Source organism: Ensifer sp. Root558, from assembly GCF_001427045.1.
Classification (GTDB): Bacteria; Pseudomonadota; Alphaproteobacteria; order Rhizobiales; family Rhizobiaceae; genus Ensifer; species Ensifer adhaerens.
This window is the reverse complement of sequence record NZ_LMGC01000012.1, coordinates 1-220,974: the sequence shown is the minus strand read 5'-3', so window position 1 is coordinate 220,974 and position 220,974 is coordinate 1. Positions and strand designations below refer to the sequence as shown.

At 63.4% G+C, this 220,974-nt stretch carries 226 protein-coding genes, 3 tRNA genes and 1 other RNA gene (1 of these 230 only partly in view); 105 read left to right on the top strand and 125 right to left on the bottom strand.

All coding sequences use genetic code 11. The annotated features are described in order from the left end of the window. Nucleotides 1-511, top strand: partial view of a dual specificity protein phosphatase family protein gene (locus tag ASD63_RS14440; RefSeq protein ID WP_051659676.1) — the 3' portion only. It extends 77 nt beyond the left edge of the window; only the last 511 of its 588 coding nucleotides appear in the window; its start codon lies off the left edge, out of view; its stop codon occupies nt 509-511. A gap of 281 nt (nt 512-792) precedes the next feature. On the opposite strand, the gene ASD63_RS14435 is transcribed toward ASD63_RS14440, so the two are convergent. Further along, entirely contained in the window at nt 793-1,248 is a 456-nt protein-coding gene (locus tag ASD63_RS14435) for a MarR family winged helix-turn-helix transcriptional regulator (RefSeq protein ID WP_234798719.1), read from the bottom strand. An 84-nt stretch (nt 1,249-1,332) separates the two neighbouring features. Between ASD63_RS14435 and ASD63_RS14430 the strand changes: the two genes are divergently transcribed. The 3 genes from ASD63_RS14430 to ASD63_RS14420 all read left to right on the top strand — a co-directional run bounded on the left by ASD63_RS14430 (nt 1,333) and on the right by ASD63_RS14420 (nt 4,318). Then, complete coding sequence (locus ASD63_RS14430) at nt 1,333-2,004, top strand: glutathione S-transferase family protein (RefSeq protein WP_234798718.1); 672 nt, start codon at nt 1,333-1,335, stop codon at nt 2,002-2,004. Nucleotides 2,005-2,097: 93 nt separating this feature from the next. Then, on the top strand, nt 2,098-2,976 hold the full coding sequence (locus tag ASD63_RS14425; RefSeq protein WP_034805188.1) for an MBL fold metallo-hydrolase: 879 nt from the start codon (nt 2,098-2,100) through the stop codon (nt 2,974-2,976). Nucleotides 2,977-3,064: 88 nt separating this feature from the next. Then, the gene (locus ASD63_RS14420) at nt 3,065-4,318 is read left to right on the top strand and encodes an aminopeptidase (RefSeq protein WP_034804607.1); all 1,254 of its coding nucleotides are present in this window, start codon (nt 3,065-3,067) and stop codon (nt 4,316-4,318) included. A gap of 90 nt (nt 4,319-4,408) precedes the next feature. Here the strand turns inward: ASD63_RS14420 and ASD63_RS14415 are convergent, their stop codons facing one another. From ASD63_RS14415 to ASD63_RS14405, 3 genes are all read right to left on the bottom strand, one after another. Then, entirely contained in the window at nt 4,409-4,807 is a 399-nt protein-coding gene (locus ASD63_RS14415; protein WP_034804610.1) for a VOC family protein, read from the bottom strand. Between the two features lie 21 nt (nt 4,808-4,828). Then, the gene (locus tag ASD63_RS14410; protein WP_034805190.1) at nt 4,829-5,458 is read right to left on the bottom strand and encodes a sigma factor; all 630 of its coding nucleotides are present in this window, start codon (nt 5,456-5,458) and stop codon (nt 4,829-4,831) included. Nucleotides 5,459-5,533: 75 nt separating this feature from the next. Beyond that, nucleotides 5,534-6,412, bottom strand: coding sequence for an EamA family transporter (locus ASD63_RS14405; protein ID WP_034804613.1), 879 nt, complete (start codon nt 6,410-6,412; stop codon nt 5,534-5,536). A gap of 89 nt (nt 6,413-6,501) precedes the next feature. Between ASD63_RS14405 and ASD63_RS14400 the strand changes: the two genes are divergently transcribed. After that, on the top strand, nt 6,502-6,996 hold the full coding sequence (locus ASD63_RS14400; protein ID WP_090426724.1) for a MarR family transcriptional regulator: 495 nt from the start codon (nt 6,502-6,504) through the stop codon (nt 6,994-6,996). 6 nt (nt 6,997-7,002) lie between these two features. On the opposite strand, the gene ASD63_RS14395 is transcribed toward ASD63_RS14400, so the two are convergent. The 4 genes from ASD63_RS14395 to ASD63_RS14380 form a co-directional block, all read right to left on the bottom strand. Beyond that, nucleotides 7,003-7,593: an NAD(P)H-dependent oxidoreductase gene (locus ASD63_RS14395; protein ID WP_034804619.1), complete on the bottom strand. Its 591-nt coding sequence runs from the start codon at nt 7,591-7,593 to the stop codon at nt 7,003-7,005. Between the two features lie 165 nt (nt 7,594-7,758). Beyond that, entirely contained in the window at nt 7,759-8,343 is a 585-nt protein-coding gene (locus ASD63_RS14390; RefSeq protein ID WP_051659678.1) for an AAA family ATPase, read from the bottom strand. 66 nt (nt 8,344-8,409) lie between these two features. Further along, complete coding sequence (gene xseA, locus ASD63_RS14385; RefSeq protein WP_034805207.1) at nt 8,410-10,014, bottom strand: exodeoxyribonuclease VII large subunit; 1,605 nt, start codon at nt 10,012-10,014, stop codon at nt 8,410-8,412. 73 nt (nt 10,015-10,087) lie between these two features. Continuing rightward, nucleotides 10,088-11,908 (bottom strand): hypothetical protein, encoded by a 1,821-nt coding sequence (locus ASD63_RS14380; RefSeq protein ID WP_034804621.1) that lies wholly within the window; start codon nt 11,906-11,908, stop codon nt 10,088-10,090. Between the two features lie 169 nt (nt 11,909-12,077). Here ASD63_RS14380 and ASD63_RS14375 point away from each other — a divergent pair, with 169 nt between their 5' ends. Genes ASD63_RS14375 through ASD63_RS14360 form a run of 4 tightly spaced genes read left to right on the top strand, consistent with a single transcriptional unit; the run spans nt 12,078 to nt 14,409 of the window. Continuing rightward, the gene (locus ASD63_RS14375) at nt 12,078-13,106 is read left to right on the top strand and encodes a glycosyltransferase family 2 protein (protein WP_090296428.1); all 1,029 of its coding nucleotides are present in this window, start codon (nt 12,078-12,080) and stop codon (nt 13,104-13,106) included. Beyond that, nucleotides 13,103-13,810, top strand: coding sequence for a class I SAM-dependent methyltransferase (locus ASD63_RS14370; protein ID WP_034804623.1), 708 nt, complete (start codon nt 13,103-13,105; stop codon nt 13,808-13,810). The genes ASD63_RS14375 and ASD63_RS14370 overlap by 4 nt, the downstream gene beginning before the upstream one ends. 3 nt (nt 13,811-13,813) lie before the next feature. After that, on the top strand, nt 13,814-14,182 hold the full coding sequence (locus ASD63_RS14365) for a transporter (protein ID WP_234798717.1): 369 nt from the start codon (nt 13,814-13,816) through the stop codon (nt 14,180-14,182). A 17-nt stretch (nt 14,183-14,199) separates the two neighbouring features. Then, nucleotides 14,200-14,409, top strand: coding sequence for a hypothetical protein (locus ASD63_RS14360; RefSeq protein ID WP_034804625.1), 210 nt, complete (start codon nt 14,200-14,202; stop codon nt 14,407-14,409). Between the two features lie 4 nt (nt 14,410-14,413). On the opposite strand, the gene ASD63_RS14355 is transcribed toward ASD63_RS14360, so the two are convergent. Then, complete coding sequence (locus ASD63_RS14355) at nt 14,414-15,193, bottom strand: helix-turn-helix transcriptional regulator (RefSeq protein WP_034804627.1); 780 nt, start codon at nt 15,191-15,193, stop codon at nt 14,414-14,416. 77 nt (nt 15,194-15,270) lie between these two features. Between ASD63_RS14355 and ASD63_RS14350 the strand changes: the two genes are divergently transcribed. After that, nucleotides 15,271-15,726 (top strand): hypothetical protein, encoded by a 456-nt coding sequence (locus tag ASD63_RS14350; RefSeq protein ID WP_051659679.1) that lies wholly within the window; start codon nt 15,271-15,273, stop codon nt 15,724-15,726. A 66-nt stretch (nt 15,727-15,792) separates the two neighbouring features. Here the strand turns inward: ASD63_RS14350 and ASD63_RS14345 are convergent, their stop codons facing one another. Further along, on the bottom strand, nt 15,793-16,779 hold the full coding sequence (locus ASD63_RS14345; RefSeq protein ID WP_029742452.1) for a Gfo/Idh/MocA family oxidoreductase: 987 nt from the start codon (nt 16,777-16,779) through the stop codon (nt 15,793-15,795). A 199-nt stretch (nt 16,780-16,978) separates the two neighbouring features. Here ASD63_RS14345 and ASD63_RS14340 point away from each other — a divergent pair, with 199 nt between their 5' ends. Further along, complete coding sequence (locus tag ASD63_RS14340; RefSeq protein ID WP_034804629.1) at nt 16,979-17,929, top strand: aldo/keto reductase; 951 nt, start codon at nt 16,979-16,981, stop codon at nt 17,927-17,929. A gap of 19 nt (nt 17,930-17,948) precedes the next feature. After that, entirely contained in the window at nt 17,949-18,422 is a 474-nt protein-coding gene (locus tag ASD63_RS14335) for a GNAT family N-acetyltransferase (RefSeq protein WP_034804631.1), read from the top strand. Here ASD63_RS14335 and ASD63_RS14330 read toward each other — a convergent pair. After that, nucleotides 18,374-19,009: a hypothetical protein gene (locus tag ASD63_RS14330; protein ID WP_034804634.1), complete on the bottom strand. Its 636-nt coding sequence runs from the start codon at nt 19,007-19,009 to the stop codon at nt 18,374-18,376. The two genes, ASD63_RS14335 and ASD63_RS14330, sit on opposite strands and share 49 nt — an antisense overlap. Before the next feature lie 80 nt (nt 19,010-19,089). Continuing rightward, on the bottom strand, nt 19,090-19,980 hold the full coding sequence (locus ASD63_RS14325; protein ID WP_034804636.1) for a LysR family transcriptional regulator: 891 nt from the start codon (nt 19,978-19,980) through the stop codon (nt 19,090-19,092). Between the two features lie 249 nt (nt 19,981-20,229). Here ASD63_RS14325 and ASD63_RS14320 point away from each other — a divergent pair, with 249 nt between their 5' ends. The 3 genes from ASD63_RS14320 to ASD63_RS14310 all read left to right on the top strand — a co-directional run bounded on the left by ASD63_RS14320 (nt 20,230) and on the right by ASD63_RS14310 (nt 22,081). Then, the gene (locus tag ASD63_RS14320; protein WP_034804639.1) at nt 20,230-21,225 is read left to right on the top strand and encodes an aldo/keto reductase; all 996 of its coding nucleotides are present in this window, start codon (nt 20,230-20,232) and stop codon (nt 21,223-21,225) included. Nucleotides 21,226-21,323: 98 nt separating this feature from the next. Continuing rightward, nucleotides 21,324-21,686 carry a nuclear transport factor 2 family protein gene (locus tag ASD63_RS14315; RefSeq protein WP_034804642.1) on the top strand — a complete coding sequence of 121 codons (363 nt, stop codon included), beginning with the start codon at nt 21,324-21,326 and terminating at the stop codon, nt 21,684-21,686. Beyond that, on the top strand, nt 21,683-22,081 hold the full coding sequence (locus ASD63_RS14310; protein WP_051659680.1) for a VOC family protein: 399 nt from the start codon (nt 21,683-21,685) through the stop codon (nt 22,079-22,081). The genes ASD63_RS14315 and ASD63_RS14310 overlap by 4 nt, the downstream gene beginning before the upstream one ends. A gap of 63 nt (nt 22,082-22,144) precedes the next feature. On the opposite strand, the gene pheT is transcribed toward ASD63_RS14310, so the two are convergent. The 9 genes from pheT to ASD63_RS35085 form a co-directional block, all read right to left on the bottom strand. Next, nucleotides 22,145-24,571: a phenylalanine--tRNA ligase subunit beta gene (pheT, locus tag ASD63_RS14305; protein WP_034804645.1), complete on the bottom strand. Its 2,427-nt coding sequence runs from the start codon at nt 24,569-24,571 to the stop codon at nt 22,145-22,147. A gap of 33 nt (nt 24,572-24,604) precedes the next feature. Then, nucleotides 24,605-25,687 carry a phenylalanine--tRNA ligase subunit alpha gene (gene pheS / locus ASD63_RS14300; RefSeq protein ID WP_034804648.1) on the bottom strand — a complete coding sequence of 361 codons (1,083 nt, stop codon included), beginning with the start codon at nt 25,685-25,687 and terminating at the stop codon, nt 24,605-24,607. Between the two features lie 52 nt (nt 25,688-25,739). Next, a complete protein-coding gene (locus ASD63_RS14295) occupies nt 25,740-26,513 on the bottom strand; it encodes a hypothetical protein (protein ID WP_051659681.1) in 774 nt (257 codons plus the stop codon). A gap of 145 nt (nt 26,514-26,658) precedes the next feature. Beyond that, nucleotides 26,659-27,063 carry a 50S ribosomal protein L20 gene (gene rplT, locus ASD63_RS14290; RefSeq protein ID WP_029742440.1) on the bottom strand — a complete coding sequence of 135 codons (405 nt, stop codon included), beginning with the start codon at nt 27,061-27,063 and terminating at the stop codon, nt 26,659-26,661. Between the two features lie 39 nt (nt 27,064-27,102). Then, nucleotides 27,103-27,306: a 50S ribosomal protein L35 gene (gene rpmI / locus ASD63_RS14285; protein ID WP_025425550.1), complete on the bottom strand. Its 204-nt coding sequence runs from the start codon at nt 27,304-27,306 to the stop codon at nt 27,103-27,105. 221 nt (nt 27,307-27,527) lie between these two features. Then, nucleotides 27,528-28,895: a sensor histidine kinase gene (locus tag ASD63_RS14280; RefSeq protein WP_051659682.1), complete on the bottom strand. Its 1,368-nt coding sequence runs from the start codon at nt 28,893-28,895 to the stop codon at nt 27,528-27,530. Beyond that, a complete protein-coding gene (locus ASD63_RS14275; protein ID WP_034804661.1) occupies nt 28,892-29,557 on the bottom strand; it encodes a response regulator transcription factor in 666 nt (221 codons plus the stop codon). The genes ASD63_RS14280 and ASD63_RS14275 overlap by 4 nt, the downstream gene beginning before the upstream one ends. 9 nt (nt 29,558-29,566) lie before the next feature. Next, complete coding sequence (locus tag ASD63_RS14270; RefSeq protein WP_051659683.1) at nt 29,567-30,034, bottom strand: hypothetical protein; 468 nt, start codon at nt 30,032-30,034, stop codon at nt 29,567-29,569. A 280-nt stretch (nt 30,035-30,314) separates the two neighbouring features. Then, a complete protein-coding gene (locus ASD63_RS35085) occupies nt 30,315-30,503 on the bottom strand; it encodes a hypothetical protein (RefSeq protein WP_029742436.1) in 189 nt (62 codons plus the stop codon). 15 nt (nt 30,504-30,518) lie between these two features. On the opposite strand from ASD63_RS35085, the gene ASD63_RS35080 reads away from it, so the two are divergent. Continuing rightward, nucleotides 30,519-30,833: a hypothetical protein gene (locus tag ASD63_RS35080; RefSeq protein ID WP_034804662.1), complete on the top strand. Its 315-nt coding sequence runs from the start codon at nt 30,519-30,521 to the stop codon at nt 30,831-30,833. 174 nt (nt 30,834-31,007) lie between these two features. On the opposite strand, the gene infC is transcribed toward ASD63_RS35080, so the two are convergent. Further along, entirely contained in the window at nt 31,008-31,544 is a 537-nt protein-coding gene (infC, locus tag ASD63_RS14255; protein ID WP_034804663.1) for a translation initiation factor IF-3, read from the bottom strand. Nucleotides 31,545-31,764: 220 nt separating this feature from the next. Between infC and ASD63_RS14250 the strand changes: the two genes are divergently transcribed. Further along, entirely contained in the window at nt 31,765-32,568 is an 804-nt protein-coding gene (locus tag ASD63_RS14250; protein ID WP_034804664.1) for an alpha/beta hydrolase, read from the top strand. A 289-nt stretch (nt 32,569-32,857) separates the two neighbouring features. After that, a complete protein-coding gene (locus ASD63_RS14245) occupies nt 32,858-33,478 on the top strand; it encodes a transglutaminase-like cysteine peptidase (protein WP_029742432.1) in 621 nt (206 codons plus the stop codon). Between the two features lie 72 nt (nt 33,479-33,550). Here the strand turns inward: ASD63_RS14245 and mbfA are convergent, their stop codons facing one another. Further along, entirely contained in the window at nt 33,551-34,534 is a 984-nt protein-coding gene (mbfA, locus tag ASD63_RS14240) for an iron exporter MbfA (RefSeq protein ID WP_029742431.1), read from the bottom strand. Nucleotides 34,535-34,699: 165 nt separating this feature from the next. On the opposite strand from mbfA, the gene ASD63_RS14235 reads away from it, so the two are divergent. Continuing rightward, on the top strand, nt 34,700-35,530 hold the full coding sequence (locus tag ASD63_RS14235; protein ID WP_060529501.1) for a lipo-like protein: 831 nt from the start codon (nt 34,700-34,702) through the stop codon (nt 35,528-35,530). Here ASD63_RS14235 and ASD63_RS14230 read toward each other — a convergent pair. Together ASD63_RS14230 and efp are read right to left on the bottom strand one after the other, a co-directional pair. Then, on the bottom strand, nt 35,520-36,761 hold the full coding sequence (locus ASD63_RS14230) for a cyclopropane-fatty-acyl-phospholipid synthase family protein (RefSeq protein ID WP_029742429.1): 1,242 nt from the start codon (nt 36,759-36,761) through the stop codon (nt 35,520-35,522). The two genes, ASD63_RS14235 and ASD63_RS14230, sit on opposite strands and share 11 nt — an antisense overlap. A 160-nt stretch (nt 36,762-36,921) precedes the next feature. Then, the gene (gene efp / locus ASD63_RS14225) at nt 36,922-37,491 is read right to left on the bottom strand and encodes an elongation factor P (RefSeq protein ID WP_029742428.1); all 570 of its coding nucleotides are present in this window, start codon (nt 37,489-37,491) and stop codon (nt 36,922-36,924) included. 160 nt (nt 37,492-37,651) lie between these two features. Here efp and epmA point away from each other — a divergent pair, with 160 nt between their 5' ends. The 6 genes from epmA to ASD63_RS14195 all read left to right on the top strand — a co-directional run bounded on the left by epmA (nt 37,652) and on the right by ASD63_RS14195 (nt 43,668). Continuing rightward, a complete protein-coding gene (gene epmA, locus ASD63_RS14220) occupies nt 37,652-38,704 on the top strand; it encodes an EF-P lysine aminoacylase EpmA (RefSeq protein ID WP_034804667.1) in 1,053 nt (350 codons plus the stop codon). Further along, nucleotides 38,701-39,753: a lysine-2,3-aminomutase-like protein gene (locus ASD63_RS14215; RefSeq protein ID WP_034804669.1), complete on the top strand. Its 1,053-nt coding sequence runs from the start codon at nt 38,701-38,703 to the stop codon at nt 39,751-39,753. The genes epmA and ASD63_RS14215 overlap by 4 nt, the downstream gene beginning before the upstream one ends. Before the next feature lie 169 nt (nt 39,754-39,922). Further along, nucleotides 39,923-40,354, top strand: a complete 432-nt coding sequence (locus ASD63_RS14210; RefSeq protein ID WP_034804671.1) for a carboxymuconolactone decarboxylase family protein — start codon at nt 39,923-39,925, stop codon at nt 40,352-40,354. Nucleotide 40,355: 1 nt separating this feature from the next. After that, nucleotides 40,356-41,249: an RNA polymerase sigma factor SigJ gene (sigJ, locus tag ASD63_RS14205; RefSeq protein ID WP_034804673.1), complete on the top strand. Its 894-nt coding sequence runs from the start codon at nt 40,356-40,358 to the stop codon at nt 41,247-41,249. Between the two features lie 90 nt (nt 41,250-41,339). Then, on the top strand, nt 41,340-42,767 hold the full coding sequence (locus ASD63_RS14200; protein WP_082572888.1) for an MFS transporter: 1,428 nt from the start codon (nt 41,340-41,342) through the stop codon (nt 42,765-42,767). 85 nt (nt 42,768-42,852) lie between these two features. Further along, nucleotides 42,853-43,668 carry a class I SAM-dependent methyltransferase gene (locus tag ASD63_RS14195; RefSeq protein WP_029742422.1) on the top strand — a complete coding sequence of 272 codons (816 nt, stop codon included), beginning with the start codon at nt 42,853-42,855 and terminating at the stop codon, nt 43,666-43,668. 72 nt (nt 43,669-43,740) lie between these two features. Here ASD63_RS14195 and ASD63_RS14190 read toward each other — a convergent pair whose 3' ends face one another. Beyond that, a complete protein-coding gene (locus ASD63_RS14190; RefSeq protein ID WP_029742421.1) occupies nt 43,741-44,403 on the bottom strand; it encodes an OmpA family protein in 663 nt (220 codons plus the stop codon). A gap of 203 nt (nt 44,404-44,606) precedes the next feature. Here ASD63_RS14190 and ASD63_RS14185 point away from each other — a divergent pair, with 203 nt between their 5' ends. Then, nucleotides 44,607-45,245 carry an exopolysaccharide biosynthesis protein gene (locus tag ASD63_RS14185; RefSeq protein WP_034804677.1) on the top strand — a complete coding sequence of 213 codons (639 nt, stop codon included), beginning with the start codon at nt 44,607-44,609 and terminating at the stop codon, nt 45,243-45,245. Between the two features lie 112 nt (nt 45,246-45,357). On the opposite strand, the gene ASD63_RS14180 is transcribed toward ASD63_RS14185, so the two are convergent. From ASD63_RS14180 to ASD63_RS14165, 4 genes are all read right to left on the bottom strand, one after another. Further along, nucleotides 45,358-45,711 (bottom strand): hypothetical protein, encoded by a 354-nt coding sequence (locus ASD63_RS14180; protein WP_051659684.1) that lies wholly within the window; start codon nt 45,709-45,711, stop codon nt 45,358-45,360. 101 nt (nt 45,712-45,812) lie between these two features. Further along, the gene (locus tag ASD63_RS14175) at nt 45,813-46,838 is read right to left on the bottom strand and encodes a histone deacetylase family protein (RefSeq protein WP_034804680.1); all 1,026 of its coding nucleotides are present in this window, start codon (nt 46,836-46,838) and stop codon (nt 45,813-45,815) included. 340 nt (nt 46,839-47,178) lie between these two features. After that, nucleotides 47,179-47,706, bottom strand: a complete 528-nt coding sequence (locus ASD63_RS14170; RefSeq protein WP_034804683.1) for a GNAT family N-acetyltransferase — start codon at nt 47,704-47,706, stop codon at nt 47,179-47,181. Between the two features lie 2 nt (nt 47,707-47,708). Next, on the bottom strand, nt 47,709-48,287 hold the full coding sequence (locus ASD63_RS14165; RefSeq protein ID WP_177235726.1) for an XRE family transcriptional regulator: 579 nt from the start codon (nt 48,285-48,287) through the stop codon (nt 47,709-47,711). A 207-nt stretch (nt 48,288-48,494) separates the two neighbouring features. Between ASD63_RS14165 and ASD63_RS14160 the strand changes: the two genes are divergently transcribed. Next, nucleotides 48,495-49,736, top strand: a complete 1,242-nt coding sequence (locus ASD63_RS14160; RefSeq protein WP_034804697.1) for an MFS transporter — start codon at nt 48,495-48,497, stop codon at nt 49,734-49,736. A gap of 61 nt (nt 49,737-49,797) precedes the next feature. Continuing rightward, entirely contained in the window at nt 49,798-51,633 is a 1,836-nt protein-coding gene (lepA, locus tag ASD63_RS14155; protein WP_034804700.1) for a translation elongation factor 4, read from the top strand. 175 nt (nt 51,634-51,808) lie between these two features. Here the strand turns inward: lepA and ASD63_RS14150 are convergent, their stop codons facing one another. Then, nucleotides 51,809-53,275, bottom strand: a complete 1,467-nt coding sequence (locus tag ASD63_RS14150; RefSeq protein ID WP_034804703.1) for an MFS transporter — start codon at nt 53,273-53,275, stop codon at nt 51,809-51,811. Nucleotides 53,276-53,416: 141 nt separating this feature from the next. Here ASD63_RS14150 and ASD63_RS14145 point away from each other — a divergent pair, with 141 nt between their 5' ends. Next, the gene (locus ASD63_RS14145; RefSeq protein ID WP_226020639.1) at nt 53,417-54,019 is read left to right on the top strand and encodes a helix-turn-helix domain-containing protein; all 603 of its coding nucleotides are present in this window, start codon (nt 53,417-53,419) and stop codon (nt 54,017-54,019) included. A 191-nt stretch (nt 54,020-54,210) separates the two neighbouring features. Here ASD63_RS14145 and ASD63_RS14140 read toward each other — a convergent pair whose 3' ends face one another. The 4 genes from ASD63_RS14140 to ASD63_RS14125 are packed head-to-tail and all read right to left on the bottom strand — an operon-like array spanning nt 54,211 to nt 56,541. Continuing rightward, a complete protein-coding gene (locus tag ASD63_RS14140) occupies nt 54,211-54,723 on the bottom strand; it encodes a GNAT family N-acetyltransferase (RefSeq protein WP_034804709.1) in 513 nt (170 codons plus the stop codon). A gap of 26 nt (nt 54,724-54,749) precedes the next feature. Continuing rightward, a complete protein-coding gene (locus tag ASD63_RS14135; RefSeq protein WP_034804712.1) occupies nt 54,750-55,313 on the bottom strand; it encodes a sugar O-acetyltransferase in 564 nt (187 codons plus the stop codon). Continuing rightward, nucleotides 55,310-55,789, bottom strand: a complete 480-nt coding sequence (locus ASD63_RS14130; protein WP_034804714.1) for a GFA family protein — start codon at nt 55,787-55,789, stop codon at nt 55,310-55,312. Before ASD63_RS14130 ends, ASD63_RS14135 begins: the two co-directional genes overlap by 4 nt. After that, on the bottom strand, nt 55,786-56,541 hold the full coding sequence (locus ASD63_RS14125; protein WP_034805243.1) for a type 1 glutamine amidotransferase: 756 nt from the start codon (nt 56,539-56,541) through the stop codon (nt 55,786-55,788). The genes ASD63_RS14130 and ASD63_RS14125 overlap by 4 nt, the downstream gene beginning before the upstream one ends. Nucleotides 56,542-56,895: 354 nt before the next feature. On the opposite strand from ASD63_RS14125, the gene rnk reads away from it, so the two are divergent. Next, nucleotides 56,896-57,300, top strand: coding sequence for a nucleoside diphosphate kinase regulator (rnk, locus tag ASD63_RS14120; protein ID WP_029742406.1), 405 nt, complete (start codon nt 56,896-56,898; stop codon nt 57,298-57,300). 95 nt (nt 57,301-57,395) lie between these two features. On the opposite strand, the gene ASD63_RS14115 is transcribed toward rnk, so the two are convergent. Next, nucleotides 57,396-57,851 (bottom strand): DoxX family protein, encoded by a 456-nt coding sequence (locus tag ASD63_RS14115; RefSeq protein ID WP_029742404.1) that lies wholly within the window; start codon nt 57,849-57,851, stop codon nt 57,396-57,398. Between the two features lie 214 nt (nt 57,852-58,065). Between ASD63_RS14115 and ASD63_RS14110 the strand changes: the two genes are divergently transcribed. Further along, nucleotides 58,066-58,347 carry a SelT/SelW/SelH family protein gene (locus tag ASD63_RS14110; protein ID WP_029742402.1) on the top strand — a complete coding sequence of 94 codons (282 nt, stop codon included), beginning with the start codon at nt 58,066-58,068 and terminating at the stop codon, nt 58,345-58,347. Between the two features lie 83 nt (nt 58,348-58,430). Continuing rightward, nucleotides 58,431-58,775 carry a YqaA family protein gene (locus ASD63_RS14105; protein WP_082566375.1) on the top strand — a complete coding sequence of 115 codons (345 nt, stop codon included), beginning with the start codon at nt 58,431-58,433 and terminating at the stop codon, nt 58,773-58,775. A gap of 14 nt (nt 58,776-58,789) precedes the next feature. Here ASD63_RS14105 and ASD63_RS14100 read toward each other — a convergent pair whose 3' ends face one another. Then, nucleotides 58,790-59,416: a ribonuclease D gene (locus ASD63_RS14100; protein WP_029742400.1), complete on the bottom strand. Its 627-nt coding sequence runs from the start codon at nt 59,414-59,416 to the stop codon at nt 58,790-58,792. Between the two features lie 107 nt (nt 59,417-59,523). Between ASD63_RS14100 and ASD63_RS14095 the strand changes: the two genes are divergently transcribed. The 3 genes from ASD63_RS14095 to ASD63_RS14085 all read left to right on the top strand — a co-directional run bounded on the left by ASD63_RS14095 (nt 59,524) and on the right by ASD63_RS14085 (nt 63,229). Next, nucleotides 59,524-59,835 (top strand): hypothetical protein, encoded by a 312-nt coding sequence (locus ASD63_RS14095; protein WP_029742399.1) that lies wholly within the window; start codon nt 59,524-59,526, stop codon nt 59,833-59,835. 209 nt (nt 59,836-60,044) lie between these two features. Beyond that, a complete protein-coding gene (locus ASD63_RS14090) occupies nt 60,045-61,073 on the top strand; it encodes a hydroxyacid dehydrogenase (protein WP_034804717.1) in 1,029 nt (342 codons plus the stop codon). Between the two features lie 149 nt (nt 61,074-61,222). Further along, nucleotides 61,223-63,229, top strand: a complete 2,007-nt coding sequence (locus tag ASD63_RS14085) for an adenylate/guanylate cyclase domain-containing protein (RefSeq protein ID WP_082572887.1) — start codon at nt 61,223-61,225, stop codon at nt 63,227-63,229. Nucleotides 63,230-63,232: 3 nt separating this feature from the next. On the opposite strand, the gene ASD63_RS14080 is transcribed toward ASD63_RS14085, so the two are convergent. From ASD63_RS14080 to ASD63_RS14070, 3 genes are all read right to left on the bottom strand, one after another. Next, nucleotides 63,233-64,180, bottom strand: a complete 948-nt coding sequence (locus ASD63_RS14080; RefSeq protein ID WP_029742396.1) for an adenylate/guanylate cyclase domain-containing protein — start codon at nt 64,178-64,180, stop codon at nt 63,233-63,235. A gap of 278 nt (nt 64,181-64,458) precedes the next feature. Beyond that, nucleotides 64,459-64,545: transfer RNA gene (locus ASD63_RS14075), tRNA-Leu, on the bottom strand. A 77-nt stretch (nt 64,546-64,622) separates the two neighbouring features. After that, entirely contained in the window at nt 64,623-66,050 is a 1,428-nt protein-coding gene (locus ASD63_RS14070; protein ID WP_034805249.1) for a phosphomannomutase, read from the bottom strand. Between the two features lie 224 nt (nt 66,051-66,274). Between ASD63_RS14070 and ASD63_RS14065 the strand changes: the two genes are divergently transcribed. Together ASD63_RS14065 and ASD63_RS14060 are read left to right on the top strand one after the other, a co-directional pair. Then, nucleotides 66,275-66,802 (top strand): BA14K family protein, encoded by a 528-nt coding sequence (locus ASD63_RS14065; RefSeq protein ID WP_034805252.1) that lies wholly within the window; start codon nt 66,275-66,277, stop codon nt 66,800-66,802. A 233-nt stretch (nt 66,803-67,035) separates the two neighbouring features. Next, the gene (locus ASD63_RS14060) at nt 67,036-67,791 is read left to right on the top strand and encodes a hypothetical protein (protein ID WP_034804720.1); all 756 of its coding nucleotides are present in this window, start codon (nt 67,036-67,038) and stop codon (nt 67,789-67,791) included. Here ASD63_RS14060 and ASD63_RS14055 read toward each other — a convergent pair. Next, nucleotides 67,780-68,121: a DUF6665 family protein gene (locus ASD63_RS14055; RefSeq protein ID WP_034804722.1), complete on the bottom strand. Its 342-nt coding sequence runs from the start codon at nt 68,119-68,121 to the stop codon at nt 67,780-67,782. The two genes, ASD63_RS14060 and ASD63_RS14055, sit on opposite strands and share 12 nt — an antisense overlap. Nucleotides 68,122-68,461: 340 nt before the next feature. On the opposite strand from ASD63_RS14055, the gene ASD63_RS14050 reads away from it, so the two are divergent. After that, nucleotides 68,462-70,054, top strand: coding sequence for a hypothetical protein (locus tag ASD63_RS14050; protein WP_034804724.1), 1,593 nt, complete (start codon nt 68,462-68,464; stop codon nt 70,052-70,054). Nucleotides 70,055-70,191: 137 nt separating this feature from the next. On the opposite strand, the gene rpsA is transcribed toward ASD63_RS14050, so the two are convergent. The 4 genes from rpsA to aroA all read right to left on the bottom strand — a co-directional run bounded on the left by rpsA (nt 70,192) and on the right by aroA (nt 74,877). Then, nucleotides 70,192-71,916 carry a 30S ribosomal protein S1 gene (gene rpsA / locus ASD63_RS14045; RefSeq protein WP_082005877.1) on the bottom strand — a complete coding sequence of 575 codons (1,725 nt, stop codon included), beginning with the start codon at nt 71,914-71,916 and terminating at the stop codon, nt 70,192-70,194. A 149-nt stretch (nt 71,917-72,065) separates the two neighbouring features. Further along, nucleotides 72,066-72,704: a (d)CMP kinase gene (gene cmk, locus ASD63_RS14040; RefSeq protein WP_034804727.1), complete on the bottom strand. Its 639-nt coding sequence runs from the start codon at nt 72,702-72,704 to the stop codon at nt 72,066-72,068. Beyond that, on the bottom strand, nt 72,701-73,507 hold the full coding sequence (locus ASD63_RS14035) for a hypothetical protein (RefSeq protein WP_034804730.1): 807 nt from the start codon (nt 73,505-73,507) through the stop codon (nt 72,701-72,703). The genes cmk and ASD63_RS14035 overlap by 4 nt, the downstream gene beginning before the upstream one ends. Nucleotides 73,508-73,530: 23 nt before the next feature. Then, nucleotides 73,531-74,877, bottom strand: a complete 1,347-nt coding sequence (aroA, locus tag ASD63_RS14030; protein ID WP_034804733.1) for a 3-phosphoshikimate 1-carboxyvinyltransferase — start codon at nt 74,875-74,877, stop codon at nt 73,531-73,533. A 297-nt stretch (nt 74,878-75,174) separates the two neighbouring features. Between aroA and ASD63_RS14025 the strand changes: the two genes are divergently transcribed. Both ASD63_RS14025 and ASD63_RS14020 read left to right on the top strand, forming a co-directional pair. Continuing rightward, nucleotides 75,175-75,567, top strand: a complete 393-nt coding sequence (locus ASD63_RS14025; RefSeq protein WP_029742385.1) for a TIGR02300 family protein — start codon at nt 75,175-75,177, stop codon at nt 75,565-75,567. Nucleotides 75,568-75,767: 200 nt separating this feature from the next. Next, a tRNA-Ala gene (locus ASD63_RS14020) sits at nt 75,768-75,843 on the top strand. Between the two features lie 32 nt (nt 75,844-75,875). On the opposite strand, the gene ASD63_RS35075 is transcribed toward ASD63_RS14020, so the two are convergent. Then, nucleotides 75,876-76,406 carry a hypothetical protein gene (locus ASD63_RS35075; RefSeq protein WP_143106248.1) on the bottom strand — a complete coding sequence of 177 codons (531 nt, stop codon included), beginning with the start codon at nt 76,404-76,406 and terminating at the stop codon, nt 75,876-75,878. Here ASD63_RS35075 and ASD63_RS14010 point away from each other — a divergent pair. From ASD63_RS14010 to ASD63_RS14000, 3 genes are all read left to right on the top strand, one after another. Next, nucleotides 76,375-77,160, top strand: coding sequence for a YdcF family protein (locus ASD63_RS14010; protein WP_034804736.1), 786 nt, complete (start codon nt 76,375-76,377; stop codon nt 77,158-77,160). The two genes, ASD63_RS35075 and ASD63_RS14010, sit on opposite strands and share 32 nt — an antisense overlap. A 107-nt stretch (nt 77,161-77,267) precedes the next feature. Continuing rightward, a complete protein-coding gene (locus ASD63_RS14005) occupies nt 77,268-77,903 on the top strand; it encodes a trimeric intracellular cation channel family protein (RefSeq protein WP_034804739.1) in 636 nt (211 codons plus the stop codon). Nucleotides 77,904-78,007: 104 nt separating this feature from the next. Then, the gene (locus ASD63_RS14000; RefSeq protein WP_034804743.1) at nt 78,008-78,433 is read left to right on the top strand and encodes a plastocyanin/azurin family copper-binding protein; all 426 of its coding nucleotides are present in this window, start codon (nt 78,008-78,010) and stop codon (nt 78,431-78,433) included. 45 nt (nt 78,434-78,478) lie between these two features. Here ASD63_RS14000 and irrA read toward each other — a convergent pair whose 3' ends face one another. Further along, nucleotides 78,479-78,901, bottom strand: a complete 423-nt coding sequence (gene irrA / locus ASD63_RS13995; RefSeq protein ID WP_029742380.1) for an iron response transcriptional regulator IrrA — start codon at nt 78,899-78,901, stop codon at nt 78,479-78,481. Between the two features lie 321 nt (nt 78,902-79,222). Here irrA and fabA point away from each other — a divergent pair, with 321 nt between their 5' ends. From fabA to fabI, 3 genes are read left to right on the top strand one after another with little or no spacing between them, the layout of a single operon-like run. After that, a complete protein-coding gene (gene fabA / locus ASD63_RS13990) occupies nt 79,223-79,738 on the top strand; it encodes a 3-hydroxyacyl-[acyl-carrier-protein] dehydratase FabA (RefSeq protein ID WP_029742379.1) in 516 nt (171 codons plus the stop codon). A 47-nt stretch (nt 79,739-79,785) separates the two neighbouring features. After that, on the top strand, nt 79,786-81,009 hold the full coding sequence (fabB, locus tag ASD63_RS13985; protein WP_029742378.1) for a beta-ketoacyl-ACP synthase I: 1,224 nt from the start codon (nt 79,786-79,788) through the stop codon (nt 81,007-81,009). A gap of 4 nt (nt 81,010-81,013) precedes the next feature. Beyond that, on the top strand, nt 81,014-81,820 hold the full coding sequence (gene fabI, locus ASD63_RS13980) for an enoyl-ACP reductase FabI (RefSeq protein ID WP_029742377.1): 807 nt from the start codon (nt 81,014-81,016) through the stop codon (nt 81,818-81,820). 113 nt (nt 81,821-81,933) lie between these two features. Here fabI and ASD63_RS13975 read toward each other — a convergent pair whose 3' ends face one another. Next, the gene (locus ASD63_RS13975; RefSeq protein ID WP_034804746.1) at nt 81,934-83,439 is read right to left on the bottom strand and encodes a winged helix-turn-helix domain-containing tetratricopeptide repeat protein; all 1,506 of its coding nucleotides are present in this window, start codon (nt 83,437-83,439) and stop codon (nt 81,934-81,936) included. Nucleotides 83,440-83,578: 139 nt separating this feature from the next. Here ASD63_RS13975 and ASD63_RS36155 point away from each other — a divergent pair, with 139 nt between their 5' ends. Both ASD63_RS36155 and ASD63_RS13965 read left to right on the top strand, forming a co-directional pair. After that, on the top strand, nt 83,579-83,830 hold the full coding sequence (locus tag ASD63_RS36155; RefSeq protein WP_051659694.1) for a hypothetical protein: 252 nt from the start codon (nt 83,579-83,581) through the stop codon (nt 83,828-83,830). A 13-nt stretch (nt 83,831-83,843) separates the two neighbouring features. After that, the gene (locus ASD63_RS13965) at nt 83,844-85,043 is read left to right on the top strand and encodes an MFS transporter (RefSeq protein ID WP_060529531.1); all 1,200 of its coding nucleotides are present in this window, start codon (nt 83,844-83,846) and stop codon (nt 85,041-85,043) included. Between the two features lie 34 nt (nt 85,044-85,077). Here ASD63_RS13965 and ASD63_RS13960 read toward each other — a convergent pair whose 3' ends face one another. The 12 genes from ASD63_RS13960 to rimP all read right to left on the bottom strand — a co-directional run bounded on the left by ASD63_RS13960 (nt 85,078) and on the right by rimP (nt 99,199). Next, nucleotides 85,078-85,299, bottom strand: a complete 222-nt coding sequence (locus ASD63_RS13960; RefSeq protein ID WP_029742372.1) for a hypothetical protein — start codon at nt 85,297-85,299, stop codon at nt 85,078-85,080. Between the two features lie 157 nt (nt 85,300-85,456). Then, the gene (locus ASD63_RS13955; protein WP_060529500.1) at nt 85,457-86,473 is read right to left on the bottom strand and encodes a class I SAM-dependent methyltransferase; all 1,017 of its coding nucleotides are present in this window, start codon (nt 86,471-86,473) and stop codon (nt 85,457-85,459) included. An 81-nt stretch (nt 86,474-86,554) separates the two neighbouring features. Further along, nucleotides 86,555-88,708 carry a polyribonucleotide nucleotidyltransferase gene (pnp, locus tag ASD63_RS13950; protein WP_029742370.1) on the bottom strand — a complete coding sequence of 718 codons (2,154 nt, stop codon included), beginning with the start codon at nt 88,706-88,708 and terminating at the stop codon, nt 86,555-86,557. Between the two features lie 355 nt (nt 88,709-89,063). After that, nucleotides 89,064-89,333: a 30S ribosomal protein S15 gene (gene rpsO, locus ASD63_RS13945; protein ID WP_029742369.1), complete on the bottom strand. Its 270-nt coding sequence runs from the start codon at nt 89,331-89,333 to the stop codon at nt 89,064-89,066. A gap of 270 nt (nt 89,334-89,603) precedes the next feature. Continuing rightward, entirely contained in the window at nt 89,604-91,316 is a 1,713-nt protein-coding gene (locus ASD63_RS13940; protein ID WP_162251050.1) for a sensor histidine kinase, read from the bottom strand. Nucleotides 91,317-91,499: 183 nt separating this feature from the next. Then, nucleotides 91,500-92,435, bottom strand: a complete 936-nt coding sequence (truB, locus tag ASD63_RS13935) for a tRNA pseudouridine(55) synthase TruB (protein ID WP_034804752.1) — start codon at nt 92,433-92,435, stop codon at nt 91,500-91,502. Nucleotides 92,436-92,443: 8 nt separating this feature from the next. Continuing rightward, a complete protein-coding gene (gene rbfA, locus ASD63_RS13930; RefSeq protein WP_029742366.1) occupies nt 92,444-92,851 on the bottom strand; it encodes a 30S ribosome-binding factor RbfA in 408 nt (135 codons plus the stop codon). 79 nt (nt 92,852-92,930) lie between these two features. Then, a complete protein-coding gene (locus tag ASD63_RS13925; protein ID WP_034804755.1) occupies nt 92,931-93,383 on the bottom strand; it encodes a hypothetical protein in 453 nt (150 codons plus the stop codon). After that, the gene (gene infB, locus ASD63_RS13920) at nt 93,383-96,094 is read right to left on the bottom strand and encodes a translation initiation factor IF-2 (RefSeq protein ID WP_034804758.1); all 2,712 of its coding nucleotides are present in this window, start codon (nt 96,092-96,094) and stop codon (nt 93,383-93,385) included. Before infB ends, ASD63_RS13925 begins: the two co-directional genes overlap by 1 nt. A 105-nt stretch (nt 96,095-96,199) precedes the next feature. Then, nucleotides 96,200-96,907, bottom strand: a complete 708-nt coding sequence (locus ASD63_RS13915; protein ID WP_029742363.1) for an RNA-binding protein — start codon at nt 96,905-96,907, stop codon at nt 96,200-96,202. A 5-nt stretch (nt 96,908-96,912) separates the two neighbouring features. After that, complete coding sequence (gene nusA / locus ASD63_RS13910) at nt 96,913-98,532, bottom strand: transcription termination factor NusA (RefSeq protein ID WP_029742362.1); 1,620 nt, start codon at nt 98,530-98,532, stop codon at nt 96,913-96,915. 46 nt (nt 98,533-98,578) lie between these two features. Then, the gene (gene rimP / locus ASD63_RS13905; protein ID WP_029742361.1) at nt 98,579-99,199 is read right to left on the bottom strand and encodes a ribosome maturation factor RimP; all 621 of its coding nucleotides are present in this window, start codon (nt 99,197-99,199) and stop codon (nt 98,579-98,581) included. Nucleotides 99,200-99,472: 273 nt separating this feature from the next. On the opposite strand from rimP, the gene ASD63_RS13900 reads away from it, so the two are divergent. After that, complete coding sequence (locus ASD63_RS13900; RefSeq protein ID WP_029742360.1) at nt 99,473-101,107, top strand: MFS transporter; 1,635 nt, start codon at nt 99,473-99,475, stop codon at nt 101,105-101,107. 109 nt (nt 101,108-101,216) lie between these two features. On the opposite strand, the gene ASD63_RS13895 is transcribed toward ASD63_RS13900, so the two are convergent. The 5 genes from ASD63_RS13895 to ffs form a co-directional block, all read right to left on the bottom strand. Continuing rightward, entirely contained in the window at nt 101,217-102,455 is a 1,239-nt protein-coding gene (locus ASD63_RS13895; protein ID WP_029742359.1) for a lytic murein transglycosylase, read from the bottom strand. A 42-nt stretch (nt 102,456-102,497) separates the two neighbouring features. Continuing rightward, on the bottom strand, nt 102,498-103,103 hold the full coding sequence (gene recR / locus ASD63_RS13890; RefSeq protein ID WP_029742358.1) for a recombination mediator RecR: 606 nt from the start codon (nt 103,101-103,103) through the stop codon (nt 102,498-102,500). Nucleotides 103,104-103,265: 162 nt separating this feature from the next. Continuing rightward, on the bottom strand, nt 103,266-103,589 hold the full coding sequence (locus ASD63_RS13885) for a YbaB/EbfC family nucleoid-associated protein (RefSeq protein ID WP_029742357.1): 324 nt from the start codon (nt 103,587-103,589) through the stop codon (nt 103,266-103,268). Between the two features lie 39 nt (nt 103,590-103,628). Continuing rightward, nucleotides 103,629-105,497: a DNA polymerase III subunit gamma/tau gene (locus ASD63_RS13880; protein ID WP_051659686.1), complete on the bottom strand. Its 1,869-nt coding sequence runs from the start codon at nt 105,495-105,497 to the stop codon at nt 103,629-103,631. Nucleotides 105,498-105,542: 45 nt separating this feature from the next. Next, an RNA gene (gene ffs, locus ASD63_RS13875) (signal recognition particle sRNA small type) lies at nt 105,543-105,640 on the bottom strand. 64 nt (nt 105,641-105,704) lie between these two features. On the opposite strand from ffs, the gene ASD63_RS13870 reads away from it, so the two are divergent. From ASD63_RS13870 to ASD63_RS13855, 4 genes are all read left to right on the top strand, one after another. Continuing rightward, complete coding sequence (locus ASD63_RS13870) at nt 105,705-106,157, top strand: HIT family protein (protein ID WP_029742355.1); 453 nt, start codon at nt 105,705-105,707, stop codon at nt 106,155-106,157. Nucleotides 106,158-106,159: 2 nt separating this feature from the next. Next, the gene (gene nudC, locus ASD63_RS13865) at nt 106,160-107,140 is read left to right on the top strand and encodes an NAD(+) diphosphatase (protein ID WP_034804765.1); all 981 of its coding nucleotides are present in this window, start codon (nt 106,160-106,162) and stop codon (nt 107,138-107,140) included. Between the two features lie 25 nt (nt 107,141-107,165). Further along, the gene (locus tag ASD63_RS13860) at nt 107,166-107,873 is read left to right on the top strand and encodes a YafY family protein (protein ID WP_029742353.1); all 708 of its coding nucleotides are present in this window, start codon (nt 107,166-107,168) and stop codon (nt 107,871-107,873) included. An 80-nt stretch (nt 107,874-107,953) separates the two neighbouring features. Continuing rightward, complete coding sequence (locus tag ASD63_RS13855; RefSeq protein WP_034804768.1) at nt 107,954-108,322, top strand: VOC family protein; 369 nt, start codon at nt 107,954-107,956, stop codon at nt 108,320-108,322. Between the two features lie 64 nt (nt 108,323-108,386). Here the strand turns inward: ASD63_RS13855 and ASD63_RS34195 are convergent, their stop codons facing one another. The 3 genes from ASD63_RS34195 to ASD63_RS13845 form a co-directional block, all read right to left on the bottom strand. Next, complete coding sequence (locus ASD63_RS34195) at nt 108,387-108,524, bottom strand: DUF1127 domain-containing protein (protein ID WP_064817013.1); 138 nt, start codon at nt 108,522-108,524, stop codon at nt 108,387-108,389. A 423-nt stretch (nt 108,525-108,947) separates the two neighbouring features. Next, the gene (locus ASD63_RS13850) at nt 108,948-109,802 is read right to left on the bottom strand and encodes a prephenate dehydratase (protein ID WP_034804771.1); all 855 of its coding nucleotides are present in this window, start codon (nt 109,800-109,802) and stop codon (nt 108,948-108,950) included. Between the two features lie 26 nt (nt 109,803-109,828). Beyond that, a complete protein-coding gene (locus ASD63_RS13845) occupies nt 109,829-110,584 on the bottom strand; it encodes a 3-deoxy-manno-octulosonate cytidylyltransferase (RefSeq protein WP_034804784.1) in 756 nt (251 codons plus the stop codon). 156 nt (nt 110,585-110,740) lie between these two features. On the opposite strand from ASD63_RS13845, the gene ASD63_RS13840 reads away from it, so the two are divergent. Further along, entirely contained in the window at nt 110,741-111,424 is a 684-nt protein-coding gene (locus ASD63_RS13840) for a cytochrome c family protein (protein ID WP_034804787.1), read from the top strand. A gap of 146 nt (nt 111,425-111,570) precedes the next feature. On the opposite strand, the gene ASD63_RS13835 is transcribed toward ASD63_RS13840, so the two are convergent. Beyond that, entirely contained in the window at nt 111,571-112,515 is a 945-nt protein-coding gene (locus ASD63_RS13835) for an AEC family transporter (RefSeq protein ID WP_034805271.1), read from the bottom strand. A 241-nt stretch (nt 112,516-112,756) separates the two neighbouring features. Between ASD63_RS13835 and ASD63_RS13830 the strand changes: the two genes are divergently transcribed. The 4 genes from ASD63_RS13830 (at nt 112,757) to ASD63_RS13815 (ending at nt 116,356) form a co-directional block, all read left to right on the top strand. Beyond that, entirely contained in the window at nt 112,757-113,038 is a 282-nt protein-coding gene (locus tag ASD63_RS13830; RefSeq protein ID WP_029742346.1) for a BON domain-containing protein, read from the top strand. Nucleotides 113,039-113,280: 242 nt separating this feature from the next. After that, complete coding sequence (cml, locus tag ASD63_RS13825; protein ID WP_034804790.1) at nt 113,281-114,477, top strand: CmlA/FloR family chloramphenicol efflux MFS transporter; 1,197 nt, start codon at nt 113,281-113,283, stop codon at nt 114,475-114,477. Nucleotides 114,478-114,581: 104 nt separating this feature from the next. Then, nucleotides 114,582-115,388: a MerR family transcriptional regulator gene (locus tag ASD63_RS13820; RefSeq protein WP_034804793.1), complete on the top strand. Its 807-nt coding sequence runs from the start codon at nt 114,582-114,584 to the stop codon at nt 115,386-115,388. Nucleotides 115,389-115,426: 38 nt separating this feature from the next. After that, nucleotides 115,427-116,356, top strand: a complete 930-nt coding sequence (locus ASD63_RS13815; protein WP_060529499.1) for a hypothetical protein — start codon at nt 115,427-115,429, stop codon at nt 116,354-116,356. 116 nt (nt 116,357-116,472) lie between these two features. Here the strand turns inward: ASD63_RS13815 and ASD63_RS13810 are convergent, their stop codons facing one another. The 3 genes from ASD63_RS13810 to ASD63_RS13800 are packed head-to-tail and all read right to left on the bottom strand — an operon-like array spanning nt 116,473 to nt 117,920. Further along, nucleotides 116,473-117,096 (bottom strand): dihydrofolate reductase family protein, encoded by a 624-nt coding sequence (locus tag ASD63_RS13810; RefSeq protein WP_034804799.1) that lies wholly within the window; start codon nt 117,094-117,096, stop codon nt 116,473-116,475. A gap of 12 nt (nt 117,097-117,108) precedes the next feature. Beyond that, complete coding sequence (locus ASD63_RS13805) at nt 117,109-117,585, bottom strand: SRPBCC family protein (RefSeq protein WP_034805274.1); 477 nt, start codon at nt 117,583-117,585, stop codon at nt 117,109-117,111. Between the two features lie 2 nt (nt 117,586-117,587). Beyond that, nucleotides 117,588-117,920: a metalloregulator ArsR/SmtB family transcription factor gene (locus ASD63_RS13800; protein WP_034804801.1), complete on the bottom strand. Its 333-nt coding sequence runs from the start codon at nt 117,918-117,920 to the stop codon at nt 117,588-117,590. Nucleotides 117,921-118,079: 159 nt separating this feature from the next. Between ASD63_RS13800 and ASD63_RS35065 the strand changes: the two genes are divergently transcribed. Further along, on the top strand, nt 118,080-118,262 hold the full coding sequence (locus ASD63_RS35065; RefSeq protein ID WP_143106247.1) for a hypothetical protein: 183 nt from the start codon (nt 118,080-118,082) through the stop codon (nt 118,260-118,262). Between the two features lie 3 nt (nt 118,263-118,265). Next, on the top strand, nt 118,266-118,664 hold the full coding sequence (locus tag ASD63_RS13790; RefSeq protein ID WP_034804807.1) for a DoxX family protein: 399 nt from the start codon (nt 118,266-118,268) through the stop codon (nt 118,662-118,664). Between the two features lie 102 nt (nt 118,665-118,766). Here the strand turns inward: ASD63_RS13790 and ASD63_RS13785 are convergent, their stop codons facing one another. The 7 genes from ASD63_RS13785 to ASD63_RS13755 all read right to left on the bottom strand — a co-directional run bounded on the left by ASD63_RS13785 (nt 118,767) and on the right by ASD63_RS13755 (nt 122,674). Next, nucleotides 118,767-119,405: a class I SAM-dependent methyltransferase gene (locus tag ASD63_RS13785; RefSeq protein ID WP_034804810.1), complete on the bottom strand. Its 639-nt coding sequence runs from the start codon at nt 119,403-119,405 to the stop codon at nt 118,767-118,769. Nucleotides 119,406-119,587: 182 nt separating this feature from the next. After that, nucleotides 119,588-120,445, bottom strand: a complete 858-nt coding sequence (locus ASD63_RS13780; protein WP_226020730.1) for a sigma-70 family RNA polymerase sigma factor — start codon at nt 120,443-120,445, stop codon at nt 119,588-119,590. A 117-nt stretch (nt 120,446-120,562) separates the two neighbouring features. Further along, nucleotides 120,563-120,868, bottom strand: coding sequence for an antibiotic biosynthesis monooxygenase (locus ASD63_RS13775; RefSeq protein ID WP_060529498.1), 306 nt, complete (start codon nt 120,866-120,868; stop codon nt 120,563-120,565). A gap of 190 nt (nt 120,869-121,058) precedes the next feature. Next, complete coding sequence (locus ASD63_RS13770; protein WP_034804815.1) at nt 121,059-121,691, bottom strand: ATP-dependent Clp protease proteolytic subunit; 633 nt, start codon at nt 121,689-121,691, stop codon at nt 121,059-121,061. 44 nt (nt 121,692-121,735) lie between these two features. Continuing rightward, nucleotides 121,736-122,092: an SRPBCC domain-containing protein gene (locus ASD63_RS13765; protein WP_034804820.1), complete on the bottom strand. Its 357-nt coding sequence runs from the start codon at nt 122,090-122,092 to the stop codon at nt 121,736-121,738. Beyond that, nucleotides 122,089-122,403 carry a metalloregulator ArsR/SmtB family transcription factor gene (locus ASD63_RS13760; RefSeq protein ID WP_034804822.1) on the bottom strand — a complete coding sequence of 105 codons (315 nt, stop codon included), beginning with the start codon at nt 122,401-122,403 and terminating at the stop codon, nt 122,089-122,091. Before ASD63_RS13760 ends, ASD63_RS13765 begins: the two co-directional genes overlap by 4 nt. 181 nt (nt 122,404-122,584) lie before the next feature. Beyond that, nucleotides 122,585-122,674, bottom strand: a tRNA-Ser gene (locus tag ASD63_RS13755). Nucleotides 122,675-123,056: 382 nt separating this feature from the next. On the opposite strand from ASD63_RS13755, the gene ASD63_RS13750 reads away from it, so the two are divergent. The 3 genes from ASD63_RS13750 to ASD63_RS13740 all read left to right on the top strand — a co-directional run bounded on the left by ASD63_RS13750 (nt 123,057) and on the right by ASD63_RS13740 (nt 125,365). Beyond that, on the top strand, nt 123,057-123,374 hold the full coding sequence (locus tag ASD63_RS13750; protein WP_034804825.1) for a membrane protein: 318 nt from the start codon (nt 123,057-123,059) through the stop codon (nt 123,372-123,374). Between the two features lie 39 nt (nt 123,375-123,413). Then, nucleotides 123,414-124,067 (top strand): peptide-methionine (S)-S-oxide reductase MsrA, encoded by a 654-nt coding sequence (msrA, locus tag ASD63_RS13745; protein ID WP_034804828.1) that lies wholly within the window; start codon nt 123,414-123,416, stop codon nt 124,065-124,067. A gap of 305 nt (nt 124,068-124,372) precedes the next feature. After that, the gene (locus ASD63_RS13740) at nt 124,373-125,365 is read left to right on the top strand and encodes a BMP family ABC transporter substrate-binding protein (protein WP_034804831.1); all 993 of its coding nucleotides are present in this window, start codon (nt 124,373-124,375) and stop codon (nt 125,363-125,365) included. Between the two features lie 84 nt (nt 125,366-125,449). Here ASD63_RS13740 and ASD63_RS13735 read toward each other — a convergent pair whose 3' ends face one another. Continuing rightward, nucleotides 125,450-125,659 carry a SlyX family protein gene (locus ASD63_RS13735; protein WP_034804834.1) on the bottom strand — a complete coding sequence of 70 codons (210 nt, stop codon included), beginning with the start codon at nt 125,657-125,659 and terminating at the stop codon, nt 125,450-125,452. 75 nt (nt 125,660-125,734) lie between these two features. Next, nucleotides 125,735-126,466, bottom strand: coding sequence for a sulfate transporter family protein (locus ASD63_RS13730; protein ID WP_034804837.1), 732 nt, complete (start codon nt 126,464-126,466; stop codon nt 125,735-125,737). Between the two features lie 194 nt (nt 126,467-126,660). Here ASD63_RS13730 and ASD63_RS13725 point away from each other — a divergent pair, with 194 nt between their 5' ends. Genes ASD63_RS13725 through ASD63_RS13715 form a run of 3 tightly spaced genes read left to right on the top strand, consistent with a single transcriptional unit; the run spans nt 126,661 to nt 129,661 of the window. After that, entirely contained in the window at nt 126,661-128,022 is a 1,362-nt protein-coding gene (locus ASD63_RS13725) for an amidase (protein ID WP_060529497.1), read from the top strand. Next, nucleotides 128,019-128,930 carry an ROK family protein gene (locus tag ASD63_RS13720; RefSeq protein ID WP_034804842.1) on the top strand — a complete coding sequence of 304 codons (912 nt, stop codon included), beginning with the start codon at nt 128,019-128,021 and terminating at the stop codon, nt 128,928-128,930. The genes ASD63_RS13725 and ASD63_RS13720 overlap by 4 nt, the downstream gene beginning before the upstream one ends. After that, nucleotides 128,927-129,661 (top strand): copper homeostasis protein CutC, encoded by a 735-nt coding sequence (locus ASD63_RS13715; protein ID WP_034804846.1) that lies wholly within the window; start codon nt 128,927-128,929, stop codon nt 129,659-129,661. The genes ASD63_RS13720 and ASD63_RS13715 overlap by 4 nt, the downstream gene beginning before the upstream one ends. Nucleotides 129,662-129,747: 86 nt before the next feature. Here the strand turns inward: ASD63_RS13715 and nagA are convergent, their stop codons facing one another. The 4 genes from nagA to ASD63_RS13695 are packed head-to-tail and all read right to left on the bottom strand — an operon-like array spanning nt 129,748 to nt 133,606. Beyond that, nucleotides 129,748-130,908: an N-acetylglucosamine-6-phosphate deacetylase gene (nagA, locus tag ASD63_RS13710; protein WP_034804849.1), complete on the bottom strand. Its 1,161-nt coding sequence runs from the start codon at nt 130,906-130,908 to the stop codon at nt 129,748-129,750. Continuing rightward, a complete protein-coding gene (locus ASD63_RS13705) occupies nt 130,905-131,927 on the bottom strand; it encodes an SIS domain-containing protein (protein WP_034804852.1) in 1,023 nt (340 codons plus the stop codon). The genes nagA and ASD63_RS13705 overlap by 4 nt, the downstream gene beginning before the upstream one ends. Before the next feature lie 33 nt (nt 131,928-131,960). Then, nucleotides 131,961-132,725: a GntR family transcriptional regulator gene (locus ASD63_RS13700; protein ID WP_034804855.1), complete on the bottom strand. Its 765-nt coding sequence runs from the start codon at nt 132,723-132,725 to the stop codon at nt 131,961-131,963. Beyond that, entirely contained in the window at nt 132,722-133,606 is an 885-nt protein-coding gene (locus tag ASD63_RS13695) for an N-acetylglucosamine kinase (RefSeq protein WP_034804858.1), read from the bottom strand. Before ASD63_RS13695 ends, ASD63_RS13700 begins: the two co-directional genes overlap by 4 nt. 198 nt (nt 133,607-133,804) lie before the next feature. Between ASD63_RS13695 and ASD63_RS13690 the strand changes: the two genes are divergently transcribed. The 9 genes from ASD63_RS13690 (at nt 133,805) to ASD63_RS13650 (ending at nt 145,564) form a co-directional block, all read left to right on the top strand. Continuing rightward, nucleotides 133,805-134,701 carry an N-acetylmuramic acid 6-phosphate etherase gene (locus ASD63_RS13690; protein WP_034804861.1) on the top strand — a complete coding sequence of 299 codons (897 nt, stop codon included), beginning with the start codon at nt 133,805-133,807 and terminating at the stop codon, nt 134,699-134,701. A 57-nt stretch (nt 134,702-134,758) separates the two neighbouring features. Continuing rightward, nucleotides 134,759-136,018 carry an ABC transporter substrate-binding protein gene (locus ASD63_RS13685; RefSeq protein WP_034804866.1) on the top strand — a complete coding sequence of 420 codons (1,260 nt, stop codon included), beginning with the start codon at nt 134,759-134,761 and terminating at the stop codon, nt 136,016-136,018. 342 nt (nt 136,019-136,360) lie between these two features. Continuing rightward, a complete protein-coding gene (locus ASD63_RS13680; protein ID WP_034804869.1) occupies nt 136,361-137,311 on the top strand; it encodes a sugar ABC transporter permease in 951 nt (316 codons plus the stop codon). Between the two features lie 11 nt (nt 137,312-137,322). Continuing rightward, entirely contained in the window at nt 137,323-138,162 is an 840-nt protein-coding gene (locus tag ASD63_RS13675) for a carbohydrate ABC transporter permease (RefSeq protein ID WP_034804872.1), read from the top strand. Continuing rightward, a complete protein-coding gene (locus ASD63_RS13670) occupies nt 138,159-139,223 on the top strand; it encodes a Gfo/Idh/MocA family oxidoreductase (protein ID WP_034804874.1) in 1,065 nt (354 codons plus the stop codon). Before ASD63_RS13675 ends, ASD63_RS13670 begins: the two co-directional genes overlap by 4 nt. Before the next feature lie 13 nt (nt 139,224-139,236). Further along, entirely contained in the window at nt 139,237-140,238 is a 1,002-nt protein-coding gene (locus ASD63_RS13665; RefSeq protein ID WP_034804877.1) for an ATP-binding cassette domain-containing protein, read from the top strand. Nucleotides 140,239-140,494: 256 nt separating this feature from the next. Further along, nucleotides 140,495-141,718, top strand: coding sequence for an efflux RND transporter periplasmic adaptor subunit (locus ASD63_RS13660; protein WP_034804880.1), 1,224 nt, complete (start codon nt 140,495-140,497; stop codon nt 141,716-141,718). Between the two features lie 9 nt (nt 141,719-141,727). Continuing rightward, entirely contained in the window at nt 141,728-144,868 is a 3,141-nt protein-coding gene (locus tag ASD63_RS13655; RefSeq protein ID WP_034804897.1) for an efflux RND transporter permease subunit, read from the top strand. 51 nt (nt 144,869-144,919) lie between these two features. Beyond that, on the top strand, nt 144,920-145,564 hold the full coding sequence (locus tag ASD63_RS13650; RefSeq protein ID WP_034804901.1) for a TetR family transcriptional regulator: 645 nt from the start codon (nt 144,920-144,922) through the stop codon (nt 145,562-145,564). A gap of 57 nt (nt 145,565-145,621) precedes the next feature. On the opposite strand, the gene purU is transcribed toward ASD63_RS13650, so the two are convergent. Together purU and polA are read right to left on the bottom strand one after the other, a co-directional pair. Next, nucleotides 145,622-146,476, bottom strand: coding sequence for a formyltetrahydrofolate deformylase (purU, locus tag ASD63_RS13645; protein ID WP_051659688.1), 855 nt, complete (start codon nt 146,474-146,476; stop codon nt 145,622-145,624). A gap of 236 nt (nt 146,477-146,712) precedes the next feature. Further along, on the bottom strand, nt 146,713-149,721 hold the full coding sequence (polA, locus tag ASD63_RS13640; protein WP_034805279.1) for a DNA polymerase I: 3,009 nt from the start codon (nt 149,719-149,721) through the stop codon (nt 146,713-146,715). A 511-nt stretch (nt 149,722-150,232) separates the two neighbouring features. On the opposite strand from polA, the gene ASD63_RS13635 reads away from it, so the two are divergent. From ASD63_RS13635 to ASD63_RS13625, 3 genes are all read left to right on the top strand, one after another. Beyond that, complete coding sequence (locus ASD63_RS13635) at nt 150,233-150,676, top strand: MarR family transcriptional regulator (protein WP_034804907.1); 444 nt, start codon at nt 150,233-150,235, stop codon at nt 150,674-150,676. A gap of 230 nt (nt 150,677-150,906) precedes the next feature. Then, complete coding sequence (locus ASD63_RS13630; RefSeq protein ID WP_089043078.1) at nt 150,907-152,298, top strand: M20/M25/M40 family metallo-hydrolase; 1,392 nt, start codon at nt 150,907-150,909, stop codon at nt 152,296-152,298. 475 nt (nt 152,299-152,773) lie between these two features. After that, nucleotides 152,774-153,733: a YbhN family protein gene (locus tag ASD63_RS13625; RefSeq protein ID WP_034804910.1), complete on the top strand. Its 960-nt coding sequence runs from the start codon at nt 152,774-152,776 to the stop codon at nt 153,731-153,733. Between the two features lie 27 nt (nt 153,734-153,760). Here ASD63_RS13625 and ASD63_RS13620 read toward each other — a convergent pair whose 3' ends face one another. Next, nucleotides 153,761-154,249, bottom strand: a complete 489-nt coding sequence (locus tag ASD63_RS13620) for a hypothetical protein (RefSeq protein ID WP_034804913.1) — start codon at nt 154,247-154,249, stop codon at nt 153,761-153,763. Nucleotides 154,250-154,819: 570 nt separating this feature from the next. On the opposite strand from ASD63_RS13620, the gene ASD63_RS13615 reads away from it, so the two are divergent. The 4 genes from ASD63_RS13615 to dnaJ all read left to right on the top strand — a co-directional run bounded on the left by ASD63_RS13615 (nt 154,820) and on the right by dnaJ (nt 161,243). Next, complete coding sequence (locus ASD63_RS13615) at nt 154,820-155,170, top strand: hypothetical protein (RefSeq protein ID WP_034804916.1); 351 nt, start codon at nt 154,820-154,822, stop codon at nt 155,168-155,170. 236 nt (nt 155,171-155,406) lie between these two features. Then, nucleotides 155,407-157,677, top strand: coding sequence for a transglycosylase domain-containing protein (locus ASD63_RS13610; protein WP_034804919.1), 2,271 nt, complete (start codon nt 155,407-155,409; stop codon nt 157,675-157,677). Nucleotides 157,678-157,938: 261 nt separating this feature from the next. Continuing rightward, nucleotides 157,939-159,861: a molecular chaperone DnaK gene (dnaK, locus tag ASD63_RS13605; protein ID WP_034804922.1), complete on the top strand. Its 1,923-nt coding sequence runs from the start codon at nt 157,939-157,941 to the stop codon at nt 159,859-159,861. Nucleotides 159,862-160,112: 251 nt separating this feature from the next. Continuing rightward, nucleotides 160,113-161,243 carry a molecular chaperone DnaJ gene (gene dnaJ, locus ASD63_RS13600; RefSeq protein ID WP_034804924.1) on the top strand — a complete coding sequence of 377 codons (1,131 nt, stop codon included), beginning with the start codon at nt 160,113-160,115 and terminating at the stop codon, nt 161,241-161,243. 63 nt (nt 161,244-161,306) lie between these two features. Here the strand turns inward: dnaJ and ASD63_RS13595 are convergent, their stop codons facing one another. The 3 genes from ASD63_RS13595 to ASD63_RS13585 form a co-directional block, all read right to left on the bottom strand. After that, the gene (locus tag ASD63_RS13595) at nt 161,307-162,200 is read right to left on the bottom strand and encodes a DUF2182 domain-containing protein (RefSeq protein WP_090426699.1); all 894 of its coding nucleotides are present in this window, start codon (nt 162,198-162,200) and stop codon (nt 161,307-161,309) included. Nucleotides 162,201-162,205: 5 nt separating this feature from the next. Beyond that, nucleotides 162,206-162,841, bottom strand: coding sequence for a DUF1326 domain-containing protein (locus ASD63_RS13590; RefSeq protein ID WP_034804927.1), 636 nt, complete (start codon nt 162,839-162,841; stop codon nt 162,206-162,208). Between the two features lie 203 nt (nt 162,842-163,044). Further along, nucleotides 163,045-163,794 (bottom strand): SDR family oxidoreductase, encoded by a 750-nt coding sequence (locus ASD63_RS13585; RefSeq protein WP_034805296.1) that lies wholly within the window; start codon nt 163,792-163,794, stop codon nt 163,045-163,047. 133 nt (nt 163,795-163,927) lie between these two features. Between ASD63_RS13585 and ASD63_RS13580 the strand changes: the two genes are divergently transcribed. Both ASD63_RS13580 and ASD63_RS13575 read left to right on the top strand, forming a co-directional pair. Beyond that, nucleotides 163,928-164,827 (top strand): LysR family transcriptional regulator, encoded by a 900-nt coding sequence (locus ASD63_RS13580; protein ID WP_034804929.1) that lies wholly within the window; start codon nt 163,928-163,930, stop codon nt 164,825-164,827. A 140-nt stretch (nt 164,828-164,967) separates the two neighbouring features. After that, nucleotides 164,968-166,356, top strand: a complete 1,389-nt coding sequence (locus tag ASD63_RS13575) for a serine hydrolase (protein WP_034804931.1) — start codon at nt 164,968-164,970, stop codon at nt 166,354-166,356. 48 nt (nt 166,357-166,404) lie between these two features. Here ASD63_RS13575 and ASD63_RS13570 read toward each other — a convergent pair whose 3' ends face one another. Together ASD63_RS13570 and ASD63_RS13565 are read right to left on the bottom strand one after the other, a co-directional pair. Beyond that, nucleotides 166,405-167,409, bottom strand: coding sequence for an inorganic phosphate transporter (locus tag ASD63_RS13570; RefSeq protein WP_034804933.1), 1,005 nt, complete (start codon nt 167,407-167,409; stop codon nt 166,405-166,407). Continuing rightward, nucleotides 167,409-168,053, bottom strand: a complete 645-nt coding sequence (locus ASD63_RS13565; protein ID WP_034805298.1) for a DUF47 domain-containing protein — start codon at nt 168,051-168,053, stop codon at nt 167,409-167,411. Before ASD63_RS13565 ends, ASD63_RS13570 begins: the two co-directional genes overlap by 1 nt. Before the next feature lie 203 nt (nt 168,054-168,256). Between ASD63_RS13565 and recF the strand changes: the two genes are divergently transcribed. Genes recF through ASD63_RS13550 form a run of 3 tightly spaced genes read left to right on the top strand, consistent with a single transcriptional unit; the run spans nt 168,257 to nt 170,648 of the window. Further along, a complete protein-coding gene (gene recF, locus ASD63_RS13560; protein WP_034805301.1) occupies nt 168,257-169,381 on the top strand; it encodes a DNA replication/repair protein RecF in 1,125 nt (374 codons plus the stop codon). 27 nt (nt 169,382-169,408) lie between these two features. Further along, nucleotides 169,409-170,170, top strand: coding sequence for a molybdopterin-synthase adenylyltransferase MoeB (locus ASD63_RS13555; RefSeq protein WP_034804936.1), 762 nt, complete (start codon nt 169,409-169,411; stop codon nt 170,168-170,170). A 10-nt stretch (nt 170,171-170,180) separates the two neighbouring features. Then, complete coding sequence (locus tag ASD63_RS13550; RefSeq protein WP_034805304.1) at nt 170,181-170,648, top strand: GNAT family N-acetyltransferase; 468 nt, start codon at nt 170,181-170,183, stop codon at nt 170,646-170,648. 61 nt (nt 170,649-170,709) lie between these two features. On the opposite strand, the gene ASD63_RS13545 is transcribed toward ASD63_RS13550, so the two are convergent. Continuing rightward, nucleotides 170,710-171,714: a D-glycerate dehydrogenase gene (locus ASD63_RS13545; RefSeq protein WP_034804939.1), complete on the bottom strand. Its 1,005-nt coding sequence runs from the start codon at nt 171,712-171,714 to the stop codon at nt 170,710-170,712. A 182-nt stretch (nt 171,715-171,896) separates the two neighbouring features. Here ASD63_RS13545 and ASD63_RS13540 point away from each other — a divergent pair, with 182 nt between their 5' ends. Beyond that, on the top strand, nt 171,897-172,448 hold the full coding sequence (locus tag ASD63_RS13540; protein ID WP_034804952.1) for an SH3 domain-containing protein: 552 nt from the start codon (nt 171,897-171,899) through the stop codon (nt 172,446-172,448). 39 nt (nt 172,449-172,487) lie between these two features. Here ASD63_RS13540 and ASD63_RS13535 read toward each other — a convergent pair whose 3' ends face one another. Both ASD63_RS13535 and ASD63_RS13530 read right to left on the bottom strand, forming a co-directional pair. Next, on the bottom strand, nt 172,488-173,480 hold the full coding sequence (locus tag ASD63_RS13535; protein ID WP_034804955.1) for an adenosine kinase: 993 nt from the start codon (nt 173,478-173,480) through the stop codon (nt 172,488-172,490). 87 nt (nt 173,481-173,567) lie between these two features. Then, entirely contained in the window at nt 173,568-173,996 is a 429-nt protein-coding gene (locus ASD63_RS13530) for a VOC family protein (protein WP_034804958.1), read from the bottom strand. Between the two features lie 68 nt (nt 173,997-174,064). Between ASD63_RS13530 and ASD63_RS13525 the strand changes: the two genes are divergently transcribed. Then, entirely contained in the window at nt 174,065-174,658 is a 594-nt protein-coding gene (locus ASD63_RS13525) for a TetR/AcrR family transcriptional regulator (protein WP_034804961.1), read from the top strand. Between the two features lie 22 nt (nt 174,659-174,680). Here the strand turns inward: ASD63_RS13525 and nth are convergent, their stop codons facing one another. Then, complete coding sequence (gene nth, locus ASD63_RS13520; protein ID WP_034805307.1) at nt 174,681-175,451, bottom strand: endonuclease III; 771 nt, start codon at nt 175,449-175,451, stop codon at nt 174,681-174,683. Nucleotides 175,452-175,473: 22 nt separating this feature from the next. On the opposite strand from nth, the gene ASD63_RS13515 reads away from it, so the two are divergent. Continuing rightward, on the top strand, nt 175,474-175,971 hold the full coding sequence (locus ASD63_RS13515; RefSeq protein ID WP_034804964.1) for a DUF2244 domain-containing protein: 498 nt from the start codon (nt 175,474-175,476) through the stop codon (nt 175,969-175,971). Between the two features lie 103 nt (nt 175,972-176,074). After that, nucleotides 176,075-176,962, top strand: coding sequence for a bifunctional helix-turn-helix domain-containing protein/methylated-DNA--[protein]-cysteine S-methyltransferase (locus tag ASD63_RS13510; RefSeq protein WP_034804968.1), 888 nt, complete (start codon nt 176,075-176,077; stop codon nt 176,960-176,962). Nucleotides 176,963-177,039: 77 nt separating this feature from the next. Here ASD63_RS13510 and ASD63_RS13505 read toward each other — a convergent pair whose 3' ends face one another. The 6 genes from ASD63_RS13505 to mepA all read right to left on the bottom strand — a co-directional run bounded on the left by ASD63_RS13505 (nt 177,040) and on the right by mepA (nt 183,169). Then, nucleotides 177,040-177,675 carry a 2,3-bisphosphoglycerate-dependent phosphoglycerate mutase gene (locus ASD63_RS13505; RefSeq protein ID WP_034804979.1) on the bottom strand — a complete coding sequence of 212 codons (636 nt, stop codon included), beginning with the start codon at nt 177,673-177,675 and terminating at the stop codon, nt 177,040-177,042. A 34-nt stretch (nt 177,676-177,709) separates the two neighbouring features. Next, complete coding sequence (gene dapB / locus ASD63_RS13500; protein WP_034804982.1) at nt 177,710-178,528, bottom strand: 4-hydroxy-tetrahydrodipicolinate reductase; 819 nt, start codon at nt 178,526-178,528, stop codon at nt 177,710-177,712. A gap of 21 nt (nt 178,529-178,549) precedes the next feature. Further along, nucleotides 178,550-180,385, bottom strand: a complete 1,836-nt coding sequence (locus ASD63_RS13495) for an ABC transporter ATP-binding protein (RefSeq protein ID WP_051659689.1) — start codon at nt 180,383-180,385, stop codon at nt 178,550-178,552. A gap of 112 nt (nt 180,386-180,497) precedes the next feature. After that, on the bottom strand, nt 180,498-181,517 hold the full coding sequence (locus ASD63_RS13490; RefSeq protein ID WP_034804985.1) for a glucokinase: 1,020 nt from the start codon (nt 181,515-181,517) through the stop codon (nt 180,498-180,500). Between the two features lie 113 nt (nt 181,518-181,630). Further along, complete coding sequence (locus ASD63_RS13485; RefSeq protein ID WP_034805003.1) at nt 181,631-182,011, bottom strand: methylglyoxal synthase; 381 nt, start codon at nt 182,009-182,011, stop codon at nt 181,631-181,633. A gap of 105 nt (nt 182,012-182,116) precedes the next feature. Next, nucleotides 182,117-183,169 (bottom strand): penicillin-insensitive murein endopeptidase, encoded by a 1,053-nt coding sequence (gene mepA / locus ASD63_RS13480; RefSeq protein ID WP_034805006.1) that lies wholly within the window; start codon nt 183,167-183,169, stop codon nt 182,117-182,119. A 231-nt stretch (nt 183,170-183,400) separates the two neighbouring features. On the opposite strand from mepA, the gene ASD63_RS13475 reads away from it, so the two are divergent. From ASD63_RS13475 to ASD63_RS13455, 5 genes are all read left to right on the top strand, one after another. Further along, complete coding sequence (locus ASD63_RS13475; protein WP_034805009.1) at nt 183,401-185,260, top strand: extracellular solute-binding protein; 1,860 nt, start codon at nt 183,401-183,403, stop codon at nt 185,258-185,260. A 177-nt stretch (nt 185,261-185,437) separates the two neighbouring features. Next, nucleotides 185,438-186,520, top strand: coding sequence for a microcin C ABC transporter permease YejB (locus tag ASD63_RS13470; protein ID WP_034805012.1), 1,083 nt, complete (start codon nt 185,438-185,440; stop codon nt 186,518-186,520). Then, nucleotides 186,520-187,656: an ABC transporter permease gene (locus tag ASD63_RS13465; protein WP_034805015.1), complete on the top strand. Its 1,137-nt coding sequence runs from the start codon at nt 186,520-186,522 to the stop codon at nt 187,654-187,656. The genes ASD63_RS13470 and ASD63_RS13465 overlap by 1 nt, the downstream gene beginning before the upstream one ends. A gap of 8 nt (nt 187,657-187,664) precedes the next feature. After that, on the top strand, nt 187,665-189,293 hold the full coding sequence (locus tag ASD63_RS13460) for an ABC transporter ATP-binding protein (RefSeq protein ID WP_034805312.1): 1,629 nt from the start codon (nt 187,665-187,667) through the stop codon (nt 189,291-189,293). 8 nt (nt 189,294-189,301) lie between these two features. Further along, nucleotides 189,302-190,261: a glyoxylate/hydroxypyruvate reductase A gene (locus tag ASD63_RS13455; protein WP_034805033.1), complete on the top strand. Its 960-nt coding sequence runs from the start codon at nt 189,302-189,304 to the stop codon at nt 190,259-190,261. Between the two features lie 145 nt (nt 190,262-190,406). Here the strand turns inward: ASD63_RS13455 and ASD63_RS13450 are convergent, their stop codons facing one another. The 3 genes from ASD63_RS13450 to ASD63_RS13440 all read right to left on the bottom strand — a co-directional run bounded on the left by ASD63_RS13450 (nt 190,407) and on the right by ASD63_RS13440 (nt 193,097). After that, the gene (locus tag ASD63_RS13450) at nt 190,407-191,261 is read right to left on the bottom strand and encodes an NlpC/P60 family protein (RefSeq protein ID WP_034805036.1); all 855 of its coding nucleotides are present in this window, start codon (nt 191,259-191,261) and stop codon (nt 190,407-190,409) included. 6 nt (nt 191,262-191,267) lie between these two features. Next, a complete protein-coding gene (locus ASD63_RS13445; RefSeq protein WP_034805040.1) occupies nt 191,268-191,618 on the bottom strand; it encodes a MarR family winged helix-turn-helix transcriptional regulator in 351 nt (116 codons plus the stop codon). Nucleotides 191,619-191,705: 87 nt separating this feature from the next. Further along, complete coding sequence (locus tag ASD63_RS13440) at nt 191,706-193,097, bottom strand: M17 family metallopeptidase (protein ID WP_034805043.1); 1,392 nt, start codon at nt 193,095-193,097, stop codon at nt 191,706-191,708. 131 nt (nt 193,098-193,228) lie between these two features. Between ASD63_RS13440 and ASD63_RS13435 the strand changes: the two genes are divergently transcribed. Next, nucleotides 193,229-194,053 (top strand): tetratricopeptide repeat protein, encoded by an 825-nt coding sequence (locus tag ASD63_RS13435; protein WP_034805046.1) that lies wholly within the window; start codon nt 193,229-193,231, stop codon nt 194,051-194,053. A gap of 93 nt (nt 194,054-194,146) precedes the next feature. On the opposite strand, the gene ASD63_RS13430 is transcribed toward ASD63_RS13435, so the two are convergent. The 10 genes from ASD63_RS13430 to ASD63_RS13385 form a co-directional block, all read right to left on the bottom strand. Next, nucleotides 194,147-195,133, bottom strand: coding sequence for a type II secretion system F family protein (locus ASD63_RS13430; protein WP_034805049.1), 987 nt, complete (start codon nt 195,131-195,133; stop codon nt 194,147-194,149). A 9-nt stretch (nt 195,134-195,142) separates the two neighbouring features. Beyond that, nucleotides 195,143-196,153: a type II secretion system F family protein gene (locus ASD63_RS13425; RefSeq protein WP_034805052.1), complete on the bottom strand. Its 1,011-nt coding sequence runs from the start codon at nt 196,151-196,153 to the stop codon at nt 195,143-195,145. An 8-nt stretch (nt 196,154-196,161) separates the two neighbouring features. Next, nucleotides 196,162-197,628, bottom strand: coding sequence for a CpaF family protein (locus tag ASD63_RS13420; protein ID WP_034805055.1), 1,467 nt, complete (start codon nt 197,626-197,628; stop codon nt 196,162-196,164). Nucleotides 197,629-197,645: 17 nt separating this feature from the next. Further along, nucleotides 197,646-198,932 carry a CpaE family protein gene (locus ASD63_RS13415; protein ID WP_034805058.1) on the bottom strand — a complete coding sequence of 429 codons (1,287 nt, stop codon included), beginning with the start codon at nt 198,930-198,932 and terminating at the stop codon, nt 197,646-197,648. 18 nt (nt 198,933-198,950) lie between these two features. After that, on the bottom strand, nt 198,951-199,610 hold the full coding sequence (locus ASD63_RS13410) for a CpaD family pilus assembly protein (RefSeq protein ID WP_034805061.1): 660 nt from the start codon (nt 199,608-199,610) through the stop codon (nt 198,951-198,953). 92 nt (nt 199,611-199,702) lie between these two features. Next, nucleotides 199,703-201,280, bottom strand: coding sequence for a type II and III secretion system protein family protein (locus ASD63_RS13405; RefSeq protein WP_051659690.1), 1,578 nt, complete (start codon nt 201,278-201,280; stop codon nt 199,703-199,705). Continuing rightward, nucleotides 201,277-202,086, bottom strand: a complete 810-nt coding sequence (gene cpaB, locus ASD63_RS13400) for a Flp pilus assembly protein CpaB (RefSeq protein ID WP_034805067.1) — start codon at nt 202,084-202,086, stop codon at nt 201,277-201,279. Before cpaB ends, ASD63_RS13405 begins: the two co-directional genes overlap by 4 nt. A 121-nt stretch (nt 202,087-202,207) precedes the next feature. Beyond that, nucleotides 202,208-202,720, bottom strand: coding sequence for a prepilin peptidase (locus tag ASD63_RS13395; protein ID WP_034805070.1), 513 nt, complete (start codon nt 202,718-202,720; stop codon nt 202,208-202,210). Between the two features lie 114 nt (nt 202,721-202,834). Continuing rightward, nucleotides 202,835-203,020, bottom strand: coding sequence for a Flp family type IVb pilin (locus ASD63_RS13390; protein ID WP_034805073.1), 186 nt, complete (start codon nt 203,018-203,020; stop codon nt 202,835-202,837). Between the two features lie 28 nt (nt 203,021-203,048). After that, nucleotides 203,049-203,234 (bottom strand): Flp family type IVb pilin, encoded by a 186-nt coding sequence (locus tag ASD63_RS13385; RefSeq protein ID WP_034805075.1) that lies wholly within the window; start codon nt 203,232-203,234, stop codon nt 203,049-203,051. Nucleotides 203,235-203,491: 257 nt separating this feature from the next. On the opposite strand from ASD63_RS13385, the gene ASD63_RS13380 reads away from it, so the two are divergent. The 7 genes from ASD63_RS13380 to ASD63_RS13350 all read left to right on the top strand — a co-directional run bounded on the left by ASD63_RS13380 (nt 203,492) and on the right by ASD63_RS13350 (nt 208,973). After that, a complete protein-coding gene (locus tag ASD63_RS13380) occupies nt 203,492-203,905 on the top strand; it encodes a pilus assembly protein N-terminal domain-containing protein (RefSeq protein ID WP_034805079.1) in 414 nt (137 codons plus the stop codon). A 116-nt stretch (nt 203,906-204,021) separates the two neighbouring features. Then, nucleotides 204,022-204,645: a TadE/TadG family type IV pilus assembly protein gene (locus tag ASD63_RS13375; RefSeq protein WP_034805082.1), complete on the top strand. Its 624-nt coding sequence runs from the start codon at nt 204,022-204,024 to the stop codon at nt 204,643-204,645. A gap of 10 nt (nt 204,646-204,655) precedes the next feature. Beyond that, complete coding sequence (locus ASD63_RS13370) at nt 204,656-205,243, top strand: TadE/TadG family type IV pilus assembly protein (protein WP_051659691.1); 588 nt, start codon at nt 204,656-204,658, stop codon at nt 205,241-205,243. A gap of 141 nt (nt 205,244-205,384) precedes the next feature. Then, a complete protein-coding gene (locus ASD63_RS13365) occupies nt 205,385-206,605 on the top strand; it encodes a phosphopentomutase (protein WP_034805099.1) in 1,221 nt (406 codons plus the stop codon). Further along, nucleotides 206,602-207,570, top strand: coding sequence for an adenosine deaminase (locus ASD63_RS13360; RefSeq protein WP_034805102.1), 969 nt, complete (start codon nt 206,602-206,604; stop codon nt 207,568-207,570). The genes ASD63_RS13365 and ASD63_RS13360 overlap by 4 nt, the downstream gene beginning before the upstream one ends. 117 nt (nt 207,571-207,687) lie before the next feature. Beyond that, nucleotides 207,688-208,317 (top strand): uracil phosphoribosyltransferase, encoded by a 630-nt coding sequence (gene upp, locus ASD63_RS13355; protein WP_034805105.1) that lies wholly within the window; start codon nt 207,688-207,690, stop codon nt 208,315-208,317. Nucleotides 208,318-208,445: 128 nt separating this feature from the next. Continuing rightward, nucleotides 208,446-208,973 carry a TIGR02281 family clan AA aspartic protease gene (locus ASD63_RS13350; protein WP_034805316.1) on the top strand — a complete coding sequence of 176 codons (528 nt, stop codon included), beginning with the start codon at nt 208,446-208,448 and terminating at the stop codon, nt 208,971-208,973. Here the strand turns inward: ASD63_RS13350 and deoA are convergent. From deoA to ASD63_RS13305, 9 genes are all read right to left on the bottom strand, one after another. Then, on the bottom strand, nt 208,966-210,282 hold the full coding sequence (gene deoA, locus ASD63_RS13345) for a thymidine phosphorylase (RefSeq protein WP_034805112.1): 1,317 nt from the start codon (nt 210,280-210,282) through the stop codon (nt 208,966-208,968). The genes ASD63_RS13350 and deoA overlap by 8 nt on opposite strands. Beyond that, nucleotides 210,279-211,085 carry a purine-nucleoside phosphorylase gene (locus ASD63_RS13340; protein ID WP_034805114.1) on the bottom strand — a complete coding sequence of 269 codons (807 nt, stop codon included), beginning with the start codon at nt 211,083-211,085 and terminating at the stop codon, nt 210,279-210,281. The genes deoA and ASD63_RS13340 overlap by 4 nt, the downstream gene beginning before the upstream one ends. After that, nucleotides 211,082-211,474 (bottom strand): cytidine deaminase, encoded by a 393-nt coding sequence (locus tag ASD63_RS13335; RefSeq protein WP_034805117.1) that lies wholly within the window; start codon nt 211,472-211,474, stop codon nt 211,082-211,084. Before ASD63_RS13335 ends, ASD63_RS13340 begins: the two co-directional genes overlap by 4 nt. A 4-nt stretch (nt 211,475-211,478) precedes the next feature. Then, nucleotides 211,479-212,450 carry an ABC transporter permease gene (locus ASD63_RS13330; protein ID WP_034805120.1) on the bottom strand — a complete coding sequence of 324 codons (972 nt, stop codon included), beginning with the start codon at nt 212,448-212,450 and terminating at the stop codon, nt 211,479-211,481. Nucleotides 212,451-212,454: 4 nt separating this feature from the next. Then, nucleotides 212,455-213,588 carry an ABC transporter permease gene (locus ASD63_RS13325; RefSeq protein ID WP_034805123.1) on the bottom strand — a complete coding sequence of 378 codons (1,134 nt, stop codon included), beginning with the start codon at nt 213,586-213,588 and terminating at the stop codon, nt 212,455-212,457. After that, complete coding sequence (locus ASD63_RS13320) at nt 213,585-215,120, bottom strand: ABC transporter ATP-binding protein (protein WP_034805126.1); 1,536 nt, start codon at nt 215,118-215,120, stop codon at nt 213,585-213,587. Before ASD63_RS13320 ends, ASD63_RS13325 begins: the two co-directional genes overlap by 4 nt. 248 nt (nt 215,121-215,368) lie before the next feature. Next, a complete protein-coding gene (locus ASD63_RS13315; protein WP_060529496.1) occupies nt 215,369-217,687 on the bottom strand; it encodes a heavy metal translocating P-type ATPase in 2,319 nt (772 codons plus the stop codon). 95 nt (nt 217,688-217,782) lie between these two features. Continuing rightward, the gene (locus ASD63_RS13310; protein WP_090426693.1) at nt 217,783-219,201 is read right to left on the bottom strand and encodes a coniferyl aldehyde dehydrogenase; all 1,419 of its coding nucleotides are present in this window, start codon (nt 219,199-219,201) and stop codon (nt 217,783-217,785) included. Then, entirely contained in the window at nt 219,185-219,892 is a 708-nt protein-coding gene (locus ASD63_RS13305; RefSeq protein ID WP_034805132.1) for a lysoplasmalogenase, read from the bottom strand. The genes ASD63_RS13310 and ASD63_RS13305 overlap by 17 nt, the downstream gene beginning before the upstream one ends. A 211-nt stretch (nt 219,893-220,103) precedes the next feature. Between ASD63_RS13305 and ASD63_RS13300 the strand changes: the two genes are divergently transcribed. Then, a complete protein-coding gene (locus ASD63_RS13300) occupies nt 220,104-220,835 on the top strand; it encodes an alpha/beta hydrolase (RefSeq protein WP_060529495.1) in 732 nt (243 codons plus the stop codon). Nucleotides 220,836-220,974: the final 139 nt, after the last annotated feature.

Genomic DNA, 220,974 nt, shown 5'->3' with positions numbered 1-220,974 from the left:
CCTGGTCATCTACCTCGTCGGTCTTCAGTGGACCGGCAATTTCCATACGCTCGTGGCCGGTGAGGTCTACCGTTCGGCACAGCCGACGCCGGAGGCGATCGCCGCCTATTCCAAGGCCTACGGCATCCGCACCATTCTCAACCTGCGCGGCGAAAAGCCGGACGAGCGCTGGTATCGCGATGAGGTTGCCGCCGCCGAGCGCAACGGTATCCGGCTCATCAACTTCCCCATGTCCGCTTCGGCCGAGATCGACCGCAAGGAAACCGACGCGCTGATGGCGATCCTCAGGGACGCGCCAAAGCCGCTTCTGATCCACTGCAAGGCCGGCGCCGACCGCACCGGCCTCGTCTCGACGATCTACCTGCAGCAGATCGCAGGGGTCGACGAGGAAACGGCCGAGTGGCAGCTTTCGCCGCTCTATGGACACGTGGCCATTCCCTATCTCTCCGGCACCTTCGCCATGGACGAGACCTGGGAAGCGCTGGAGAAGTCGTTCGGGCTGAGCAGCTAGGCGACGACGGCGTCCTAGATTGACGCTCGTTCCGTCGGGGTCCCTCATCCGGCCTGCCGGCCACCTTCTCCCCGCGAGCGGGGCGAAGGAGACGCATGGTCCCGTTCGTCTCAGCAACGACGACCTCCCTCTCCTGTGACGGCTCCGGTCGGCGGCGCTACGAACAGCACGCCAGCACGCCCCCTCTCCCCCCTGCAGGAAGAGCGCTAAGGTGAGGGGTAACTTGCCTGGAAGGCGCTATCCGATCGTTCGCCGGTACCCTGTTTGAGAACTGACGTGCTCTACCTGAGCTTCGCCAGCAGCCCCGCGAGCTGCCGCGCCTCCGCTTCTGTCAGCCGGGCGCCGACATGGGCCTCTATCGAAGGCCCATAAGTCTGCCACATGCGCACGCGCAGCGCCCTTCCGGCCTCGGTGACGACAACCCATTGGCCGCGACCGTCGGCGTCGAAGGCTTCGCGACGGACCAACCCCTCTTTGACCAGGCGATCGATCAGGCGCGACAAGTTATACTGCGCGAGCAAGGTGCGCGCCTCGATCTCGAAGGGCCGCAGCCGGCCGTCTTCGGCCTGAACCAGTTCCCACAACACGTCGTACCAGCCAAGCGGTGGCAGGCTGGCCCCCTTGAAATCGGCCTCGATCCGAGCAAGCACGCATTCCCGTGCGCGCATCAGGCCGATCCAGGCCGCGGTCGTTTCGGGGCCAGGGCCCTTCTCGTCGATTTTCGTCTCTTTGCTCATAGATGCAATTACATCCATCTTGAAAGTCGAAGCAAGCCCACATACATGCATATGCATCTACTTTACCTCAACCGGGAGATTGCCATGCTTACCCTCGTCAGCCACCATCTCTGCCCCTATGTGCAGCGTGCCTCGATCGCGCTCGACGAAAAAGGCGTTCGCTTCGAGCGGACCTATATCGACCTCAAGGCCAAGCCCTACTGGTTCCTGAAAATCTCGCCGCTCGGCAAGGTGCCGCTGTTGCAGGTGCCGCAGCAGAGCGGCGAAAAGGTACTGTTTGAAAGCTCCGTCATCGCCGAATATGTCGAGGAAAGCCAAGCCGGCCCGAAGCTTCACCCCGAAGATGCGCTGGAGCGCGCCCGTCATCGCGGCTGGATGGAATTCGGCTCGTCGATCCTTTCGGATCTCTGGGGCTTCGAGACTGCTCAGGACCGGGAAACCTACGAACAGAAACGCCAGGCGGTGGCCGGCAAACTTGTGACCATGGAAGCGGCACTTGGCGAAGGTCCCTACTTTGCCGGTACACAATTTTCGCTCGTCGATGCGGTCTTCGCACCGATCTTCCGTTACTTCGATCTCTTCGACACGCTTGCAGATCACGGCATTTTCGACGGACTCGATCGTGTCGGCGCCTGGCGCAAGGCGCTCGCCGAGCGGCCGAGCGTCAAGGCGGCCGTGACGCCGGATTACGGTGAGCGGCTGATGACCTTCCTCAGGGAGCACGACGCCTACCTGCTGCGCGCCGGACAGGCATAGCGAAGAGCGCGAGATCACGCCGTCCTTCAGTTTGGCGCGCGCCTGCTCTATGACAGGGCGCAAGCCATGCTGGAGGAGCGCCTTGTGACCGACATGATCTCGACCCTTACGGTTCTTGAGCCCTATCCCGGCGTCTATGCCTACTATGACGGGCGCGTTGCCGGAGTGCGGCTCTATTCGCAGGCGGCGAACTGGCTCGATGACGGCGCCTACGAACTCGGCGTCGCCTCCTATGCCATCGTCGACGGCACGCAAGCGCTGGTCTACGACACGCATATCTCGCTCGATCACGCCCGGGCGATCCGCAACCATCTCGAAAGCCTTGGCGTCACCGCGATCCGCGTCGTGCTCAGCCATTGGCATAAGGACCATGTGGCCGGAAATGCGGTCTTTGCCGATTGCGAGATCATCGCCCTCAAGCTGACGGCAGCGAAACTTGAAGAAAACCGCGAGAAGATCGAAACGGCGACGCCGCCGATCCAGCCCCTCGTGATGCCGAACCGCCTGTTCGACGAGACGCTTGCACTGACCGTCGGCGCACGCCGGGTCGAACTGCATCACTTCGCCATCCATAGCGCCGACGGCAACGTGATCTGGCTGCCCGAGGAGAAGTTGCTGCTGGCGGGCGATACGCTCGAGGATACGACGACCTTCATCAGCGAGGCTGATCAGACGGCGACGCACATCGCGGAACTCAAGCGCCTGCGGCAATGGCCGATTGCTCGGATTCTACCCGCCCATGGCGACCGCGAACGCATCGCCAGCGGCGGCTACGGACCGAAACTGATCGATGCCAATCGCGGCTATCTCGAGCGGCTGACCCGCGCGATCGCGACCGGTGCTGCCATCGGCGCACTCAAGGAATTCGCCGCCGAGGATATCGCCTCCGGCGCGATCCTCTATTTCGCGCCTTATGAGGCTGTGCACAGGAGCAATGTCGAGCGGGTGCGTGCGGGGCTCGGCGCGCGCTGATTGCACTAAACCTCCCGGGCTCAGCCTTCATTTTCGCCGCAAAGCGCTCTAAGTCTTCTTCTTCCGATTTCAGAAAGACAGGTAGATCATGACCTTTCCCGCCAATACGCCCGATCCGATCGACCCGGTGAAACTCGACAAGCTCGCGGAAGTCGCGATCCAGGTCGGCCTGCAGCTTCAGCGCGGTCAGGACCTTGTCATGACTGCGCCGGTCGCGGCGATGCCGCTTGTTCGCCTTATCACCAAGCACGCCTACAAGGCCGGTGCAGGCCTCGTGACGACTCTCTATTCGGACGAGGACACGACGCTTTCGCGTTATGCCTATGCACCGGACGAGAGCTTCGACCGGGCAAGCGACTGGCTGTTCAAGGGCATGGCCGAAGCTTTCGCCGGTGGTGCAGCGCGGCTTGCGATCTCCGGCGACAACCCGATGATGCTTTCGGCGCAGGATCCGGCCAAGGTGGCGCGGGCCAACAAGGCAAATTCCATTGCCTATAAGCCGGCGCTCGAAAAGATCTCGAACTTCGACATCAACTGGAACATCGTTTCCTACCCGAACCCGTCCTGGGCGAAGCTCGTCTTCCCGAACGACCCGGAAGAGGTTGCCGTCGAGAAGCTCGCCAACGCCATCTTCGCCGCCTCGCGCGTCGATGTCGCCGATCCGGTGGCCGCCTGGAAGGAGCACAACGCCAACCTCGCCCGGCGCTCGGCCTGGCTGAACGGCGAGCGCTTTGCCGCGTTGCACTTTACCGGCCCGGGCACCGATCTGACCGTCGGGCTTGCCGATGGCCATCTCTGGTGCGGCGGCGCATCGGAGGCCAAGAACGGCGTCACCTGCAACCCGAACATCCCGACCGAGGAAGTGTTCACGACGCCGCATGCGCTGCGCGTCGAAGGCCATGTCTCCTCGACCAAGCCGCTGTCGCACCAGGGCACGCTGATCGACAACATCCAGGTGCGTTTCGAGGGCGGCCGGATCGTCGAAGCCAAGGCATCGCGCGGCGAGGAAGTACTGAACAAGGTGCTCGACACCGACGAGGGCGCGCGCCGGCTCGGCGAAGTGGCTCTGGTGCCGCATTCCTCGCCGATCTCGGCAAGCGGCATCCTGTTCTACAACACGCTGTTTGACGAAAACGCCTCGTGCCACATCGCGCTCGGCCAGTGCTATTCCGGCTGCTTCGTCGACGACACCAAGCTGACGCCGGAACAGATCCGCGCCCAGGGCGGCAATTCCAGCCTGATCCACATCGACTGGATGATCGGTTCGGGCCAGGTCGACATCGACGGCGTGCGCGCCGATGGTAGCCGCGTTCCGGTCATGCGAAAGGGTGAATGGGCCTGATCACGGCCCCTCCCCGGTCTCGTCCGACCTGAAAGGCTTGTGGCCGCCGCAACACATGCGGCGGCCTTTTCTATTGGGGAAATTGCCCCTTCAGCCGTTGGCAGCCCGCTTCAGACGCGGCATCTCCGCCGATTGGTAGAGGGACAGCACGTGGCCATCGGGATCGGCGAATTCTGCCGACCAGCCGCCGGGCGCATGGCTCACCGGCGTGACGATGGTGGTTCCCTTTTCAGCGAGGCCCGCGACCACATCGTCGATGCCGCCCTCGGCGAGATCGAACACAACGATCGGTGTGTTGCCCGGCTTGCTCTCCACGACGAAGAAGATCAACTCGACCTCGTCTTCTATCTTCGCCATCAGCCAGGAGCCGGCTTCGTCGTCCTCCATGCGCTGGACGTTGAGACCCAGAACATCACGGTAGAAGGCTTCGGTGCGGGTGAGATCCGAGACGAAGTAGCAGATGGCCCCGATACGTGGTTTCGACAACATTGGTTGCTTCCCTTGTGTTTGTTACGCCGGCTTGTTGCCGCCGGTTGCCGTTTCGTGAGACACGCGCGGCGAAAAATTGATCGCGAAGAGATGGCCGTCCGGATCGTGGCTGGCAAAGGCGGCGCGGCCGCCGCGGGTGACCGGCAGCAGGGCCTGACGAATACGGCCGCTTTCGAGCGGATAGCGAAGTCCGGTCAACTCCAGATTGGTCTCGACATGGCCGGCATCGCGCCAGGCCCGGCGCAGCATCAGGATGCGCTGGCGCAGCGCTTCATCGGAAATGCCGAGGAGATGACGGATTTCGAGGCGATTGTGGCCGCCGATCGCCAGCAGCATCACGATCCTGAGGCTCGGGGAAAGCGTGACGGCGAAGGCCAGCGGATCGCCAGAGCGCCGCTCTTCCGCTTCGGAAACGTCCGCTTGCAGCTCCCGGCGCAAACGGCGAGCAGCGGTGCGCGCCTGCATCGCTGCGAGCTTGCGGAGAACACCGCAGAACCAGGCGCGATCGCCGCCGGTTGGAAAACGCCCTGCCTTGAGCGCGACGATCAGCGCCTCATGCAGCAAATCCTCCGCTTCGGCCGCACGGCGGCTTTGCCGCCTCGCGAAACGGAGGAGATCGGAATAGAGCGCTGGCGTCAGATGCTCGGTCATCAGGGCGTGCGCTTCTTTGAGGATTGACGTTGCCGGCAATGTGAAGCGCATGCGCTGTGGTTGCAAGCCCTGCTTTCAGGCCCGCGCCGGTCGCACCTTGGGGGCGAGTTGCGCGCGCTGGCTGAGCCAGACGCTGACGAAGACGACAAGGATGCCGAGCGCCTGCACCGGCGTCAGTTGCTCGCCGAGCACGCCCCAGCCGAGCAGGATGGCAACGACCGGGCTCAGGAAACCGAGCGGCGAGACGGCAGAAGGTTCGAGGCGCGACAGGCCGCGGAACCAGAGCAGATAGGTGAAGGCGGCGCCGACCAGGCCGAGATAGGCGAGACCGAGGACGTTGGCGGTGGTCAGCGGCGGCAGCGACGGCTCGAAGAACAGCGCCGCCGGCACGAGCATGAGGCCACCGGCGGCCAATTGCCAGGCAGTGAAGGTGAGCGGCGGAACCGGCGGCGCCCAGTGGCGGCTCAGCACCGTGCCGAAGGCCATGGAGACGGCTCCGGCGAGACCAGCGAGCACCCCGAGCGGATCGAGCGCGGCGCCCGGCGTCAACACCAGCAGGGCGACGCCGGCAATGCCCGCAAGGCCGGCAACCACGCTGAGCAGGCGGATCGGCGAGCCCAGGAAGACGCGCGACAACAGGATGACGATCAGCGGCTGAACGGCACCGACGGTTGCGGCGACGCCGCCTGGCAGCCTGTAAGCGGAAACGAACAGCATGGCCCAGAAGAAGGAGAAGTTGAGCGCGCCGAGCACGAAGGTCCGCGGCCACCAGATACCGTCCGGCAGGCGCCGCACAATCAAGAGCAGGAGCAACCCCGCCGGCAGCGCCCGCAGCATGGCGACCGTCAACGGATAGCCAGACGGCAGGTACTCTGTGGTGACAAGATAGGTGCTGCCCCAGATGGCCGGTGCCAGCGCGGTCAAGGCAAGGTCGACGGTGCGGCTCGAACTCATATCTTTACCTCAAGAATCTCTATATCAAGATAAAATGAGGATAACGCGGTTTATCTCTAAGTCAAGATACTCTATGCTGAGATAAATGCATGGAGGGTTTGATGGATCGCGTCGACAGGATTTTGGCCCAATGGCACCGGGAGCGGCCGGACCTCGATGTTTCGGCCATGGGCCTGCTTGGCCGGCTCTCACGGGTTTCGACACATATCGCCCGGGAAATCGAGAAGTCGTTTTCCGAGCGCGGATTGAATGCGTCGAGCTTCGACGTGCTCGCGACGCTTCGTCGGTCCGGACCGCCCTATCGGCTTTCGCCCGGAGACCTTTTGGATACGACCATGGTCAGCTCCGGCACCATGACCAACCGCATCGACCAGCTTGAAAAGGCCGGGCTCGTCGAACGGATCGCCAATCCCGAGGACAGGCGGGGGGTGATCATCGCCTTGACGGACGAGGGCTTGCGCCGTGTCGACGAGGCCGCGACCGCGCATGTGGCCAACCAGCATCGCGTCGTTTCCGCGCTGTCGCCCGAGGAACGCGTGGTGCTCAACGCACTGCTGCGCAAATATCTCGCGACCTTCGAGTAGCCGCGATCACAAACTGGAGGCAAGCCGACGGACACGCTGCAGATGCGCTTTGCGCTTGGCGTCGGTCGCCCGGTCCATGTCGTGCAGCGCGAGCATGCGGAAGTTCAGTCCCTTGGCGCAGAAGGCGGCGATGCCGCGCTTCAAGAGCCGCTTCACCGGATTGCCCATGTAGAGATGCACCACCCACCAGGGCGAGCCGGTCGTCGTCAGCGCCCAGAAGAGCTTGATATTGTGGAGCCGCGGGATGATGCGGCCGCCGGCCGGGTCGTTGTCGAAGGCGATGCCCGGCGCAAAGACGCGATCGAAGAAGCCCTTCAGGATCGCCGGAAAATTGAACCACCATTGCGGGAAGACGAGCACCAGCCCATCGGCCGCCTGCAGCCGGCCGATCCAGTCTGCCGCGCCTGACCGATCATAGGTGTCGGAGAAGTAACTGCCGCGCTCGGCGACGCTGAGGCGCGGATCGAAATCCTCGCGATAGAGATCGAGCAAGTCGACCGAATGTCCGCTCGCCTCCAAGGCGGCGCGCGCCTCACGCGCCACGTTCGCGGCAAAACTGTCTTCGAGCGGGTGGGCAAGCACGAGCAGGATGCGCATGCGGTGTTCCTAACATATCGATCTGGAATCAAGATCCGTCGCCGGGAAAATGAGCTTAAAAATCAACCGAATACAATGCCGTTTTTCGCGACCGTCAGGCCGCGCCGAGGAGGCAGTCATGCGAGCGGACACGCTCGCTCCCTAGACCGCCAGCAGCCGCCTTCTTCAGAACGGGGATTTGCCCGATCCTGGCCGGGCTTCCAGCGCCAGTGTGTCAAAGACGGAGGGCGAGCGGCGCACCGACCATGCGGAAATCAACTGCGCGGCGGCGTCATCGGCGGCCTGTCCCGAACCAAGCTCCAGATCGTAACACTGTCCGACGTGAATGCGGTGAAAATCATCTGCGGCGCTGCCGATCGGCCGGTCGGCGCGAAGCCGTTCGCGCCGGACCAGTTCGTCGAGTTCACAGTGAAGCGCGACAAAAAACACATCGAACGGCTGAAGCATCACCGCGAGCTCAGACGCCCAGCCGGGCTCTTCGAGAATGTGCTCCAGCAGGAGATTGTTGCCGGCTGACGCATAGGCGACCAGCGAGCGGTGAAAACCGTCGAAGAAGCGCGCCCGGTGTTCCTTCCAACGAAAATCGCCGCGGCGGAACCGTTCCATTGGCACCATCCCCGAATCGCGAAGATGGTCGATCGAAACATGCCAGAACGGCGCGCCGATCTGCGCCTGGACCGCCCGCGCCAGCGTCGATTTCCCGCTGCTGGAAGCGCCGTGGATGAAGATAATCTTGGCTCGCTCGACCATGCCGGGCTCCGTCACTCTCTTGCGAACGCTGGCGCTACGTCGTCGGCATGACAGCGGGATGACGCGCTAGAACAGGTTACCCTGTTTCGGCGGCTCTCCCGCCGGGTCTGCGGGCTTCGGCTGCTTCTTGCGGGGCGCCGTCGGCGGAGAACCTGGCTCGCCCTCCCCGTCGCCGGCAATCGCCGACACGCGACCGTCGGCAAATTCCAGGCTGAGCGTCATGCCGACCGAGACGGATGCAGCCTGGCGCACCGGCCCGCCTTCGGCATCGCGCACCAGCGCAAATCCGCGCTGCAGGACGTTGCGATAGGAAAGCGACTGCAGGATGCGATCCTGGGCGACGATGACGCTGCGCAGGCGTCGCACGTCTGCGCGCACGGCCGCATCGGACCGGGCAGCAAGCCCGGCGACGCGATCGGATGCCCGATGGATCTGGCCGATGAGGCGCGAGGGTAAGGCGCGCAGCGCAGCGTCGGCCGCAGAAACCCGCGCCTCGCCGCGATGGACTTGCCGCTCGACGATGCGGTCGGCCTTGTTCATGGCGTCGACCAGGCGCTGGCGACGCTCGGAAAGCTTGCCCTTGAGAAGGTCGGCACGCAGCTCGGCAGACACGCGTTCGAACTGACGGCGCTTGTTGGCCGTGTTCATCGTGAGCCCGCGCCCGAGCCCGAGTGCAGCCTCGTCGAAACGGCGGCGCGGCAGCGCCAGCAACTGGTCGAGCGACGGCAGCGCCCGCGCCAGAGACCGCACCGCCTGGCGGCGATTGTCCATCTGGCGTCCGACAGCCGACTTGAGGCGTGCCGACAGGCCGGAGAGACCGGCTTCGAGATCGGCCCTGACCGGCACCGCCATTTCCGCTGCACCCGTCGGCGTCGGCGCGCGCTGGTCGGCGGCATAGTCGATCAGCGTCCAGTCGGTCTCGTGACCGACGGCCGAAATCAGCGGGATCCCGGAGGCGGCGGCGGCGCGCACGACGGCCTCGTCGTTGAAGCCCCAGAGGTCTTCGAGGCTGCCGCCGCCACGCGCGACGATCAGGACATCCGGCCGCGCAATCGGCCCGCCGGGCTCGATCGCGTTGAAGCCGCGGATCGCCGCTGCAACCTCGTCACCCGAGCCATCGCCCTGCACGCGAACCGGCCAGACGACGACATGGACGGGAAAGCGGTCGGCGATGCGGTGCAGGATGTCGCGGATGACGGCACCGGTCGGCGACGTCACGACACCGATCACCTTGGGCATATAGGGCAGCTGCCGCTTGCGATTGGCGTCGAACAGCCCTTCGGCGGCGAGCTTGCGCTTGCGCTCTTCGAGCAGCGCCATCAGCGCGCCGGCGCCGGCCGGTTCCATCATCTCGATGACGATCTGATACTTCGACGAGCCCGGGAAGGTCGTGACCTTGCCGGTCGCGATCACCTCCATGCCCTCTTCCGGACGGAAGCGCAGGCGCGAGAAGGTACCCTTCCAGATGACTGCATCGATGCGCGCCCGATCGTCCTTGAGCGCGAAATAGGCGTGGCCCGACGAATGAGGGCCGCGATAGCCGGAGATTTCGCCGCGCACGCGCACCTGGTCGAAGGCCTGTTCGACCGTTCGCTTGATCGAGCCCGAAAGCTCGGACACCGAGTATTCGGTGAGGTTGCTCGGAGAATCGCTGTCGAAGAAAGAGGCCATCGCCTCTTTTACCGCACCCTTCGCCGAAGGCCAGCACATCCCTCACGCTTTCCACGCGCCAGGGGCGTGGCGCTCAAGGCGCAAGCATATAGAGCCGGATGGGCGAGCCTTCCGAAACCGGCAGGGGCGACAGGAATGCCGGCACGCGCCCGGCGGCGAGATCCGCATAGAGACCACGCGGAGCGCGGGCAGCTATGACCTGCGTTTGAGCGTCAACGGCGCAGAAGGCGAGCACTGGCTGCCCGAGCTGGCGCAACAGGACGGCGGCGGCTCCAGGCTCGGCCAGGCCGATCTTCAGCTCGCGGAGCATGCCGGCGGCATTGCGATGATAGGGCGCGCTGAGCACGCGGTGTTCGGTGCGGCGAAGCAGCGTCGCGCCGATATCCGACGGTCCGACGACCAGCGACGGCGCCAGCCGCCCAATATCGGCAAGGGCGGCGTCGGTCAGGCACGCCTCGCCGTTCGTGACCGCTGCTTCCGCGGCAGCAAACCCGCTGATCCCCTTTTCCGCAAGCGTTCCGGCAACGGCCCACATCGCCGGAACGGAAACGAGCAGTGCTCCGACATAGAGAAGGGAGGCGCGGGCGCCAGCCGTTCCGCCGCTCGACCGCGCACGCAGGTCGGTAAGCAGCAGGGCCATCGGCACGATGGCGAGCAGGTTGGAAAATGCCATGCCGCGGACCTGGACGAGGGCGATCGCCAGGCTCGAAAGCACCAAGGCAAGGAGCACCAGATGGAGATCGATCCGGTCGCGACGCAAGATGCGCCAGAGGCAGATGGCCGAGGCAAAGGCGCCGGTGAAATAGTAGGCGCCGGTATTGGTCGGCTCCTGCACAGCGATCAGCGTGACGGAACGGGCTTCGGAGATATGGTCGAGCCAGAGCTCGATGAGCAGCGGATCGAGACCGGCCAGTGGATTGCCGAGGCATTGCGGCGCCACAGACAGGGCGACCGCGGCGACGACGAGACCGCAGAGAGCGAGCGCGCCGAAGCGCAGCGCTGGCGCGCGGTGGCTGACAGTGGCGGCGGCGAGCGCGAGGAGGACGCCTCCCGTCAGCGCCAGCGAATAGAAGGCGATCGAGAGATTGTCGCAGGTCGCGACGAAATAGAGGCGCGGCGGCACGGTCGAAAAGAAGATGACGCTGAGGCCGGCTGTCAGCGACAGGCCGAAGGCGACGGTCGAACGCGCGGCCGTCTGGCCGGCCCAGAGCCACTGGCAGGCAACGATTGCGCAGACGACCGCCACGAGTGGCGTGGTTTCGGCACCTACGGCGATCGCGAGTGCGGCCGCCGCTCCCGCAAGCGCATAATTTAGGGCACGATACCGTCGATCGACGAGCATCGCCGCCATGACCGCGGCCAGCACCAGTTGCACATTGTGGTGATCGATGGCGCCCCCGAGGAAACGGTTCGAGGTGGCGATGAAGATCGCGGTCAGCCCCAGGCAGAAATGCATGGCGACCGTGCCGCCGGCACGGCGTCCGGCGAGCCCCATCGCCGCAAGCAGCCCGACCGCGAGCGCCATCGGCCAGATCGCAAGCGCCAGGACTTCCGCCTGCTCCACGCCGACAAAAGGCCGAAAAATCGACATGAGCCCGGCGATCGGCAGATCGATCAGGCGCGACCAGTGCATCAGCGTTCCGCCCTCGAGCCCCAGGCGGGGCTGGGTGAGGTCGAACCAGCTCTGTCCGGCGAGGAGGTCGCGCACCTCGACCAGGCGCATGGCATCGTCATTGTCGCGGCCGAGATAATCCGGCGCCCGCATGAACTGGGTGACGAGGAAAAGAACCGTGGGCACGCCATAGGCGAGCACCATCCCAAGCAGGCTCGACGAGAGCCGCCGCTGCCTGGGCGTAGTCGCCATTTCCGGTAGTGCCGCCATTCCGCTCGACATAGGTTCCCGCCCACTAGATCGCGTGGATCTTACGTCCCTGCGATCAAGAAAGCGTAAAGCGCGCGGCGGCGAGGCCGGTCGCTTCGACCGGCCCGCGCGGCGCACCTTGGCGTCTTGTTAACACCCTGATCCTATGATGGCGCGATCCAACAGCAACCGAGCCACCTTGATGTTCGACCGCTTCAACATCGCCGTTCTCCTGCCTTGCTACAACGAAGCATCGACCATCGGACAGGTGGTCGAGGGTTTCCAGACGGCACTGCCGACGGCGCGAATTTACGTCTACGACAACAACTCGACCGACGGCACGGCGTTGAAGGCGATGCTTGCCGGCGCGACCGTCGTACGTGAACGCCGGCAGGGCAAGGGGCACGTGGTGCGCCGCATGCTCGCCGATATCGACGCCGACATCTATGTCATGGCCGACGGCGACAGCACCTATTGCCCGACCGATGCGGAAGACCTGATCCGCACCTTGATCACCGAGCGCGCCGACATGGTCGTCGGCACGCGGCGCGGCGTTCACGACGATGCCGGCAGGCAGGGTCACGCCTTCGGCAACAGGCTTTTCAACATTCTGTACCGGGAAATTTTCGGTACCGATTTCAACGACATCTTCTCCGGTTACCGCGTGCTCTCGCGCCGCTTCGCCAAGAGCTTCCCGGCGATTTCCAACGGCTTTGAAATCGAAACGGAGATGTCCGTCCATGCCTCGCGTCTCAAACTGCCGGTCGCGGAGCTTGAACTGGACTATGGCCGGCGCCCGGAAGGTTCCCATTCCAAGCTGTCGACGTACAAGGATGGCGCCAAGATCCTCTGGACCTTCGCCATGCTCATGAAAGAAACGCGGCCCTTCACGTTCTTCGGCGTGATCGCCATGGCGTTCTTTGCGACGAGCATCGGCTTCATGATGCCTGTCTTGCTCGAATATTTCGCCACAGGCCTCGTGCCGCGCATGCCGACCTGGGTCCTCGCGCTGGCCATGCTGATGATGTCGATCATCATGTTCACCGCAGGCCTGATCCTCGATTCGGTCTCGCGCGCCCGCACCGAGCAGCTCCGGCTGCACTACATCGCGACACCGGTACGGGCTGCGCCGCTGGAGAAGGTCGATAGCGGCGTCGCTCTGCCCCGGGGCGAGGACCAGGAAGCCGGCTTGCAGTCGGCACCACGCATTGTGCGGGAGCGCCGCGGATGAACCGGGAAACGACCAACCGCATACGCTTCCTGATCGAAGACGTCATGCCGCCGATCCTCAGGGATTCGCGCCTGTTCAAGGGTATGGCGAGCCTCGCCTGGGGCAAGCACATCGCCCATCTCGCCGACTTTCGCGCACGGGCGCCGTTCCTGTCGGCGAACGAGTACGAGGACCTCTACCGGCAGCACCCAAGAGTGCACGAGGGAACGGACAATTCCGAAGCCTGCGTGCGCAAGATCGCGGCAAGCGTCGTCGGCGACAGCGTCTGCGACGTCGGTTGCGGCACCGGCGTTCTGTTGAAGCGTATCCGGGAAGCCAAGCCCGACCTTAAACGCCTCGCCGGTGTCGACTTCGCCATCGACGATGCGGCCCGGATCGAAGGCATCGAATATCACGCCGCGATGATCGAGGACGTGCCCTTTGCGGACGGCGAATTCGACACGGTCGTTTGCACGCATGTGATCGAGCACATTCTCGACTACCGCAAGGCGATCGCCGAGCTTCGCCGGGTCACTCGCCGGCGCCTGATCATCGTCGTGCCGCGCGAGCGCGAGTACCGCTACACCTTCAATCCGCACTTCAATTTCTTTCCCTATACCCACTCCTTCCTGCGGGCGATGCATCCCGTTCCGGCCGAGCACACATGCGTCGATATCGGCCGCGATATCTTCTATTGCGAAGACAGAACTGCCGCGGCGGAGTGAGGCATGGCGATGAACCTCAATCTCACGCCCACCGTCTGGTTCGGGCTGTTCTTCACGCCGGTGCTGATCTCGGCCGGGCAGATCCTCTTCAAGCTGACAAGCGCGAAGACCGGGAATGCCAGTGCCCAGGGGCTCCTGGCTCTGGCCCTCAGCCCCACCCTGCTGATTGCGCTCGCCGTCTATGGCATCGGCACGATCATCTGGATCTTCACGATCAAGTCGGTGCCACTGACGATCGCCTATTCCTTCATGGCGCTTACCTTCTGCATCGTGCCGCTGCTTGCCGCCGTCTTTCTCGGCGAGGCGGTGACGCTGCGCTACGCCTTCGGCGCCGCGCTGATCATCAGCGGCATGATCATCATCAACTCCTAAGGGGATAAGCGGGCCTCATGATCGTCACCGCATCCTTCGTCCTCGGCATTGCCGTATGCGGCCTCAAATCCGCCCGCGCCTGCCTGTTCGCCGGCACGGGGCTGCTGGCGCTTGCCGGCGCAAACGGCGACTGGATCCAGGCGGCGGCAGCGATCGGCGCTTACAACATGGGCGTCGCGCTGATGATTTGCGGCGCGATTGCCATCGGCCTGGAGCGCGACCGATAGCCGATCATCCCTTGCGTTCGAAAAACGCCCTGGTCTCCTCGTCGGCCGGAAAGAAGGATTCGATCAGCACCCCCTCGACCAGCGCATCCTGGGTCGAGCCGAAGGTCTGAAGCGTGGTGATGAAGCTTAAGCGCAAGCCGCCGATGTCGAGCTCGATCGGCAGCACCGGCAACCGGTCAGTGTCCGGATGGTTTTCGGTCGCACGCGCCACGGCCGGATTGGACGCCGCTTTTTCCAGGCGCTTGCCGAGGCGGCTGCGGGGACCCTGCAGCCAGGCTTCGGTTCTGACCCGCTGCACCAGATCGGCGGCCGCGGCCTCCCAGTTGACGACCAGCTTGCGCACATTGTCGTCACCGAGAAACGTGTCGAGAAAGTTCTCGCCGGGCTGGAACGGAATGTCGGCGGCAACCGCCAAGCTCGCCAGCGCCGGATTAACGACCAGCAGCGTATACTCGTGATCGAGCACCAGCCCCGGATAGGGATCGTGGCGCGCCAGGATCAGCCTGATGGCATTGGCAACGACCGGCGGCATGGCGTCCAGCCCGGCGGCGGGCCGCGTCGCCATGCGCGGTCGATAGCCGGCTGCCGAAAACAGCGTGCCCTGGTCGCGAGCGGGGACTTCCAGCACGGAGGCCAGCCGCAGGATCATGCCCTCCGACGGTTTCGAGCGGCCGGTTTCGAGAAAGGACAGGTGGCGCGCCGAGATGCCGGCGGCAACCGCAAGATCAAGCTGGCTCATGCGGCGATGCCCGCGCCATTCCTTCAGATGTTCACCAAACTGCATGGATCGTGATTCTCCGTTCTGCCGGAGAGTGGCGCGCGCCGGTCGTAAAATCCATTACCTCAGAGGTAATTGGTTTGATGACACCGAACCGGCAATCTCCGGTCATCGACAAACCGATGGAGCCGACGATGAACCTCTCGAACCGCAGCCTGCTCAACAAGACCTTCCTTGCCGACGGCGTCTACTCTCTTGCCGTCGGCGCCGTGCTGATCCTTTTTGCCGCCCCGCTTGCTTCGCTCTTCAGCCCCGCCGCGACAGCGCCGATGATGAAGATCCTCGGCGTCGGGTTGGTATTTTGGGGGATCTTCCACCTTGCCGCGGCGCGCAACGGCGGGCCGGTCGCAGCAGCGGCACGCGTCAGCATCGCTGGCGACATCCTTTGGCAGGTGGCAAGCGTAGCACTGCTGGTCGCGGCTTACCCGTTCCTCACTGTCGCGGGTATCGGCTTCATCGTCATCGGCCTGATCACGGTCGCCGACTTTCTGATCTTCAAGCTGCGCGGCCTTGCGCGGGAACAGGCAGCGATTGCCTGACGGGATGATCGCTGGAGATGAAGAGGAAGGGGCCTGCCGGCAAAACCAGCGGGCCCTTTCCGTTGATCAGATGGTCTCCCAACCGTCCTTGGCGCTGGCGCGGTAGATCGCGTCGATGAATTTCTGATTGAGGCGGGAGTTTTCCAGCGTCACCACTTCCTCGTCCTCGCCCTTGGCCGCGCGGGCGAAAGCCTCCGCCTGGAGCTTGTACTGGCGCGCGTCCTGGAAGCGGAAAAGCTGGGATTGGGCGTGGTTCTGGTTCGTCAACTCCACTTCCTCGCGGCCATAGCGGTCAGCGTTGAAGGGCGACTTCACCTCGATGAAGCCCTTGTCGCCATGGAAGACCATGACCTGGCGGGCCGCCAACTGGGTGGAGATGTAGAAGCTCAGCTCGAAGTCGCCGAAATCGGCGCGCACGCTCGAATAGATATCCGTGCCGAATTCCGGATCGCGATCGGTGTTTGCCTGAACGCGCACCGGCTCCTTGGCCGTGACGAAGCGGGTGGTGATCGTCGGGTATACGCCGATATCCGGCAGGCCGCCGCCACCGAGCGCCGGGATGTTGCGCATGTTGTTGGGGTCGCGGTTGAAATAGGTGAAAGCGCCCTGGACGTGGCGCAGCCGGCCGATCGCGCCTTCGGCGATTAGGGAGCGGACCTTTCGCCAGACCGGGCTATAGGTGACCATGAAGGCTTCGGCGATTACGACGCCGTTGCGGTCACGTGCGGCGATGAGCTGGTCGATCTCAGAGGCGCGCAGGGCAATCGGCTTTTCGCAAAGCACATGCTTGCCGGCATTGGCGGCCTTGACCGACCATTCCACATGTTGCGCCGTCGGCAGCGGAATGTAGACCGCATCGATGACATCGGAAGCGAGCATCTCTTCGTAGGAACCGAAGGCGTGCGGCGCGGAGAAGCGATCGGCCATTGCCCGGGCCTTGGCGAAGTCGCGGCTGGCGACAGCCGAGACGACGGCGTTTTCCGCATCCTGAATGGCCGGCACGACGAGGTCGCGGCCGATCCTGGCCGTGGACAGAATTCCGAAACGTAACATGACAAGGCTCCCTGATTTGGTGGCAGAGACTAGCGCCGAGGTACGTACCTAGCAAGCGGCAGTGAGCGGTTTGGCGAAGAAGTACGACGTGCAGAAAATTGCCGAAAGGCGGGTGACAATGTCAGCTTTTCTGCCCTATCTTTCCTTCGCAATCCTCCCGATCGCAACATGCCCTCATCCAGTCCAATGGAGCGAAACCATGGAAAAACTGAGACTTGGCCGCACCGACCTGACAATCGCGCCCCTCGTCTTCGGCGGCAATGTCTTCGGCTGGACCGCCGACGAGAAGACCTCTTTCGCGCTGCTCGACACCTTTTTCGATGCCGGCTTCAATGCCATCGACACCGCCGATGTCTATTCCTCCTGGGCGCCCGGCAATCAGGGCGGCGAGTCCGAAACGATCATCGGCAAGTGGCTGAAACAGTCGGGCCGGTCGCGCGACAAGGCCGTCATCGTCACCAAGGTCGGCTCGGAGCTCGGCCCCGACCGCAAGGGGCTTTCGCGCCGCTGGATCCTGCAGGCGGTCGAAGATTCGCTGAAGCGGCTACAGACCGACCATATCGATCTTTATCTCTCGCACTGGCCAGACCCCGACACGCCTTACGAGGAGACGCTTGCGGCCTACGACCAGCTGCTGTCCGAAGGCAAGGTGCGGGCGATCGGCGCCTCCAACCTGAACTCGCTGCAACTGCGCGAGGCGCTCGACGTGTCCGCCAACCAGGGCCTGCCCCGCTATCAGGTGCTGCAGCCGGAATACAATCTCTACGACCGCGACGCATTCGAAGGACCGCTGCGCGACCTCTGCATCGCCGAGGAGATCGGCGTCATCAGCTATTTCGGGCTGGCGCGGGGCTTCCTTTCGGGGAAATACCGCACCCACAAGGACCTCGAAGGCTCCGTGCGCGGCAGCGGAGTCGAGAAATATCTCGACGGACGCGGCATGCGCATCCTTGGCGTTCTCGACGACATCGCGGCCGACACGGGCGCGACCCAGGCGGAAATCGCGCTCGCCTGGATCCGGACACGCAAGGGCGTCACAGCGCCGATCGCCAGCGCCACCAGCCTTGAGCAATTGCAAAGCCTCATTCGCTCCGCGGAACTCAAGTTGTCGGACGAGGCGGTGCAAAAACTCAACGACGTCGGTGAGTGACGGGAGCAAAAACCACACAATGGCATTGACGATACGCGCCGCGACTGGCGGCGACGAGGCGGACTGGCGCCGCCTCTGGGCTGGCTATGTCGCCTTTTCCGGCACCGATCTCGCCGAAGACATCATCGACCTCACCTGGAAGAGGCTTATGGATCCCGCCGCACCGCTCTTTGCGCGGCTGGCGATGCTCGACGGGCAGGTGGTCGGCTTTGCGATCTGCCAGGAGCAGCTCGCCACCTTCTTTCGCCGGTCGATATGCTACATCGAGGATCTCTATGTCGATCCTGCAGCGCGCGGCCAGGGCGTGGCGCGGGCGATGATCGACGGTCTCATTGCGCATTGCGAGGAGAAGGGCTGGGACCGGCTCTACTGGTACACCGAGGCCGACAATGCGACGGCGCGGCGGCTCTATGACCGCTACTCCGGCACCGACGAGCACGTGCGCTACAAGGTGAATATCGGCGCGGCCCTCAAATCCGGAAACCCGGCATAGGCCTCGGCGTGGCGGCCGGCCTGGTTCTCCATGCCGGCCTTGGTCAGGACACCGCGCGGCTCGACGAAGCTCATGATCCGGCGCGCCGGCCGCTCGTGCCACTGGATGTTGAAAGCCCATAGCTTTGGGAAAAAGCAGAGCGAGGCGTAGGGCAGATGGTCGTGGATCCACCAGGCGATCGACTGCCAGCCGCCGATCTCGCCGCGTCGATCCCAGACCCAGGGAATGACGATGCAGGCGGTGGCGCCGATGCACCCGTCGGCATCGCGCATGTCCCAGATGTGGTCGGCGGCAGAGGCCGCATTGGTCGAGCAGTTGAGCCCATTGGCATTGCCGAAGCCGTTGACGGCGCGGTTGCGGTAGCCCGAGCGGATGACGAGGCGGCCGAAGGTCGCTTCCAGCGGTTCCAGCAGTTCCTCGCAGAGACGCCGCCCGGCCTCGATCGCCAGATCCGGATCATCGGGAATGTTCGGGATACGGTAGAAGTCGGCGATTTCCGAATGCAGGAAATCGCGAAAGAAGAAGTTTCGAGAAAGCCGCACCCGGCCGAGATCTTCAAGACCCTTCATCGAACCGGGCTTTTTCATAGGCCTTCCTCTCATCAAGACACGAAACCAATGGCATTCCAGATCCGGTCCCGTCCCGCCACCCGATTTTGCGCCGGCTGCTATCCGCTGTGCCGGAAGAAGTCGATGAAAGCGCGCAGTGCCGGCCGCATCTGCCGGCGGCTCGGATAGTAGAGATAGGGGCCGGCATAGGGCGCGCACCAGTCCTCCATGACGCGCACCAGCTTCCCTTCGGCAATCGCGGTCTCGACCCGTGAGAGGAAGAGATAGGCGAGACCGGCGCCGCCCATTGTCGCCTTGATGATCGGCCGGTCCTCGCCAAGGATCAGCGGTCCCTCGACCGATACCGTCAATTCCTCGCCATGCTTCTCGAATTCCCAGCGATAGAGCGTGCCGTTGGAGAAGCGCCGGCGGATGCAGCGATGCTGCGCGAGGTCGCGCGGGTGCTGCGGCCGGCCATAGCGTTGGAAATATTCGGGAGACGCGACGACGGCGCTTTCCAGCTCCGGGCCGACCTTCACCGCGATCATGTCGGCCTCCAGGCTCTCGCCGAGCCGGATGCCGGCGTCGAAACCTTCTTCGACGATATCGGTGAAGCCGTCCTCGTTGGCGATTTCGAGCACGATCTCGGGATACCGATCCAGGAAGGCGCCCAGGCGCGGCGCCAGGATCAGATCGGCAGCGAACCGCGGTGCGGTGATGCGCAGATTGCCGGCCGGGCGCTCGCGGGCGTCGGCGGCTGCCTCCAGTGCATGGGCGATCTCGTCGAGCGCCGGCGCCAACCGTTCGAGCAGCCGGCGCCCCTCCTCCGTCGGGGCGACGCTGCGGGTGGTGCGGGCAAGCAGACGAATGCCGAGGCTCGCCTCGAGGCTGCCGACGGCGTGGCTGACGGCCGAAGGTGCGACGCCCAGTTCGCGCGCGGCACCACGAAAGCTGCCGTGGGCGGCGACGGCGGCCAATACCGCGAGTTGGGAGAGCTGTGTTCTGTTCATTGATCGAAATAATAGAACAGCCCGTGAGAATTGACAGTGATTTTCAGCCGCCCCATCGAGCCCTATTCTTCACATGTCGCCAGCGTCAGGACGAAGCGAGGAGCTCGTCTGGCGATGAGGCAGAGGAACCCGTCGCGCCGCCACAAAAGGGCGTGGGCGGCGGTGCCACCCACCATTTCATGCCTCGGACGATAGACGTGCGCTCCCAACGCGCTAGCTCCGACGCATGGCAGCCATAAAGGACACGACATGAAGACCCGCAAACTCGGAAGTGAGCTTACCGTCTCCACCATCGGCCTTGGATGCATGGGCATGAGTTTCGCCTATGGCGCTGCGGACGAAGCGGAATCGATCCGCACGCTGCAGCGCGCCGTCGATCTCGGCGTCACCTTCTTCGACACGGCCGAAGTCTATGGTCCCTTCGAGAACGAAAAGCTCGTCGGCAAGGCGCTCGGCCCGGTGCGTGACAAGGTGGTCATCGCCACCAAGTTCGGCTTCCGCATCGAGACCGGCGTGCCGAGCGTCCAGGCGATCAGGGGCGTCGACGGCCGGCCGGAGCATGCGAAGGCGGTAGCGGAAGCCTCGCTCAAGCGGCTCGGCACAGATGTCATCGATCTCTACTACCAGCACCGCGTCGACCCTGACGTACCGATCGAGGACACCGTCGGCGCCATGGCCGAGCTGGTGCGCGAGGGCAAGGTGCGCGCGCTCGGTCTCTCGGAAGCGAGTGCCGCCACCATCCGCCGCGCCCACAAGGTTCATCCGATCGCCGCGGTGCAGAGCGAGTATTCGCTGTGGACGCGCGATCCGGAAGAAGACGTGCTTGCCACTTGCCGCGAACTCGGCATCGGTTTCGTGCCATACAGCCCGCTTGGACGCGGCATGCTGACCGGCGCGATCCGCAAAGCCGAGGATCTGGAAGCCGACGATTTTCGCCGCTCGCTGCCGCGGTTCCAGGCGGAGAACTTCGACGCCAACGTCCGACTGGTCGAGACGCTGCAGGCGCTGGCCGAGGAGAAGGGCGTGACCGCCGCCCAGCTGGCGCTCGCCTGGGTCATCAACCAAGGCGATTTCATCGTGCCGATCCCGGGTGCCCGCAAGCTCGACCATCTGGAGCAGAACGCCGCCGCTGCGGAAATCCGGCTCACGGTCGAAGAAACCACCCGGCTGTCCGACGCACTCTCGCCGACCCTGGTCGCAGGAAAACGCTACACCGACGCCTCGCTGGCACTCACCAATCGTTGAGCCAAAATTTCTCTCCGCTCCCGCAGCGGAGAGAATGCCCATCGAAATTCCCGCTGAACGCACTACCTCTGAGCAACAAGCAACTGGGGAGGAGCGGGATGTCCGACGAGCAGGCGATCAGTGCAGTGGTGCACCTCTATGTGGACGGCATGGCATTTGCCAACGAAGGGGCGCTGCGCAAGGCGTTCCATCCCGATGCGGCGATCATCGGCAACTACCAGGGCGCGCTCGAATGGATGACGCGTGACGGCTTCATCAAGGCGATCCTCGATACCGGTGCGGCACCACCCGGAACACAGCCGGAAATGGACGTGCAGATGATCGACATCACCGGCGACGCCGCCACGGTGAAGGTCATCGACAGCTTCGCCGGAGAGCGCTTCTCCGATTACCTGTCGCTGGTGAAGATCGACGGCCGTTGGCTGATCGTCAACAAGATCTATCACCTGCACGCGCAGTGACGGACGGCGGACCCGAGTCCACATCGACCGGCCGGCTGCTTGCCATCGACCATGTGCAGCTTGCGATACCGGAAGGCGGCGAAGACTTGGCGCGCGGCTTCTATGGCGGGTTGCTCGGGCTGACGGAGGTCGCCAAGCCCGCCAATCTGCTTGGCCGTGGCGGCTGCTGGTTCGAGCGGGGCAGCATCCGCCTGCACCTCGGCATCGACCAGGATTTCGTGCCGGCGCGCAAGGCCCATCCGGCCTTTTTGGTCGACGATCTCGAGCGGATGATCCTCAGGCTCGAAGCCGGCGGCGTGACGATCGCCGAGGACGAGCCGCTTGCCGGCTACCGCAGATGTTATGTCAACGACCCGTTCGGCAACCGCATCGAGTTGATGCAGCGCGCGCAATAGGCCGCAACGAAAAGGGCCGCTGCGGTGGCAGCGGCCCTTTCGGTATCCGTTTTGTCGATCGGATCAGGCGCGCAGTACGCCGCCGGTCGTCTTCGTCACATTGGCGACGATCTTGGCGGTGAGCGCCTCGAAATCCTCGTCGGTGAGCGTACGCTCGACCGGCTGGATGGTCACCTCGATGGCGATCGACTTCTTGCCTTCGCCGAGCGACGAACCCTCGAAGACGTCGAAGACGCTGACGCCGGTCACCAGCTTGCGGTCGGCACCCGAAGCGGCGCGCAGGATTGCGCCGGCTTCCACCGCCTTGTCGACAACGAAGGCGAAGTCGCGCTTGACCGCCTGGAACGGCGAGAGATCGAGCGCCGGCTTGGTGCGGGTCGCCTTCTTCTTCGGCTCCGGCATGGCATCGACATAGATCTCGAAGCCGCAGAGTGCGCCGGAGACGTCGAGCGCTTCCAGCGTCTTCGGATGGAACTCGCCGAAGGTGCCGAGAATGATCTTCGGGCCGAGCTTGATCGTGCCGGAGCGGCCCGGATGATACCAAGCGGGACCGCCCGGCTCGAACTGGACGTTGCCCATCGGCACGCCGCAGGCTTCGAGCACGGCAATCGCGTCGGCCTTGGCGTCGAACACGTCGACCGGCTTGCCGCCGCCCTTGGCGGCGTTCGACCAGAGACGACCTGCACCGTTCAAGGAAGCCGTGCCGCGACGAATGCCGCCGGCTACGCGGCGCTGCGCGTCCGCCGTATCGCCTTCATAGGTGCCGGAGACTTCGAAGATCGCGACGTCGCCGAAACCCTTGTCGGCATTGCGCTGGGCAGCCGTCAAAAGGCCCGGCAGCAGCGACGGGCGCATGTCCGACATGTCGGAGGCAATCGGGTTCGCAAGCTTCAGTGCCGGTGCGCCGCCGCCAAAGAGCTTTGCCTGCTCTTCGGAGATGAACGACCAGGTAACGGCTTCGAGCATGCCGCGGCTGGCAAGCGCGCGCTTGGCAAGGCGCGTGCGGATCTGCAGCGTCGTCAGGATCTTGCCGTTGACGGTACCATGGCTCGGCAGCGGGGCAGCAACGATGTTGTCGACGCCGTGGATGCGCATGACCTCTTCGACGAGATCGGCCTTGCCGTCGACATCGGGACGCCAGGAAGGAACCGACACCTTGAAGCGGTCGCCAGAACCTTCCACGCCGAAGCCGAGCTTTTTCAGGATCGAGACGCTTTCCTCGGAGGAAACCTCAAGGCCCGTCAGGCGCTTCACTTCGGAAACCGGGAAGTCGACGATCTTCGGCTCATGGCCGGCATAACCGACCACTTCCGCCTTGGCGGCGGTGCCACCGCAAAGCTCGAGCACCAGTTCGGTGGTGCGCTCGAGACCGGGCACCATATATTCCGGGTCGACGCCACGCTCGAAGCGGTAGCGCGCATCGGTGATGATGCCGAGCGTGCGGCCGGTCTTGGCGATGTTCATCGGGTCCCAGAGAGCCGATTCGATCAGGACGTCGGTGGTGTTCTCGTCGCAGCCGGAATGTTCGCCGCCCATGACGCCGCCGATCGACTCGATCGCCTTTTCGTCGGCGATGACCACGTTGTTGGGACCGAGCTTATATTCGCGCTGGTCAAGCGCCAGCACCGTCTCGCCGTCCTTGGCGCGGCGGACCGTCAGGTTGCCCTCGACCTTGGCGGCGTCGAAGACGTGCATCGGCCGGCCCTGGTCGAAGGTCATGTAGTTGGTGATGTCGACCAGCGCATTGATCGGGCGGAGGCCAATTGCCAGCAGGCGCTGCTGCATCCACTTCGGCGACGGGCCGTTCTTGACGCCGCGCACCAGGCGCAGCGAGAAGCCCGGGCAGAGATGCCTGTCTTCGCCGAGATCGAGCGTCAGCTTGGTAGGCGTGTCGCCTTCCACCTTGAAGGCCGGCGCCTTGCGCGCCTTCAAGGTGCCGAGGCCGGAAGCGGCGAGGTCACGGGCAATGCCGTAGACGCTGGTGCAATCCGGCCGGTTCGGCGTCAGGTTGATCTCAATCATCGGATCGTCGAGGCCGGCATAGGCCGCATAGCTGGTGCCAACGGGTGCGTCGGCCGGAAGGTCGATGATGCCGTTGTGGTCCTCGGAGATCTGCAGTTCCTTTTCCGAGCACATCATGCCGCGGCTTTCGACGCCACGGATGGTGCCGACGGCGAGCGTCACGTCGATGCCGGGAACATAGGTACCGGGGGCTGCAAAGGCGCCGATAAGGCCGGCGCGCGCATTCGGTGCGCCGCAGACGACCTGGATCGGAGCGCCGGCGCCGGTGTCGACCATCAGTACCCGCAGCTTGTCGGCGTTCGGATGCTGCTCGGCCGAAACGACCTTGGCGATGACGAAGGGCTTGAAGGCGGCCTTGTCGTCGACGTCTTCCACTTCGAGCCCGATCATCGTCAGGCGCGCGCAGATGTCTTCCAGCGAAGCGTCGGTTTCAAGGTGGTCCTTGAGCCAGGAAAGCGTGAATTTCATGATTTCACCTGTGTCCTAAATATCTACGCGCGATCAGGCCGAGAGACCGCCGAACAGCGTCGGCATGTCCAGCGGGCGGAAGCCGTAATGGGTCATCCAGCGAACGTCGGCGTTGAAGAAGTCGCGCAGGTCCGGCATGCCGTATTTCAGCATGGCGATGCGATCGAGGCCCATGCCCCAGGCGAAGCCCTGGTACTCGTCCGGATCGAGCCCGCCCGAGCGCAGCACGTTCGGGTGCACCATGCCGCAGCCGAGGATCTCCATCCAGTCGGTGCCTTCGCCGAACTTCACGATCGGGCCGGAGCGGTCGCACTGGATGTCGACCTCGAAGGACGGCTCGGTGAAGGGGAAGAAGGACGGGCGGAAGCGCATCGTCACCTGGTCCACCTCGAAGAAGGCCTTGCAGAATTCTTCCAGCACCCAGCGCATATTGGCGACGTTGGCCGCCTTGTCGATGACCAGGCCTTCGACCTGATGGAACATCGGCGAGTGGGTCGCGTCCGAATCCTGGCGGTAGGTCTTGCCGGGGATGATGATGCGGATCGGCGGCTTCTGCGCTTCCATCGTGCGGATCTGCACCGGCGAGGTGTGCGTGCGCAGCACCTTGCGATCGCCGTTCTCATCCGGGTTGAAGAAGAACGTATCGTGCATCTCGCGGGCCGGATGACCTTCGGGGAAGTTCAGCGCCGTGAAGTTGTAGTAATCGGTCTCGATGTCCGGACCTTCGGCGATCGAGAAGCTCATGTCGCCGAAGATCGCGGTGATCTCGTCGACGATCTGGCTGATCGGGTGGATGCGGCCGCGCTCGGCCGGCGAGGAGCGGACCGGCAGGCTGATATCGACAGTCTCGCGCGCCAGGCGCTCGGCGATCGCCTGGTCCTTCAGCGCCGACTTGCGGGCGGCGATCGCTTCGGCGACCGTGTTCTTCAGCGCGTTGATCTGCGCGCCGCGGGTCTGGCGCTCTTCCGGCGTCATGGTGCCGAGCGTCTTCAGGAGCTCGGAGATCGAGCCCTTCTTGCCGAGCGCGTTGACGCGCACCGCCTCGATCGATCCTTCGTCGCCGGCGGCGTCGATGTCCGCCAGGAGTGTCCGTTCCAGTGTTTCCAGTTCGCTCATTCTGTCCTGCCTCGATGCGGGAATGGGTTCGGTTCTATATCGGTTCTTGTCTTCAGGAATGTGATCGCGTTGCACCCGCCAGATAGTCCGTCGCAGCGATGAAACGGATGATATCGTTGCCCTTGCGGAAGCGCAGGACGAAGCGCGCCAGCGGCAGGAAGCGGATGAAGAGCGGCATGATTTCGGTGAGCGCCCGGCTGGCTTCCGCCGGCGCTGCGCGCCTCCAGGCGGCAAAGGCCGCGGCCGGGGTTTCCGGCTGCACGGCCCGGCTCGCCACCTGCAGGAACAGGAGCCAGAGGTCGCGCGCCTGGGCGGTCGCCAGCGGCATGACGCTCGCAGGCACCTCCTCGAAATCAAGGAAGCCGAATTCGCCGTTGTCGATGATGAAATCGCGCGGATGCGGACGTCCGTGGCAGAGACCTGCGCGGTGCAGGCGCCCGAGTTCCGCAGCGCAGCGCACCAGCAGCTGATCGTGCGCGGCGGCGTCGCTGTTGCGCAGCGGCCCCATATGCTTGCTGACCGGCAGACCAAGATGGGAGAGAACCAGCACCTTCGGCCCACGGTAGACGACCTCGGGCGTCATGAAACCGGCCGCGGAGAAGGTCGCGATCTGGCGAACTTCGCGCTCGATCATGCCCTCGATGTCGAGAAGCGGGGACGGCAACAGCACCGGAAGGCCACAAATCCGCGCGACAAAGGCTTGCGTGCGCAGCCAAAGACGAGGGCCCTGACGACGATAGCGCTTGATCCAGACCATACGATCCTTGAGCTCGCAGCGCTCAACGCGCTCCCGGCCGGCTGCAAGCGCTGCCAGCAGAGACGTCATATCGTCGTCATCAAGCTCCGGGACCGCGCATGGTCCCCTTCGATCGTGGTACACTTTCGTCCCGTAAAACAAGAAAAACCCGCGCCAGCCCTGCCAGCGCGGGTTTCCCAACTAATTTCAAAAACGATTTTGGGAAAACGCTGGCTTAACGAACAGCGCTTTCAAACTCGTTTGCCGTGCCGGCTTCCTTGAGATAGGCGAGCGCCTTCTTGGAAGCTTCGACGAGGGCGCCGAATGCTGCCGGCTCATGGATAGCCATGTCGGACAGAACCTTGCGGTCAACTTCGATGCCAGCCTTGTTCAGGCCGTCGATGAAGCGGCCGTAGGTCAGGCCGAATTCGCGGACGGCAGCGTTGATACGCTGGATCCAGAGAGCGCGGAAGTTGCGCTTGTTGACCTTGCGGTCGCGGTAAGCGAACTGCTTCGAACGGTCAACCGCTGCCTTGGCGGCGCGGATGGTGTTCTTGCGACGGCCATAGAAGCCCTTGGCTGCCTTGAGCGTCTTCTTGTGCTTGGCGTGAGCGGTTACGCCGCGTTTTACACGTGCCATGTCATGATCTCCTTAACGTGTCCAATATGCCTGAAAGTCTTAGAGACCGTTGGGCAGGTAGTTCTTGATGACCTTCTTGCCATCAGGCTCCGCGAGAACCATGGTTCCACGTGCGTCGCGGATGAACTTGTTGGAACGCTTGATCATGCCGTGGCGCTTGCCAGCAGCTGCTGCACGAACCTTGCCGGTCGCGGTGATCTTGAACCGCTTCTTGGCAGACGATTTCGTCTTCATCTTGGGCATTTTGCTACTCCATTGTTCTTAAGAATCGAAACGGACAGACGAGGTCCATTTCCAGCGTTAAGAACGGCCACGGCATGCCCTGCCGGACCGTTCGGACGGGGGCTTATAACCGCACATCCCGAAAAGCGCAACTGGGGAATCGAAAGAGCGGGCTGCAAGCGGCGATCCAGTGCCCTCGCCGCCTGCGCATGCCGCTTTTTTTTGCGACGACGCATTGCGCCTCAGGTCGGATCGCGCGGGCGCCGGCTGCCGCCGCCGACGTCGAAGATCAGTGCGACCTCGAGACCGCCCAGGGCCGACTGCCCGAGCGACATGGTCGCGCCATAGGCCTCCGCTATATCGGCGCTGATCGCAAGCCCCAGGCCATTGCCGGAGGCGTGGCCCGGCGCTGCATTGGCACTATGCCCCCCGCGGCGCATCGCCTGCTCGCGGTCGCCCTCGGCAACCCCCGGCCCATCGTCACCGACCGTGATCCGCACGCGCCCGTCGACCACCTCGGCCGATAGGCGGATCCGTGCCCGCGCCCATTTGGCGGCATTGTCGAGCAGATTGCCGAGACATTCGGCAAGGTCGGCCGGGTCGACGTCGAGTGAAATCGACGGATCGATGTCGACCTCCCAGACGACGTCGCGCTCCGCGGTCACGGGACGCAGGACGCTGACCAGCTTGTTGCCGAGATCGGCGAGCAAGGTCGTTGCCATGCGCTCGACGCCCATGCGGGCCGCCTGAAGCTGGCGGTCGGCTCGCTGGCGTACGAGGTCGACCTGTTCGAGCGCGATGTCGCGCTGGTGTTTCGGCAGGCCTTCGGCGAGTTGCGCCAGCACCGTCAGCGGCGTCTTCAGCCCGTGGGCGAGGTCGCTGGCGCGCGCCCGGGCTTGCGCCAGCGCGGTCGCGCGCTCCGCAAGCAGTAGATTGATTTCGCTGACGAGCGGCTGCACCTCGCGCGGCCCGGCCAGGCCAAAATCCTTCTCCTCGCCCGACCGGACGCGGGCGGCTCGTTCCCGCAGCCGCACCAGTGGCAGAAGGCCGAGGGCACCCTGCAGGAATGCGGCGCCGGCAAGCACGACGGCCGTCGCCAGCAGCATCAGCCGGATACGGCCGTGAAAGGCGGAAAGAGCGTCATCGAGTTCGCTGCGCGCAAAGCCGGCAGTAACCGCGAACTGCCTGGCATCCGCGCCTTCGCCAAGCGTCAGGGCCTGGCGGTAGACAAGGATCGGCGCGCCGTCCGGCCCCTCCGCTTCGAGGAAGCCCAGGTGGTGCGGCGCCGACGGTCGATCGGCATCGATCACCGTGTCCCACAGGGAGCGCGAACGCAAAGGAGTGCCGCCGTCGCGGTTGAGTTGCCAGTAGCGGCCGCCGGCCGGCAGGCTCAGGCGCGGATCGGCCGGCGCGCGCGGCAGCACCAATTCACCGTTGCGCACCCGCACCTGGGCGGCAACCGTATCGACGAGCGTTGCCATTTCGGCGCGGTAGCGCCCGGCAACGTAGTCGGTAAAAAGCCGGCTCAAGGAGAGCCAGACCACCAGCAGAACCAGGCAGATGGCGACCGATGCGCCGATTGCCAGCCTCAGCCGCAACGAGCGGATCATGCGCCACCGTCCGGCAGGACATAGCCAAATCCACGCCGCGTTTCGATCGCACCGCTCTCCGTCTTCTTGCGCAGACGGGCAATCATCGCTTCCACTGCGTTCTTGGCGGCATCATCGTCGCGGCCCTGAACGTGGCTTGCCAGCTCGAGCGGCGTGACAACCTGCCCCTTGCGCTCCACGAACAGTGCAAGCATGCGGTATTCGAGCGGGCTGAGGTCGAGCGGCAGCCCGTCGAAGGTCACCCGGCGCCCCGCCTCGTCGAGGGTGAAGCGTCCGGCAGCACGCACCGACGCAACACGCGGACCGGCGCGCCGCAGAAGGGCGCGCAGCCGCGCCAGAAGCTCCTCGGCCCGAAAGGGTTTCGGCAGATAGTCGTCCGCCCCGGCATCGAAACCGTCGACGCGCTCCATCCAAGAGCCGCGCGCCGTCAGAACCAGAACCGGCGTCTCCAGCCCCGCCTGCCGCCAACGCTTCAGGATCGACAGCCCGTCCATGCCCGGCAGGCCGAGATCGAGGATGACCAGGGCGTAGTTACCGCTCTCCCCTTGCTCCCAGACATCCGGGCCATGGGTGAGCGTATCGACGCCGTAGCCTTCCGCCTCCAGCCGGCTTGCCACATGGGCCGCGATGTTGGGATCGTCCTCCGCCAGAAGAATCCGCATGTCGTTCCTCTAGAACCCGAAAATGTTCACGAACTTGCCGGTTCGAGCATTGATGCGCAGGTTGCGGATCGTGCCCTGCTCGTCGCGGGTGCGGAGCCGGTAAATCTCGCTGCCACCCGATCGCTTGAGATCGACCGCAATGACCTGGCCGTATCTGTCTTCGTCGACCAGCCGGAGAACCTCCTTCAGCGGCAGGATGTCGCCCTTTTCGACGCCGTCGCGCGCCCGCTCCTGATCGCTTCGACGGATACCGCCGGCATCATCCGGCCCTAGGTCTTCGTCGTCATCATCATCATCATCGTCTTCGTCATCATCGTCGTCATCGTCGTTGCCGTGCCCGCCACCGCCATGCGAGCCACCGTCATCATCGTCGTCGTCATCCTTGGCGAGAGCCGCCATGCCGCCGGGCTGCGGCGCGAGCGAAAGCAGGAGCGAGCAGCAGAAGAGCGCGATCAGGTCTCGTCGTGTCATCGCCATGGCTTCATCCTGTCGCAACTGCTCCTCAGCGTCGGGTCCTTCCAAATGCGCTTGCGCAAGCATCCGCCAGGTGCTTCGTCTGCGGCGACGCCGCGGGCATCGTTCGGGGCGAGCCTATGCCAGCCTTGACGAGAACGCCAGCGACGCGCATGCCCCCGGCGCCGTTTCGGGCACAGGGGGCATGCGCTTGCCGGGTCGGGCCGCCGGGCGGGCTGGTGACGGCCGACCATCGCTCCGGCGCATGGTGTGGGGCGAATGCGCCGGGCAAATTGTGACCTGATCAGAATGCCGGCCGGATGGAGACGCTGCCGACCGGTCCCGGATTGCGGCGGATATCGCTGTCGTGCGGCTCGACCGTCACGACGCGAACGCCATGTTCGTATTCCACCTCGACCTCGAGCACCCGGCCGAGATTGTCGACGGCAACCAGCGAACCATTGCGCAGGCCCCGGAGATTTTCGTCGGTCACCCGCAGTTCAATCTCATGATCATCTCGGGCATCGTCGAAGTCGTCGTCGATGTCGTCGAAGCGGTCATCATCATCGTCGTCGCGATGACCGGGGCCACGATCATCGTCATCGTCTCGATCGTTGTGACGACCGTCGTCCCGATCGTCGTCGCGGTCGTCATTGCCGCCACCACGACCGCCGTTATCGTCACCGTCATCGTCATCGTCGGCGAGCGCCATGGTCGAGAAGGGATGCGACGCTCCGGTGGCAACGAGGGAAGCGCCAATCGGCGCCGAAACGAGGCCGCAGACGGCGACCGTAGAAACGAGCAAGGCCTTGCGCAGTACTGAAGTCATGATCTCGGCTCCTTCTCCCGATGCGATGCGGAGAGAATGGCACGGGACGCCTGACAGCTCGCTGAGGGCGATTGTCAGCATTCTGTCAGCAAAGCCCGAAGGATCCCGCAAACGAAAAAAGCCGCCCGGAGGCGGCTTTCGTAATCTCGACGGATGGGCGGCACGCGCTTAGCGCGGCGCGAGAACCATCATCATCTGGCGGCCTTCGAGCTTCGGCTCGGCTTCCACCTTGGCAATCGCCTGGGTGTCGTCCTTGACCTGCAGCAGAAGCTTCATGCCGAGTTCCTGGTGGGCCATTTCGCGACCGCGGAACTTCAGCGTGACCTTGACCTTGTCGCCGTCCTCGAAGAACCGGTTCATCGCCCGCATCTTCACGTCATAATCGTGCGTGTCGATGTTGGGACGCATCTTGATTTCTTTGATTTCGACGATCTTCTGTTTCTTGCGCGCTTCGGCCGCCTTCTTCTGGTTGGCGAACTTCAGCTTGCCAAGATCGAGGATCTTGCACACCGGCGGTTCGGAGTTCGGCGCGATTTCCACCAGATCAAGACCGGCTTCCTCCGCCATACGGAGCGCCTGGTCGATCGGGACGGCGCCGATGTTCTGGCCTTCGGCGTCGATAAGCTGAACCCGGGGCACCCGGATTTCCTTGTTTGAGCGCGGCCCCTCCTTGACGGGGGCGTCCGCTTTGAACGGTCTGCGAATGGTCGTACTCTCCTCGAGCTATTTCGAAAAATGTTGTTTAATTCGTTCGCCGGCGCGATCCCAAACGAAGCGCCTGAATCTGTCACCGACGGCAATGTGTGAATTGCGACGGGAGAGTCAATAGCACGGCTTGCAAGGAAAATCACCACCTGTCGATAGCAAGACGAATCTGTTTTAGAAAGAAAATCGCCAGCGAAACGGGCCCTTGGAGAGAATTTGCATGCAGAATACGCCAGCAGAGACGGAAATCAGCTTCATCGAGGTCGGCGCAGCGGAGGCCGCGCGCAAGATCGCGATGCGCGTGCGGCACGCCGACAAGCCGACGGATGGACAGCCGACGCTGGTCTGGCTCGGCGGCTACCGCTCGGACATGACCGGCACCAAGGCGGTCGAAGTCGAGCGCTATGCCATGGAACGGGGGGCTAGCTGCGTGCGCTTCGATTATTCCGGCCATGGCTCCTCCGGCGGCGCCTTCACCGACGGCACGATCTCGCGCTGGCTGGAAGAAAGCCTCGCCGTCATCGATCAGGCGGCACCGGGGCGCGTGGTGCTGATCGGTTCGTCGATGGGCGGCTGGATTGCCTTGCGGGTCATCCAGGAGCTCAGGCGCCGGGGCGACGGAAACCGGCTCGCCGGTCTCGTCCTGATCGCGCCGGCACCCGACTTTACCGCCGAACTGATCGAGCCCAACCTGACGGAGGCCGAGCGGGCCTCGCTTTTAGAACGCGGCTATTTCGAGGAGCCTTCCGAATACAGCCCCGAGCCGAACATCTTTACCCGCGCGCTCATCGAGGACGGCCGGGCCAACCGGGTGCTCGACGGCACGATCTCCACCGGCTGCCCGGTGCACATCCTGCAGGGCATGCGCGACCCCGATGTCCCCTACTCCCACGCCCTGCGGCTGATGGAGCACCTACCCGCCGACGACGTCGTCATGACGCTCATTCGCGACGGCGACCATCGCCTCTCGCGTGAAGAAGACATTGCTAAAATGAAACAGGCGATCGGCACGATGCTCGCCTGAGCCCATGCCGGAATAGCCCTCCCTTTTCGACCGAATCCCAAGGACAAAACCCGTCCCGTGCCGCAGATCCCCTGCGGCGCAACGGTTCGCGTGCGCCCGGTTCCGGTTTTAACCATAAAGTCCGATGCCCCGATTCCGGAGATTGACTCCGCAGCCCCGACGTTATTAACTCTTTATTAACGATTAGAGCAGCGCCGGGGACGAACCTAAACAAGCTGCCTTCAACTCAGGATTGCGCGAATGCGTCCGGACAAAGAGCGTCCGGCATACCGCGCCGCAGGGGACTTGTATGGCGTCTTGGACTGGGGTTAAGGGAAGTATCGCGGCGTTCTGCGCACTTTTCATTTCAGCAAACACGGCAATCCCCGCGCAGGCGGGATCGCCTCCCTGGATGCAGACCGGCTCCGCGACCTCGCAGCCGATCGGCCACTACGAATTCTGCCAGAAGTACAAGAGCGAGTGCAACGTACGCTCCAAGGGAACCGTCGCTGCGCGCGTGACCGAACGAGGCTGGGCAACGATCCGGCAGGTGAACGCGGCGGTCAACCGCGAGATCACGCCGATGACCGACCTGGAACTGCACGGCCGGGACGAAGTCTGGTCCTATCCGGACGGCGCCGGCGACTGCGAAGACTTCGTGCTCGAAAAGCGCAAGCGCCTGATGAGCAGGGGCTTCTCGGCAAGCGACCTGTTGATCACCGTGGTGCGCAAGCCTGACGGCGAAGGCCATGCGGTTCTGACCGTTCGCACCTCGCAGGGCGACTTCATCCTCGATAACCTCGAAAACGGCGTCAAGCTCTGGACCAACACGCCCTACCGCTACCTGAAGCGCCAGGCGTCGAACCACAGCGGCCGCTGGGTCACCATCCAGAACGGCGCGGAAGTCCTCGTCGGCTCGGTCGGCAACTGACCTCAAGGCGACAGAAGAGTTTCAAAAAAGGGCCGGTCGAACCGGCCCTTTTTCGTATCTCCCGCTCGCCCGTCAGGCGTTGCCGATCAGGATGCCGGCCGCGAGCACCAGACCGCCGCCGAGCACCACCTGGAATGCGGCCCTGAGGAACGGCGTTTCCATGTAGCGGTTCTGGATGAAGGCGATCGCCCAAAGCTCGACGAAGACGATTACCGCTGCAGTCGCGGTCGCCGTCCAGAAATGCGGGATCAGATAGGGCAGCGCATGGCCGAGACCGCCGAGCGCGGTCATGATGCCGGAGGCAAGGCCGCGCTTGATCGGTGAGCCGCGACCGGAAAGCTTGCCGTCATCATGGGCGGCTTCGGTGAAGCCCATGGAGATGCCAGCGCCGACGGAGGCCGAGAGACCGACAAGGAAGGTCTGCCAGGTATCCTGGGTGGCGAAGGCAGCGGCGAAGATCGGGGCCAGCGTCGAGACCGAGCCGTCCATCAGGCCGGCGAGACCGGGCTGAACGTAAGTGAGGATGAACTGGCGGCGCGCGGTCTGGTCCTCCTCGGCGCGCACGTCCTCAGGCGTATGCTCTTCGCCAAGCCGACGGGCGAGCGATTCATGCGACTTTTCGGCGATCGCGAGATCGCCGAGCAGTTTGCGGGTGGCGGCATCCTGGGTTCTGGTGGCGGCCTCGACATAGAAGCGGTGCGCCGCCTCCTCCATCGCTTCGGCCTCCTCGCGCGCCTTTTCGATCGGCATTTCGGCAATCAGCCAGTCAGGCTTGCGCTCGGGGAAGTCGCGCACATGTTCGCGCCGGATCAGCGGAATGCGGTTGCCGAAGCGCTGGACGTGCAGATCGATCAACCATTGCCTGTGGTGGCTTTCCTCCTCCGCCATCTCCTCGAACACTTTTGCCGAGTGGGGATACTGTGCCCGAAGCGCATCGGCATAGGCGAGATAGATGCGCCCGTCGTCCTCCTCGGAGGAGATGGCGAGCGCCAGGATTTCCTGTTCGCTGAGAGACAAAAACGGGCGTTTGGAACGGGAGAAGAGACGGGAAAAAATTGGGAGGAAACCTTCTTTAGAATAATTCTAAAATAGAAATGCAGGATCGCACCGTCAAGCCCAAAGCTATGCAATCATGTAACAATCACTCGACAGAGTGTCGCGGCTCGGCCACCATGCCCGCCAGTTTCGAATCCCCATCCCCTCCCCGGAGCGATCGCCTCGATGAGGACCATCTATCCACTTTCCGAAAGCAAGGACACGCTGCTCGATCGTCTCGGCGCCAGGCTCGCCGCACGCCTGCAGGCGCAGACGTCGGGCTACGAGCCCTACACGCCATCCGATCAGGAAACGCTGGCGCGCACGCTGCGCCCGGGCGACATTCTCCTGATCGAAGGCAACCAGAAGGTTTCGGCAGCGATCAAGTATCTGACGCAATCGACCTGGTCGCATGCCGCCTTCTTTGCCGGTGACCAGATGCCGCTGACGCTCGATCAGGCGACACTACCCGTCATCGAGCGGCCGCAACTGATCGAGGTAAACATCGGCGAGGGCTGCGTTGCCGTGCCGTTGAAGAAATACGCCTCGTTCAACACCCGCATCTGCCGGCCTATCGCGCTGACGCCGGATGATCGCACAGCACTCGTCGGCTTCATGATCTCGAGGCTCGGGATGAAATACGACCTGAAGAACATTTTGGACATGCTGCGCTATTTCATGCCGACGCCGCCGGTTCTGGTGCGCTGGCGGCGGCGCCTGCTTGCCTTCGGTTCCGGCGACCCGACGCGCGCGATCTGCTCGACGCTGATTGCGGCCGCCTTCGAGCAGATCCGCTATCCGATCCTGCCCGAGGTTACCCGCGCGCCCGGACGGGCGTCCGCGACCTCGACCTATTCACGCGAGGAGATCCTGCATATCCGCCATCATTCGCTCTACACGCCCAGGGATTTCGACCTCTCGCCGTTCTTCGCGATCGTCAAGCCGACGCTGGAGTTCGGCTTCGACTACAAGCGATTACTCTGGCAAGGTGACGGAGAACACCCGTTCAAAGGTTGAGAGCGAGCGCCTGTTCGCGGGCCATGTAATCGCGCTGGCGGTCGGTGATGTAATCGCGAACGATCGGCGCCGCATCACGCGAGCGCGACAGCTGCATGTGGAAGACAAGCTGGCTGCCGGTGCGGAACATCATCTCGGCACTGATCAGATAGAACTCCCACATGCGGGCAAAGCGCTCGTCGTATAGCGCGATCACCTTGTCGCGGTTCGCGTCGAAGCGCGCGCCCCAATGGGCAAGCGTCGTCGCGTAGTGCACCCGCAGGAATTCGAGATCGCTGACCCAGAGGCTGTTGCGCTCGACGACCTCGAAGACCTCCGACAGTGCCGGCGAATAGGCGCCCGGGAAGATGTACTTGCGAAGCCACGAGCTCGCCATGCCGGGCGGGCTCATGTGGCCGATCGAATGCAGCACCGCCAGGCCGTCGTCCGGCATCAGCGCGTTCAGCTTCTTGAAGAACTCGTCATAGTGATGGACGCCGACATGTTCGAACATCCCGACCGAGACGATGCGGTCGAACGGCCCCTGCACATCGCGATAGTCCTTGAGCTCGAAACGCACCCGGTCCGACAGGCCCGCCTTGCGCGCCCGTTCGGTGGCAAGCGCCTGCTGCTCCTTGGAAAGCGTGACGCCGAGCACCTGAACATCCGCCAGCTGCGCCAAGTACATCGCGAGATCGCCCCAGCCGCAGCCAATATCCAGCACCTTCATGCCGGGCTCCAGGCAAAGCTTGGAGGCAAGCAACCTCAGCTTGTTGCGCTGCGCCGTCTCGAGCGTCTCGTTGGGCTCGCGGAAGTAGGCGCAGGAGTAGAGCATGTTCTCGTCGAGGAACAGCTTGTAGAACTCGTTGCCGAGATCGTAGTGATGCGCGACGTTCTGCTGGGCCTTGCCCTTGGGGTTGGCCTGCTGACGCTTGCGGAAACGCATTTTTACCGCGCGCAGCAACTTCTGGATCGGGTAGGAGCCGAGCGACAGGCGGTTGATCGAAAACAGCGTCAGGAAATCGCGGAGGGTGGAGCCCTCCTCGAAGCGCATGGTGCCGTCCATATAGGCTTCGCCGGCGGCCAGTTCGGCATTGAAGACGAGGCTGCGATAAAGCTTCTTGTCGGTGAGACGCATCGTCACTTCCGGTCCTGGCGTCCCGGAATAAACGTGCCTCTTGCCATCGGCATCGATCACCGTCAGGCGACCCTTGCGAATGAACGACTTCATCATATGCGACAATGGGAACATGCAGGCCCTCTCGTGACACGTCGTATCGGCGCCGCATCCTAGCACCCGTTTTTCGAAATGCGCCCCTTAAATTTCTGGTTGCTCATGCGGTCTGCCCGAAACGAAAACGGGGACGGCAACCTTCGCTGCCGTCCCCGTCCAAACTGACCTGGTCGATGCCTCAGTCCTTGGCGCGCTCGACGTAGGAGCCGTCTTCCGTCGCGATGATGACGCGGGTGCCGGCCTGGATATGCGGCGGAACCAGCGTGCGGACGCCGTTCGACAGAATGGCCGGCTTGTAGGACGACGAAGCCGTCTGGCCCTTGACGACCGGCTCGGTCTCGGTGATTTCGAGCGTCACGTGGCGCGGCAGGTCGATGGCGATCGCCAGGCCTTCGTGGATCGAAAGAATGACGGCCATGCCTTCCTGCAGGTAGGCCTTGAGATCGCCGATGTCCTCGGTGGTCATGACCAGCTGGTCATAGCTTTCCGGGTTCATGAAGTGGAAGCCTTCGGCATCTTCATAGAGGAAGGTGTGCTCGCGGTCTTCGACGAAGGCGCGCTCGACCTGTTCGGTCGTGCGGTAGCGTTCGGAGACCTTCACGCCGTCGGAAATGCGGCGCATGTCGACCTGGGTGACCGGCGTGCCCTTGCCCGGGTGGAAGTTCTGGGCGGTAAGCACGACATAGAGCTTGCCGTCGACGTCGAGAACGTTGCCCTTACGGACAGATGAAGCGATGACCTTGACCATTAGTCTTCCTTGTAACAGAGGTATGCGCGACACCGCGGGCCGGAAACACGGGCCCTGAAGGACGCGGAAAGAAGGATTTCGCGCCGCCACTACCCTAATTTCGCGCAAATAGCCAGCCTGAGCCGGTATCTGCACGAAGAAAGCCTGGACTGAACCGATCATGTCGCATGCCTCACCCTGGTGGACACCCGATGTCCATGCCGACCGGCGCCCGTTTCTTCTCGGCCGCAACCGGATCCAATCGGTATTGCGCCGGTTCTTCGAGACACGCGACTTCATCGAGGTCGACACCGCGACCCTGCAGGTCTCGCCCGGCAACGAGGCGCACCTGCATGCCTTCGCGACCGAGGCGCTCAACCACGACGGAACCGACCATCCGCTCTATCTGCACACCTCGCCGGAATTTGCCTGCAAGAAGCTGCTGGCCGGCGGCGAAGAGCGCATCGCCTGCTTTGCCCATGTCTACCGCAATCGCGAGCGCGGGCCGCTTCATCACCCCGAGTTCACCATGCTCGAATGGTACCGCGCCGGCGAAAGCTACGAGGCGTTGATGCGCGACTGCGCCGAGATCCTGGCGCTTGCGGCGGAAACCACCGGCACCAAGCAGTTTATTTTCCAGGGGCAGGCCTGCGATCCCTTCGCCGCTCCGGAGCGCCTCAGCGTGGCGGACGCCTTCGAGCGCTTTGCCGGCATCGACCTGCTGGCCTCGATCGCCGCCAATGGCGAGACCGACCGCGACCATCTGGCTGCCACGATGGCGGCAGCCGGCCTTCGGGTCGCCCATGACGACACCTGGGCCGATCTTTTCAGCCGGGTGCTTGTCGAAAAGGTCGAGCCGCACCTCGGCTTCGGCCGCGCAACGATCCTCGACGAATATCCAACCGCCGAGGCGGCACTGGCGCGTCCTGCCGCACGCGACCCTCGCGTTGCCGAACGTTTCGAGCTCTATGCCTGCGGCGTTGAGCTTGCCAATGCCTTCGGCGAGCTGACGGATGCGCCGGAACAACGGCGTCGATTCGAAATGGAGATGGCGGAGAAGGCCCGCGTTTACGGCGAGACCTATCCGCTCGACGAGGATTTTCTTGCAGCGCTCGCGATCATGCCCGAGGCAAGCGGCATCGCGCTCGGCTTCGACCGGCTGGTGATGCTCGCAACCGGAGCCTCACGCATCGACCAGGTGCTCTGGGCGCCAGTGGCGGAGACACGAGCGTGAACGCGCACCGCCCGATCAAGACCGCACGCGAACTGGTCGAAACAGGCCTCATCGACAGCGCCAAGGAGGCGGCGGTTGCCGCCGTTGCCGAGCGTTATGCCGTTGCGATCAGCCCCGTCATCGCCGGTCTCATCGATCCCAACGACCCCAATGACCCGATTGCACGGCAGTTCGTGCCGGATGCCGCCGAGTTGACCCTGCTACCCGAAGAGCGCGAGGACCCGATCGGCGACAAGCCGCACAGTCCCGTGACCGGCATCGTCCACCGTTATCCCGACCGGGTGCTCCTGAAGGCCGTGCATGTCTGCCCGGTCTATTGCCGCTTCTGCTTCCGCCGCGAAATGGTCGGGCCCCAAGGGCTCGGCACGCTGACGCCAGCCGAACTCGATGCCGCGATCGCCTATATCGCAAGCCACGAGGAAATCTGGGAGGTGATCCTCACCGGCGGCGATCCGCTGGTACTGTCCCCGCGGCGGCTCGCCGAACTCATGGAACGGCTGAAGCCGATCCCGCATGTAAAGGTCGTCCGCTTCCACACCCGCGTGCCCGTGGTCGAGCCGGCACGCATCGACGCCGACCTGATCGCTGCACTCAAAGCCAGCGGCAAGGCGACCTATGTGGCGCTGCATGCCAACCACCCGCGCGAGCTGACGGACGAGGCGCGTGCCGCCTCTGCCCGCCTGATCGATGCCGGCATCGTCATGATCAGCCAATCGGTGCTCTTGAGGGGCGTCAACGACGATGCCGAGGTGCTTGCCAGCCTGATGCGCGCCTTCGTCGAAACGCGGATCAAGCCCTACTACCTGCACCACCCGGATCTCGCCCCCGGCACCAGCCATTTTCGCCTGACGATCGAGGAAGGCCAGGCGCTGGTTGCCGCCCTGCGCGGCCGCGTCTCCGGCCTCTGCCAGCCGACCTATATCCTCGACATTCCCGGCGGGCACGGCAAGGCGGTGATCAGCGCTGCCTCGATCGCGGACGAGGGCGGCGGCTGCTACACCGTCACGGATTTTCGCGGCGGCGAGCACAGCTATCCACCGAAAGCCTGATGCACGGCGAGAAATCGCGACTCTCCAAATTATTGAAACTTCTTCAAAATAATCAGCTCATGCATTTTTCTTCGCATCCTGCGAGAAAAATCATCGTGCCCGCGTCACAGCTGTCCGGCGTCGATCGTCAATTGGTCATAAGCAACACGACAACGATGGAGTTGAGACCATGACCGATACCAAGGCCGTCCGCTACGAACAGGAAATCTCCGACGTGCTCGGCGCGCTCGCCGACGTGCACAAGACCATGGACCTGCACGGGCTCGACCGCACGATCCACAATCTCGTGCAGCTGCGCGCCTCACAGATCAACCGCTGCGGCTTCTGCGTGAAGATGCACACCAAGGAATCCCGCACCGAGGGCGAGAGCAACGAGCGGCTCGACCGCATCATCGTCTGGGACCAGGTCAATGATTTCACGCCGCGCGAGAAGGCAGCGCTTGCCTGGACCGAAGCTCTGACCGAACTCGAGCCGCGCACCGACTTTGCGCCGCTTCGCGCCGAGCTGCGCCAGCATTTCAGCGAAAAGGAGATCAGCGTCATCACCGCGACGGTGGCGATGATCAACCTTTGGAACCGCATCCAGATCTCGAGGCACTGACATGAACGACCGGCAGCACATGCAGATCTTCGAGGAGGCGCGCCCGCGCCTTCTCGGCCTTGCCTACCGCATCCTCGGCTCGCGTGCCGATGCGGAAGATGCGGTGCAGGATACGTTCCTGAAATGGCAGGAGGTCGACCGGACAACGATCGAAACGCCGGCGGCGTGGCTGACGACCGCCTGCACGCGGCGCTGCCTCGACCTCCTGAAGGCGGCGCACCGCAAGCGCATCGATTATGTCGGCGCATGGCTACCGGAGCCGATCCATACGGCGAGCGATGACAATGCCGAGGAGAAGCTTGCGCTGACATCCTCACTGACGACGGCCTTCCTGCTGATGCTCGAACGGCTCACACCGAAGGAGCGCGCCGCCTATCTGCTGCACGAGATCTTCGGCCAGCCCTATGAGGAAGTGGCCGAAACGCTCGACATGCAGGAAACCGCCGCCCGCAAGCTGGTGTCGCGCGCCAAGACCAATATCGGGCTCGAAAAAGCCCGGCACCAGACGCCGCGTGAGCGACAGGACGAACTGCTTTCGGCCTTCCACCAGGCAATCCACGGCGGCAATGTCGCTAGCCTCTCGGCCCTGCTTTCGGCCGATGTGAAGCTGACAGCCGACGGCGGCGGCAAGGTGGCGACCGTGCTCGGAGTGCTCTCGGGCAAGGAGACGGTGCTCGCCTTCATCATCGATCGGCTTACCGAATACTGGTCGCATTACGTCTGGGAAATCGGCGACATCAATGGCGGCCGCGGCATCGTGCTTCGGGACGAAGCGAAAAACGAGATCGCGGCAACCGTCGCCTTCGGCTATGACGGCGACGGAAACGTCAACGACATCTTCATCATGCGCAACCCGGACAAGCTCACGCATTTCGGCGAGGCTGCGCTCCACTGATACTGGCGGCATCGCCCTTGCAAACGTGATCCTCCCCACCGGCCAGGCCGGTCGCACGTTTTCGGCAATACCGCTGCATGAGGTACTGACATGCTCGAAAAAACATCCGCAGCCCACCAGGAAACCGGCTGGCGCGCGCTTTTGACCGGCGGGAACGCCGTGCATTCGCTGGTGCTCAGCGGCGGCGTCGCGCTGCACGCGCTCAACATCTACGTCGTGACGACGATCATGCCGTCGATCGTGCGCGAGATCGGCGGGCTCGAATATTACGCCTGGAGCACGACCGTCTTCGTCGCCGCCTCGATCCTCGGCGCGGCCCTGTCGGCCCGGCTGCTTGGTGCCGTCGGCGCCGGCGGCGCTTATGCGATCGGTGCGCTGGTCTTCGGGCTGGGCACACTCCTCTGCGCTGCGGCCCCCTCGATGGCGATGCTGCTCGCCGGCCGCGCGATCCAGGGTTTCGGCGGCGGGCTGCTCTATGCGCTTGCCTATGGCGTGATCCGTGAGGTCTTCCGGCCAGAGCTCTGGACCCGCGCCATCGGCCTGATTTCGGCCACCTGGGGTACGGCGACGCTGGTCGGTCCGGCGATCGGCGGTATGTTCGCGGAGTTTTCCACCTGGCGAGTCGCCTTCTGGTCGCTCTTGCCGCTGACGGCGCTGCTGGCGACCCTCGCCTTCTCGACTTTGCCGCGCAAGGCTGCCGGCGAAGGCGCACGCACGCCGCTTCCCTTGGTGCAACTGACGCTGCTCGTCGCCATCGTGCTTGCGCTTTCCATCGCCAGCACGCTGACCACGGCGGCGGCGCAGGTAGGCTGCGTCGGCGCGGCGATATTCATGTTCCTGGCGCTGCTCGTCGTCGAGAAGCGGGCAACCGGCAAGCTGCTCCCCTCCGGCAGTTTCACCCCGACCTCCCCGCTGGCAGCCCTTTATGCTACGATCACCCTGCTGATGGTCGGCCTGCAGCCGGAAATCTATGTGCCGTACCTCCTGCAGGAGCTGCACGGATTGTCGCCGCTGGTAGCCGGCTACATTGCGGCGCTGATGTCGATCGGCTGGACCGCCGGGTCGATGACAAGCGCCCACTGGCATGGGGAAAGGGCAAAGCAGACGATCTTTGCCGGCCCGGCCTTCGGCTTTGTCGGCCTGGCACTGATTGCGCTGTTCATGCCGATGGCAGGATCGGAATTCATGGTGATCGCCGCGCCGCTCAGCCTCGGCATCATGGCGGTCGGCTTCGGCATGGGCTTTGCCTGGCCGCACATCGTGACGGCCGTCTATGAATTTGCGCCGGAAGGCGAAGCGGAGAAGGCGTCGAGCTCGATTACCACGGTCCAGCTCTTCGCCGCAGCACTCGGCGCGGCGCTGGCCGGGCTTACCGCCAATCTCGCCGGCATCGAAACGCCGTCGACGGAAGGCGTGGCGATGGCGACACGCTGGCTCTTCTGGCTGTTTGCGCTGATGCCGGCGCTGGCCGTTCTGACAGCCGGACGTGTCTGGCGGGCGCGCCGAACGGCGAAATAGGCGCCTTTGCGGGCCTTCCCCGGGGTGGAGGGCCTGCAAAATGCAAGCTGTGCGGCGGGGTGCATCACGCCCTTGGGAGGAGAGGATGGAAGCCGAGGAGATCGGCCTTCACGGCGTACGGGAGACCTTGCTGGTCACGCTCCAGGCCAAAGCCGCAGAGAGCGCGTTCCCGGATTCCCTGCTCAACGATCACTTTGCCGCCGATCTCATGCGGCGGCTCGCCGGCAGGCCGAAACCGCCCGATGCCGGCCACGACATGACCATCGGCATTGCCGTGCGCGCCCATATGCTCGACCGCTGGGCGCGCGCCTTTATCGGGCGCCACCCGGACGCAATCGTGCTCAACCTCGGCTGCGGTCTCGACACACGTATATTGCGGCTCGATCCGCCCGCGTCCGTCGGCTGGTTCGATGTCGACTTTCCCGATGTGATCGCCTTGCGGCGACAGCTTTTCCCGGCGCGCGCCGGCTGCACGACGATCGCCTCCTCGATAACGGAGCGCGAGTGGATCGACCTCGTTCCGGCGGACCGCCCGGCGATCGTCGTCGCCGAGGGCGTGTTTCCCTATCTCTCAGAACACGAGGTCCGCGACGTCTTGCGACGGCTGACCTCCTGCCTTGCCGGCGGGGAAATCGTCTTTGACGCCTACAGCCATCTCGGTATCGAGCTTTTGCGGCTGAGCCCATCGCTGCGGGCAACGGGGGCGGAGCTTCGCTGGGGGCTGGAAAACGCGCAAACGCTGGAACGCGACGTGCCCGGGCTGACGTTGCTCGACGAGATCAGCGAGTATGATTCAGGCCAGGTCGCACGCCTGTCGCCGATGGCGCGGATAGCGGCGCATGTCGTCAGCGCCCTGCCGATGCTGCGCCGGATGGGCCGCCTGTTGCGCTACCGTTTCTAGCCCGGCAAGGCATGAAAAGGGCCGCGCCTTGCGGCGCAGCCCCTTCGATTGCAAGCGGTCGCTTTCGGCCGATCAGGCCTTGATCGGCGCGATCGAGATTTCGACGCGGCGGTTCTGCGCGCGGCCGGCTTCGCTTCCGTTGGAGGCGATCGGACGCTCCTTGCCGTAGCCCATGGCCGACATGCGGCGCTGGTCGACGCCCTGGCCCGCCAGGTAGTTGGCGACCGAAGCGGCGCGGCGCTCGGAGAGGCCCTGGTTGTAGGAGGCGCTGCCGGTCGCGTCGGTGTGGCCATCGACGTCGATCATCGTCTTGTTGAACTTGCGCAGCACGATCGCCACCGAGTTCAGCGTGTCGTAGAAAGCCGGGATCACCTGGTCGCGGTCGGTCGCGAACGTGATGTTGGACGGCATGTTGAGGATGATGCGGTCGCCGGCGCGGGTGACCGATACGCCGGTGCCCTGCAACTGGGCGCGCAGTTCGGCTTCCTGGTTGTCCATGTAGTTGCCGATCAGGCCGCCGCCGAGACCGCCAATCGCGGCGCCGACGAGTGCGGAGTCACGCCGTCCTGCGGCACTGCCGCCAACCAGCAGACCGGTCGCCGCGCCGAGGCCTGCGCCGATCAGCGCGCCACCGGCCGTGTTCGACATCTTCTGCTCGCCCGTATAGGGATCGGTGGTGGTGCATCCCGAAAGATAGATGGCCGCGACAGCCAGAATGGCGCATTTCTTGATCATGGAATCAGTTGTCCCCATTGGTGCTCGAAGTTGCTTCATACTAGCGATTGCGGCAGGAAGATGAAGAGGCGTCCCATTCACGCCAAGGTTTACCGGCAAATCCAGCTTCGCCAGCGGCTGGCGTGGCCATCAGGGCACACATAAACCGATCCTTCACACGCTCTTGATAGGACGGGCACCAAAGAAAAGAGAGGCAAGCTCCAATGGCAATCGAGTTCGGCGACACGCAACGCAGTCTCAGCGACACGCTCAACGGCATGATTGCCTCGATCCGCGGCGAGACGATCACGCTACGCGAGCTGATGACGGAAATCGGCGAACAGGGCTTCCTGCTGCTGTGCGCCCTGCTGACGCTGCCGTTTCTGCTGCCGGTGTCGATCCCGGGCGTCAGCACCGTCTTCGGCGCAGCGATCATCCTGATTTCCGTATCGGTCACGCTCAATCGCCTGCCGTGGATGCCGCAGCGCATTCTCGATCGCCGGATCGAAACCGAGAAGCTGGTGCCGACGCTGCAGAAAGGCGCGAATCTCGTTTCCAAGCTGGATCGTTACGTCCGTCCGCGTCTCGGCTTCCTGACGAAGGGCGCGCTGATGAACCGATTCAACGGCCTGATGATCATGGCCGGCGGCATTCTCCTGATGTTCCCGCTCGGCCTGATCCCGCTGTCGAACACGCTGCCGGGGATCGCGATCCTCTTACTCTCGCTCGGTATCATTCAGCGCGACGGACTGATGGTGGCCGGGGGCTATCTCTTCCTGATCGCGACCACGGTCTACTTCACCGTGCTTGCCTATATGGCCTTTGCCGCCGGTCAGGGCCTGTCGTCGTTCTTCGTCTCCTGACACCTCATCAGGCGTGTGGATCGGCCCGGCCAACTGCCGGGCCTTTTCGTTCTGACCATCTGTGGCACGCAATTCCGGACCGAAACCGCTGTACACGTTTCCTGGAATTGCTCTAGGCAGCCAGACCGCCGAAAGCCCGGTAGCTGGCAAAGTCGGTGCGGATGCCGAGTGTCTTCATCAGCGCCTCGCGGTTAAGGCCGAGCTGGCGGTCGAACTCGACGAGGGCGGCCGCGACCTTCGGCGCGACGTCGGCGCTCGCAAACTCGATCAGGGTGATGAAGTCGAACTGGCCGGGGCCGGCGTGCTGCTCCAGAAACAGGTCCTTCACATAGCCGTCCTGCTTGCGGATGACTGCGAGCGTCTTGTCGACGAGTTCGACGAACTGCTGGCGTGCTTCCAGCGGCACGGTGTACTTATTGATACGGTAAAGCGGCGCCACGACGGCCGGCTTCGATTGGCTGCTCATTGCTCTTTCCTCTTCGTCTCTTTTGAACAGGAGCAGTCGTACGACCTCAAGTAAAGTTGAGGTCAATAGCGGTGATCGCGCTTTTACTCGCGCCGGCGCCGTCAGCCGGAAAGTCCCTTCAGCACATTGGCGACATTGAGCCCTATCTCCGGCACGCCGTAACCGCCCTCCATGCAGACGACCACCGGCAAGCCCGTGCGCTTCAACGCCGCGCCCATGCGGATGTAATCGTCGGATGTCAGCCGGAAGAACGAGATCGGATCGCGCTCGAAGGTGTCGACGCCGAGCGACACGACCATGGCCTCCGCGCCGAAGGCCGCAATACGGGCAAGCGCGTCGGCCATGGCGGCCGACCACACGTCGTAACCGGTGCGGCGCGGCAGCGGGTAGTTTTTCGTCGTGCCCAGCCCCTCGCCGGCCCCCTCCTCGTCGGCAAAGCCGAGGAAATAGGGGAAGGCGTCAACGGGATCGCCATGCAGCGATGCGAAATAGACGTCGTTGCGCTCGTAGAAGATGTCCTGGGTGCCGTTGCCGTGATGGAAGTCGACGTCGAGCACCGCCACCTTGGCGGCACCCTGATCCCTCAGGCGCTGGGCGGCGCAGGCGGCATTGTTGATGAAGGAATAGCCGCCATAAAGGTCGATAGCCGCATGATGGCCGGGCGGACGGCAGAGTGCGAACGCCGCACGGTTTCCGGCATGGATATGGTCGGCGGCAGAAAGTGCGCAGTCCATCGCCGCCCGCGCCGCGGCATAGGTACCCTCGGTGATCGCCGTTTCCGCCGCAAAAGAATAGTAGCCGAGCGCGCCATCGATATCGCGGGGCGGATGCTGGCGCATGCGCCTCGCCGGAAAGCAGGTGGCGATCGCTTCGCCGCGATAGCCGTCGGCGACCCAGCGCGACCAGGCGGTTTCGAGAAAGTCGAGATAGTCAGGCGAATGCAGTTTGAGGGCGACGTCGAGGCCATGGTGGTCGGGGGCAACGACATCGCGAAACCCCGCTTCCTTCACCGCCGCAAGGATCCACTCGGCCCGGAACGGCGCCTCGAAGGGCGCAACGAGCTCGCCACCGAACAGCTCGGTCTTGGCGTCACGGAGCTTGTGGTCCTCGGAGTAGAAGATGTGCATGAACGTATCCTGAAGAGGCAACGGAAGGGTGCTGGTACCCTACCCGCGGTTTCAGGCTTGGCAACCTGCCCCTCATCCGCCCGGTGAGGGCTCGCCCCTCATCCGGCCTGCCGGCCACCTTCTCCCCGCAAGCGGGGCGAAGGAGACGCGCGGCACCCGCTCCCCATACGTCGCACGCTCGCGGTCTCTCCAATCAGGCGTACGTGAAGTGGTCAGCCGACGCATCGTACACGTCTCCGGCCTGCCGGGAGAGGGTGAGTCCTCGGGTTAAACCCGATGGGGGGGGCAATTGGGGTAAGGGAGACGACTGAGGCAGCCGGCCACCGTGCTGCGGTCACCCCTAAGCAGCGATCCGTTTGTAAAAGAACGTGGTGGCGCACAGGCCGCCTTCCGGCCACATGGCATAGTCGGGGATGACGCCGACGCGTTCCCAGCCGAGACGGGGATAGATCGCCTCGGCCTCGCTGCCGGTGGCGGTGTCGAGCACCAGCAGGGTCTTGCCGCGGGCGGCCGCTTCGCGCTCGACCGCTTCCATCAGCCGCCGGGCAACGCCCTTGCCGCGGGCGTCGCGGTGCACAAGCAGCTTCTTCAGGTCGCCGCGGTGCGGCTGGTTCGGCATCTGCGCGACGCCCACCTGCACCGTGCCGAGGATGCGGCCCGCCTCCTCCGCCACCATCAGCAGCGTGTCGCCGACCGCGACCGCTCCGGCAACTCCCTGCCAGTAGCCACGCGCACTTTCCGGCGGGTATGGCTGCATGAAACCGACCGACGCGCCACCTTCCACGCAATCGGACAGCACATCCGAAAGCGCCGGGATGGCGGTCACAGCTCCATTTTCATCAAGCAGGCGGATACGAAGATCGGACATGGTCAAGCCTTGGTGCGGCAGAGGACGACGGCGTAGCGTGCCGGCTCATCGTGCGGATTGTGAAAGATGTGGCCCGCCTCCAGGCCCATGAACAGACAGTCGCCGGCTTCGAGCGAATGGGAGCCGGATTCGGTCGTGAGTTCCAGTCGCCCGGAAAACAGCCAGAGATGCTGGGTGATGCCCCGGTCGGACGGTTGCCGCTCGAAGACGACGCGCGCACCCGGCGGAAACTCGACCTCGACGATATCGACGGGGGAGCCAAGACCATCCGGCGAGACGGAGCGGCGCAGATAGCCGGATTCCGGATCGCGCCAGAGGCGCTGGTCGGCACGCCTTGCAACCGGCGACGCCACCCTCGCCTCGAAGGCAAAAAGCGCCGAAAGCGTGGTCGAGAGCGCGCTGCACAGCCTCGCCAGAAGCTGCGCCGTCGGGCTCGCCTCGCCGCGCTCGATGCGCGAGATCATCGCCCGACTGACGCCGGAGCTTAAGGCAAGTTCATCGAGTGTCAGCGCCTGCTTGAGGCGTAACGCCCGGACGCGCTCGCCGATCGCGTGTTCAAGAGGGTCGGTTGGGTTTTCCATTATTTGAGATTGCATTTCTCATATAATGGAGTCAAGTCTGCTGGAACTGAAAATATGGGCATGCGATGCCGCTTTGGCGACAGCGCGACACCAGTCTTTCGGCTATGGTGTCGGCCGAACCGACGAAATCGAGAAATGCTTACGCTTCAATACTTTAGATAGTTCTCACGCGCTTTGCCCTGCGCGGATCCCATTCACAGGTTGCACATGACCAAACAGCCCTCCTCGCTGACCTCGATCGCCAGCATTGTTGCCTCGATGACGGCCGTGGCGATCGGCAACGGCATGATGCTCGCCTATGTGCCCTTCGCGCTGACGCGTTCCGACGCGCCGGACTGGGTGCCGGGGGCAGCGGTGACGATGATCGCCTTCGGCGGCTTGGTCGGCTGCGTCATCGCCGGGCCGATGATCCGCCGCGTCGGCCATGCGCGCGCCTTCTCCTGCTCGATGGCGCTCGTCATCCTCTCGGCCCTGGCAATCGCGCTCGGCATGCATCCACTTGTCTGGGTGCTGGCCCGTGGTCTCTACGGTGCATCCGGCAACACCAATTTCATTATCGCCCAGAGCTGGCTCAACCACGCAAGCGCGAACCACTGGCGCGGCAAGGCGATGGCACTGTTCTACATGGCCTATGTCATCGGCCTTGGCACCGGCGCCTGGCTGTTCGGGCAGATCCCCGCCGATGGCAACCTGCCGCCACTCGTGACCATCTTCTTCACCGCCCTTGCGCTCCTGCCGATCGGGCTGACGCGGCTGCCGACGCCGCCCGCGCCCGCCAAGGTCAGCATCGATATCCCGATGGTCTGGCGCAATTCGCCGGTCGCCTTCATCGGCGTGCTTGCCGCCGGCGGCCTCTCCATGGTGGTGCAGGGCTTCACGCCGATCTACGCCGCCGCCAACAATGTCAGCCAAGGCGATGTCGCCAACCTGATGTTCGTCATGCAGTTCGGGCTGATCGCCATCCAGTATCCGATGGGAACGCTGTCGGACCGGATCGACCGCCGGCTCGTGCTGATCGGCACCTGCCTGTTGATCCTCGTCGCCGGCTTCCTCGCGCTCTCGGCCACGTTCAGCAACCTGATCCTGTTGATGCTGGTTTTCGCGCTCTTTGCCGGCGCGGTCGAGACCGTCTATTCGATTGCCAATGCGCATGCCAACGACCGGACGGATCCGGCCGATTTCGTGCCGCTTGCGAGCACCATGCTGGTCGCCTGGTCGGCCGCCGCCACGGTGGTGCCGCTGATGGTGACGGTGCTGATGCCGGTCTTCGGGCCGCGCACCTTCATCTATGCGGCGATGGCGGTTGCCGCGCTCTATGCGCTCTTCGTGCTGGCAAGGCTCAGGAAGCGGGACGAGGTGCCGGCGGCCGAGCGCGAGAGCTTCGAACTCAAGAGCGCGCAGATGCCGAATGCAGGCGCGCTGGTCGAGGCCGAGGCAAGGGCCGAATAGGCCGATTTATAGTGAACGAAGCCTTCATTTCCCGCTTTGCGGCGATTGAAGGCACTGCTATATGCGGCCCATGAGCACAACATCTTCGAAAACGCCCCTTTCGCATATCCGCAACTTCTCGATCGTGGCCCACATCGACCACGGCAAGTCGACGCTTGCCGACCGGCTGATCCAGTCCACCGGCGGCCTCGCCGAACGCGAGATGTCCGAGCAGGTGCTCGACAGCATGGATATCGAACGCGAGCGCGGCATCACCATCAAGGCCCAGACGGTGCGTCTGCACTACAAGGCCAATGACGGCGAAACCTATGTGCTGAACCTCATCGACACGCCCGGCCACGTCGACTTCGCCTACGAAGTCTCGCGCTCGCTGTCGGCCTGCGAAGGCTCGCTGCTGGTCGTCGACGCATCCCAGGGCGTCGAAGCCCAGACGCTCGCCAACGTCTACCAGGCGATCGACAACAACCACGAGCTCGTCACCGTGCTCAACAAGATCGACCTGCCGGCGGCAGAACCCGACCGCATCAAGGAACAGATCGAGGAAGTCATCGGCATCGACGCATCCGACGCGGTGCTGATTTCGGCAAAGACCGGCCTCGGCATTCCCGATGTGCTCGAAGCGATCGTCACCAGGCTTCCGGCGCCGAAGAGCGACGGCGGCGATACGGCGCCGTTGAAGGCCCTGCTCGTCGACAGCTGGTACGACACCTATCTCGGCGTCATGGTTCTCGTGCGCATCATCGACGGCACGCTCAAGAAGGGCATGACCATCCGCATGATGGGCACCGACGCCAAGTACACGATCGAGCGCGTCGGCGTGCTGACCCCGAAGATGGTGGCGATGGATGCGCTCGGCCCGGGCGAGATCGGTTTCATCACCGCCTCGATCAAGGAAGTGGCCGACACCCGCGTCGGCGATACCATCACCGAGGACAAGCGCCCGACCGACAAGGCGCTGCCGGGCTTCAAACCGGCGCAGCCGGTGGTCTTCTGCGGTCTCTTCCCGGTAGACGCCGCCGACTTCGAGGACCTGCGCTCGGCGATGGGCAAGCTGCGCCTCAACGACGCCTCGTTCTCGTTCGAAATGGAATCCTCGGCAGCACTCGGCTTCGGCTTCCGCTGCGGCTTCCTTGGGCTTCTGCATCTTGAAATCATCCAGGAGCGGCTCGAACGCGAGTTCGACCTCGACCTGATCGCGACGGCCCCTTCGGTCGTCTACAAGCTGTTCATGACCGACGGCTCGGAGCGCGAACTGCACAACCCGGCCGACATGCCCGACGTCGTCAAGATCGCCGAAATCCACGAGCCGTGGATCCGCGCGACGATCCTGACCCCCGACGACTATCTCGGCGGCATCCTCAAGCTCTGCCAGGACCGCCGCGGCATCCAGATCGAGCTGACCTATGTCGGCACCCGCGCGATGTTGACCTACGACCTGCCGCTCAACGAAGTCGTGTTCGATTTCTACGACCGCCTGAAGTCGATCTCCAAGGGTTATGCCTCGTTCGACTACCAGATCACCGAGCACAAGGAAGGCAACCTTGTGAAGATGTCGATCCTCGTCAATGGCGAGCCGGTCGACGCCTTGTCGATGATGGTGCACCGGATGGCGGCCGAAAAGCGCGGCCGCGAAATGTGCGAGAAGCTCAAGGAGCTGATCCCGAAGCACATGTTCAAGATCCCGATCCAGGCGGCGATCGGCGGCAACGTCATTGCCCGCGAAACCATCTCGGCTCTGCGCAAGGACGTGACGGCCAAGTGCTATGGCGGCGACGCCACCCGCAAGCGCAAGCTGCTCGAAAAGCAGAAGGCCGGCAAGAAGCGCATGCGCCAGTTCGGCAAGGTGGAGATCCCGCAGGAAGCCTTCATCGCCGCCCTCAAGATGGGCGACGAATAAGCGGCAGCGCTGCATGTTTCAACGTTTGAAAGGGCGGCCCTCGGGTCGCCCTTTTTGGTTTGTGAAGGTGAGGCGATGCTGGAGCAGCAGGATTGGTCGCACGCAGGCGTGGTTTCCCGGACTAGCTACTCCGTTATTCTGGGCCACGGCGTCTCACAGTGACCTCTCACGACGGTTACTCCGGCAGCTTCTTCGGCAGCCAGAGCCAGGCGATGATGCCCAATGCGAGCAGCGACAGGGCGCCGACGCCGGTCGCGATGTGAAGACCGGTGAGGAAGGCTTCCTTGGCCTGCAGCACCGTTTCAGAAGCAAGGCCCGGATGATCGAGGGTTTCGTTCAGCGTGCCGGCCACGCCGGGGCCGAGCAGCCGGAAGCTGAGTGCCGCCAGTGAACCCAAAAGTGTGATACCGAGCGCATTTCCGAGTTCGTTGCTGGTCTCGGCGATCGAGCCCGCGGCACCGGCGCGTTCCGCAGGCACCGCCGACACGGCGATCTCGGCGACGAGGCTGAAGGAGAGGCCGTAGCCGATGCCCGCAACCACAGTCGAGGCGATGAGCGCTGCCACGCCCGCCTCGGTGCTCGTGAGGAGCAGTAGAAAGAGGCCGGCTGCGATCAGGAAATGCGTCGCAACAAGCGCCGTCTTGCGGCCGACCACATCGACGATGCGCGCTGTCCCGACACAAGTCGCCATCAGCACGACGGCGCCGGGCAAGGTCAAAAGTGCTGCGGTAAAAACATCGAAGCCGAGGACCGATTGCAGATAGATGCCCGAGAGGTAACCGACGGCGGACCAGACGACCAGCGGCAGGAGGCCGGTGAGAATGGCGATGGAAAAGATGCGGTCCCGGAACAGGCCGAGGTCGAGCAGCGGATAGGCGATCCGCGTTTGCCTGCGAATAAACAACGCGATGGCGAGGACGCCGACGATCCCGGCAAGCGTCTGCAGCGGCGTGAAGCCGTAGGCGGCCGCGGTCTTCAGCGAATAGGTGGTGAGCAGGATACCGGCAAAGGACAGGACAAGGCTTGGCAGGTCAATGCGGCCATAGGTCGTGGAGCGCACCTCGCGAAGCAGAATGGGTGCGGCGACCAGGAAGCCGAGCACGACGGGAACGTTAATCAGGAACACCACGCCCCACTCGAGCCGCTGCAACAGGATGCCGCCGATAACCGGACCGATGGCGAAGCCGGCTGCAAAGGTGGCGGCGAAGATGCCGATCGCCTGCGCCCGCAGTCGCGGATCCGGAAACAGCGCGCTGACGATTGCCAGCCCCGAGGGCAGCAATGTCGCGCCGCCGAGCCCCATCAGCGCCCGGGAAGCAATCAACGCCATGGGCGACTGCGCATAGGCCGCACCGAGCGATCCTGCACCGAAGATCACCGCGCCGATCATGATCAGCTTCAACCGCCCGTAGCGATCGCCGATATTGCCGAAGGCAATCAGCAGCGAACCGACGACGAAACCGTAGATATCGAGGATCCAGAGCGCCTGGTCGGCGGTGGGCAAGAGAGCCGAAGTCACGCGCGGCATGGCGAGATAGAGGATGGAGCCATCCATGGCCACGATGAGGACCAGTGGCAGCACGGCGATGAGGCCGAGCCATGCGCTTCGGCCTTGGGAGTGAGGGAGTGAGACGTCAGTCATTGGGCACGAATCCTTTGCAAACGGCACGCGTCGGCATGCCGCTTCGGCCGCCGCCCGTGAGGAGGCGGATGGTTGCGGTTGGGAGATATCTTCTATATACTTAAGGTAAGTTACTTTTGGTATATAGTGATGTCAAGCACCATGGAAAGAGACACGGTCACCGCCAAACGCGTTCGCCTCACCCGCGAGCAGCGGCTACGCCAGCTGCTGGACGTCGCCTGGAGGCTCGTTCGCGAGGAAGGGACCGATGTGCTGACGCTGCCGCGCCTGGCCGAGGAAGCGGCCGTCGCCAAGCCGGTCGTCTATGATCATTTCGGAACACGCAACGGACTGCTCGCCGCGCTCTACCAGGATTTTGATGTGCGCCAGACGGTGGTGATGGACGCTGCCATTGCCGCGAGCGACCCAACGCTGGAAGCGACAGTCAGGACGATTGCCGCCTCCTATGTCGACTGCGTGCTCACGCAGGGTCGCGAGATGCCCGGCGTGCTGGCGGCCCTCGCCGGCTCGCCCGAGCTTGCGGCCGTTAAACGGGACTATCAGCTGGTCTATATCGAAAAGTGCCGAAAGGTGCTGGGCCCGTTCATCGGGCAGAGGGGCATCGCACAGGCCGGTTTCTGGGCAATGCTCGGCGCAGCCGATGGCTTGTCCCACGCTGCAGCGACGAGCGAAATCACCGCCGACGAGGCTCAGGACGAGCTTTACGAGACGATCATTGCCATGGTGAACAGAAGCTGCCGTTAGAGCGGCACGCTTTCAAGAGATGCCCTTGGCGAGCGTCGACGCTCTTTTATCGCCGACGCCTCTCGCCAAGGCGTGGGGCCGATCTCCTCAAGACGGATCCATCCTATGATGTCGGCTGCCTCCCCGGACTGAACTTCAGGCCCGGGGATGAAGACCGGGAGGGTGGCGCTGCCAGAGCGGCAGTGCTCGCCTCATCCGTCCTCAAGCACGTACCGCTTCGAAATGCGATCCACCAACTGCCCGTCCTTCAGCGGCACCGCCTTGTCGACCTTGTAGTCGACGAAACCCATCTTGCCGTAATAGCTGAGCCCGCTGACATTGTCCGCACGGATGGTGGCGTTGAGGGCTTTCAGGCCGATCGAGCGGGCGAAGTCGCAGGTGGCCTTAAAGAGCGCCGTGCCGGCGCCGGGCACCTTGTTGTCGGGGCGCGAGAACGTGCCGATGTCGGCCCAATCCTGCGGTATGCCGTCCCAGCGGTCGAGCGCCTGGAAGGCGCAAGGCTCACCCGCCTCGTCCTCGGCGACGAAACAACTGACGAAGCCCGGGCCGGCGAGATAGTGCGCCACGAAGCTCTCAGGCGTGAACGGCGTCTGATGGGCCGTGGTGCCACCGATCGCGATGATCTCGTTGAGGAAAGCGCACAACGCAGGTGCATCTTCTGGCCGCGCCGGGCGCACGTGGATCGTCTTCATCTCAATCGTCATCAAAAATCATTCCTCCTGAAATCGCCTTACGTAGACACGCGGCGGAGCGGCCGCGCCGGGTTGCCGGCGACCACGGCGCCGGCCGCCACGTCCTTCGTCACCACCGAGCCCGCACCGACGATCGCGCCATCCCCGATCGTGACACCGCCGAGAATGATCGCGCCGCCGCCGATCCAGACATCGGCACCGATCGTCACCGGCTTGGCGACTTCGAGGCCTTGGCCGCGAAGCACGGCATCCCTGTGGTGCTCGGCGCAATAGATCTGCACGTTCGGCCCCAGCATCGTCCCCGCCCCGATCGCCACGCGGCCGCTGTCGAGGATCGTGCAGCCGGCATTGAGATAGACGCGGGCGCCAAGGTGGATGTTGATGCCGTAGGAGCAATGGAATGGCGCCTCGATGAAGACGTCGTCAGCGACCGCACCGAACAGCACCCGCAGCGCCGACGCCATGTTTCCACGCTCGATCGGCGCCATGGCGTTGTGCTGATGGACAGCATTGCGTGCCGTCATCCGAAGCGCCTCGAGTTCGTCGACGAGGCAGGAGTACCATTCTCCGGCTGCCATCTTGTCGCGTTCGCTGGCTGTCACGCTTTTGCTTTCGCTTCCGCGGCTTCGCGCCGTGCCAGGCTTTCCGGCGGCCACATCGTCTTCATGTCGTAATAAATCTCGAAAGCCGGTGCGCCGCCCTCGAGCGACAGCCAAGCAACCTTGGAGCGGGTGAAGATATGCGCATCCGGCGGGAAGTCCGACGGGCGGTCAAGGCTTGCGATCCGGACGAAGGAAAGCCAGCCGCGCCGGCCGTAGTCGCTCCAGAGGGCCGTCTGGCATTCGGCACAGCGGTAGACATCATGCGGACGGCCGCTGTCCGTCGGAAGCGTCACGACGACCGGCTCGCCCTCAATGAGTTCGATATTGTCGCGCTCGATCACGCCGTTGACGACGAAGGCGCTACCGACCTGGCGCTGGCAATCGCTGCAATGGCAGCAGTTGACGAACATCGGCGCCGCCTTCAGCCGATAGCGGATCCTGCCGCAGAAGCAGCCGCCGTTTAGTGCCTCGTTCATCCGGTAACCTCCTCCAACGCCGGTTCCTCATTCACCGCGCCGCCCTGATGGCGAACGATCGTCGCGACCCAGGCGCGGGCAAGAGACAGGCCCGCGGCATCCGCCTGCCGGCCGTGGCGCGCGGCGTGTTCGCGATAGCGCGCAAGCCAGGTCGGATCGAGCCGCTTGATGGTGTCCGGGAAAGCGCGGTTCCAGTCTTCGACGAGGTGTGTGTCGGCCTCGAAGTGGAATTGGGTGCCGTAGGCGGCGCGGCCGACGCGGAAGGCCTGATGTCGGGTGACGGCGTTTTCGGCGAGATGGACAGCCCCCTCGGGCAGCGTGAAAGTATCTCCGTGCCACTGGAAGATCGGGAAGCTCTCACCGACGCTGGAAAGGACCGGGTCCTCGGCGCCTTCGCCGCGCACCTCCACCTCGCACCAACCGAACTCCTTGGCCTCGCCCAGCAGGTTCCGGCCCCCATAGGCGCGGGCGAGAAGCTGGCTGCCGAGGCAGATGCCGAGCACGGAACGGCCGCTGTCACCGAAGCGGCGCATCAGCGCGGCAAGATCAGGCAGATAGGGATAGGCGGCATCGTCGAGCGCGCTCTGCTCGCCGCCAAGCACCACCAGTGCGTCGTATCCTTCCGGTGTTTCAGGAACGGCCTCGCCGAGATAGGCGCGGCGGATCTCGATCTCGGCCTTTGCCTCGCGAAGCGCCGTGCCGACCTGGCCGAGCTCGGTCTTCGCCATGTTTTCAACCACCAGCACCCGCATCATCGCATTCCCTTCGCATCGACCGTGGAGATTGACCACGAGCGCGGCCACTGTTCAAGAGGTCACATAGCGATGCGATGATGCGGACGGGTTCATGCGGGCCTTGACTTCGTGAGCGAACTTTCCGACCCTTGGGACATGATGATGCCGACGATTTCTTCTCATTGCTGCTTCCGGGTGTGCCCGATCGCAGGAACCTGACCCCAGCCCGGACGCTTGCGCTCTCCGGGTCAGGGGAGCCTTTCGCGTCGGCAGAAGAAATTTCCGAGCGCGGCTGAACGAGCGCCTAATCTCCAGAAAACCTATTCGATTGCGCCCTGTCGTGCGCTTCGATTGAACGTGTCAGGTCCCATCATGGCGGCAACCCGCAAGAAACTTCCCCCGATCATCATCAATGCCGAAGACCACAAGCGGCTGACGGCGCTCGCCTCCTCCGCGCTCGAGCGCGTGCCTGATGTGGCCGAGGCACTGCTCTTTGAACTCGACCGCGCCCGGGTCGGCGCGCCCGACGCGCTGCCCGCCGACAGCGTGCAGATGGGCTCCACCGTCGCCTTCGAGGCGGACAATGGTTTTGCCAAGCAGGTAACGCTCGTCTATCCCGGCGAGGCCGATATCGAGGCCGGCCGCATCTCTGTGCTGACCCCTGTCGGCGCGGCGCTGATCGGGCTCTCCGTCGGCCAGTCGATCGACTGGCAGGACCGGTCGGGCAAGGTCCACCGGATGACCATTCGCAGCGTGACGGCGAAGGAAAGCGCCTGAGAGGTCGCGACGGCGAAAGCCTCACCAGCTGCAAGACGAAAACGGGGAGGCCGGTTTTCACCGCCTCCCCGTTTTTCTAAGCGTCGTTCGTTCGATCAGAACTGCTTGCCGAGCTTGGCGTCGACAGACTGGCTGTTGGCGCCGCGGATGGCGAAGAAGAACAGGATCGCTGCCCAGAGGATCGACTTCTCTGCGCCGAAGAGGCCCTCACCCTGCACGATGCCATGGAAGTAGACGGTGACGAGCAGAACGATCATGCCGGCAAAGGCGGCCGGGCGCGTCAACAAACCGATCGCGATCAAAATGCCGCCGAAGAATTCGGTCGCGGCGAGCAGCGGCGACCAGAAGACGCCGGGATAGAAGCCGAGGCCCTCGACCATGCCAATCGCGCCGAAGGGATTGGTGATCTTGCCAAAACCGTGAACCGCAAGCAGAGCGCCGGCGAGCACACGCAACAGCGTTTCGGCGGATGTATTGAGCGGCAGATAGATCTTTTCCAGCGCCGGCAGGATGGCGCGCGGGCGGGAACTGGAAACGGTGACGTCGGTCATTAAGGGGCCTCTCCGGCGGTTGGGTGCGACAATTTGTGCAATGCCGCATTGTCTCGCCGCGACGACCGCGCAAAGCAAGCTATCCGCCGATAAAAACATGACTAAATTGGTTGACAATCGTGTGAGCGCAGCGTGAGCATGAGCCCCGGAACGCAGTTGTTTCCAACTGAGGCGACCGCTATGGTCGCCGCCCGAAGCACATCCGAGACACCCGATGGACCAGAAGCCGCGCATCACCATCCTTTACTGCACCCAGTGCAACTGGCTGCTTCGCGCCGGCTGGATGGCGCAGGAACTGCTGCAGACGTTCGGGCAGTCGCTCGGCGAAGTGGCGCTCATTCCCGGCACCGGCGGCAATTTCGAGATCCGCGTCGATGACGCGCTCATCTGGGAGCGCAAGCGGGACGGCGGTTTCCCCGGGCCGAAGGAACTGAAGCAGCGCATCCGCGACATCATCGAGCCGGAGCGCGATCTCGGTCATACGGACAGGAGCTGATCCTGGATTTCGGAATTCTTGCCGGCGTCTTTTCCGCGGCCTTCCTGTCGGCGACGTTGCTTTTCGGCATGTCGGAAGCTGCGATCGTGGCCGCCGCCCTGCACGGCGAAACGAGCCGCCCTGCCCTCTTCATCGCCGCGACATCAGGCAACGTGCTCGGCGCCGTCGTCAATTTTGCGCTCGGGCGTTTTCTGATCCGCTTCGAGGGGCGCCGGTGGTTTCCAGTTTCGCCGACCAATCGGCAAAAGGCAGAGGCGCTCTTTGCCCGCTACGGCCAGCCGGTGCTGCTTCTTTCCTGGCTGCCGGTCATCGGCGACCCACTGACGCTGGTCGCCGGATTGCTGCGCATGAAGCTGCCGCTGTTCCTGCTGTTCGTCACCATCGGCAAGGCCGCACGTTATGCGGTCGTCCTTTACCTGACGCCATAACAGCCCCGCACAACTCAGCTGTGCGCGAAGATATCCGTCTCGTCCCAGCCAAGCAGGTCAAGCTTGGAGCGCGTCGGCAGGAAGGCGAAGCAGGCTTCGGCATGCTCGATGCGACCATCGCGGATGAGGCGCGCCGTCAGCTTGTCGCGCAGCGCATGCAGGTGCAGCACGTCGGAGGCGGCATATTCGAGCTGCGCCTGCGACAGGGTCTCTGCTGCCCAGTCGGACGACTGCTGCTGCTTGGAAATGTCGACGTCGAGCATTTCCTTGAGGTTGTCCTTGAGGCCGTGGCGATCGGTGTAAGTGCGGGTCAGCCGCGAGGCGATCTTGGTGCAGAAGACCGGCGTCGTCGTCACCCCGAAGGTATGGAAGAGGACGGCGATATCGAAGCGGCCGAAATGGAAGATCTTCTGGCGGGCCGGATCGGCAAGCATGGCGACGAGGTTCGGCGCTTGCTTCTGGCCGGCTGCGATGCGGATCACGTCGGCCGTACCGTCGCCCGGAGACAGCTGCACCACGCAAAGGCGATCACGGCGGGGGATGAGGCCGAGCGTTTCCGTGTCGATCGCGATTGCGCCTCGATAACGGTCGGCGTCGGCTGCGGAGATATCGCCTTCATGGAACCGTATTGCATTCGCCATCGAAAATCCCCAGATCAAACGAAGTGGTGTGGCCTATAGCGCAAGTTTGGCGTCGGCGATACCGTTGTCACGTTCCGCCCGCCGGCTGCCCTTTGAAAGTCCTGACGATGACGTCTTTTCAACCCGCCCTCGCTCTCTCCACGCTCGCGCTGGCGATCGGGCTGACGGCCATGCCGGCACCGGCGCAGACCTATCGGGACCTGCCGGGCGTGCGCCAGATGGATCCGTTGAATGGTGGTGGCGACCAAACCGTATGCGAGCAGACCTTTGTCGACCGAAACTATCCGTTCGAATCGTCGGCCCGCGGCGGCCCCATCTACGACACGATCTACAACTGCCGCCGTGGCGACGGGCCGGTCTTCCAGGGCAGCGACCTGCCGCCTTCGCTCTATCGGCAGAAGCGTGGTCTCGGCTACTAAGCAAAAACACGACAAGCAATCCTCGTGCGAAGACAGCATCGGGACCGCCACGCCGCTTGGCAAGCGGTGGAGCTGTTCCTAGCCTCACGGCCAGAGCATGGGCGTCCTCCGTCTCAGCGCCGCGCAAAGGTCACGGTAGCGCTTTGAGGTGCTGCATGTTTTTATCCTTCGATCGACCCGATCAAAGGAAACCTGCAGTGGGAGGAACCATGCCCGACAACCGGCCGCTTGCCATCAGTGCACCCGCACCACGCACGCTCGATCTCATCTTCACACCGGAAACCCTCAAGGACCTGCATCGCCGCTACCGCATCGTCGAAGCGGACCCGGAGGATATCGCCGGCCTTGGCGACGACGTGCTCGGCAACGCCCACTACATCATCGGCCAGCCCCCGCTCGACCACGCCACCCTCAGGCGCATGAGCCAGCTGAAGGCGATCCTCAACGTCGAAAGCAACCTGATCAACAACATGCCCTATGAGGTGCTGTTCGAGCGCGGCATCCATGTGGTGACCACCGGGCAGGTCTTTGCCGAGCCGGTGGCGGAACTCGGCCTCGCCATGGCGCTCAACATCGCCCGCGGCGTCGTCGACGCCGACCTTTCCTTCCGTGAAGGCCGCGAACTCTGGGGTGGCGATGGCAACCGTTCGGCGCGCCTGCTTTCCGGCTCCGAGATCGGCATCATCGGCTTCGGCGATCTCGGCAAGGCCCTGAACCGCGTGCTCTCCGGCTTCCGGGCGAAAATCCGCGTCTTCGACCCCTGGATGCCGGCCTCGATCCTGCGGGACAATGGCGTTGAACCGGCATCGCTCGAGACCGTGTTGGGCGAAAGCGACTTCGTCTTCGTCGTTGCTTCCGTTACCAGCGAGAACGAAGGCTTCCTTGGCGAGAAGGCGTTTGCCCGCATGCGTCCGGGTGCTGCCTTCATTCTCCTCAGTCGCGCCGGCGTCGTCGATTTCGAGGCGCTGATGGCCGCGGTCGCAAGCGGCCATATCGTGGCGGCGAGCGACGTCTTTCCGGAGGAGCCCCTGCCGCTCGACCATCCCGTTCGCCGCCTGCCGGGCTTCCTGCGTTCGGCGCACCGCGCCGGCGCGCTCGACAGCGCCTTCAAGAAAATGGGCGACATGGTGCTCGAAGACATGGACCTGATGGATCGCGGCCTGCCACCGATGCGCTGCAAGCGTGCCGAGCGCGAAACCGTCGCGCGCATGCGCTCGAAGCCGGTAACGATGAACTGAGACATTTTTCGCTGCGGATCTCGGCGGGATCGTGCATCCCGCCGATTAACGTGTTTTATGGGATTCGCATTTAACTTTTCTTGCACATGCGATCAACCTTGCACGTTAAGGTCGTCGCCGAGGCATCGTTACGGGATCAGAGAAACGCGATGGTAGACACGGCGCCCGGCGCTCGACAAGGCAAAGCACGCGATGGCTGGAACAGTTCGCTGCGATCGCTGTTCAGCCTCGTCATGGTCGCCATGCTGATCGTCGTTTCCGCGACGCTTGTCGGGCTTGACTACCATCGCTCGCGCAACGCCGCGATCGCTGATGCCGAGGCCAACATGCGCGGCTTCATGAACCGCCTTGTCGACCGGCTGGGCGTGCTCTCGGGCGACACTTCCGCCCTCGTCAATCTCGTCTCCTCCGTCGCCAATTCCTTCCTCGTGCCCCCGCCTGAACGCATGAACGACAAGGTGGCGGTGCTTCGTGAAGGCATCACCCGCTCGCCGCACATCGATGGGGTGTATGTCGGCTATCCCAACGGCGCCTTCTTTCAGGTCGTCGACCTCAAGCAGGTTGCCTGGCGCATGGCGCTCGACGCGCCCCGTGGCGCCGCCATTGCGGTGCGCTCGATGGAAAGGGACTCAAACGGCAAGCCGCTCCAGCGCGTTCTCTTCGTCGACAAGGACGGCACGCAATTCTCCGAACGGCGGCTACCGCCATCGAGCTTCGACCCGCGCACGCGGCCCTGGTATCGCGCGGCCGTTAACGGCAAGGCCGCGGTCTCGACCGGCCCTTATGAAAGCGCCACCACCGAAACACTGGGCATGACCATCTCGCAGGCGCATCGCGGCAATCCGCAGATCGTCATCGGCGCCGATGTCGTGCTCGATACGATCACCGACTTCCTCGCCCGCGAACGGCTGACTGCTGGTTCGGTGTCCTTCATCCTCGATGCCGTCGGCCGGCCGATCATCCATTCCGACCGGGTGATGATGCGACGCATCATGGCTGCCAAGGACAAGGACGCCCCGCTCGTGCAGGCCGACAGCGAACCGCTGATCCAGAGCATCCGCCAACATCCACCAGCGCCCGACAAGGCCGACTTCGTCCAGGTCGGGGACCGCACCTACCTCGTCATGGTAACGCCGCTCGAATCCGCGCTGCTTCTCTCCGGCAACCGCGCCGTGGTGGCCGCACCGCTCGACGAATTGATGGCGGACGCCAACAAGACGCTCGTTCAGGGGCTGGCGATTTCCGGGGCCGTGGTAGCCTTGGCGGTACTCGCCTCGCTGGTGCTGGCGCATCTGATTACCAAGGGGCTCAACCAGCTGACCGCCAGCGCCAACCGGCTGCAGGACCTCGACTTCACCACCCCGATCGATGTTTCCTCGCATGTCAGCGAAATCTCGACCCTCGGCGGCGCCATGAACCGGGCCCGCGATGCAATCTTCACCTTTGCGCTCTATGTGCCGAAGGAACTGGTGCGCAAGGGCATCGAATCCGGCCATTTCAGCGGCCGCTCCGCCTGGCGTCAGGAAGTCACCGCGCTCTTCACCGACATCTACGATTTCACTACGCTCAGCGAACGGCATTCGCCCGAGGAGGTGGTGGCGATGCTGTCGGAGTATTTCGATATCTTCAGCGAGACGGTCGGCGAGCACGACGGCACGATCATCCAGTTCCTCGGCGATTCGGTCTTTGCGATGTGGAACGCCCCGGCACCGGACGACAAACACGCCGAGAATGCCTGTCGGTGCGCGCTCGCGGTCCAGCAGCGCCTCAGCATCTTCAACGAAGCACAGCGCAAGAAAGGACTGCCGGAGTTCCGCACACGCTTCGGCATTCACACCGGCACCGCCGTCGTCGGCAATGTCGGCGCCAAGGAGCGGCTGCAATACACCGCCATGGGCGACACGGTGAACGTCGCCTCGCGCCTCGAGGGCATGAACAAGAACTACGGCACGATGATCATGGCGAGCGGCGCGGTCGTTGCCCATACGGGTGGCACGATCCACTTCCGGCCGCTCGGCACAGCGCAGGCCAAGGGCCGAGCCTCGGCCCTGGAGATTTACGAAGTGCTGGGCGCGGAGCCGAAAGAGCCGGAAGCCCTCGATGACGGCCCGAAGACACACGACAACTTGTCGGCCGGCTCCGAAAGCCGCGAATAGACGTCAGGAGCCGAGGCGGCGGTTCTGCCGGGTGACCCAGCGAATGCCGCCGACCACGGCGAAGGCGAGCAGTGGCCAGACGGCCCAGAAGACGCCGCGCCAGGTCAAGAGATTGATGGTGAGAAGCACCAATCCCGAGAGCACCAGTATGCCGATGCTGCGGTCCACCCACGGGTTGGTCTTGATCCAGGCAAGGCCGGCAAGGATGGCGAGGCCAAGCAGCGGCCAGACGGACCAGAAGGTTCCGTTCCAGGTCAACAGGTTGAGAGCGACCAAGCCAGCGGCAACGATGTAGAGAACCGGGAGCGATCCGCTCCTGATTGCCGCAATCACGCCCACCGGCTCCGGACGCGGCTTGGCCGCCTCGGCAGCGGCTGCTTCAGCACGGCGGCCGAAGGTCTCTGCGGCAAAGGTCGGACGGGGATCGTCCGCGCCGATGCGCACGGCATAGCTCGGCACACCGCCATCGATGTTCTTGACCTCAAGAGGCCCCAGAAAATCGAAACCGACGGCGACCTTGTTGCGCACCTGGTCGTACACGGTATTGGAGATGACGATGCCGCCAGCCGGCGCGGACGCCTGCAGCCTGGCTGCAACATTGACGCCGTCGCCGTAGAGATCGTCGCCCTCGGCGATCACGTCGCCGAGATTGATGCCGATGCGAAACAGCATCTGCTCGTCGGCCGCGCATTTCTCGTTGCAGCCGGCGAGTTCGTTCTGCACGTCGATCGCGGTGCGCAGCGCTTCCACGACGCTCGGAAACTCGGCGATCAGTCCATCACCCCAGGTGTTGACGACACGGCCCTCATGCGCCTCGATGAGCCTTCCCATGGCATCGCGATGGCGCTTCAACGTGGCGAGCGTGCCCTCCTCGTCGGCGCGCATCAGCCGCGTGTAGTCCTGGACGTCCGCGGAGAATATGGTCGTCAGCTTGCGACGTGTCTCAGACATCGCTTCGTCCTTCTCAAAGCCGCCGCCCCGGCGGACGATAACATGGGACTGCCCTCACGCGGAAAGCCTGCCCTTCATAGCCGATAGAATATCAATGCTGCCGGCCCAAGCTTCAAGGCGCACCACGCGAAAATATCCTGGGCATGCAACCATCCTGGTCGAAGAGCGAGGCTCGGAAGGCAGGAAATCGCCACGGAATCCGGCCAAACGCCAGAAACGAAAAAACCCCGGCGAACCGGGGTTTTTCAGAACCAAATCAAAGATTTGGTTTGGGAATTTGGTGCCCAGAAGAGGACTCGAACCTCCACACCCTTTCGAGTACCAGCACCTGAAGCTGGCGCGTCTACCAATTCCGCCATCTGGGCGACGAGCGGGTGTGTAAAAGGCTCGAGTCGAAGTGTCAACAGGCTTTTTGAAGTTTTCGTGTCGGAGGACAAAAAACTCAGTTCGAGGCGGTTTTTGCCCAATGCCGGATTGTGGATAGACCGCTCGACAGCAGTCCCTCGGCCGCCTCGGCCGTGTCCGCCTCGACATAGCAACGCATCTCCGGTGCATTTCCGGAGGGGCGGAAGTGAATGATGCGACCGTCGTCAAGCGTCACCCGCAGCCCGTCGATGTCGCTGACGGCGACCGGCCGGCCGATCGGCGCCAGGAATGCCGCGAGATTTTCGTCGCCGCCGCGCAAATGGGCCATCAGCCGGGCGCTGGTTTCGACCGGGAAGTTTTCGAGCCGGTCGCTGAGCGCCACGGGAAGCCGATAGGAGGCGGCCAGCACCGACAGCGAGAGTTTGGCCTCTGCCGCCGCAGCCAATGCGGCGACGATCGGCAGGACGCAGTCGCGGGTGGGCAGCGGCTGGAGGGTTGCGCCGTTGACGACGAAGGGGCTGGCCGTCAGCGTGCCGCCATTGGCCTCGAAGCCGGCGACCTTGGTCGACCCCTCGTCCAGGGCCTCCTGCATTCCGGCGATCACGAAGGGCGACCCGACACGGGTGCGCAGCACGGAGAGCCCTTCCCTGCGCTCCAGGCCCGAATTCGAGGTGACCGGCGTGACGGCAAGCGTAGCACCGAGGAAGCCGCAGGCAATCAGCCCGAGGAGATCGCCGCGCAGCGGCAAGCCGTTCTCGTCCGCGACCAGCGGCCGGTCGCCGTCGCCGTCCGCCGATACAATCGCATCGAGCCGGTGTTCGCGGGCCCATTCCTGAAGGCGTTCGATCGTGTCGGTGGACACCGCTTCGGTATCGACGGGGATAAAGTGTTCCGAACGTCCAAGGGCGACGACCTCGGCGCCAAAGAAGGCGATCAGATCGGCGAGAAGATCCCGCGCGACGGTGCTGTGCTGGTAGACGCCGACCTTGAGGCCGGCGAGCGCGCCGGCGGGCAACAACTGCCGGTTTCGCTGGATGAAGAGCATGGCTGCGCGGGACGCATGGTCCTCACCAATCCCCTGATTGGCGACCGGCTCGATCTGCCCGGCGATTTCATCGGCAATCCGGCTGATGGCGACCTCATCTTCCTTGTCGATCTCGCCGTCCGGCCGATAAAACTTGATGCCGTTTCGATCAGCCGGGATATGGGAGCCGGTGATCATCAGACCAGCGGCTCCGCATTCGCGGCCATAGAGCGCAAGCGCCGGCGTCGGCACCGTGCCACAATCGAAGACGCGCAGTCCTTCGCGCGCGAGTGCCGAGGCACAGACTGCCGCGATTTCCGGGCTCGAATCGCGAAAGTCGCGGGCGATCACGATCGGGTCACCCGGCTGGCTGCGCCCGGACGTCAGAAGATAGCGCGCAAACGCGGTCGCGTAGCGGGCCGAAGGCTCACCCTTCAGTTCCTCTGAAAGGCCACGCAGGCCGCTGGTACCAAACTTCAACTGCATCGCATTCTCCGCTGCCCAGTTTCGGGGAAAACAGGGCAAATATTACAGTGACGCGCGGCACGGACCGGCGCATTCTGGACATGACAACGCACGGACGGAAATCCGGTGGCTCTCCGCCACGCGCTCCTTGCCCGTTGCCATGAATAAACCAAGAAAAGAAAACGTAATACAGGCAGGGACACAACCGGAAGGCAGTGCTTTCCGAAAGCGAGGACAAAATGACGGGATTTCGCAATTTCGTTATCGGCTGCAGCTTGGCCGCCGCCTCCCTGATCACCCCCGTCGGACCTGTGCAGGCGATGCCGCTTCAGGCGCCCGACCTTCAGATCAAGGCACAAGGCGACGTCCAGAATGTGCAGTATTACCACCGCCGTTACGGCGGATATGGCGGATACGGCTGGCGAGGCGGTTGGGGAGGCCCCTATTACAGACGCGGATGGGGTAGCCCCTACTATGGCGGCTCCGGCCTGACCCTCTACTTCGGCTCGGGCGGATACTACGGCGGCGGTTACTATGGCGGCGGATACTACCCCCGCTACGGCTACTATCCCCGCTACGGCTACAATCGCGGCTATTATCCCCGCCGTTACTACGGCGGCAACTACTACTATCGCGATCGGTATGTCGGTGGCGGCAACGCCCATGTCAGCTGGTGCCTGTCGCGCTACCGTTCCTACAATCCGGCAACCAACCGGTTCTTGAGCTACGGCGGCGCTTACAAGGTCTGCTATTCGCCCTATCGCTAGAGCGCGGCGCGTCCGCATGAACGCACGAGAAACGCTCTAGCGCCCTAATTGGGGCGCGGCCTGGCCATACCGCCTGCGCACCTTCTCTCCGCCCCGCATTAGCGGGAGTTAGAAGTTTTGCGCGCCATCACCGGCGCTTGCGTGCCCCAACATCTCGGCAGCGCCAGTTAAACCGGCATTAACTGCAAGAGCCTACCGTTTCAAAACGATCCACTGTGCTGCCAGGATGAATCATGCTGCTTCCGACCCAGCAATCTGCCGCCACCGCGACGACCAATCTGGTCGGCTCGATCCTCAAGGACATCGAAAAGCGGCAGACGGAGGAAGAAGAAAAGGCCAAGAGCACAAAGGACGACCGGCTCCTGAGGGCGCAGGTCGAGCCCGATGGCGCTCAAAAGGCCGCCAACGAGAAGATCAACGGCTATTTCTTCGATCATGCTCGCAACGACGCCAACAACAACCGCGCCGTGCTCATCCGTGAGGTCGGAAAATTTTTCGACATCGAGCGTGAAACGTTCAAGTCCGATTCCGCCTTTGCAAGGGAAATCGAGAACCAGCTGAAGCAGCTGGAATCGCCCGCCATTGCGAAAATCGAGGAAGAACTGGGGCTCGACAAGCTCGGACTGTCGCTTACGGAGCTGGTCGAGGCGCTCAAAAACCCCGGCGGCCCGGAAAACGACGCACTGAAGGTTGCGCTCGGCGAGACGAGTGACAAGGGACCTCAAAGCGCTGCACAAGCCGCAAATGCCGTCGACCGCCTGAAGAGCGCGACGGAGCCTGCGTCGACCGAGGAAGCCCAGCTCAACAGCCTGCGCGGTGACCCGACGCGCAGAACCGACAAGCTGTCGCTCGACGAAGAGGAGCAGCATCTGCGGGCGCTCCACCTCAAGGACGAGATGGAAGATATTGCCGACCAACGCACGGCAGCCGACCCCTTTTTGCGCTTCGACGACAACGGCCTCTATAGGCTCGCTGCGCTAAGCCTCTGACGGCGTTCGGCGCACGATGCCGAGCCGCGCCATGACCTCCTTGGGTATGCCATAGCGGCGAACCACATCGCGGCTGTCACGCAGGCCGCAAATCTCCCGCTGAATGAGGAAGGCCCATACGGCATCGGCCGCCTCGTCGAGCACCCGCTCGCGTAGATCCCTCGCCACATCTCCCTTCAATGCCGCAAGCGCTGCAAGCGCCTTTTCGACCTTGAGGCCATGCCGGCCAAGCGCATCGGCGCGCTCGGACATCAATTCGCATTCGAGCACGTTGAAGGCGCCGGCCGTCGAGAAGTTCGGGCCTAGGGCTTTTGGGGGACGGACTGTCATCCGAAACTCCTGGCACAGACACCATTCGAGCCTGCAGAGCGGCTCCCTTAAAGATAGGCCTTGCAGACCCGTCCGCAAGCCGGGCTGCGACATGCCGGGCGCCGAAACATGGTTAAGAATTCATAAACCTCTTTGCCCTAACCTCAAACCATCATGCCGATTCTCCTATCCGCGGCCGAGCCGCGGCTGTCTGGCCATTCGCCACGACGCGCATGAGGCGCCAACCCGCAAGTGATGAACAGAAAGTCGCGCGCAAGCCGAAAAATCGGACCGCGCCCGAGCGCGTTTCGTCGTTCCACGACGAATGGTCAAACCGAGGTCAAGCGAGATGGAGACCAGAATGCTGATACCCATCCAGGCGGCTCGAACCGCGGCCGCCACGGAAGAGACGAGCGCAAGGACGCTGCAGCCTGCAGCACCATTGACCGCCAGCCAGCGTGGCGAAGCCATACAGAAGATCCTCGATGCGCTGACGCGGCATCTTTCCGGTCGTGAGATCCTTTCGAAGGACGCGCTGGTGCGCCTGATGGAGGATCTGGCACGCATCCTGAAGTTCCCGCCACTCCCGCAGGAGGGGGGGCGCGATTTCGTCCGGCGGTTGGTGGCCTTCCTCGAATCGATGCCGACGTCCGACCGGCTGCTTCTGGAGCGTCAGCTTGGCGGGCGCAATCTTTCAATCCGCGTCGGCCTGCTAGCGGACCTGCCGGCGATCCGCAACGGCACGAGCGCGCCGGGCGGCACCGCGACACCCATGCCGGCGCAGGCGCGCGACGTCATCCTGCGCAACCCCTCGCTCCAGCCGGCGCTGCCGTTCAGCCAGACCGCGGCACGAACGCCGCTCGGTGGTGAAGTCGCACTTCTACAGGCTGTGCTGCGGAAGACCTTTAGCGTCGGCAACGATGTGACCGAGCCGCAGGGCGAGGATCTGGACGCGGCCGGAACCGAAGCGCCATCAAAGAGCGGAAGCGAAAAGCCCACGGAGCGGGGTGAGGCGCGCGCGAACGCCGCGAAGAGCGCTTCATCGGGCGACACGCCGATCGGGAGCGCTGCCTCGCTGCTTGCGGGCGAAGGCGAGATCGCGGAAGCGGCATCGCTGTCTGGCCCCATCGCCGAGGCCGAGCAGGACCTGCAATCCGGCGAAGTCGGACACGGCGAGACGGAAGCGCCCGCCGGAGACAGTGCCGCAACACCGCTTGAAGCGCATGGCGCCGATGAAATGGAGGCTGCCGACACGATCGAAGGCGAGGATCCCGACGGCACCTACGGCCCGCTGCCCGATGCCGACGAAGAAGACGGCCATAGGACCACCGCCGCCGGTCGCAACGATCCGGAGGTGCGCTCGGCACGCGTGCTCTCCGAGGCCATCAAGACGCTCATCCGCGACAGCTTGGCCTTGCCTGCCGGCGCGGCCGATGGCGATCCGGGATCGGCGACGCAGCAGACGGACGAGCCGGCTACGCAGCCCCAGCCCGCCGCCAAGGAAGCTGGAATGCGCATCGCTGATGCCGCCGCCCGCCAGCGCGCCGTAATGGACGCCGGCACGACCTTGCCGTCGCTGCTCGACGATCGCTCCGAGGAGACCGCTGCACCACCGCGCGGACCCACGGACATTCGCCCGCAACGCGCCACGGACGAGCAGACGGTGCAGCAGATGATCGCCAGACTGGTGGAAAACGGCCTGCCGCGCGAGGCCATCCCCTTCGCTATGATCCCCTATCCAGTGGCCGCCGGCGAGGTGGAAGGCGAAGACCATTCGCGCGGCATGCCCGGAGGCTCGGGCGAAGATGCAGCGAGTGAGGAAGAAACGGCACAAGAGGGAGGCGACGGAAATCCGGAAGACGGAGAGCCGACCGGCGAAGCCATGCAGGAGGGCGAGGCACAGGAAACGCCCGACGCCTACGATCTTTACCGCAGGCTCGGCGGTCTCGGCTAAGACGCCGGTTCAGCCTTAAGCGCGGGCCTAGCCCCATCCAGGGCTGGGGGCCGATTTCACAATTCGGACTTGGTTGGAAAGAAAAACCCGCGGAGATCGCTCTCCGCGGGTTTTCCAATTCAAACGTCAGGCAACGATTACTCGTTGTTCTGGCGGTTCTTCAGAGCAGCGCCGAGGATGTCGCCGAGCGAAGCGCCCGAGTCGGACGAACCGAACTGAGCAACGGCTTCCTTCTCTTCAGCGATTTCCAGAGCCTTGATCGACAGCTGGATCTTGCGGTCCTTCTTGGAGAAGTTGGTGACGCGAGCGTCGACAACCTGACCAACCGAGAAACGCTCCGGACGCTGTTCGTCACGATCACGCGACAGGTCAGCGCGGCGGATGAACGAGGTGATGTCTTCGTGGTTGACGAGCTTCACTTCGATGCCGCCATCGTTGATCGCGATGATCTCGGCCGAAACAACGGCGTTCTTGCGCAGTTCACCCGAAGCAGCGGCGTCGCCGACTGCATCCTTGCCGAGCTGCTTGATGCCGAGCGAGATGCGCTCCTTCTCGACGTCGACGTCAAGAACAACAGCGCGAACGACGTCGCCCTTGTTGAACTCTTCGATGACCTGCTCGCCCGGACGGTTCCAGTCGAGGTCGGAAAGGTGAACCATGCCGTCAACGTCGCCGTCGAGGCCGATGAACAGGCCGAATTCGGTCTTGTTCTTGACTTCGCCTTCGACTTCGGTGCCAGCCGGATGGCTATGCGCGAATGCCTGCCACGGGTTCTCGAGCGTCTGCTTGAGGCCGAGCGAGATACGACGCTTGGTCGGATCGACTTCGAGAACGACAACGTCGACTTCCTGGCTCGTGGACAGGATCTTGCCGGGGTGTACGTTCTTCTTGGTCCAGGACATTTCGGAGATGTGGATCAGGCCTTCGATGCCCGGCTCCAGCTCGACGAACGCACCGTAGTCGGTGATGTTCGTGACGGTACCGGAGATCTTCTTGCCGACCGGGTACTTCGCACCGATGCCATCCCACGGATCCGACTCGAGCTGCTTCATGCCGAGCGAGATGCGGTGGGTTTCCTGGTTGATGCGGATGATCTGGACCTTGACCTGCTGGCCGATGTTCAGGATCTCCGACGGATGGTTCACGCGGCGCCATGCCATGTCGGTGACATGGAGCAGACCGTCGATGCCGCCGAGGTCGACGAACGCACCGTAGTCGGTGATGTTCTTGACGACGCCTTCGACAACCTGGCCTTCTTCAAGGTTCTGAACGATTTCAGAACGCTGCTCGGCGCGGGACTCTTCGAGAACCGTACGACGCGATACGACGATGTTGCCGCGGCGCTTGTCCATCTTGAGGATTTCGAAGGGCTGCGGGTTGTGCATCAGCGGGGTGACGTCGCGGATCGGACGGATGTCGACCTGCGAGCGCGGAAGGAAGGCAACGGCGCCGTCGAGATCGACGGTGAAGCCACCCTTGACCTGGTTGAAGATGATGCCTTCGACGCGTTCGCCGGCTTCGAACTTCACTTCCAGGCGCATCCAGCTTTCTTCGCGGCGAGCCTTTTCGCGCGACAGAACAGCTTCGCCGAGCGCGTTTTCGATGCGCTCAACGTAGACTTCGACTTCGTCGCCGACCTTGAGCGAGCCGTCCTTCGCCTTCGCGCCGAATTCCTTCAGAGCGATGCGGCCTTCGACCTTCAGACCGACGTCGACAACGGCGACGTCCTTTTCGATGGCCGTGACAATGCCCTTGGCAACATAGCCTTCGGCGAGATCGGTCTTCGCGAAGGATTCTTCGAGAAGCGCTGCGAAATCGTCACGGGTTGGGTTGGTAGCAGACATGGAATCTCCTGCATGCATCTCACGGGGGAGACGCATATGCGCCGGGGGCTGGTGTTGAACAGGCCTGAACCCAGTCCGCCCCATCGAAGGGACAATCCGGCGCGTGGACGGAATTTCAGGCTTATGCAAGAGGAGCGATCCTGACAGTGTCGGGGATGGGCTCTTCTTCAGATCTTCTTGATCAGGGCCGCATCGATCAAAGACTTCGCGGCCTGAAACGCCGCCTCTATACTCATTTCAGACGTATCAAGCAAGTGCGCGTCGTCGGCCGGGCGCAAAGGACTGTCGGCGCGGCCCATATCACGCTCGTCGCGCTTCTTCACATCTTCGAAAATCGTCTGGTAGTCGGCCGGCTGACCATTGCCGGTGATCTCGTCGTAGCGGCGCTGCGCCCGTACTTCCGGCGATGCTGTGACATAGAGCTTCACCGGCGCATCCGGGCAGACGACCGTGCCGATGTCGCGGCCGTCGAGCACCGTACCGGGCTCGCGCAGCGAAAAAGCCTGCTGCGCCTCGACCAGCGCCCGGCGCACGGCCGGCATGACCGCGATCTTCGAGGCGGCCTCGCCGATCGCGTGGGCGGAAAGCACCGAGCGATCGAGCCCGGCCAGTTCAACCTCGCGCGCCACCTTCTCGGCGACCGCCTCGTCGTCGAGCGGCAAGCCGCCATCGAGCAGCGCCTTGGCGGTGGCGCGGTAGGTGAGGCCGGTATCGAGATGATGGAAGCCGTATTCCTCGGCGATGCGGCGCGAGAGCGTGCCCTTGCCGGCTGCGGCCGGTCCGTCGATAGCGATGGTGAACGTCATTTTCCAACCTGCATATGTATGTGGTCGTCGTGCCTGGCGGCCCGGCAACCCTGAAACCGAATGGACTCCGCTTCGACGCCAAGTCTCTGCGCCAGATGCGGCTCCACGAAAATCTTCTCGATGCCGAAACCGCTCCCCTCGGCCGAGAGCCAGCGGAGCGCCTCTGCGGTCCGGCCTTCTTCCAGCGGCAAGGGCCGCCACAGCGATTGCAAGAAGTCCAAGTCCCAGCGCAAGGTCAAGAGGTCTTCGCGATCCCGGCATGGGAGAATGCTGTCCGGTCGCGGCTGCTCGAAGGCAAAATAGCCGATCGGCGAGCGGGTCGCCTTATCCTTATAGCTGCCCTCGGCATCCTGATAGAAGAACGCGACATCGAGCTTCCGACCGTCCGAATGGGACAAATGCGGGAAGAGCGGAAAACCGTCGAAGAACGGAAAGTTGGCGTCGAGCGCCAAGGTGGTCGTTCCGGGGAATACCTGATCCACATGGCGTGACAGGGCAGCGGCCGCTTCCTTCAGTTCCGGAACGACATATTGGCGGTTCAGGACACAGAAGAGCGGCGACTGCATTTTCAGCCGCGACGTGCCGTCGTCGAAACAGGGCAGAGGAACGCGGCCGAAGATCGGCGCAATGGCATAGCTGAGCGCGGTCCCTGCCGCATAGAGGCCGAGAAAGAGCGCCAGAAATACGGCAACGCCGGCTCTCCTTCGACGCAGGAGCCCAAGAGTGACGATCCAGACGGCGCCACCGATCTGCGTCAGCAACGTCAGAAGAACCACGACCGCGAGTGTCAGCAGCCATCTCATTGTTACCGCCGGAATCGTGGGTCTCACGCGATCCTCGCGCCGAGGCTGGTCATGAGGTGCATGAATTCAGGAAAGCTTGTCGCGACCATCGACACGTCGTCGACGGTGACCGGATGTTCGGATGCAAGCCCGAAAATAAGGAAGCTCATGGCGATGCGGTGATCGAGATGGGTGTTTACGGTCGCGCCGGCAGCGCTTCCGAGCCCCTTACCGTCGCGACGGCCGCGCACGACCAGCGACGAGGCGCCCTCCTCGCAATCGACGCCATTGCGCTTCAGGCCCGCGGCGATGGCGGCGAGGCGATCGGACTCCTTCACACGCAGTTCGTCGAGCCCGGCCATGACGGTATTCCCCTCGGCGAAGGCGGCGGCGATGGCGAGAGCCGGGTACTCGTCGATCATCGAGGCGGCGCGCTCTTCGGGAACGGTGACACCGCTGAGTTCCGAGTGCCGTACGCGCAGATCCGCCACGTCCTCCCCGCCAACCTGTCTGCTGCCGATCACCTCGATATCCCCTCCCATCTCCTTAAGCGTCAGGATCAGGCCCGTGCGCGTCGGGTTCATCAGCACGTTGGTGATCGTGATGTCCGAGCCTGGGACGATCAGGGCTGCGACCAGCGGGAAAGCCGCGGACGAGGGATCGCCGGGCACGTCGATCTCCTGGCCGGTAAGCTTGCCGCGACCGTCAAGGCGGATCGTACGGACGCCGCTGACGTCGGTCTCGACAGAGAGCGCGGCGCCAAATGCCTCCAGCATCCGTTCCGTATGATCGCGCGTCATGACCGGTTCGATGACAGTGGTGATGCCGGGCGCGTTGAGACCGGCAAGCAGCAACGCCGACTTCACCTGTGCCGAGGCGACGGGCACGCGATAGGTGATCGGGGCAGGCGTCTTCGGTCCGCGTAGGGTCACCGGCAGGCGATCGCCTGCGGCGGCCCTCACCTGCGTGCCCATTTCACGCAAGGGCTCGAGAACCCGCGCCATCGGCCGGCGGCCGAGCGAAGCATCGCCAAGGAATGTCGTTTCGAAGTCGTAGACGCCCGCCAACCCCATCGCCAGACGGCAGCCTGTGCCAGCATTGCCGAAATCGAGCGGCGCTTCCGGCGCAAGCAGTGCACCGTTGCCGACACCATCGACGATAAAGGTATCGGCCTCCTTACGAATGCGGGCCCCCATCGCCTGCATCGCGCGGCCGGTGGCCAGCACGTCCGCGCCTTGTAGCAGGCCGGTAATGCGCGTCTCGCCGCTAGCAAGCCCGCCCAGCATCAGCGCCCGGTGCGAGATCGACTTGTCGCCGGGGATGCGGATCGAGCCGCGCAGATCGGCGGACTTTCGGGCAGTGGCGGGTCTCGGGCCCGATCCATGAGACATGCGGCATCCTCTGGCCCGAAAGGGCGCTCTCACCGAAGGGCACAACCGCGCCCGCACCGCGGCACTCCTATCACACCCTCGCTGCGTGTTTCCATAAATTGCGGCCGCTCGAGGAGCGCCACAAGGGGCGGGCAAGAGCCGGAAAGCCAGCAACGCCGGGGCTTTGGCGATTTGTCTTTGACAGATGCGGCCAAGACGATTATGGGGACCGGCTAATCATCATAAGCTTGATACCCTTTCCACCCGCCGGCTTTCCGGCAAGCGCCGGCTCGGCCGGCCATTCAAGAGGCTTTGACTGTGGCAAAACCGGAACTTGGAACAAAGCGCATCGACCCGGAAACGGGGCGCAAATTCTACGATCTGAACAGTGATCCGATCGTTTCGCCTTACACCGGCAAGTCCTATCCGCTGTCCTTCTTCGAAGAAACCTCGGTCGCCAAGGTGCTCGAGAAGGAAGAAGAAGAAGAGGTAACGGAAGTCGACGCAGAGAACACCGAAGTCGAACTCGTTTCGCTCGAGGATGCCGATGATGAGGCAGCGGGCGGCGACGACCTGCCGGATCTCGGCGACGACGACGTCGAAATCGACGGCGACGACGATGACGACACCTTCCTGCAGACCGACGACGAAGACGATGACGACGACATGAGCGACCTCATTGGCGTGTCGGACGACGAAGAAGACGTCTAAGCGCTTCAAATGACAAAGAAATGCTCCCGTCCTCGGCCAAAGTGGCCCGGACGGGAGAAAAACGGCCCGGACAAAAAATAAATCCACGGGCCACGCATTTTTCGGCTTGCCATCCTCAAAAAGGGGAAGTAATAAGCCGCCACTCGCCGAGCACAACAGCTCGACGAACTTCCCGGACCGGCCTAGCCGGAACCCGATATGGGGCTATAGCTCAGCTGGGAGAGCGCTTGCATGGCATGCAAGAGGTCAGCGGTTCGATCCCGCTTAGCTCCACCAAAACCTTCCTTCGATTGATCAGTACCCAGTCCTCAGGGACCCTCGTTCGCGGCCATTTCGTCCAGCGAATCCAGGATCATCGTCAGCAACCGGATGATGTCGGCGGATTCGAGCAGAGCATTGCGGATTTCGCGCTCGGACCGTTTGGGTATGGAACCGGCAATGTCCAGCAGGATGTTGGTCACGTCCGGCGCTTCGGTGTTCGGTTCCATGCCCGTCTGCTCGCGCATGCAGCGGATCAGCGCCACTGCGCCTTCAAGCAAACGCTGTGCCTGCACCGGGGTGAGGTCATGGACCTCGTTGGCGGCACGAAACAGCTGCGATCGGAAGCCGGCTATCGTGGTCATCTCGCGGATGATACTCCTTTCGGCTTCAAATGAAAGTGGTGGCCGGGGCCGCCCACGCAACGTTCGGATGAACATGGTGCATGCGTTACCTTGCGCGAACGCGAACAGCCGTTTCGCGCGCAACATCCGGCCGCGCGCCATGCATTCATGATTTGTTAAGCAGCGGAACGCAGAAGCTGGTGCCATGTTTCTGATCTCGAAAATCTTCTGGCTCATTGTGCAGCCGCTGTCGTTCTCGCTGCTCGCCGTCATCGCCGGGCTGCTTGCGACGGCCATCGGCTGGCGACGCATCGGCGCCGTTCTCGGCAGCCTGGGCGCGCTGGTTCTTTTCGTCAGCCTGTTCACCACCGCTGGCCCCTATGCCCTGCAAGCGCTTGAGGATCGATTTGTGCGCCCGACGCCGCCGACAGCGCTTTCCTGCATCATTGTGCTCGGCGGCGCCTTCGAAAACGAAGTCATGGCAAGCCGCGGCGGCACGGAGCTCAACCAGGCAGCAGACCGCTTCATCGAGACAGCGAGCCTCGCCAAGCGCTATCCCGAAGCACGAATCCTCGTCTCCGGCGGCGATGGCTCGATCAGCGGCGCCTACGAGGGCGATGCGCTGGCCTCGAAGGCGTTCTTCGACATCTTCGGCATTGCGGCCGATCGGGTGATCCGCGAGGAAGATTCGCGCACCACCTTCGAGAACGCGCGCTACACCAAGGATCTTCTGGCGGCAAACGGGCTGACGCAATGTGCGCTCGTCACCTCGGCGTATCACATGCCGCGCTCCGTCGGGCTGTTCCGCGCCAACGACATCGACGTCCTGCCCTGGCCGACCGACTACCGCACCAGCGGCAAGGTGCGGCTTGGCTTCGATTTCACCCAGCCCTCACTGAACGCGCAGCTGACAACGACGGCCGCCAAGGAATGGACCGGGCTCGTCGCCTATTACCTGCTCGGCCGCACTCAGACGGTGCTGCCGCGCTAGACGACCATGACACGCCCCAGTGCAGCAAATGGCAGCGCGCCTCCTGACTTCATCCCGACGGTGCGCTAATGATCTGCGGGAGCCAATCGGGCTGAAACGGAGCGCCCATGCCGATCCTCGAAATCCTCGACTATGCCGGTGTGGCCGTGTTTGCCGCAACCGGGGCGCTGTCGGCCTCGCGCAAGCAACTCGACATCATCGGCTATCTGTTCCTGGCCTCGGTCACCGGCATCGGCGGCGGCACGATGCGTGACGTCGTGCTCGGCGCAACGCCCGTCTTCTGGGTCACCAATCCGACCTATCTTCTGGTCTGCGCGACGGTCGCCGTTCTCCTGTTCTTCACCGCCCATCTCTTCGATTCCCGCTACCGGGTCCTCGTCTGGCTCGATGCGATCGGGCTGTCGGCCTATTGCGTGATGGGTGCGGCGAAAGGCTATGCAGCGACGGGGTCGCCGAGCGTCGCGCTCGTTACCGGCATGCTGACGGCGACGTTCGGCGGCGTGCTTCGCGATCTGCTGGCCGGAGAACCCTCGGTGCTGCTGCGGCCGGAAGTCTATGTGACGGCAGCGCTGATCGGTGCCAGTGCCTACGTGCTGGCGACGATGGCGGGACTACCACTTGTGGCCGCCTCAACGCTCGGCGTGGCCTCGGCCTTTGCCGTGCGTGCCGGTGCGCTCAAGTTCGGATGGACGCTGCCGACCGGCAAGGCGCTGCCGGGCCGCGATCCGGACGACGTGATGTGAGCCTTTCGCACGTGCGTGCCTATGACAGGCGGCGGACAGCGCCGGTATCGTAGTTGATGCGGTGTCGGCCGCCACCCGGGCGGCTTCAGCGAAAGGGATACCGCATGCGTTTCTTCAGCAACAAGCTTGCCGCACTCGCCCTTCTTTGCATGGCCTCGCCGGCATTTGCCGCCACGACCGTCAAGGTCGTCGAAGGTGGTGAAGCGGGCGGCCCGATGACACTGACACTCGACCAGTCGACGATAAAGGCCGGAGAGACTGTCTTCCTGGTGCACAACGACGCCATGACGGAAGAGCACGAGATGGTGCTGGTGAAGCTGAAATCAGCCGACCAGAAGATCAATCTCATCGCGGCCAAGCATCGGGTCGACGAAAAGCAGCTCAAGAGCCTCGGCGAGGTTTCCGAGCTGAAGCCCGGAGCCGACGGCCAGCTGAAAGCCAAGCTCGCGCCGGGCAGCTACGTGCTCCTTTGCAACATCAAAGGACACTACGAGGCCGGCATGCGCGCCAATCTGACGGTGACGGAATAGCGGCGATCGATCGCCATCGCGGCCACCATGACGGTGGCCGCCGGATCAGCGGTCGTTTTTACGGCGCAGACGAATGACCACGTCGACATGGGCGATCTCCATGCCCTCGGGCGGTTCCGGCAGATTGTCGATGTGGATGTTGCTGACCGGAATATCGAGAACCTCGTTCTGGCCCTCGACGAAGAAGTGATGATGGTCCGACACGTTGGTGTCGAAATAGGTCTTGGCGCTTTCCACCGCCAGCACGCGGATCATGCCGGCTTCGGTAAACTGGTGCAGCGTGTTGTAGACGGTCGCCAGCGACACTGGCACGCCGGCCATGACGGCCTCTTCGTGCAGTTCTTCGACGGTCAGGTGGCGATCACCCTTGGCAAAGATCAGATCGGCGAGGGCAACGCGTTGACGGGTCGGACGCAGGCCTGAGTGGCGTAGCCTTTCTTCCGAACTCACTTCTGTTGCTTTCGTCATCAAGGGTCGTTCCATGTATCCCGGCGAAATTCACAATACTTCCTCCGCGATATAACTTTTACGTCCTCGCCTTTCAATAGATTCCAGCCCTGACAGGCGTTGCAAAGCCCGAAAAACCGGTCAAACTCGGGGAATGCTGGCAATTAACTCTGGTCGCGCCCACATTGATCCTGTAAGCGACGGCGGAGTGAAATCGCCATCAGAAGCGATGGAGACCGGACGGAAAACCGCAAGATCCGGGTCGCCACGCTTCATTTCAAGCCGAACTTGCTCTAAAGCAGGTCGGACAACACAATTTGTTACGCGGGGAAACATCTATTCATGACGACCAGACAATCCAGCTTCAGCTATGAGGAAATCCTGGCCTGCGGCCGTGGTGAGTTGTTTGGCCCCGGCAATGCCCAGCTGCCGCTGCCGCCGATGCTGATGGTCCACCGCATCACCGAAATCTCCGAGACCGGCGGCGCCTTCGACAAGGGTTACCTGCGCGCCGAGTACGACGTGCGGCCGGACGACTGGTATTTTCCCTGCCACTTCCAGGGCAACCCGATCATGCCCGGCTGCCTCGGCCTCGATGGCATGTGGCAGCTGACCGGTTTTTACCTCGGCTGGCTCGGCGAGCCCGGCCGCGGCATGGCGCTTTCCACCGGCGAAGTGAAGTTCAAGGGCATGGTGCGTCCCCATACCAAGCTTCTCGAGTACGGCATCGACTTCAAGCGCGTCATGCGCGGACGGCTCGTGCTCGGCACGGCCGACGGCTGGCTGAAAGCCGATGGCGAGACTATCTATCAGGCAACCGACCTCCGCGTCGGCCTGTCGAAGGATAAGGCCGAGTAAAATTCAGGCCTTTCCGCAGCCAACGAAATAAAGAAAAGGTCAGTACCATGAGACGGGTTGTTGTCACGGGCCTCGGCATCGTTTCCTCGATCGGGAACAATGCAGACGAAGTTACGGCGTCGTTGCGCGATGCCAAGTCGGGCATCACGTTTTCTCCCGATTTCGCCGAGAATGGCTTCAAGTGCCAGGTCTGGGGCGCGCCGTCGCTCGATCCGACCGAACTCGTCGATCGCCGTGCCATGCGCTTCCTGTCTCAGGGCGGCGCCTGGAACCACGTGGCGATGAAGCAGGCGATCGCCGACTCCGGTCTGGAAGAAGCCGTCATCGCCCGCAACGAGCGTACCGGTATCATTATGGGCTCGGGCGGACCGTCCACCCGCACCATCGTTGAAGCGGCCGACATCACCCGCAAGAACGTCAGCCCGAAGCGCATCGGCCCGTTCGCCGTTCCCAAGGCGATGTCTTCGACGGCGTCGGCGACGCTTGCCACCTGGTTCCAGATCCACGGCGTCAACTACTCGATCTCGTCGGCCTGCTCGACCTCGGCCCATTGCATCGGCAACGCCGCCGAGATGATCCAGTGGGGCAAACAGGACGTGATGTTTGCCGGGGGTCACGAAGACCTCGACTGGACCATGTCCAACCTGTTCGACGCCATGGGCGCCATGTCGTCGAAGTACAACGAAACGCCGGCGACGGCTTCGCGCGCCTATGACGCCAACCGCGACGGCTTCGTTATTGCCGGTGGCGCAGGCGTTCTCGTTCTCGAAGAACTGGAGCACGCCAAGGCCCGCGGCGCGAAGATCTACGCCGAAATCGTCGGCTACGGCGCCACCTCCGACGGCTACGACATGGTGGCTCCGTCGGGCGAAGGCGCAATCCGCTGCATGCGTCAGGCGCTCTCGACCGTGAAGGGCGAGGTCGACTACATCAACACCCACGGCACCTCCACCCCGGTTGGCGACAGCAAGGAAATCGGCGCGATCCGCGAAGTGTTCGGCAGCAAGATGCCGCACATCCAGTCGACCAAGTCGCTCACGGGTCACTCGCTCGGTGCGGCCGGCGTGCAGGAATCGATCTACGGCCTGTTGATGATGCAGGCGGGCTTCATCGGCGAAAGCGCGCATATCAGCGAGCTCGATCCGGAATTCGATGGCGTTCCGATCGTTCGCAAGCGCATCGACAATGCCAAGATCGATACGGTTCTTTCGAACTCCTTCGGCTTCGGCGGCACCAACGCAACGCTCGTCTTCCAGCGCTACAACGGATAACACCATGACGGGACTGATGACTGGAAAGCGTGGCCTCATCATGGGTGTGGCCAACAACCATTCTATTGCCTGGGGCATCTCCAAGGCGCTTGCAGCGCAAGGCGCGGAACTGGCCTTCACCTTTCAGGGCGAGGCGCTGGGTAAGCGCGTCAAGCCGCTGGCGGCCGAGCTCGGTTCCGACTTCCTGCTTCCTTGCGATGTCGAAGACATTGCGTCTGTCGATGCGGTCATCGATGCGATCAAGGAACGCTGGGGCAAGCTCGACTTCATCGTTCATGCCATCGGCTTTTCGGACAAGAACGAGCTGAAGGGCCTCTACGCCGACACCTCGCGCGACAACTTCAGCCGCACGATGGTGATCTCCTGCTTCTCCTTCACCGAGATCGCCAAGCGGGCTGCCGAACTGATGGATGAGGGCGGCTCGATGCTGACGCTCACCTATGGCGGCTCGATGCGCGTCATGCCGAACTACAACGTCATGGGTGTCGCCAAGGCAGCGCTCGAGGCGTCGGTGCGCTATCTCGCCGCCGACTATGGCGTTCGCGGCATTCGCGTCAACGCGATCTCGGCGGGCCCGATCCGCACGCTTGCCGGCGCCGGCATTTCCGACGCCCGGGCGATGCTGTCCTGGCAGCAGAAGAATTCGCCGCTGCGCCGCACCGTCACGATCGACGACGTCGGCAGCTCGGCCCTCTACCTTCTTTCGGACCTTTCGCGCGGCGTGACCGGCGAAATCCACTATGTCGATTCCGGCTACAACATTACGTCGATGCCGGCACTCGATGCGCTCAGGACCGCCGACGCAGAGTGACGGCAGCGGCAAAGCCGCTGACTGACGACCCAGCTTCTATAGAAAACCCCGGCGAGACACCTCGCCGGGGTTTCTTTTTTGAGGTCGACAGGGCCCGACGGCCCGAGAAAACATCAGTCCGGAAGGCCGGCCTTGTGGAATCCGTCCACGAAGTGCGCGAGCGTCGCTGCGTCACGAAACGGCTCGGTCGTCGCCCAGAAACCGGTCGTGAAATGCGGGTTGGCGACGAGGAACAGGTCGACCTCGGCGCGTGCCTCGTCGAACCGCCCCAATTGCGCGAGGCTCGCCGCCAGGAAGCGACGCGAGCTGGTGCGGTAGGTCTCGTCCTTGCGCAGCGTCTCGACCGCGGCTTCGTAGTCTCCGGCCGCATACTGCGCCTGGCCGAGTGTCAGATAGTACCAGCTTGCCGGATAGGGGTTCAGCCGGAACGCCTTGCGAATGTGCTCCAGCCCTTCCTCGACCCGGCCTGCCAGGATCGTGATGTCGGACAATGTCGCCCAGGTGTCGGCTTCGTTCGGGTCAAGCTCGATGGCCCTGGCAAATTCCGCGTCGGCCTCGGCGAAGTTGCGCTCATAGGCAAGCAGATTGGCCAGCACCCAGCGGCAACCGGCGTCGTTGGGATCGATCGCGACGGCTTTGCGCGCCAGATCCAGGGCGATGCCGCGGGTCGGTACGATCGGCTCGCCCCAGTGCACCCACCCCATCCAGTGGTTCATGGCGAGCCAGCGATAGGCCTCGGCATAATCAGGGTCGAGCGAAACGGCGCGAGTGAGCATCAGATGCGCTTCCCGGGCGGTCTGCGGCGAATCGTCGATCAGCTTGCGCGCCCGAACGCAGAGATCATAGGCCTCGAGGCTCCTGGGGCGATTGCGTGACGGCGGGGTGCGCAGCCGACCGAGCAACGCCTCGACGATCTTGGCCGTCACCTCGTCCTGAACGGCAAAGATGTCTTCCAGGTTGCGGTCGAAGCGTTCTGCCCAGAGGTGCTCTCCGCTCAGCGCATCGACCAGCTGGGCGTTGATGCGTACGCGTCCGGAGGCGCGCCTTGCGCTTCCTTCCAGGAGGTAGCGCACGCCGAGGTCTTCGGCGATCGCGCGTACATCCATCGCCCTGCCCTTGTAGGCAAAGGTGGAATTGCGGGCGATGACGAACAGACCACCGCTCCGGGAGAGATCGGTGATCAGATCCTCCGTCAGCCCGTCCGCGAAGGAATCCTGATCGGGATCGTTGCTGAGATTGACGAAGGGCAGCACCGCGATCGAAGGCCGGCCCGGCAACGGCAGCGGCTTTCGCCCGCCTGCCAGCCGCTCGATACTGCCCATGAAACGGTAGCCGATGCGCGGAACCGTTGAAATCCACTCGCCGCCGTCGGCAGCCCGGCCGAGCAGCTTCCTGAGCTGTGCGATCTGTACGGTGAGATTGCCTTCCTCGACGGCCGTACCAGGCCAGGCCGCGTCCATCAGCTCGGTCTTGGCGAGGATTTCGCCCGGCCTTTCCACGAGCGCCGCAAGCAGCTTCACGCCGCGATGCCCGACCGCAACCGGATCATCGTTCCGCAGGAGCGTTCCCGCACCCGGATCAAGCACGAACGGACCAAAGGCAAACCGTGTATCCTGCATGCGGCGATCTATAGCCCGTTTGGAAGTTTTTGAGAACTTTTTGGAAGGGCTTAAGTACGGCACCGATCCTATTCCGCAGAATCCAACCTCCTTCAGATCGAGGGTCCCCCCGACCCTCAAAGCCGATAGCGAGGTTGTCATGAACAACGCCCCCTTTTCTCCCATTGCATCGCCTCAGGCCGCGGCGCCTGAGGCGCCGAGGAGCCCGACGCTTTCGCATTCCCCTGTCGAGACGCTGAAACGGATGGTCGCCGCCTGGCGTGAACGGAACCAATTTCACCTAGAACTCGATCGAAAGCTCAAGGGCGATCCGCATCTGATCGACGATATCGGCCTGACGCGACGTCAAGTCGAGGAGGAGCTCGCCAGGCCCTTCTGGCAAGTGCTTTGAGGTGAGCCGCGCAATGACATCGGACCAGCGACCGCCACCGGCGCCGACCCTTGGCGAGGTGATCACGACGTTCCGCGAGGATCAAGCCCCCTGGGCGGCGATGGCGGGTATCATCGCCACCGTTACCGTCTTTGCGGTGGCGCAAGGGCTCACCTATCCGCTGCTCAGCTTCATCCTGGAGCGGCAGCGAACCGCACCCGCCCTGATCGGCCTGTCGGCGGCCATGACGCCGCTGGGGTTCATCCTGTCGGCGCCTCTGATCCCGATGCTTTCGCGGCGGCTGGGCGGTGCCCGGCTCGCGATCCTCTGTTCGGTGCTGGCCGCCAGCACGCTTGCCGCCATTGCGTGGACTGACGACGTCTGGGCCTGGATGCCGCTTCGCTTTCTGCTGGGCGTCTTCGCCAATCCGCTTTCCGTGATCAGCGAGACCTGGCTGGTGGCCATTACGCCCGCGTCCCGCCGGGGCCGCATCATGGGTCTCTATTCCTCCGTCGTTTCAGCCGGTTTCGCCATAGGGCCGCTGTCGCTCGGGATGGTCGGAACGGCGGGCTGGTCGCCGTTCCTGATCGGCATCGTGGCCTTTGTCGCCTGCGGCCTGATCTTGCTTGCCCTGGTGTCGCGCCTGCCGGAGATGCCGCAGGATGGGGAAGCAACGTCCGTCGCCGGGTTTTTCGCGCTAGCGCCTTTGTTGCTGTTTGCAGTCGCAACGGCTGCGGCCTTCGAGCAGACCCTGCTTTCGCTGCTTGCGGTCTATGGCGCAGCGCTTGGCAGCAATGAGGAGCGCGTCGCGCCGCTCATCACCTGCTTCATTGCCGGCAACGCGTCGTTGCAGATCCTGCTCGGGCGCCTCTCCGAACGCAGGGGATCGAGGCAGACGATGCTGTTCTGCGTGCTTTCCTCCCTGGCCGGCTGCCTGCTGCTGCCATGGCTGTTCGAAAGCTGGCTCATCTGGCCGCTTGTTTTCGTCTGGGGCGGGGTGACGTTCGGGATCTATACCCTGTCGCTGATCCAGCTCGGCGAGCGATTCAGCGGCCTGACCCTGATCGCCGGCAACGCCGCCTTTGCCTTCGCCTGGGGCCTCGGCGGCATGGTTGGCTCGCCAGCAACGGGCCTTGTCATGCAAGTGACGGGACACCACGGGTTGCCGTTGTCACTCGGCCTGCTCTGCGCCGTCCTTGCGGGGGTATTGGTCGTTGCGAGAAGGCGCGGTTGAGGCGCGCCGGTCCGCCTGCCTTTTGCCGGCAAGCTCAAATCAGGACGAACAGCACGAGCAGAGCCACGATGACCGCCAGCACGACGAAGCCCGTATGGGTCCGGCGTGCCGGGTCAAGCGGCGAGCGATAGAGGCTCTGCAAGAACGACATGGGCACCTCGGAGGTCGCGCCATGTCCCTCGCCCTGCTTGATGTCCTTGGCAATAGCTTCGGCCGCATCCTCGCTCAAGGGCGGCCTGTTCACTCCCGACGTCATGGAACTCATCCTCCGGCAGTAAAACCGGGCACATGGTGAGCCGGATCTGCGACGAAGGCAACGGGCTAACTCTGACTTGCAGCCAGATGCAAAAAAGCCGGGTCATCTGCCCGGCTTTTTCCATTCTCGGATGGCGCAAAATGCGTCCTGCGGCGTCTCAGCGCTTGGCCCAGAGCACCTTGAATCGGGCGTTGCGGCAGGTCTCGCCATATTCCTTGGAATTTTTCGCCAGCACCTGCTCGTAGGGAAGGCCACGATTGGCGACCATCATCAGCTTGCCACCCTGCTTCAGCGCCTTCAGCGCCGTCTTGATGATGGCGACGCCGAGCGACGGCTCAGCCGCGTGGCCTTCATGGAAGGGCGGGTTCATGACGATGAGGTCGTACTTGTCGCGCGGCTCTTCGCTCGTCAAGTCGAACCAGTAGAAACGGGCCGGCATGCGAGGCGCGTTTGCCATCATGTTGACGCGGGCCGCCTCGAGCGCCTCGTGATCGGCCTCGAAGAGATCGACCCCCTTGGTGCCCGGTGACGCTTCAGCAAGCTTGGCTGCGAGATAGCCCCAGCCAGCGCCGAAATCGGCGGCGTGGCCATGGAAATCGTTCGGCAGACGCGACGCCAGCAGCTCGGAGCCGGCATCGATGCGGTCGTGCGAGAACATGCCGGGCGACGCCTCGAACAGACCGTCGACGCGTACCGGCACCTTGGCAAGCTTTTGCACTGCGTCGGTGACATCTTCCGGGCGGGTGAACCAGAAGGCGACGCCGTGATACTTCGGCAGATGGTCGCCGTCCCATTCGAACTTGGCGATGCGCTTCTTCAGCGACTGGATGCCGTCTTCCTTGCCGCCGGCAACGACGATCAGACCGCCCTCGCGCGTGCGCTTCAGCGCCTCGGCGATCCGGTCTTCGTTCTCGCCCTTGTGCTTGCCGCAGAGGATCAGCGTGACGTCGTAGTCCTCGCCGGTGATTTCAGGCGCCACGTCGGCGCGGGCGGCTTCCAGGGCGCGATAGAGCGGCCGCAGCGGCTGCACCGCCGAGATCGACGCCTCGAAGCCCTGCGGCAGCCTGTAGCCCGCCTCGGCGCCGAGGAACAGCACGCGCTCGCTCTCGCCCGGCGGGTCGATCACGCCGCTGTCGAACGGGTAAAACAGGGTCTTCAACGAATCTCGGCTCATCGGTCTATCCGTCATCTTCCTACAAGAAAGGGGCGCGGAGCGATCCGCCCCGCGCCCCGAATGCATTCGGGTGAAGCGCGCTTATTCAGCGGCTTCGCCGTCGCCCTTCTTTTCAGACTTTTCGGCAACGATTTCCTTGCCGGTGGCTTGGTCGACGACCTTCATCGACAGGCGAACCTTGCCGCGCTCGTCGAAGCCCATGAGCTTGACCCAGACCTTGTCGCCTTCCTTGACGACGTCGGTCGTCTTGGCGACGCGCTCGGAGGCGAGCTGCGAGATGTGGACGAGACCGTCACGGGCACCGAAGAAGTTGACGAAGGCGCCGAAGTCGGCGGTCTTCACAACGGTACCTTCGTAGACCTGGCCGACTTCCGGTTCGGCAACGATCGAGTGGATCCACTTGCGGGCCGCTTCGATTTCCTTGCCGGACGAGGAGGCGATCTTCACGGTGCCATCGTCTTCGATGTTGATCTTGGCGCCGGTCTTTTCGACGATTTCGCGGATGACCTTGCCACCCGAACCGATGACTTCGCGGATCTTGTCGACCGGAATGTTCATGACTTCGATGCGCGGGGCGAACTCGCCGAGCTGGCCACGGCTTTCGGAAATGGCCTTGGCCATTTCGCCGAGGATGTGGAGACGGCCGCCCTTGGCCTGGTTGAGCGCGATGCCCATGATCTCTTCGGTGATGCCCTCGATCTTGATGTCCATCTGGAGCGAGGTGATGCCGGCGTCGGTACCGGCAACCTTGAAGTCCATGTCGCCGAGGTGGTCTTCGTCGCCGAGAATGTCGGAGAGAACGGCGAAGCGCTCATCTTCCTTGATCAGGCCCATGGCGATACCGGCAACCGGCTTTGCGAGCGGAACGCCGGCGTCCATGAGAGCGAGCGAGGTGCCGCAGACGGTGGCCATCGAGGACGAGCCGTTGGACTCGGTGATCTCGGAAACGACGCGCAGCGTATAGGGGAACTGCTCGGCTTCCGGGAGCATCGGGCGGATAGCGCGCCAGGCGAGCTTGCCGTGACCGATTTCGCGGCGGCCCGGGGAGCCCATGCGGCCGGTTTCGCCGACCGAGAAGGGCGGGAAGTTGTAGTGCAGCATGAAGCGTTCTTTGTACATGCCGGTCAGGCTGTCGACGTACTGTTCGTCTTCGCCGGTGCCGAGCGTGGCAACGACGATCGCCTGCGTTTCGCCGCGGGTGAACAGCGCCGAACCGTGGGTGCGCGGCAGAACGCCGACTTCCGACACGATCGGGCGAACGGTTTCCAGATCGCGGCCGTCGATGCGGCTCTTGGTGTCGAGGATGTTCCAGCGAACGATCTTGGCCTGCAGGTGCTTGAAGACGGCGCCGATTTCTTCGGCCGAATGGGCTGGGTTCTCGATGCCCTCAGGCAGGAAGTGTGCCTTCACCTTGGCCTTGACGGCGTCGACGGCAGCGTAACGGGCAGCCTTCTCGGTGATCTTGTAGGCGTTGCGCAGCTCGTCTTCGGCAAGCGAGAGCATGGCGTTTTCGAGAGCGGAATGATCTTCGGCTTCGAATTCGCGCGGCTCCTTGGCAGCGACTTCAGCGAGCTTGATGATGGCGTCGATGACCGGCTGGAAGCCCTTCTGACCGAAGACGACGGCGCCGAGCATGACGTCTTCCGGCAGTTCCTTGGCTTCAGATTCGACCATCAGCACCGCTTCCTGGGTGCCGGCGACGACGAGGTCGAGGGTCGATTCGTCCATCTCGTCGAGATGCGGGTTCAGAACGTACTGGCCGTTGATGTAGCCGACGCGCGCGCCACCGATCGGGCCCATGAAGGGGATGCCCGACAGCGTCAGCGCTGCAGAAGCGGCGACCATCGACAGGACGTCGGGGTTGTTTTCGAGGTCATGCTGCATGACCGTGACGATGACCTGGGTGTCGTTCTTGTAGCCATCGGGGAAGAGCGGACGGATCGGACGGTCGATCAGGCGCGAGACGAGCGTTTCGTTTTCGCTCGGACGACCTTCGCGCTTGAAGTAGCCACCCGGGATCTTGCCGGCGGCGTAGGTCTTTTCCTGGTAGTTGACGGTCAGCGGGAAGAAGTCCTGGCCCGGCTTCGGCGACTTGGCCGAAACGACGGTGGCGAGAACGACGGTTTCGCCGTAGGTGGCGAGAACGGCGCCGTCAGCCTGACGGGCGATCTTGCCGGTTTCGAGCTTGAGCGGACGCCCAGCCCATTCGATTTCAACCTTGTGGGTATCGAACATGTTCTGTCCTTCGTGTGCGGCGGACCTCTCCGCGGCTGTTACAGCGCGGGCGGTCGAAGGGCCGCATGAAATGGCGCATCACGGGCAAGACAACGGGAGGCTTCACGCTATAATCGGCTGTTTTCCGCTTTGCCCGACCATCCGCTTTCAGCGGCGTTTCCGACAAGCAGGGGCCGAAGCATCCTGCAATCCTGCCCCATGACGGGCCATCGGTTGATCCGCGATACCGGCCCATCCGGCTCGCTGGATTCTCTCGTTTAGCCACGTTTCCTATGCGGCTGGAGAGTTTAATCGTCGAGCGTTCAACGCTCCATAAAAAAGCCGGCGGGCCGCAAAGACCCGCCGGATAAGTCGCTTAGCGACGGATGCCCAGGGCACCGATCAGCTTGGTGTAGCGCGCTTCGTCTTTCTTCTTCAGATAGTCGAGGAGCGAACGACGGCTGGAAACCATCGCGAGCAGACCACGGCGGGAATGGTTATCCTTCTTGTGGCCCTTGAAGTGTTCGGTCAGGTTGTTGATCCGTTCCGTCAGGATAGCAACCTGGACTTCCGGAGAACCGGTGTCGCCTTCAACGGTTGCAAATTCCTTGATGAGCTGAGCCTTACGCTCTGCAGCAATCGACATCGGATGATCCTTTCGATTTCGAGGATTTCGGGACGCCGTCAGCCGGGATGTCGTCCAGCTGCGGCCGTGAATGCAACGGGCATGCGCCTTTTGCTGGCGTGCCTATAAACGAATTGGATGAAAAAGGAAAGGGTCATGGACCGGCGCCCGGGAGGGCCGGCGGAAGGCCTCAATTGCCGGTCGGGAACGGGTGCATCGGCGGCGATTTCATTCGGCCGCGATCGGGAGGAGTTCGGCCCCGATCGAGGGAGAAAAAGTGACGGCGGCAGGTCATGGCACGTCATCCCCTTCGGCCGGTCGCGGCACGGTGATCCGCCACTCGATGCCGTCGGCATGCATCATCCGCTCGAGCCCCGCATTCAGGGCCATGCCGAGCATGCGTTCGAGCACGAGCGTGCCAAACCCCTTGCGGATCGGATCTGAGGGCTTGCCCGCGAGATCGGCCCCCTCCTCCCGCCAGCGTATGGCAATGCCCTCATCCTCCAGCGACCAGCTCAGCTTGACGACGCCTGAGGTGTTGGCGAGCGCGCCATATTTGGTCGCATTGGTCGCGAGCTCGTGCAGCGCCATGCCGAGTGTCTGGGCGATCTGGGTCTCGAGCCGCAAAGGCGGGCCGGACAGGATCACCCGCCTCGGATCGTCAGGCGTGAATGGCTGAAGCTGGTTCTGGGCCAGTTCCCGGAAATCGACCCCTTGGGCGGCGTTGGCGATCATAAGGTCGGTGGAGCGGGCGAGCCCGGCGATGCGCTTGCGGAAACTGTCGGCGAAATCAGCGGCACTCTCGGCCGAATAGACCGACTGGTTCAGCATGGACTGGATCACCGTCAGCTGGTTCTTCGAGCGGTGCGCCACCTCGCGCATCAAGAAACGGATTTCGCTCTCCGCCTTGGTGCGCGCGGCCGCCGCACGGGCCAGAGCTGCCGAGACCTGTTCGACCTCGGCGATCATATGCGGGCGCGGCTCGATCCGCTCGCCGGCGCCAAGGCGGCGGGCATCCTGCGCCACGAGCTTGACGCCCTGCGACAACAGCCGCGCGATTGCCAGCGAACCGGCGATCGCGATGCCGGCAAAGATGATGCCGCCGAGCGAAAGCCACAGGAACGACCAGACGGCCGGAGCATCGACGATCGCCCGCGGTGCCCAGGCGATGATCCGCCAGCCGGTGATCACCGAGAATTCGGTCGCCACCCGGTACTCCGTGCCGTTCTCCTTGATGTTGCGAACGCCGATGCTGATCGCCGGAACCTTGTCGAGGAAGAACGGCTCCCCGGCCTTGACCGCCGCGTCCGAGGAGATGATGACCTTTCCCGCGCCGTCGACGAGGGCCGCGTTCCAACCAGGCGACAGCGTATCGCGGTTGACGGCCTTGGCCATGTTCTCGGCGTTCTGCGTCAACGCCAGCAGATACTCCTCACCGGTCGAGAGTTTTGCCGGCAGATAAACGTTGAACACCCATTTTCCGGCGGTCTTGCCGAAGAAGACGTTGGAGACGAGCGGCGCGCCGCTATTGGTGAAGGCGCGCTCGATGGAGTCCGCATCCGACCCCTTGCCAAGCTCAGTGCCGAAGGGGACGCGGGTGTTAAGCCGCTGCTCGTGCTTGCGATCCATGACGATCAGGTAGGAATCCGTCTGCGCGAGCGCCGTCGAGGCTCTCTCGTAGAAGGCTTGCAAATTGTCGTCCTCAATCGCCCGCGAGGTCGACAGCACCTTCAGCGTCGTCAACATGCCCTCGATATCGCGCTCGACGATGCGCGTCACCGATCCGGTCGAGGCCTGCAGCAGCGAGGTGATGACCTGTTCCTGCGCGTCGACGCTGCGCTTCAGCACGACCAGCGAGAAGATGAAGGCCGGAACGATGGCGACCAGCAGCAGCGACGTCAGATAGAAACTGAACGGGCGGGTCAGCCGATGACGGGCGCGATCAACCATCGCCGCCAGGCCATCGCTTGCCCTGCGCTTTCCTTCCTCCGTCACACCGGTCACCTGCAACGTCCCTTGCGGTTCCCTGTCGGCGGCATCAACGCCTTCGGCGCACGCCGCCGCAAGCGGCGCAACCGCCAAACGGCAACGAAACGCGATACGGAAACGGAATCACCTCGGATGGACTGGGAACCCATGCCGGGATCATGCGTCAAGGATAAAGCAAAGGCAAATGGTTCCGGGTGCTTAGCTTCCGGCGAAGACGCGCTTGGGGCGGAATTCGCCCTCGGCGATCTCACCGATCGCGACCAGCTTGCCGCGCGCCGTGGCATAGGCCTCGGGCGTCGCCAGCGGTGCGTCGCGGCCGCGCAGGATAATGGGATTGCCCATCCTCAGACGGTGCGCCTGGTCGTCATTGACAGGCACGTGCGGCAGGCTGGAAAGCGCCTCGCCGGTCTCGATCAGATAGGCATCGAGTGCCGCCAGACGTTCCTGGTCGTCCTCGATCTTTTCCAACGCCACCAGGTCGGCAAGCGGCACCATGTCCTCTTCGCCGAAGGGCGCGACGAAGGTGCGGCGCAGCGACGCGATGTGGCCGAAACAGCCGAGGTCGCGGCCCATGTCGCGGGCGAGTGAGCGCACATAAGTGCCCTTGCCACATTCGATTTCGAAGTGGGCCAGGTTGGGTGCGGCACCCAGCAGAGTCAGCCGGTGGACCTCGACCTCGCGGGCCGGGATTTCGACCGTCTCGCCGTCGCGGGCGAGATCATAGGCGCGCTCGCCATCGATCTTGATCGCCGAGAACTGCGGCGGCACCTGGCTGATGACGCCGGTGTATTTCGGCAGAAGCGCGCGGATTGCCTCTTCGTTCGGCCGTTCGGCCGAGGAATGGGTTACTTCGCCTTCGAGATCGTCGGTGGAGCGTTCCTCGCCCCAGGCGACGGTGAATTCGTAGATCTTGCGGCCGTCCATGACGTAAGGAACGGTCTTCGTCGCATCGCCAAGCGCGATCGGCAACATGCCGGAGGCCAGCGGATCGAGCGTGCCGGCATGGCCGGCCTTCTGGGCCTTGAACAGCCACTTGATCTTCGAGACAGCTTCGGTGGAGCCGAAGTCGAGCGGCTTGTCGAGGATCAGCCAGCCCGAGATCGGGCGGCCCTTGGGCTTACGCGGTTTGGACATGAAATCTACTATTCTTCGTCTTCGCTGGTCTGGTCGAGATCGCGGCTAACTTCCGGCGAACGCAAGAGCTCGTCGATCTTCTTGTAATTGTCGAAGCTCGTATCGTCGCGGAAACGAACGTCGGGCATGTATTTCATCTGTCGCAGCTGCGGGCCGAGGCGGCCGCGAATGTACTTGGCATTGCGGTTGAGCGCGTCGATGACCTCGGCATGGTTGGGCACGCCAAGCGGCGTGACATAGGCCGTGGCGATCTTCAGATCCGGTGACATGCGCACTTCCGAAATCGCGATGACGGTCTTCTCGATCACCGGATCGCGGACCTCGCCGCGTTGCAGAACCTGGGTGATGGCAGCGCGCACCTGTTCGCCGACGCGCAGCATGCGCTGTGAGGGGGCAGAGGATGTGGCTTTGCTCATGGTCGTTGCTTTCCAAGGTATTGCGCCCGCTCGGGGCGGCAAACCGTTTTACTCTTCAGCGTAATATACCTTCCGTGCCTCAGGCACGGGTAGCTCTGATTGCCTGCGCCCGCTTTCTTCGACGCAGTCCCAGAAAGACGCCCGTAGCCGTCAACACGAGCGCGGACAGCAATTGGATCAGTTCGAACTGCGGATGTGCGCAACCCTCATTGATGGCCGACTGCCATACCTGGTGCTCGGCATCTCCCCAGGACATGATGGCCACCAGGAGGAGGAGGCCGCCGAGAAGGCTCCCGACCCAAAGCAGCGCCCGAAGGCGCAAAACCGCTGAACCGGTAACCAGACAGAAAAGCGCCGCCAGGCCGACCCAATTGGTCAGAAAAGCGGCCACCTCGTTGAGAACCGAGAATTTCTGACCATCCCATTCGGGATAGATCTTGTCGCAGACTTCCGCGAAGACCGGCGTCCACCAAAACGACACAACAGCGGCCAGGGCCGCCGTTGTGCAGATTTGCCGGGCTTTCAGGCCCATTAGAGCGTCCGGGTGATATGCTCGACGCGGAAGCACTCGATCGTATCGCCGGCGCGGATGTCTTCGTAGTTCTCGAAGGCCATGCCGCATTCCTGACCGACATTGACTTCCGAGACTTCGTCCTTGAAGCGCTTGAGGGTCTTGAGCTTGCCTTCGTGGATAACGACGTTGTCGCGAACCAGACGGACACCGACGCCACGCTCGACCTTGCCTTCGGTGACGCGGCAACCCGCGACCTTGCCGACCTTGGTGATGTTGAACACCTCCAGGATCTCGGCGTTGCCGAGGAAGGTTTCGCGACGCTCCGGCGAGAGCAGGCCCGACATCGCCGCCTTCACGTCATCTACCAGATCGTAGATGATGTTGTAGTAGCGGATTTCGATGCCGGCACGCTCGGCGGCCGAACGGGCCTGCGAGTTGGCGCGGACGTTGAAGCCGATGATCGCGGCGTTCGATGCCTCGGCGAGCGAGATATCGGACTCGGTGATACCGCCGGCACCCGAATGCACGATGCGCGCACGCACTTCGTCGGTTCCGAGCTTGTCGAGAGCACCGGCGATCGCTTCGATCGAACCCTGCACGTCGCCCTTGATGACCAGCGGGAACTCCTTGAGACCGGAGGTCTGGAGCTGGGTCATCATCTGCTCGAGCGAACCGCGCGAGCCGGACTGACGGGCAACCTGCTTCTCACGGGCGAGACGCTGGCGGTACTCGGAGATCTCGCGAGCACGGCTTTCGTTCTCGACGACGGCGAACTTGTCGCCGGCTGCCGGCGTACCGGACAGGCCGAGAACCTCGACCGGCATGGACGGACCGGCTTCCTTGACGTGTTCGCCCTTGTCGTTGACGAGCGCGCGCACACGGCCCCACTGATCACCGGCGACGATGATCTGACCCGGACGCAACGTGCCCTTCTGAACGAGGACGGTGGCAACCGCACCGCGACCGCGGTCAAGCTCGGCTTCCACGACCGTACCTTCGGCCGTCCGGTTCGGATTGGCGCGCAGGTCGAGGATTTCCGCCTGAAGCAGGATCGCTTCGAGCAGCTTGTCGAGGTTGGTGCCGTTCTTGGCGGACACTTCCACGTCGAGGACTTCACCGCCCATGGATTCGACGAAGACTTCGTGCTGCAGCAGTTCGGTGCGAACCTTCTGCGGATTTGCCGACGGCTTGTCGACCTTGTTGATCGCCACGATGATCGGAACACCGGCCGCCTTGGCGTGGTTGATCGATTCGATCGTCTGCGGCATCACGCTGTCGTCAGCCGCAACCACCAGGATCGCGATATCGGTCGCCTGGGCACCGCGAGCACGCATGGCGGTGAACGCCGCGTGGCCGGGGGTGTCGATGAAGGTGATCTTGTTGCCGTTCTGCTCGACCTGGTAGGCGCCGATGTGCTGGGTGATGCCACCGGCTTCGCCGGCCACCACGTTGGCGTGGCGGATCGCATCGAGCAGCGAGGTCTTGCCGTGGTCGACGTGACCCATGATCGTGACGATCGGCGGACGCGGTTCCATTTCTTCGTCCGTGTCCGAAACGTTGAAGATGCCCTCTTCGACGTCGGATTCCGAAACGCGCTTGACCGTGTGGCCGAATTCGCCGGCGATGAGTTCGGCCAGGTCGGCATCGATCAGATCGCCGGGCTTCATCATCTGACCTTCCTTCATCAGGAACTTGATGACGTCAACGGCGCGCTCAGACATGCGCTGCGACAGCTCCTGAATGGTGATGGTCTCGGGCAGGATGACTTCGCGCGAAATCTTCTCGCGGGTTTCCTGCATCTGGCTGCGCTTGAACTTCTCCTGGCGGCGACGCATGGCCGACAGCGAACGGGCGCGCTGGCCGCTATCCTCGTCGGCAGCGGTGGTCAGTGTCAGCTTGCCCTGGCGGCGGCCGTCGTCGCCCTTCGGGCGGGCCGGAACCTTGGCAGGCTCGGGACGCACGACCTTGCCGCGCGCCGGACCTGCGCCGGGACGCGGACCACGATCGTCATCCTTTTCGTTGTCGACCTTACGGCCGCGCAGTGCGCCGGCCGGAGCCGGGGTCGGAAGTCCACCTGCCTGGTCGGCGGGCCGTCCTGCCTGCGGGCGGCTGTCAACGCGACGCTCGGTGGAAGCCGGTGCGCGAGCAGCCACGGGGCGCTCTTCAACAACCTCTGCGGCCTTAACTTCGGCTTTGGCTTCGGGCTCGGCCGCCGCGCGGGCTGCTTCCTCGGCAGCGCGGCGTGCGGCTTCTTCCTTCTCCTGCTGGAGACGGGCTTCTTCCTCACGCTTGCGGCGTGCTTCGTTCTCAGCGCGGATGACCGCTTCTTCGGCGTCCCGGATCTGGGCTTCGGCCAGAGCACGGCGGCGCGCATCGATCTCACCGGCGGATAGCTGGTTCAGAACGACACCGACGCGCGGACGATTGGCCTGGTTGGCTTCCTGACGCGTCGAATGCTGCTGCGGCTGCGGTGCCGGGCGACCCGAAGGCTGCGGCTGAGCCGGGCGCTGATCGGCCGGGCGCGCAGCGGGAGCTGCAGCAACCGGTGTGATCGGACGCTCGTCCTTGGGGCGGTGGAAGGGGCGTTTCTTGGTTTCGACCACGACCGCCTTGGTGCGGCCACGGCCCATGTCCTGACGCACGGTCCCCTGCGAAACCCCGTGGGGCTTCAGGGTCAGCGTCTTCTTGCCCGCTGCGCTGCCTGTCTTGTCGTCGTTGTTGTCGGTCATTCCGTTCCGTTCCTAGCGATCAGGGCCGGATGCGTATCACCTGACCCTGTCTTCCAAATTGTCTCAAACAATGTACGCGATGCCAGACTGTGCCGGTGACGCGGGTCATTGCTGTGGCTTGCCAGCGCCGCCGTCGGCCCGGACCGGGACGGATCCTCGGTACTTTTCGAGCATGATTGCGCGCTTCACTACACCTTCACCCGCCTGCCCTGCAAGCGCTGCGGCATGGATAAAAGCATTACTTCCTAAAAGGCCCTCCATTTCCGCCCCGGTGAAGGGACGGAACGAAGGTATTTCCATTTCATCGTCGGCCACAAAGCTCATCGCCTTGCGGGCCTGGTCTATCTTGCGCACGCCGTCGGCCGCAGCGTCGGACGCGTGAAACACGGCGAGTGCCGCCAGTCCCCTGACGGCCTGCTCCGTCTTCGTTGCGCCGGAGATGAACTGGGCCGCCTTGCGCGCCATGTTCATCATTCCGGCCAGTTGCTCGGCGAGCAGCCGGTCGACATCGTCGGCGAGCGTCGCGTCGGCCTTGACGTCCGCCTTCAGGGCGCGGGCGAAGAACTTCTTCGCCACCGCCTTCTCAATCAGCGCCCGCTCGGCCTTGACCCAGCAGCCGCGCCCCGGAAGCTGACGCTTCAGATCGGGAACGACGCGACCGTCTGGCCCAGCCACGAAGCGGATCAACTCGTCTGGCGAACCGCTTTCACGGGTGACGATGCAGGTCCGCGTGCTGCCGTTGCGATCCTTCGGCCCCCCATCCGTGGGCAGGGCGTCCGAAGGCAGGCTGTCGGCATGATCAGAGGCGATCATCGTCCTTAAGCGTCCTGCTCGGCGCCTTCGGCAACGTCGATCGGCTCTTCACCTTCGACCTCTTCGCTTGCCAGGTCCTCTTGCGTGATCCAGCCGGCTGCGAGGCGGGCCTGAACGATCATGGCTTCGGCTTCGGCGCGCGAGACGTCGAACTTCGAGAAGGTGCCTTCGAAACGCTTGGTCTCGCCGTCCTTGCGTTCGCTCCAGCCGACGAGATCGTCAGCGGCGCAACCAGCAAAGTCCTCGACCGTCTTGATGCCTTCTTCGCCCAGCGCAACGAGCATCTGGCTCGTCAGGCCGTCGATTGAGCGCAGTTCGTCGGCAACGCCGAGTTCGCGGCGCTTGGCATCCATTTCCGCCTCGATCCGGTCCAGGTACTCGCGAGCGCGGGTCTGGATTTCGTTGGCGGTCTCGTCGTCGAAACCGTCGATCGACGCAATTTCGTCGAGATCGACATAGGCAAGCTCCTCGACGGCGGCAAAGCCTTCCGAAGCCAGCACCTGACCGACCATTTCGTCGACGTCGAGCGCATCCATGAAGAGGTTGGTGCGCTCGGTGAATTCCTTCTGGCGGCGTTCGCTCTCTTCCTGCTCGGTCAGGATGTCGATATCCCAGCCGGTCAGCTGCGAAGCGAGGCGAACGTTCTGGCCGCGTCGGCCGATGGCGAGCGACAGCTGCTCGTCGGGAACGACCACTTCGATGCGCTCGGCGTCTTCGTCGAGAACGACCTTGGCGACTTCGGCCGGCTGCAGCGCGTTGACGATGAACGATGCCGGATCCTGCGACCACGGAATGATGTCGATCTTTTCGCCCTGCAACTCGCCAACGACGGCCTGAACGCGCGAACCGCGCATACCGACGCAGGCGCCGACCGGATCGATCGAGCTATCGTTGGAGACGACCGCGATCTTGGCGCGCGAACCCGGGTCGCGGGCAACCGACTTGATCTGGATGATGCCGTCGTAAATTTCAGGCACTTCCATGGTGAAGAGCTTCACCATGAACTGCGGATGGGTACGCGACAGGAAGATCTGCGGGCCGCGCTGTTCGCGGCGAACGTCGTAGACGAAGGAGCGGACGCGATCGCCGTAGCGCATGTTTTCGCGCGGGATCATCTCGTCGCGACGGATGATGCCTTCGCCACGGCCGAGGTCGACGATGACGTTGCCGTATTCGACGCGCTTGACCGTGCCGTTGACGATCTCGCCGACGCGATCCTTGAACTCGTCGAACTGACGGTCGCGCTCGGCTTCACGCACCTTCTGCACTATGACCTGCTTGGCCGACTGGGCGGCGATGCGGCCAAAATCCATCGGCGGCAGCGGGTCGGCGATGAAGTCACCGAGCTTGGCGTCCGGATTGCGATCGCGAGCAAGCTCGAGCGGGATCTGCGTGGAGTAGTCGTCAGCCTTCTCGACCACTTCCAGAAGACGCTGCAGGCGGATTTCGCCAGTCTTGGAGTTGATGTCGGCGCGGATGTTCGATTCCGACCCATAGCGCGAGCGGGCGGCCTTCTGGATCGCGTCGGCCATCGCGGCCAGAACGATCTCGCGGTCGATCACCTTTTCACGCGCGACAGCATCCGCGATCTGCAGAAGCTCGAGCCGGTTAGCACTGACTGCCATGTCTTGTCTCCGTTGGGTTGCAGGGGGCTTTCAAGCTCCGCCCGACTTATTCCTCAATAGGTGAATCTTCGTCTTCGAAATTCTCGTTCGCGGCACGCGCAGCCTTGGCCTTCTTGTCGGCCGTCAGCGCATCGCGGATCAGATCGTCGGTCAGGATCAGCCGCGCTTCGGAAAGCGTGGTGAACGGGATCACGACGACGGGCTCCTCGCCATAGGCCACCTGGTCGCGCTCAAGCCGGAAACCGTCGTCATCGACAGAAACGATCTTGCCGCGGAACCGCTTGCGGCCATCGACCAGAACCGACGTCTCGCATTTCAGCAGGTGACCCTGCCAGCGGAAGAAGTCGGACTTGCGCACCATCGGGCGGTCGATGCCCGGCGACGACACTTCGAGATGATACGCCTTGTCGATCGGATCTTCCACATCGAGCACCGGCGAAATGGCCTTGGAGATCTCTTCGCAGTCCTCGACGGTCATGGTGCCGTCGGTGCGCTCTGCCATGATCTGCAGCGTCATGCCGTTCTGGCCCGACATGCGCACCCGCACGAGCTGGTAGCCCATCGGCACGATCACCGGCTCGATGATGTCGGCGACGCGCTGGTCGAGACCGGTTTCGGTGATCAGGCGGGGTTCATTTGCATTTTCAGCCGTTGTCGTATCGGACAAACGATCATCTCCTCATCGGACCGGCTAATAAAAAAGAGCGGGTCCTGACGGGCCCACTCTTCATCTACCGATCAAGAATTTGAGGCTCATATACGCCCCATCGCCGCAAATTGCAAGGCATTGGGCCGTCCGACGCAAATGGCCGGACGAACCGCCGGCGAGCATCTTCGCCAACAAGGTCAGTTTCAGCGGGTGGCACTTCGCGTTGTCGGGCCTATAACAGGAGACGAACCGCTTCGAGACGACAATCAAGAAACGAAGAGAGAAGACGAGGTGCCAACCCGTATTTCGCCGCTTGCCCCCTTCAAGCACGACATCTTCCGCACGATATGGATCGCGAGCCTCGCCTCCAATTTCGGCGGCCTTATTCAATCGGTCGGGGCCGCCTGGCTGATGACCTCCATTTCCTCATCGGCGAACATGGTGGCGCTGGTGCAGGCTTCGACCTCGCTGCCGATCATGCTTTTCTCGCTTGTCTCTGGCGCGCTTGCCGACAATTTCGACCGGCGGCGGATCATGCTGGTGGCGCAGTGTTTCATGCTCTTCGTCTCGGCGCTCTTGACGATCTGTGCCTATGTCGGGCTGATCACGCCCTGGCTGCTCCTGCTCTTCACCTTCCTCATCGGCTGCGGCACGGCGCTCAACAACCCGTCCTGGCAGGCGTCGGTCGGCGACATGGTTCCGCGCGAAGACCTGCCGGCAGCGGTCGCGCTCAACAGCATGGGCTTCAACATCACCCGAAGCGTCGGCCCGGCGATCGGCGGCGCCATCGTCGCGGCACTCGGTGCGGCGGCTGCCTTCTTCGCCAATACGCTCAGCTATTTCGCCATCCTCTTTGCGCTGGTGCGCTGGCGTCGCGAGGTGCCGACGAGCACGTTGCCGCGCGAGACGCTGGGGCGCGCCATTTCGGCTGGCCTGCGCTACGTCGCGATGTCGCCGAACATCGGCAAGGTTCTCTTGCGCGGCTTCCTTTTCGGCCTTTCGGCAAGCGCCATCCTCGCTCTTCTGCCGCTCGTCGCCCGCGACCTCGTTCAGGGTGGGCCGCTCACCTACGGTCTGATGCTCGGCGCCTTCGGCCTTGGCGCGATCGGCGGGGCGCTGCTCTCCGCCCGCCTGCGCGAGAAGCTTTCGAGCGAGGCGATCGTGCGCATCGCCTTCACCGGCTTTGCCGCCAGCGCCGCGATCACGGCCTGGAGCACCTATGCCTGGCTGAGCTGTCTCGTGCTGCTCATCTCCGGCGCCTGTTGGGTGCTGGCGCTATCGCTGTTCAACACCACGGTGCAGCTGTCGACGCCGCGCTGGGTGGTTGGCCGCGCCCTTTCGCTCTACCAGACCATGACCTTCGGCGGCATTGCCGGCGGCAGCTGGCTCTGGGGTACGGCCGCCGAGCAATATGGCGCGGCCAACGCGTTGATGGGCTCCTGTCTGCTGATGTTCGCCGGCGTCGTGGTCGGCTTCCGCCTGCCCTTGCCGGAATTCACCTCGCTCAACCTCGATCCGCTGAACCGCTTCAACGAGCCGCCGCTCGAACTGGACCTGAAACCGCGCAGCGGCCCGATCGTCATCATGATCGACTACGAAATCGCCGACGACGACATCCCGGAGTTCCTGACAACCATGGCGGAACGGCGGCGCATCCGCATCCGTGACGGCGCCGGACACTGGGCGCTGATGCGCGACCTTGAAAACCCGACCACCTGGACGGAGACCTACCACGTGCCGACCTGGGTCGAATATGTGCGTCACAACCAGCGGCGCACCCAGGCGGACGCGGCCGTCGGCGACAGGCTGACGGCGCTGCATAGCGGCAAAGCACCACCGCGCGTGCACCGGATGATCGAGCGCCAGACGATCGTGCCGACCCATTACGAGCGCTACAAGCGCCAGGTGAATGTGGACATGCACTAGCTTGTGCCGGCCCTCGCGCCGGTCTCGAACATGCAACGAAAAAGGCCCCGATGACGGGGCCTTTTCTTTTCGGCAGTCGGCACACCAGTGCCTCCGGCTGCAATTGGCTCTATCGCAGCTTCGCCTTCAGCGAAGCATCGGGGAAGCAGGTGGCGGCAAGGCCGCTCTTTGCCTGCCAGTCGCCGAGCGAACGGCGTGTCTTGTAGCCGGGGAGACCATCGACCTTGCCGACGTCGTAGCCCTTGGCAACCAGCGCCTTCTGCATCTTCAGAACGTCCGAGCGCAGCATGTTGCCGACGTCGCCCCACGTGCCGCGGAACGCGCCGCCGCCCGTCGCAATGCGGTCGGCGAGGTTGCCGATGAAGAGCGCGTAGAGGTCGGAGTTGTTGTATTCCTTGAGCACGTAGAAATTCGGCGTGACGATAAACTCCGGCCCATGGCGACCAGCGGGCACCAGCATCATCGAAGATGCGGACAATTCGTGCGACGGAAAGGCCTTGCCGGAAATCCTGACGATCCCCTTGTTTGCCCAACTCGACAGGGGCTGGGCGAGGTCCGGCCCTTCCTGCGCACAGGAGACGGCTTCGGGAATCGATACTTCGAAGCCCCAGTCACGCTCGCGCTGCCAGCCCTTCTTGACCAGATAATTGGCGATCGACGCCAGGCTGTCTGGCACCGAATTCCAGATGTCGCGGCGGCCGTCGCCATCGAAATCGACGGCATATTGCAGGAAGCTCGACGGCATGAACTGCGGCTGACCCATCGCGCCGGCCCAAGAGCCGCGCATCGCCGCCTCGTCGACATCGCCGCTGTCGAGAATGTGCAATGCCGCGATCAGCTCGCGGCGAAACAGGTCTGGCCGCGTCGACATAAACGCCTTGGTCGCGAGCACGTCGACCACCGGATAGGGGATCTTGGCGCGGCCGAAGCCGGATTCGCGGCCCCAGATGGCAACGATCACCGAGCCCGGCACGCCATAGGTGCGCTCGATCTTCTTCAGGGTCGACGCATGGGTGGAAGCCAGGCTGCGGCCGGTGGCGGCGAGCCCCTGCAGACGCTTTTCCGAGAAGTAGTTTCCGGGCGAGGAAAACTCCGCCTGGCTCTGCTTCTGTTCCTTCGGCTTCGGGAAGCCGGGCGGCGCCAGATCCGGCAGGTCCCAGTTGAGCTTCACGTCGGAAAAGGCCGCCTTGAAGGATCCGGCGGAAATGCCGGCCTTCTTCGCCTCCGGCCAGAGATCATTCTGCAGCCAGGTACGAAACTGCGCCTCGACGTCGGCTTTGGTCGCGGCTTGCGCGAGCCCCAGCCAGCCACAGAGCAGCAAGGTCGTCAGTGAAAGAAGTCTCAGCATAAGGCTTCCCCATCGGTTGGATTGCAGCGTCCGAAATGACGCTCAGATCGACGTGCGGGCGCGAAGGGCAGCCGCCAAGGTGCCTTCGTCGAGGTAGTCGAGCTCGCCGCCGACCGGCACGCCATGGGCAAGCCGGGTGATCTTCACCTCCATGCCTTCGAGCTGGTCGGTGATGTAGTGCGCCGTCGTCTGGCCCTCGACGGTGGCATTGACGGCGATGATCAGCTCGCGGACGCCGCCATTGGCGACGCGCTGGACGAGACCCTTGATGTTGAGATCGTCGGGGCCGACGCCGTCGAGCGGCGAGAGCGTGCCGCCGAGCACATGATAGGCGGCGTTCATCGCGCCGGCGCGTTCCAGTGCCCAGAGATCGGAAACGTCCTCGACAACGATGAGCACGGAGTGGTCGCGACGCTCGTCCGAACAAACGGTGCAGGGATCGATCGTATCGACATTGCCGCAGCAGGAACAGATGCGGACCTTGCGGTGCGCTTCGCCCATCGCGTCGGCGAGCGGACCCAGCAACTGGTCCTTCTTCTTGACGAGATGCAGGGCGGCGCGGCGCGCCGAACGCGGTCCGAGCCCCGGCACTTTCGCCAGGAGTTGGATGAGTTTTTCGATTTCGGGGCCGGTGACTCGTTTTGCCATGCGGCGCTTTTAGCCCATATCGCGCCGAAACGGAATCGCCTTCGAAACGCCCGCACGCGAAGCGGCGGGTATCGACGCGGTACCCGGCGGCTACCACCGCCGGCGCGCAAATGCTGCGGGCGGCAGACCGCCCTGCTTCCCGAACCTACTGCCCGGAGACGATCAGAAGGGCAGCTTCATGCCGGGCGGGATCGGCAGGCCGGCGGTCAGTTCGCGGGTCTTTTCCGCCTGCACGGCTTCGGCCTTGTCCTTGGCGTCCTTGTGGGCGGCGACGATCAGGTCTTCGAGGATCTCGACGTCGTCTTCCTTGAACAGCGAGGGATCGATCTTCAGGCTCTTGAGGGTGCCCTTGCCGTCGAGGCGAACGGTGACGAGGCCACCGCCAGAGGTGCCGTCGACTTCGAGCGCGGCGATTTCCGCCTGCATCTTTTCCATCTTGGCCTGCATTTCCTTGACCTTGCCCATCATCCCCATGATGTCGCGCATCGTCGTCTCCTGTCTTTCTGTTTCTGCTCGCAGACGGGACTATTCGATGTCGTCGCCAGGGACGATATCGCCGTCGGCGGATTCGGCTGTAGCCGGAGCCTGGCTCTCGGCCTCTTCTTCAACGGCGCGAATGCGCACGTCGGTGATCTTGGCGCCCGGGAACCGGGCGAGAATGGCGGCGACATCGGGGTCCTGGCGCGCGTCGTTGACGCGCTGCTCCTGCGCCCGCTGTTCCGCCTCGATCAGCGTCGGCTCACCGGCCTCGCGGCTGTAGCTGACGATCCAGTGGATGCCGGTCCATTCCTTTAGCTTGACGGCCACTTCGCCAAGCAGCGTCTTCGGCGCGTCGTCCGAGACGTTGACGTCGAGACGTCCGGGCTCGATCCGCACGAGCCGCAGAAAGCCGCGCACCAGCGTCTTCAGCTTGATGTCGCGGTTCTTGGCGCAGAGATCGGCGATGTCGGCGATCGAATTGACCGGCACCGACGGCTGCGGCTTGGCCGCAGGCGCCGCCACCGGGCGTTCTTCGATGCGGCCAACGGCAACCGCCTGGGGCGGCACGTCCGGGACGGCGCGCAGCATGGTCGCGCCATTGCTCGTCGGGCGCTGCACCGGCATCGGCTGCGATGCCTGCGCCGACACGGACACGGAAGCCTGGGCCTGTGCGCCGCCGCCGTTGCCACCTGAAGGGCCAGGGCGAGCGCCGCCGCCTTCATTGCCGGAAAGTTCCAGCAAGCGCCGCGCGGCCTCTTCAGGCGCCGGCAGATGTGCCGCATGCGCCAGGCGGATCAGCACCATTTCGGCGGCACCCGCCGGGCGCGACGAGCTTTCGGCTTCCGGAATGCCCTTCAGGAGCATCTGCCAGATGCGCGAGAGCGCCGTAACCGCCACGCTCTCGGCAAAGACGGCGCCGCGGGTGCGCTCGATCTCGCTCAAGGACTGGTCGTTGACCGCCTCCGGCACGTATTTCATCCGGGTGACGAGATGGGTGAAATCGGCAAGGTCGGTCAATACGACCGTCGGATTGGCGCCGGCCTCGTATTGTGCGGTGAATTCCTTGAGGGCCGCGGCGACATCGCCTTTGACGACGTGCTCGAAGAGGTCGACGATGCGGGCGCGGTCTGCAAGGCCGAGCATCGAACGCACGGTTTCGACTTCCACAGCGCCGCCGCCGTGGGCGATCGCCTGGTCGAGCAGCGACAGACCGTCGCGCGCCGAGCCTTCGGCAGCGCGGGCCACCATCGCAAGCGCTTCCGGATCGAAGGATACGCCTTCCTTGCCGAGGATCGTCGAAAACAGGCCGACGAGATCGGACGCGCTGATGCGGCGCAGGTCGAAGCGCTGGCAGCGCGACAGAACCGTGATCGGCACTTTGCGGATTTCGGTGGTCGCGAAGATGAATTTCACATGCTCTGGCGGCTCTTCGAGCGTCTTCAGCAGGCCGTTGAAGGCCTGGGTCGAGAGCATGTGCACTTCGTCGATGATGTAGACTTTGTAGCGGGCCGAAACCGGGCGGTAGCGCACCTGTTCGATGATCTCGCGGATATCGTCGATGCCGGTGTGTGACGCCGCGTCCATTTCGATGACGTCGACGTGACGCCCATCCATGATCGCCTGGCAATGTTCGCCGGGAACGCGCAGGTCGATGGTCGGCCGATCGATATCCGGTGTCTTATAGTTCAGCGCGCGGGCGAGAATGCGGGCGGTGGTGGTCTTGCCGACCCCGCGCACCCCGGTAAGCATGTAGGCTTGGGCGATGCGGCCGGTTTCGAACGCGTTGGTGAGCGTGCGCACCATCGGTTCCTGGCCGACCATCAGGTCGGAGAAATCCTTGGGGCGATACTTGCGCGCCAGAACACGGTAGGCGGCTGGTTTCTCAACGGATGAAATGGACGTATCGTCGCTCATCGACCCTGCCGCTGTTCGAACTCTTGTCCCGACAGGACGGAGAAGGTGGGAGGCTGGCACGATGACCCGTGCCGGAGCTCGTTGGGGCTGCTTCCTTCCGGACCTGACCCGGTTGGCGAGTGGCTCGTCCACCACCAACCTCCCGGCTTCCATATCGGCAATATCGAAAGCAAATGCAAGCCAAGCCGTCAAAAAACTGATATCGATATGCAAAACAAGGCGAATCCGCCATTCTCAATAGCCGAGGAGACCCAGTTGACGACCTTCACCCTCGACGAGCGGCTCGAGCGCGACGGCATTCCGATCGCCTCGATCGGGCTTTGCCAGATGCGGCTGATGAACGACCGCCGCTGGCCGTGGCTCGTGCTCATTCCTCAGCGTGAAGGCATTTCTGAGATCTTCGACCTCACCCCGCTCGACCAGACGATGCTGACCTTCGAGACGACCATGGCAGCGACGGCGCTGAAGAAGGTCACGGGCGCCGAGAAAATCAATATCGGCGCATTGGGCAACATCGTCCGGCAGCTTCACGTGCATATCATCGCCCGCAGCGACGGCGACCCGAACTGGCCGGGGCCGGTCTGGGGCTTCGGCAAGGCGGAGCCGTGGGACGAAAAAGAACATCAGGCCTTCGCAGCCCGCATTCTGGAAAACCTCTGAACATGACGAAATCGATCTTTGACCTTCGCAGCCCGCATCCAGAGCCAAGCACCCTCGTCGCCTTCTCGGAGAATCATCTGGATCGCCAGTCGGAGCACCGGGCCGACGATTGCGTGCAGGTGGCACTGAAGCACCCGGGTGCGCATTTCCTGGCCTTCTCCGGACCGAAGCTGATCGTCAAGCATGACGAGAAGATCATCGACCCACTGTTTGCGCCTTATGAGCTCGAAGGTCTCGAACCCGTTCTCGACGAGACGATCCTGCTCGGCTACCTCGCCAACGGCGAGCCCCGGCTGGCCGTGCCGACGGGCCTGACGGACGAGACGATCACCGAGCCCTTCAAGATCGCCGACGGCCGCACCCTCTATCGCCAGCAGATGCTGCCGGAGGAACTGCTCGGCCAGTTCGCGCAAGGCTCGAGCTTGATTACCTGGAATGCCAACAACCGCTTCTGCGGTCGCTGCGCAGGCCCGATGGAAGGCAAGGCTGGCGGCTATCGCCGGGTCTGCACCGCCTGCGGCCATATGGTCTTCCCGCGCACCGACCCTGTCGTCATCATGATGACGATCGACCTTGAGCGCGATCTTTGCCTGCTCGGCCGCAGCCCGCATTTCGCGCCGGGCATGTATTCTTGCCTTGCCGGCTTCGTCGAGCCGGGCGAGACGATCGAAAACGCCGTGCGGCGGGAAACGCTCGAGGAGTCCGGCATCCATATCGGCCGGGTACGCTACCATGCCTCGCAGCCCTGGCCGATGCCGCACACGCTGATGATCGGCTGCTATGCGGAGGCGAAATCAACCGTCATCAAGCGCGACGAGCACGAGCTGGAAGACGTGCGCTGGTTCACGCGCGATGAAACGATCGCGATGCTCGAAAGGTCGACCGGGGTCGCCGACACCGGCGACGCGCATATTCCGCCGCCGAAGGGCGCGATTGCGCACCAGCTGATGCGTGACTGGCTCGCCTGGGGCGAGCGGACATAAGGCGACGGATACAGGGAGATCGACCGTGTCCCGCTCCGAACGGCTGCTCGACCTTCTGCAGGTGCTCCGGCGCTACCGCCAGCCGGTGAGCGGCCAGCGACTGGCGGAAGAAACCGGCGTCAGCCTCAGAACGCTCTACCGCGATATCGCCAGCCTCCAGGCGCAGGGCGCTGATATCGAGGGCGAACCGGGGCTCGGTTATGTGCTCAAGCCCGGCTTCATGCTGCCACCGATGATGTTTTCCGCCGAGGAGATCGAAGCCTTGGTGCTCGGCTCGCGCTGGGTCTCCAAGCGCACCGACGACGATCTCGCCGGCGCTGCCGCCAATGCGCTCGCCAAGATTGCCGCGGTGCTGCCGGCCGAACTTCGCGAGGAGCTCGACAGTTCGACCCTGCTCGTCGGCCCGAGCCCGCCGGCCACCAACGGCATCGACATCGCCGCGCTTAGGCGCGCAATCCGCAACGAGCGCAAGGTGGAACTCGACTACGTCGACAATGACGGCAGCGCGACGCAGCGCACCGTCTGGCCCTTTGCCCTCGGCTTCTTTGAGAACGTGCGCATGGTCATGGCCTGGTGCGAGCTGCGCCTGGACTTCCGGCACTTTCGCGCCGACCGCATGCAGAAGATGACGGTGACTGAGGCGCGCTATCCCCGCCGCCGGCAGGTGCTGATGAAGGATTGGCGCTCGAGCCAGAACATGGCGGCGTCGAAGCGAGAGACGGTCGGCTCCTGACGGGTGTTGGTGCGCCGATGCTGACAGAAACTGGCAGCGGCCAGCCCTAGCCTGCACCTTCCGCAACAAGGAGGAACAGCATGGCCAAGGCAAATCTCATCGTTCTCTACGTCAAGGACCCGCTCGCAAGCGTGACCTTCTATCGCGCGCTTCTCGCGCAGGAACCAAGCGTCACCTACCAGACCTTCTCGTCCTTCGAGCTGCCGGGTGGCTTCACGCTCGGGCTCTGGGCCGAACATACGGTCGCGCCGGAGCCGGCGGCATCGGGCAGCCGGTCGGAACTGGCCTTCATGGTGGAAGACGAGAGCGCGGTGCGCGCACGTTACGAGGATTGGAAGGGGAAAGGCCTGCCGATTGCGCAGGAATTGACCGAAATGGATTTCGGTCCGACTTTCGTCGCGCTCGATCCGGATGGTCACCGGCTGCGCGTCTGCCTCTACGATTCTTAAGCGAGAGGGTATGCTGCGCGCATCCCACCAGCCTGAAGCGGCGGGATGCGCGAATGGTACGGAATTAGCGGCCGTAAACGGCGGCCTGGATCTGCGAACGGGACAGACCGATGTCGCTCAGTGCGTGATCGTCGAGAGCATTCAGCTCGCGGATCGCACGGCGGGTCTTCGCATATTCCATGATCTTCTGACGGATCTTCATCTTTAACACTCCTTACTTGACGAGCGTCAAATAGGCATTTGCCTAAAATTTGTGTAGCGCCACGATTGCAAACTAGGCATGCGTCAGACGCGTAGCCGGTTAACGAATTTTTGCCACTTTCACCCCGGTAGGGCGCGGCGAAACCAATGATTCTCTCGGAAAATCACCGCGAACGGTACGCTCAGGACTTAAACGTGATGCTCTGAAAACCTTAGCCAAATGGCAGGATCAGATATGTGCGGCGCGAGAAGACCACAACCGCAGGCTTCATTTTGGTCAGAAATCAGGCGCATTCGCGGCCTTCAGGCGGAGCTGAGGGGCCAAGCAGCGTGCTAACGATAGCGACCGCCTCACCACTTTGGGAGGCGGTCGAGGCCCGCCTACGCAGGCCTTTCTCAACAGCTTCGCGCCGGAGCCGCCTGTTCAGAGAACGCCGCGCATCGGGTGCGCGTTATAGGTTCCGAGGATGCGGACCTTTTCGGAGAAGAAGCGAAGCTCGTCCATGGCATGGCGCACGCCGACATCATCCGGGTGGCCTTCGATATCCGCATAGAACTGCGTCGCCACGAACCGGCCGCCAAGCTGGTAGCTCTCGAGCTTGGTCATGTTGATGCCGTTGGTGGCGAAACCGCCCATGGCCTTGTAGAGCGCTGCCGGGATGTTGCGGACATTGAAGACGAAGGTGGTGATGATCAGCTCTTCGTCGCTGGTGCGGGCGATGCGCTGCTCTTCCCGGGACAGCACGACGAAGCGGGTGACGTTGCTCTCGGTATCCTCGACGTTCTCGGCGATGATTTCGAGGCCATAGAGATCGGCGGCAAGCCGCGGCGCGAGCGCGGCCATCGAGCGGTCGCCCTTTTCGGAGACGAGCTTTGCCGCGCCCGCCGTATCGCCGGCGACGACCGGCTTCCAGCCGTTGGAGCGCACGATCTTGCGGCACTGGCCGAGCGCATGGATGTGGCTGTGCACGGTGCGGATCTCGTCACGCGTGACACCCGGAAGCACCATCAGCTGAAAACGGATCGGCATGAAATATTCGCCGACGATGTGCAGCCGCGATTCCGGCAGGAGGTGATGGATGTCGGCGACCCGGCCGGCGATCGTGTTCTCGATCGGGATCATCGCCAGATCGGCGTTGCCGTTCTCGACCGCGACGAAGGCATCCTCGAAGGTCTGGCAGGGCAGCGGCTCCATCGACGGGAACATGTCGCGGCAGGCCATGTCGGAATTGGCGCCATAGTCGCCCTGGAAGGAAATCCTGTTGGTCTTGGCGGTCACGGTAGCGTCCTTCTCAGGTTCTGATATCAGCGGGTACGGGCAGACAGGATGCGGCGGGCCTTTTCCAGCTCCACCGGCGTGTCCACACCAAGCGGGACCGAATCGACGATCTCGACATCAATGCGCATGCCGGCTTCGAGCGCACGCAGCTGCTCCAGCGATTCGCGGCGTTCGAGCACGGAGGGCTGAAGCGAGACGAAGCGTTCCAGCGCCTGCCGTCGATAGGCATAGAGCCCGATGTGATGATAGAGCGGGCCTTCGCCATGAGGCGCGGTCGCGCGGGTAAAATAGAGCGCACGCAGGCGCGTGTCGGAAAGCGGCGAACCGACGACCTTGACGATGTTCGGGTTGGTCTTCTCGCTCTCCTCGGCGATCGCCACCGTCAGCGTGGCGATATCGGTGGCGGCATTTTCGAGCGGGTTCAGCGCCGCGCGGATCGATGCCGGTTCGACCGTCGGAAGGTCACCCTGGACGTTGATGACGATCTCGGCTTCGCCGTTCGGATCGGCCTTCTGCAGCGCTTCGTAGATCCGGTCGGAGCCGGACTGGTGGTCGATGCGGGTCATTATCGCTTCGAAGCCGGCCTCGCGCACGACGTCGAAGACCTGCTGGTCGTCAACGGCAACGACGACGCGGCCGACGTCCGCTTCCTGCGCTCGGGTCGCGACCTGGACGATCATCGGCAGGCCGCAAATATCGGCGAGCGGCTTTCCGGGTAGGCGTGTCGAGGCCATGCGCGCCGGAATGAGCACGATGACTTTACCTGAATTTTCGCGATTCATGATCTGGCCTTCAAAAACCCCGCCGAAAGTGTCAATAAGTCTCAGTTAGGGGCCGATAATCACTGTTGCAACGCAGAGCCAAAAGACATAGGTTCCGCGCGATTTCAAGATAGGCCGGGTTTTTGTTTGCGCCGGTGGCAAAGGGAGCGTTTGCAGATGAATTCATATGTGAACATGGGCGTGGGCGCCTTTCTGGGAACGGTCTTCGTTCTGATGTCCGTGTCCATTGCATCGGAAGGCATTTTCCATTCCGAAGCTCCCGAGAAGGAAGGCTTTACGATCGTTGCGGAAGAAGGCACGTCTGAAGCCGGTGCCGGTGGTGCCGCGGAAGTCGAAGTCGACATCAAGCCGCTGCTGCTCAAGGCCGACGCTTCTGCCGGTGAAACCGTGTTCAAGAAATGCGCAAGCTGTCACACCGCCGACAAGGGCGGCGCAAACAAAGTCGGTCCGAACCTCTGGGGCCTCGTCAACCGTCCGATCGCTTCGCATGAGGGCTTCAGCTACTCGGCCGGCATGAAGACGTTTGCCGAAGGCGGCAAGGTCGTCTGGGACTACGACCACCTCAGCTACTTCATCGAAGCACCGAAGAAGCACGTTCCGGGCACCGCCATGGGCTTTGCCGGCGTCAAGAAGCCCGACGAGCGCGCCAACCTGATCGCCTGGCTGCGCGAGCAGGCCGACGCTCCGGCAGCACTGCCGGACGCATCTGCCGGTTCTGCCGAAGCCGCACCGGCTGCCGGTGAAGCAGCACCGGCTGCTGGCGCCGAAGGTGCAAAGCCGGCCGAAGCGCCGGCAACCGAAGCCAAGCCTGCCGAAGGCCAGCCGGCACCGGCTCAATAAGTTCAGCGGTCGGAAACGATCCCATGCAAAAGGCCCGGCTCGCGCCGGGCCTTTTCGTATTCGGGGATAGGCGGAGATGTTGCGCACGGAACGTTCAGGCGGATCCAAGCCTCCGCGGCGAAACAGTTTGCCGGAGAGAGCGGTAATCACATCAGCAGATAGGCCCAGACCGAAACGCTGATGACGCCGAGCGCAGTCGTCAGCGTGATCGTCGAGGACGCCAGCCCATGGCCGACATTGAAATGGTTGGCGATCAGCCAGGCATTGACACCCGTCGGCACCGCCGACGTCAGCACCAGCGCCGTCGTCCAGTTGTCGTTGAGGCCGAGCAGGTGGCAGCTCGCATAGACGACCGCCGGCATGACGGCGAGCTTCAAGACGCTCGTCACCGAAGCGAGCCCGAGATTGCCGGCAAGGCCGTATTTATCCAGCGCCATGCCGATCGAGATCAGCGCCGCGGGTGCTGCCATCGACGCCAGTTGATCGACGACGGTCTTGACCGGACCGCCAAGCGGCTGGCCGATAAGGTGGAAGGCGGCGCCGCAGGCAAGGCCGATCACCAGCGGGTTGCGCACCAGATTGCGGGCGACACCGGCCAAGAGCTGCAGCGGGCTTTGCCCCGGCTTGCCGCCGGCGCGCCGCTCCGCACGCTCCATCAAGAGCGTGCCCGCTATCATCATGACGGGCAGATGCACCGAAAGCAGGATCGAGATCGCAACGATGCCCTCCTCGCCGACGATTCGCGACACCAGCGGCAGGCCGATGAAGACCGTGTTGGCGAAGGCGGAGGAGACGCCAGCGAGAACCCCCATGCGCGCATCCCGCCCGAAGACGAGCGTCGCCGCCACGTGTCCCAACGTCCAGGTCACCGCGACGCCCGAGAAATAGGCGACCCAGAGCGGCCAGGGCGAACCGTCCTTGAAATCCGCTTCCGCAATCGTGCGAAACAGCAGGATGGGCACGGCGACGCGAAAGACGAAATCGCCCAAGGCTTCGCCGACGGCCGGTTTCAGGTAACCCAGGCGCACCAGCAACCAGCCGGCAAGGATCAGGATGAAGATGGGCAGGACGTTCTGGAAGATGTCGGACATGCGCGGGCCCTGGATCACGATGACCTTGGAGCGTATCGATCCAAGATCTTCGGGGTCTGTTCTCATGAGGTAGAGCGGGAGACGGGCGGAAGACCGCAGATGCTTTCCTCTTTCCGCTCCTGGAATGGTCCTGCCAGCAATAACGTTGTTCGCACCCGCGCCGCAAGCGCGCGAGCAGCGGGCACAGGGAGGGGAACATTCCCCGGCCGCAGGCGTTCCGAAACAGCATGAGGAACGAGCCATGCCGACAGAGAAGTCCATTTACGCGCACAAAGACGACGATCCGCATCTCATCGACGATGCGCTCGCCGACAAGGTGCTGCGCTACATCCAGTATGCGGCGATGATCGATACGCGCGAGATCTCGGTGATGGCGCTCGGCGGGATCGTGGTGCTTTCCGGTCATGTGGCGCAGGCATCCGACATCGCCTGCGCCGGCGATGCCGCAGCATCGGTGATCGGCGTCACCAGCGTCGAGAACCGGCTGGCGGTGATGCCGGGCGCGGCCGAGGCTGATAGCTGAGCCAGGAGTTGCCGTCCGGAAATCCCGATGATAGGACATGCCGGCATGAGATTTCGGCTGGCTTGGCGTTATCGCTGGAGAGCCGCCATAGGAGCCGCAGATGAGGACCGACCCGTCAGCAACCAGGTAAGCCGCAACAACGGTTGAATAAGTTGTTGCGGCGTCTGTCGGCTCACATTCAGAAGATTTGATGAAGTGGCAGATCGCCGCCGAATGGTTTTCATTTGCGCGGATGTTTCATCATGCCCGATCGTAATTCCCTCACCTGGTCCTATTCGCTGCCGGCAGCACTTTTGCTGATGGCGCCCTTCGATATCCTGGCGTCGCTCGCCATGGACATTTACCTGCCCGTCGTGCCCGACATGCCGGCGATCCTCGGCACGTCGCCCGCAGTCGTCCAGCTCACGCTCAGCCTCTACATGCTGCTTTTGGGGCTGGGTCAGCTGCTGTTCGGCCCGCTGTCCGACCGCGTCGGCCGCCGTCCCGTTCTTCTCGGTGGCGCGACGCTATTTGCGCTGGCCTCGCTGGGACTGGCCGCAACCACCTCGGCACCGGTCTTCGTCGCCTTGCGGCTTGTCCAGGCGGCCGGCGCCTCGGCCGCACTGGTCGCGACCTTCGCGACCGTGCGCGACGTTTATGGCGCACGTCCGGAGGGTGTGACCATCTATGGCCTCTTCAGCGCCATGCTTTCCTTCGTGCCGGCGCTCGGGCCGATCGCCGGCGCGCTGATATCAGGCGCTTTCGGATGGCGGGCGATCTTCCTGACGCTTGCCATGCTTGGCCTTGCAGCACTCGGCCAGGCCTTGCCGCGGTGGTCGGAAACCCGGCCTGACGCCGCGGCACCGATGAGGCCGAGGTTCAGGCCCATGCTCGCAAGTGGCGCCTTCTGGACCTATACGCTTGGCTTCAGCACGGCGATGGGCGCGTTTTTCGTGTTCTTCTCCACGGCGCCACGCCTGCTCATCGATCGCGCCGGCTATTCGCAGCTCGGCTTCAGCCTGGCATTCGCCACCGCCGCCGTCGTGATGATCATCGCCACGCGCTTCGCCAGGGGCTTCGTCACCCGCTACGGGACCTCCGGTTGCCTCGCCCGCGGCATGGCCTTGATCATCCTCGGCGGGCTGCTGCTTGGCGCGGGCGAAGCCTCGGCGGTGCCGTCGTTCCAGAGCTTCGTGCTGCCAATGTGGGTGATCGCCTTCGGCATCGTCATGAGCGCCTCGGTCACCGCCAACGGAGCGCTCAAGGCCTTCGATGCCATCGCCGGGACGGCGGTCGCGCTCTACTTCTCGATCCAGAGCCTGATCGTCAGCCTCATTGGCACCGGCGCCGTTCTCCTGCTTGGCGGTGATACGGCCTGGCCGCTCGTCGGCTATTGCCTCGGCATGGCGACGATCACGCTGCTGGCGCTTGCGTTTCTCAACCGGAGCGAAAATCGATAGCCTTGCCCCTCCCGGAGCGGTCGCCTGTTCCGGGAGGTCTTCAACAGGAAAGACGGCAACGTGCCCCTTGACCTCGCCCCTGGGGCTGGCCCCAGACTACCTTCATGACCGATTCCTACTTCCTTGCAGGGCGCTTCGGCGCCGCCACACGATTGTCGCCGAAAGCACTCAGGCTTTATGCCGAGCAGGGCCTGCTGGTGCCTGCCCATGTCGATCCCGCGACCGGTTACCGCTATTACGCCGCCACGCAGGCAAGCCGCGCCAGGCTGATTGCCCGGCTGCGGCAGCTGGGTCTGCCGATCGCCCGGATCGCGCGGCTGATCGATCTTCAGCCCGACGTTCGCCTCGCGGAGCTGCGCGCCTGGCTGGAGGTGCAGAGCAAACGGCTCGAGGATCAGCGCGAGCTGGTGGAGGCAATCATCCGGCAATCGAGCGGCGGCGACGATCCGCTGGTTAGGGCCGTTGCCGTGCGCGACGTCGCGCCTTCGAAAATCGTCTATCGCCAGCATCATGTGACGGTGGACGCGCTCGACGCCTTCACCCAAAGCGCCGAAACGGAGATCCGCGGCTATCTTGCGCAATCGGGCAAGAGCGACGACGGGCCGATGACGCTGCATTTCCACGAGCCGGTCAATCACGACGGCAAGGGTCTCGTCGAGGTCGCGATCGGCTATGACGGCAGTCTCGAACCCACTGGTGATCTGCGCATCCGCCTTCAGCCGGCAGGACGCGAAGCGTTCCTGGCCGTGGCCGAACCGTTCGAAACCTTTCCGGCCGTGCTCCGCGTCTATGACGCGATCGAAGCCTGGTTCGAGCAAAGCGACGATCTCAGCTGCTTCGGCAGCCCCTACGAAATCTACCCCGGCAGAGGCGGTACGCGCTTCGATGTCGCCTACCCCATCGTGCGCTAACCAATCCCCGCACGCCCCAATCACTCAAGGACCAACCGATGCAGCACTTTTCCTATGTGGGCTCCGGCCCCTATTGCTACGCCAACTCATTTGCAATGATGTTCGGCGAAGCCGCGCCCTCGACCTCGACCATTGAGCTTGCCACCGGCAGCCCCTTCGGCATGCAGATCGTCGGCGGTACCCTGCCGTTCTTCGACCCCTACGGCTGGGATCCGGAGGCCGGGTTCGACGGTGCGCTGAAGGCGCTCGGCTGGACGTCGCAGGTCAGCAGCGGCGGCGAGCCCGAGGACGCGCTTTCCCGCCTGCGCGCGGCGCTGAAGGATGGTCCCGTCTGGGTCGGCCCGGTGGAGATGGGGCATCTGAGGCACCAGCCCGGCATGACGGGACCGATCGAGGCCGATCACTATGTCGTGGTCCTCGCGATCGACGAGACGCGCGTGCTGATGCACGACCCGCAAGGATATCCCTACGCCTCCCTGCCGCTCCACGATTTCATGACGGCCTGGGGCGCCGAGACGCTGGGCTACGGCGACCCCTACACCATGCGATGGGGATTCTCTCGTGTCGCCGACGTGAGCGAGGTCGAGGCAATCCGCGCCTCGGTGCCGGCCGCGATCCACTGGCTCTCGATGACCACGGACCGGCTGGTGCCGACGGGCAGCCTTGGCAATGCCGACGCAGCCGAAGCGCTCGCCGCTCTGATCGAAGACCATTGCGACAAGAACCTGCGGGCTCACCTCGTGCACTTCGCCGTTCGTGTCGGTGCCCGCCGCGCCGGCGACGCGGCGTCCTGCCTGGCGCGGGCAGGCCTTGCCAAATCCGCCGCCATCGCCGGCGAACAGGCGCGGCTGATCGGCGCGCTGCAGTATCCGCTGGTCCTGCGCAGGGATGCCGAGGCGGCCGCAAGCCTACGCCTGCTGGCGCCGACCTACGACCGGCTGTTCACCACCCTGCAAGCCGGGGAGTGATCCCAAAAGCCGCGCAATTCCGGACGGAAAACCGCTTCGCACTTTTCCTGGAATTGCTCGCTTGGCTGGCGCAATTCCGGACGGAAAACCGCTTCGCACTTTTCCTGGAATTGCTCTTAGGCGATGAGCTCCGAGAAGCTTTTCGGTCGCGCTGACTTTGCGTCGCGTACCGTCGCGTAGTGGAGTCCAACGACGCCGTTGTCGTAGTGCTCGCTGCCAATCAGCTGCAGCTCGTTCTTGTCGCGAAGCCGGGCGAACCATGGTTCGCCGGGCGATACGACCGGGTAGACGAAGAAGTGGTAGCGGTCGACGAGGCCGAGGCCGATCACCGTCTGCGCCAGGCTCGCGCCGCCGGACAAATGGATATCCCGGCCGGGCCCAGCCTTCAGGTCGGTCAGGTAGCGCGAGAGCGCCGCATCATCAGGAACCACCGCCCGCTCGGCATTGTGCCAGCGGCTGATCGCCTGCTCTTCGGTGCGGGAGAACACGATCTTGCGATAGTCGTGCATACGCCCTGCCATCACCCGATTGGTCTCGCCGCCCGCCTTGTCGTTCAGCGCGCCCGGCCAATAGCCGACCATCTCCTCATAGGTGGTGCGGCCGACCAGAACCGTGTCGTAGCCTGCGTAAAGGCGGTCGATCGCCCGGTATTGCTCGTCGACCACGGTCCCCATCCAGGCAAGCGGATCGTCGAGGCGGCCATTCAGTGTCGTCATCATCTGCAGCACGATATTGCGCATGGGATCGTCTCCTCAGTGAGTTTGCTCGACGAACCGGGCCAATTGCCCGGCAACCGTTCCCCAGCCGTCGTGAAAACCCATCTCCTCGTGCATCTTCCGGTCCGCGCCGCTCCGATGCATTACATGGGCAGCGTATTCGGTGCCGGCTGGATGATCGCTGAGGGTGATGATCGCCGTCATGAAGGCGTTTTCCGCCGGCCGCCAACCGGCAACGAGCGTGTCGGTGAAGACGATGCGCGAGAGTTCGTCGACCGCGAGAAAACAGGCGTTGATATGCGGCACGAATGCGCCGCCGCCTTCGCTGATCCGCGTCACGAAACTGCCGCCGGGCCTGAGATCCATGTCGATCACCTTGCATCTTGCCGGCTCAGGAACCCACCATTGCTCAAGCCGAGTGGGATCGCTCCAGGCGCGCCAGACCGTCGCGCGCGGCGCCTTGATGATGCGCGCCATCGTCAGGTCGAGTTCAGGATCGGGAGAGCGGATCATGGTCATTCCTCCTCGTGTTCAGTGACGAATTTTTCCAGCCGGTCGGCGCGGCCTTCCCAGAGCGCGCGCTGCGCCGAAAGCCAGCTCTCTACCGCGGTGAACTGCGCCTTCTCGATGGCGCAGGTGCGCACCCTGCCCTCCTTGTGCGTGCGGATGAGCCCGCTGCCTTCAAGGTAGTGGATGTGCTTCAAGAAGGACGGCAGGGCCATGTCGAAGGGTCTGGCGAGATCGCTGATGCTCGCCGGACCGCCGCCGAGCCGCGCAAGCACCGCACGGCGGGTGGGATCGGCGAGCGCCTGAAAGATCACGTCCAATCGGTCTGAATACTGTTCCATAAGGCTAAGTATCACGCGTCAATACTTAGCGCAAGAGCTAACTATTCATCGAACGACCGCCGCCAGCGCCACCCAATTTGTCGCATGGCCGTTTTCTTGACCTCAAGCCTGGTTGAGCTTCTACAAACCCCGTCGGTTCAATCGGAAATGGGGGCCGACGTGGCATTGGAAAACCAGATAAGGACTGACAATCCCGGGACTGGAACGGCATCTGCGGGCATCGCCGAGCCCGGCGGCGCCGCAGCATCGAGCGCCGCCTGCTGGCTCGCTGGCCTGTTCGCCATCGCGCCGACACCGGCAATCGTCCGCAGGGTCGCCTTTCTCACCGCAAGGCAGGGATGATCCATGTCAGGCCCTATCGCAAGCATTCTCGATTCGCGCGCCTTCGGCATTCTCGCCCGCGTGCTGCTGACGCTCGTCTTCTGGTCAAGCGGCCTTGCCAAGCTCTTCGACTTCAACGCCAACGTCGCGATCATGGAAGGCTTCGGCCTGACGCCGGGATGGCTGTTCAATTCGATGACGTTGATCCTGCAGATCGGCGCCTCTCTGCTGATCATCCTCAACCGTTGGGTCTGGCTTGCCGCCGGGGCGCTCGCCGTCTTCACGGTGCTGACGATCCCGATCGCCCATCCTTTCTGGCTGAAGGAAGGCGAAGAGGCCTTCCGCGACATGACCGTGGCGCTGGAGCACGTCTCCGTGATCGGCGGCCTGGCGCTGGTATCGATCGTGTCGCGCAGGCGTTGAACGTCAACAATCGGCGGCTCGGCAGGACCACTCAGCCCTCGCGGCAGCGCGTGTCTGGAACGCATCGAGACCAGGGCAGCACGGCTGCTCTGGTCTAACACCTCAGCGCTTCCGGGCGACGATGTAGGGGCGGTTGTCGTTGCTCGCCGATGCGTGATTTTCCGCCGACAGAAGCTCGAAGCCGGCGGCGACGATGTGCCGGCTGAGCTCTGCTGCGCTGAAAGTTCCCGCATAGGGCGCCAGTCCGACGGCCCGCATCGCCGGCAAGAGCAGGAGCCGGACGAGCGGGTTCATGTCGCCGACGCAGGGCGTCTTGGAGATGAACACGCCCCTGGAGGCAAGCAGGGTATGGATGTTGTCGAGCGTGGCGGGCAGATCGCGCACGAGATGCAGGTAGTTGAAGCCCAGCACCGCATCGAACTGCCCACATTCGGCCGCAAGCGTTTCGGCCGTCGCGCTGCGAAAGGCGAGGTTCGGAACCAGATCGACGGCGTACCTCTCCCGGGCAATGGCGATCATCTCGGTCGAAAAATCGGTTGCAAGGTAATCGCGCACATCGCCCGCCAGCCGAAACGCCGTCGTTCCCGTGCCGCAACCGAGTTCGAGCACGCGGTCATCGGGCAGAAGCAAGGCGCGGGTGCGGTCGAGCGTGTGTTCATAGGCGGCCGGGTCCGCGATCGTTCCCTTGGCGTATCGCCGCGACGTCCGGTCCCAGAAGTGCGCGTCGCTCGCCAAACTCATGCTGCCTCTCCCCAGAACGCAACCGGTCCCCCGCGATGCTCGGAGCCGGTGCCACACCGGCCAGGGAAACCTGCCGAAACCCAACGGCTGCCGATACCAGCGAAGGTCCAAGAATAGCGCGGAACCGTCAACATTTGACGGAGAACGGACCCTCAATCGGCAAAGAGCCGCTGTCTCGCAGTTCAAGCCAGACGAACCCAATCAACGGTTTCAAGCACATAGGGGGCGAAGAGAAAATCGCGGATCGCGGCGATCTCGTCTCCACGCCAATCGAGAACGACGAAATGCGCCGGTTTTTTCATGGGGCCGGCACTGTCGAAAACCAGCATGGCCGGCCGCCCTTCGATTGCGCCGAGCGCGAAACGCCACTTTGTCTCCTGCGCATAGCGGGTGAAATAGCGGCTGATGCCCTCGCGACCCTCCAGCTTCAGCCTGTTGACCAGCTCAAGTTTTACATCGTCGGCCAGCATGGCGCGGATGGCATCGAAGTCGCCGCCCTGAAAGAAGCGCACGAAACTTGCCAGTTTGTGCCGGTTCGCGTCGGACATCAGCGGCAGCCGCATATCCTCCGGGCGTTCGGTCAGGTGCCTGAGCGCCACCCTGGCGCGCTGCAGCGCCGATTTGGCCGCCGCCGGCGTACACTCGGCGATAGCGGCGATTTCCTCGATCGAATGACCAAGCACATCCTTCAGGATCACCGCACAGCGCTGAAGTTCCGGCAGTTGCAGGAAGGTTTGAAAGCCGATCGCGACGATGTCCGCCTCGGGCAGCGGGGCGTCTTCCATGTCATCGAGCAGCGGGACGATCTTGTGCCTGGACCGCCGGCGCAAAAAATCCAGACTGGTGTTGTGGGCGATGCGCAGCAGCCAGCCTTCGAGATTGTCCACCACCACGCCATCCGCCCGCGCCTGCACGGCCTTGATCAGCGTGTCCTGCAGCACATCCTCACCATCCACGGCCGAGCCGGTCATGCGCGCGCAATAGCGGTGCAACCGCGGCCGGAGTTCCCTCAAGCGATCCTCGAAGTCTTCCGTATTCATGACATCGAGTTCCATCGGGTATCTCCAGGGGCCGGTTCGGACGATAGCGTGGACTGAAGAAAATGTCCGCTGCCTGACCGATCGAAACCGGCTCCGGCAACGCACAGCCGTTCGACATCAGCTGTGATCGCTGAGGACCACCTCACCGATGACCGATTCGAGGCTCGCCAGTTCGAGGATCTGTGGGAAATAGGCCTTCATCCTGACATCGGCGCGCATCGCCTCGACGGCCGCGGGCATCTCCCATTCCGAATAGATGATGACGCTGGCGCCATCCCTGGCAGCAATCAGCCGGCTCGTCCGCCAGCCGCCGAGCGTGCGGATGACGGTGTCGATGTTGCGCTTCAACAGCGCGATCAACTGCTCCTGCTTGCCGGGTTCGACCTTCAGAACGTTGACGAGAGTGACGGGTGCAGTGGTCATGGTGCTTCTCCTTCGTTGCGGATGCACCAAAGACGAAGCGGAGAGGCGAAACGGATCGCGCGGGCGACGATTTTTTAGCGCCAGGCGATTCGGACGTCGGGGATACTCCCTTGGCAGGGGGGCGCCTTCGAGGGGCTCGGCAGCGGACCATCCGTTATCGGCCGGTAGCCCGCCGAACAGTGACAGACCGTTAGAGGGCAAAGCCGCTGGAGGCCGCCGGCTCGCCGTCGTCGCGAACCTTCAGGATGGTGTCGATCAGGCCCCATTCCAATGCTTCTTCCGCGGTCATGAAACGGTCCCGGTCCATAGCGCGTTCGAACTCCTCGTAGGTCCGTCCGCAATGTTCCGCATAGAGGCGCGTCATGCGCTGCTTGGTGCGAAGGATCTCCTCGGCATGGATCTGCATGTCGGACGCCTGGCCCTGAAAACCGCCCGATGGCTGGTGCACGAGGATGCTGGCATTGGGCAAGGCGGCCCGTTGGCCCGGCGTGCCGGCCATCAGCAGAAACGAACCCATCGACCGTGCGGTCCCCATGCACAGTGTATGCACCGGTGCCCGGATGTAGCGCATGGTGTCGTACATGGCGAAACCGCTGGTCACCACGCCGCCCGGCGAATTGATATAGAGATGGATGGGCTTCTTCGGGTTTTCCGCTTCGAGAAGAAGCATCTGGGCGCAGACCAGCGCAGAGACCGTGTCGTTCACCTCACCGTTGAGAAAGATGATTCGCTCGCGCAGCAGGCGGGAATAGATGTCGAACGACCGCTCTCCACCGTTCGACTGCTCGACGACCATAGGGACGAGTTGCATCGCTTCGCGCATCGGCGAACTCCATTTATCCAGAGATTGAGGGGAAGCTCGCCGGTCTAGGCGGCGAGCATGAGAGTATCGTTGCTGTTCGCGGCCGTCCTGGTCACGCGACCGCCGCGAACATTCGGCAGTTCGTGGACGATCCGCAGCCGGGTGCCGCCCGAACCAATCGGGGCGATCCGGAATGTGACCGTACTTTCGAGAAACGGAGCTTCGGTTTCGCGCAGCCTGTAGCGGACCTCTTCTCCAGGCACGACGACGGCGCCATCGGGGTCGGCCAATGCCTCTTTCGGTAGCCAGTTTTCGCGAAACGCCGGGATGCTGATTGCGCGCCAGACCTTCTGCGGCGCCTCGTCGAGTTCGTATTCCAGCTCAAGGCTGTTATCGTCCGGGGCGCTGATTTCGTGGTTCATTGGTCCATATCCTTCAGCAAGATCTTCAGAGCTTCGATGCGTGCCGGCCAGTAGGCACGGTATTTCGCGAGCCACTGCGCAATTTGCGCCAGCCCGTCCGGGTCGACTTCGTAGTTTACGAACCGACCTTGCCGCTGCTCCTTCACCAACCCGGCACTCCGCAACACGGAAATGTGCTGGGACATGGCCGGCTGGCTTATGTCCATACCTTCCCGCAAAGCGCTGGCATTCATGCTTCCGTCAGCAAGCTTCTCGAAGATGGCGCGGCGCGTGGGGTCAGCCAGGGCTCGGAATATCTCGTTCTCGATCATGCCAAACACATAAGCACTGACTTATCTCAATAACAAGTGCGCTGTTCAGCAGGAGGAGAAAAGAAAGGACGCGACTTTGCGCACCGACGTTGTCACGGCGCCTCAGATCAATACCCGCCAGTAGATAGGACAAGGGTAGCGCTTAATGCGCATTGGTAATGGAAACAGAACAAGGGGGAAATGGCGGACAGAGAGGGATTCGAACCCTCGATACGCTTTCACGTATACACGCGTTCCAGGCGTGCGCCTTCAACCACTCGGCCACCTGTCCATCCGTCAGCAGCCGATGGTCAATCCGGCTGGATGGGAAGGGCGGGGCCCTTCGGCGTCAGCCGGCTGATAACCGGCGGACGCGCGTCTATATACCGATGATTTGCCCGGGATCAACTGCTTTCTGACAGATTATTGACATCTTGTGACGCGGGCGGGTTCCCGGTTCCCATTGTGCACTCCGGGCAAGGGGCTTATCTCTTGCGTCAGGGCGTGTCCGATGCGTCCGGCCCGTCTCGGCCACATCCTCCGGCATGCCAGATTGCCGCATATTTTCATTGTCGGGCCTTGTCCGAGGCACGGGCGATCGGAGAAGATGCGGCAGGGCGACGCGCCGAGCCGATGACTGGCGCCAGCCAGCGAATTGAAGGGAATGCAATCCAATGCGATTTCTATTGAGGCTGGCGAGCGCCGTCGTGTTGTTTGCCGCCGTGCTTGCCGGTGCCGTCGACGCGATCCAGTCGGTCGCAGCATCGGAACTGGTCATGACGTCGCTCGGCGACGACCTGGAGGCGCTTGGCGCCGACACGGCAAGCTGGGTCCAGTTTGCGCAACGTTCCGATACCGCACCGACGATCTGGCACGGGATGCTGCATTGGCTGCTGCAACAGCCGGCCTTTGCGGTGCTGGCGCTGATCGCCCTCGTGCTATGGATGGTCGGATACAAGAAGCGGCCGGCGGCCGGACGATTCGCCGCCTGACGCATTGCAGGCGGCCTTCGCATCGAAAGGAGTGTGCTGATGTTCCTGATCGACATGTTCAACAAGAAAACGATCATGCCGGACACGCAGACGGCGCTGCCGGGCCGTGACGCCGCGATCCCGACGGCCGAGACACATTTCGTTTCCGGCCGACCGTTGAAAGGTCCCTACCCCGACGACACCAAGAGCATCCTTCTGGGCATGGGCTGCTTCTGGGGCGCCGAACGATTGCTGTGGAACATCCCCGGCGTCTACGTGACGGCGGTCGGCTATGCCGGCGGGCTGACACCGAACCCGACCTACCAGGAAACGACGACAGGGCTTACCGGCCATGCCGAAGTGGTCCTGGTCGTCTATGATCCGGAAAAGGTGAAGCTCGCGAGCCTGCTCAGGACCTTCTTTGAGGAACACGACCCGACGCAGGGCATGCGCCAGGGCAACGATATCGGCACCACCTACCGCTCGGCGATCTATGCCTACGACGACGAGCAGTTGGCGCACGCCAAGGCCGCGCGCACCACTTTCCAGACGGCGCTGAAGCACGCCAATCACGGCGGCAGGGTGACGACCGAGATCGGCATGGCGGGACCGTTCTATTTCGCCGAGGACTACCACCAGCAATATCTGGCGAAGAACCCCAGCGGCTATTGCGGCCTGCGCGGCACCGGCGTCAGCTGCCCGATCGGCCACTAGACGCATACCCCGCGGATGGCATCCCGCGCGCGGTCGCGATACCCACAACCCTGAGGCCGCGCCGAACCGACCGGGACACCTTGTCGTGATCTCAAAAAATGCAACAGAACCCGTGCCTTACGCGTGCCGGTATCCGTGGCTTCAATTTTTACCATCTGAAAAATTTTGAGTGTTTTTTTGCCGTGACCGTGCAAGGATGCGCCACCCTAGCCCCAAGGAGAAGGGGGTGGGTTCCGCAGACAGGCTTCCGTCAGGGAGCCGGCGGGAGGACCCAATAAGATCAATAGCGACAACAGGGCTGCACGATGAAAAAAACAATTCTCGGTCTTTTTGCCTTTTCGATGATGTCCGCCACGGCACTGGCCGCCGACATCAAGCCGGCGATCATCTACGATCTCGGCGGCAAGTTCGACAAATCCTTCAACGAGGCTGCCTTTAACGGCGCCGAGAAGTTCAAGACGGAATCGGGCGTCGAATACCGCGAGTTCGAAATCGCCAACGATGCCCAGCGCGAACAGGCGCTGCGCCGCTTCGCCAGCGACGGCAACAGCCCGATCGTCATGGCCGGCTTCAACTGGGCGGCTTCGCTCGAGAAGATCGCGCCGGAATATCCGGATATCAAGTTCGCGATCATCGACATGGTCGTCGAGAAGCCGAACGTCAAGTCGGTCGTCTTCAAGGAACAGGAAGGCTCCTACCTCGTCGGCGTTCTCGCCGGTCTCGCTTCCAAGTCGAAGACCGTCAGCTTCGTCGGCGGCATGGACGTTCCGCTGATCCACAAGTTCGCCTGTGGCTACGTTGGCGGCGCCAAGTCGACCGGCGCTGACGTCAAGGTTCTGGAAGCCTACACCGGCACGACGCCGGACGCCTGGAACGACCCGGTCAAGGGCGGCGAAATCGCCAAGTCCCAGATCGACCAGGGCTCGGATGTCGTCTACCACGCAGCCGGCGGCACCGGTGTCGGCGTTCTGCAGGCAGCCGCAGATGCGGGCAAGCTCGGCATCGGCGTCGATAGCAACCAGAACGCCCTGCAGCCGGGCAAGGTCCTGACCTCGATGCTGAAGCGCGTCGACGTCGCCGTCTACGAAGCCTTCACGGCAGCCAAGAACGACAAGTTCGAATTCGGCATTTCCAACCTCGGCCTCAAGGAAGACGGCGTCGGCTACGCGCTCGACGACAACAACAAGGCGCTGATCACGCCCGAGATGCTCGACGCGGTGGAAAAGGTGAAAGCCGAAATCATTGCCGGCAAGGTCCAGGTCCACGACTACATGAGCGACGAGTCCTGCCCTTACTAAGAGCAGCGCTTGCGTCATGAAAAAGGCCGCCGGTTCATTGGACCGGCGGCCATTTTTTTGCTTGTCCTGACGTGAGCGCGGTGATCAGTAATGCGGCGGCTTCGTGATTGCCGGCGCGTCGAGAGACTGCTCTTCGAGCGTCAGGAACCTTTCTGTCAGCCGGTCGAGCTTGGCGCGCGCCTGCTCGACCACCTTCCATTGCTCGGCAAGCTGATCGGAAAGCTCCTCGATGGTCTTGGCTTGATGGGCCACGGTCTCCTCGAGGCGGGTGATCCGTTCGTCGGTGTTGCTCATTCTTGCAAACTCCATGGGCGCGCGGCGCCGTTTGCCGGCAGATTGGCCACAGCCGGCCTTATGTCAAGCAAGGCCTTATGCCTTCGCCGCCACACGCAGCGAGAACCCGGGATCCCTAGCCGAAAGACGCTTGTGCAGGTGCACCATCAGGCCGGCAGCAAAGAGCGGCGTCAAAAGGTTGACGAAGGGCACAGCCAGGAAGCCCGCGAGCAGTAGACCCGCGAGAAAGACGGTCGAGCGGTGCTTTTCCCGGAAGAGCCGCGCTTCCGCCGGCGCGCGATAGCGCATCGCCGCAAACTCGAAGAATTCGCGACCGAGCAGATAACCGTTGACCAGGAAGAAGGCGACGAGATTGACGCCCGGAACGAGCAGCAGCACCAGCGCCAGGAGGTTGCCGAGGATCACGACGCCCAGGAACTTCAGTGAGCCGGCAACCGCCTCGCCGAGCGGCAGCGGCCGTCCCGGGGGCTCGTTCGGATAGTCACGCTTCTCGATGACGTCGGCGACGTCGTCGAGGAAGAAGCCGGCGATCAGTGCGGTGACGGGCGCAAGAAGCAGGGCGAGCGCCAGGGCCAGGCCAAGGCTTGCGAAGATGCCGAGCACGAAGGTCAGCCAGCCGGCCCAGACGGGCGTGCCCGGCATCAGCGTGTCGATCCAGGGCAAGGCGAGCCAGATGAACACTTCGCGCACCGCAAACCACAGGGCGACAAGCGCAAGGATCGTCAGGCCCAGCACCTTCCAGAAGACCGATCGGGTCTCGGGTGCAAACAGATTGGCAAGCGACAGTCGCGCCGCGTCCAGGATCATCATCGCTCTCCAGCATGGGCCAAGGTTCGATGGTGCATGTAGGCAGAGGCGCTACCGGCGACAAGATAGTCCCGGCAGGCACCCGTCTTTATGCAAGATTCATGCGCCTCGTCTAAGGGAAGCATGGAAAACGCCGGGAGCGGCGATATTGTAGACATACGGGATGCCGGCAGCAGCGCTCCGCGGAGGATGACATGACAGAACAAAAGACACTCGCCAGCCTTTCGGTGCTGGTGCAGAGCGGCAAGCTGGATCCGGTGGAGCTCGCCAAGGAAACCTATGCGGCGATCGACGCACACGGCGATTACGCCATCTTTGTCGAGCTGACGCCGGAGCGCGCGACGCGGGATGCGGAGGCTGCCTCGAAGCGTCTGAGGGCCGGGCGGTCGCTCGGTCTGCTCGACGGCCTGCCGGTCGCCTGGAAGGACCTGTTCGACACCGCCGGCAACGTTACGACCGCCGGCTCGGCCGTGCTTCGGACGAACGCGCCGGCAACGAGCGACGCGCCTGTGGTCGCCGCCGTTTCCGCCGCCGGCATGGTCAGTGTCGGTCGCACCAACCTTAGTGAATTCGCCTTCTCCGGCCTTGGCCTCAACCCGCACTACGGCACGCCGCGCAACCCGGCGGCCACCGACGTCGAGCGCATTCCCGGCGGCTCGTCGTCGGGCTCGGCGGTCGCGGTTGCGGCCGGACTGGTGCCGGCGGCCATCGGTACCGACACCGGCGGATCTGTCCGCATTCCCGCAGCCTTCACCGGCATCGTCGGCTACAAGGCGACGCGCGGCCGCTATGCGATGAAGGGCATTTTTCCGCTGGCTGAAAGCCTCGATTCGCTCGGGCCACTCTGCCACACGGTACAGGATGCCGTCTGGGTGGACGCCGCCATGCACGGGCTGACGGCGCCGACCGTGCGCCGCGCCGACCTCTCGAGCATCGCGCTGGTGATCCCGGAAACAGTGGTGTTCGACGATGCGGAGCCGGAAGTCGTCGAGGCCTTCGAGGACGCGATCAAGCGGCTCGAGAAGGCGGGCGTTGCCGTCAGCCGCCGCGCTTTTCCATCCTTCTCGGCCGTGTTCGGGCTGATGGCCCGCCACGGCGCCCTGGTGACGGCGGAGGCCTATGCGCTGCACCGCGAGCGTCTGGCCGGGCCCGAGGCCAACGCGATGGATCCACGCGTCGTCGCCCGCACGCGGCTCGGCGAGAAGATCTCCATGCCCGACTACATCGCGCTCCTCGACGCGCGCGACCAGCTGATCCACGAGACGGTCGAAAGTCTGAAGCCGAACGAACTCATCGCCCACCCGACGCTGCCCCATGTCGCCCCGCCGATCGCGCCGCTTCTCGAAGACGACGAGCTGTTCTTCAAGATCAACGGCAAGACGCTGCGCAACACCTCGATCGGCAACTTCCTGGATTTCTGCGGCATCTCCATTCCTTGCGGGCTCGGGGCGGAGGAAATGCCGGTCGGCTTCCAGCTTGCGGCCCCGCATCACCAGGACGACCGGCTGCTTTCGGTGGCGCTTTCGGCCGAGGCGATCATCCGGGGTGAGGCATGATCGTCTGTTTCGATATCGGCGGCTCTGCAATCAAAGGCGCGATCGTGCATTCGCGCGACCGGATCTTTCCGTTGCCGCGCCGAACCACGCCGCTTACCAATTTCCGCCAGTTCGTGCAGGCGCTCGAATCGGTTCTGGACGAAGCGGGCGGACACCCGGACTGCGTGGCGATCTCGATCACCGGCGTGATCGATCCCGAGACGCGGCGCATCAAATGCGCCAACATTCCCTGCATCGACGGGCTCGAACTGGTTGCTGAACTCGAGGCGGCGCTGCATCTGCCGGTGAAGATCGCCAATGACGCCGACTGTTTTGCGCTGGCCGAGGCCGGAGCGGGTGCAGGGCGCGGTCATCGCATCGTCTTTGGTGCCATCCTCGGCACCGGGGTCGGCGGCGGCCTTGTCATCGACGGCCGGCTGATCAATGCCGATGGCGGATTCGCCGGCGAATGGGGCCATGGCCCGGCGATCGCGTCGGAGGCCGGGGATCCACCAATGGCGATTCCCGCCTATGCCTGCGGCTGCGGCCAGAAGCGCTGCGTCGATACCGTCGGCGGCGCCCGCGGGCTGGAACGGCTGCACCAGACGGCCCATGGCAAGACGCTTTCGAGCCACGAGATCATCGAGGCCTGGAAGGTTGGCGACGCCGAGGCGAAACGCACGGTCGACCTGCTCGTCGATCTCGTCAGCTCACCGCTGGCGCTCGTCATCAACATCACGGGTGCGACGATCGTGCCCGTCGGCGGCGGCCTTTCCAATGCCGAGGAACTGCTCGCCGAGATCGACAAGGCGGTGCGTAGCCGGATTCTGCGGCGGTTCGACCGGCCGTTGGTTGTGCGCGGCGAATGCCGGATCGAGCCCGGCCTCATCGGCGCGGCGCTGCTCGGGCTTTCAGGAGACAAGGCATGAGCGACATCAAACTCGAAGTCTGCGTCGACGATGCCGACGGGCTTTACGCGGCCATCGAAGGCGGCGCCGACCGGATCGAGCTTTGCGCCGCCCTTTCCGTCGGTGGCCTCACGCCCAATCCCGGCCTTATGGCGCTGGCTGGCCCGCCACGAGTGCCCGTCTACGCGATGATCCGGCCGCGGCCCGGCGACTTCATTTTCTCAACCGCTGACCTCGACGCGATGCGCCGCGATATCGACGCGGTGCGGGATGCCGGTCTGGCCGGCGTCGTGCTCGGCGCCTCGCTTGCCGATGGCCGGCTCGACACGTCGATGCTCACCAAGCTCAGCGGCCATGCGGCCGGACTCGGCATGACGCTGCACCGGGCCTTCGACCTCGTCCCGGATTTCGCCGAGGCGATGGAAATCGCAGTCGACCTTGGCTTCGAGCGCATTCTCACCTCAGGCGGGGCCAGGAGCGCGCCGCAGGCGATCGACCGCCTTAGCGAAATCATCGGCCTTGCCAAGGCCAGGCTGTCGATCATGCCGGGATCCGGCGTCACGCTGAAGACGGTCGACGCTCTGCTCGATCACCTCACGGTCAGCGAGGTGCACTCCTCCTGCTCGATTAGTGAGCCGGCTCAGGATCCACGCTTGGTCGATATGGGGTTCGTTTCTTCCGATCGGCGCCGCACCGATCCGGAGACGGTGCGGGCGATGAAGGTGAAGCTTGCGGCCCGCAGCCCGCGCTGATCGGCGCCTTTCCTTCCCTCATAGGAAAGACCCGGAGAGCGGAGCGCTTTCCGGGTCTTCTTGTCAAATCTTCTCGTAAGCGGCAATCAGGCTGCGTAGACCTGGTCGCCGCCAATCCAGGTGGAGCCCATGCCGAGTTCAGGCGTGAGCAACACGAAATCGGCGTCCGCTCCGGGCTTCAGCCGTCCCTTGTGAGTGGCAAGCCCCATGGCATCGGCGGGATAGGCGGACGCCATGCGAAGGGCTTCCTCGACCGGGAGGCCAAGCTTCTCGTGCACGAAGCGCACCGAAGACAGCATGTCGATGTCGGCGCCGGCAAGCGTGCCGTCGGCAAGCGTCAAGCGGCCACCTTCGCGCAGGATTTCGCGGCCATTGAGCTGGAAGCTCTTCATGTCGGTGCCGATCGGCGACATCGCGTCCGTGACGAGAAAGATCTGGCCCGGCCCCACCTTGGCGCGCAGCGCCACGCCCATCGACGCCGGCTCGACGTGATAGCCGTCGGCAATCAGGCCCGCATGCAGCGTGCCGGTGGCAAGCGCAGCACCGACCACGCCCGGCTCGCGATGGCCGAGACCGCTCATGGCATTGAAGAGGTGAGTGACGGTACGTGCACCCGCCTTGGCGTAGGCGACCGCAGTTTCATAGCCGACATCCGTGTGGCCGAGGCTGACGACGGCACCGGCATCGGCGAGCGCCTTTACCTGCTCCCTGCTGGCGTTTTCCGGCGCCACAGTCACCATCAGGACACCGAGCGCCTTGGCGCAATCGAGCATTTCGGCGAGATCGGCATCGTCCATCGACCGGATCAGTTTCGGATCATGAGCACCCTTGCGCGCGACCGAAAGATGCGGGCCTTCGAGATGCAGCCCGAGGAAACCGGGCACACCGGCCGCCTTTGCCTCAAGGCCGGCCTTGATGGTGGCGCTTCGGATTTCGCGCGTATCGGTGATCAGCGTCGGCAGAAGCGCCGTGGTGCCGAACTTGGCATGGGCCGAGCAGATCTGCCGGATGCCTTCGACGGTCGGCTCCTCGTTCAGAAGCGCACCACCGCCGCCGTTGACCTGCAGGTCGATGAAACCCGGCACCAGCAGCATGCCGTGGGCATCGATCCGTTCGGCGTCGGCGGGAATGTCGGCCGACGCCACGATCGCCTTGACGCGACCAGCTTCGATGACGAGGGCGCAGCCGTCGTGCCATTCGACGCCGTCGAACAGGCGGGTGCCGGTGATTGCCTTCCTCTCGCTCATCTCGTCTCCGTTACCTTCTTGAGGCTTGCCGGCGCATCGGGATTGAGACCGCGCGAACGCGACCAGGCCTCGACGAAACCGTAGAACGGCAGGATCAGCGTCAGCGCGTCGGTGATCGGGTGACCGGTCTCGACGAACGGCAGGCGCTTGGCCTTGACGGCGAGGTTCGAGGTAGCATGAACCACCGCGCCCTTTTCCGCCATACCGTCGGCAATGCCGGCAACCGACGTCTCGGCCGCATCACGGGCGGCAAGCGTCAGCACCGGGAACTTGGCGCCGACGAGCGCCACCGGCCCGTGCAGCACTTCGGCCGCCGAATAGGCTTCCGCATGCATGCCGGAGGTTTCCTTGAACTTCAGCGCCGCTTCGCTGGCGATGGCGAGCGCCGGGCCGCGGCCGAGCACATAGAGCGATTCGGCTTCGCCGAGATCGTCGGCAAAGGCCTGCCAGTCGAGCTTCACGGCCTTGGCAAACTGGTTCGGCAGGTCGGCGACCGCGCGCTGAAGTGCAGCGTCGCCGGTCCATTCGCCGAGCACGGCAAGGCCAGCGACGATCGAATTGACGTATGACTTCGTGGCGGCAACGGCGATTTCCGGACCGGCCAAGATGTCGAGCGGGTTGGTGCAGGCCTCTGAAATCGGCGACGGCAGCGTGTTGGTGAGCGCGATCGAGACCGCGCCGGCATCGGTTGCAGCCTTTGCCATGGCGACGATATCCGGGCTCTTGCCCGACTGCGAAATCGCGATCGCCGCGGCACCGCCGAGCTTCAGCTTGGCACCGTAGATCGAGGCGAGCGACGGGCCGAGCGAAGCGACGGGCACGCCGGCTTGCAGCTCGATCGCATATTTGAGGAACAGCGCCGCATGGTCGGAGGAGCCGCGGGCGATAGTGACGAGGAAGGCCGGATCCTTGGCGCGCAGTGCGGCGCCGGCGGCCTTCAGCTGGTCGGCGGAGCGTTCCAGCAGACGCTGGGCGGCTTCGGGGATCTCGTCGATTTCTCGGCGCATATTGGTCTGCATGGTCAATTCCCTTTCTTGGCGGAGCCGTCGCTTTTAGGATTCCGACAGCGTCAGTTCCGCGACAAAGTCATAGGCATCGCCCCGGTAGAGCGAGCGGGTGAATTCGACGACGCGTCCCGATGCGAGATAGGAGACACGTTCGATGGAAAGGCCGGCCGAACCGACGGCGACGCCGAGCATCGAGGCATCCGGATCCTTGATGTTGCAGGCGGAGATGCGCTGCACGGCGCGAACCGGTCGCGAGCGGGTCTTGTCGAGCGCAGTATAGAGAGACGAGGTGACGGCCTGCGGGTCCGGCAGGAACTCCGCCGAAATGCTGGCGCGCTCGATGGCAAGCGGCATGTCGTCGGCGATGCGCAGGCGCCCGAGCCGGGCAACCAGCGCGTCGGCCGGAAGGCCGAGCGCCATCATCTCATCCGGAGAGGGGTGAAACAGGCCGCGCTCCAGCCAGCGGGCATGGGTGTTCAGGCCGCGGCGCGCCATGTCTTCCGTGAACGAGGTCAGCCGCGAGAGCGACTGCTGCACCTTGGAGACCGGCTTGACGACGAAGGTGCCGGAGCCGTGGCGGCGAACCAGCAGGCCGTCGCGCACGAGATCGTCCACCGCCTTGCGCACGGTGACGCGGCTGATGTTGGCGTAGTCGGCAAGATCACGCTCGGGCGGCAGAGCGTCGCCGTGGTTCAACTTGCCCGACTGGATCGCGTCTTCGAGCGATTGCCGAAGCTTGAGATAGAGCGGCCCCGACCCTCCGGACTGCAGACCCTCGAGCGGCAGAATGGAAGCGAGCTGGTGCGTCATGCGCCTGCCCTCGCCTGGGTGCCGAAACGCTGGGCGGCAACGGCGACCGATCCGGTCAGCGCGTCGGCTTCCGCCTCGACGAGCAGGGCCTGATGCCGATCGGCAAGCCAGGGGCGATAGAGCGGCGCCAATCCGCCAAGAAGGCACAATCTTTCGCAGCCTCTTGCAACGACGACATCAAGCGCCTCGTCCACTGTGAGGGCAGCGGCTTTCAGGATGCGCACGGCAACCGGGTCGCCGGCGGCGGCGCCTTCGAAAACACGCGGCGCATAGCGGCCGAATTCCCCGGGCTTGGCGAGGCGGGCGAAATCGACGACGTCGCGCGCCTCGTTGTTGAATTCGGCAAGGACGCTGTCGGTGACCGCCGAGGCTTCATGAATATTGTCGAAGGCAAGCAGGCTTTCCTGCAGAAGCGCATGACCGATGCGTGCACCGCTGCCATGGTCGCCGATGGTGAAGCCCCAGCCGCCGACATAGCTGACGGTTTCGCCCTGGCGAAGGATATAGATGCTGCCGGTACCGAGAATAGCGACCGCACCGTCATGATTGCCGAGCGCGCCCTGAAGGGCAATCAAGCCATCGGATTCGATATCGGCTGCGGCGAACGGCAGGCGGCGCTTAACATAATGCACGGCGTCGCCGACATTGTGCCCGGCGACACCGACGATCGCCTTGGCAGCGGTTATGCCCTGGGGATCAAGGCCCGCTTCCATAAAGGCGGCGCGTGCGGCCTCACCGATATTGGCAAGCGCGGTTTCCGGGTCTGTCAGGATATTGGCCGCACCCGCCTTGCCGCGCCCGAGAATGCGCCCGTCCGCCGATGCCACGGCAGCCCGGCAGCTCGTTCCGCCGCCATCGATTCCGATCAGGTAATTTGTCATGAGTACCTCCGCCCATTGAGGATACCAAAAAAATACCAATAACCAAGCCTGAATCCGTCTGCAGTTTCGTTTTCGTTGCAATACGTTGAAATTCAAGGGCTAATTTAGCTGTTTAGTTTTTTAAGACGTCAAAACTTAAATTCTGCTGGACAATTGGTATTTTTTTGGCATTAATTTGACCAAGAGGAGATACAACCCATGCCGTCAGCCAAGACCGAAGAGCGCCACGACAACGCCAAGGGCCTGGATCTTATGCATCCGGCGCTGGCGCTCCGGCTGCTCGCGTCCGGCCAGCAGGCGGCCACCAAGGCCGTCGACGCGGCGATCGAGTCGATTGCGGCTGCCGCATCGCTCGCGGCCGAATCCCTCGCATCCGGCCGGCGTCTCGCCTATGCGGGCGCTGGCAGTTCCGGCCTGATGGCCATGGCCGATGCGCTCGAACTGCCCGGCACCTACGGCATTCCCCAGGACCAGATCGTCGTTCTGCTTGCCGGCGGCACCGCCAGCCTGAGCGACCTTGCGGGCGGCTATGAAGACGACATGGACCTTGCCCGCAACGACGTCCGCAAGGCCGGCATCGGCGCGGGCGACTGCCTTGTTTCCGTTTCCGCCAGCGGCTCCACCCCTTACGCGCTCGCCGCGGCCGACGAGGCCCGCAAGCTGGGCGCCAAGGTGATCGCTGTCGCCAACAATCCTGGTGCGGCGCTGTTCAAGGACGCCGACGTTTCGATCCTTCTGCAGACGCCCCCGGAAGTGGTTTCCGGTTCGACGCGCATGGGCGCCGGTACCGCGCAGAAGATCGCCTTCAACATGTTCTCGACGCTGGTCGGCATTCAACTCGGGCACGTCCTCGACGGCCACATGGTCAACCTGCGCGCCGACAATATCAAGCTGCACGGCCGCGCAATCCGCATCGTTACCGACATTACCGGCATCGGCGCTGGCGAGGCCGGCCGGCTGATCAACATGGCCTCCGGCTCGGTCAAGGTCGCAATCCTTCTCGCCTCTGGCGCGAAGGACGTTGCGGTCGCGGAGGCGGCACTGAAAGAGGCCAGACAGAACCTGCGCCGGGCGATCGATATCGTCACGGCCTGACATAAGCCTGGGATTCAAACCGCGCCAAAACGGCGCAACATAAGAGGGAGAAGCTGAATGACCCGTACGACTATCAAGGGCCTGCTGCTTGCGTCGAGCATTCTCGGCACGGCCGGGCTGGCGCACGCCGAGGACGTGACGCTGACCATCGAAAGCTGGCGCAACGACGACCTGGCGATCTGGCAGGAAAAGCTGATCCCGGCCTTCGAAGCCAAGAACCCGGGCATCAAGGTCAAGTTCGCCCCGATGGCACCGACCGAATACAATGCCGCGCTCAACGCCAAGCTCGACGCCGGCTCCGCAGGCGACCTCGTCACCTGCCGTCCGTTCGACGTCTCGCTCGAACTTTACAACAAGAAGCACCTCGCCGACCTGACGAGCCTGCCGGGCATGGAAAACTTCTCGCCGGTCGCCAAGTCCGCCTGGACCACCGACGACGGCAAGGCCACCTTCTGCGTGCCTATGGCATCGGTCATCCACGGCTTCATCTACAACAAGGACGCCTTCGACCAACTCGGCATCCAGATCCCGACGACGGAAGCGGAATTCTTCGCTGCCCTCGACAAGATCAAGGCCGACGGTAACTACATCCCGATGGCGATGGGCACCAAGGATCTCTGGGAAGCCGCAACCATGGGCTACCAGAACATCGGCCCGAACTACTGGAAGGGTGAGGAAGGCCGCGCCGCGCTGATCAAGGGCGAGCAGAAGCTGACCGACGAGCCGTGGGTCGAGCCCTACCGCGTTCTTGCCAAGTGGAAGGATTATCTCGGCGACGGCTTCGAAGCCCAGACCTACCCGGACAGCCAGAACCTCTTCACGCTCGGCCGCGCCGCGATCTATCCGGCAGGCTCGTGGGAGATCGGCCTGTTCAACACCCAGGCTCAGTTCAAGATGGGCGCCTTCCCGCCGCCGGTCAAAAATGCTGGCGACACCTGCTACATTTCGGACCACAACGACATCGGTATCGGCCTCAATGCCAAGAGCGCACATGCCGAGCAGGCCAAGACCTTCCTGACCTGGGTTGCTTCGCCTGAGTTCGCCGACATCTACGCCAACGCACTGCCGGGCTTCTTCAGCCTCAACTCGACCCCGGTGAAGATGACCGATCCGCTCGCCCAGGAATTCGTCTCCTGGCGCGAAAAGTGCAAGCCGACGATCCGCTCGACCTACCAGATCCTGGCACGCGGCACCCCGAGCCTGGAAAATGAGACCTGGGTCGAATCGGCCAACGTGATCAACGGCACGGATACGCCTGAGGTTGCCGCCGAGAAGCTGCAGAAGGGCCTCGACGCCTGGTACAAGCCGGCGAAGTAAGACGTAAGCGCAACAGGTTCCCTCCCCTTCTTGGGGAGGGTCGGCCCTACAGCGCCGCACGTTCTGGACGTGCATAGAGCACCTTTAGCCGGATGGATTTAAGGATGCCGTAGGGACCGGGCGGGGCGACATGCCGAATGACGGCACTCCCCCAGCCGAAGCGTCACCGGCCTCCCACAGTGGGAGGCCACCGACGCAGTCGTTTGCAAAAGAACGCGATAGACTTAACCTTCGTCATGAGCCCTCGATAAAGGGGCAGACGGCATGCGGCGCGACCGGCCGCGTGGCGCCGGTGCGCATCATGATTGTCTGGGGACCGGTCTTCTAGAAACGGATGGATCCATGAGTGACGCTCTTTCAGTGCAAGAGGGACAGCCGACCGCAAGGCGGCCGAAACGCTGGCACATCCTCGTCTTCCTGCTGCCGGCCTTCCTGGTCTATTCGGCGGTGATGATCCTGCCGTTGATCGAGACGCTCAGGCTTTCGCTGTTCAACACGGTCGACGGCCAGTCGACCTTTGTCGGCCTTGCGAATTTCCAGACGCTGTTTGGCGAAGAGCGCTGGGCGCACGACTTCTGGAATGCGCTGAAGAACAACGTCATCTTCTTCATCATCCACATGTGCGTGCAGAACCCGATCGGCGTTGCGCTCGCCGCCATGTTGTCGATCCCGAAGCTGCGCTTCGTCACTTTTTACCGCACGGCGATCTTCCTGCCGACGCTGCTCTCCTTCGTGATCGTCGGCTTCATCTGGAAGCTGATCCTGTCGCCGATCTGGGGCGTGGCACCCGGCATGCTCGACCTCGTCGGCCTGAAGTCGCTGTTTGCCCCCTGGCTCGGCAAGCCGGGCTCGGCGCTCATCACCGTGTCGCTGATCTCGGTCTGGCAATATGTCGGCATCCCGATGATGCTGATCTATGCCGCCCTGCTCAACATTCCGGATGAGGTAATCGAGGCTGCCGAATGCGACGGCGTCACCGGCTGGAGCCAGTTCTGGAAGATCAAGCTGCCGCTGATCCTGCCCGCCATCGGCATCATCTCGATCCTGACCTTCGTCGGCAACTTCAACGCCTTCGACCTGGTCTACACGGTGCAGGGCGCGCTTGCCGGTCCCGACGGCTCGACCGACATTCTCGGTACGCTGCTCTACCGCACCTTCTTCGGTTTCCAGCTGCAGCTCGGCGACCGCTCGATGGGCGCGACGATCGCCACGGTGATGTTCCTCATCATCCTCGCCGGCGTCTCGCTCTACCTCTTCGTCATTCAGCGCCGCATGCGCCGCTACCAGTTCTGAGGAGACCGGAGATGTCGAAAGCACGCGATTCATTTCTCCGCACCGGCTTCGTGCATGCAGCGCTCATCGCCTACACGCTCATCTCGCTGTTTCCGGTGTTCCTGACGATCATCAACTCGTTCAAGGATCGCAACGCGATCTTTCGGGCGCCGCTGACGATCCCGACGCCGCAGACCTTCAGCCTGATCGGCTATCAGACCGTCCTTGGCCAGGGGGACTTCGCCACCTATTTCCAGAACAGCTTCATCGTCACGATCGTCTCGATCGCGCTGGTGCTGCTCTTCGGGGCGATGGCCGCCTTCGCGCTGTCGGAATACCGCTTCCGTGGCAACACGCTCATGGGCCTTTATCTCGCGATCGGCATCATGATCCCGATCCGTCTCGGCACCGTCGCCATTCTGCAGGGCATGGTCGCTGCCAACCTCGTCAACACGCTGACGGCACTGATCCTCGTCTATACGGCCCAAGGCCTGCCGCTCGCGATCTTCATTCTCTCGGAGTTCATGCGCACGGTCTCGGATGACTTGAAGAACGCCGGGCGCATCGACGGGCTGTCGGAATATTCGATCTTCTTCCGCCTGGTTCTGCCGCTCGTCCGTCCGGCCATGGCAACCGTCGCGGTCTTCACGATGATCCCGATCTGGAACGATCTCTGGTTCCCGCTGATCCTCGCGCCGGCCGAAGCCACCAAGACCGTGACGCTCGGCTCGCAGATCTTCATCGGCCAGTTCGTCACCAACTGGAACGCGGTTCTGGCGGCACTGTCGCTCGCCATCCTTCCGGTTCTCGTCCTCTACGTCATCTTCTCGCGGCAACTGATCCGCGGCATCACGGCAGGAGCAGTCAAGTGAGTGCAAGCAGCAAACCGGTCCGGGTCCTCGTCGCGGGGCTCGGCAACATGGGGCGCAGCCATGCGCTCGCCTATCACAACAATCCCGGCTTCGAGATCGTCGGCCTCGTCAACCGCTCGAAGGTGCCGCTGCCGGAGGAACTGAGCGGCTACACGATCCATCCGGACTTCAAGACGGCCCTGGCCGAATTGAAGCCCGAGCTCTGCTCGATCTGCACCTATTCGGACAGCCATGCGGACTTTGCGGTCATGGCGTTCGAGGCCGGCGCCGACGTCTTCGTCGAAAAGCCGCTCGCAACCACCGTCGCCGACGCCGAGCGCGTCGTCGCGGCTGCGAAGAAGCACGGCCGCAAGCTGGTGATCGGCTACATCCTGCGCCATCACCCCTCGTGGATCCGGCTGATCGCCGAAGCGCGCAAGCTCGGCGGTCCCTATGTCTTCCGCATGAACCTGAACCAGCAGTCCAGCGGACCGACCTGGGAGACGCACAAGTCGCTGATGAAGACGACGTCGCCGATCGTCGATTGCGGCGTGCACTATGTCGACGTCATGTGCCAGATCACCGATGCCAAGCCGGTGGAAGTGCGCGGCATGGGGCTCCGTCTCTCCGACGAGATCGCGCCCGACATGTACAATTACGGTCACCTGCAGGTGATCTTCGAGGATGGTTCGGCCGGCTGGTATGAAGCCGGCTGGGGGCCGATGATCTCGGAAACCGCCTTCTTCGTGAAGGACGTGATGTCGCCGAAGGGATCGGTGTCGATCGTCATGGACCAGAATGCCAAGTCCGACGACATCGACATGCACACAAAGACCGCGGTGATCCGGCTGCACAACGCCGAAACTGGTCCCGATGGCCGCTTCCTGAAAGCCGACGAGGACCTGAAGATGGACGGCGAGCCCGGCCACCAGGAACTCTGCGACCGCGAGCAGGCCTATGTGCTGAAGGCCATTCGCCAAAACATCGACCTCGACCGTCACATGAACGACGCCGTGCAGTCGCTACGCATCTGCCTTGCCGCAGACGAAAGCGTGCGCACCGGCAGACCAGTCAAACTTTAAAGGGGGCAACCAGGTGGGATCGCTTCAACTCAAATCCATCCGCAAGGCCTACGGTAGCCATGAGGTGCTGAAGGGCATCGACCTCGAGGTGAAGGACGGCGAGTTCGTCATCTTCGTCGGCCCGTCGGGCTGCGGCAAGTCGACCTTGCTGCGCACCATCGCTGGCCTCGAGGACGCGACCTCCGGCAGCGTGCAGATCGACGGCACGGAAGTCGGCCACGTGGCGCCCGCCAAGCGCGGCATCGCCATGGTGTTCCAGTCCTACGCGCTCTATCCGCACCTGTCGGTGAAGGACAATATGGGCCTTGGCCTGAAACAGGCCGGCGCTCCGAAGGCGGAGATCGAGGACAAGGTCGGCAAGGCTGCGAACATGCTGTCGCTCGATCCCTACCTGGCCCGTCGCCCGGCCGAGCTTTCGGGCGGCCAGCGTCAGCGCGTGGCGATCGGCCGCGCGATCGTGCGCGAACCGAAGCTCTTCCTGTTCGACGAGCCGCTTTCGAACCTCGACGCGGCGCTGCGCGTCAACACCCGGCTTGAGATTGCCCGGCTGCATCGAAGCCTGAAGGCAACGATGATCTACGTGACCCACGACCAGGTGGAGGCGATGACGCTCGCCGACAAGATCGTCGTCCTCAACGCCGGCCAGATCGAGCAGATCGGCTCGCCGATGGATCTCTACAACCGCCCGGCCAACGTCTTCGTCGCTGGCTTCATCGGCTCGCCACAGATGAACTTCATCGAGGGCGCCCGGCTCGGCGATGTCAAAGCCAAGACGATCGGCATCCGCCCGGAGCACATGGCGCTTTCACGCGAGAGCGGCGACTGGAAGGGCAAGGTGGTGCATGTCGAGCACCTCGGCGCCGACACCATCGTCTATATCGATTCCGAGCAGGTCGGCACCATCACCGTCCGCCTCTTCGGCGAACATCGCTACGCGCCTGACGACATCGTCTATGCGACGCCGACGGTCGGTGCCATGCACCGTTTCGGCGACGACGACCGCGTCCTCGCCTGATGCGTTTTGAGGCTAAGGCCTCATCACAGCTGCGTGAAAACCAGCCGCCACGGGACTAACCCCTTGTGGCGGCTTATTTATTTTTTGAATAGCTGTGCTGAATGACTCTGTTGCGCTGCAAAGCGATTTAACATACATTTGTGTTTGTATATTAGCTTTCCGGTATTTTCCCCAAGCAATACCGGTTCCGCTCCCCTTCACTTCCGGACCGCACGGGCACCTTGCGAGATGCACCTGTCGCCTGCGGTCACCGAATATGGACATCGCTATGCGCATGAACCGACCGACACTGGCCGCCGCCTTGGCAACTGTGATTCTTCTTTCCGGCTGCCAGAAAGAGGAAGCACAACAGGGCGCCGCCGCATTCCCACCGTCCGCCGTCGCGGTCTTCACGACCAAGACCGAAACCCTGCCGATCACCAACGAGCTTCCGGGCCGCATCGCCGCGACCCGTGTCGCCGAGGTCCGTCCGCGCGTTTCCGGCATTGTCGTCGAACGCGTCTTCCAGCAGGGCTCCAAGGTCAATGCCGGTGACGTGCTCTACCGCATCGATCCCGCGCCCTTCCGCGTCCAGGTCGAAAAGGCAGAGGCAACGCTTCGGCGCGCCCAATCCATTCGCCAGCAGGCCCAGCAGAAGGCCGATCGCCAGGAGCAGCTGAAGAAGGCGAACGTCGTCGCCGCGCAGCAGCTGGAAGATGCGGCTGCGCTGCTTGCGACCGCCGACGCCGATGTCGCGATCGCCGAAGCCGGCCTCGCGGCGGCCAAGCTCGACCTGCAATATGCCGACGTGACGGCACCGATCAGCGGCCGCATCGGCCGTGCGCTGATCACCGAAGGCGCGCTCGTCAGCACCAACAGCTCGGAAAATCTCGCGACGATCCAGCAGCTCGACCCGCTCTACGCCGACTTCACCCAGTCGGCGACCGACCTCATCCGCCTGCGCAAGGCGCTTGAGGACGGCCAGATGATGAACGGCGACGGCGAGGAAGCCGAAGTCCAGCTCGTGCTCGACGACGGCACCACGTATGAGCACAAGGGCAAGCTCCTGTTCTCGGAGGCCGCCGTCGACGCGACGACCGGCCAGGTGACCCTGCGCGGCGAATTCCCGAACCCCGACAACGACCTGCTTCCCGGCATGTATGTTCGCGTACTTGTGCAGCAGGGCGTCGAGAAGGACGCGATCACCGTTCCGCAGCAGGCCGTCCAGCGCAACAACGCCGGCCAGTCGCAGGTTTATGTCGTCGGCGCCGACAACAAGGTCGAGTTCCGCAACGTGACCCTCGGCCGCACGATCGGCACCCGCTGGCAGGTGACCTCCGGCATCAAGGCCGGCGAAAAGGTCATCGTCGAAGGCTTCCAGAAGATCGGCCCCGGTGCCCCCGTCGAGCCGACGGACTGGAACCCGGACGCCAAGCCGACTGCCGAAGCAGCGCAGACAACGGCCGCTGCCGACGAAAAGCCTGCCGAAGCTACAAAGTGAGTTTGATTGATGCCTAGTTTTTTCATCGACAGGCCTATTTTTGCCTGGGTGGTGGCGATCTTCATCATGGTCGCCGGCGTCATTGCGATTCCGCTTCTGCCGGTATCGCAGTATCCTGACGTCGCGCCGCCGCAGATCTCCATCAACACGAGCTACCCCGGCGCCTCGTCGCAAGACACCTATCAGAGCGTCACGCGACTGATCGAAGACGAGCTGAACGGCGTCGAAGGCCTGCTCTATTTCGAGTCGACCTCCAGCGCCTCCGGCTCGGTCGAAATCAGCGCCACCTTTGCACCGGGCACCGACCCGGGACAGGCGGCCGTCGACATCCAGAACCGGGTTCGCCGCGTCGAACCGCGCCTGCCCGATTCGGTCAAGCGCCAGGGCGTGCAGGTCGATGAAGCCGGCTCTGGCTTCCTGATGATCGTGGCTCTCACCTCGACCGACGGCTCGATGGACGCCATCGGCCTCGGCGACTATCTAAGCCGCAACGTGCTTAGCGAAATCCAGCGCGTGCCCGGCGTCGGCCGTGCGCAGCTGTTTGCCACGGAACGCTCGATGCGCGTCTGGCTCGATCCGGACAAGATGCTGGGTCTGAACCTGACGGCTGCGGACGTGACCAATGCGATCACGGCGCAGAACGCCCAGATCGCTTCGGGCTCGATCGGCGCACAGCCGAACCCGATCACCCAGCAGATCAGCGCGCCCGTCGTCGTCAAGGGCCAGCTCGAAAGCGCCGAAGAGTTCGGTGCGATCGTGCTTCGCGCCAATCCGGACGGCTCCTCCGTCCGCCTGCGCGACGTTGCCCGCATCGAGATCGGCGGCGAAAGCTACGCCTTCTCGACGCGCCTGAACGGCAAGCCGTCGGCGGCTATCGCCGTCCAGCTTTCGCCGAGCGGCAACGCCATGTCGACCTCGGCCGCCATCAAGGAACGCATGGACGAACTGGCGAAGTTCTTCCCGCAGGGCCTCGAATATTCGGTTCCCTACGACACCTCGCCCTTCGTCGCCGTTTCCATCGAGAAGGTGCTTTCGACGCTGGTCGAAGCGGTCGCGCTCGTGTTCATCGTGATGTTCCTGTTCTTGCAGAACATCCGCTACACCATCATCCCGACGCTCGTCGTGCCGGTGGCGCTCCTCGGCACCTGCGCGGTCATGCTGGCGATGGGCTTCTCGATCAACGTTCTGACCATGTTCGGCATGGTGCTGGCGATCGGCATTCTCGTCGACGATGCGATCATCGTCGTCGAAAACGTCGAACGCATCATGTCCGAGGAAGGGGCAACGCCGAAAGAAGCCACCCGCAAGGCGATGAAGCAGATCACCGGCGCCGTCATCGGCATCACGCTGGTTCTCGCCTCGGTGTTCATTCCGATGGCCTTCTTCCCGGGCGCGGTCGGTGTGATCTATCGCCAGTTCTCGCTGACGATGGTCGTCTCGATCCTGTTCTCCGCACTTCTCGCTTTGTCGCTGACACCGGCGCTCTGCGCGAGCTTCCTGAAGCAGGTTCCGAAGGGTCATCATCACGCCAAGCGTGGCTTCTTCGGCTGGTTCAACCGCTCGTTCGACAAGACGTCGCACGGCTATAGCGGCATCGTGAAGCGCCTGGTCCACCGGACCGGCCGCTACATGATCGTCTATGTCGCGGTGCTCGCCGGTCTCGGCTGGCTGTTCATGAAGCTGCCGTCGTCGTTCCTTCCGGACGAAGACCAGGGCTTCGTGATCGTCATGATGCAGCTGCCGTCGGAAGCAACGGGCAACCGCACGACCGAGGTGGTGGAGCAGGCCGAGAAGATCTTCGGCCAGGAAACGGCAGTCGAACGCATCATCGCGATCAACGGCTTCTCCTTCTTCGGTACCGGCCAGAACGCAGCGCTCGCCTTCGTGACGCTGAAGGACTGGAAGGAACGTGACGCCGACAACGCCGCACAGTCGATCGCCATGCGGGCGACGATGGCGATGAGCCAGATCAAGGATGCGATCAGCTTCGCGCTGTCGCCGCCGGCGATCCAGGGCCTCGGCACCACCGGCGGCTTCTCGTTCCGCCTGCAGGACCGTGGCGGTCTCGGCCAGGCGGCGCTGTCGCAGGCCCGCGACCAGCTGCTCGGCATGGCCGCCGAGAGCAAGGTGCTCTCCGGCGTCCGCTTCGAGGGCATGCCCGATGCGGCTCAGGTCAGCGTCACGATCGATCGCGAGAAGGCCAACACCTTCGGTGTGACCTTCGCCGATATCAACTCGACGATCTCGACCAACCTCGGCTCGTCCTACGTCAACGACTTCCCCAATGCCGGACGCATGCAGCGCGTAACGGTGCAGGCGGACGAAGGTCAGCGCATGCAGACCGCCGACCTCCTGAACCTCAACGTCCGCAACGCCAATGGCGGCATGGTGCCCCTGTCGGCCTTCGCGACGGTGGAGTGGGTCAAGGCGTCGACCCAGACGATCGGCTACAACGGCTACCCGTCGGTCCGTATCAGCGGCGAAGCCGCCCACGGCTACTCCTCGGGTGACGCGATCGCCGAGATGCAACGGCTGGCGGGCCAGTTGCCTGCAGGCTTCGGTTACGAATGGACCGGCCAGTCGCTGCAGGAAATCCAGTCCGGCACCCAGGCGCCTCTCCTGATCGCGCTGTCGTGCCTTCTGGTGTTCCTGTGCCTTGCAGCCCTCTATGAGAGCTGGTCGATCCCGGTGGCGGTGATCATGGTCGTTCCGCTCGGCGTCATCGGTTCGGTGCTCGCCGTGATGATGCGCGACATGCCGAATGACGTCTACTTCAAGGTTGGCCTGATCGCGATCATCGGTCTCTCGGCCAAGAACGCGATCCTGATCATCGAGTTCGCCAAGGAACTGCGTGAGCAGGGCAAGTCGCTGATCGACGCGACGCTGGAGGCGGCACATCTTCGCTTCCGGCCGATCCTGATGACGTCGCTGGCCTTCACGCTCGGTGTTCTGCCGCTGGCAATCGCCACGGGTGCCAGCTCCGGCAGCCAGCGCGCCATCGGCACGGGCGTCATGGGCGGGATGATCTCGGCAACGGTGCTCGCCATCTTCTTCGTTCCTGTCTTCTTCGTGTTCGTCACGAAGCTCTTCAGCCGAAAGAAGGTGGAGAACACACCGACAGCCGCAGAAAACCCGACACCCGCCGAATAAAACAAGACTGGACGGCCCGCCTCTGGCGGGCCGTCGCATGAGGAGGAATGAATGCGCCGAACAAAGGCCGATGCAGAAGCAACAAGACAGAAGATCCTGAGCGCCGCCGAGCGCGTCTTCTACGAAAAGGGCGTCTCGAACACGACGCTCGAAGAAATAGCCAAGGCCGCCGGCGTGACCCGTGGCGCCATCTACTGGCACTTTGCCAACAAGACCGACCTGTTCCTCGCGCTGCACGACGCTGTGCCCTTGCCGCAGGAAGACATGGTCGCCCGCGAGATCGAAGCGGAAGCTGCCGATACACTCTCCATCCTCGAAGGTGCCATGGGCGACTGGCTGGATGTTCTGGCCGCCGACGAGCAGCGCCAGCGCATTCTGACGATCATGCTGCGCACCAATTACGACGGCGACCTGGGCGAGGTCCTCGCCCGCCAGAAGGAACTCGACGAGCACCACAATGTCGTGCTCGAACTCGCTTTTTCCCGCGCGCTCGCCAAGGGGCAGATGCACGAGACCTGGACCCCCGCCTCCGCGACGCGGACCCTGCATTGGATGATGCTCGGGCTCTGTACGGAATGGCTGCTGTTCGGCCGCACCTTCGATCTGACGGCCGAGGGACGCGAGGGCCTGAGCCGGCTCTTTGCCAGCTTCCGCGCGCCGGCCGTTACCGCGACCGCCGTCGTAGCCCGCCTGTAACAGCTGTAGCCGGCACCCCTGTGAGTACCGGCTACATGAAGCGCCTTCCAGAACCCTCTAGCTGAACACGACCGTCTTGTGACCGTTGAGCATGACGCGCCGCTCCAGGTGCAGCTTGACGGCGCGCGCCAGCACCCGGCTTTCGATGTCGCGGCCGGTGGCGACGAAATCTTCCGCCGTCAAGGCATGGCTGACGCGTTCGGTTTCCTGTTCGATGATCGGGCCTTCGTCGAGGTCCGGCGTGACGTAGTGCGCCGTCGCCCCGATCAGCTTCACGCCACGCTCATGCGCCTGATGATAGGGCTTGGCGCCCTTGAAGCTCGGCAGGAACGAATGGTGGATGTTGATCGCCTTGCCGTAGAGGCGCTTCGACAGATTGTCGGAAAACACCTGCATGTAGCGGGCAAGGATGACGAGATCGGCGCCGGTCTCCTGGACCAGTCGCAGAAGCCTTTCCTCCTGCTCGGCCTTGTTGTCCTTCGATACCGACCAACAGTGATAGGCGAGCCCTTCGGCTTCGGCCGTACGCCGGCTGTCTTCGTGGTTGGAGACGATGGCGACGACCTCCGCGTTCAACCAGCCGACACGGATCTGGTAAAGCAGGTGCAGGAGCGCATGGTCGAACTTGGAGACGAGGACCAGGATCTTCGGCTTGACCGCAGCATCCGTAAGCGTGGTCCGCATCTGGAAACGCTCGACCGCCGGGCGAAGCGCCCGCTCGACATCACCAGCCTGAACGCTCGCTGCAACCTGGAAGGCGATGCGCATGAAGAAGCTGTTGGTCTTGGTATCCCAGAACTGGTTGCTCTCGGCGATGTTTGCGCCAAGGGCGGCAAGCTCCGTGGTGACGGCGGCGACAATGCCGGGTTTGTCGTCGCAGGACAGGACAAGAATGAAGGTCTTCGGCGCCATGATCTCCTCCGATTGCAGCCGTTTCGGATGAGGCTCGAGCCCCTTCCCAAAGGCTGCCTATGAGGAGTTGAACGCGCCGGCAATCGTTCCGGCTGCGACGGCTGACGCTTTCTATCATCCTGATGGAAAGGCGCCCGGGAGCATGGAATGCCCCCGGGCGCTGCAAGATTCGTCGCATCCGGCTTTTGAGGTTTTCTGAGAGGTTTCCATCAAAAACCCGGTGTGCACCGACTAGATCAGTGCGCCTCGTCCCAGTTGGTCGCCGCGCGCGCATCGACCTTCAACGGCACCTTCATGTCGAGCGCCGGCATGGCGGCGTTCTCCATCACCGAGACGACGACCGGAATGGTGTTTTCGACCTCGGCGTCCTCGACCTCGAAGATCAGTTCGTCGTGCACCTGCAGCAGCATGCGGGCCGAAAGCTTCGCCTCGGCCAGCGCCGGCTCCATCTTCACCATGGCGCGGCGGATGATGTCGGCGGCCGAGCCCTGGATCGGCGCATTGATCGCGGCGCGCTCGTTGAAGGCACGGTGCGACGGGATCGACGAGCGGATGTCCGGATAGTGGGCGCGGCGACCGAAGATCGTCTCGACGTAGCCGTGCTCGCGGGCAAACACCTTGGTGCCCTCCATGTAGTCGCGGATGCCGGGGAAACGCTCGAAATAGCGCTTGATGTAGTCGCTGGCTTCGGAGCGCTCGATCGACAGCTGGTTGGCAAGGCCGAAGGCGGAGATGCCGTAGATGATACCGAAGTTAATCGCCTTGGCGCGCCGGCGGATTTCGCTCGGCATGCCCTCGACCGGAACGCCGAACATTTCCGATGCGGTCATCGCATGAATGTCGACGCCATCGGCAAAGGCCTGGCGAAGCTGCGGAATGTCCGCAACATGGGCAAGCACGCGCAGTTCGATCTGGCTGTAGTCGGCCGAGACGAGCTTGTGGCCGGGCGTTGCGATGAAGGCGGTGCGGATCTTGCGGCCTTCGGCGGTGCGCACCGGAATGTTCTGCAGGTTCGGATCGGACGACGACAGGCGGCCGGTGGTCGTGGCTGCGAGCGCGTAGGACGTATGCACGCGCTTCGTCTCCGGATGGACGAAGCCCGGAAGCGCATCGGTATAGGTGGACTTGAGCTTGGTCAGCTGTCGCCAGTCGACGATCTTGCGCGGCAGTTCGTGGCCTTCGGCTGCCAGGTCTTCCAGAACCTGTGCCGAGGTCGACCATTGCCCGGTCTTGGTCTTCGAGCCGCCGGCAAAGCCCATCTTGCCGAAGAGGATATCGCCGAGCTGCTTCGGCGAACCGATGGTGAAGGTTTCGCCAGCGAGCTTGTAGATCTCGTCCTCGAGCCCGGCTGCGCCCTGGGCGAGCTCGCCCGAAAGCCGCGAGAGGATCTGGCGGTCGACGGTGATGCCGCGGTCTTCCATGCGTGCCAGAACGGCAACCAGGGGCCGCTCCAGCCGCTCATAGACGCGCATCAGCCCCTTGGCGGCCAATCGGGCCTTCAGGATATGCCAGAGCCTGAGCGTGACGTCCGCATCCTCAGCCGCGTAGGCGGTTGCCCGGTCGATATCGACGAAGTCGAAGGTCACCGAGGATTTGCCGGTTCCGGTGATGTCCTTGTAGGCGATCGGCTTGTGGTTCAGCCAGCGCTCAGACAGCGAGTCCATGCCATGGGTGCCGTTGCCGGCATCGACGACGTAGGACATCAGCATCGTGTCGTCGAAGCTTTCGACGGTGATGCCGTGCCGCTTCATCACGAGGTAATCGTATTTCAGGTTCTGGGCGACCTTGAGGACCGAAGGGTCCTCAAGCAGGCGCTTCAGCCGGCTCAAGGCTTCTGCGACCGGGATCTGGTTTTCGGCGAGCCCGCCGCCGAGCAAGTCGCCGACGCCGGTCTTGTGGATCAGCGGCACATAGGCCGCCCGGATCGAGGCGCCGGTCGGGTCGGCCTTATGGTCGGCGATCGCCAGCGAGAAGCCGACGAGGTCGGCCTGCATTGCATCGAGCGAGGTCGTTTCCGTGTCGAAGCCGACGACACCGGCTTCGCGCGCGTCCGATATCCACCGGTCGAGAGTGGCGATGTCGCGGATCGTCACATAGGCGCTCTGATCCATCGGCGCCTTGGCGAAGATTTCAGCGCGTGCCGCAGCGAGCGCCTCGGGCGTCGCGTCCGCGCCATTCGCTTCGCCGGCACGCGACAGGACGGCGGCGGCTTGCGCGGCCTCGCCACGGGCGGCAGCCGCGGTGGAGGAGCCCTCGCTGACCTTTTCCGCCCCATCTCCCTTGTCGAGATCAGGGCCGCGCGCCTCGGCGCCCCATTCTACCGGCACCAAGGCTGCTTCAACGGCATCGGCGTCCGTACCGGTCGCGGCGGCGACGCGACGCGTCAGCGTTGTGAATTCCATCGCCTTCAGGAAGGCGATCAGCTTCGGACCGTTCTGCGGCTCGAGGCTCAGCTCTTCGAGCGGAACGTCGAGCGGCGTGTCGGTCTTGAGTTCGACGAGCTGGCGCGACAGACGAGCGAGATCGGCATTGGCGATGATGTTCTCGCGGCGCTTGGCCTGCTTGATCTCGCCGGCGCGGGCCAGCAGCGTTTCGAGATCGCCGTACTCCTCGAGCAGCTGTGCCGCCGTCTTCGGGCCAATGCCGGGAATGCCGGGGACGTTGTCGGTGGAGTCACCGGTCATCGCCTGCAGGTCGATCATCTTTTCCGGCGGCACGCCCCATTTCTCGATCACTTCCGGGATCGAGATCTGCTTGTCCTTCATACTGTCGTACATCGACACGTTCGAGGTCACGAGCTGCATCAGGTCCTTGTCGGACGAGACGATGGTGACGCCGGCGCCGGCGGCTTCTGCAAGCCGGGCGTAGGTGGCGATCAGGTCGTCGGCCTCATAGCCTTCCTTCTCGATGCAGGGCAGGTTGAAGGCGCGGGTCGCGTGACGGATCAGCCCGAACTGCGGGATCAGATCTTCCGGCGGCGCCGTGCGGTTCGCCTTGTACTGATCGTAGAGCGCGTTGCGGAAGGTCTTCGACGAATAGTCGAAGATGACCGCGAAATGGGTCGGCGTGACGCCGACCGACGTGTCGCGCGCATCAGTGAGCAGCTTCCACAACATGTTGCAGAAACCCGATACCGCGTTGACCGGAAGGCCATCGGATTTGCGGTTGAGCGGCGGGATGGCGTGGAACGCCCGGAAGATGAATCCGGAGCCGTCGACGAGGAAGAGATGATCACCGTTTTTCATGGGCAAATGGATAGCGCGGGGCAAGCCAAAGGTCCATTGCGGTTTTCCCGCCAGACACTACATTCTCCACCGGTCGCGGTGGCCGCGATCGCCACCGCGGATTGCGAAAACGGGGGCTGACTTCGCCTTGGGATCGAGCGCCAAAAGGCTTCGCAAGCGCCCGTTCGGCTTCACGCAAACGTTACATATTTGTAATGTCCGATTCAGCCCCGGTATCCTTGAAAAGCCACATTTGAATCCTCAAATCTTACTCAACGGCACCGAGTGATGCCGTCTTCTGGTGATTGGCCTGTCCCCCGCCCGCACCAGATGAGGACAAAGGCCTTATCCCCCTCTCCGGGCCTTTGTCCCGTTTTCAAAAGACCGTCACGGCGCCGCCTCCGCACCGTGACGGTTTTTTGTTTCTGCCGTCTGATCACCTCCGCTCAAATCCCGGTGAGACCCGACGGTCTCAAGGTCCATCGCCTGCATTGTAACTTGTCTTCATGGCGGTTCGGGCGTACCGATAGGCATGGCCTTCAATCGTATGGAATCTGCGACCTACCTGGCCAGCCTGCTGGCCAAGAGCTTTTCGCGCGCGCTTCACGAGCGCGGCCAGAAGCTTGGTTTCGCGCCCGGTCAGTTTCCCATCCTGCTCGAGCTTTGGGCCGAGGAAGGCCTGACGCAGAAACAACTGCTCGATCGCCTCGACATCGAACAGGCGACGATGGCAAACACGCTCTCGCGCATGGAGCGCGACGGGCTCATCCTCCGCCGCAAGCATCCGCAGGACAAGCGCTCGCAGCAGATCTACCTCACCGAAAAGGCAAAGGAGATGGAGGCGGCCGCCAAGGAGGCAGCGCTTGCCGCCGACCAGTCGCTGCTTGCCGGCCTCAGGAATTTCGAACGCGAACTGATGCTCGAATATATGCGCATGGCGCTCGCCAACGTGGCACGCAGCGACAGTCGCGCCTGACGCACCACCCCCTTATGATCATTCCATCAAAAAATTTGGCTTAAAGCGGGCGTTCGCCCGTTCTAAAGCAGGGGCAGACGCGTCGATCCGGGCGCCCCGGCGCTCACCTTGCCGACGCGCCAGGCTCTCCGTTCACCGTCACCTGAGACCTCTGCCCAAAATCGCTCAAATCGATTTCGCTTTGGCGGCACATGCAGTAGGTTCCGGCGAAACTTGAAGCAAGGATATGCATGATGGCTGACATCACCCCCGTTCTCGAACGCGCAGACGCCAACCTGCCAAGGAGCCTCGACCGGCTGTTCGACCTCGTTCGGATCAAGTCGATCTCGACCGACCCGGCCTTCAAGGCGGAATGCCGCAAGGCGGCCGAATGGCTGGTGGCCGAACTCAACAGCCTCGGCTTCACCGCATCGGTGCGCGACACCCCCGGCCATCCGATGGTCGTCGCCCACCATGACGGTGCCAAGCCCGATGCGCCGCATGTGCTGTTCTATGGCCACTATGACGTTCAGCCGGTCGATCCGCTGAACCTCTGGGACACGGATCCGTTCGAGCCCGGCATCAAGGAAATCGAACCCGGCCGCAAGGTGATCACCGGCCGTGGCACGGCTGACGACAAGGGCCAGCTCCTGACCTTCGTCGAGGCGGTGCGCGCCTACAAGGACGTGCATGGCGCCCTGCCCTGCCGCGTCACGATCCTGTTCGAAGGCGAAGAGGAATCCGGCTCGCCGTCGCTGAAGCCCTTCCTCGAAGCCAATGCCGCCGAACTCAAGGCCGACTATGCGCTGGTCTGCGACACCAGCATGTGGGACCGCGATACGCCGGCGATCTCCGCTGGCCTGCGCGGCCTCGTCGGCGAAGAAGTCATCGTCCGGGCTGCCGACCGCGACCTGCATTCCGGTTATTTCGGTGGTGCTGCCGCCAACCCGATCCGCATCCTCACCACCATTCTCGCCGGCCTTCATGACGAAAACAGCCGCGTGACGCTGCCAGGCTTCTACGACGGCGTCGAAGAGACCCCGGCCCAGATCAAGGCGGCCTGGGAAACGCTCGGCCAGACGGCAGAGAAGTTCCTCGGCGAAATCGGCCTTTCGATCCCGTCGGGTGAAAAGAACCGCTCGGTGCTGGAACTGACCTGGGCGCGGCCGACCGCGGAAGTCAACGGCATCACCGGCGGCTATACCGGCGAAGGCTTCAAGACGGTGATTGCGGCCGAGGCCTCAGCCAAGGTCTCCTTCCGCCTGGTCGGCAACCAGAACCCGGAAAAGATCCGCGAAGCCTTCCGCGCCTATGTGCGCTCCAAGGTTCCGGCCGACTGCTCGGTCGAGTTCCATGCCCATGGCGGTTCGCCAGCGATCCATCTTCCATACGAATCGCCGCTGCTCAACACGGCGAAGGTGGCCCTGTCCGACGAGTGGCCGAAGCCGGCCGTCATCATCGGCATGGGCGGCTCGATCCCGATCGTCGGCGACTTCCAGAAGATGCTCGGCATGGAATCGCTGCTCGTCGGCTTCGGTCTTTCCGACGACCGCATCCATTCGCCGAACGAGAAGTACGAGCTGCAGTCCTATCACAAGGGCATCCGCTCCTGGATCCGTATCCTCGACGCGCTCGCCGCCTGATGATCGGTGCGGGACGGGGCGCGATTTTCTGCGCGCATCCCGCCCGAGCCACTTGACCCCGGAAGCCGTGGCGGAGCTCTCCGCCACGGCTTCTTCGTTTTGGTTGCGTGGCTGGAGATGATGCAGCTCTCGCGCGCAAGCGCTCCATCGACGCGCATGCATCGCTGCCTGATCGATGGGATGTCCACGCTTTACCGTTTCCCCTTCACTGTTTCCCGGCGGTTTCTCCGTTGTCGGCGGGCCGTCAATCCTTGACCTCCGGGGTCTCAGGTGCTTCCTTTTTGTGAAACAAATCACAAAGGGAAATCGGATCGTTGGCAAGGGTAAGGACCGAAGCGTCGCGCTGCGGGCGTGACGTTATGACAAAGCGGCTCAGAAAACTGAACGTCTCCGCTCGGAGAAACCCTCCGGCCGCTGCAACGGAAGTGTCCTTGAAACAACCCCGCCACGCCCTCGCATCCATCGCGGCACCGGCATGAAGCGGCTGCAGACCTATTTCTGGCCCGTTGTCGGCCTTCTGGCGATCCTGTTTTCGGTGAACGCGCTCTATCATGAGTTGCGCGGCCTGTCGTTCGACGAGTTTCTCGCAAGCTTCAATGCTATTTCGCTGAGGAGTTGGCTTCTGGCGATCGGCTCGACGCTCCTCGCCTATGCAGCTCTGGCGGCCTACGACCGACTTGCGCTCGACCACCTCGGCCACCGCATTTCGCTCTGGTTCATCACGCTCTGCTCGTTCACGACCTACGCGCTGTCGCACAATCTCGGCGCCTCGGTGTTCTCCGGCGCGGTCGTGCGCTACCGCGCCTACCGCTCCAAGGGGCTTTCCCCGGGCGAAGTCGGCGTTCTCGTCGCCTTCTGCTCCTTCACCTTCACGCTCGGGACCTTGGTTCTATCGGCCGTCGTGCTTCTGGTACGGCCCGACATCATCGAGCGTTTTGCCGAGTTCCTGCCGGTCGAAATGTCGCTCACGACCGGCGTGCTCATCCTCATCGTCATCGGGCTCTATGTCATCGGCAGTCTCGTCGGGCTGCCGTCGTTCCGCACGCGCTGGTTCCAGCTGCACTACCCGAAGCCGAAGATCGTTTTCCGGCAGCTGGTGATCGCTCCGGTGGAGCTGATCGGCGCCGCCGGGATCATCTATTTCGCCCTGCCGGAAGCGGGAAATCCGGGCTATATCGTCATTCTCGGGATCTTCCTTGCGTCCTTTTCGGCAGCCCTTCTGTCGCATGCGCCCGGCGGGCTTGGCGTACTCGAGCTGATTTTCATCGCCGCCTTGCCGGAAATGGACCCGGCTGCCGTGCTTGCGGCGCTTGCGATCTTCCGGCTGCTTTACCTCGTCATCCCGTTCGTGCTTGCGCTGATCGTGATCCTGGTGTTCGAGCGGGCGCGTTTCGTGGCGGAGCGCCAACCGCCGAAGGGAAGCGACCTCCCCTAGGCGAAGAGACCGCGTCCATCACGGATATCAGGGCGCGTTGCAAACAGTGGGCAGCGCCTGTTCGAGCGGCCCCTTCACCTCGTGCAGGCGCGCCGCTTCGATCTGGTAGGGTGTAAACGGCGGCACCTGCAGCGACGGATTGATGATGCGGGCGACATAGCAGCCGGCGAAGAACCGCACCCGCCCCCGCTTCTCGATCGATTTCACCGCGACGGGAACGGCGGAATAGATGCTGCCCGCCCCGGCCTCCGTCTTCACCTTGCCGACCTTGATCTCGACAGACACCGTGCGCTCATAGCCGCGGGTGAAGGCCTTGAAGCCGCCGACGGGTTTCGATTCGCCGAAATAACCATAGGCGCGGGCATATTCCTTGCGGTTGACGGCGTTGTAGAGCGAGCGGACGAGCGCGGCCCCATCGGACCGGTCATCGACATAGGCGACGCTGTCCTGCGCCAGAGCTTCGCCATTCAAGGCTGCAAATGCGCCGAGGGCAAAGACGGTGGATCGAAGCTTCATGGCAGTCCTCCTTTGTCGTGCGGGCAGCCGAACACAACAATGAGGCGAAGCCATAGCAGGATTCGCGAGTGGATCGATAACGACATAGGCCAGCCACCGTTCGGCGCGGCAGCGGCGATCCGTTTGACCTCAGTAAATTTGGGAGGCGGTGGGCGGCGTCACGCCGATGAGCAGAAAGCCGCAGGCATAAGCGCAAAATGAAAAGAGCCCCGTGTGGGAGGAGGTACACGGGGCTCTCGAACTTGATCGGCAGCTGCGAGGAGGAGTGCCGCCGATCCGCATCGGGCGCCGCGGGAGGAGGTGCGGCGCTTCGATAAGTCGTACAATAATTATGCGCCGCAACAATTTCAAGACATAATTTTGCACTGCACAAAATCGTGAAGGAAAGGCAGGGCCAAAAGCATCGTCCCTGACGTCGGATCGCGGATGGTGCATCCGGAGGACCACCGCGACCGATAACCTCATAGAAACCACAACTACTGATGGCAGGTTCCTTTTGTTCAGCTTTTTCGACATACATCTACGTGTAAGCCAAGAATAAATTTTCACTCAGTAATTGCAGGCGCTCAAATGAAATTGCTGCTCCAGATTCCGACCGCCCTCATCGTTGTCCTGATCCTTGCGACCTGGCTTGCCAGCCTCCGTCTCGTGGTGCTGCCGCCCGGCTCCCTCAAGCTCAAAGCGATGACGGCCCTCGTTTATCAGGGACATGGTTTCCGTCTGATCGACAGCCCGCTCGGCATGTGCGGCCGTCGGGCCTACCCGGCCGCCGACTGCGAGGAGGTGGCCATGAACCATCTGGGCAAGCGGGTGCTGCTGCGGATGCCTTTCAGCCAATGGCTCTACGATTTCACCGATCCCTATCCGGTGAGCCCCACGGCATCGGTCGAACAGACTCCGCTTCGAAACGCCATCCAGTGAGAACCGGCGAGCACGGGCTCGGACCTGGAGGCGCATGCGCGCCTCACCGTCAAGGTTTTGAACCATCAGGCTTTTTCACAACGACTTTCTTAACCACCCCTTAAATTGCCGCATTTAAAGTTCACCCGGTCGCCGTGGCGGATGGGCGTGGGACGTCGTTACCGCCGTCGAAATCGATTGGCCGCAAAGATAGCGCCAAGGGCCACCGCTGGGCGGTGAGGGATAGATCAAACGGCATGGCAGCAAGCGGCAGGTCAGGACAGCGGATCGAGCCCTCGTTCGGCGGAAACGAGGACGATGACGGCGACGATTTTCGCGTTGAGGCCAGCGACCGCGTGACCACGAGCCGCAAGGCGCCACGCGGCAAATCTTCCGGCCAGACCAACAGAAGCAACGGCAAGAAGAAGCCAGCCGGCAAGCGCGGCGGCGGCCGTCGCGGCTCCGGTGGCGGTGGCTTGGTCGGCCTTGTCCGCACACTGTTCTACTGGTGCATCGTGCTCGGCATCTGGGGCGCGATGGGCGTCGGCGGCCTGGTGCTCTACTACGGCGCGCGCATGCCGAGCGCCGAAAGCTGGTCGATCCCCGATCGCCCGCCGAACGTGAAGATCCTTGCCGTCAGCGGCGACATCATCGCCAACCGCGGCACCACGGGCGGCGAAGCGCTTTCGCTCGAAAACATGTCGCCCTATATCCCGCAGGCAGTCATCGCCATCGAGGACCGGCGCTTCTATTCCCATTTCGGCATCGACCCCTTAGGTCTGGCCCGCGCCATGCTGACGAACGTCACTACGGGCCGCATGGTCCAGGGCGGCTCGACACTGACGCAGCAGCTCGCCAAGAACCTGTTCCTGTCGCCGGAGCGCACGCTGGAGCGCAAGGTGCAGGAAGTCTTGCTCGCCTTCTGGCTCGAGCAGAAATATTCCAAGGACCAGATCCTGGCGATGTATCTCAACCGGGTGTTCTTCGGCTCCAACGCCTATGGCGTCGAAGCGGCCTCGCGGCGCTACTTCAACAAGTCGGCACGCGACGTGAACCTCGGCGAGGCCGCCCTGCTCGCGGGCTTGCTCAAGGCCCCTTCGCGGCTCTCGCCGGCGCGTGATCCGAAGGCGGCGGAAGAGCGCGCTCAGATCGTGCTGGGCGCGATGCGCGAGGAAGGCTTCGTCACCGACAGCGAGATCAAGACGGCGATGTCGCAGACGCCGACCAAGGCCAAGAGCTACTGGTCGGGCGCCGAGCATTATGTCGCCGACATGGTAATGGACCAGCTTCCGGGCATGATCGGCGAGATCAAGGAAGACCTGGTCATCGACACGACGATCGACCTCAATCTCGAGAAGAAGGCCGAGGAAGTGATTGCCGCGACGCTGGACGCCGACGGCAAGAAGCTCGACGCCTCGCAGGCCGCCCTCGTCTCGGTCGACGGCACCGGCGCCATCCGGGCGCTCGTCGGCGGCAAGGACTATGCCGAGAGCCAGTTCGACCGCGCCTCCAAGGCCAAGCGCCAGCCGGGCTCGGCCTTCAAGCCCTTCGTTTATGCCGCGGCCATGGAGATCGGCCGCACGCCGATGTCGATCCGCAATGACGGTCCGGTTCGGATCGGCAACTGGACGCCGGAGAATTACGACCAGAAATATCGCGGCGAGGTGACGCTTGCCGATGCGCTCGCCAACTCGCTGAACACGATCGCAGCCCAGCTGGTCATGGAGGTCGGTCCTTCCAACGTCGTCAAGGTCGCGCACCGCCTCGGTATCGATTCCGAGATGCAGGCAAACGCCTCGATCGCGCTCGGGACGTCGGAAGTGAGCCTCGTCGAACTGACGTCGGCCTATGCCCCCTTCATGAATGGCGGCTTCAAGGCGACGCCGCACGTGATCCGCCGCATTTCCAAGGCGGACGGAACGGTGCTCTACGAAAACACCTACGACAACCCGCCGCGTGTGCTCGATCCGGCGATCGTCAGCGAGATGAACCAGATGCTGCTGCGGGTGCTGACCAAGGGCACCGGCAAGAAGGCGCAACTGAAAGGCTGGGAAGCGGCCGGCAAGACCGGCACGACGCAGTCCTTCCGCGACGCGCTGTTCGTCGGCTACACCTCGAATCTCACGACCGGCGTCTGGTTCGGCAACGACGACGGCAAGTCGATGAAGAAGGTCACCGGCGGCGGCCTGCCGGCCAAGGCCTGGCACGATTTCATGATGGCGGCCCACGAAGGGCTTTCGCCCTCGCCGCTGTTCGGGACGACCGGCGTGCAGCCGGTCTTCGACGACGGCACCGCGCCGCCCCCCGGCGACCTGATGTCCGGGGACCCGGAAGCCTTCCCGGAAGCACCCGTCGGCGTCGATGGCGGAGTCGCGGTCGGGCAGCGTCCGGTCGACCAGGGCGGCGCCCCGTGGGGCGGCCAGACGGCGGACCAGGGCAACGGCGGCATGGTACCGCCGGCCGATGTCGGCCAGACGACCGGGGCCACGCGCCGCACCACGCTTTTCGATATTCTGACCGGCGGCTGAGCCGCCCGTGAACCTCGATTTGACAGGGGATCCGGCCTGTAGGCAGGCTGCGGCCGATGGCCCATTTCGGGCTAGACAAATCCCGGGCTTGCTTTTGCCCCCAAACGCCCCGCAGAATGCCTTGCAGTCCGAAACGCCGGTCCTTATATACGCCGCATCGGCGCAGTCTAAGCTGCGAAGAAATCCAAAGACCATCCCGTTAGGGGCTGTCTCACGAATGCCTGACCGGGTTCCGACAGTCCGCTGCAAGGAGAGAACGACATGGCTAAAGTTATTGGTATTGACCTGGGAACGACCAACTCCTGCGTCGCCGTCATGGACGGTAAAGACGCGAAGGTGATCGAAAATGCCGAGGGTGCGCGCACGACCCCCTCGATGGTGGCATTCAGCGAAGACGGCGAGCGTCTCGTTGGCCAGCCGGCCAAGCGCCAGGCTGTCACCAATCCGGAAAACACGCTTTTTGCGATCAAGCGCCTGATCGGCCGGACCTTCCAGGACCCGACCACGCAAAAAGACAAGGACATGGTTCCTTACAAGATTACCAAGGCCGACAATGGCGACGCCTGGGTCGAAGCGCACGGCACGGATTACTCCCCGTCGCAGATCTCCGCCATGATCCTTCAGAAGATGAAGGAAACGGCCGAATCCTACCTCGGTGAAAAGGTCGAGAAGGCCGTCATCACCGTACCGGCCTACTTCAACGACGCCCAGCGCCAGGCAACCAAGGATGCCGGCAAGATCGCCGGTCTCGAAGTTCTGCGCATCATCAACGAGCCGACCGCGGCAGCGCTCGCCTACGGCCTCGACAAGAAGGACGGCAAGACGATCGCCGTTTACGACTTGGGTGGTGGTACCTTCGATATCTCGGTTCTCGAAATCGGCGACGGCGTCTTCGAAGTGAAGTCGACCAACGGCGACACCTTCCTCGGTGGCGAAGACTTCGACATGCGTCTCGTCCAGTACCTCGCCGGCGAGTTCAAGAAGGAACAGGGCATCGACCTGAAGAACGACAAGCTCGCTCTTCAGCGCCTGAAGGAAGCCGCTGAAAAGGCCAAGATCGAGCTGTCCTCGTCGCAGCAGACCGAAATCAACCTGCCGTTCATCACGGCTGACGCTTCCGGTCCGAAGCACCTGACGATGAAGCTGACCCGCGCCAAGTTCGAAGCGCTTGTCGACGACCTGATCCAGCGCACCGTCGCGCCGTGCAAGGCAGCCCTCAAGGATGCCGGCGTCTCGGCTGCCGAGATCGACGAAGTCGTTCTCGTCGGTGGCATGAGCCGCATGCCGAAGGTGCAGGAAACCGTCAAGCAGCTGTTCGGCAAGGAGCCGCACAAGGGCGTGAACCCGGATGAAGTGGTCGCCATGGGCGCCGCCATCCAGGCCGGCGTTCTGCAGGGCGACGTCAAGGACGTTCTCCTGCTCGACGTCACCCCGCTGTCGCTCGGCATCGAAACGCTCGGTGGCGTCTTCACCCGCCTGATCGAACGCAACACGACGATCCCGACCAAGAAGTCGCAGACCTTCTCGACCGCCGACGACAACCAGTCGGCCGTGACGATCCGCGTCTCCCAGGGCGAGCGTGAAATGGCTGCAGACAACAAGCTGCTCGGCCAGTTCGACCTCGTCGGCATTCCGCCGGCACCGCGCGGCATGCCGCAGATCGAAGTGACCTTCGACATCGATGCCAACGGCATCGTGCAGGTTTCGGCCAAGGACAAAGGCACCGGCAAGGAACACCAGATCCGCATCCAGGCATCTGGCGGCCTCTCCGACGCCGACATCGAAAAGATGGTCAAGGACGCCGAAGCCAACGCTGAGGTCGACAAGAAGCGTCGCGAAGGCGTGGAAGCCAAGAACCAGGCCGAAAGCCTGATCCACTCCAGCGAGAAGTCGCTGAAGGATTACGGCGACAAGGTTTCGGAAACGGACCGCAAGGCGATCTCCGACGCGATTGCCGCGCTGAAGACCGCCGTCGAAGCCTCCGAGCCGGACGCCGAAGACATCAAGGCCAAGACCAACACGCTCATGGAAGTTTCCATGAAACTCGGCCAGGCGATCTACGAAGCGCAGCAGACGGAAGCCGCTCATGCGGATGCCGCCGCCGACGCTGCCCGTGACGGCGATGTCGTCGATGCCGACTACGAAGAAGTCAACGACGAAGACGATCGCAAGCGTTCGGCCTAAGTCGCCCTTCAAACAGACGGAAAAGCCCGGGTTCGCCCGGGCTTTTTTGTTGCCGGTCTCGCCCGTCAGGGCCTGCAATATCGGCGATCGGCACTGTGACTTGCCGCAAACGTACCTTTTCCGACAAAAAACCGTATCTACCGCCGTTCGGGCTATGGTATCGCGCTTCAAGGTTTACTAAATCGGTGGCAAGGTAAACGGGCAGCCGCCGAGCCATCGCGCTGGCTTGCCAACAGGATAATCTTCTACGAATGAAACGTGATCTCTACGAAACGCTTGGTGTTGCCAAGAACGCCGACGAAAAGGAGCTGAAGAGCGCCTTCCGCAAGCTCGCGATGAAGTATCATCCGGACAAGAACCCCGGCGACGCGGCAGCGGAGAAGACCTTCAAGGAAATCAACGAAGCCTACGAGATGCTCAAGGACCCGCAGAAGCGGGCGGCCTATGACCGCTACGGTCATGCGGCTTTCGAGCAGGGCGGCATGGGCAACGGATTCGGCGGCGGTGGCGCCGGCGGTTTCTCCGACATCTTCGAAGACATCTTCGGCGAGATGATGGGCGGCGGGCGCCAGCGGCGCTCATCGGGCGGCCGCGAGCGCGGCGCCGATCTTCGCTACAACATGGAGATCTCGCTCGAGGAAGCCTTCGGCGGCAAAACGGCGCAGATCCGCGTTCCGACCTCGATTACCTGCGACGTCTGCACCGGCTCCGGCGCCAAGCCGGGCACCAGCCCCAAGACCTGCGGCACCTGCCACGGCTCCGGCCGCGTGCGCGCCGCTCAAGGCTTCTTCTCGATCGAACGCACCTGCCCCACCTGCGGCGGGCGCGGTCAGACGATCACCGACCCCTGCGGCAAGTGCCACGGCCAGGGCCGGGTCACCGAAGAGCGCACCCTCTCGGTCAACATTCCGGCCGGCATCGAGGACGGCACGCGCATCCGCCTTTCGGGCGAGGGCGAAGCCGGGCTTCGCGGCGGACCGTCGGGCGACCTCTACATCTTCCTTTCGGTCAGGCCGCATGAGTTCTACCAGCGCGACGGCGCCGATCTCTATTGCAGCGTGCCGATCTCGATGACGACGGCTGCTCTTGGCGGCAAGTTCGACGTGACGACACTCGACGGCACCAAGTCGCGCGTCACGGTTCCCGAGGGCACCCAGGCCGGCAAGCAGTTCCGCTTGAAGGGCAAGGGCATGCCGGTGCTGCGCTCGGCGCAATCGGGCGACCTCTACATCCAGATCCAGATCGAAACGCCGCAGAAGCTGACCAAGCGCCAGCGCGAACTGCTGCAGGAATTCGAGGAGATCTCCTCCAAGGACAACAATCCGGAATCGACCGGCTTCTTTGCCCGGATGAAGGATTTCTTCGATACGCTGAGCGACTAAGGCTTCAAGCCCGACGACTTCTGCAGTGCCGCGCGCCGGAAACGGTTGCGCGGCGCTTCTATTTCAGAGCAGGGCCATGAGCTGCCACAGCCCGGCCAAAACGAGCGCTACCCCAGCGATGCGAGACAGGATCCTGCCGCCGGGCACGACCTTCTCCGCCAGAACGAAGATGGCGATCGCGGCGATCCACAGCACGTTCATCACCCCGCCGACGAACAGCAGCGCCATCAGCGCCCAGCAGCAGCCGACGCAATAGAGCCCGTGCCGCACACCGAGGCCGAAGGCACCGCCCGCTTCCCGACGAAAGCCGCCGTGGGACTGGATGAAAAGCAGCGGCGCCTGGCATTGGCTGAGACAGCGATCCTTGAGCGGCGTGAACTGGAACAGGCCGACAGCAATCAGCACGATGCCGCTGAGGACCGCACTGGCGCTTGCAAGCGCCGGCGTGAGCAACAGGGCGCGATCGAGCAGCCATTGCCCGAGAACGGCGACGAGCGCGAACAGGATCCAGGCCGACAGATAGCCGGCGGCAAAGAAACCGGTGGCGGCAAAGGGCTTGCCCTGTTGGGCGGCCTTGCGGCCGACACGGGCATAGAGCAGGATCATCGGCGTCGCCGACGGCACCATCATGCCGACCATCATTACGGCCCACATGACGAGGGCATAGGCGAAGGTCGTGGCGGACCAGGGAGCGGCAACCGCGCCCGCCATCGATGCCATGGCGCCCTGCTGTGCCCCCATGGTCATGGGCTTGTCCGCCGGCATGTCCATGGGCATATCCATGTCCATGCCGGAGCCCATATCCATGCTGGCTGAAGGAGCCGGGGGACGAGCCATGTCCATGGCCGACGCCAGCCACAGGATGTAGAGCCAGCTGATCGCCGTCAGGGTGACCAGCGCCGCCACGACGATGACGCGGTCACGTCTAAGCAGGGTTTCGAGCGCCGTGTCTCCCATCGGCGTCAGTGGATCACGCCGCTTTCGGTCAAATGCATCCGGGCGAAATGGGCATGCGAATCCGCAAGCGCCAAAGTCAGCGGCCCTTTCGTATCGGCCCATCCGCGCCCGACTTCGCAAATGTCGTATTCGAAGCCATGGGGGAGATTGATGCGCGCCTGATGGGCGGCGCCGGTCACGGGATTGAGGATCGGCTCGCCGCGTGCGGCGATCCAGCCCGGCACGTTCAGCCGCGCCGTTCGGGCGCCAACATCAACCTCGAAATCGATCTCGGCAAAGACCGGATCGTGCATGGTTTCGAAGGTGGTTGCGAAGACCTGGAAGAAGGTCGCGCCGGGTTCCGTATCCTCGCCACTCATAATGCGCAGCAGCGCGCCGCGCTGTTCGTCCGATGCGCGGCTGTCGACGATCGGCACCACCTGCCCCCTGCCCTCATGGATCGCGCCCGGCCACGCGGCGATCAGGCCGCCGCGAAGCCCATCGAGCCGCGTGTCGCCGTGATAGCCTTCCTCGATCTCGAAGGCGCCGACAGCGCTGCAATGGCCTTGGGTCGGCAGAGCGTTGAACTGGCAGGGGCAGCCATAGGCGCAATTGCAATGAATGAACTCACGCCCCTTCATCATCCATCTGACACTCGTCATCGTCTCCTCCTGAGATCTGATCGGTGTTCGTCTCGCGGTTCCCCGCAAACGGATGCCTTTTATTAGAACGGAAAAATATACTCTTCTCCGCCGCCGATGCCAACGGCAGGCGATAGGCAGAGGCGGGAACACGACAGCGCCGCGGGTCGGTCGGACCCGCGGCGCTTGGGTGATCAGGTTTCGAGCTCCTTATCGGTGCCGTCCTAAAGCGTCGCCATGCCGCCATCGACGATCAGTTCGGCACCGACGGTAAAGGTGGCTTCGTCCGAAGCGAGGAAGACCACGGCCTTGGCGATCTCGCTCGCATCGCCGAAACGGCCAAGCGGGATCTGCGCGGCGATCGCATCGACCACTTGCTTGTTTTGTTCGGGCGTCGGGGCGTGGCCGTCATGGAGCGGCGTGCGGATTGGGCCGGGGCTGACGGCATTGACCCGGATGCCGCGGCCGATGAGTTCGCCGGAGAGCGTGCGGGCCAGCGACAGCAGGCCCGCCTTGGTCAACGCATAGACGCTGGAGGTCGGCATGCCGATATGGGCGTTGATCGAGGTGTTGAGCACGACCGAGGCGCGCTTGGAGAACACGGGCAGCAGTGCCTGGATCAGGAAGTACGGGCCCTTGACGTTGATGGCGATCGACCGGTCGAAGCTCGCCTCGTCCCACTCTTCGATCGGCTGCAGCTTGGCGATGCCGGCATTGATGAACAGGATGTCGAGCGTGCCGAAGGCGGCACGGATCTTTTCGGCAACGGCCGCCTGGCCGGCGACATTGCCGGCATCGGCCTCGATGATGAGCGCAGCCTCGCCAAGGACGGATCGGGCTTCGGCGATGTTCTTCGGATTGGTGCCGGTGACGGCAACGCGTGCGCCTTCGGCAATGAACTGGCGGGCGGTTTCGAGACCGATGCCGCTGGTGCCGCCGGTGATGAGTGCCGTCTTGTTCTCCAAACGTGACATGATGAAATCCTCTTGCTGGGTTGAGAAGGAGGCCGGTTCAATTGGCCGTCCTTCGATGCCCACAGATATGGCGGAAAACGGTCGTTCGGATTAGTCTCCCAATCGTGGAACTCGAATTCGGAAAAGCCGAACGATGATGAAGATCGAAGGAATAGCTGCCTTTGTCGCCGTGGCCGAAGCCGGCTCGATCAGCGAGGCGGCACGTCGCCTGCGGCTGTCGAAATCCGTCGTCAGCGAAAGAGTGGCAGAACTGGAGCGCGGGCTCAACGCCACGCTTCTCCACCGCACCACACGCAAGCTGACGCTCACCGAGGATGGCATCGCGTTTCGCGAGCGCGCCATCCGGATTGTCAGCGAAGTGCAGGCGGCCGCCAGCGATCTTGCCGAACGCCGCGGGCTGCTGACGGGACCGCTTCGGATCGCGGCCCCCGTCAGCTTCGGCCGAAGGCATCTCGGCCCGGCGCTCTATCCGTTCCTGGCCCAACACCCGGAGATCGAGCTGACGCTTGACCTCGACGACCGACGGGTCGATGCCGCCTCCGAAGGCTACGACGCGATCGTGCGCCATGGCGCGATCGCCGACTCGCGGCTGGTCGTGTGGAAACTTGCGAGAAGCCGGCGCCTGCTGGTCGCCGCGCCCGACTATCTCGACCGGCACGGCACGCCCGCGTCGCTCGCCGAACTCGAGGGCCATCGCGGCATCTTCTACACCAACCGGGGTGCTGCCGACTGGCGCTTCGAAGGACCTGGCGGTGCGACAGTCGTACGGGCGCGCCTGGCGCTTGGCATGAACAATGGCGACATGTTGCACGATGCCGCCGTCGCCGGGCTCGGCATCGCGCTGTTGCCCGCCTTCATCGCCGGTCCGGCCGTGCGCGAGGGGCAACTGAACGAGATCGACGTCGGGCTCAGCCCGGAGCCGGAGTTCATCTACATGGCGCATCCAGAGGGCCGGCGCGCCTCCACCAAGCTCAGAGCCATCGCCCAGCACCTGAAGGAAGCCTTCGGCGATCCGCCCTATTGGGATCCGTGACGGCTCCGCAATCCCGGCACAATCGTTGCGGGCGACGGTATCGCGCCGATCGCCGATCAAGTCTTGACCAAGGCTTGACCGAAACCGGCTGGCATCATCAGCGCATCCCCTGACAACCGAAAATTGGATTCCTATCTTTCATGCGGAACCGCTTTCTGAACTGGATCGTCCTCATGGCGCTTGGCACCAACGCTCACGCAAGTCCGCTTCCCGCTCCCACCGACGCAGAAATTCAGGAGATCCTGGCCGACCGGATCGACAAGCAGCAGCAGTCGATCGGCATCGTCGTCGGTATCATCGATGCCAATGGCCGGCGCATCATCGCCCACGGCCATCCGGCCAAAGGTGACCCGCGCCCCGTCGACGGGCAGACCGTGTTCGAGATCGGCTCGGTCACCAAGGTCTTTACCGCGCTGCTGCTGGCCGATGCGATGGAGAAAGGCACACTCAGCCTCAGCACACCCGTCGCCACGCTTCTTCCCGAGAGCGTGATCATGCCCGAGAACAAGCAGACGCCGATCACGCTCGGCGACCTCGCAACGCACATGTCCGGCCTGCCGCGATTGCCCAGCAATCTGGTGCCGGCCGACATGAGCAATCCCTATGCCGGCTACGACGCGGCGAAGCTCTATGCTTTCCTCTCCAGTCACAAGCCGCAGCGCCGCCCCGGCGTCGAGCATGAATACTCCAATCTCGGCGCCGGGCTTCTCGGCCACGCGATCGCCTTGAAGGCCGGGGTCTCCTATGAAGACCTCGTCATCAGCCGTATCGCCGTTCCCCTCGGCATGAAGGACACGGCGATCACGCAGCAGCCCGATTGGGCGGAACGCCGGGCAACGGGCCACGATGCGGCCATGGAGCCGGTGAGCGATTGGGATCTCGACGCGCTGCAGGGTGCAGGCGCCCTGCGCTCGACCGTGGACGATCTCCTGCTTTTCCTTGAGGCGGCCATGGGAAAGACGGCATCGCCGCTCGCTCCCGCCTTCAGCGCGCTGCTGTCGACCCGACAACCGCTCGGCAACGGCGATCGCGACCAGCAGGCGCTCGGCTGGGTCGTCTCTGGCAAGGGCGACGAGCAGTTCATCTGGCACAATGGGGGAACCGGCGGCTATAGATCCTTCGTCGGCTACCGTCCGTCGACGGGTGTCGGCGTCGTCGCTCTCTCCAACGCGTCGACCGAGGTCGGCGTCGACGACATCGGCCGCCATCTGCTCAATCGCAACGCGCCGCTTGCGCCGCCGATCGTCGAGCGTACGGCCATAGTGATCGACCCGGCGCGCTATGATGTCTATGTCGGCACCTACAGGCTGGCGCCCGACTTCGAACTCACGATCTTTCAGGATGGCGATAGCCTGTTTGCCCAGGCGACCGGGCAGGACCGGCTCGAAATCCTTCCGGAGGCCGAGCACCGCTTCTTTACGAAGCTCATCGATGCCCAGATCAGCTTCACGCTCAAAGGCGACCGAGCCGAAAGCCTGACCTTGCACCAGGGTGGGCAGAGCAGCCCTGCGCCTCGGGTCTCGAAATGACGGGCGCCTCCCGCCTCGTAAGCAGGCGGGAGACGATTTCCAGATCGATCAGAACAGCAGATCGATGGTGAAGTAGGCGAGCGCCGAAATCGCCGCTGCGGCGGGCATGGTGATGAACCAGGCAATGACGATATTGCCGGCAAGCCCCCAGCGCACGGCCGAAACGCGACGCGCAGCACCAACGCCGATGATCGCTCCGGTGATGGTGTGCGTCGTCGAGACCGGGATGCCGAGCCAGGTGGCGGCAAAAAGCGTGATCGCTCCGCCGGTCTCGGCGCAGAAGCCCTGCATCGGATTGAGCCTGGTAATCTTCGAGCCCATGGTGTGGACGATGCGCCAACCGCCGAACAGCGTGCCGAGCGCGATCGCCGCCTGGCAGGTGATCACCACCCAGAACGGCACATAGAACTCCGAGCCGAGATAGCCTTGCGAGTAGAGCAGCACCGCGATGATGCCCATGGTCTTCTGCGCGTCGTTGCCGCCATGGCCGAGCGAATAGAGCGAGGCCGAGACGAACTGCATGACGCGGAAGGTGCGGTCGACGGCAAAGGGCGTCTGGCGCACGAAGATCCAGGAAACGATCAGCACCAGCATGAGCGCCAGGAAAAAGCCGATCGCCGGCGACATGAAGATCGCGCCGACGGTCTTCAGGAGGCCGGTCCAGACGATCGAACTGAAACCGGTGCTCGCAAGACCGGCACCGACGAGGCCGCCGATCAGCGCGTGCGACGAACTCGACGGGATGCCGAAGAGCCAGGTGACGATGTTCCAGACGATTGCGCCGATCAGCGCCGAGAAGATCACCAGCGGCGTGACGATGCCGGGATCGATGATGCCCTTGCCCAGCGTCTCGGCCACGTGCAGGCCGAAGAACAGGAAGGCGATGAAGTTGAAAAAGGCCGCCCACATGACCGCGTACTGCGGTCTCAGCACCCGTGTCGAGACGATCGTCGCGATCGAGTTGGCGGCGTCGTGCAGACCGTTCAGGAAGTCGAAGAACAGCGCGATGCCGATCAGCCCGACGAGCAACGGAAAGGCGAGCGTCGCATCCATCAGACGTTCTCGATCACGATGCCGCTGATTTCATTGGCGACGTCCTCGAAGCGGTCGACGACCTTTTCGAGCTCGCCATAGATCTCGCTGCCGATGATGTAGGCCATCGGGTTGCTGGCGCCGTGGCGGCGGAACAGGTCCTTGAGGCCCTGTTCGTGCAGTTCGTCGGAGCGGCCCTCGATGCGGGTGACCTCTTCGGCGATCGCGATCAGGCGGTCGTGATTGGCGCCGATCCTATCGAGCAGCGGAATGGCCTCGGCGATCAGGTGCGCGGCCTTGACGACCGTGGTGCCCATTTCGCGCATGCCGGGATCGAAGCTCTTCTGTTCGTAAAGGCGGATCGTCTTGACGGTCTTGTGCATCATGTCGATGGCATCATCCATCGACTGGATTAGATCCTTGATGTCGCCGCGGTCGAAGGGCGTGATAAAGGACCGGCGCACGGCCAGCAGCACCTCGGCGGTGATGTGGTCCGCCTCATCCTCGAACGCGACGATCCGGTCGCAGTGTCTTTCCAGATCGTCGCCGCCAGCGAGAACCTTGTCGAGCGCATCGGCAGCACCGACGACGGTGCGCGAATGTTTTGCGAAGAGGTCGAAGAAGCGATCCTCGCGGGGAAGAAGTTTGCGGAACCAGGCCAGCATCACACGTATATCCATCTGTGGATTGTCATGCGGCTGTCATATTTCACTAGGTCCTTTATGAAAAGCACCGAATCAAAGGGGTTTGTCGCCTTTCCCCTGTCGATATCGGCCTATCTTGCACGATATGGCGACGCGCCCCATTTCGCCTTGCCTTGGCAGGCGCTTTCGTCCTAGCTGCGCCCAACGTCGAATCCGGACTGCCGATGCCAAACAAGGTCTTTCTCAACCGCCTGAAGCTTACGGAGTTCCGCAACTATGCGGCCCTCTCGCTTGAGCTCGATCAGCGCCATGTGGTGCTGACGGGGGAGAACGGCGCCGGCAAGACCAACCTCATGGAAGCCGTCTCTTTCCTTTCGCCCGGCCGCGGCCTCAGGCGCGCAGCCTATGCGGACGTGACCCGGGTCGGTGCCGGCGACGGGTTCTCGGTCTTTGCGGAAGTCGAGGGCATGGAGGGAACCGTCGAGATCGGCACCGGGACTGCCGGCGTCACGGAAGGGCAATCCCGGCGGCTGCGGCTGAATGGAACACCGGCAGCGACCGTCGACGAACTGACCGATCACCTGCGCGTCCTCTGGCTGACGCCATCGATGGATGGGCTCTTTACCGGGCCTTCGGCCGACCGGCGGCGTTTCCTCGATCGTCTTGTACTGTCGCTCGATCCGGAGCACGGCCGTCGCTCCAGCGAATTCGACCGGGCGATGCGCAGCCGCAACCGGCTGCTCGGTGAATTCCGCCCGGACCCTTCCTGGCTGACGGCGATCGAAAAGGAAATGGCCGGTCTCGGCGTCTCCATGGCGCTGGCGCGGCAGGAAATGCTCGGTCTGTTGACGGCGCTGGTCGAGCGCACTGTCGATGAAAGCGTCTTTCCCTCGGCGCGCCTGGCGTTGTCGGGCTTTCTCGACGACGAGGGCCATCGTCCGGCCTATGATCTGGAAGAACAATATCTGACGATGCTGCGTGATGGGCGTCCGCGCGACGCCGCGGCGGGGCGCACGCTCGACGGGCCGCACCGGAGCGACCTGCTCGTGCGTCACCGCGAGAAGGACATGGAGGCAGCACGCTGCTCGACCGGAGAGCAGAAGGCGCTGCTCGTCGGCCTGGTGCTGGCGCATGCGCGCCTCGTCGGCGACATGACCGGCCACGCGCCGATCCTGCTGCTCGACGAGATCGCCGCCCATCTCGACGTCAACCGGCGCGCCGCTCTGTTCGATCTCGTCGACGGCCTTGGCGGCCAGGCCTTCATGACCGGGACGGACCAAGCGATGTTCGAGGCGCTGGGCGAACGCGGCCGCTTTCTGACGGTTTCGCACGGCAGTGTTACGGGATAAGCAGAGGTCACCGAGGAGGATTTTGCCATGACCGGTGAGAACAAGCTCGACCAATCGGAGATCACCCGCTACGCCCGCCATATCGTGCTGCCGGAGATCGGGGGTGCCGGGCAACAAAGGCTGAAGGCGGCCCGTGTGCTGGTGATCGGGGCCGGCGGGCTCGGCGCTCCAGTGCTCGTCTATCTTGCCGCCGCCGGCATCGGCCGGATCGGCATCGTCGACGACGATGCGGTCGCGCTTTCCAACCTGCAGCGGCAGATCATCCACCGCACGGAAGACATCGACCGCGCCAAGGTCGAGCGGGCCGCCGAGGCGATCACCGCCCTCAACCCGCATGTCGGCGTCGACGAACACAGGCTCAGGCTCAACCCCGACAATGCCGAGGCGCTTTTCCGGCAATATGACCTGGTGATCGACGGCTCGGACAATTTCGATACGCGCTATCTCGCCGCCGATACGGCGGCAGCGGTCGGCATTCCGCTGGTGACCGGCGCCGTCGGCCGCTTCGACGGATCTCTGACGGTGCTGATGCCCTACAGCGCCGGCGCCGATGGACGGCCGAACCCCTCCTATCGCGATCTCTTTCCCGAGCCGCCGCCGGCCGGTGTCGTGCCCTCCTGCGCGGAGGCCGGCATCGTCGGCGCGCTGACTGGCGTCATCGGCACCTTGCAGGCGATGGAGGCAATCAAGGTGATCGCCGGCTTCGGCGAACCGCTGGTCGGACGGCTGCTGATGTATGACGCGCTGACGGCACAGTTCAACACCATCCGCTATCGCCGCAGAGCATAGGCCGACCATGGTGCAGATCTTTCGCATCGACGAAGCATTCGACCGCTACGAGGAACTGCTGGCGCTGATCCTTGGCGCCTTCTCCTACATGGACGGGCGGATCGACCCGCCGTCGTCGGCGCATGCGTTGAACATCGAGTTGCTCCGGCAGAAGATCGTTGACGAGATCGCCTTCGGCGTCCGCGACGGCGAAAGGCTCGTCGGCTGCATCTTCTGCAAACCGGAGGACGATTGTCTCTATATCGGCAAGCTTGCCGTCGCGCCTGAGACGCAAGGAAAGGGTATCGGTCGGCTGCTGCTCGCCGAAGCGGAGGCGACGGCGCGTGCGCTGAAGCTGCCGGCGCTGAGGCTTCTCACCCGCATCGAACTCATCGACAATCACCGCGCCTTTGCCGCCTGGGGCTTCGTCCAGAGCGACACGATGTGCCATCCCGGTTTTACCCGGCCGACGGCGATCGAGATGCGCAAGACACTTTAGCTTCCGGGCTTGAGCGAACCGGATGGACGACCGCACGACAAGGCCGTGCGGCGTTTCGCCATCAATCGCGGCCGGGAAGCACGCGGTCCGGTGGTCGGTGGCCATCGAAGAAGGTGCGGATGTTAATCACCACCTTCTCGCCCATGTCGATGCGACCCTCAAGCGTCGCCGAGCTCATATGCGGCAGGAGCACGACCTTGCCCTCACCGGCAAGCTTGATCAGCTTCGGATTGACGGCCGGCTCGTTCTCGAAGACGTCGAGGCCGGCGCCAGCGATCTTGCCTTCACGCAGCGACTTGATCAGCGCCGTCTCGTCGATGATGCCGCCGCGGGCGGTGTTGACGATGTAGCTGTCCGGTCGCATCAGCGCCAATCGCCGTGCCGAGAGCAGGTGGTAGGTCGCCGGCGTCGACGGGCAGTTGACCGAGACGATATCGACGCGGGCAAGCATCTGGTCGAGGCTGTCCCAATAGGTCGCCTCCAGCATCTCTTCGGTTTCCGCCTTCACCCGGTGGCGGTTGTGGTAGTGGATCGAAAGGCCGAAGGCCTTGGCGCGGCGGGCGACAGCGGTGCCGATCCGGCCCATGCCGACGATGCCGATGCGCTTGCCGGCAATGCGCCGGCCGAGCATCCAGGTCGGCGACCAGCCAGCCCATTCGCCCTTGCGATCGGTCAGGATCTGCGCACCTTCGGCAAGCCGGCGCGGCACGGCGAGGATCAGCGCCATCGCCATGTCCGCGGTGTCTTCGGTCAACACGTTCGGCGTGTTGGTCACGGTGATACCCTTGCGGGCCGCAGCATCGACATCGATGTTGTCGACGCCGTTGGAAAAGCTCGCGATCAGCTTCAGCTGCGGGCCGGCCTGCTCGATCAGCGCCGCATCGATGCGATCGGTCACCGTCGGCACCAGCACGTCGGCGCGTTTCACCGCGGCAACGAGTTCCGGCTGGCTGCGCGGCGTGTCGTCGATGTTCAGCTCCGCATCGAAGAGCTCGCGCATGCGCGTCTCCACGATGTCAGGCAATTTGCGGGTGATGTAGACCGTGGGCTTCTTCTTGCTTGTCATTGCTGCGACGGGCCTTGTTGACGGGTCCTTAACCAAGTTGGGCGATACTTTCTCCCTGTAGCCGCAATTTCTACCAGACCCCACCGGGAAGACAAACAAAACTCGCGTCGTCGTCCCCGCGATTTCCGCCCGACCCATGGGCCTCAAGTGAACTGCGCCTGCAAAAGCTAGTGCCACGGAAAATGGGCTTCGTCATGCGTCACGTCATTTCCAGATTCTCGCTCTCGTTGATCGCCGCCTGCCTTGGCGCCGCGATCATGACGTCAGCGGCTTACGCTCAGGCCGCCAAGGGCGCCAGCGGGCTGCCGCTGCCGCGCTTCGTCAGCCTGAAGTCCAAGAGCGTCAATCTGCGGATCGGCCCGAGCGTCGATTACGCGGTCGCCTTCCGCTACATGAAGCCGGGCGTGCCGGTCGAGATCATTCAGGAGTACGATAACTGGCGCCGCATCCGCGACGCCGACGGCACCGAGGGCTGGGTGAACCAGGCGCTGCTTTCCGGCGACCGCACAGCCGTTGCAGCCCCCTGGATGCGCGGCAAGGGCGAAGGCGTCTTCGTCAACATGCGCCGCGACGCGCAGGGCAATTCCCCGATCGTCGCCCGCATGGAGCCCGGTGTCATCGTGAAAGTCGGCGAGTGCAATGGCGACTGGTGCCATGCCGAAGCGCAAGGCGTCGAAGGCTGGATCGCCCAAGGCGAAATCTGGGGCGCCTATCCGGGCGAGGCCTTCAAGTAAGGCCGCGCCCGTCTTTAACCAAAAATCAATTCGGTCGGATCAGGCGAGACCAGCCTGTTTGGCGGCCGTTTCCAGCGAGACCATCGGCCGCGGCCCGATCTGGCCGATGACGATGCCGGCCGCGAGATTGCCGAGCTTGCTGCAGTCTTCGAGCGAGCGCCCGCTCGTGTAGCCGTGAAGGAAGCCGGCGGCATAGAGGTCGCCGGCGCCGGTCGTATCGACAACCTGGGCGATCGGCGTTGCGGTGACCCGAACGCGTTCGTCGCCGCGCACGACAACCGAACCCTCTTCGCTGAGCGTTACCGCCGCAAGCTTGCAATCCTTCGAGAGCTTCTCCAGCGCCAGATCGAAATCCTCGGTCTCGTAGAGCGCCAGCGCCTCCTGCTTGTTGGCAAAGACGATGTCGACCGTGCCGGAGCGCATGAGTTCCAGGAACTCGTCGCGATAGCGGTGAACGCAGAAGCTGTCCGACAGCGTGATCGCGGTCTCGCGGCCATTCGCGTGGGCGATCCGTGCGGTTTCGCGGATAGCATCCTTGGCGCGCGGCGGATCCCAGAGATAACCTTCGAAATAGGTGACCTTGGCCTCAGCGACGACGTCGGCTTCGACGTCCTCGGGGCCAAGCTCGACGCAGGCGCCGAGATAGGTATTCATCGACCGTTCGCCATCCTCGGTGACGAAGATCATCGAGCGCGCCGTCGGCGGCACGGTTTCGAGCGGCTTCGTCTGGAAATAGACGCCCTGGGCACGGATGTCGTGGGCGAAGATCTCGCCGAGCTGGTCGCTTGCGGTCTTGCCGAAATAGGCAGCGCGGCCGCCGAGGCTGGCAACGCCCGCAGCCGTATTGCCGGCGCTGCCGCCGGAGGCTTCGACCGCCGGGCCCATGCGCGAGTACAGCAACTCGGCTCGCTCGGCATCGATGAGGTTCATGGCGCCCTTTATGATGCCGTTTTCATTGAGAAAAGCATCGTCGCAGCGCGCGATGATATCAACGATGGCGTTGCCGATCGTCAGCACGTCGTATTTTGTCATGAACCTCGTCCGGTCTCCGTGATGGCCGGTGTTCGTTAATACCGGTTTTCCGGCCATTTGGAAGACAAAAGACGCGTGCAGGCGGCTTCACGCCGTAGGAAGCGCGCTTTCCTCATAGGCGGCGGCGAATTCGGCGCTCGGCGGAATGGGCTTGATGATATCGATCAGCACGCCATTCGGGTCGGCAGTGATGAAATGGCGCTGGCCGAAATCCTCGTCGCGCAAGGTTTTGAGGATCGGCAGGCCGGCAGCAAGCGCCTGCGCATAGATCGCATCCGGATTATCGACCTCGAAGTTCAAAAGCAGACCGCGCGTCGGCGCACGCGCCTCCTCGGGGATCGTCTCGTGGCGGTAATCGAGCACGGCCAACGTCACATGCTCGTCCTCGACCGATTGAAGATGCACATACCAGTCGCTGGTGAAGAGCGCCTGGAAACGGAAGTGATCGACATAGAAGGCGGCGGTGGCGGCAACGTCGGCCGTCATGATGACCGGGTAATAGCTCGTCGATTTCATGGCTTTTCCTCGCTCCGGCAATATCATACAATCTGTATGTTTCTTCAATTAACATACAGGCTGCATGTATGCAACAGGAAGTCTCCCGACGCTCCAATCGCGAGCGCTCCGACACGACGCGCGCCGCGATCCTCGATGCCGCCCGCGGCCTCTTCGTCACCAGGGGCTACGCCGACACCTCGACGCCGGACATCGTCGCGGCCGCCGGCCTGACCCGCGGCGCGCTCTATCACCACTTCGAAGACAAGAAGGCGTTGTTTCGCGCGGTGGCGGAACGGGAAGCAATTGCTGTGGCGACGTCGATCGAGCAGGCGACGTCAGGCGACCTTTCGGCCCGCCAGGCACTGAAGGTCGGCGCCCGCGCCTATTTCGACGCCATGCGCGAGCCGGGGCGTATCCGCCTGCTCTTGCTTGATGGACCTGCCGTCCTCGGTAAGCTGGAGATGATGGCGATCGACGCGGCCAACGCGCAGAGAACGCTCGAGGAAGGGATTGCCGAGGCAATGGCTCCGGCCACCGTTTCTGCCGAAAGGTTGTCGGCCATGGCTTCGCTGCTTTCAGCTGCCTTCGATCGCGCGGCGCTCGACATAGCCGATGGCGCGTCGAGCGAGGTCTATGCGGAAACGATCGGCACGCTGATCGACCGGATGGTGTCGCCGTAAGGATCAGCGTTTACGGCAGGCGTCAGCTTGCGGCGGAGATCATCTGCGGCGGCAATTCGACGAGCGACGCCGGGATGTCGCAGGTCTTTTCCGGCGACTTGCAGATATCGGCGATGACGCAGCGCTCGCACTCAGGCTTGCGCGCCTTGCAGCAGTAGCGCCCGTGCAAGATCAGCCAGTGATGGGCGTGGTAGAGATACTCGTCGGGGATGATCTTTATCAGCTTGTCTTCCACCTCGTCCGGGGTCTTGCCCGGCGCCAGACAGATCCTGTTGGCGATGCGCAGGATGTGGGTGTCGACGGCGATCGTCGACTGGCCGAAGGCCATGGAGAGCACGACATTGGCGGTCTTGCGCCCGACGCCCGGCAGAGTCACCAGCTCTTCGCGTGTGCGCGGCACCTCGCCGCCGAAGTCGCGGATCAGCTTTTCGCTCAGCGCGATGACGTTCTTCGCCTTGTTGCGATAGAGGCCGATGGTCTTGATGTAGTCCCGGACTTTTTCTTCGCCGAGCGCCAGCATCTTTTCCGGCGTATCGGCGATGGCAAAGAGCGCACGCGTCGCCTTGTTGACGCCGGCATCGGTCGCCTGCGCCGAGAGCGCCACGGCGACGACCAGCGTGAAGGGATTGACGTGCTCGAGCTCGCCCTTCGGCTCCGGCCGCTGGATCGAGAAGCGACGGAAGATCTCCTTGAGCTCGTCCTGGCTATAGAGGCTCTTCACCCGCGGCGTGGCGCGGCGGCTCGCCTTCGGTTTTGCAACACCCACGGGCAATTTTGGCTTCACGTTTTTCATGATGCATCTATAGTCAAAGGTCATGATCCATGGCAACGCCACCACCCCATCTGAGGACGCTCCGGTCTTCACCGCCGAGCTCACGCCCTATCGCTCGCTCGGGCGCCGCGGCTTCAAAATGTTCTTCCTGATCGCCGGGCTCCTGAGCCTCGTTCACGGCCTCGTCTTCCTCATCATCGGCGCCTGGCCGGTGGTGTTCTTTTTCGGGCTCGACTACCTGCTGCTGTTCGGCGCGTTCTGGCTGAACAATCGCTCGGGGCTCAGCCGCGAAGAGGTCCGCGTTAGCAGGACGGACGTTTCGGTGCGCAAGTTCACGCCCTCGGGCCAGATCAGCGAACATCGTTTCAATCCGTTCTGGGCGCGCTTGAATGTCGCCCGGCATCAGGAGATCGGCATCGTCTCGATGACGATCAGCGGCGGTGGCCGCCGAACCGATATCGGCTCGTTCCTCAACCGCGACGACCGCGAGACTTTTGCGCTGGCGCTCTCGGGCGCGCTTGCGACCGTTCGCCGCCGCTGACGCCTGGCGCTTGTGGCGGCACCCCGCCGATCGCATGTTTTCAAGTTTCGGGTGGTTGACGGGGCCAGCAAATGGTTACCTGTGACAAGACAGGAGAAGAGCCATGAACATTGCGACATCCGTACCCACCGATATCACGCCGAAAGGCACCGACTATGATACGGTCAGCCGCGTGATCGAAATGCTCACCGAGGACTATCGCGACCAGCCGTCGCTCGAATCCGTGGCACAGCGCCTGAAGCAGTCGCCGACGCAGCTCCAGAAGGTCTTCACCCGCTGGGCCGGGCTTTCGCCGAAGGCCTTCCTGCAGGCCGTCACGCTCGACCACGCCAAGCGCCTGCTGCGCCAGGAAGACATGCCGCTGCTGGAAACCAGCATCGAAGTGGGCCTGTCAGGACCGAGCCGGCTGCACGACCTGTTCGTCACCCACGAGGCGATGTCGCCGGGTGAATGGAAGGCGCGCGGCGAAGGGCTGACAATCCGCTTCGGCTATCACCCCTCGCCCTTCGGCACGGCGCTGGTGATGATCACCGAGCGCGGCCTCGCCGGCCTTGCCTTCAACGATGCCGGCGGCGAGCAGGCCAGCTTCGAGGACATGGCGCAACGCTGGCCGAACGCCCGCTACATCGAGGACAGCGCGGCGACGTCCCAATACGCCGCGCGCATCTTCGATCCTTCGCGCTGGCGGCAGGACGAGCCGCTGCGCATCTTCCTCATCGGCTCCGACTTCCAGATCCGGGTCTGGCAGGCGCTGCTCAAGATCCCGCTCGGCTGCGCCACCACCTATTCGAACATCGCCGGCAACATCGGCCAGCCGACGGCATCGCGCGCCGTGGGTGCTGCGGTCGGGCGCAACCCGATCTCGTTCGTGGTTCCGTGCCACCGCGCGCTTGGCAAAAGCGGCGATCTCACCGGCTATCACTGGGGGCTGACGCGCAAACGCGCCATCCTCGGCTGGGAAGCCGGCAAGGCGGCCGACGGCACGATCTGATTACAGGCTTCCCAGCATCATCACAGACGCAAAAAGGGGCGCCAAGCGCCCCTTTTTCATTCTCCGTCTGTCAGCGCTCAGTGGGCGCCGGACATGTCGCCGAGCACTTCCTTGGAAGCGACGGTCGAATTGGCGTTGAGCTTGTAGACCATCGGCACGCCGGTCGCGAGGTTGAGCTTCAGGATCTGTTCCTTGCTCAGGCGATCGAGCACCATGACCAGCGAGCGCAGCGAGTTGCCGTGTGCAGCGACCAGGACCTTCTGGCCCGACAGCACGCGCGGCAGGATCTCGGTCAGGTAATAGGGCCAGACGCGTGCGCCGGTGTCGCGCAGGCTCTCGCCGCCCGGAGGCGGAATGTCGTAGGAGCGGCGCCAGATATGCACCTGCTCTTCGCCCCACTTCTCGCGGGCGTCATCCTTGTTAAGGCCCGACAGGTCGCCGTAGTCGCGTTCGTTCAGCGCCTGGTCGCGGATCGTTTCGAGCGAGGACTGGCCGACGGCGTCGAGCACGAACTGGCAGGTGCGCTGGGCGCGAACGAGGTCCGAAGTGAACGCGATGTCGAACTTGATGCCGTAGTCGGCAAGCGCCTTGCCGCCGGCCTTGGCTTCCTCGACGCCGAGTTCCGTCAGGTCCGGATCACGCCAGCCGGTGAACAGGTTCTTCAGGTTCCAGTCGCTCTGGCCATGCCGGACGAGGACGAGAGTACCGCTCATGTCGAATTCCCCTTGAGACTTGAGAGTGGAAAGGTCAGTTGAGCCCGAGAACGTCGAGCATCGAATAGAAGCCGGGTTTCTGGCCGCGGGCCCAGAGTGCAGCGGTGACGGCGCCGCGCGCGAAGATCGAACGGTCCGTGGCGCTGTGCGAGAGCGTCACCTGCTCGCCTTCGCCGGCAAGAATGACCGAGTGTTCGCCGATGACCGAGCCGCCGCGCAGCGTCGCAAAACCGATCGTGCCAGCCGGACGCGGACCCGTATGACCGTCACGCACGCGCACGGAGTGGTCGGCAAGGGCGATATCGCGCCCCTTCGCCGCCGCAGCGCCGAGAAGCAGGGCCGTGCCCGAGGGCGCATCTACCTTGTGCTTGTGGTGCATTTCGAGGATTTCGATGTCCCAGTCGGCCGAACCCAGCGCCCGCGCCGCCTTCTCCGTCAACACACCGAGCAGGTTGACGCCGAGGCTCATATTGCCCGACTTGACGATACGAGCGTGGCGGGCGGCAGCGCGGATTTTCGCCTCGTCGTCGGACGAGCAGCCGGTGGTGCCGATCACATGGACGATGCGGGCCTGGGCGGCGAGCCCGGCAAACTCGACGGTGCCAGCCGGCGCCGTGAAATCAAGGACGCCTTCTGCTTCGACGAAGGCTTCGAGCGGCTGGTCGGTCACCGGCACGCCGATCGGGCCGAGGCCGGAGAGCTCGCCCGCATCGCGGCCAATGAAGGGGGAACCCGGGCGCTCGATGGCCGCATGCAGGCGAACGCCATCCATCGCGTGAACCGTCCTGATCAGCGTCTGACCCATACGGCCGGCCGCACCCACCACCACGAGCTTCATATCGTTTGCGCCCATCGGTGATTTCCTTCTTGTCCGCTAGTGAATTTCGGCGTCGGCCGGCGCTTCGGGCGCCTCGCCTTCAGGCGACTGCTCTTCCGAAGACTGGCCCTGGAGATTGTGGAGGCGAGCGTAGAGACCGTCCGGCCGCCGTGCAAGATCGACATGGGTGCCTTCCTCGACGACGGAGCCATCCTTCATGACGATGATCTTGTCGGCGTTGACGACGGTCGAAAGTCGATGTGCGATCACGATCACCGTGCGGCCATCCATCGCGTGGTCGAGCGCCTTCTGCACGGCGGCTTCCGATTCGGTATCCAGCGCGGAGGTAGCCTCGTCGAGCAGAAGGATCGGGGCGTTGCGCACAAGCGCACGTGCGATCGACAGACGTTGGCGCTGGCCGCCCGACAGCGTCATGCCGTTCTCGCCGACCGGCGTATCGTAGCCCTGCGGCTGCGCAAGGATGAACTCATGGGCGTAGGCAAGCCGTGCGGCGTCCTCCACCTCGGCATCCGTCGCGTCGATGCGGCCGTAGCGGATGTTGTCGCGGATCGAGCCTTCGAAGAGATAGGGCTGCTGCGACACATAGGCGATGCCCTGGCGCAGCGACTGCTTGGTGACGTCGGCGATGTCCTGCCCGTCGATAAGGATCTGGCCGGATGCCGGATCGTAGAACCGTGGAATGAGGCTGATGACCGTCGACTTGCCGGCACCCGAGGGGCCGACCAGCGCGGTCGTCTTGCCGCCCTCGGCCACGAAGCTGACGCCCTTCAGCACCTCGTCGCCATTGGGATAGCGGAAGCGCACGTCACGCAGTTCGACAGCGGCATTCGTAAACGCCAGTTCCTTGGCATCGGCCTTGTCGCGCTGGTGCGGCACGGTGTCGAGGATCTCGTAGACCATGCGGGCGTTGACGGCGGCGCGTTCGAGCGAGACCTGAAGACGCGCCAGGCGGCGGGCCGGATCATAGGCCATGAGCAGGGCGACGACGAAGGCGAAGAAGGCACCGGGCGGCACGTCGGCGTAGATGGCGCGGAAAGCCGAATAGGCAAGCACGGCCGAAATCGCCAGACCCGCGAAGGTTTCGGTCATCGGCGCGGTACGCTCGCTCAGCCGCGCAATGCGGTTGGCGCGGTTTTCGGCCCGGTCGATGATCGTCTCGACTTTGCCACGCAGCTCGCCTTCCATGGTGAAGGCCTTGACGATGGTGATGCCCTGAATGGTCTCCTGCATCGCGCCGAGAACACGGCTGTTGACCTCGATCGCCTCGCGCGTGGCCGAGCGCAAGCGCTTGGACACATAGCGCAGGCCCAGGAGCAGAGGAGGCGCTGCGACAAAGACGATGATCGACAGCAACCAGTCCTTGGCAAACATGACGCCGACCAGGCCGATCAGCGTCAGCAGGTCGCGCGCGATTGAGGTAACGGTCAGATTGAGCACGTCGCGAATGCCGCTGACATTCTGGCTGATCTGGGCTGCAAGCTGCGCCGAGCGGGTCTCGTTGAAATAGCCGACGCTGAGCGCCATCAGATGGGCATAAAGGCGGCGCTGGTAGCGCGCGACGATGTTGTTGCCGATCTTCGAAAGCGCGACGGCCTGGCCATAGGTGGCAAAGCCGCGCAGCACGAAGGCGGCAAGGATTGCGCCGCAGACGAGCAGAACGATGTCCGCCCGCTTGTTGGCGAAGGCCTCGTTGATCACGGTTTCCATGATCGAGGCGGTAAAGCCGGTCGTCGCGGCGACCACGGCCAGGCAACTGATGGCGAAAACATAGCCGCGAATGTGGTCACGACCGTTTTCGGCAATCACCCGCTTGAGGATTCCGCTGATCGTATCGGAGTCGACCGCGTGCTGTTTTTTCTTGCTGGCGCTCAAAAAGCCCGTCTTCCCTGGAACCAATCTGGAGAGCCGGCATCCGGCCCGATCTTTCCCGGCGCTCTATAGTGGTTTGATATCGCTTTGGCGAGTCATTGCGCGCGCAGCGGGCTCAGCTTCTCCAGCGGCGTCCTTCCGTTGCCACACCGAAATCCCTCGGTGTGCGGGCAAAGGCCGCCAATCCCGAGAGTGCCGCCATCGGGTGAATGACGGCAAAGGTGGGGATCGTCCGCATCAGCGCCGAGTGCGGCGCCTTGTCCTCGAAGGCAGCACGGAAGGGCGACTTCAAGAGCGCCGGCAGGATCTTCTGCGAGATGCCGCCCGCCAGGAAAACGCCGCCACGGGCCATGAAGATCAGAGCCATGTCGCCGGCGACCCGCCCGAGATAGGTCGAAAACAGCGAGATGGTCTCGATCGCCGCCCTGTCGCTCTCAGCCAGCGCGTGCGTCGTTACTTCCGCGGGGTCCGTCAGAACCGGGTCAACGCCATCGGCGGCGCAGACGGCGCGGTAAAGGTTCATGATGCCGCGGCCGCAGAGGATCTGCTCGCCGGCCATGCGGCCTTCGATCGGCTCGAGAAAGGGCCAGATCTGGAAGTCGCGCTCAGTGCGCGGACCGATATCGACATGTCCGCCTTCGCCCGGCACCGGGAACCAGGTGTGCTGGGCAAAGACCAGACCGCCGACGCCAAGGCCAGTTCCCGGACCCAGCACGACGCGGGAGGTCATCGGCCGAATGCTGCCGCCGCCGATCTGCACCAGATCCTCATCCGCCGGAGCGGCGACGGCAAGCGCCTGCGCCTCGAAGTCGTTGATGATGAGCACGTCTTCGAGGCCGAGGCTCGAAAGCATGTCCTTCGGCCGGATCACCCAGCCGGCGTTGGTCAACGGAATTTCGTCGCCCCGAATCGGACCAGCGACCGCCAGGATCGCCGAGCGCGGCTGCACGGAGGTCTTGTCGAGAATGCTCTTCTGCAGCGCCTCCTCGATCGTCTCGAAATCACCGGTCTTGATCGGCGGCAGCTGCTTCGGGTCGGCAAAAGCGTCGATGAGCAGGGCGAAGCGCGCATTGGTGCCGCCGATGTCGCCGATCAGGATCGGAAAGGGAAAGCTGTGTTCACTGGTACCGGACATCGCAAAGATCCATCCTGATCGTCATCTTGGGTTGCTGAACTGTCTATCAGACAGAACGGGATGAGGAAAAGTGCGGGAGGATTTCAGTAGAATCCGCCCGCCGGGAGCCCGCATCATCTGGGGTTCAGGTCGATCAACTGCTCGGCCGTTGCACGATTGAGCGCCATCGGAATGTCGTAGACGATGGCGAGGCGCATCAGCGCCTTGACGTCGACATCGTGCGGCATAGCGGTCAGCGGATCGACGAAGAAGATCAACAGTTGCACTTCGCCGGTGGCGATCATCGCGCCGATCTGCTGGTCACCGCCGAGGGGGCCGCTTTTCAGCCGGGTGATATCGAGGCTTGGGCAGACGTCGAGGACGCGACCGCCGGTCGTGCCGGTGGCGACGATCCGCCAGTCAGCCAGAACCGTCTCGTGCGCCTTGGCAAAGTCCGCAAGATCGTCCTTCTTCTGATCATGCGCGATCAGCGCAACACATTTTCGATCCGCCATGCCGGGCCTCGCATCAATATTTAAATCGATTTGATTGCCCTATACATGAGCGCCACGGGAATGGGAAGGCTGATGCCTCCCCGCCCCACTCGTGTGTCCTTAATCCTACTGCAGCGTCGGACGCGCCATTGGTACGGGGATATCGGCCGGCGGGACATCACCGGACGCACCGATCACCTGCTCGATACTATCGTTCGCTGCGGCCGGCGCGGCAGCCCGGTAGGCCGTGCCAAAAGTGGCGGCCGCTTCTGAGGCCGGCGCCGGGCCGTTCAGGACCAGAGCGCAGGCCTTCGGCAAGTCGGCAAGCGTCGTCACCTTCGGCTTGACGGGCTTTGCGTCCGGCTTCTTGGTCGGCTTCGCCCATGGCTCGTCGGTGAACCACCAGGCCAGCGACTTGTCGCAGCCGTCGCCCGCCGGCACTTCCGCCTGGTCCTTGCAGGTCGAAGCGCCGGCGGGGCACTTGATGCGGATGTGGAAGTGATAATCGTGGCCGTAGATCGGCCGGACCTTGCCAAGATTGGTGCGGTCGCCCGTCCAGGTATCGCAAAGCTTCTTCTTGATCGCCGGATTGACGAAGACGCGCTCCACCTGCGGGTAGCTCGCCGCCAACATGATCAGCTGCGCGTGCTTCGGCGTCCAGATCGAACGGTCGACCGTCAGGAATTTGTTCTTCTGCAACATCGAGGTGGCGGAGATGTCCTCGCGCTCGCGATAGGTAAGCGTGCGTTGCGGCATCGGCGTCAGCCAGATATCGGCATCGAGCCCGATCTGGTGCGAGGCGTGGCCCGACAGCATCGGCCCGCCGCGTGGCTGCGAGATATCGCCGAGCAACAGGCCCGGCCAGCCGACCTTGTCGGCGGCGTCGTGGGAAAACTGCTCGATCAGCGCGATCATCTGCGGATGGCCCCAGCGGCGGTTGCGCGACAGCCGCATTGCCTGCCAGGTCGGCCCGTCGGTCGGGATGGCGACACCGCCGGCTAGGCATCCCTTCGCATAGAAGCCGTAGGAATTTGCCGCCATCTCGGCAGGCAGGGCCTTGGCGCCGAAAAGCGCCTTGGCCGGCGTTTCGTCCGCCGCGGCGTTGTCGGCGATCAGGAGGCTTGTTCCGAGCAGCAGCGCAAGAAACGCCGAGCCGCAACGTCGAAATGGAGCAATCATTGAATTTCGTCCCGTTTGTCTCGCGGCGAGCGGCGCCGATGTGCGGCATGCCTCTCCGGCGAACCCCGATCCTAAGGCCCCGTCTTTGCCTCAGCCTTACGCGTTACACGCTTGTGAATCACCGGGATGTGACTCAAAAATTTGGCCTGATTTGCGGCAGTGCCTGTCATTTGCCCTGATTTCGCCTATGCTCTCGCAAAAGAAGATTGAAATATAAGGGGTACCGGCTGGATGCCAAACTTCTGCAGGACCGTGAAACCTGGCCTCGCTGCCTCGCTACTGACAGCGGCGTTTCTTCTCCTCCCTCCTGCAGGCAATGCCCAAGAACAGCCCGTCTGGCGCTACGGAACATCGTCAATCGGTGAACTGAAATACAAGCCCGATTTTGCGCGCTTCGACTACGTCAATCCTGACGCTCCCAAGGGTGGAGAGCTGCGCCTGTCGGAGAGCGGTACATTCGATACCTTCAATCCAATTCTCTCCAAGGGCGAGGCGGCGAGCGGCGTAACCTCGCTCGTCTTCGATACGTTGATGAAATCGGCCGAGGACGAGATCACAACCGCCTATGGGCTGCTGGCCGAGGGCGTTTCCTATCCCGACGATATTTCCTCCGCGACGTTTCGCCTGCGCGCCGAGGCCAAGTGGGCTGACGGAAAGCCTGTGACGCCGGAGGACGTGGTTTTTTCGTTCGAAAAAGTGAAGGAACACAATCCGCTTCTGTCCAACTACTACCGCCACGTGGTTTCGGCGGAAAAGACTGGCGACCGCGACGTCACCTTCCGCTTCGACGAGAAGAACAACCACGAAATGCCGAACATCCTCGGCCAGTTCCCCATCGTGCCGAAACACTGGTGGGAAGGCGAGGACGAGAAGGGCAACAAGCGCGACATCAGCCGCACGACGCTGGAGCCGGTGATGGGCTCAGGCCCCTACAAGATTGCGTCGTTCCAGGCCGGCGGCTCGATCCGCTTCGAACGCAGGGACGACTATTGGGGCAAGAGCCTCAACGTCAATGTCGGGCAATATAATTTCGGCGTGATCAGCTATGCCTTCTTCAGCGACAGGAACGTGCAGTTCGAAGCCTTCCGCGCCGGCAACGTCGATTTCTACCAGGACAACAGCGCCAGTCACTGGGCGACCGCCTATGACTTTCCGGCGATGAAGGATGGCCGTGTGGTCCGCGAGGAGATCGAGAATCCGCTGCGCGCAGCCGGCATCATGCAAGCCTTCGTGCCGAACATGCGCCGCGACAAATTCAAGGATCAGCGCGTGCGCGAGGCGCTGAACTACGCCTTCGACTTCGAGGACCTGAACCGCAACCTCGCCTACAACGCCTTCCAGCGTGTCGACAGCTATTTCTGGGGCACCGAGCTTGCCTCCAAGGCTTTGCCGGAAGGACGCGAGAAGGCCATTCTGGAGGAACTGAAGGACAAGGTTCCTCCAGAAGTCTTCACCGTGCCCTACGCGAACCCGGTCAACGGCGACCCGCAGAAGGTGCGCGACAACCTGCGCAAGGCGCTGGCGCTGTTCAAGGAGGCGGGCTACGAACTCAAGGGCAACCGCCTGGTCAACGTAAAGAGCGGCGAGCCCTTCAGCTTCGAATTACTCTTGGCCAACCCGTCGTTCGAGCGCACCGTCACGCCGTTCATCAACAGCGTGAAGAAGATCGGCATCGATGCGCGCATCCGGACCGTCGACGATTCGCAATACACCAACCGCGTCCGAAGCTTCGACTATGACATGATCTACGGCATATGGGCGCAAACACTGGTACCCGGCAACGAGCAGATCGACTACTGGGGTTCGGCTTCGGTCAATCAGCAGGGATCGCGAAACTATGCCGGCATATCCGATCCGGCGATCGACGAACTCATCCGCAGGATCATCTTCGCGCCCAACCGCGACGAACTGGTGGCAACAACACGGGCCCTCGATCGCGTTCTTCTCGCCCATCACTTCGTGGTTCCGCTGTTCTACTCGCGCTCGGTTCGCGTGGCTTACTGGAACCAGCTCGCCCGTCCGCAGGAACTGCCCTACTACGGAATAGGCTTTCCGGACGCGTGGTGGTCGAAAAACGCCTCCCCCAAATGAAGTCCTTGCACTCGAATGGCGTCTCGATTCCAAATGCAAAAAAACGAATCACTGAAACAAGCCCCGATCCGGGCCTGACAGCCGCAAGGAGACACAGGGATTGAGACACCATAGACGGCTTGCCGACGCTTCGCCGGTCCGGGCCACCGCCCACACGTCGATCGAAAGGCCCGCCTGATGGGTGCCTACATCCTGCGCCGCCTGCTTTTGATGATCCCGACGATCTTCGGGATCATGGCGATCTCCTTCATCGTGGTGCAATTCGCGCCCGGCGGCCCGGTCGAGCAGGTGATCTCGGACCTGACCAATGCCGGCGGCTCCGATCGCCTGTCGGGCAGCAGCGGCGACCTGATGCAGGCCGGCGGCGACGAAGGCGGGCGCTATCGCGGCGCTCAAGGGCTCGACCCGGAGTTCATCGCCAAGCTCGAAAAGCAATTCGGCTTCGACAAGCCACCGCTCGAACGCTTCGCTACCATGATGTGGAACTATCTCCGCTTCGATTTCGGCGAGAGCTTCTTCCGCAACACCTCGGTGATCGATCTGATCAAGGAGAAGATGCCGGTCTCGATCTCGCTCGGGCTGTGGATCCTTCTATTCTCCTACGCGATCTCCATCCCGCTCGGCATCAAGAAGGCCGTATCCGACGGTTCTGCCTTCGACGTCTGGACCTCGGGCATCATCGTCATCGGCTACGCCGTGCCGAGCTTCCTCTTCGGCATCCTGCTGATCGTCGTCTTTGCCGGCGGCTCGTTCTTCGACTGGTTCCCGCTGCGTGGCATCGTCTCCGACAATTTCTGGGATTTGCCCTGGTGGCAGAAGATCCTCGACTACATCTGGCACATGACGCTGCCGCTGATCACGCTGCTGCTCTCGGCCTTTGCGACGACGACGCTGCTCACCAAGAATTCCTTCATCGACGAAATCAAGAAGCAGTATGTAACGACGGCACGGGCCAAGGGCCTGACCGACGGCCAGGTGCTCTATGGCCACGTCTTCCGCAACGCCATGCTGATCATCATCGCCGGCTTCCCCGGCGCCTTCATCTCGGCCTTCTTCACCGGCTCGCTTTTGATCGAATACATCTTCTCGCTCGATGGCCTCGGCCGGCTCGGCTATGATTCGGTCGTCAAGCGCGACTATCCGATCGTCTTTGCCACGCTCTTCATCTTCTCGCTGATGGGCCTGCTCGTCAGCCTGCTGTCGGACCTCATCTACACCTGGGTCGATCCGCGCATCGATTTCGAGCGGAGGGACGTCTGATGGCAAGCCTCGCAACGTCCCCGACCGCTGTGGCGCCGCGTGGCTGGTTGTCACCGGTCAACCAGCGCCGCTGGCAGAATTTCAAGGCGAACCGACGGGGCTACTGGTCGCTTTGGCTGTTCCTGGCGCTGTTCGGGCTCAGCCTGGTCGGTGAACTGATCGCCAACGACAAGCCGATCATCGCCTCCTACAAGGGCGAGCTTTTGTTCCCTGTCGTCATCGACTATCCGGAGGAAAAGTTCGGCGGCTTCCTGGCCGAGACCGACTATCGCTCCGACTTCATCCGCGACGAGATCGAGGCCAATGGCTGGATGATCTGGCCGCCGGTGCGCTATTCCTACCAGACGGTCAATTCCAACATCCCGCATTCGGCGCCGACCAAGCCGTTCTGGCTGATGGACAAGGAAGAGCGCTGCTCCGCCTACCCTGACAAGACCAACGACCGGAACTGCATCGTCGGAAACCTCAATTGGCTCGGCACCGATGACCAGGCCCGCGACGTCTTTGCGCGCATGATCTATGGCTTCCGCATCTCGGTGCTCTTCGGCCTGACGCTCACCATCGCCTCGGCGGTGATCGGTGTCACCGCCGGCGCCATCCAGGGTTATTTCGGCGGCTGGACCGACCTCCTGATGCAGCGTTTCATCGAGATCTGGTCGTCGATGCCGGTGCTCTACATTCTCCTGATCATCGCCGCGATCCTGCCGCCAGGCTTCTTCATCCTGCTTGGTATCATGCTCTTGTTCTCCTGGGTCGGTTTCGTCGGTGTCGTGCGCGCCGAGTTCCTGCGGGCTCGCAATTTCGAATACGTCAACGCGGCACGCGCGCTCGGCGTCGGCAATGGCACGATCATGTATCGCCACCTCCTGCCGAACGCGATGGTGGCGACGCTGACCTTCCTGCCCTTCATCCTCTCTGGCTCGATCACGACGCTGACTTCGCTCGACTTCCTCGGCTTCGGCATGCCGCCGGGATCGCCCTCGCTCGGCGAGATGATCGCCCAGGGCAAGTCCAACCTGCAGGCGCCCTGGCTGGGGCTGACGGCCTTCTGCGTCATGTCGCTGATGCTGTCGCTGCTGATCTTCGTGGGCGAAGCGACGCGCGATGCCTTCGATCCGAGAAAGACGTTCCGGTGAGCGCGACGATGACAGATCCAATCCTCTCCGTCCGTGACCTTTCCGTCGCCTTTCACCAGGGCGGCAACACCTCCGTTGCCGTCGACCATATCTCCTTCGACATCAGGCGCGGCGAGACCGTGGCGCTTGTCGGCGAATCCGGTTCGGGCAAATCGGTCTCGGCCAACTCGATCCTGAAGCTCTTGCCCTACCCGTCCGCCAGCCACCCGAGCGGCGAAATCGTCTTCAACGGCAAGGACCTGCTGAAAGCCAGCGATGCGGAGCTGCGCCACGCCCGCGGCAACGACATCACCATGATCTTCCAGGAGCCGATGACCTCGCTCAACCCGCTGCATTCGATCGAGCGGCAGATCGGCGAGATCCTCGAACTGCACCAGGGGCTGGAGGGTGCAGCGCGGCGCACGCGCATTCTCGAGCTGCTCAACCAGGTCGGCATCCGCGAGCCGGAGAAGCGGCTGAGCGCCTATCCGCACGAGCTCTCGGGTGGCCAGCGCCAGCGTGTGATGATCGCGATGGCGCTCGCCAACCGACCGGAACTCTTGATCGCCGACGAGCCGACGACCGCACTCGACGTCACCGTGCAGGCACAGATCCTCGAGCTGTTGAAGACGCTCAAGGATGAGCACGGCATGTCGATGCTGTTCATCACCCATGACCTCGGCATCGTGCGCAAGATCGCCGATCGGGTCTGCGTCATGACCAAGGGCAAGATCGTTGAAACGGGACCGACCGCCGAGATCTTTGCCAATCCGCAGCATGCCTACACCCGCCATCTGCTCGCCTCCGAGCCGAAGGGCAATCCGCCGCCGTCTGACGCGTCGAAGCCGATCGTGATGGAAGCCTCTGAGATGAAGGTGTGGTTCCCAATCAAGGCGGGATTCCTGCGCAAGGTGGTCGATCATGTGAAGGCCGTCGACGGCATCGATCTGAAGCTGCGTGCAGGCCAGACACTCGGCGTCGTCGGCGAATCCGGCTCCGGCAAGACGACGCTCGGGCTTGCGTTGACGCGGCTGATCTCGTCGAAGGGTCGCATCGCCTTCATCGGCAAGGACATCGACCGCTACAGCTTCAACGAGATGCGGCCGCTTCGAAACCGGATGCAGATCGTCTTCCAGGATCCCTACGGCTCACTCAGCCCGCGCATGTCGGTGGCCGATATCATCGCCGAGGGCCTGAAAATCCACGAGCGCTCCCTATCCGACAACGAGCGCGACGCCCGCGTCGCGGCGGCGCTCGAAGAAGTGGGCCTCGATCCCGCGACCCGCTGGCGCTATCCGCACGAGTTCTCCGGTGGCCAGCGGCAGCGCATCGCCATTGCCCGCGCCATGGTGCTTAAGCCGCAATTCGTGATGCTCGACGAGCCGACCTCGGCGCTCGACATGAGCGTGCAGGCGCAGGTGGTCGACCTCCTGCGGGACCTGCAGAGCAAACACGACCTCGCCTATCTGTTCATCAGCCACGACCTCAAGGTCGTGCGCGCCCTTGCCAACGAGATGATCGTGATGCGCATGGGCAAGGTGGTTGAGCAGGGCCCGGCCGAACGCATCTTCAATGCCCCGAGCCAGGACTACACGAAGGCGCTGATGGCTGCCGCCTTCAACCTCGAAGCCGTCAACTTGACCGCGATCCGTCAATAGGTGCCCGAATGTCCGCAAAAAGCCCCGTCATCGTCGATCTGAAGTTCATTCCGGAGGAGGTCGAGGCGGCGCTTCGCGGGGCCTTCCCGGATCGCGAGGTGATCAACCGCGCCGATGCCGTGCACCACAACCGCGACCTCTCCGGCATCGACTATGCAGTCGTCTGGAAATCGGCACCGGACCTGTTCGACCGGGCGCCGGATCTCAAGGTGGTGTTCTCCGGCGGCGCCGGCGTCGACCACGTCCTGACCTTGCCGGGCCTTCCCGAAGTGCCGCTCGTGCGCTTCGTCGACCAGACGCTGACGACGCGCATGAGCGAATGGGTGGTCATGCAGTGCCTCATGCACCTGCGCCAGCACCGCACCTACGAGGCGCAGGCGGCGAAACGCGAATGGCGCGACCTGACCCAGCCGGAAGCCGCCGACATCACCGTCGGCATCATGGGCATGGGCGTGCTTGGCCAGGACGCCGCCCGCAAGCTCTCGGCCATGGGCTTCAAGGTCATCGGCTGGTCGCGCAGCAAGCGCGACGTCGCCGGCATCGAGACCTTTGGCGGCAACGAACTCGACAGCTTCCTGGCACGCAGCGACTTCCTTGTCGGCCTGCTGCCGCTGACGCCGGACACCCGCGGCATTTTCAACCTGCGCCTGTTTGCAAGGCTCAGCCGTAACGGCCCGTTCGGCGCGCCTGTCTTCATCAATGCCGGCCGCGGCGGTAGCCAGGTCGAAGCGGACATCCTGAAGGCGCTCGACAGCGGCGTGCTCGCTGGTGCCTCGCTCGACGTTTTCGAGCAGGAGCCGCTTGCCCAGGACAGCCGCTTCTGGACCCTGCCCAACGTCTACGTCACACCGCACGTGGCGGCATCCTCCGACGTCAAGGCCCTCTTCCGCCATGTGGAGCAGCAGATCGCCCGCTTCGAAGGCGGACAGGCGCTCGAACACGTCGTCGACAAAGTAGCCGGCTACTGATCCAGCGAAAGCGAGGTGCGACGCTTGCCACGCCGAGCCTCCTGGCAGAGACGCAGCGTCGCATTCTGCGACGTGAACGGGTGTTTTGCCTTCATCGGCTACGATTGCGGAGGCTCGCGCCCCCCTACGCTCCGTTTGCGGGCGCTCAGGGACGGCGGTAGCCCGTCGGCTGCTCATAGAGCCAGCCAATCCGCTCGATCGAGGCCTCCAAGCCCTCTCGCGCAACCGTCATCGTGTGACCGTTGGCGTGGATCAGGGTTTCGTCGTCCTCCATCAGCGCGACGTGCCCTTTCCAGAAGACGAGGTCGCCGCGTGTGAGCTCTTCGCGCCCAATCGGCGTTCCCAACCCCGTCGCCTGCATGTCGGAATCGCGCGGCGCCTGCCTGCCGACCATCATCATCGACAATTGCACAAGGCCGGAGCAATCGATGCCGAAGCCGGAACGCCCGCCCCAGAGATAGGGTGTTTCGACGAAGCGGGCAGCGACCGAGACATAGTCTCCCGGCACGACACTGCCGACCTCGATGCAGTGATTGGCGATGACCGCCTGGCCGCCGTCGAGCAGAAAGTAGCGCGTGCCCCTCGTTTCGCGTTCATCGACAACCGTCAACCGGCTGCCCATCGACAGCGGATAGACCGTCGGGAAACGCAGATCATGGCCGGTATAGACGAAGGTGCGCGGCGCCGTCACGATATGGGTCGGGCTCTTGACCACCGGCGCAAGGCAATACTCCGGAAGATAGCCGACATAGCCGTCGAGATCGGCCTTCACCCAACACCAGCTTTCGTTGGTGTCGAGTACCCGAACGGATTCGCCGAGCAGCAGCTCGGTGTCGGTGCCGCAGGCGAGATCGGGCTTGGCCCGCAGGGGCGCAACCGGAACAGAGATGCGCGCAACGCTTCCCTCGACGTAGCGTTCGGCTTGCACGACACCGCGTAGCCGGCTCTCTGCGAGGTCGGGGCGATAGGCGTTCAGGCGGCGATCGGGCGGTGTCGACATGTCTACTCACTTCAGCTGCTTGCGGCCCTGATCAATGATCAGGTCACCGAATTTTTCAAGATAGAGAGCACCCTCGACTGTCCTTTTGATGACGACGTTGCGGCGATCACGCTCGTCGCGGGTGCGATCGACAAGTCCAAGCGCTCCCATGGTGTCGAGCGCGCGGGTGATGACCGGCTTGGTGACCCCAAGCGTCGCCGCCAATCCACGCACGGTGTGCGGCGGCGGCACGAGGTAGATGTGCAGCAGGATCGCCAGCTGCCGCAAGGTCAGGTCGCGGCTGTCGACGCGAACCTGGGCGAGCGACACCGAATGCCAAAGCCCGAGGGCCTGGGAGGGCGTTAGCTCGATCGGCAATGGCGGCTCCTACGCGTGATACTGATCCGCCACGATAGCGGCGGATCGTTACGCAAGCGTTTCTTTGCCGGTTACGCCTGGTTGCGGTTACCTCGTCATCTTCTGGACGTGCTGGTAAAGCGCACGGATTGCCTGCGCCTCCCCGCCAACCGTCGAATGCGGGCGCTCGGACGGAGCCCAGCCGAAGATATCGAAATGGACCCAGCTCTTGGCGTTGGTGACGAAGCGCCGGAGGAAGAGTGCCGCAGTGATCGATCCGGCCATGCCGCCCGCAGGCGCGTTGGTGAGGTCGGCGATGCGGGCCGAGACATCCTTGTCATACCCGTTATAGAGCGGCATGCGCCACATCGGATCGTCGACCTCGAGGCTTGCTTCCGTCAGATCGTGGGCCAGATCGGCATCGTCGGTGAAGAAAGGCGGCAGATCCGGGCCGAGCGCGACGCGCGCGGCACCGGTCAGCGTCGCCATGTCGACGAGCAGATCCGTCTTCTCTTCGTCAGCATAGGCGAGCGCGTCGGCAAGGATCAGCCGGCCTTCGGCATCGGTATTGTCGATCTGCACGGTCAGGCCCTTGCGGCTGCGATAGATGTCGCCCGGCCGGAAGGCATTGGCGGAAATAGAGTTTTCGACCACCGGCACGATGACGCGCAGATCCACCTTGAGCTTGGCGTCCATGATCATTAGCGCCAGGCCAAGGACGTTGGCGGCACCGCCCATGTCCTTCTTCATCAGCAGCATGGAGGCCGACGGCTTGATGTCGAGACCGCCCGTATCGAAGCACACGCCCTTGCCGACGAGCGTTACCTTCTTGTGGCCCTTCTTGCCCCAGCGCAGCTCCAGCAGGCGCGGAGCCTCGGCGCTGGCGCGGCCGACGGTGTGAACCAGCGGGAAGTTCTGCGTCAGCAGCGCTTCGCCGGTTATGACCGAAACATCGGCCTTGTAGTGGGCGGCAAGCGCGCGGAACGCGCCTTCGAGCGCTTCCGGTCCCATGTCGTTGGTCGGCGTGTTGATGAGGTCACGGGCGAGGAACACGCCAGCGAGCTGGCGCTTGATGTCGGTCGCGTCCGCATCGGCGGGGATGAGCAGCGTCGGCGGTTCGCCCTTGGCGGACTTGTAGCGCTCGAAGCGATAGGAGCCGAGGCCGTAGCCGAGCGCCAGCCGGTTGGCCGTCAGCGGTGCCGTTTCGATATGCCATTTGCCGGCCGGCAGCGCCCGCGCCAGCTTGCCTGCGAGGAACGGCGCTTCCGACGGGTTGCTGCCGAGGCCGAAGAGCGCGCCGCCAAGATGGCCGTCGGCGGACGGGATCAACAACACCGCGCCGGACTCGGCCGTAAAGCATGCCTTGCGCGCCCAGTCCAAAGCGATCGGGTCGATCGTCCCCGTCTCGATATGCGCCGGCGTGACGGCGAAGATCGGCAGGGTCTTGCCGGCGCTGGTGTTGAACGGCGACGGCCGCTCGATGAACTGATAGGGAGCCATGAAAGTCCTCGGCTGACAGAGATGGAATCGCGCCATTAACGCTCTGTTAGGGTTAACAGATTATTGCTGGAGTGAAAGTTGCGCCGGTGTTGTCTGAAGTTCAGGTGCGCGAATGCATGCTGGGGACACACATGGCCAAATATACGACCTCATCCTCGAAACGCGCCCGTTTCTTGCAGGGCGCGGCGATCGCGCTGGTGGCGCTTTCGCTTGCCGGCTGCGCCAACCAGCCGAAGAAGGAACTGACGACAGGGTCGATCTCCAGAACGTCAAAACCGGTGCAGTCGATGACCGCGCCTGAGCTTTCGGCCGCTGCCGAAAGCATCGGCCAGGCGTATGAAAAGAACCCCAAGGATCGCGAAGCGGGCCTCAACTATGCCAATCTCCTGCGCATGACTGGCCGCAATGAGCAGGCGCTTGCGGTGATGCAGCAGGTCGCGATCAACCATCCGTCGGACCGCGAAGTGCTCGGCGCCTACGGCAAGGCACAGGCCGCCGCCGGTCAGCTCGAGCAGGCGCTTGCGACAATCGGCCGAGCGCAGACACCCGACCGTCCAGACTGGAAGCTGAAATCGGCCGAGGGCGCAATCCTCGACCAGCTGGGCCGCGCCCAGGAGGCGCGACTGCGCTACCGCGAGGCTCTCGACCTCAAGCCGAACGAGCCGTCAGTACTCTCGAATCTCGGCATGTCCTATCTTTTGACCAAGGACCTTCGCACCGCCGAAACCTATCTCAAGTTGGCGGCAAGCCAGCCCGGCGCCGACAGCAGCGTGCGCCAGAACCTCGCGCTCGCCGTCGGCCTTCAGGGCCGCTTCCAGGAAGCCGAGACGATCGCCCGCCAGGAGCTTTCCAGCGAGCAGGCGGAAGCGAACGTCGCCTATCTGCGCTCAATGCTTTCGCAGCAGGGCGCATGGAAAGAGCTCGCCAAGGCCGACGACAAGAAGGTCGCCAACTAAAGGCGCGCCGCGTTCTTCAGAGACGCTCCTGGCGCCTCTAGCGCTTCCCATCTACCGCCCATGATTGTAGAGCGCCGACAGCGGCGCCGCTGCCTAGAATTTGTCGGCGACCTGGATGCCCGCGGGTCCAAGGATGACGGCGACCAGCACCGGCAGGAAGAACAGGATCATCGGTACAGTCAGCTTCGGCGGCAGTGCAGCCGCCTTCTTCTCGGCTGCCGTCATGCGCTGGTCGCGACTTTCCTGCGCTAGCACACGCAGGGCCTGAGCGATCGGCGTACCGTAGCGGTCCGCCTGGATCAGTGCCTGGACCACGGATTTCACCTCGTCGAGGCCGGTGCGCTGTCCGAGATTTTCAAGTGCAACCCGGCGCTCGGGCAGAAACGACAGTTCCGCCGTCGTCAGCACCAGCTCTTCCGCCAGTTGCTGCGATTGCGATGCCACCTCGTCGGCGACGCGACGCATGCCGAGCTCCATCGACACGCCCGATTCGACGCAGATCAGCAGGAGATCCAGCGCATCCGGCCAGGCCCGGCGTATCGACGCCTGGCGCTTGGTGATGGCGTTGGCCACGACGATGTTCGGCGCATAAAAGCCAAGATAGGCAAAGCCGATCGCAAAGAAGAGCCGCACCATCAGCGGCTTGTCGGCAAAATTGCCGAGTACGAAGATATAGACGAGCGCGACGAGCAGAAACAGGAAGGGCAGGCAGAAGCGCGCGAACAGGAAGGTGTTGAGCGCGTTCTGCGAACGGAAGCCGGCCATTTTCAACCGGTTGACGGTATTATCGTCGACGAGCGCCGAGCGCAGGTTGAGCCGTTCGACGACCTGGCGGATGGAGGCGTTGTTCTGCCCGCGCAGGCTTGCCCGGCCGTTTTGAACCTCGGCGGCAAGCCGCGCGCGTTCGCGCGCCCGGATCTGCTCGCGCTCGGTCGCAACGGACTTCATCCGCTTGCCGAGATCGCCGCGATCGAACAGCGGCACGATCAGCGAATAGAAGGTTGCGAGCACGGCGAGCGAAACCAGAATGGCGACGACGACGTTGGGATCGGTCAGGGTCTTGATCAGGTCAGTGCTCATCGACGCCCCTCAGATGTCGAAGTTGATCATGTTGCGCATCACCCAAATGCCAATGCTCATCCAGAACAGGCCGGCACCGATGATCAGATGACCGCGGGGGTCGGTGAAAAGCACCATCATGTAGGCGGGCGATGTCAGGTAGACCAAAAGCGCGACGATGAACGGCAGGGCGCCGATGATGCAGGCCGAGGCCTTGGCTTCCATCGACATGGCACTGACCTTCGCTCTCATCTTCCTGCGCTCGCGCAGGACCTTCGACAGGTTGCCTAGGGCTTCCGAGAGATTGCCGCCCGCCTGCGCCTGGATGGCGATCACGATGGCGAAGAAATTCACCTCCGGCAGGGGAATGCTGTTGACCATACGGGCGCAGGCTTCGGTCACGCTCAGGCCCACCTGCTGGGATTCCACCACGCGGCGAAACTCGGTCTTGACCGGCTCCTGGCCGTCGGCGGCGATGAGACGTAGCGCGTCGTTCAAGGGAAGGCCCGACTTGATCGAGCGGACCATGACCTCAAGCGCGTTCGGGAATTCCTCGAGGAACTTCTTGCAGCGCCGCTTGACCAGGTAGCCGATGAACCAGCGCGGCAGGCCGAGCCCGGCGACCAGGCCGAAGCCGACGGCAATGGGGAGCCCGGCGCCCAGTATCAGCACGACCAGAAAGGCGAAAAAGCCGAAGAGCGCGCTGAACAGATAAAAGCGCCCGATGGAGATCGACAGGTCCGCCTGGGTGAGACGCACCTTCATCGAGGGCGCTGTCTTTGCCGAGCGTTCCTGCTGCTTCTTTTCCAATTCTTTCAGCGAATCCTGGACGGATTTTCGCCGTTTCGACAGTTCGCTCACGCGGTCGCGCGCGGCCTTCATCTTGGCGCGGTCGGTTTCCGCCGCGCTGATCTTGCGCACGCGGCCTTCCGCCTTCTTTTCGCTTTCGATGCGCGAGAACAGCAGGCCGTAGGCAAGCGCCGCCGCCGATATGGCGACGAGGGCCGCTAGCGCCATAACGGTGATGTCTATCCCGAACATCGCAGCTCCTAGCCCTTGTCCATCGCGTCGAGGGTCGCGGCCAGTCGCTTGTCCTCGTTGAAGTAGCGCGCGCGATCCCAGAAGTGCGGCCGGCCGATGCCGGTCGACATGTGGCGGCCGATGATCCGCCCGCCGGCGTCTTCGCCATCGATCTCGTAGCGCATCAGGTCCTGGGTGATGATCACGTCGCCTTCCATGCCCACCACCTCGGTGATGTGGGTGATGCGGCGGGAACCATCGCGAAGGCGGGACGCCTGGATGATCACGTCCACCGATCCGGCGATGATCTCGCGCACGGTCTTTGCCGGCAGCGTATAACCGCCAAGCGCGATCATAGATTCCATGCGGCTCAGGCATTCGCGCGGCGTGTTGGCGTGGATGGTTCCCATCGAGCCGTCATGGCCGGTGTTCATCGCCTGCAACAGGTCGAAGACTTCCGGGCCGCGCACTTCGCCGACGATGATGCGTTCGGGGCGCATGCGCAGGCAGTTCTTGATGAGATCGCGCATGGTGATCTCGCCTTCGCCTTCGATGTTCGGTGGGCGGGTTTCGAGGCGCACGACATGCGGCTGCTGCAATTGGAGTTCGGCCGTGTCTTCGCAGGTGATCACGCGCTCATCCGTGTCGATATAGCGTGTCAGGCAATTGAGAAGCGTCGTCTTGCCCGAGCCCGTGCCGCCCGAAATGACGATGTTGCAGCGGACGCGACCGATAATCTGCAGGAGAACGGCGCCCTCTGGCGTTATCGAGCCGAAGCGGACCAGCTGCTCGAGCGTCAGCTTGTCTTTCTTGAACTTGCGGATGGTAAGCGCCGTGCCGTCGATGGCGAGCGGTGGGGCAATGACGTTGACGCGGGACCCGTCCGGCAGGCGGGCGTCGCAGATCGGGCTCGATTCGTCGACGCGGCGACCGACCTGGCCGACGATGCGCTGGCAGATCGAAAGAAGCTGCGCGTTGTCGCGGAAGCGGATTTCCGATTCCTGCACTTTACCGGCGACTTCGATGAAGGTCTGGCCTGCACCGTTGACCATGATGTCGGCGATGTCGTCGCGGGCAAGCAGCGGTTCGAGCGGACCGTACCCCAGAACGTCGTTGCAGATATCGTCGAGCAATTCCTCCTGCTCGGAGATCGACATCGCGAAGTTCTTGATCGTGATGATGTCGTTGACGATATCGCGGATTTCCTCGCGCGCGCTCTCCGTATCGAGCTTGGCGAGCTGCGACAGATCGATCGTGTCGATCAGCGCGGAGAAGACCTGCGATTTCGTGTCGTAGTAGTCTTCCGTCCGCGCCTGCCGCCGTCTTGCCGGCGGAGCGGGCGTCGGCGGCCTGGCACCAGCGGAGGGCGTTTCGGCAAGAACCGGAACGGCGCGCTCGACCACCGGCGCTTGCACCGCAGCCACGATCGGCGGAGGGGCGGAAACCGGGGTGCCGCCGCCTTTGCCGAAGCCTTCGTTTCCGCGCTTGCCAAACATCTGCGTAATCCTACGTCCTATTTCCTGCCGAGCGCTGCAAGCATCTTGCCGAGGCCGCCGCGCCGGGCCTTCTTCATCGTCACGCGGCCGGTCAGAAGATGTGCGAGCTGCGAGAAGGTTTCAGCAGCCGGCGCTTTCTTGTCGATTTCGGCGATCATCCGCCCGCTGTTCGAAGCGTTACCGAACAGGGCAGCATCGAAGGGAATGATGGCCGCGGCTTCGATTTCCAGCGAATCACAGAACTCGTTGGCGGCGATCTCCGGCCGTTTCGGCATGCCGACCTGGTTCAGCACCAGGTGGGGCGGCTTGTCGTTGGGGCGCAGCCTCTTCAGGGCGTCGAGCAGGTTCTTGGTGTTGCGCAGGCTCGCAAGGTCCGGGATCGCCGTGATCACCACCTCGTCGGCTTCGCCGAGCACGGACCGTGTCCAGTCCGTCCACAGATGCGGAATGTCGAGAACGGAGACGGGGGCGCTGCGCTGCAGGATCTCGAGGATGGGGTGGAAAGCCCCGGTCTCGAAATCATAGGCGCGGTCGAGCATCGAAGGTGCCGCAAGCAGCGACAGGTGCTCGGAGCACTTGGTCAGCAGGCGATCGAGAAATACCTCGTCCAGGCGCTCCGGCGCAAAGACCGCCTCGGCGATGCCCTGCGGCGGATCCTGGTCGAAATCGATGTTGGCGGTGCCATAGGGCAAGTCGAGATCAGCGAGAATCGTTTCGGTCGAGAATAGGCTGGAGATGCCCCAGGCGCAATTGTGCGCGATCACGGACGATCCACAACCGCCCTTCGCACCGATGAAGGCGATGCTTCGCCCCAAGGGCTCGGCATCCGGGTCGACGAAGATCGCCGAAACGGCAGTGAGAATGTCCGGCATCGAGACCGGCGCGACCATGTATTCGGAAATGCCGTTGCGGATGAGTTCGCGGTAGAGCCCGATATCGTTGTGCTTGCCGACGAGGATCACCTTGGTGCTGGGGTCACAGACTTCCGCCAGCGGCGCCAGTTCGGTCAGCAGCGACCGAGGTTCCGTCGCCGTCTCGAGAATGATCAGGTTGGGCGTCGATACGGTCGCGAACATGTTGGCGGCGGCATCGATGCTGCCGCTGTTGATGCGCAGGCTAACTTTCGCCATGCGCCGATCCTGGCCGCACCGCTCCATCAGCTGCAACATCGCGTTGCTTTCGCAAAACGCGTGGATCGAAATCCGCGGCAACGGACGAACCTGCTCCAGATCGCTCATACGCGCATCGAAGGACGGGTCGTCCCCCTCGGTGCCAGTCTCGATCCTGTAATCGATGGTACTCATCTTTTCATCCAGCCGATATCAGTTGAAGGTGATGACCGTGCCGTCCTTCTTCTCGGTTCCACGCCAATCCGTGATCACCTGGCCGCGTTGCTCGGCGTCGATCGGCGACATCTGACGCGGACCGAGGAGGTCCGTCGGGTTGGCAAGCTGGGCCGCCAGGTTCGATTGCGAGGCGCAACCGAAGTTGTAATAGTTCTTGTTTTCCAAGGTGTTGAGGTTCAGGTCTTCCGGCCAGGTGCCGCAAGGTCCCGTCTGTGCCGTGATCGCCACATAGCTCAGACGGATAGGGGCCGCGTCGCCATAGGGTCCGGCGTCGTAGCTCGTCTCCAGCAACCTCTTGGCCGGTACGCCTGCATTCACCAGCACGCCGCGGATTTCCCGGCGCATCGCCTGGGCGGCGTGGCTGTTGGCAGCGCCCCGCGGCATCATGATCTGCACGACGCCGCTTGCCGAGTTGCGATAGTCGGCCGCAAAACCGGCGACGACATCGCGCGTACCCTGAGTAAGACGGCGATCGCCCGAGGCGATCGGGATGTCGATGACGCGTTCCCCCTCGGCGAGCACAATCGGATGCCGGGTGCGGTAGTCATCGGGGATGGAGCCAGTCGCGAGATTGTCCCTCGTGCCGCAACCGGCAAGCAGGGCACCGGCCAGCACCAGGACGGCTGCCCGGCTCATGCGACGGATGAATGTTCCGGACGGACCTGAGGACATGGCGTTCGGCCTTTCGGAATTCACGTGGAAATCGGTTCGAAGCGTCATGACCCAGCCTATTTGTAGATGAAGCCAACGTTGCCGTGGTAACGGCCTGCCGGAGCGGCCGCTTCCGGCCGGCCGTAAATGCGGTTCACGCGGCCGAGGAAGTAGCTGTCGAGATCGTTGGCCGGATTGAAGTTGTCGTCGGGTCGGGAGATCGCACTTCTGGCGACCGGACGGACCAGATAAGGCGTGGCGATGATGACCAGTTCGGTCTCGTTGCGCACGAAGTCCTTGCTGCGGAACAGCGTGCCCAGCACCGGGATCTTCGAAGCGCCCGGCAGGCCGGACATCGCCTGGCGAATGTTGTCCTGAACCAGGCCGGCGATCACGATTGAACCACCGGACGGCAGTTCGACGCTGGTCGATGCCTCGCGCTTGCGGATGCCGAGGAAGGTGTTGCCAGGGATCGCGTTCCTGCCGTTGCCGGTGACGACGGATCCCTCGTAGGTAGGCTCGGAGACGTTCGTCTCGATCTTCAGGCTGATGCGCCCTGGGCCGAGGACGACCGGCTTGAAGTTCAGGCGGATACCGTATTCGACATCGTTGACTTCGCGTGTAACCTTTTCCTCGCCGGTCTTGTCATCAATCGTGACTTCCTGGGTTCCGGGCAGGCGAAACTCGCCGCCGACGTAGAACTTGGCTTCTTGGCCCGAAATCGCCGTCAGGCTTGGCTCAGCCAGCGTCCGCATGACGCCAGCCTGCTCCATCGCGTTAATGTAGCTGGAAATCACTGTGCCGCCGACCGTCTTGTTGATGATCGCGTTCACGCCGACGCCGACCGCATCGCCGAGGTTGGCCGGATTTCGGAAAGCAATCCCGCTTTCGCCGTCGCCAACACGGCCGTTGAAGCCGAGCTGTTTCAGCACCTGGCGGCTGACCTCGGCCACGGTGACCTTGAGATTGACCTGGTCGTCGCCATCGATAGTCAGGAGATTGACGATCTGCGACACCTGGCGGTCTTCGGCGAAAATATCGGCGTCACCATTGTTGCCCTGGGCCGTGATGTTGCGCGTGGTCGCCTCACCGCCCTGAAGAAAGGCCTTGGCAAGGTCGACGGCACGGGTGGAATCGAGCGGTGTGCGCACGGTGCCGGTCAGCACGATGTTGTCCGAGACGATCTCGACATTGATATCGGCGTCCGGAATGAAGCGGCGCAGGTTGGACTGAAGGCTGGAGACGTCGCGCTCGACCTCGATGTCGAGGGAGACGATCTCCTCGCCATTGGGACCGAAGACGAAGATGTTGGTCTGGCCGACGGACTTGCCGAAGAGGTAGATGCGCCGCGACGTACGGGTCACGGCGTCGGCGAGAGACGGGTCGGCAACGAGGATATCATGCGCGTCTGCAGGCAAATCGACGACTACGGCCTTGTTCAAACCGAGGCTGACCTTCTTCTTCACGCCGGGGCCGCTTTCGACGATGCGGACGACCGAGGACGCGCCGGCAAACGCTTCCGTCGGCGCCGGCAGATACATGCCGGTAACCGCCAGGCAGAATGATAGGCCGGCTGCGACAGACGCCCGAAATTTGTTTCCGCTCCGTTTCACCTTATGCCCCGTTCTCACCTGGTTCCTGCTCGTGTCTGTCATTGCTGCGTCTGGCCGACCGTTCCATCGCCCTTGACGATGGAGCCGGACTTGATGACCTGAATGTTCGGTTGGCCGTCGCCGCTCAGCAGATAGTCCGCGGCGTCCGTGTCAGACTCCTGCGCGTCGGCGACGCTTCGGAGCGCCAGCGAAATACGTTCCGCCATCTGCTGCGCGACCGTCATCACTTTCGACTGGTCGGGCGTAAGTTCCAGCGTGGCCGTGGTTCCAACCACCGCCTTGGTGCCGTCATCCTTTTCCTCGACCTGTTGGTCGATCGCGAGCACACGCACATTGCTGAGCACGGTTTCGGTCAGGTAGAGTTCGCCATCACCCTTGCGCACCATGATCACGTCGACGCGGTCGTTCGGCAGGATGAAGCCACCGGCACCGGTTGCGACCGTGATTTCGGTCGCAACGGCGCGCTTGCCGGCCGGCAGCAGCGACGACATGATGCGGCTGGACGAATCTGCCACCTTTTCGTGGCGCACGGGTTCGCCGTTGAAGATCGGCAGACGCACGACGGCACCGCTCAGATCATCGATCGCGGTCGGCTGATTTTCTTCGGTAATGATGCCATCGACCACGCCGTCCTTCGGCCAGGCCATCCATTGGATGCTGTCGCCGCCCAGTCGCGATCCGACGGGCAGGCTCTTGCTGGCGACAAGCACATTGACGGTGGGGGCACGCTCGACGACCGGTTCAGCCATCTGTGGCGCAGGCGCGCCCGTCAGCCTCATCGCCAAAAGACCGGCCATCGCAGCCGAGAGAACGGCCACTGCCAGTATGATGATGCGAACCGGTTTCATGATTGTTTCCGAGCCCCGAAAAAATGCCAGGCTCAGATTGATCAGGAATTGGTGTAATTATGGTTAACGGATTACTTATGAGCGCAGTTAACAAAAGCTGACCAGTCAGCTCAAATGCCTCTCAAGTGAGCCGCGCGAAGGCCGCCTCCATAAGCGGCGACGAGGGATAGGCGGCAAAGCCCCCAAGCGCGATCGCGATCCCGTAAGGAATTTTCTTGGCCGTGAGCAAAAGCTGCGGGAAAGGAATGCCGCTCGCAAGGATCGTATCCTCCTGCTGGCGCAACAAAAGCACCGCGAGCGTCAGCACGCCGCCGAAGATCGAGACATAAAGCAGGAAGGCCGTCAACGACGACGTCAGGCCGAACCAGATGGCGCAGGCCGTCAGGAGCTTCGCGTCCCCGCCGCCCATCACGTTCGTCGCAAACAGGGCAAAACATGCGGCAAAGACTGCGGCGGCCGCGAGCAGATGCAGGCCGATCTCGGCGAACCCCAAGCCGGACATTGGCGCCACCAGGAAAAAGGCACCAAGCAGGATCACCGAAACACGGTTCGGGATCGTCATCGTCAGCAGGTCGGAAAACGCCGCAAATCCCAGGCAAAAAGGGAAGACCACGAATATGGCAGCTTCAATCATGCTTCCTGCCTCCGAAGTGAGAGCAAACAATCTGCGATGCCTGCTGGCTTCCAGATAACAATAGAGCCGCCTTTTGGGGGCGGCTCCATTACAGGTTCTTGCGAAACCTGTTCGTCAGAGCTTGCCGGACGTGCTCGTCGTGATCTTGCCACCGATCCCGTTGAACGTGGAATCTAGCGAGTTCCCGAGCGTGCTTGCACCAGCAATCAGGGCGACGGAAATGAGAGCCGCGATCAGGCCATATTCAATGGCAGTCGCGCCGGTTTCATCCCGAAGCAGGCGATGGAAAATCTTCGTCATGCGAATTTCTCCTCGCTTGCTTTCCCGATTAGAGCTTGCCAGCCGTGGTGCTGGTCAGCTTGCCGCCGAGGCCGTTGAACGTGCTGTTCAGCGAGTTGCCGAGGGTCGTTGCGCCTGCGATCAGGGCAACGGAGATGAGCGCGGCAATGAGGCCATACTCGATGGCGGTCGCGCCGGACTCGTCCTTCATCAGACGGGCAAAAATCTTCTTCATGATGATTCTCCTACTTCACGTTTGTTGTTCAGCACTTCCGCCAACTGTTGCCGTTGATCGGATGAACCCCAAACTAGTCCTGGCGCATTGCCATCGACTTAAAGAAGGCGGTTACCTGAAGGTTAACGAAGCATCCCTGATTTTTGGGTAAACGAACAGAAAACGGCGAAGCCTCTGCAAGGCCTCGATAGAATCGACTTAACGGTTCGTTCACCAAGAGCGGTGAATATGGCGTGAACACCACCTAGGGACCCGCCATGACCACGCCATTCGCGACCGGCCGAGCCGCCATATTCGCATTCGCGATCGCCGCCCTCGCCCCATCGGTTGCCGCCGCGGCCGAAAGCGACATGATGCGTGTGTATATGGATCATGCGCGCGTATTGAAGCTCGATCGCCCGGTCAGCAAGGTCATCATCGGCAATGCCGAGGTGGCGGACGCGACGGTTGCGGACGCCCGTACGATCGTCATTACCGGCCGCAACTTCGGAACCACCAACCTGGTCATCCTCGATCAGGACGGAAACGCCATCGTCGACGAGCGGATCCTGGTGTCGATCGACGAAGGTAACACCGTGCGCGTCTATAAACAAACGTCCCGCACCGTGCTCTCCTGCACGCCAAATTGTGAGCGTCACGCGGAACGCAAAACCACAGGTAGCACCAATTGATTTTTATGGGTTCGAAGCGCGTGGTTCGTTAAAATGCGCACCATCCCTGAGAACGAAATATCAATGGTTGCTCCATAATCTGCCGCCCGTCTGGCGTAACATGATGGGACGGCGCAATGAACATCGAGCAGGCAACATGGCGGCCGAGCGGGGCCGAAAAAAGGCGAAAAGGCATTTTCAGCCGCTTCCTTCGCGACCGCAAAGGCACGACGAGTATCGAGTTCGCCATTCTCGCGCTTCCCTTCTTCGTGGTGATCTTCGCCTCGCTCGAAACCTTCGCCGCCTTCTACGGCGACCAGCTCCTGGCGAATGCGACGGAGACGATGGCGCGCAAGGTCCGCACCGGTCAGATCACCTTCCAGCAGGGAAAACAGACCGACATGAGCGAGGCTCAGTTCCGCCAGGCGTTCTGCGACGAGATCTCGGTCCTGATGAAGTGCTCGGCCACTGAAGCCGGCCTACCCTCGCAATTCTATCTGGACGTCAGGGCGGTCAGTGATCTCAGCAAGTTTCCCGTGCTGATCCCGCGGAAGGCCGATTCCACCGACATCGACACGACCGGCTTCAAGTTTGCTCCTGGCGGCCCCGGCTCCTTCAACGTGGTTCGCGCCTATTATCGCTGGAGCGTCTTCACGGACCTCGTCAGGCCGTTCATCACCAACCTGCGGCCCGCCGGCTCAAGCATGCCGAAGGACTATCTCATGGTGGCGACCGCCACCTTCCGCAACGAGAGCGAGTGAGGCGCCCCCGATGCCGTATTCCGCGTTAGAAATCCTGCGCCTCAAGCCGATTACCAAGACACTTGGCGCGCTACGGCGCGACAGAAGCGGCGTCGGTGCGGTCGAATTCGCGATCGTCGCCCCGCTGCTGGTGATGGCCTATCTCGGCGCCTTCGAACTCTCGGTCGGTTTTACAGTTGCCGGCAAGACCGCGCGCGCCGCAAGCGCTACGGCCGACGTCGTCGCGCAGCAGACGGAGGTCAACAAGGCCTTCCTCGCCAACGTGCCGAACATCGCAAAGAGCATCCTGGCGCCCTACGGAAATGCCAACTACACGCTGAAGATCAGCGGCATCGCGGTCACGAACACCAATGAGGGCACGATCCTGTGGTCGCGCGATCAGGCAGGCGGCACGCCCTATGCCGTCAATACGAAGGTCTCCCTGCCCGCCCAGTTCACAGCGACCAACTCCTTCGTCATTCGCACGGAACTGACCGTACCGCACGAACTCCTGCTCTATGCGCCCAACCTTCAGGCGACGGCAAAGACCATCGATCTCTCCAAGACGGCCTACTTCCACGCACGCCTCTCCCAGCCGATAAAATGCTCGGATTGCTGATCAGACAGACATGCGGCGCAATTGCATTGAGCAACGAGCGGCGCTATCCCTTCGAGATTGCGCGGGTGCCCTAGCGGGCGTACCTGCGCTTTTCCGGAGGTCTCGGGCCGCGATCGCCGCGCGCCCGCTGTCAGGTGCATCATGGCGCGTGCCTTTCTATTCGTTCTCGATTCCTTTGGCATAGGCGGAGCGCCGGACGCCGAAGCCTTCGGCGATCTCGGTGCCAACACGCTTGGCCATATCGCCGAGTTCTGCGCTATCGGCGCTGCCGACCGGCCCGGATTGCGCGAGGGCCCGCTCAGCCTGCCGAACATGTCCGCGCTTGGCCTGATCCACGCGGCAAAGCTTGCGACCGGCACCATTCCCCAGGGCATGCCGGTGCCCAATCGCGTCTATGGCGCCTATGGTGCGGCGAGCGAAGTATCGCGCGGCAAGGACACGCCTTCCGGTCATTGGGAAATCGCCGGGACCCCCGTCATGTTCGACTGGGGCTACTTCTCCGCCGAAGGCGACGCCTTTCCGCCGGAGCTCGTCGAAGCGATCTGCCGCGAGGCCAACATTCCCGGCATTCTCGGCAACTGCCACGCCTCCGGCACCGATATCATCGTCCGCCACGGCGAGGAGCACATGCGCAGTGGCAAGCCGATCTGCTACACTTCGTCGGACTCGGTCTTCCAGATCGCAGCGCACGAGCAGAGTTTTGGCCTCGACCGCCTGCTCGAGCTTTGCCAGATCGTTCGCCGCCTGCTCGACCACTACAATATCGGCCGCGTCATCGCCCGCCCCTTCGTCGGCGCGAGCCCGCAGACTTTTGTGCGCACCGGCAACCGGCGCGACTTTTCGGTGTTGCCACCGGAGCCGACCATCCTCGACCGGCTGGTGGAGGCCGAGCGCTCGGTTCACGCTATCGGGAAGATCGGCGACATCTTCGCCCATCAGGGCGTGACCAAGCTGACCAAGGCCGATGGCAACATGGCGCTCTTCGATGCCAGCATTGCAGCCATCGACGAGGCCGAGGACGGAAGCCTGGTCTTCACCAACTTCGTCGATTTCGACATGCTCTACGGCCATCGTCGCGACGTTGCCGGCTATGCGGCTGCCCTCGAGGCCTTCGACGCGCGCCTGCCCGATCTCGACCGTCGCCTGCAGCCGGGCGACATCGTCATCCTGACGGCCGACCATGGCTGCGACCCGACCTGGCGCGGTACCGACCATACGCGCGAGCGCGTGCCGGTGCTGATGTTCGGGCCGTCCCTGCGCAGCCGCTCGCTTGGCATTGCCAATACCTTCACGCATATCGGCGAAACCGTCGCCAAGCATCTCGGCATCGCGCCGGGCCACCATGGGAGAAGCCTCATTTGACCGCACATCTGAAGAAGGCGGAACTGCATTGCCACATCGAGGGTGCGACGCCGCCCGAACTGGCTTTGGCCCAGGCCGAGAAATATGGCGTCGACACCAGCGCAATCATCCGCGACAAGGCCTATGTCTGGGAAGACTTCACCAGCTTCGTGAAATGCTACGACGCCATCGCCTCGCTGTTTAAGACCGAGGAAGACTACGCGCTGCTCGCGGAAGCCTATCTGACCGAACTTGCCGAAGCCGGAACGATCTACAGCGAAATCATCGTTTCGCCCGACCACGGCAACACGATCGGCCTGGGTGCCCACGCCTATCTCGAAGGTCTTGCCGCCGGAATGGAAGCCGCCCGGCAGAAGACCGGCATCGAATCGCGCATGCTGATCACGGGCATCCGCCATCTCGGCCCGGAATCGGTGATCAAGACGGCCGAATTCGCCGCCAGGCGCGAACACAAGTTCGTCACCGGCTTCAACCTTGCCGGCGAAGAGCGCATGCACAAGGTCGCCGACTTCGCGCGCGCCTTCGACATCGTGCGTGATGCCGGCCTCGGGCTGACGATCCATGCGGGCGAACTCTCGGGCGCCTTCAGCGTTCGCGACGCGCTCGACCACGTGCGCCCGTCGCGCATCAGCCACGGTGTGCGGGCGATCGAAGACGCGGATCTGGTGCGGCGCCTCGCCGATGAGGGTGTGGTGCTCGAGGTCTGCCCCGGTTCCAACATCTCGCTTCAGGTCTTCCCCGATTTCGCGTCGCATCCGCTGTGGGCCCTGCACGAGGCCGGCGTGCGCGTCACGCTCAATTCCGACGACCCACCGTTCTTCCACACTTCGCTCGCCCAGGAATACGACATCGCCTCCGCGGTGATGGGCTTCAGCGACGATGAGATCAACGGCATGACCAGGACCGCGATCGAAGCCGCCTTTGTCGACGAGGCGACGCGTCAGCGGTTGCTGACGCGGATCTAGGGGTACAGGTCGCGATTTGCCGGCTGGGGATGACGGTCTCCGGTCGGCCAATACCCTTGCGGCGACGGCGCATTCCATGGAAAAAGGACGGATACAAAAAATCCGGAAAGGTGAGCCATGAACGGCGTTACAGTGATCGATCATCCGCTTGTGCAGCACAAGCTGACCATCATGCGCAAGAAGGAGACCTCGACTGCGGGTTTCCGCCGGCTTCTCCGTGAGATCTCGACGCTGCTCTGCTACGAGGTGACGCGCGATCTAGAGCTGACGATGGAGCGCATCGAAACGCCGCTGCAGGAAATCGACTCGCCGGTCCTCGAAGGCAAGAAGCTTGTCTTCGCCTCGATCCTGCGCGCCGGCAACGGGCTGCTCGAAGGCATGCTCGAACTCGTGCCTTCGGCCCGCGTCTCCCATATCGGCGTCTATCGCGACCATGAGACGCTGGAGGCGGTGGAATACTACTTCAAGGCACCGGAGAGCCTGTCAGAGCGCCTGATCATCGTCGTCGATCCGATGCTTGCCACCGGCAATTCCTCGATCGCGGCGATCGACAAGCTGAAGGAGCGCGGCGCCAAGAACATGCGCTTCCTCTGCCTGCTCGCCGCTCCTGAAGGCATCCGCAATTTCCAGAGCGCGCACCCGGACGTGCCGATCTTCACCGCCTCGATCGACAGCCACCTGAACGAACTCGGCTACATCATGCCCGGTCTGGGTGACGCCGGCGACCGCATGTACGGCACCAAGTGATTTTCAGATCCTTAACCAGGATCTGAAATCGATGAGAAAACCGTCGGATCCCGGCGGTTTTTTTATGTCGTCTTAGGCATCATCGGCTCTACTTGCACGAGCATAAGTTCGATTAAGAGGTGATGTCCATGCTCGTCCGTCTGCTGACATTGGCCGGCGCTGCGGCAGTCGCGGCCATCGTGGTCCCGAACCTTGCGACCAGGTTTCTGTCCCACCCAGACAACGGGAAGGTCACTCAGGTAGCTGCAGCCCCGCCGACGACCACCGCGAAATACGCGATGGGGCGCAGCGTCGTGCTCGACGCCGACGACAGAGGGCACTTCATTGGCACCTTCCGCATCAATGGGCGAACGGAACGCGGACTGGTCGATACCGGCGCCAGTGCGATCACTATCAACTTTTCAACCGCAAGGCGGCTCGGGATTTCGGCGAACACGCTCGACTTCGCCGCGGCACGTGTCAACACGGCCAATGGCATCGTCGGGGCAGCGCCGGTGGTCCTCAGCCGAATCGAGATCGGCGGCATATCGGTGCGCGACGTTCAGGCGCTGGTGCTTCCGGACAAGGCGCTCTCGGGGACTCTGATCGGCATGACCTTCCTGAACCGGCTGTCCTCTTTCCGTGTCGAGGACGGCGACCTGCATCTGGTCAGGTGATTTTCGCGAGGATCGGGGACCTCGTCTCCGGCTCGACCTCATCGATCGTGTAGAGTGCCAAAAGGCGTCGCCGGGCCGCTTCCGCCGCCTGCTGGTCTGCCGCGTGAACGAAGGCGATGAGATCGCCCTTCGCGACCCGCGTTCCAAGCGGCTTCAGCGCATCGAAACCGACGCGGTGATCGATCCTGTCGTCTGGATGCGAACGCCCGCCGCCGAGCGCGATGACGGCCATGCCCAGTTCCCGCGTCTCACAGGCGGCGAGATAGCCGGACTGCTCGGCTTCGACCGGCAGAATGACCGGCGCACGTCCGAGATAGGCGACCGAGCGCTCGATGAAATCCGCCGGGCCACCCAGCGCATGTACCATCTTCCCGAACCGTTCCAGTGCCGCTCCGCTGCCAAGCACTTTGCGCGCCTGGGCTTCACCCTGTTCGGCATCACCGGCAACGCCGCCGGCCACCAACATTTCGGCGGCAAAGGCGAGCACGACGGTTTCAAGCCGCGTTCCCTTCTTCTCGCCTCGAAGGAAAGCCAGGCAATTGTCGATCTCCAGTGCATTGCCGGCCGCGTCTGCCAGGGGCTCGTTCATGTCAGTCAGGAGTGCGGAGGTGCGAACGCCGGCGCCATTGGCAACGTCGACCAACGAGCGCGCCAGGATTTCGGCCTCACGCGCATCGCTCATGAAGGAGCCGTTGCCGAGCTTGACGTCCAGCACCAGCGACTGAAGGCCGGCCGCGAGCTTCTTCGACAGAATCGAGGCCGTGATCAGCGGTACCGAATCGACGGTCGCAGTGACATCGCGGATCGCATAGAGGCGCTTGTCGGCAGGCGCGAGATTAGCGGTCTGGCCGATGACCGCGCAACCGATCTCGTCGACCGTCCTGCGGAAGACACTCGCCGACGGCTGGATATCATAGCCGGGTATGGATTCGAGCTTGTCGAGCGTGCCGCCGGTGTGCCCGAGGCCGCGCCCTGATATCATCGGCACGGCGAGCCCGCAGGCGGCAACGATCGGCGCCAGCATCAGCGAGACGTTGTCGCCGACACCGCCGGTCGAATGTTTGTCGGCAATGGGTCGTTTAATGGCGCTCCAGTCGAGTGTTTCGCCGCTATCGCGCATCGCCAATGTCAGCGCGACGGTCTCCTCGCGGCTCATGCCGGAGAACCAGATCGCCATGGCGAAGGCGGCGACCTGCCCTTCGGAGATCGAACCATCCGACAGGCCGCGAACGAAATCCGCGATCTCGGCCGAGGCGAGGTGCTCGCCGTTGCGTTTGCGCCTGATGGTTTCCTGCGGAAGCATCGTCACCCGCGCACCGCGTCGGCCGCGATCATGTCGGCGAGGATCGCGGCAAGCCGCTTACCGCCGATCGGCGCCATGTCCTTCGTCTCGTGATGGCTGATCTCGCCACCGGTCATGCCGGCGCCGAAATTGGTGATGACCGAGGCGGCAACGACGCGGAGGCCGAAGAAGCGCGCGAGGATGACTTCCGGAACCGTGGACATGCCGACCGCATCGGCGCCAAGGATGCGCGCCATGCGGATCTCCGCCGGCGTTTCGAAGCTCGGTCCGGAGAACCACATGTAGACGCCGGCGAGAAGCGGAATGCCGAGGCGCTCGGCGCTCTCCTGCATTCTTTCCGCAAGCTCGGCATCATAGGCATTGGTCATGCCGACGAAGCGATCGTCGCTGTCGACGCCGATCAGCGGGTTGAAGCCCGAGTAGTTGATGTGGTCGGATATCCGCATCACCGATCCCGGCGGCAGATCATCCCGCAGCGATCCGGCGGAATTGGTCAGCACCAGGCATTCGATGCCGAGCGCCTTCAGGGTTTCGAGCGGGACGCGCATCGCATTGGCGTCGCCCTGCTCGTAGTAGTGGACCCGACCAGACAGCATGACAACAGGCACGCCCGAGAGCGTTCCGGCCACAAGTTCGCCGGCATGGCCGGAGACGCTGCTGACCGGGAAGCCCGGGATTTCGGCGTAGGAGAGGCGCAACGTCTCGTCCAAAGCCTCGACCAGAGAACCGAGGCCGGAGCCGAGCACGATGCCATAGCGTGGAGAGAGGTCCCCGAGCCTGGCTTTCAACAGTTCAGCGGCCGCGGTCATCCGAGAATCTCGGTCTCGAAGCTGTGCGGCAGCAGGTCCGACAGTGCCAGGGTCTTTTTCACGCCGGTCTCGTCGCACAGGAAGATGCGCGTGCTGGCGCCGGAGAACTCCGCCAGCCGCTGGCGGCAGCCGCCGCAGGGCGGGCAGAGCGCCAGCTTCTCGGCAATGACGGCGACTTCCATGATCTTGCGCTGACCGGCCATGACCATATGGCTGATCGCGGTGGTCTCGGCGCACCAGCCCTCGGGGAAGGACAGGTTCTCGATGTTGGCGCCGGTATAGATCTTGCCGTCCTCGGCGCGGATCGCCGCGCCGACCGGAAACTTCGAGTAGGGCGCATGCGCCTTGGCCATTGCGTCACGCGCGGCTTCGAACAGTTCCTTTTCCATGGTTCTAGCGCTCCTTGACATAGGGGACGCCGCCGGCCTTCGGCGGAATGGCCTTGCCGATGAAACCGGCAAGCAGGATTACGGTGAGGATATAGGGCAGCGCCTGCATCAACTGCACCGGCACCTGGCCGATCAGCGGCAGCGGATTGCCCTGCAGACGGATGGCGAGCGCATCTAGGAAGCCGAAAAGCAGGCAGGCGAGCATGATGTTGAATGGACGCCACTTGGCGAAGATCAACGCTGCCAGCGCGATATAACCCTTACCGGCGGTCATTCCCTTGACGAAGCCGGCGGTCATGGCCAGCGACAGATAGGCACCTGCAAAGCCGCAGAGAATGCCGCAGCAGATGACGGCGCGATAGCGCATCCAGATCACCGAAATACCGGCTGTGTCGACCGCGCCCGGGTTCTCGCCGACGGCGCGCAGCCGCAGGCCGAAGCGGGTGCGGTAGAGGATCCACCAGCTGAGCGGCACCATGGCAAAGGCGACATAGGTCAGGATGAAATGCCCGGAAAGCAGGTCCGAATAGATCGGACCGAGGATCGGGATTTCGCGGATGCTGTCGGCATAGGGGAAGGTGATCGTCTGGAAGCGCGCACCTTCGCCGAGTGCCGGCGTGCGGCCGCCCTGGCGGAACCAGGCCTCGCCAAGGATGACGGTCGAGCCGGCGACGATGAAGTTGATCGCGACACCCGAGACGATCTGGTTGCCGCGCTGGGTGATCGACGCATAGCCGTGCACCAGCGACAGCGCGATCGAGATCAGGATGGCGGCAAGCAGCCCCATCCAGACCGACTGGGTGACGGCCGCAACAGCGCCGGCGGCAAAGGCAGCACCAAGCATCTTGCCTTCAAGGCCGATGTCGAAGATGCCGGCGCGCTCGGTGAAGAGCCCTGCCAGCGCTGCGAAGATCAGCGGGACGGATACGCGGATGGTGGACTCGAGGAGCACCACGATGACGTGGAAGAAATCCATGGCTTCAAGCTCCCTTGGTCTGTGCCACGACGGCCGCACGGCGGCTCTGCATCGCAAACAGCCGGGCGATCGCCGGCCTGAACATGTTTTCGAGTGCACCGGCAAAGAGAATGACGAGACCCTGGATGATCACGATCATGTCGCGCGAGATCGACGGCATTTCGAAGGAGATTTCGGCTCCGCCCTGGTAAAGCATGCCGAAGAGAATGGCGGCCGGGATGATGCCGGCCGGATGCGAGCGGCCCATCAGCGCCACGGCGATGCCGACGAAGCCTGCGCCCTGCACGAAGTCGAGCTGCATGCGCCCCTGCTCGCCCATGATCGGATTGAGCGCCATCATGCCGGCAAGCGCACCGGATATCATCATGGTGATGACGGTGATGCGGCTTTCACTCATGCCGGCGTAGCGCGCGGCCGAAGGGCTGTGGCCCATGGTGCGCATTTCATAGCCGAGCTTGGTGCGCCAGATCAGAAGCCAGACGCAGAAGGCCGCGACGAGCGCCAGCAGGAACGAGACGTTGAACGGCGCCGTACCGATATCCAGCCCGAAGATCGCGAGCAGCCAATCGAGCTTGGGCAGTTGCCCGCCTTCGGCGAAGGTGCGCGTCTGCGGCGACATCGAGCCGAGCGGCTTCAGCACCCGCGTCAACAGGTAGACCATCAGGCTCGAGGCGATGAAGTTGAACATGATCGTCGTGATGACGATGTGGCTGCCGCGCTTGGCCTGCAGCCAGCCGGGCAGGAAGGCCCAGGCAGCGCCGAAGAAGGCGGACCCGAGGATCGCCAGCGGGAACACCACGAACCACGGCATCGTCTGGTCGAGCCAGAGGCAGGCAAGCGCCACGCCGATACCACCGACATAGGCCTGGCCTTCGCCGCCGATGTTGAAGAGGCCGGCATGGAAGGCGACTGCGACGGCAAGACCGGTGAAGATGAAGGTGGTGGCGTAGTACAGCGTGAAGCCGAGATATTCGCCGCGGCCGAAGGCGCCGTTGATCAGGTGATAGGCCGCTTCCAACGGATTTTCACCGACGAGCAACACGACGAGACCGGCGACGAGGAAGGCAACAGCGAGGTTGACCAGCGGGACGAGGCCGTATTCGACCCAGCCCGGAAGCTTAGCATAGGGGGTGCTCATTCTGCGGCCTCCTTGCGGCCTTCAACGCCGGCCATCAGCAGGCCGAGTTCGCCCTCGGTCGCATCCGGATCGCGCTCGCCGACGACACGGCCGGCAAACATGACGAGGATACGGTCCGACAGGGCGCGGATTTCATCGAGCTCGACGGAGACCAACAGGACAGCCATGCCCTGGTCGCGCATCTCGATGATCCGTCTATGGATGAATTCGATGGCGCCGACATCGACGCCGCGCGTCGGCTGGCCGATGATCAGCACATCGGGCCCGCGCTCCATTTCACGCGCCAGCACGATCTTCTGCTGGTTGCCGCCGGAGAAATTGGCGGTCTTCAGCCGCGGATTCGGCGGGCGGATATCGTATTCGGCGATGCGCTGCTCTGCGTCCTTGCGGATCGCATCGACGTTCAGGAAGACGCCGTTGAGGTAACGCTTGTCGTGATGATAGCCGAGGATCGCGTTTTCGCATTCCTCGAACTTCAGCACGAGACCGACATGGTGGCGGTCTTCCGGCACGTGGGCGAGACCACGATTGCGCAGTTCGGAGGGGTCGGCGCGGCCGGTAACGTCGATGGGCTTACCGTTGAGAAGCACGGAGCCCGACACGGCGCGACGAATGCCCGAAATCGCTTCGAGCAGCTCGGATTGGCCGTTGCCGGCAACTCCGGCAATGCCGACGATCTCACCCGCCCTCAGGTTGAAGGAGACGTTGTCAACCATGGTGACACCGCGGCCGTCCTTGACCGTCAGCCCCTCGACCGCGAGCTTCACCTCGCCGGGCTTGGCCTCGCCCTTTTCGACACGCAGCAAGACGCGACGCCCGACCATGAGTTCGGCAAGCTCTTCGACCGAGGTTTCAGCCGTCGTGCGCGTTGCTACCATCTCGCCGCGGCGCATGACCGACACCTCGTCGGTGATCGCCATGATCTCGCGCAGCTTGTGGGTGATGAGGATGACGGTCTTGCCCTGGTTCTTCAGCTGTTCGAGCACCCGGAAGAGATGGTCGGCCTCAGCCGGCGTCAAGACGCCGGTCGGCTCGTCGAGGATCAGGATATCGGCCCGGCGATAAAGTGCTTTCAGGATCTCGACGCGCTGCTGCAGGCCAACGGGCAGTTCCTCGATGACGGCATCCGGATCGACTTCTAGCGCATATTCGCGCTCCAGCCGCTTCAGCTCGACGCGCGCCTTGGCAATACCTTTGTTGAGGATCTGGCTGTCCTCGGCGCCGAGCATGATGTTTTCGAGCACCGTGAAGTTCTCGACCAGCATGAAATGCTGGTGGACCATGCCGATGCCGGCGGCGATCGCCGCATTCGGATCGCGGATCGCTACGGGTTTTCCGTCGACGAGGATTTCACCGCTATCGGCCTGATAGAAGCCGTAGAGGATCGACATCAGGGTCGATTTTCCCGCACCGTTTTCGCCGATGATGCCGTGGATCGTCCCTTTGCGGACTTTTAGATTGATGTTCTTGTTGGCGTGGACCGGACCGAAACTCTTGTCGATCCCACGCAGTTCGATGGCAATATTGTCCATATTGGCCTTGCGATCCCCAAACTGGCCCGCTTCGGCATTCTTCCCAGAAACCGTGCCGGCGATTTTTTTACCATTTGGTCTAAGTTTATCATCGATTTTTCGGGGCGAAAGCCCTCAACCGTGATCTCCTTATACTCTCATCAGATCGCTGGTGAGAGTCCAGCGTGAATATACACAGGCACTTGGACGCGAAAAACCGGCGACAACGGGTGCCGCCGGTCCTTCATATTGGGATTATTTGGTGGTTCTCAGACGGCTCGTACGGGCCGAAGCAGCCTGAGGGCATTCATCGTGACGAGAACGGTCGCACCGGTGTCGGCGAGGATCGCCGGCCAAAGGCCGGTAACGCCGATGATCGTCGTCACCAGGAAGACCGCCTTCAGGCCAAGCGCAATCGTGATGTTCTGAACGATGTTGCGCATCGTCGAGCGGGAGAGCCGGATCATCGCCGCGACGTCGCCGACACGGCCGTGCAACACCGCCGCGTCCGCCGTTTCCAGCGCCACATCGGTGCCGCCGCCCATGGCGATACCGATGTCGGCCGCGGCCAGCGCCGGCGCGTCGTTGATGCCGTCACCGATCTTGGCGACGTTGAAGCCTTCCGCCTTCAGTTCGCGCACGATGCGTTGCTTGTCCTCGGGCAGGAGCTCCGCACGGACTTCCATGCCGAACTGGCGGCCGATCGCTTCGGCCGTGCGGCGGTTGTCGCCGGTCAGCATGACGACGCGGAGGCCGGCGTCCGTGAGCGCCTTCACACCAGCCGCCGCATCCGGCCGGGGCTCGTCACGCATTGCAATGGCACCGGCAATCACGCCACCGGCGACCAGCACCGAAACGGTCTTACCTTCATCGTTGAGCGCGGCGACGCGCGCCTTTTCGTCTGCCGTCAACGGCGTCCGCTCGGCTGCGGCCTTCGGCGAACCGAAGAACAGCGCGATGCCTTCGACGGTCCCTTCCAGCCCCTTGCCGCCCACCGCATTCACGGTGGCGATATTGGGGATCGCAACGCCATCAGCCGTGCTGCGCTCCAGGATGGCCCGGGCAAGCGGGTGGCTCGATCCCTGCTCCAGCGCTGCGGCAAGACGCAGGACCTCCGCCTCCGACCGGCCGAAGCCGACGATATCCGTCACCTTCGGCTTGCCTTCCGTCAGCGTCCCGGTCTTGTCGAAGGCGGCGGCCGTGACTTTGCCGACATTCTCAAGCACGGCGCCGCCCTTCATCAGCAACCCACGACGGGCGCCGGCCGAAAGGCTGGCGGCGATCGCTGCCGGTGTCGAGATGACGAGCGCGCAGGGGCAGCCGATAAGGAGAATGGCAAGACCCTTGTAGATCCACTCGTCCCAGAAGCCGCCGGAGAGAAGCGGCGGCAGCACCGCCACAAGCGCCGCGACGACGACGACACCCGGCGTATAGTAGCGCGAGAAGCGGTCGATAAAGCGCTCGGTCGGCGCCTTGCTTTCCTGGGCTTCCTCCACCATGCGGACGATGCGCGCAATGGTGTTGTCGGCAGCGGCGGCCGTGACCCGCACGCGCAGCGCGCCGGAGCCATTGACGGTGCCCGCAACCACGGTGTCATCGACTTCCTTGCGCACCGGCGTGCTCTCGCCGGTAACCGGCGCTTCGTCGACGGCACTTTCGCCGGAGAGAATGACTCCGTCAGCCGGAATGCGGTCGCCGGGGCGAACGAGAATGACGGCGCCCACGCTCAGCGTTTCGGCCGGAACCTCATCCAGCCGCCCATCGCGCTCGACGAAGGCGGATTTCGGAACGAGCGCCGTCAGCGACTGGATGCTGGCGCGCGCCTTGCCGGCGGCCACGCCCTCCAGCAGTTCACCGACCAGGAAGAGCAGGACGACCATTGCCGCCTCTTCCGTCGCGCCGATGAAGACCGCGCCGATCGCGGCGATCGTCATCAGCATCTCGATCGAAAACGGCGTGCCCATGGTCGCAGCGACAAAGGCGCGCCGCGCAATCGGCAACAGGCCGACGAGCATGGCGAGGGTAAAGATCCAGGGCTCGGTCGCCGGGATCGTCTTGCCGACCGCATAGGCGGCAATCAGCGCCAGGCCGCTGGCAATCGTCAGCTTGCCCTTGCCCGACTTCCACCAGGGGCCGCTCGTCGGGCCGTGGTCATGACCGTGAAGGCCCATCGCTGCCGCGGCTGTCTCGCCCTTCTGGCTGGCGTTACCCTCGTGATGATGGGCGTGCTCATCGTGTCGATGACCATGATCATGGTCATGGTCATGGTCATGACTGTGATCGCCGTGATCGTGGTCGTGGTTATGGTCATGATCGTGTCCGGAGCAGACATGCGCCGCTTTCCGCTCCGACGCCTGGCCTGCCTGGATCGGATGCAAACGATAGCCGAGCTTTCCGACCCTGCTCACAATCGACGTCGCAAGATCGTTTTCGTCGGCAAACTTGACCGACATGGTGCCCGCCGACACAGAGACCGATACGTCCTCGACGCCCGACAGCCGGCGCACCGCCGTATCGATCTTGGACGCGCAGGACGCGCAATCCATGCCCTCGACGCGATAACGGGCTTCCCGAATAGTGCTCGCCATAACCTGCTCCTTGCAAATTCTGAAGCAAGGCTACGACCTCTAGCAACTAGAGCTACAAGGCCAAATTGCTGCGTGATTGCAGATTTTTTGGCGAATTATCGCGACAGGAAGCGGATGACCCAGTCGGCAATGCCCCGATAGGGCGGTTTCACCAGGTCGCTCGGCGCCGGATCGAGTTTCCTCAGCACCGGCATCGCCTTGGAGAAGGTCAGGAACCCGTCGCGCCCGTGATAGTGGCCCATGCCGCTGGCGCCGACGCCGCCGAAAGGCAGGTCGTTGCAGCCGAACTGGTAGAGCGTGTCGTTGACGCAGACCCCGCCGGCGACGATGCGTGACAGGACGGCCTCGATTTCAACGTTATCGCGACTGAAGCAATAAAGTGCCAACGGGCGGTCGCGATCGCGCACATAGGCGATGGCTTCGTCGATGGAAGCGTAACTGACGATGGGAAGGATGGGCCCAAAAATCTCCTCGCCCATGACGGCGCTGTCGTGGTCCGGATCAAGCACGAGCGTCGGCAGCAGGACGCGTTCCCGCGCTATCGCGTCTGCTGCCCCTTCGAGAAGGGAAACCACCGGATGACCGCGCGCCTCGGCATCCGCAATGAGCCGCTTCAGGCGCTCGTACTGGGCGTCGTTGATGATCGACGTGTAATCGTCGAGACCACGCTTCGACCGATAGCGCGCCACAGCCTCCCGTTTGAGCTGCTCCACGAAAGCATCCCGCCTGCTCTCATGGATCAGCACATAGTCGGGCGCGATACAGGTCTGCCCGGCGTTGAAGAACTTTCCGGTCGCGATGCGCGCAGCAGCCTTGGCGAGGTCTGCGGCTTCGCCGACGATCGCCGGCGATTTGCCGCCGAGCTCCAGCGTGACAGGTGTCAGGTTCTGCGCGGCCGCCGCCATCACCTTGCGGCCGACGGCGGTCGAGCCGGTGAAGAACAAGTGATCGAAGGGAAGGGCGGAGAAGGCTGCCGAAAGCTCGGCGGCCCCCAGGGCAACAGCCACCCGTGTCTCGGGAAAGACTTCGGCAAGCAGCGAGCGAAGGAATTCCGCGGTGCGCGGCGTGTGTTCGGACGGCTTCAGGTACACGTGGTTACCGGCCGCGATCGCCGCCACCAAGGGGGCAAGCGCCAGGTTGACCGGGTAGTTCCACGGCGAAATGATACCGACGACACCGAGCGGCACGAAGCGCACTTCGGCCTTCGCCGGCCATAGCTTCCAACCGGCCTTGCGTCGTTCCGGCCGAACCCAGTGTTTGAGCTTCGCCAGCATGTGGTCGATCTCCGAGAGTACGACACCCCCTTCGCCAAGCAACGTCTCATGCCGGGCGCGATGACCAAAATCCTCTTCGATCGCCTCGCACATCTCCTCCATGCGGGCACGCAGGCGGTCCCTGAGCCGGCTCAGGTCCGCACGGCGTTGTTCGACGGACGGCCGGTTGTCGCGCCAGGTCGTGCGTAGCCCGTCGAAAGTGGCATGGAGACCTGCGGGGTTGTCAGTGGCTATGGTCATCGGTCGAGCGGGCAAAGAACCATTGGGCTGCGTAGTAGGTGCCAAGCACCCAGAGCGCGTTGAAGGGGATCGCGAAGCGGAAGCGGCCATAGGCGAGTATGCTGTCACTGATCAGGAACAACAGGCCGCCATAGGCGGCGAGCCGTGCCGCCGTTGCCCGGGGCGTTCCCGAAAGCTGTCGGGCGCGGGAAATGGCCTGAGCCGCCATTGCTCCAAGCGCCAGGGCGTAGATGATGACGGGAATGCGCATTTCGTCAGGAAGCGAGGTCCAGAGCCCACCGACAACGGCGAGCGCAACGAGGGCAAAGGCCGCGAAGATGCCTTTGCTTTCGGCAAACTTGGCATCACGGGTGAGTGCGTAAATATAGGTGCAATGGGTCAGCAGAAAGCAAACGAGGCCTGCCAGGAAATAATCACCCGGCAGCATAAGAAAGACATCGCCGGCCGCCGCGAAGACGAGACCGATAGCAACGGCCCAGGCATAGGCGCTGGGTGTTTCAGAGATCGTTCGCAACACCACGACGAGAAGCAGCAGCGTCGCCGTCGGCTTCGTCAGATAATGCAGCCAGCGCCAGGGAGAATCGTCGGGGGCGGCAAGCAGGCTGCCGAGGATCGCCAAAGCGGCGCAGACGAAAAAGAGCACGTGGACGGGCCGGCTTCGGTGGACGTCCAAGGTTCCCTGATAACTCATGTCGCGCCACTCCCGCCCTAAGGCCGCGTTTCGACTCTGTTCCGGCCACGGCGATAGTTTCTATTTTTGCGCGATTGTCCAGCGGGGGCGCGCGGGCATATCGAGCAACACTACACTCCTGACGGACTATTGCGGACATCGCTCCGCTGGTGAACCGTCCGAAGCGCGGCAGGATTGCCATTTCGCCGGCGGCTGGCTCATAGTGCGTTCCATGATCGCCCATTCCGCCAACGGACCGCAGCCAAGATCGGCCCCCGAACTCTTGCTGCTGCACGCATTGCCGCTCGACGGTTCCATGTGGGCGGAGCAGATGCATCTGCTGCCAGACGCAACCCATGCTCCGACCCTCTATTCTTCGGGAGAGACGATTGACGCATGGGCGCGGGCCGCACTCGAACCGCTGAAGGGCGACAATATCATCGTGGTCGGCTGTTCCGTCGGCGGATCATGCGCGCTCGAGGTCGCGACCATCGCACCGCAACGGGTCTCGGCGCTGGTGCTGATCGGCACGAAGGCCAGGCATCATCCCGATCCGACTTTCCATGCCTCTGCGCTCAGGCTGATTGACGAGGAAGGCCCGGAAGCTGCCTGGGAATCCTATTGGGCGCCGCTGTTTTCCCGCACCACCGGTGCGGCGACTGTCAACCGGGCGAAAGAAATGGCGTTACGATCCTCGGCGGCGGAGATAGCAAGGGGCGTTACCGTGTTTCATACGCGGCCGAGCCGGGATCACTGCCTCTCGACGTTTCCAGGGCCGATCACGATCGTGTCCGGAGCGGACGACGTCGCTCCGGGGCCAAGGGCGAGCGCCTCACAGGCCGCAGCCGCGATCGACGGCCGTTTGCACGTCCTCCCGGCTTGCGGCCATTATGTCCCACTGGAGCGTGCGTTTGCGCTGAATGCCATCCTGGCGGACGTGATCGGTTTTTTGGCCCTTGCCTGAGCTTGCGACTTGCGCCTGTGTGCGCGCCGTTCAAACGTCAAAAAGCCCGCTGGATTTCTCCATGCGGGCTTTTTTTGATTTGGTTGCGGGGGCAGGATTTGAACCTGCGGCCTTCAGGTTATGAGCCTGACGAGCTACC

What these genes read in the sequence shown, in the direction of transcription:
- ASD63_RS14005 (WP_034804739.1), top strand. Translation starts at nt 77,268, where the DNA reads ATGCCGATCCTCGAAATCCTCGACTATGCCGGTGTGGCCGTGTTTGCC.
- ASD63_RS14395 (WP_034804619.1), bottom strand. Translation starts at nt 7,593, where the DNA reads ATGCGCATCCTGCTCGTGCTTGCCCACCCGCTCGAAGACAGTTTTGCC.
- ASD63_RS13800 (WP_034804801.1), bottom strand. Translation starts at nt 117,920, where the DNA reads ATGGAACAGTATTCAGACCGATTGGACGTGATCTTTCAGGCGCTCGCC.
- ASD63_RS36155 (WP_051659694.1), top strand. Translation starts at nt 83,579, where the DNA reads ATGAACAACGCCCCCTTTTCTCCCATTGCATCGCCTCAGGCCGCGGCG.
- lepA (WP_034804700.1), top strand. Translation starts at nt 49,798, where the DNA reads ATGCGGCCCATGAGCACAACATCTTCGAAAACGCCCCTTTCGCATATC.
- ASD63_RS13660 (WP_034804880.1), top strand. Translation starts at nt 140,495, where the DNA reads ATGGACATCGCTATGCGCATGAACCGACCGACACTGGCCGCCGCCTTG.
- ASD63_RS13705 (WP_034804852.1), bottom strand. Translation starts at nt 131,927, where the DNA reads ATGCAGACCAATATGCGCCGAGAAATCGACGAGATCCCCGAAGCCGCC.
- ASD63_RS14210 (WP_034804671.1), top strand. Translation starts at nt 39,923, where the DNA reads ATGACCGATACCAAGGCCGTCCGCTACGAACAGGAAATCTCCGACGTG.
- ASD63_RS13510 (WP_034804968.1), top strand. Translation starts at nt 176,075, where the DNA reads ATGAACATTGCGACATCCGTACCCACCGATATCACGCCGAAAGGCACC.
- rplT (WP_029742440.1), bottom strand. Translation starts at nt 27,063, where the DNA reads ATGGCACGTGTAAAACGCGGCGTAACCGCTCACGCCAAGCACAAGAAG.
- ASD63_RS13415 (WP_034805058.1), bottom strand. Translation starts at nt 198,932, where the DNA reads ATGAGTACCATCGATTACAGGATCGAGACTGGCACCGAGGGGGACGAC.
- ASD63_RS14270 (WP_051659683.1), bottom strand. Translation starts at nt 30,034, where the DNA reads ATGGCGATGACACGACGAGACCTGATCGCGCTCTTCTGCTGCTCGCTC.
- rnk (WP_029742406.1), top strand. Translation starts at nt 56,896, where the DNA reads ATGGCGGCAACCCGCAAGAAACTTCCCCCGATCATCATCAATGCCGAA.
- ASD63_RS13430 (WP_034805049.1), bottom strand. Translation starts at nt 195,133, where the DNA reads ATGAGCACTGACCTGATCAAGACCCTGACCGATCCCAACGTCGTCGTC.
- ASD63_RS14415 (WP_034804610.1), bottom strand. Translation starts at nt 4,807, where the DNA reads ATGTTGTCGAAACCACGTATCGGGGCCATCTGCTACTTCGTCTCGGAT.
- ASD63_RS13330 (WP_034805120.1), bottom strand. Translation starts at nt 212,450, where the DNA reads ATGGATTTCTTCCACGTCATCGTGGTGCTCCTCGAGTCCACCATCCGC.
- upp (WP_034805105.1), top strand. Translation starts at nt 207,688, where the DNA reads ATGAACGGCGTTACAGTGATCGATCATCCGCTTGTGCAGCACAAGCTG.
- ASD63_RS13375 (WP_034805082.1), top strand. Translation starts at nt 204,022, where the DNA reads ATGAACATCGAGCAGGCAACATGGCGGCCGAGCGGGGCCGAAAAAAGG.
- ASD63_RS14350 (WP_051659679.1), top strand. Translation starts at nt 15,271, where the DNA reads ATGACACCGAACCGGCAATCTCCGGTCATCGACAAACCGATGGAGCCG.
- ASD63_RS13565 (WP_034805298.1), bottom strand. Translation starts at nt 168,053, where the DNA reads ATGCTGGCCTGGTTCCGCAAACTTCTTCCCCGCGAGGATCGCTTCTTC.
- ASD63_RS13655 (WP_034804897.1), top strand. Translation starts at nt 141,728, where the DNA reads ATGCCTAGTTTTTTCATCGACAGGCCTATTTTTGCCTGGGTGGTGGCG.
- ASD63_RS14000 (WP_034804743.1), top strand. Translation starts at nt 78,008, where the DNA reads ATGCGTTTCTTCAGCAACAAGCTTGCCGCACTCGCCCTTCTTTGCATG.
- ASD63_RS13470 (WP_034805012.1), top strand. Translation starts at nt 185,438, where the DNA reads ATGGGTGCCTACATCCTGCGCCGCCTGCTTTTGATGATCCCGACGATC.
- ASD63_RS13305 (WP_034805132.1), bottom strand. Translation starts at nt 219,892, where the DNA reads ATGAGTTATCAGGGAACCTTGGACGTCCACCGAAGCCGGCCCGTCCAC.
- ASD63_RS13895 (WP_029742359.1), bottom strand. Translation starts at nt 102,455, where the DNA reads ATGCTGAGACTTCTTTCACTGACGACCTTGCTGCTCTGTGGCTGGCTG.
- ASD63_RS14360 (WP_034804625.1), top strand. Translation starts at nt 14,200, where the DNA reads ATGATCGTCACCGCATCCTTCGTCCTCGGCATTGCCGTATGCGGCCTC.
- dnaJ (WP_034804924.1), top strand. Translation starts at nt 160,113, where the DNA reads ATGAAACGTGATCTCTACGAAACGCTTGGTGTTGCCAAGAACGCCGAC.
- ASD63_RS13870 (WP_029742355.1), top strand. Translation starts at nt 105,705, where the DNA reads ATGCAAAACAAGGCGAATCCGCCATTCTCAATAGCCGAGGAGACCCAG.
- ASD63_RS34195 (WP_064817013.1), bottom strand. Translation starts at nt 108,524, where the DNA reads ATGAAGATCCGTCAGAAGATCATGGAATATGCGAAGACCCGCCGTGCG.
- ASD63_RS14125 (WP_034805243.1), bottom strand. Translation starts at nt 56,541, where the DNA reads ATGCGGGTGCTGGTGGTTGAAAACATGGCGAAGACCGAGCTCGGCCAG.
- ASD63_RS14280 (WP_051659682.1), bottom strand. Translation starts at nt 28,895, where the DNA reads ATGATCCGCTCGTTGCGGCTGAGGCTGGCAATCGGCGCATCGGTCGCC.
- ASD63_RS13725 (WP_060529497.1), top strand. Translation starts at nt 126,661, where the DNA reads ATGACAGAACAAAAGACACTCGCCAGCCTTTCGGTGCTGGTGCAGAGC.
- ASD63_RS13735 (WP_034804834.1), bottom strand. Translation starts at nt 125,659, where the DNA reads ATGAGCAACACCGACGAACGGATCACCCGCCTCGAGGAGACCGTGGCC.
- ASD63_RS13650 (WP_034804901.1), top strand. Translation starts at nt 144,920, where the DNA reads ATGCGCCGAACAAAGGCCGATGCAGAAGCAACAAGACAGAAGATCCTG.
- ASD63_RS13975 (WP_034804746.1), bottom strand. Translation starts at nt 83,439, where the DNA reads ATGCAGGATACACGGTTTGCCTTTGGTCCGTTCGTGCTTGATCCGGGT.
- irrA (WP_029742380.1), bottom strand. Translation starts at nt 78,901, where the DNA reads ATGACGAAAGCAACAGAAGTGAGTTCGGAAGAAAGGCTACGCCACTCA.
- ASD63_RS14400 (WP_090426724.1), top strand. Translation starts at nt 6,502, where the DNA reads ATGGAGGGTTTGATGGATCGCGTCGACAGGATTTTGGCCCAATGGCAC.
- recR (WP_029742358.1), bottom strand. Translation starts at nt 103,103, where the DNA reads ATGGCAAAACGAGTCACCGGCCCCGAAATCGAAAAACTCATCCAACTC.
- ASD63_RS13585 (WP_034805296.1), bottom strand. Translation starts at nt 163,794, where the DNA reads ATGTCACGTTTGGAGAACAAGACGGCACTCATCACCGGCGGCACCAGC.
- ASD63_RS14365 (WP_234798717.1), top strand. Translation starts at nt 13,814, where the DNA reads ATGGCGATGAACCTCAATCTCACGCCCACCGTCTGGTTCGGGCTGTTC.
- ASD63_RS13340 (WP_034805114.1), bottom strand. Translation starts at nt 211,085, where the DNA reads ATGACCGCGGCCGCTGAACTGTTGAAAGCCAGGCTCGGGGACCTCTCT.
- ASD63_RS14060 (WP_034804720.1), top strand. Translation starts at nt 67,036, where the DNA reads ATGCTGCTTCCGACCCAGCAATCTGCCGCCACCGCGACGACCAATCTG.
- cpaB (WP_034805067.1), bottom strand. Translation starts at nt 202,086, where the DNA reads ATGAAACCGGTTCGCATCATCATACTGGCAGTGGCCGTTCTCTCGGCT.
- ASD63_RS14110 (WP_029742402.1), top strand. Translation starts at nt 58,066, where the DNA reads ATGGACCAGAAGCCGCGCATCACCATCCTTTACTGCACCCAGTGCAAC.
- ASD63_RS13730 (WP_034804837.1), bottom strand. Translation starts at nt 126,466, where the DNA reads ATGATCCTGGACGCGGCGCGACTGTCGCTTGCCAATCTGTTTGCACCC.
- ASD63_RS13805 (WP_034805274.1), bottom strand. Translation starts at nt 117,585, where the DNA reads ATGATCCGCTCTCCCGATCCTGAACTCGACCTGACGATGGCGCGCATC.
- ASD63_RS13695 (WP_034804858.1), bottom strand. Translation starts at nt 133,606, where the DNA reads ATGACAAATTACCTGATCGGAATCGATGGCGGCGGAACGAGCTGCCGG.
- ASD63_RS13325 (WP_034805123.1), bottom strand. Translation starts at nt 213,588, where the DNA reads ATGAGCACCCCCTATGCTAAGCTTCCGGGCTGGGTCGAATACGGCCTC.
- ASD63_RS13780 (WP_226020730.1), bottom strand. Translation starts at nt 120,445, where the DNA reads ATGAATACGGAAGACTTCGAGGATCGCTTGAGGGAACTCCGGCCGCGG.
- ASD63_RS14230 (WP_029742429.1), bottom strand. Translation starts at nt 36,761, where the DNA reads ATGTTCCCATTGTCGCATATGATGAAGTCGTTCATTCGCAAGGGTCGC.
- ASD63_RS13955 (WP_060529500.1), bottom strand. Translation starts at nt 86,473, where the DNA reads ATGAGCCGAGATTCGTTGAAGACCCTGTTTTACCCGTTCGACAGCGGC.
- efp (WP_029742428.1), bottom strand. Translation starts at nt 37,491, where the DNA reads ATGGTCAAGGTCATCGCTTCATCTGTCCGTAAGGGCAACGTTCTCGAC.
- ASD63_RS14050 (WP_034804724.1), top strand. Translation starts at nt 68,462, where the DNA reads ATGCTGATACCCATCCAGGCGGCTCGAACCGCGGCCGCCACGGAAGAG.
- ASD63_RS13545 (WP_034804939.1), bottom strand. Translation starts at nt 171,714, where the DNA reads ATGACAAGCAAGAAGAAGCCCACGGTCTACATCACCCGCAAATTGCCT.
- ASD63_RS14115 (WP_029742404.1), bottom strand. Translation starts at nt 57,851, where the DNA reads ATGACCGACGTCACCGTTTCCAGTTCCCGCCCGCGCGCCATCCTGCCG.
- ASD63_RS13915 (WP_029742363.1), bottom strand. Translation starts at nt 96,907, where the DNA reads ATGATCGCCTCTGATCATGCCGACAGCCTGCCTTCGGACGCCCTGCCC.
- ASD63_RS14430 (WP_234798718.1), top strand. Translation starts at nt 1,333, where the DNA reads ATGCTTACCCTCGTCAGCCACCATCTCTGCCCCTATGTGCAGCGTGCC.
- ASD63_RS14035 (WP_034804730.1), bottom strand. Translation starts at nt 73,507, where the DNA reads ATGAGATGGCTGCTGACACTCGCGGTCGTGGTTCTTCTGACGTTGCTG.
- cmk (WP_034804727.1), bottom strand. Translation starts at nt 72,704, where the DNA reads ATGACGTTCACCATCGCTATCGACGGACCGGCCGCAGCCGGCAAGGGC.
- ASD63_RS13540 (WP_034804952.1), top strand. Translation starts at nt 171,897, where the DNA reads ATGGGCTTCGTCATGCGTCACGTCATTTCCAGATTCTCGCTCTCGTTG.
- ASD63_RS14405 (WP_034804613.1), bottom strand. Translation starts at nt 6,412, where the DNA reads ATGAGTTCGAGCCGCACCGTCGACCTTGCCTTGACCGCGCTGGCACCG.
- ASD63_RS13485 (WP_034805003.1), bottom strand. Translation starts at nt 182,011, where the DNA reads ATGGCGGATCGAAAATGTGTTGCGCTGATCGCGCATGATCAGAAGAAG.
- dapB (WP_034804982.1), bottom strand. Translation starts at nt 178,528, where the DNA reads ATGGGCGCAAACGATATGAAGCTCGTGGTGGTGGGTGCGGCCGGCCGT.
- ASD63_RS14315 (WP_034804642.1), top strand. Translation starts at nt 21,324, where the DNA reads ATGTCCGACGAGCAGGCGATCAGTGCAGTGGTGCACCTCTATGTGGAC.
- xseA (WP_034805207.1), bottom strand. Translation starts at nt 10,014, where the DNA reads ATGGCCTCTTTCTTCGACAGCGATTCTCCGAGCAACCTCACCGAATAC.
- ASD63_RS14335 (WP_034804631.1), top strand. Translation starts at nt 17,949, where the DNA reads ATGGCATTGACGATACGCGCCGCGACTGGCGGCGACGAGGCGGACTGG.
- ASD63_RS14355 (WP_034804627.1), bottom strand. Translation starts at nt 15,193, where the DNA reads ATGCAGTTTGGTGAACATCTGAAGGAATGGCGCGGGCATCGCCGCATG.
- fabI (WP_029742377.1), top strand. Translation starts at nt 81,014, where the DNA reads ATGACGGGACTGATGACTGGAAAGCGTGGCCTCATCATGGGTGTGGCC.
- ASD63_RS14245 (WP_029742432.1), top strand. Translation starts at nt 32,858, where the DNA reads ATGGCGTCTTGGACTGGGGTTAAGGGAAGTATCGCGGCGTTCTGCGCA.
- ASD63_RS13460 (WP_034805312.1), top strand. Translation starts at nt 187,665, where the DNA reads ATGACAGATCCAATCCTCTCCGTCCGTGACCTTTCCGTCGCCTTTCAC.
- ASD63_RS13765 (WP_034804820.1), bottom strand. Translation starts at nt 122,092, where the DNA reads ATGAACCACGAAATCAGCGCCCCGGACGATAACAGCCTTGAGCTGGAA.
- polA (WP_034805279.1), bottom strand. Translation starts at nt 149,721, where the DNA reads ATGAAAAACGGTGATCATCTCTTCCTCGTCGACGGCTCCGGATTCATC.
- ASD63_RS13840 (WP_034804787.1), top strand. Translation starts at nt 110,741, where the DNA reads ATGAATTCATATGTGAACATGGGCGTGGGCGCCTTTCTGGGAACGGTC.
- fabB (WP_029742378.1), top strand. Translation starts at nt 79,786, where the DNA reads ATGAGACGGGTTGTTGTCACGGGCCTCGGCATCGTTTCCTCGATCGGG.
- ASD63_RS14140 (WP_034804709.1), bottom strand. Translation starts at nt 54,723, where the DNA reads ATGACGATTGAGATGAAGACGATCCACGTGCGCCCGGCGCGGCCAGAA.
- ASD63_RS13925 (WP_034804755.1), bottom strand. Translation starts at nt 93,383, where the DNA reads ATGGGCCTGAAAGCCCGGCAAATCTGCACAACGGCGGCCCTGGCCGCT.
- ASD63_RS13960 (WP_029742372.1), bottom strand. Translation starts at nt 85,299, where the DNA reads ATGACGTCGGGAGTGAACAGGCCGCCCTTGAGCGAGGATGCGGCCGAA.
- ASD63_RS13575 (WP_034804931.1), top strand. Translation starts at nt 164,968, where the DNA reads ATGCGGAACCGCTTTCTGAACTGGATCGTCCTCATGGCGCTTGGCACC.
- ASD63_RS14150 (WP_034804703.1), bottom strand. Translation starts at nt 53,275, where the DNA reads ATGACTGACGTCTCACTCCCTCACTCCCAAGGCCGAAGCGCATGGCTC.
- ASD63_RS14325 (WP_034804636.1), bottom strand. Translation starts at nt 19,980, where the DNA reads ATGAACAGAACACAGCTCTCCCAACTCGCGGTATTGGCCGCCGTCGCC.
- ASD63_RS14095 (WP_029742399.1), top strand. Translation starts at nt 59,524, where the DNA reads ATGACGTCTTTTCAACCCGCCCTCGCTCTCTCCACGCTCGCGCTGGCG.
- ASD63_RS13505 (WP_034804979.1), bottom strand. Translation starts at nt 177,675, where the DNA reads ATGAGCGGTACTCTCGTCCTCGTCCGGCATGGCCAGAGCGACTGGAAC.
- mepA (WP_034805006.1), bottom strand. Translation starts at nt 183,169, where the DNA reads ATGATTGCTCCATTTCGACGTTGCGGCTCGGCGTTTCTTGCGCTGCTG.
- ASD63_RS13420 (WP_034805055.1), bottom strand. Translation starts at nt 197,628, where the DNA reads ATGTTTGGCAAGCGCGGAAACGAAGGCTTCGGCAAAGGCGGCGGCACC.
- ASD63_RS13380 (WP_034805079.1), top strand. Translation starts at nt 203,492, where the DNA reads ATGACCACGCCATTCGCGACCGGCCGAGCCGCCATATTCGCATTCGCG.
- ASD63_RS14145 (WP_226020639.1), top strand. Translation starts at nt 53,417, where the DNA reads ATGGAAAGAGACACGGTCACCGCCAAACGCGTTCGCCTCACCCGCGAG.
- nagA (WP_034804849.1), bottom strand. Translation starts at nt 130,908, where the DNA reads ATGAGCGAGAGGAAGGCAATCACCGGCACCCGCCTGTTCGACGGCGTC.
- ASD63_RS14435 (WP_234798719.1), bottom strand. Translation starts at nt 1,248, where the DNA reads ATGAGCAAAGAGACGAAAATCGACGAGAAGGGCCCTGGCCCCGAAACG.
- ASD63_RS13530 (WP_034804958.1), bottom strand. Translation starts at nt 173,996, where the DNA reads ATGAAATCGACGAGCTATTACCCGGTCATCATGACGGCCGACGTTGCC.
- ASD63_RS13555 (WP_034804936.1), top strand. Translation starts at nt 169,409, where the DNA reads ATGACCGGTGAGAACAAGCTCGACCAATCGGAGATCACCCGCTACGCC.
- ASD63_RS14085 (WP_082572887.1), top strand. Translation starts at nt 61,223, where the DNA reads ATGGTAGACACGGCGCCCGGCGCTCGACAAGGCAAAGCACGCGATGGC.
- ASD63_RS13525 (WP_034804961.1), top strand. Translation starts at nt 174,065, where the DNA reads ATGCAACAGGAAGTCTCCCGACGCTCCAATCGCGAGCGCTCCGACACG.
- ASD63_RS14330 (WP_034804634.1), bottom strand. Translation starts at nt 19,009, where the DNA reads ATGAAAAAGCCCGGTTCGATGAAGGGTCTTGAAGATCTCGGCCGGGTG.
- ASD63_RS13310 (WP_090426693.1), bottom strand. Translation starts at nt 219,201, where the DNA reads ATGACCATAGCCACTGACAACCCCGCAGGTCTCCATGCCACTTTCGAC.
- rbfA (WP_029742366.1), bottom strand. Translation starts at nt 92,851, where the DNA reads ATGAGCAAAGCCACATCCTCTGCCCCCTCACAGCGCATGCTGCGCGTC.
- ASD63_RS14390 (WP_051659678.1), bottom strand. Translation starts at nt 8,343, where the DNA reads ATGGTCGAGCGAGCCAAGATTATCTTCATCCACGGCGCTTCCAGCAGC.
- ASD63_RS13680 (WP_034804869.1), top strand. Translation starts at nt 136,361, where the DNA reads ATGAGTGACGCTCTTTCAGTGCAAGAGGGACAGCCGACCGCAAGGCGG.
- ASD63_RS14320 (WP_034804639.1), top strand. Translation starts at nt 20,230, where the DNA reads ATGAAGACCCGCAAACTCGGAAGTGAGCTTACCGTCTCCACCATCGGC.
- ASD63_RS14195 (WP_029742422.1), top strand. Translation starts at nt 42,853, where the DNA reads ATGGAAGCCGAGGAGATCGGCCTTCACGGCGTACGGGAGACCTTGCTG.
- nth (WP_034805307.1), bottom strand. Translation starts at nt 175,451, where the DNA reads ATGAAAAACGTGAAGCCAAAATTGCCCGTGGGTGTTGCAAAACCGAAG.
- ASD63_RS13720 (WP_034804842.1), top strand. Translation starts at nt 128,019, where the DNA reads ATGATCGTCTGTTTCGATATCGGCGGCTCTGCAATCAAAGGCGCGATC.
- ASD63_RS14090 (WP_034804717.1), top strand. Translation starts at nt 60,045, where the DNA reads ATGCCCGACAACCGGCCGCTTGCCATCAGTGCACCCGCACCACGCACG.
- ASD63_RS14190 (WP_029742421.1), bottom strand. Translation starts at nt 44,403, where the DNA reads ATGATCAAGAAATGCGCCATTCTGGCTGTCGCGGCCATCTATCTTTCG.
- msrA (WP_034804828.1), top strand. Translation starts at nt 123,414, where the DNA reads ATGTTCCTGATCGACATGTTCAACAAGAAAACGATCATGCCGGACACG.
- rpmI (WP_025425550.1), bottom strand. Translation starts at nt 27,306, where the DNA reads ATGCCCAAGATGAAGACGAAATCGTCTGCCAAGAAGCGGTTCAAGATC.
- ASD63_RS13590 (WP_034804927.1), bottom strand. Translation starts at nt 162,841, where the DNA reads ATGACGAGTGTCAGATGGATGATGAAGGGGCGTGAGTTCATTCATTGC.
- ASD63_RS13740 (WP_034804831.1), top strand. Translation starts at nt 124,373, where the DNA reads ATGAAAAAAACAATTCTCGGTCTTTTTGCCTTTTCGATGATGTCCGCC.
- ASD63_RS13685 (WP_034804866.1), top strand. Translation starts at nt 134,759, where the DNA reads ATGACCCGTACGACTATCAAGGGCCTGCTGCTTGCGTCGAGCATTCTC.
- ASD63_RS14380 (WP_034804621.1), bottom strand. Translation starts at nt 11,908, where the DNA reads ATGTCGAGCGGAATGGCGGCACTACCGGAAATGGCGACTACGCCCAGG.
- cml (WP_034804790.1), top strand. Translation starts at nt 113,281, where the DNA reads ATGCCCGATCGTAATTCCCTCACCTGGTCCTATTCGCTGCCGGCAGCA.
- ASD63_RS14340 (WP_034804629.1), top strand. Translation starts at nt 16,979, where the DNA reads ATGGAAAAACTGAGACTTGGCCGCACCGACCTGACAATCGCGCCCCTC.
- fabA (WP_029742379.1), top strand. Translation starts at nt 79,223, where the DNA reads ATGACGACCAGACAATCCAGCTTCAGCTATGAGGAAATCCTGGCCTGC.
- pheS (WP_034804648.1), bottom strand. Translation starts at nt 25,687, where the DNA reads ATGAGCGAACTGGAAACACTGGAACGGACACTCCTGGCGGACATCGAC.
- ASD63_RS13365 (WP_034805099.1), top strand. Translation starts at nt 205,385, where the DNA reads ATGGCGCGTGCCTTTCTATTCGTTCTCGATTCCTTTGGCATAGGCGGA.
- ASD63_RS14275 (WP_034804661.1), bottom strand. Translation starts at nt 29,557, where the DNA reads ATGCGGATTCTTCTGGCGGAGGACGATCCCAACATCGCGGCCCATGTG.
- ASD63_RS14055 (WP_034804722.1), bottom strand. Translation starts at nt 68,121, where the DNA reads ATGACAGTCCGTCCCCCAAAAGCCCTAGGCCCGAACTTCTCGACGGCC.
- infB (WP_034804758.1), bottom strand. Translation starts at nt 96,094, where the DNA reads ATGACCGACAACAACGACGACAAGACAGGCAGCGCAGCGGGCAAGAAG.
- ASD63_RS14065 (WP_034805252.1), top strand. Translation starts at nt 66,275, where the DNA reads ATGACGGGATTTCGCAATTTCGTTATCGGCTGCAGCTTGGCCGCCGCC.
- ASD63_RS13475 (WP_034805009.1), top strand. Translation starts at nt 183,401, where the DNA reads ATGCCAAACTTCTGCAGGACCGTGAAACCTGGCCTCGCTGCCTCGCTA.
- ASD63_RS13395 (WP_034805070.1), bottom strand. Translation starts at nt 202,720, where the DNA reads ATGATTGAAGCTGCCATATTCGTGGTCTTCCCTTTTTGCCTGGGATTT.
- ASD63_RS13760 (WP_034804822.1), bottom strand. Translation starts at nt 122,403, where the DNA reads ATGATCGAGAACGAGATATTCCGAGCCCTGGCTGACCCCACGCGCCGC.
- ASD63_RS13385 (WP_034805075.1), bottom strand. Translation starts at nt 203,234, where the DNA reads ATGAAGAAGATTTTTGCCCGTCTGATGAAGGACGAGTCCGGCGCGACC.
- ASD63_RS13775 (WP_060529498.1), bottom strand. Translation starts at nt 120,868, where the DNA reads ATGACCACTGCACCCGTCACTCTCGTCAACGTTCTGAAGGTCGAACCC.
- ASD63_RS13440 (WP_034805043.1), bottom strand. Translation starts at nt 193,097, where the DNA reads ATGGCTCCCTATCAGTTCATCGAGCGGCCGTCGCCGTTCAACACCAGC.
- ASD63_RS13580 (WP_034804929.1), top strand. Translation starts at nt 163,928, where the DNA reads ATGATGAAGATCGAAGGAATAGCTGCCTTTGTCGCCGTGGCCGAAGCC.
- ASD63_RS13570 (WP_034804933.1), bottom strand. Translation starts at nt 167,409, where the DNA reads ATGGATGCGACGCTCGCCTTTCCGTTGCTCGTCGGGCTGATCGGCATC.
- ASD63_RS14185 (WP_034804677.1), top strand. Translation starts at nt 44,607, where the DNA reads ATGGCAATCGAGTTCGGCGACACGCAACGCAGTCTCAGCGACACGCTC.
- ASD63_RS13300 (WP_060529495.1), top strand. Translation starts at nt 220,104, where the DNA reads ATGATCGCCCATTCCGCCAACGGACCGCAGCCAAGATCGGCCCCCGAA.
- ASD63_RS13630 (WP_089043078.1), top strand. Translation starts at nt 150,907, where the DNA reads ATGATGGCTGACATCACCCCCGTTCTCGAACGCGCAGACGCCAACCTG.
- dnaK (WP_034804922.1), top strand. Translation starts at nt 157,939, where the DNA reads ATGGCTAAAGTTATTGGTATTGACCTGGGAACGACCAACTCCTGCGTC.
- ASD63_RS35080 (WP_034804662.1), top strand. Translation starts at nt 30,519, where the DNA reads ATGATCATCTCGGGCATCGTCGAAGTCGTCGTCGATGTCGTCGAAGCG.
- ASD63_RS14165 (WP_177235726.1), bottom strand. Translation starts at nt 48,287, where the DNA reads ATGGAAAACCCAACCGACCCTCTTGAACACGCGATCGGCGAGCGCGTC.
- ASD63_RS14100 (WP_029742400.1), bottom strand. Translation starts at nt 59,416, where the DNA reads ATGGCGAATGCAATACGGTTCCATGAAGGCGATATCTCCGCAGCCGAC.
- ASD63_RS13810 (WP_034804799.1), bottom strand. Translation starts at nt 117,096, where the DNA reads ATGCGCAATATCGTGCTGCAGATGATGACGACACTGAATGGCCGCCTC.
- ASD63_RS14250 (WP_034804664.1), top strand. Translation starts at nt 31,765, where the DNA reads ATGCAGAATACGCCAGCAGAGACGGAAATCAGCTTCATCGAGGTCGGC.
- ASD63_RS14130 (WP_034804714.1), bottom strand. Translation starts at nt 55,789, where the DNA reads ATGAACGAGGCACTAAACGGCGGCTGCTTCTGCGGCAGGATCCGCTAT.
- nusA (WP_029742362.1), bottom strand. Translation starts at nt 98,532, where the DNA reads ATGGCAGTCAGTGCTAACCGGCTCGAGCTTCTGCAGATCGCGGATGCT.
- ASD63_RS14345 (WP_029742452.1), bottom strand. Translation starts at nt 16,779, where the DNA reads ATGTTACGTTTCGGAATTCTGTCCACGGCCAGGATCGGCCGCGACCTC.
- ASD63_RS13880 (WP_051659686.1), bottom strand. Translation starts at nt 105,497, where the DNA reads ATGAGCGACGATACGTCCATTTCATCCGTTGAGAAACCAGCCGCCTAC.
- ASD63_RS14370 (WP_034804623.1), top strand. Translation starts at nt 13,103, where the DNA reads ATGAACCGGGAAACGACCAACCGCATACGCTTCCTGATCGAAGACGTC.
- ASD63_RS14010 (WP_034804736.1), top strand. Translation starts at nt 76,375, where the DNA reads ATGTTTCTGATCTCGAAAATCTTCTGGCTCATTGTGCAGCCGCTGTCG.
- ASD63_RS13390 (WP_034805073.1), bottom strand. Translation starts at nt 203,020, where the DNA reads ATGACGAAGATTTTCCATCGCCTGCTTCGGGATGAAACCGGCGCGACT.
- ASD63_RS14175 (WP_034804680.1), bottom strand. Translation starts at nt 46,838, where the DNA reads ATGCACATCTTCTACTCCGAGGACCACAAGCTCCGTGACGCCAAGACC.
- ASD63_RS13595 (WP_090426699.1), bottom strand. Translation starts at nt 162,200, where the DNA reads ATGGGAGACACGGCGCTCGAAACCCTGCTTAGACGTGACCGCGTCATC.
- ASD63_RS13835 (WP_034805271.1), bottom strand. Translation starts at nt 112,515, where the DNA reads ATGTCCGACATCTTCCAGAACGTCCTGCCCATCTTCATCCTGATCCTT.
- ASD63_RS13615 (WP_034804916.1), top strand. Translation starts at nt 154,820, where the DNA reads ATGAAATTGCTGCTCCAGATTCCGACCGCCCTCATCGTTGTCCTGATC.
- nudC (WP_034804765.1), top strand. Translation starts at nt 106,160, where the DNA reads ATGACGAAATCGATCTTTGACCTTCGCAGCCCGCATCCAGAGCCAAGC.
- ASD63_RS13370 (WP_051659691.1), top strand. Translation starts at nt 204,656, where the DNA reads ATGCCGTATTCCGCGTTAGAAATCCTGCGCCTCAAGCCGATTACCAAG.
- ASD63_RS14200 (WP_082572888.1), top strand. Translation starts at nt 41,340, where the DNA reads ATGCTCGAAAAAACATCCGCAGCCCACCAGGAAACCGGCTGGCGCGCG.
- ASD63_RS13885 (WP_029742357.1), bottom strand. Translation starts at nt 103,589, where the DNA reads ATGCGCGACATCATGGGGATGATGGGCAAGGTCAAGGAAATGCAGGCC.
- ASD63_RS13845 (WP_034804784.1), bottom strand. Translation starts at nt 110,584, where the DNA reads ATGAATCGCGAAAATTCAGGTAAAGTCATCGTGCTCATTCCGGCGCGC.
- ASD63_RS13635 (WP_034804907.1), top strand. Translation starts at nt 150,233, where the DNA reads ATGGCCTTCAATCGTATGGAATCTGCGACCTACCTGGCCAGCCTGCTG.
- ASD63_RS13465 (WP_034805015.1), top strand. Translation starts at nt 186,520, where the DNA reads ATGGCAAGCCTCGCAACGTCCCCGACCGCTGTGGCGCCGCGTGGCTGG.
- ASD63_RS14375 (WP_090296428.1), top strand. Translation starts at nt 12,078, where the DNA reads ATGTTCGACCGCTTCAACATCGCCGTTCTCCTGCCTTGCTACAACGAA.
- sigJ (WP_034804673.1), top strand. Translation starts at nt 40,356, where the DNA reads ATGAACGACCGGCAGCACATGCAGATCTTCGAGGAGGCGCGCCCGCGC.
- truB (WP_034804752.1), bottom strand. Translation starts at nt 92,435, where the DNA reads ATGTCCAAACCGCGTAAGCCCAAGGGCCGCCCGATCTCGGGCTGGCTG.
- rpsA (WP_082005877.1), bottom strand. Translation starts at nt 71,916, where the DNA reads ATGCATGCAGGAGATTCCATGTCTGCTACCAACCCAACCCGTGACGAT.
- ASD63_RS13405 (WP_051659690.1), bottom strand. Translation starts at nt 201,280, where the DNA reads ATGACAGACACGAGCAGGAACCAGGTGAGAACGGGGCATAAGGTGAAA.
- ASD63_RS13610 (WP_034804919.1), top strand. Translation starts at nt 155,407, where the DNA reads ATGGCAGCAAGCGGCAGGTCAGGACAGCGGATCGAGCCCTCGTTCGGC.
- pheT (WP_034804645.1), bottom strand. Translation starts at nt 24,571, where the DNA reads ATGAAATTCACGCTTTCCTGGCTCAAGGACCACCTTGAAACCGACGCT.
- ASD63_RS13435 (WP_034805046.1), top strand. Translation starts at nt 193,229, where the DNA reads ATGGCCAAATATACGACCTCATCCTCGAAACGCGCCCGTTTCTTGCAG.
- ASD63_RS13315 (WP_060529496.1), bottom strand. Translation starts at nt 217,687, where the DNA reads ATGGCGAGCACTATTCGGGAAGCCCGTTATCGCGTCGAGGGCATGGAT.
- ASD63_RS13750 (WP_034804825.1), top strand. Translation starts at nt 123,057, where the DNA reads ATGCGATTTCTATTGAGGCTGGCGAGCGCCGTCGTGTTGTTTGCCGCC.
- ASD63_RS13785 (WP_034804810.1), bottom strand. Translation starts at nt 119,405, where the DNA reads ATGAGTTTGGCGAGCGACGCGCACTTCTGGGACCGGACGTCGCGGCGA.
- ASD63_RS14295 (WP_051659681.1), bottom strand. Translation starts at nt 26,513, where the DNA reads ATGACGTCTCTGCTGGCAGCGCTTGCAGCCGGCCGGGAGCGCGTTGAG.
- ASD63_RS13855 (WP_034804768.1), top strand. Translation starts at nt 107,954, where the DNA reads ATGGCCAAGGCAAATCTCATCGTTCTCTACGTCAAGGACCCGCTCGCA.
- ASD63_RS13350 (WP_034805316.1), top strand. Translation starts at nt 208,446, where the DNA reads ATGCTCGTCCGTCTGCTGACATTGGCCGGCGCTGCGGCAGTCGCGGCC.
- ASD63_RS13715 (WP_034804846.1), top strand. Translation starts at nt 128,927, where the DNA reads ATGAGCGACATCAAACTCGAAGTCTGCGTCGACGATGCCGACGGGCTT.
- ASD63_RS13830 (WP_029742346.1), top strand. Translation starts at nt 112,757, where the DNA reads ATGCCGACAGAGAAGTCCATTTACGCGCACAAAGACGACGATCCGCAT.
- ASD63_RS13455 (WP_034805033.1), top strand. Translation starts at nt 189,302, where the DNA reads ATGTCCGCAAAAAGCCCCGTCATCGTCGATCTGAAGTTCATTCCGGAG.
- ASD63_RS13450 (WP_034805036.1), bottom strand. Translation starts at nt 191,261, where the DNA reads ATGTCGACACCGCCCGATCGCCGCCTGAACGCCTATCGCCCCGACCTC.
- pnp (WP_029742370.1), bottom strand. Translation starts at nt 88,708, where the DNA reads ATGTTCGATACCCACAAGGTTGAAATCGAATGGGCTGGGCGTCCGCTC.
- rpsO (WP_029742369.1), bottom strand. Translation starts at nt 89,333, where the DNA reads ATGTCGATTGCTGCAGAGCGTAAGGCTCAGCTCATCAAGGAATTTGCA.
- ASD63_RS14160 (WP_034804697.1), top strand. Translation starts at nt 48,495, where the DNA reads ATGACCAAACAGCCCTCCTCGCTGACCTCGATCGCCAGCATTGTTGCC.
- ASD63_RS13320 (WP_034805126.1), bottom strand. Translation starts at nt 215,120, where the DNA reads ATGGACAATATTGCCATCGAACTGCGTGGGATCGACAAGAGTTTCGGT.
- ASD63_RS13690 (WP_034804861.1), top strand. Translation starts at nt 133,805, where the DNA reads ATGCCGTCAGCCAAGACCGAAGAGCGCCACGACAACGCCAAGGGCCTG.
- aroA (WP_034804733.1), bottom strand. Translation starts at nt 74,877, where the DNA reads ATGTCTCATGGATCGGGCCCGAGACCCGCCACTGCCCGAAAGTCCGCC.
- ASD63_RS13425 (WP_034805052.1), bottom strand. Translation starts at nt 196,153, where the DNA reads ATGTTCGGGATAGACATCACCGTTATGGCGCTAGCGGCCCTCGTCGCC.
- ASD63_RS13965 (WP_060529531.1), top strand. Translation starts at nt 83,844, where the DNA reads ATGACATCGGACCAGCGACCGCCACCGGCGCCGACCCTTGGCGAGGTG.
- ASD63_RS14420 (WP_034804607.1), top strand. Translation starts at nt 3,065, where the DNA reads ATGACCTTTCCCGCCAATACGCCCGATCCGATCGACCCGGTGAAACTC.
- ASD63_RS13535 (WP_034804955.1), bottom strand. Translation starts at nt 173,480, where the DNA reads ATGACAAAATACGACGTGCTGACGATCGGCAACGCCATCGTTGATATC.
- ASD63_RS13335 (WP_034805117.1), bottom strand. Translation starts at nt 211,474, where the DNA reads ATGGAAAAGGAACTGTTCGAAGCCGCGCGTGACGCAATGGCCAAGGCG.
- ASD63_RS13815 (WP_060529499.1), top strand. Translation starts at nt 115,427, where the DNA reads ATGCAGCACTTTTCCTATGTGGGCTCCGGCCCCTATTGCTACGCCAAC.
- ASD63_RS14080 (WP_029742396.1), bottom strand. Translation starts at nt 64,180, where the DNA reads ATGTCTGAGACACGTCGCAAGCTGACGACCATATTCTCCGCGGACGTC.
- ASD63_RS14170 (WP_034804683.1), bottom strand. Translation starts at nt 47,706, where the DNA reads ATGTCCGATCTTCGTATCCGCCTGCTTGATGAAAATGGAGCTGTGACC.
- ASD63_RS35075 (WP_143106248.1), bottom strand. Translation starts at nt 76,406, where the DNA reads ATGAGCCAGAAGATTTTCGAGATCAGAAACATGGCACCAGCTTCTGCG.
- ASD63_RS13490 (WP_034804985.1), bottom strand. Translation starts at nt 181,517, where the DNA reads ATGTCCGGTACCAGTGAACACAGCTTTCCCTTTCCGATCCTGATCGGC.
- ASD63_RS13515 (WP_034804964.1), top strand. Translation starts at nt 175,474, where the DNA reads ATGATCCATGGCAACGCCACCACCCCATCTGAGGACGCTCCGGTCTTC.
- ASD63_RS13410 (WP_034805061.1), bottom strand. Translation starts at nt 199,610, where the DNA reads ATGAGCCGGGCAGCCGTCCTGGTGCTGGCCGGTGCCCTGCTTGCCGGT.
- ASD63_RS14425 (WP_034805188.1), top strand. Translation starts at nt 2,098, where the DNA reads ATGATCTCGACCCTTACGGTTCTTGAGCCCTATCCCGGCGTCTATGCC.
- ASD63_RS13820 (WP_034804793.1), top strand. Translation starts at nt 114,582, where the DNA reads ATGACCGATTCCTACTTCCTTGCAGGGCGCTTCGGCGCCGCCACACGA.
- ASD63_RS13770 (WP_034804815.1), bottom strand. Translation starts at nt 121,691, where the DNA reads ATGCGCGAAGCGATGCAACTCGTCCCTATGGTCGTCGAGCAGTCGAAC.
- ASD63_RS13620 (WP_034804913.1), bottom strand. Translation starts at nt 154,249, where the DNA reads ATGAAGCTTCGATCCACCGTCTTTGCCCTCGGCGCATTTGCAGCCTTG.
- ASD63_RS14235 (WP_060529501.1), top strand. Translation starts at nt 34,700, where the DNA reads ATGAGGACCATCTATCCACTTTCCGAAAGCAAGGACACGCTGCTCGAT.
- ASD63_RS13790 (WP_034804807.1), top strand. Translation starts at nt 118,266, where the DNA reads ATGTCAGGCCCTATCGCAAGCATTCTCGATTCGCGCGCCTTCGGCATT.
- ASD63_RS14180 (WP_051659684.1), bottom strand. Translation starts at nt 45,711, where the DNA reads ATGAGCAGCCAATCGAAGCCGGCCGTCGTGGCGCCGCTTTACCGTATC.
- ASD63_RS13700 (WP_034804855.1), bottom strand. Translation starts at nt 132,725, where the DNA reads ATGACGCACCAGCTCGCTTCCATTCTGCCGCTCGAGGGTCTGCAGTCC.
- ASD63_RS13625 (WP_034804910.1), top strand. Translation starts at nt 152,774, where the DNA reads ATGAAGCGGCTGCAGACCTATTTCTGGCCCGTTGTCGGCCTTCTGGCG.
- ASD63_RS13675 (WP_034804872.1), top strand. Translation starts at nt 137,323, where the DNA reads ATGTCGAAAGCACGCGATTCATTTCTCCGCACCGGCTTCGTGCATGCA.
- purU (WP_051659688.1), bottom strand. Translation starts at nt 146,476, where the DNA reads ATGGCGCCGAAGACCTTCATTCTTGTCCTGTCCTGCGACGACAAACCC.
- recF (WP_034805301.1), top strand. Translation starts at nt 168,257, where the DNA reads ATGCCAAACAAGGTCTTTCTCAACCGCCTGAAGCTTACGGAGTTCCGC.
- ASD63_RS14410 (WP_034805190.1), bottom strand. Translation starts at nt 5,458, where the DNA reads ATGACCGAGCATCTGACGCCAGCGCTCTATTCCGATCTCCTCCGTTTC.
- epmA (WP_034804667.1), top strand. Translation starts at nt 37,652, where the DNA reads ATGTCGCATGCCTCACCCTGGTGGACACCCGATGTCCATGCCGACCGG.